Genomic DNA, 230686 nt, shown 5'->3' with positions numbered 1-230686 from the left:
CCGGCCTTGATTTCAATGGAGCAATATTTACAAACCTGACACGCGACCACCTGGATTATCACAAAACTGTCGAAGCATATCTCAAAGCTAAAAAGCTCTTCTTCGATGAATTACCAGATAAAGCATTCGCCCTTACCAACCTCGACGATAAATCGGGAATGGTCATGCTACAAAATACCAAGGCCTCAAAACATACTTATTCACTGCGTACACCGGCCGACTTTAAAGGTTATATCGTTGAAAGCCGCATAGATGGAACTACATTACAAATAAACGGAAAAGAGGTTGAAGTAAGGTTTGTCGGAAAATTCAACGCATATAATCTGCTTTCGGTTTACGGAGCTGCTTGTTTGTTGGGCCGCAACCCGGAGGAGGTTCTCATTAAAATGAGTCTGCTTATGCCTGTCACAGGACGTTTCCAAACTCTTCATTCTCCCGACGGATATACAGTCGTCATTGATTATGCTCATACCCCTGATGCTCTGAATAATGTATTAGGTTCGATACGGGAAGTTCTCAGGAACAGAGGAGAAATCATAACAGTGGTGGGGGCCGGAGGAAACCGGGATAAAGGAAAACGTCCGCTCATGACACGTGAGGCTGTAAACGCAAGCGACAGAGTCATTCTTACATCAGACAACCCCCGCTTCGAAGAACCGGAAGATATACTGAAAGATATGCTTACAGGACTTGAGACACCGGAAGAACGGCGCAAAACCGTCTCCATCGCCGACAGAAGGGAAGCTATCCGTCTTGCTACTCAATTTGCAAAGCCGGGAGATGTGATACTCATCGCCGGAAAAGGTCATGAAAATTACCAGGAAATAAAAGGTGTGAAACATCACTTCGATGACAAAGAAGAAGTCGAAAAACTATTTGAAGAAACCAAAAGATAATAATATTACAATACGCAAAGGAAATGCTTTACTATTTATTTCAATATCTGGAAACTCTCCATATACCCGGTTCCAGGCTGTTTGACTACATCTCATTCCGGTCCGGCATCGCTCTCATTCTCTCCTTATTTATTGCAACCATCATAGGACGGCGCATCATAGATAAGTTACAACTCCTTCAGATAGGAGAAATCGTTCGGGATCTGGGCCTTGAAGGTCAGATGAGCAAAAAAGGTACTCCTACGATGGGAGGCATCATTATTATCATAGCCATTTTAATTCCCTGCCTGTTGGTAGGAAAGTTAAGCAACATTTACATGATTCTCATGTTGGTTACAACCGTATGGCTGGGAAGTCTGGGATTTCTCGATGATTATATAAAGGTTTTCAAAAAAGACAAAGAAGGACTTCACGGCCGTTTCAAAATCATTGGACAAATAGGATTGGGGCTCATCGTAGGCCTCACCCTTTATCTGAGTCCCGATGTAGTAATACGCGAAAATGTACAGGTAAAAGGGGTAAACAACGAAGAAGTAATAAAGTATACGCCTGAAAATATCAAATCCACACAAACAACCATACCGTTTTTCAAAAATAATAATTTCGATTATGCCGATCTTGCAGGGTTTATGGGAAAGCATGCACAAGCCGCAGGTTGGGTAATTTTCGTATTAATGACTATATTCGTGGTTACCGCCGTATCGAACGGCGCCAATCTTACGGACGGTCTTGACGGACTGGCGACCGGAAGTTCTGCCATCATAGGGTTGACTCTGGGAATACTGGCATATCTTTCGGGGCACATCGCTTACGCTTCCTACCTGAATATAATGTATATCCCGGGAAGTGAAGAACTGGTGGTATTCATCAGCGCTTTCATTGGAGCAACCATAGGTTTCTTATGGTATAATGCGTATCCGGCCCAGGTATTTATGGGAGATACCGGAAGTCTTACTTTAGGAGGAATTATCGCTGTTTTTGCCATAATTATTCACAAAGAGCTTCTTATACCTATTTTATGCGCTATTTTCCTGGTGGAAAACCTATCGGTAGTATTGCAAGTCGCCTATTTTAAAATAACTAAGAAAAAATACGGTGCTGGAAAACGAATATTTAAAATGACACCGTTGCACCACCATTTCCAGAAATCCGGAAACTCAGGAATAGATGCATTGATACAACGTCCTTTCAATGCCGTACCTGAATCCAAGATCGTGGTACGTTTTTGGATCGTGGGAATCATGTTGGCTGTCATCACTATTGTTACACTTAAAATGCGGTAACCAAAGGAGGAATAATCATGGAAAGTAAAAGAATCGTAATTTTAGGAGCAGGCGAAAGCGGTGCCGGAGCTGCCGTCCTGGCAAAAGTGAAAGGATTTGATGTTTTTGTATCAGATATGTCCCGGATACAAGACACTTATAAAAAATTGCTCGAACAGCATGATATCACTTGGGAAGAAGGACAGCATACCGAATCTCTTATCCTAAATGCAGATGAAGTAATTAAAAGTCCGGGCATTCCCGATACAGCTCCTGTAATCGTCAAAATAAAAGAGAAAAACATACCTGTAATTTCTGAAATTGAATTTGCAGGCCGCTATACTCATGCGCGAATGATCTGCATCACCGGCAGCAATGGAAAGACCACGACCACCCTGCTCACTTATCATATACTCAAAAAGGCAGGGCTCAAGGTAGGATTGGCCGGAAATGTAGGAAAAAGCTTAGCACTTCAGGTAGCTACGGAAAACTTCGATTACTACGTTATCGAATTAAGCAGCTTCCAACTGGACAATATGTATGATTTCAAAGCTAATATTGCGGTATTACTGAATATCACCCCCGACCACCTGGATCGTTACGGTTACAATATGGAAAATTATGTCAATGCAAAATTCCGTATCACACAAAACCAGACCGAAGAAGACGCATTTATTTACTGGAATGACGATCCTGTCATAAAAGAAAAATTACAAAATCTACAATTAAAGGTCCAAAAATATCCTTTTGCCGAAACTCACAAACAAGATGTGAAGGCATACAAAAAAGATCACGAAATACATATAGAGACTTTGGGAGACGAAATGATCATTAACGAAGAAAAATTATCTCTTCACGGACGCCACAATTTATATAATTCTATGGCAGCCAGTCTCTCTGCCCGTCTGCTAGACATAAAAAAAGATGAAATAAGAGAAGCGTTGAGCGATTTCGAAGCAGTAGAACACCGGCTTGAAAAAGTAGCAAAAGTACGGGGTGTACAATATATCAACGACTCAAAAGCAACTAATGTAAATTCATGCTGGTACGCTTTGGAAAGTATGACTACTCCCGTCGTACTAATATTAGGAGGAAAAGATAAAGGAAATGATTATACCGAAATCGAAAAGTTAGTAAAAGAAAAAGTTACGGCTCTGATCTGTTTGGGAGCGGATAACTCGAAACTTCATGAATTTTTCGACGGAAAAGTACCTTACATCGCCGATGCAGGTTCCATGAAAGAGGCTGTAATCAAAGCAAGTGCGGCGGCACAACCCGGAGATACGGTGTTACTATCTCCATGCTGTGCCAGTTTCGATCTGTTCAAAAGTTACGAAGACCGCGGTATACAATTCAAAGACTGTGTAAGAAATTTATAATCACATTGCATAAATACGTTTTATAATGACCGATACCGAAAATAACATATCCGGAGAAGAAAAAAAACTTCCCGATGAAAAAGCTCCTCAGAAATCACAACTACAGGGAGACCGCTACATCTGGGGAATCTTTATCACATTATGTCTTATCTCTGTGGTTGAAGTTTTCAGTGCTTGCAGCCAGGAGATCAGGAACGGAGCCAGCGTATTCAGTCCCATATTCAAGCATGTTATATTACTTATAGGGGGAGGAATGCTGGTCTACGGCATTCAGCATATTCCTTACAAATGGTTCAGAACTCTACCTATATTGGTCGTACCATTATCCATAGGTCTGGTCTTTTACACTATATTCTTCGGAGATTATATCAACGGTGCACGCCGAAGCTTCACCTTATTAGGTATATCGGTGCAACCGGCCGAGCTGGCAAAACTGGCAGTCGTGCTTTCAATGGCATACATACTGGCAAGAAACCAGATAACCAATGGCGTAAGAAATAAAGCGATTATCTGGTGCCTGATTCTTGTCGCAATATTTTCCGCACTATTGATAACACAAGGTCTTACCAACACATTATTACTGGTCTCGATAAGTGGTAGTATGATGCTGATAGGTGGTGTGGAATTCCGCAAGATTGGACTTATTTTATGCGTTCTCATTACCGCAGGAGCAGTAGGATTCGCCGCCATGTCGGGTAAATCCGAAAAGATAGAGAAAGCTCAGACAGAGCTGGCCACAAAACATGTAGAACGAAGCGGGACATGGAAAAAACGTTTGGAATATTTTTTCGTAGGCGACAGTATTCCCGAATATTCAAAACCTACGACCTCTTACAACCGCCAGCAGCATCATGCGGCAATGGCTCTAGCCAATGGTGGTGCTATAGGGGTATTTCCGGGAAACAGCCGGGAAAACTCTCGTTTACCATTGGCTTATTCCGATTTTATCTATGCTATTATTATTGAAGATACCGGATTTATAGGCGGTCTGGTAGTCATGTTTCTATACATTTCATTGCTTATCCGCGCCGGACTTATCGCCCGCAAATGTACCAAAGCTTACCCGGCTCTACTCATTATGGGCATAGCTTTAATGATCGCATTTCAGGCATTATTCCACATGGCTATCGTAGTAGGAGTTTTTCCCGTATCAGGCCAACCGCTGCCTCTTATCAGCAAAGGAGGATCTTCGATGATAATAGCCTGTATAGGTTTCGGTATGATGCTCAGTGTAAGTCGTACGGCAATTCATGAAGACGATAGCGGAAATATTACAGAAAATAAAAATCAGGAAAATATCCCTGAAGACATCAAGGCTATTAATCCAACGAATATTTGAATATGACAAATAATAACAACCACATAAAAGTTTTGATTAGCGGAGGCGGGACAGGAGGACATATTTTCCCGGCCATAGCAATAGCTAACGCAGTCCGTACAAAACATCCGGAAGCCGAAATCCTTTTTATAGGAGCAGAAAACAGGATGGAGATGGAGAAAGTTCCGGCTGCAGGATATGAAATCATAGGACTTCCTGTGTATGGCTTTAACCGGAAAAATCTGCTGAAGAATGCAAAAGTGATATATAAACTTTTGGAAAGTATCCGCAAAGCACGCATTGCCATAAAAACTTTTAAACCCGACATAGCTGTAGGCGTAGGCGGATATGCAAGCGGACCAACACTATGGGTAGCATCCCGTATGGGTATCCCGACCCTCATACAAGAACAGAATTCCTACGCCGGTGTCACTAATAAATTATTATCTTCCAAAGCTTCCGCCATTTGCGTAGCATACGAAAATATGGAACGTTTTTTCCCGAAAAACAAAATAAAACTTACGGGAAATCCTATTCGTCAGGATTTATTAAACAGCTCTTGTACGCGGGAAGAAGCCGCGATGTTTTTCGGTCTCGACCCGGCTAAAAAGACGATATTGATTATCGGAGGTAGTCTGGGAGCACGCACTATAAACCAAAGCGTGACAGCGCATCTGGGGAAACTGGCAAAAAGCGATGTCCAATTAATATGGCAAACCGGCAAAAATTACGATGACAAAGCAAAAGATGCTCTCAGCAAAATAAAAGCAGAAAATATAAAACAAATGCCATTCATCTCCAGGATGGATATGGCATACAAAATGGCCGACTTGGTTATTTCCCGGGCAGGTGCCAGCTCCATATCGGAATTATGCCTGTTAGGTAAACCGTGCATTCTGGTACCCTCTCCTAATGTAGCGGAAGACCATCAGACAAAAAATGCCCAGGCACTTTCTTCGCGGGGTGCCGCGATCCTTATCAAGGATAACGAAGCTGTGGAGAAATTAATACCCAAGGCCCTATCCACTATCGGGAATACGACTTTATGCGATAAAATGAATAGCGAAATACTGGCACTAGGACAACACGACTCAGCGTCACGTATTGCCGAGATGATTATAGAGTTGATAGAGAAAAACAGAAAATAAATGGAAAATTATAAATCGATATATTTCGTAGGAGCCGGCGGTATTGGCATGAGTGCTCTGGAACGTTATTGTCTTGCAAAGGGCATGAAGGTAGCCGGATATGATAAAACACCTTCACACCTGACCGACCAGCTACAAAGTGAAGGCATTGAACTCTTTTTCGATGAAGATGAAGATTCTATTCCTTCTTACTGTAAAAATCCGGAAAATACATTAGTAATATACACTCCAGCCATACCGGAAAATCACAAAGGACTGGAATATTTCCGTAACAACGGATTTAAGGTAATAAAGAGATCAGAACTATTAGGACTTATCACAAGTTCAAGTAAAGGTCTATGTTTCGCCGGTACACACGGTAAAACGACGACATCCAGCATGGCTGCCCATATTTTTCATCAGTCCGCAATAGGATGCAACGCTTTTCTGGGTGGGATTTTAAAAAATTATGACAGTAATCTGATTCTTTCGGAGACTAGTCCTTTCTCTATTATTGAAGCCGACGAATATGATCGTTCGTTCCATCGTCTGCATCCATATATGGCAGTAATTACAGCAACTGATCCGGACCATTTTGACATATATGGCAATGAAGAGGCATACCTGGAAAGCTTTTCTCATTTTACCTCTCTCATCCAGCCCGGAGGATGTTTGATCATGAAAAAGGGCATCAAAGCCATTCCCCGCGTTCAGGAGGGAGTTAAAATCTATCAGTATTCGGCAAACAAAGGAGGTGACTTCCACGCCGAACATATCAGGATAGGTAACGGACAGATCATATTCGATTTTATAGCACCCGGAGACTCTATACCGGATATCGAACTGGGAGTTCCGGTAGAGATAAACATAGAGAATGCTGTCGCATCAATAGCGATCGCATGGCTCAACGGTATTCCGGCACAGGATATTCGTAAAGCTATGGCTTCATTCAAAGGAGCCAAACGGAGATTTGACTTTTGGGTAAAAGAAAAAAATATAGTGATGATCGACGATTATGCACATCATCCCGATGAAATAAGAGCCAGCATCACATCTGTAAAGGCACTCTATCCGGAAAAACGTATCAGTGTTATATTTCAGCCGCATCTTTACAGCCGCACCCGGGATTTTGCGCCACAATTCGCCGAAGCATTATCACACGCCGATGAATTGATATTACTCGAAATCTATCCGGCAAGAGAGATCCCCATACCCGGGATATCGTCACAAATAATATTTAATAAAGTAACATGCAGAAAGAAAGAACTTTGTACTAAAAAAATGTTGCTTGAAACAATAAAAGACCGTAACTTTGAGGTTTTAATTACTTTGGGGGCAGGAGATATTGACCGAATGCTCCCCCAAATTCGTGATATATTATTGAATAAATGAAAACTGTTCTAAAACTCATATCATTAGTTCTGTTGATTGCATATCTTTTCGCCGCTTTTGCCTATTGTTCTACGCTGGCAAGAGAAAAGAAATGTAACAAGATAGAGATAGCTGTTTTAGATAGTACCCGTTTACATTATATCAGTGATAAAGATATTCTCAAACTCATCGAAAAATCAAATTTGTCCCCCGCCGGAAAATTATTGACAGACGTAAATACGGAACGGATTGAAGAAATACTGAAAAAGAATGATATTTTAAGTAATGTTCAATGTTATAAAAAAGTAAACGGGAACATACGGATAGATGTAAGTCAGCGTATTCCCGTATTAAGGGCGATTACCCCCGACAGCACCTATTATCTGGACAAACAGGGGAAGCGCATTACAAGTAATTTTATGACATTATCCTATGTTCCGGTAGCAACCGGAGAATTTAATCAGGAATTTGCTGTGAACAAATTGCTCCCTCTTGCGCTTTATTTACAGAATGATAAATTCTGGAATTCTCAGATAGAACAAATCTACGTGAACCAGAGCGGAGAGATAGAACTTATCCCGCGAATCGGAGACCAACTGATCATACTGGGAGATACAGAAAATTTAGAAACAAAACTGAGTAATCTCATGTGCCTTTACAAACAAGCCTTTTCCCGTATCGGCTGGAACACATACGATACAATATCGGTCCAATTCGATAATCAGATCGTATGTACGCGCAGAGATAAAAAGCCGAATAATATCATACCGAAAGAATAACGTCCAAATACTATCGTAATCATATGGAAGTAGAAAAATATATCGTGGCACTGGAATTGGGCAGTTCTAAAATTACGGGACTGGCCGGTTATAAAAATGAAGAAGGACAACTCATAGTCTCGGCCATTGAAAAAGAAGACATCGCCGAATACATCAAAAGAGGATGTATAGTGAATGTCCGGGAAACTGCCGGAAGGGTAAAAAAAATTATTACCAAACTGGAAAACCGGATCGCCCCTCATAAGATCACTAAATTATATGTAGGAATTTCGGGACAGTCCCTCCACAGCATAGATACAACTATTCCGCTTCAATTACCGGAAGATACACAAATTACAGATAGTATTATAGAACGTATCATTGCCGAAAGTAAAAGAATTCCCGTAGCTAATACCGAAATTATCAGCGTATTGCCGACCGAATATATTATAGATAATCGTCCTGAAAAAAATCCGGTAGGAGTATTCGGTTCGAATATAGAAGCCAATCTTAAACTGATTGTCGCCAAACCGTCATTGAAAAAAAATATAGATACACGTCTTGTCGAAGAGATAAAGCTCCCAGTTGCAGGCTTCATTCTGACTCCCATCGTTTCGGCCTCTCAAGTACTTACCGATGAAGAAAAAAAATTAGGATGTATCTTAGTCGATTTTGGAGCGGAAACCACAACTGTATCTATCTACAAAAACGATTATTTACGCTATCTGGTCACTATACCATTAGGGAGCAGGAACATCACACGGGATATCGCCAGTCTCAATGTAACAGAATCGGACGCCGAACGTATCAAAATATTATTGGGTGATGCGATGGGTTCACGTGTAGACAAAGATATGAAATTCAATATCGAAGGCATAGACTCCACACAAGTTAACCTGAATACATGCTCCCGGGTTATTGAAGCGCGCATCGAAGAAATAGTGGAGAATGTCCTGGCACAGATACGTTATGCAAAATTTGACAATAAACAATTGTCAGCGGGTATCATTATTATCGGCGGAGGCTCCAAACTTAAGAACATACAAGAACTCCTGGCCGAAAAAAGCGGCATGAAAGTAAGAAAAGGCACTCTGAGAAAAGATATTATCATAGACAGCAAAGAAAGAAATACCGGAATAGAATTTATAGAAGGAATCTCTATTCTGGCTGCCGGAAATAATATTTGTACAGTTCTCCCGAAACAGGATAAAGTGGAAGAAGAGGAAGAGTTTTACGTTCCTTCCAAAAAAGAAGACAAGAAAAAATTAAAGAAAATAAAAGAAGAAAGTCACAAGAACAGAAACCCGTTCGGCGGAATTGTAGAGACACTCAAAAATGTGTCTAAAAAATTGCTGGATGAAAGTGACGAACAAATCAAATAATAAACATAAAACGATATACGGCTATGGACGAGAACGAAATGATGGACTTCGGGTTCAAATCTGCCTCACCTTCCATTATTAAGGTGATAGGTGTGGGTGGTGGTGGCGGTAATGCCGTGAACCACATGTACAAACAAGGTATCAACGATGTTACCTTCGTATTGTGCAATACCGATAATCAGGCACTGACTAAGTCTCCTATCCCACGGAAAGTACAGCTGGGAAAATCCATCACCCAGGGGTTGGGTGCCGGCAATAAACCAGAAATAGCCCGTGCAGCCGCAGAAGAAAGTGAAGAAGAAATCTCAAAACTATTCAACGACGGCACCAAAATGGTATTCATCACAGCAGGTATGGGTGGCGGAACCGGCACAGGAGCAGCACCAGTAGTGGCACGCATTGCAAAGGGGCTGGGCGTACTTACAGTAGGAATAGTTACAATCCCATTCCTTTTCGAAGGAGAACCTAAAATAAGGAAAGCATTAGCAGGGGTTGAAGAAATGCGGCAATATGTAGATGCTCTCCTCGTCATCAACAATGAAAGGTTAAGCGAAATATACCCCGACTTAAATTTCATGAATGCTTTTGCCAAAGCAGATGACACACTTACGACTGCCGCCAGGAGCATTGCGGAAATCATTACGACCAACAGCCACGTAAATCTCGACTTCGCCGATGTTAACACGACACTGAGAGACGGTGGTGTAGCCATTATCAGTACTGGTTTCGGTTCAGGTGAAAAACGTCTGACCAAAGCTATTGAGGACGCCCTCCATTCTCCTTTGCTCAATAACAAAGATGTATTCGGAGCAAAGCGTGTACTCATTAACCTATATTTCTCTGAAGAGGAACAGGCACAAATGAAAATGGAGGAAACACATGAATTAAAAACATTCATGCTTAAATTTGAAAAGAATGTAGATGTTATATGGGGAGCCGGTTACGACAATTCACTTGGGAACGATATCAAGATCACAATCCTCGCAACCGGTTTTGACGTAACACTTCCGGAAAATAATATTCCTGCTATAAACAAAGACGGTAAAAAACCGGAACCGAGAAAAACTACCGATCCTTTGGCAGACCAGTATGGAGAAGACGCACTACGAGAGAACGAACGCATCAAAGCACGTATGCAATATGTCATACTGGATCCGTCCCAAATGGATGACGAAGAATTACTGGAAAAAATAGACAATAGCCCGGCTTATAACAGGGATTCTCAATTCAAAGCGCAGATGCAAAATAAAAATACGGCACCTGAGGCGGAAGAAAAAGAGAAGGATAATGATAAAGAAAAAGAAGGTAATAACCATACAGGAAAAATATTCTTTAATAACTAAAAAACGCTAAACTTTATATACAATGAATTTATTTGACCGGGTCAGCAGTGACATCAAAAATGCCATGCTGGCAAAAGACAAAGTGAGACTGGAAGCCCTTAGAGGAATAAAAAAAGAATTCTTGGAAGCTAAGACCGCCAAAGGTTCCGACGGAGAACTCAGTGACGACACCGCTCTTAAAATTCTGGCAAAAATGGTGAAACAACGCAAAGAAAGCGCCCAGATATATACCGAACAAAACCGCCCGGACCTGGCAGAACCAGAACTTGCAGAAGCAAAAGTAATAGAAGAATATCTTCCGAAGCAAATGACTGAAACAGAACTGGAAGCAGAACTCAAAGTAATAATAGCCGAAGTCGGTGCCACATCGGCTAAAGAAATGGGGAAAGTAATGGGTATAGCATCCAAAAAACTTGCCGGACGTGCAGATGGTAAAGCAATCTCTGCAAAAGTTAAAGAATTATTGGCATAAATCACCTCCCACTTATTATTTTATAGATAAATATTATGCTTACATTAAATGTAATAAAAGAAAATCCCGGAGAAGTAATTCGCCGACTGGCTATTAAACATTTCGACGGAGAGGCTCTTATTAATAAAGTCATAGAACTGGATAAACAAAGGCGTGCCGCACAGGCAGAGCTGGATGGAAAACTCGCAGAACTGAAAACTTTGGCGACACAAACCGGACAATTGATGAAAGCCGGAAAAAAGGAAGAAGCCGACGTAATAAAAAATAAAACAGCCGAAATCAAAGAATCCAACAAAATTCTGGAAGAAACTATGAAATCGGCAGAGAATGAGATAACAAATATTCTATTGGGCATACCTAATCTTCCCTGCTCCATGGTTCCTGAAGGACGTACAGCAGAAGATAACTTAATAGAAAAAGAAGGAGGTAAAATTCCCGAATTGCCCGAAGACGCCCTCCCCCACTGGGAACTGGCAAAGAAATACGATTTAATAGATTTCGAATTAGGCGTAAAGATCACCGGAGCCGGATTCCCCGTATATAAAGGAAAGGGAGCCCGTCTACAACGCGCACTCATTTCTTTCTTTCTGGATAACGCCCGAGAAGCCGGTTACCTCGAAATACAGCCGCCTTATGTAGTAAATGCCGCATCAGGATATGGTACCGGACAATTACCCGATAAAGAAGGGCAAATGTACCACTGCAATGAGGACGATCTTTATCTTATCCCCACTGCCGAAGTACCGGTAACGAATTTGTACCGGGATGTAATTTTCAATGAAAACGATTTGCCGGTAAAAAATACGGCATATTCAGCTTGTTTCCGCCGGGAAGCCGGATCATACGGAAAGGACGTACGGGGACTCAACCGCCTCCACCAATTCGATAAAGTGGAAATAGTACGTATCGAACGTCCTGAGAACTCTTATAACGCATTAAAAGAGATGATCGATTATGTACAAACTCTGGTCGAAAAACTGGAACTGCCCTGGCATATACTTCGTCTATGCGGAGGAGACATGAGTTTTACATCTGCTATTACATTCGACTTCGAAGTCTATTCTGCTGCGCAAAAACGCTGGCTCGAAGTCAGTTCTGTTTCCAACTTCGAAAGCTATCAGGCCAATCGCCTGAAATGCCGTTATAAAGGAAGTGACAAAAAGACACAGCTCTGCCATACTCTCAACGGCAGTGCCCTGGCATTGCCTCGTATCGTAGCAGCGTTACTGGAAAACAACCAGACCCCAGAAGGGATACGTATCCCTAAAGCACTGGTCCCATATACAGGTTTCGATATCATAAACTGATACAGAAAAAACATAAATATAAAAAACGTGGGAGAAATATCTCTCACGTTTTTTATATATGAAAACACATTACACATACTTAAACCGTTTTGCCCCATTTGTAAAAAGCACGAAACGAGAATAGAATCTTTACCGTTTATAAAACTTTTAGCTAAATTTGGCGTTGATAAATACAAGAAAGCAGTATGGAAAATATCACGGTTTTTTGCGCATCCTCCGATGACATCGACAATATATATTATAAAGAAGCATCCATCATAGGACAATGGATAGGAAACAAATATAAACGTCTTATCTATGGCGGAGCTACCGGAGGACTGATGGAAGCCATTGCACAGTCAGCAAAAAACAATAATGCCGGGATAACCGGCGTTATCACAAAGCGTATCATTGAGATGGGACGCCTCAGCTCATTACCCGACACCCTTATCACTACCGACACCATGGGTGAACGAAAACAAAAACTAACGGAACTGGGTGATATATTCGTTATTCTGCCCGGAGGTATAGGTACGATAGACGAACTATTCGATGTACTTACGACCCGTATGCTGGGGTATCATGACAAACCTATTCTGTTCTGTAATACAGGAGGATTTTACAACCCTTTGCTCCGGCAACTGGAACAATTTTATAAGACAGGATTTGCAAAAGAAACATGCTTTACTTTCTACGAAGTTGCCGGAAATGCAGAAGAATGCTGCCGGATACTCGAAACCTATTGTTAAACATATAAATATCATTATGAAAAAAAGTAATGTATATACATTTACCGGTGACAAAGGTACCACATCGCTGGTAGGAGGGAAAAGGGTTCCCAAAACAGATGTTCGCTTAGAAGCCTATGGCACGGTCGACGAACTGAATACGCAAATAGGCTTCCTGCTCAGTTTGCCAGATATTGACAACATGAACAGAAAACTTCTACATTTCGCCCAAAACAAACTTTTCGTTATAGGTTCATACTTGGCAACAGACATTTCCTTTACGGAATTAAGGGAAGCCAGCAAAATGAAAGATGAAGATATAAAACGTATAGAACAACGCATTGATGAGATGGACGAAGTTTTACCTCCCCTAAATGCGTTTATTCTGCCCGGAGGAACCCCCGCCGCCTCTGCCGCACACATATGCCGTACTGTATGCCGACGGGCCGAACGGCGTATTTGCGACGTAGCTGCAACTCACAAAGTAGATGAAAATATTCTACGTTTCGTAAACCGTCTTTCGGACTATTTCTTTGTTCTCGCCCGTTTTAACAATATAGAAAATAAACAAGACGAATTTTTTTGGAATAAAAGTTGTTAATGAGAAGAAAATAACTACTTTTGCGACAATTTACAAAAGGATCAATTTTTAAATTTTAATAATATGTACTGGACGTTAGAATTAGCATCAAAGCTGGAAGATGCACCATGGCCCGCTACGAAAGAGGAACTTATTGACTATGCCATGCGTTCGGGCGCGCCACTTGAAGTAATCGAGAATCTCCAGGAGATGGAGGATGAAGGAGAGACTTACGAATGTATAGAAGACATCTGGCCCGATTACCCCAGCAAAGAGGATTTCTTTTTCAATGAGGAAGAGTATTGATGGTCTTTTAGTAGGTTAAATAATTAAATATCAGCGCGATGAACAATGAATATTTGTTTGTCGCGCTGGTATTTTATGGTATTGGATAGTGTGGTTTGTTTGTCTAAATTGCGATTTTTCTTCTCAAAATCGGAGTTTGTTTGCCTAAAATTCCATATCTTTGTTTCTCCTCAGGAATATTGGTAAAAGGAGGAAAAAAGTATGGGAAGACCGAAAAGAATATATCCGTTAGGCAAATATCGCCTTCGTGCTCCAAAGGATGCCGAAAAAGACAAGACTTATCCTGTCGAGTTGGAATATACTTGGAACAGGCAGATAATCCGTAAGACAACGAATGTCTTTGTCAAGGTTGCGGACTGGAACCAGAACGGCAATCAGGGACGTGGCGAGATTCGTGTAAGTCACGGCAATGAGGCCAAACGGCTGAATCAGCTTCTGCTGGCTCGTGTTGAACGGATCGATAGTCTGCTTGCGGAGTACAACGAAAAGCATCCAAATCAAATAACGGTAGATGTCATTTCCGGCTTTCTTGCAGACAAGCCTCTTGCCCGACGCGACCAGGGAAAAGATTTCGTGGAGTTCACATTGGAACGCCTCGCTTCTGATTATTCGAGAAACAGAATCGGAAGAAGTCGGTATGAGAACGGAAAGAGTTGCATGAATATATTCCAGACCTTTTTGAGAGCGACCAAACAAGGGACTTACCGTCCGGATTCTATTTTTGTCGGTGATATGACTCCTGAGCTTTTGGACAGTTATATAGAATGGCGCAGGGAAATCAAGCAGAACAGCGATGCAACCATCAATCATTCTTTGACACCTATCCTGAAAGCCTGTGCGTATGCCTGTGAAATGAACATCATGGAGCCGGCTATAAATGCGAGGATTCAAGATATGCGTATAGTTACCAAAGTTTCTTTGTCGGAGGAGGAAAACGAATTTGACGGAAAAAGTTTGACTAAAGAACAGATGCTGGCCTTGCTGGAGTATTACAGGACTTGTATGGCCCCTCGAAGGAAAGAGTTTTTAGAAATGTTTTTCTTCGCATTTCACGCTTGCGGACTCCGTGTGGTGGATGTGATGACTTTGCAGTGGAAACACATTGACTTTGCAAGAAACGAGCTACGAAAGGTTATGATCAAGACAAACAAACGCCATGTGATACCACTTACTGAACCTGCCCTGCACATCTTGCAGCAATGGCAGGAAAAACGTGAAGGGTGTAAATATGTATTCAATCTTGTGAAGGAATCTCTGGATTTGGATGATGCGGAGGCACTTTATAAGGCCCGCAACAATGCGACCAAATGTATCAACCAATCACTGGCTGTCGTTGGTGAACAAATCGGCTTGCCTTTCAGCCTTTCGATGCATGTGGCCCGACATTCGTTTGCCGTCTTTGCTTTGAACAAAGGCTTGTCGATGTCTGTAGTCAGCCGATTGCTCGGTCATGGCAGTACGGATGTAACGGAGAAAGTCTATGCCCGTTTCTTGCCGGAAACCTTGTCTGCTGAAGTAGCCCGGCTGAAAGAAGAGTTCACTCCGCTTGAAATAATCTGATTTTCAGAATTTATAATAATGAATAATTAGTTTTTTGTACAATTAGAAATACTTATGCTACAAATAATATTCTTGGTTATAGGTCTTTGTATTATCGTTCTTGCTTTGTCCTTTGCTTTCAAAAGATATGCAAGGCTGATTCTTTGGTCAAGTGCTATTACCCTATTTGCTGGTACGTTGTTGCTTGTCGGAATCGGTGTGATAAATCCGATTGATGGAGACAATACCGGTTCTGCAACGTTTTGGGGTACTATCATAACATTGATTTCAGGCGCAGCTCTCGCCTTTTGCGCTGAAATGATGAAAGAGGGAAATAAGGGAAAGATAAATAAAAATGGTAACATTGTAACTCCAGTTTCGGAGGAACAGACAGCAGATATTGACGCTTCTGTTGTTTTGTCGGGGACATTGAATACGGAACTCGCAAAGAAAGTTTTCGGCAAAGCCATTGAAGCCGGTTATATGGAAGAACACGGTTCCCATTATAAATGGAAAGAATCAAAAGTGCTTTTAGCATATATGTGTGGTCGGATTTATTGTGGAGACTATCCGGAGCGTCTTAAAATGGAAACTAAGACCTATTGGAAATTCGGAATGGAGCTTTTCCCTGATGCCGAATTATGTACTCTTTTTGATACTTCAGACATAGGGCAGTCCCGTCAAAACAGAAAAGACCTGACTGTGCCGAAAAATTTTCAGAAAATCGACATTTTTTTTGAGTAGCCAAACGGCTGCTCTTTTTATTTATAATCAGATGGTTAAGCGCGTATCCTAATATTAGTCTAACATTAGGAATAACCTGTTATATAATCTATGCTAACTTCTTAGGTTCTAAGGACTCTCTACCTTCGCCACTGTCGTGAGACGATGTGCACAGTCGTGTCATGGCAAGATAACCCGGCTTAAAGTCCGAGTGTGCATAAGGATTGGAAAGCCATAATATGATTTACTATGGCAAAGAAATTACAGGTAGAGACTATATGTGAAAGAGAATTGTTAGAAAAGATTCTCCGCATAGTAGAACGACAAGAAAAACTGCCATCTGCAAATAAGGTGGCGGCGAATTGTCTGTATGACAACAAATCCTTGATGGCAAAATTGGGTATCAAGGAGAAATATCTGAAGAAATTACGGGACAACGGCTACCTCGGCTATTCCCGTGAAGGTGATAAGTATTGGTATACTCAGGAGGATGTGGACCGCTTTCTAAGGCGTTTCCATTATGAAGCCTTTGCAGTCGGGGATGTTTTACCGGAACAGGGAGGAGACTATCATGTATGATAATCTGCATCTGACAAATATGCTCCGTTCTGAGGTTGAGCATATTCCAGAAACGGGACTTCCGTTGGATGTTTTCCCCGACAAAATACAGGAGATTATCTTGAATCTTGCCAGATACGAAAATTTTAATGTAGAATATACAGCTTCTATTATCCTTTCTGCTGTTGCTACTGCAATAGGTAACTCTTGCCATATCCGTATAAAGGGCGAGTGGAAAACTTGCCCTTCCCTTTATATGATGTTGGTCGGTCGTCCTGGGCTTGGGAAGACTCCTCCTCTCGGTTTTATATATAAGCCGATTAATGAGTATGATGACCGGTTGCATGAGAAATATAACGAGGAATGTGATGAATATGAAAGAGCCATGTCCGTAGGCAAGCACGGAAATGAAGTGGAAGGGCAGTTGCTCAAGAAACCGAATTTTGTAACTACTGTCATTTATGATTCTACTCCTGAGGCGATGATGAATATTCATCAGTATAATCAACGTGGGATAACATTGGTTGTCGATGAAATTTTGGCTTTGTTCAATTCGGTTAAAAGGTACAATAGCAAGAACAACCTCATTGAAGATTTGCTGACAGCTTATAGCGGACAGCCGTTAAAGGTTATCCGCAAGTCCGAATCACGTCCTATTCTAATCAAGAATCCATGTATAAATGTCATAGGTTCGGTACAGACAAATATGCTGCAGGAAGTCTTCCGTACAGAATTTCTTGCCAATGGATTGCTTGACCGCTTTCTGTTTGTCTATCCCAAAAACAGAAAAATATCCGGATGGAGACGGGAAGAAAGAAATACAGTCCGTCCTGATATTATGAATCAATGGAGAACAATAATCAACAGAGTCTTCAGTATCCCTTGTATTCTTGATGAGAAAGGCATGACGGTAAATCCCCGTATTCTAACAATGTCCGATGATGCGGAGGAATGCTTTTACGAATGGTATAATGGAATTATCGATGCTGTAAATGCTATTGAGGATGATGCTGATGTGGAAAGCCGTAAAATGAAACTCAACGGGCATGTCGCACGCCTTGCACTATTGTTCCAGATAATGAAATGGGCAACTGATGATGACGATATGCAGTATATCGAACAGGATTCTGTAAGGTCGGCAATCCGTATGATTGATTATTACGAAGAAACATACAGGAGGATTCAGGAAGCCATTGTCATAAACAGTATAGGTGAAACGAAGGAATCTTGGCTTTCCCTGTTGGGAGAGACATTTACTTCTGGGGATGCTGTTGTTGCAGGTAGAAAAGTTGATATGTCCAGACGTACTGTTTATTATGCGCTTGACCAGCTGTGCCGGCTTCAACATCCCCTTATAGCCAAACTCCAGCATGGAGTCTATCGTAAACTTGTAGCAGAAAACACTGATGCACCTTGCACTTTTGCACTTTCCTTTGGTAAGGATGCCATGCTATCCTCTCGAAGTGCAAAAGTGCAAAGTGCAACGACAGAAAACTCCGGGAATCATGAGTGAATACAGATTTCATTTACAGAAATACAGATTCGGAAGCAAGATTACTTGTCCGAGTTGTGGTAAAAGCCGATGTTTTGTCAGGTATATTGATGAACAAGGTAGTATTACCTTTCCTGGTAATGTTGGGAAGTGTGACCATGAGAACAGTTGCGGGTATCACTATACACCTAAAGAATACTTCAAGGATAATCCTAATATATTGAGAATGACTGAGAGTATAGGCAAATCATTCCAGTCCATCATTTATAAGCCGGTAGACAAGAATCCAGTTTCATATGTCCCTTCTTCCTATGTCGAAAGGAGTCAATCGCATTATTCGATTAACCCTTTGTTCCAATATTTCTGCCGAGTGTTTGGCGAAGATGAGACAAGCAGGCTGTTTGGAATGTATCGCATAGGAACATCTGCAAAATGGGGAGGCTCTGCAGTTTTCTGGCAGATGGATATAAATGGACTGGTAAGAACCGGTAAGGTGATGTGTTATAATGCAGAAACAGGGCATCGGGTTAAGGAGCCTCAGGCATTTGTCGGATGGGCTCATTCTGAGTTGAAATTGCAGGATTTCCATTTGAAGCAATGCCTGTTTGGAGAACATCTTTTGAAGAACTCTACTTCTCCGGTAATGCTGGTCGAAAGTGAAAAGACTGCTGTTGTCATGAGTCATTTTATATCCGATTATATATGGCTGGCGACTGGTGGCAAGAACGGTTGTTTCAACAGCGATGCGATGCAGATTCTTAAAGACAGGGAAGTAACACTCATCCCTGATTTAGGAGCAACTGAACAATGGAAAGAAAAGTCTGCTTTGTTGTCGGGAATTTGCAAAAAGGTCATTGTCTCCAATGTATTGGAATGTACATCTGATGAAGAACAACGCAGCCAAGGATTGGACATTGCGGACTTCTTTCTCTTTTCACCATCCAAGCGGCAGATACTCCAGCAAATGATTCAGCGCAATCCTATCCTACAAACCCTGATTGATGAACTCGGCCTGGAACTTATTGAATAACGGAGGAACTTGTTCCGGGAATTTATAGAAAGTCCATAACACAATAAGGACTTTTTGCCTGGCAGCAATAAAGTCCGGTCATTGCTCGGTTGAGTGAACTGGCATAGGAGCAAGCTCCAATAATAAAAATATATATTGAGAGGACATTATGAATACAGACATAAAACAGGCCATGCATGTCGAGGCTGTAAAGTCATTCGGCACGACAGAGGCCAACGAAAACGAACGGCGTTGGAACGAGGAGAAGATTGACAGGAAGAATCAGGATCCAACCAACCACTACGACAAGACCAGAATGAAACTGAATTTCGAGATTGGCCCTGACGGGAAAATCCATCCGTTGGGCTATCAGGAGAAGCCGCTCGAAGTCCGTTTGCAGGAACGGTTGTCCGCTTTGGATTGGAAGCCATTCAAACCGGACAGCAAGATCCAGCCGAATTGTTGCGCTAAATTTGTTTTCGGCGGCAACCATGACAGGACACTTGAGATGGCATTCGGAGACCAGACCGCCAACATGGAGAAAGACGCAGACAACAGTCATCTATATAGGTGCAAGGAAATTGAACATTGGGCGAAGGACATCTATGACTGGTGCGCCAACAGATACGGACAGGAAAACATTGTCGGGTTTCAGGTACATCTTGACGAGAGCAGCCCGCATATCCATGCCCTGATTGTTCCGGTCGGCATCCGTCCCAAAAGCGGACGCGAGTGTGTGATGTGGTCGGCAAAGTTTGGGAAAGACCGGTTTGAATATGGTCGTATATTGAAAGAGATGCACACTTCCCTGTATGAAGATGTCGGTAGTAAATATGGTCTTGAACGTGGGGACAGTATTGATGGGCGTAATGTGCAACATTTGCATAAGCGCGATTATATCCGCAAACTGACCAAAGAGGCAAAACAGGCTGAAAAGGCTGTCAAGGGACTCCAAACCATGATACGGAAACTGGAATCGCAGATATTCAAGTATCAATCTCAACTGGAAGAAATTGACAAGTCTTTGGCTTCCGGCAAAATGGCTCTTAGGGAATATGAATCCTGGAAGGCCGAGATACAGAAGCAGATTTCTGAATATCAGTCCAAACTTGAAGACAAGGCTGGCAAACTTCATGTAAAGGAGCAGGAATTGGATAGGCTGACCAGAGATGCGACAAATATCCGTTCAGTTATCCAGCCGTTCCGCAATCACAAGGTCGATTTCACACCACCGCAAATTACAGAGAAAGTGCCTTTGTTCGGTACTGACAAGTGGGTGGAGCGTCAGAACCAGCATATTGCAAAACGATTCACCGAGATTGTCCGCAAAATAGAATCCCTATACAGAAATGATGCGGCACGGCAAGTCGAAGCATCCCAGCGCAATGTGCTGGCGGATTATGGCGAGTTTTATCAACTGAAAAGAGAGAACCAATCTCTTTCCGACATCAATCAAGAATTGGAATCCGAACTGAATACGTTGCTCGAACAGTTGGCTGTACCATCGGTTCGCAACCTGATTTTTGCCGTTGCCGATGCACTTATCGGAGGGCAACCAGTACCAATTTCCTCCGGTGGGGGTGGCTCTACTTCCGATTTGCCTTGGGATGGCCGAAGTCCTGATGAGGAGGAAGAAGCCTATCGACGCAGATGTTTACTTCATGCTTTACGGGTGGTAAAAACGGTAAGAAATAGATATATGAGGAGATAGTTATACTTCATTTTGGTGTGATGTAGGTACAAAAATCGAAGGATAAAAGATTATTCTTAGATGCTAAAATGAGCTTTACAACAAACATCGACTGAAAATAATGCGCTATTTTTGCAAAAATAAAAAGCTAAGAATATGGAAAAACTTGATGTATTCGATTGCTCGAATGTGCTTATAGCGAGTTATTTTACTGACGACCGGGGATGTGCCCATGAAAATCGGGAACATACGCTTATTTATCTGTGTTCCGGAGAATTGGAAATCGAGGAACGTGGAAAGAAAACGGTTTTGCATCCGGGGGATTGCGCTTTCATGCGACGTGACAACAGGATGTGGTTACAGAAACACGTAAAGGATGGGGAACCCTATCGCTCTATCACGTTGAAATTTTCAAGGGCTTTTCTTCGGGAGTTTTACCAGACTCTCAACCGCCAAGACATTCCTGCTGATTCAAAGCGTGAAAAGGTAAGTCTGCGTGTGTTGCCGAACAATCGACTGGATATCTGCTCTCTGTTCGAGTCGGTCGTTCCTTATTTCGATGCCGGGGAGAAGCCTTCGGAAGATATTCTGAAATTGAAGATGATCGAAGGTGTCTATGTCCTGCTCAACACGGACAGGAACCTTTACGCTTCGCTGTTCGATTTCGTCGAACCTTGGAAAATAGACATTCTTGATTACCTGAACGAGAACTACATGTGCGACCTGTCGATGGAAGAAATCGCAAGCTACACAGGGCGCAGTCTGGCCACGTTCAAACGTGATTTCGCCAAAGTGAGCGACCTGACACCCCAGAAATGGATCATCAAACGGCGCCTCGAAGCAGCTCATGACTTAATCAAGTCGGGGAAAAAGAAAGTTACGGAAGCCTGCTTCGACGTAGGTTTCAAGAATCTGTCGCATTTCTCCAAAATATACAAGGAGGCATACGGGGCAGCTCCATCTTGGTGAAATGAACCTCCTGACAAATAAATTTGAGCCTTGCAGCAAAATCGTTGCAAGGCTCGTTTCGTATTTTTGCATTCGGGAATCGAATGCCGATCTCCATAAAAAGTAGAATTAAAATCAAACGGTATGAAAACAAAAGTAACTTCATTGGTTTTATTATTAACTTTAATATTTCCAATCATGGCAAGATCACAAGTAAAAATCAAGCAAACAGCCGGACGTGACGCGCTCGGCGAATTCGCCCCCGAGTTCGCGCACCTCAATGACGACATCCTTTTCGGGGAGGTGTGGAGTCGCAATGACCTCCTTTCGCTCCGCGACCGCTCCATCGTAACGGTGGTCGCCCTCATGTCGCAGGGACTGACCGATTCTTCGTTCAAGTATCACCTCGAATCGGCAAAGAAAAACGGAGTAACCAAAACCGAAATGGCCGAAATCCTTACCCACGCCGCTTTCTATGCAGGCTGGCCCAAGGCATGGGCAGCTTTTCGTATGGCAAAAGAGGTTTGGACTGAAAATGCCGATAGTACCAGAGTCGGTTCGCTCGAAGGATATGCACAAACCATCATTTTTCCGGTTGGCAAGCCGAATGATGCCTATGCCAAGTATTTCATAGGGCAAAGCTATGTTGCGCCCGTAGTGACGGCTGGCGTGCCTGTCGTAAATGTCACTTTTGAGCCGGGTTGCCGCAACAACTGGCATGTACACCACGCCACGAAAGGCGGCGGGCAGACGCTCGTATGCGTGGGAGGTCGCGGTTATTATCAGGAATGGGGAAAAGAAGCGGTCGAATTGCGACCTGGCGATGCCATCCACATTCCGGCCGGCGTGAAACACTGGCACGGAGCTGCACCTGACAGTTGGTTTTCCCACCTTGCCATAGAGGTTCCCGGCGAGAATAGCAACAACGAATGGCTTGAGCCTGTAAGTGATAAAGAATATTCAAAATTAAAATAAGATGAAACATATAATATTGATAATTATGAGCCTTATCGGTTTCAGCGGCGCGGCAAATGCGCAGCAACAAGTCACGGACACCAATGTGTCATCGGACAAGAAAATTCTTGTCGCCTATTTCTCCTGTACCGGAACAACTGAAAAAGTAGCGGATGCCATTGCCAAAGCAACCGGCGGTAAACTTTACCGGATAACTCCCGCTAAAGCCTACACATCGGCCGACCTCGATTGGAACAACAAGAAAAGCCGAAGCTCGGTTGAAATGACGACCGAAAACTCACGCCCGGAATTGGGCGGAGAATCTGTTGCACCGAAAGATTACGACGTGATATTCGTGGGGTATCCTATCTGGTGGGACTTATGTCCGCGTCCGGTCAATACGTTCCTTGAAAAATACGACTTCTCCGGTAAAACCGTCATTCCGTTCGCCACTTCCGGCGGAAGTTCGATAACGGGCAGTGTAAAACAACTCAAGAAACTCTACCCGAAAATCGTGTGGAAAGAGGGTCGGCTGCTTAACGGAGGTGTAAAGCAAGCCGGAGAATGGGCGAAACAGGCAAGCAAGTAGGTTTATGGAAGAATTGAGAATCGACTGCCGGAATCAAACAGCAGAGGAGCTGGCAAAAGTAAAGGAGTTGCGGCAAAATATCTTCCGGTTGAACCATACGATGCCGGATACCGAAGAGTACGATGAACTGCTGCATAAAGTGTTCTCGAATCTCGGCGAGGGATGTCGCATCGAAACTCCGTTTTCGGGTGTCCGGACTGCCAACGTGAAATTCGGGAGCAATGTAATCATTATGCCCGGTTGTCTGATGATGTCGGCAGGAGGAATTACTATCGACGATGACGTCCAGATAGCCGCAAATGTTCAACTTATCTCCAATAACCACGATTTGGAAAATAGGTCGGTAATTACCTGCAAGCCTGTACATATCTGCCGGCGGGCGTGGATCGGAGCCGGCGCGACCATTCTTCCGGGTGTTACCGTCGGTGAGAATGCGGTGGTCGGAGCCGGCAGTGTCGTTACGCGCGATGTAGAGCCTGACACTATTGTTGCCGGAAATCCCGCCAGAGTGATCAGACATATAAAGACACCCGGCATGTAATTTTAACGAAGTGAACTTCCCAACAAAGTATTTTGAGCCTCGCAGCAAAGACGCTGCGGGGCTCTCTTTTTAACTTTGCCACAGTATTGAAACTACTAAATTGAAGAATATGAGAATTAAGAATGAAATTGTCATAGGAATGCTTGCCCTGCTTTGTATGCTGCAAGTAAACACTGCGATGGGAGCATCACCAAAAGAAAAAAGGATGAAAAGCAGATTGCTCGAACTGGTCAAAGCCCAGCGGCAACCGTTGGCTGACAACGCAACGGCTATCTGGGGACTTGCCGAACTGGGATTTCTGGAACATAAGAGTGCGACTATCCTGCAAAAGCGTTTGAGCGACGCCGGATTTACCGTGCAGACGGGTGTCGCCGGGATGCCGACTGCCTTTGTTGCGAGTTACCGGAACGGTGAAGGGCCTGTCATCGGCCTGCTTGCCGAATATGATGCATTAGGAGGTCTGTCGCAGGATTCCACCTGCATACGTCATTTCCGAGCGGATAACACCAACGGGCACGGCTGTGGGCATAACTTGATAGGTTCGGGAGCCGTGGCCGCGGCAGTCGCTCTCCGGCAATGGATGGAGGAAAACGGTGTTCACGGGGAAATCCGTTTGTATGGTTGTCCCGCTGAAGAAGGCGGTTTCGGGAAAGTTTATATGGTACGCGATGGGCTGTTTAATGGCGTGGACGCCGTAATGCACTGGCATCCGACTGACTACAACGGTTATTATTCCTCGCCCCACATGGCAAGTGTCAGCACCAAATTCCGTTTCCGGGGCGTATCGGCCCATGCCGCAGCCGCTCCCGACCGCGGACGGTCGGCATTGGACGGGGCGATGGTAATGGCTACAGCCGTGGAATATCTGCGCGAGCATGTTCCCGACAAGACACGCATACATTATATAATCAGTAACGGTGGACGGGCTTCCAACGTGGTTCCTGATTTCGCGGAGATCGACCTGACCGTGCGTCATGCCAATCCGCAAGTGGCACGTGAGGTATGGAGGCGAATTGTGGAAATATCACGTGGTGCGGCTACCGCCACGGAAACCACCGCCGAATATGAACTTACGTCGGGCTGCTATCCGTTGCTTGTCAACCACACGTTGATAGACGTGGCGGCAACGAATTTCAACTCGCTATCCTTACCTCTTTGGAACAAGAGCCAAATGGAATTTGCCGAAGGGATTGCCTCGACATTAGAACATCCGGGGCCACTCGATCCCACCATTGTTTTTCCACCCTATCCGGCAAAGGAGGTGAACGCTTCGACCGACGTGGGTGACATCAGTTGGGTAGTACCGACGGTAGGCGTATTCACGATGGGTTGGATTCCGGGAACGGCAGCACATTCATGGCAAGCGGTAGCGGCCAGCGGTTCTTCTTTAGGTGTGCAGAGCGCACTGGTCGCTTCGGAAATCATAGCGACTACCGTATGCGACCTCTTCCTGAATCCTGAACTCATTGCTGCTGCCAAACAAGAAATGCAACAAGACAGAGGTACAGATTTCAAGTACGAGCCTCTGTTGGGTGATCGGAAACCGGCACTGGATTATCAACAGAAGAATTATTCATCTCAAAAATAAATAATATGGAAACAAAAACAATGAATGGAAAAGTAGCAATGGTAACTGGTGCGGCAGCCGGAATCGGTCTTGCTTGTGCAGAAGGATTCGCAAAAGCCGGTGCAACGGTTATTCTGGTAGATATCAACGAACCGAAAGAGCAGGCCGAAAAATTAAACTCGGAAGGTTATAAGGCTGTTTCGTATCGTTGCGACGTATCGGACACGCAAGCCGTAAAGACGATGATAGACTGGATCGTTATGACCTATGGCCGACTCGATGCGGCACACAACAACGCGGGCATCCAAACCCCGCAACGTCCGATGGCGGAGATTACCGACGAGGAGTTCGACCGCACGGTGGCTGTCGATCTGAAAGGCGTATGGAACTGCATGCGCTACGAGATTCTCCAGATGTTGAAACAGGGCGGTGGAGCGATTGTCAATACCTCGTCGCAGGGTGGTGTGACGGGATTTCCCGGACAGGCAGCCTATATCGCCTGCAAACATGCCGTAATCGGTCTGACACGTACCGCGGCTATCGATTATGCCGCAAAGGGCATCCGCATTAACGCCATCTGTCCGGGCGTCATCAGAACGCCGATGGCAGAGGAACTGATGCGGCGCAATCCGGATTTGGAGAAAGAGTTGGTACGTGATATTCCTGCCGGGCGTCTTGGTAACCCCGAAGAGATAGCAAATGCCGTCCTGTGGCTCTGCTCCGAGCAGGCAAGTTTCGTGGATGGCCATGCCCTTTTGGTGGACGGTGCCTTTTCTATTCACTAATCACAAAAACGTAAAACCATGAAAGAAGATAATAAAATGAACATCAGCCGCCGTGGATTTCTTAAAACGGCGGCACTGGCGGGAGCAGCATTGGCTATGCCTGCCGGACTCGACAAGGTTTTTGCTGCCGAGCCGAAACAACCGGAAACATCACGAAACAATGATACAGGCGTCGCCCGTATTAAAGGACATCGCGTATTGGGAACGGGGAAGGCGGCCTTCGAGGTGTCTGCTCTCGGTTTCGGCGTGATGGGTATGACCTATAACCGCAGCCAGCATCCGGACAAGAAGCAATGTATCCGGCTGTTGCACGAGGCGGTAGATCGAGGCGTGACGCTCTTCGACACGGCAATCATCTACGGCCCGCTGACTAATGAAAATTTGGCCGGTGAAGCGTTGTCCGAGTTCAAGGGCCGGATCAGCGTAACGACTAAATTCGGGCATGAAGTCATCGACGGTAAGGGAACGGGACGTCAGGACAGCCAACCGGCAACCATTCGCCGTTATTGCGAGGAATCGCTCCGACGCCTGCGGCTCGAATCCTTGCCGATGTTTTACCAGCATCGTGCCGATCCGAACACTCCGGCAGAAGAGGTGGCAGCGACCATTGCCGACCTGATGAAAGAGGGCAAAGTACAGCATTGGGGGATGTGCGAGGTGAGTGCCGAAACCATCCGTAAGGCACACGCTATCTGCCCGCTGACTGCTATCCAAAGCGAACACCATCTTATGCACCGGCTTGTGGAGGAAAACGGTGTACTCGATGCCTGCCGGGAACTGGGTATCGGTTTCGTTCCGTACAGCCCGATTAACCGTGGATTTCTGGGCGGCTGCATCAACGAATACACGGTCTTCGACCCGAACAATGACAATCGTCAAACTCTTCCGCGCTTCCAGCCGGAAGCGATGCGGGCCAACACGCGCATCGTGAACGCGCTGCAAGCCTTCGGCCGTACACGGGGCATGACCTCGGCTCAGGTAGCCCTCGGCTGGCTGTTGCAGAAAGCACCGTGGATCGTGCCGATTCCCGGAACGACGAAACTGGCGCATTTAGAAGAGAATCTGCGCACACTTGAATTTTCCCTCTCCCCTGAAGAATGGAGAGAACTGGAAGATACGGTTGCTGCCATTCCGGTTGTGGGAGATCGTTACAACGCCGAACAGCAAAAACAGGTAGGACGCTAAAATCGGTAAAAATGGTAGCTCAATCCGTAATCCATCTAATGACGGGCCGGATAAACGGAGCTACCTTTGTTCCGGATTATTATAAAATTATAAAGATATGAAACCTTATATTATCAGTCATATGATGACATCCGTCGATGGCCGCATTGACTGCCCGATGGTCGGAAAACTGAGTACGGATGAATACTATATCGCATTAGAGAAACTCGGTTCTTGCTCGAAACTTTCCGGGCGGGTGACTACCGCTTTGGAATGTACGGCTGTCAAAGAGGAATCTTCCCGAATGGAGGGAACCCCGATAGGCAGGACTTCCATTTATGTCGCCAGAAAATCGGACGAATACACCATTGTAGTAGATACACATGGGAAACTGCGCTGGCAGGCGGATGAAGCAGACGGGCATCCGTTGCTCTGCATCGTCAGCGAGGAAGTACCCGAAGCGTATCTGGAAACACTCCGGCAGCAAGGCATTTCTTGGATTGCGGCCGGGAAAGGACGAATCGACTTGCCCAAAGCTATGGAAGCCCTGTCCGAGCATTTCGGGGTTAAACGCCTTGCAATAGTCGGGGGCGGGCATATCTGCGGCGGATTTTTAGAGGCCGGACTGATTGATGAAGTCAGTATCATGGTAGCCCCCGGCATTGACGGACGCAAGGGGCAGATTGCCGTTTTCGATGGTATAGCCGACACGGGATGCAACCCGTTCCACCTGAAACTGGAAAGCGTGGAGCAGTGGCCGACGGATATAGTCTGGCTGCGCTACAAGATGAAATAATATAAATCCGAGAAGATTATGAAGATACAAGCATTTGCTATCATGACGTTGCTGGCTTTTACGAGTTGCAGTGTCGGTAATAACAAGGAAAAGGAGATAAAATCAACAGATATGGATACATTGAATTTGACACAGGAATGGGACAAGACATTTCCGCAGAGTGAGAAAGTGGAACACACGAAAATTATCTTCCACAATCGCTATGGCATCACGCTTGCCGCAGACTTGTATAAGCCGAAAAATGCGCAAGGAACTTTGCCCGGTATCGCCGTGAGCGGTCCTTATGGAGCGGTCAAGGAGCAGGTGTCGGGACGTTACGCCCAGACGCTTGCCGAGCGGGGATTCCTGACCATCGCTTTCGATCCCTCGTTTTATGGAGAGAGCGGGGGTACGCCCCGCTATCTGACCTCGCCGGAAATCAGCACGGAGGATTTCAGCGCGGCAGTCGATTACCTGACCACCCGCAAGGATGTCGATTCGGAGCGTATCGGTATTCTCGGCATCTGCGGCTGGGGCGGGTTCGCCCTTAATGCAGCGGCCAACGACCCACGTATCAAGGCAACCGTTACCTCTACCATGTACGATATGAGCCGTGTGAATGCCAACGGTTATTTCGATGCCATGTCGGCAGACGACCGCTACAAGTTACGCGAGCAGCTCAATGCCCAACGTACCGAAGATTATCGAGATGACAGCTATGCACGTGATGGCGGTGTACTCGATCCCGTAACGGACGATACTCCGCAATTCGTCAAGGAGTACCACGACTATTACAAAACGGAGCGAGGCTACCACCGTCGTTCCCCGAACTCCAATGAGGGAATTACGAAGACCAGCGTGTTATCATTCATCAATATGCCTCTACTTACCTATATCGGCGAGATCCGTAGTGCCGTGCTGATGATACACGGCGCCGAAGCTCACTCTCGCTATTTCAGCGAGGATGCCTATAAGCGGCTGACGGGCGATAACAAGGAACTGCTGATTATTCCGGGAGCTAACCATGTCGATTTGTACGACAACCTTGATGTGATTCCTTTCGATAAAATAGATACGTTCTTCAAAAAAGTCCTGAAAGAAAAATAAGAACCGGACTCCAGAACAAAGCAAATTGAGCCTCGCAGCAAATAGGTTGCGGGGCTTTGCTTTTACCTTTGTGTCAGTTGAATAACTAAATAGGAACTGATATGGAAAAGAAGATTTTATTGCTTTTAGCATGGCTTATGTTAGCCGTAACAGGCTGTTCAGCCAATGATCCCCAAACGGATTCACCGGACACTCTTCCGGTCGAAAAACCGGAAGAACCCACGGAGCCTTCGGGAAACAGAAAAATTCTGATTGTCTATTTTTCCCACACGGGCAACACACGGACGATTGCCGGTTATATTCATGATACGGTAAAGAGCGACCTTGTGGAGATCGAAACCGTAGATACTTACACCGATGACTATGACACTTTGCTGGCACAGATCAGGGAAGAAGTAGCGACCGAATATTGTCCGCCTCTCACAACCCGGATAGAGGACATCGATTTATACGATGTCATATTCATAGGTTATCCGATTTGGGTGGAAACGGCGGCCCCTCCTATCCGTTCTTTCCTGACAACACACGACCTTGCCGGAAAAACCGTTGTGCCATTCTGCACCAGTGGAACCAGTTCTGCCGAGGCGAGCTATCGGCTCATTCGTTCCCTTTGCCCGCAATCTACCGTTTTGGAGGGCATACAGATTCGCAGAGGAACATACGACACCGCATACGACCGTGTTATCGCATGGTTACAAAAAATCGGTATTGTCGAACTGAATCAAGAAGAAAACGATGAAAGATAAACAAGGTCTGTCACGCCGGGATTTTATTCGTAATTCCATGATTGCAGGAGGAGCCATGCTCCTTTCCGGCATGTTACCGTCGAAAGCCGGGATACCGACGTTTACTGATAGTGAAGATTTTAATTTTTCGGGAACAGATGAATTGCTGCGCGGTGTCAGCGATATTCATCTGCACGCTGCCCCGGACTCCAAAGCCCGCTTGGGAAATGAACTGGAATTTGCCCGTGCCGCTCATGATGCCGGATATAAATCCATGTTGTTCAAATCTAATGATTTCAGTAGTCATGACAGGGCATATTTAATTCGTCAGGTATTGCCGGATTTCGAGGTGTTCGGAAGCCTTTGCATGAATCGGGTACATGGAGAAAAAGTGAACACGTTCGCTGCGGAAAAGGCTGTGAATACAACAGGCAACCTTTGCCGTTGCATCTGGATGCCTACACAGGATGCTGTTTACCAGAATATCCGGTATCATGGGAAAAAAGAGGGTATTCCCGTGTTGGATGACAATGGGCATGTCCTGCCGGAAGTCGTGCGGGTAATGGAAATATGTGCTGAAGCAAACATCATTTTCGCTACCGGGCACTCTTCCTCCGAAGAAAGTATCACGCTGGCCCGTAAAGCCCGTGAAGTCGGTGTAAAGAAATTCGTTGTAACTCATGCCAATTCCGGCATCTGGAAAATGACCTACGACCAAATAAAACGATGTATTGATTCCGGGGCATGGATTGAGTACAGTTATATAACCAACTTATGGGGCCCGGGTACGGGATTACCAGACTTTGAACGGATGAGCGACAAGGAGTTTGCGGGGTTCGTCCGTATAGCCCCGGAACACAGCATCATAACGACAGACCTCGGGCAAGTGGGAATGCCCCATCCAGTTGAAGGTATGCGTCGCTGTATCCGGGCGTTGCTCGAAAACGGGTTGTCGCAGCAACAAGTCAATTACATGGTACGCGACAATCCGGCGACACTTGTCGGATTGTCGGCAATATAATAAAGAACATGAACGAAGAACAGGATATTTATTCTTTTTGGTCAATTCATGCGGCTTCCCATGCCTACCACCTTTTTCCCCGATACACGCTGGTTTATTTGTATAGCGGGCAGTTGCATTTGCGGAACCAGTGCGGTGAAGCATTGAGTATCGTCCGGGGAGATTGTGCCTTTATCGGAAGGGACAGTTACTCGCATCTTTATGCAGAACCGGAGGTGGATGCCCCATGTAGGATGTTGTACTTTTCGTTTCCAAGACATTTCCTTTGCGAGTTTTACCAAACACTGGACAGCTCGTTTCGGAAACATACAATGGAAGCTCTTCCGGCTCTGCATCTCTTGTCGGCGTGTCCCGGGATAGAGAGTTTCTTCCAGTCATTAGTCCCTTACCTTCACCGGAAGCAACTTTTGCCGGAAGCACTATTGCAGTTAAAAACGATAGAAGTTGCTTATACCTTAATAAATATGGACAAACGATACGCGGCCAATTTGTTCGACTTTGCTGGAAAGTGCGGAATGGACGTGTTCGACCTGTTGAAGCCACGGGTAGAAAGAGACATCGTCTGGAAAGAATTTCCATTTGAGCCTGATAACAAACTTAATTGAGCTGGGCAACAAAGGTTATCTTCTCCGGCTTCCATACTTTTGTATTGTAGAAAAATTAAAAACATAATGAATATGAACGTAAAAGGATTATTGACAATGATAGTTATGCTGCTATTCAGCCTTGTTTCTTGCAGCAGTGAAGAATCGGCAACGGTAGGATCGGGAGATACGATTTCAGAAGATGCCGGAAAAATTCTCATTGTCTATTTCTCATGGGGTGGAAATACCCGAATGGTTGCCAACCACATACACGATCTTGTCGGTTGCGATATAGTGGAAGTGGAGACAGTTATTCCTTATCCCGATTCTTACGAGGAGGTAATACAAATTGCCCCCGGAGAGTTGGAGAGCGATTATCGCCCGGAATTGAAAACAAAGGTGGAGAACATGGACGAGTACGACACGCTGATTGTCGGAACCCCCATCTGGGGCGGGCATCTTACCCCGGCCATGAAGAGCTTTCTGGCAGGTTACGATCTGTCGGGAAAGTACATAGCACCCTTCTGTACGCATGGTGGCAGTGGCACGGCTCAAAGCGTGTCCGATATCCGTTCGGTATGCCCCAACTCGACATTACTCGGCAGTTTGGCCGTGTATGGAAACCGGGCTGAAAACTCTCGGGAAGACGTTGAAAAATGGCTCAAACAAATAGGTATTATCGAATAATAACAAATAATTTAATTTCTAACAACGAGAAGCATTATGAAAAAGTTTCTGTATCTACTATTTGCCGCTTTTGTAGCGGTGGGATTGAGCGCCTGCTCTCCCGATGACAACGGACCTGATGGCCCGGAAACCGAAATCCCGGATACGCCGGAAAATCCGGATGATGGCAATGAACCGGAAAATCCGGACAACCCCGACAATCCCAACCCCGACCCTACGGGCAAGACGCTGATTGTGTATTACAGTTTCACGAATAATGTACATACTATCGTGACCGATTTGCAAACACAAATAGAGGCGGATGCGGTAAGAATAGAACCTGCTGAAGAAGGGCTCGACTATGCCGCAAACAATTACGCTATCGGCAGCGCGCTGATTCAGGCTATCCGGAACAATCCGAATGATGAGAGTTCTTATCCGGCTATCAAATCCGTAGATGTGAATATGGCTGATTATGACAGAATTATCATAGGAGCACCGTTATGGTGGAGCAATATGGCAGCCCCACTGCAAACATACCTGTTCCAACACGGCAGTGAAATGAAAGGGAAAAGCATTGGCCTGATAGTATCGAGCGCAAGCAGTGGAATCAGTGGGGTTGAGTCGGATGCCAAACGACTTATCCCGGAAGGAAATTTCCTTACTCCGAGCCTGTGGATACGTTCATCCCAAACATCCGGATGCCACTCGATGATTGCAGACTGGTTGAATGAAATCAATTAAACGAAAAGAAAGATGAAACGATTATTCATATGTTTATTGCTGCTTGTTCCGGTAATGACTTTTGCCGGATGCAGCGAAGGGAATGATGAGCCACAGGCTGAAACTCCGGATACTCCTGACAATCCGGGGGACAATGAAGACAACGATGACGGCTCGGGAACGGTTAAACCCGGGAATGGAAAAATTCTGATTGCTTGGTTCAGCCGTTGGGGGAACACGAATTATGCCTCTGACGTGGATGCCTCGACCGGAGCAAGCATTATCATCGATAAAGGAACCCGCCGGGGTACAACCGAGGTGGTGGCCCGATATATCCAAACGGCTGTCGGTGGAGATTTGCATCTGATAGAAACGACCGCCCCGTATCCGACGGAGTTCGATGATGTCCGTGATCAGAATCACGCGGAGCAGGCGGCAGGAACACTTCCGTCACTTAAAAACAGCATTGAAAACATGGATCAATACGATGTGGTTTTCATCGGTTATCCCGTGTGGGCAACCGATGTTCCGCAGGCGGTACTTTCATTCCTTTCGGCCTATGATTTTTCGGGCAAGACCGTCGTGCCATTCTGTACCCATGACGGATATGGAGCCGGCAGCAGCTATCGTTCCGTGCAGACTTCCGCATCCGGTGCGAATGTCCCTGACGGAATCGCAATCGAGGCTACGGATGTACCTTCCGCAGAATCGCGGGTGCAGAGCTGGCTCGAACGAATCGGTATCGGGCGTGAAGAACCGCAAGGCAAGTCGATTCGTATTACTGCCGGCGGACATACTTTTACCGGAGAATGGCTTGACACACCGCTGGCGAATGAAATCAGGGGTATGTTTCCGCTGACTGCAACTTTAGGACGTTACGGCGGCCGCGAATATTACGGTTCCATGCCACAACGCCCCACCCATACCGAAGAAGGACAGCTCCGGTTCGAGAACGGCGACATCACCTATTGTCCTTCCAATAACACGATAGCCATCTTTTACGCGAAAGCTGATGACCCAAATATGGGACAACTTACCATGCGCATTATCCTGATAGGAAAAGTAACCTCTGATTTGGGGATTTTTGATGAGATGGACAGCCGTTTGGAGTTTACGTTCGATAATGTACAATAACCAAAATTAAAATCAATAATGATGACACCCTTGTTTATCGGCGGTATCGGCATGCAGGAAGTGCTGCTGATCGCACTCGTGGTATTGCTGTTTTTCGGCGGCAAAAAGATTCCCGAACTGATGAAAGGCATTGGCAAAGGAGTACGTTCATTCAAGGAAGGGATGAACGAGATGAAGCAGGAGATAGAAACGGAACCTGAAAAAAAGAAATAACCGATGATGGCGACGGAGAACAGACAATCCTTTTGGGACCATCTCGACGTGTTGCGGGCAGCGATTGTAAAGATTGCCCTCGTAACCGTCGGGTTCGGCATGGTGGCGTTCTTTTTCAAGGAACAACTCTTTTCGGTCGTACTCGCCCCCAAGAGCGACGGCTTCATTACCTACCGCCTTTTCAACCGGATCGCGGCATGGAGCGGAGGCTTGTCCGAATCTTTCTCCGTCCGGCTCATCAACACGGGACTGGCACAGCAGTTCATTATTCACATGAAGACTGCACTATGTGCCGGAGTGTTGTGCGCTTCGCCGTATATCCTTTACCAGTTGTTCCGATTCGTATCGCCTGCACTTTATGAAAACGAACGGCGGTATGTCACGCGGGTGGTCGGGGGCGGCTACGTGATGTTCGGTTTGGGGGTATTGATCAGCTACTTTCTGATCTTTCCGCTGACATTCCGCTTTTTGGGAACATATCAGGTCAGTGGTGAGGTGGATAATCTCATTACCCTCGATTCGTATATATCAACGCTGGTGATGATGTGCCTTGCGATGGGGCTCGTTTTTGAAATCCCCATGCTTTCGTGGCTCTTTGCCAAGTTGGGATTCCTTTCGGACGGTTTCATGCGTCGTTACCGGAAACATGCGGTTGTGATAATTCTTGTCGTGGCGGCAATCATTACCCCGACTTCGGATGTCTTCACGTTGTCGCTCGTAGCCCTGCCGATGTGGATACTTTACGAGGTGAGTATTCTAATCGTAAATAAAGCAGCGAAAAATAGTGAGCCTTAATGAAGATTACCAATAGAAACAATGCTCTGCAGTGATTTCTTAAATAGCTTTAGTAAAGCCCTTTGTAATTAAAATATAAATCCATAAAAATAAATTTATAATGAAAAGATTGAATAATGGCTCTCTCTCTTTTTGGAGAAAGCCTACACTTGCATCATTTTGCTACGGAACAGGATGTAGTAGAAGAATTTTTTATCTTACTCTCTGAAGCGAGAGAACTTTATCTTCAAGATGTCATAGTAGATGGCAAGCGGTATGATCGCTACGTGGATGACTTCATAAACAGACACCGGTACATTGATTGCAATCATGCAGTCTGCCGGAACTGCCATGAAATGAACATTCATATCGTCAAGGGGCTGCTAACCGGCTATGCCCACCTTATCAAACCTCTTTTTACCGCAGAATCATTCTCTTTCGAGGAGTGCATGGAGCTGAAACGGATGTACGACACGTCCGAATCGCCATCTAAAACCGTCGAGCATCGTGCTGATGAGCCGATAAGCAATCCTCCTCTTTCTTTTGGCTGCAACTTCACCCGTGAACAGATGGCTGGTATTGTATCTTGTGCCAATACTTACCATCTGTTTAATATTCCAGTGTGCGTCGAAGATATGGAAGCCCTGTTTGCCTGCAAGGAGGGCTTCTGCCTCCGTGTGAACACAGTCCGGTATGTGGCAATTTTGTTTGATGCGCTCCTCGAAAACACATTTATTCAATCTCATTGGCAATCCGTCTTGAACCGTGGCCGGTTCTTGCGATCCAAGGACGATACAAGGTTCGTTTCCGCCTCAAGCCTCTCGTCTGCCTTGTCCGCTGCAAGAAACAATATGACATCGGTAGCCTATGGTATCCGGAAAGCTATCGGACGATTGAAAGAATGACGCTAAGAATTAAAGCTAAATATTTCATTGTCATATTCAATTTTCAGATTTATAAGCCGTAGAGGAAAAGTTGCCGGAAATAATTTTTAGTCATTTATAGATATATGCAAAAAGATATCATGATACATAGCACTTTTGAAAAGGTGAATATTGATGAAAAATTCGCTTTTCTGAAAGTGTTTTGCTATATTTGCACTCAAAACCTATAAAATTGATTTCATTATGGATTATGCGGATATTCAGCCTTTATTAAATGCCTATCATCGAAAACTCGCTACGACCGATTTGCGTTTCAAACGATATTTGTATGACCGGATTAACTGGGATGTTCGACTGGTGGGAATAAAAGGAGCGCGTGGTGTCGGTAAGACCACCATGCTAATGCAACATATCAAGGAAACATTTGACAACATAGACGATGTATTATATGTTTCGCTTGACAATTTGTGGTTTGAGAATCATAGATTGGAGGAGTTAGTTGAATTCCTCTATACGCATGGTGTGATGCATATTTATTTCGATGAAGTACACAAGTATAAGAATTGGACGGCATTGCTCAAATACTTCTATGACAGTTATCCTGACTTGAATATTGTCTATACCGGATCTGCTATGCTTGCTATCGAAAATTCGGTGGCGGATTTGTCCCGCAGACAATCGCTTTACACTCTTACTGGGTTATCGTTCCGAGAATATCTCGAATATGAGGGCATTGCAACGATTCCATCCATCGAATTGGAAAAATTGCTTGTAAACCATACAAAATATGCGCTGGATGTTACTTCTGAAATAAAAGTGCTGAAACATTTTGACCGATATCTTCAGATAGGATATTATCCCTACTATAAAGAGGCAGGGGAGGATTACTTGATGCGAGTTGGAGAGGTTGCACGACTTGTTATCGATAGCGATATTCCTGCCGTTGAAGATATTACTTACACGACCGCACAGAAAATCAAGAAACTCTTGATGGTTATTGCCGAGAATGTTCCCTTAGAACCGAACATCAATAAACTCTCGTCACAATTGGAGTCAACGCGTGACCAGACACTTAAAATGTTGTATCTGTTAGATCGCGCTGGGTTGCTGTGGTTACTTACTAATAAAATCAAAGACTACAAGCACTTGACCGGACCGAAAAAGATATATCTTAATAATGCCAATCTGATGTACGCCCTTTCTGGCAAAGTCTCGGAAGGGACGATGCGTGAAACATTTTTTGCTAATCAGGTTGGAGCAATTACGACTCTGACAATGCCCAAGCAGGGCGATTTTATGGCCGATGGCAAGTATTTGTTTGAGGTTGGTGGAAGTCGCAAAACATTCGATCAGATTGCAAATCTTCCGAATAGTTATCTTGCTATTGATGATATTGAAACTGGCAACGGTAATAGAATTCCGCTTTGGATGTTTGGGTGTTTGTATTAAACTTATATCTGTTTTAACTACGTTTTTATTATGTGCAATATAAACACACATACACCATTGGAAATCTTAAATAAATTGGCTATGATATTCGAAACTTCAAGGGAGGAAAGAAATCTATCTAAACTCAAAGAAGGTTTGGACTTGTCAACGAAAGTTGATATTAGCCAATTTAATAAAAGTGAAAAATGTAGATTTCATTATTTCGTTGCGAATGGATGGAGTTATGTGTTGTCATTAAAATATGATTCACCAGAGAATGCCGAACTATCTTCTACGGAATACGAAAAAGAGATTTATCATTTGAGAGTTGCATTGCATTTTATAGACGACGTGAAGGCAATGGATGCTTGCCAAGTATTGACCAACCTTGGATGTGCTTTTAGCCATATTGGGAGATACGCAGAAGCTCAATACTACTTTAATTGGGCTTTAAACATTAATTCTGATTTCGGCATGGCATTAGGGAATAAAGGATACGGTTTATATCGTTATGCAAGGGAATTGTTCGACGGAACCCATCAATTCATCTTTTTACAATACGCTCGTAAATATCTATTGGAGGCGTCTGAAAAGAAAGATGTGTATCCCGAAGTTGGTTATGGATTTCACGAATTAGCCAATCATATAGCAAGTAGCTACCCATCTGAATTATTGGACGATTATAAAGTGTATCCTGATATTTTAGCAGATTGTACTGAGGAAGACAAAGATTATCGTCTTTGGTGCATTGACAATGTTTTGTTCTTGAATCCGCTAAATGATGTTATTCGACAAAATATAGTTGCCCGTGATATTTTACACACGCCAGCAATGACACTTAAAAGAGAAGATAAGCCGATATATCAATCTATATTCAATCAGATTAAGCAGGAGTTTGTTACAGCAAGGTTCTTTTTTTATGATGGAGCCTATAATGACAGAAAGCATTTCTCAGATCGAGAAGTTACGCTTTACAGCGTTTTTGACATGCCGTTATATTCAATAAATATCGAGAAAGTAAAAATAGCATTTCGTTTATGTTATTCCATCTTTGACAAAATCGCATATCTACTCAATATTTATTTGAAATTAGGTATTGATAAGAATAAGGTCTCTTTTCGAAACATCTGGCACAAAAGCGGTAATGTTAAGAATCCGATAAGGACAGAAATTTTCAACAAGCATAATTTAGCTTTGCGTGGGCTTTTTTGGCTAAGCAAGGATTTGGATGAAAAAAGCGGTTCGCCAATTGAGCCGGAAGCAAAAGAGATTGCTACTATCCGAAATTACATCGAGCATAAATCTTTCAAAGTTGTAGAAGTTAAAAATATGTGTTGGGACGAAGCTCCCGAAACTTATGAAATCGAACAAGATGCTTTCTACGATAAAACATTGCGGTTATTAAGACTAACACGTTCTGCTCTACTATATTTATCATCAGCTATTTATGAAGAGGAAAGTTATAAAACCCCTTTGGAAGGAGGAATAAGAACAATAGAAATGGAATTATTGCAAAATTCATAGTATTTGTTTGTCCAGAAATCATTATCTTTGCCCTCAGATAGCGTGGTTTGTTTGGCTAAATGTTATTGTATTAATGATAACTGATTGATAAACAAATATTGAACAACTCTTCAATGAAGAGGAATACTAATCGTATTTTTACATGGATTGAAATACGACAGTTACAAACTACATAGAGCAGCCTCAGGGTTGCTTTTTTTATCATATCTCTGTAAAAGAGCACTCCCGGTAACAAAAGATTATTACCGGGAGTCAATATAAATAAATTATCAACCTAAAAACCAAATAAAAGGTTTTAATCTGTTTTATTCATATTTCCCAATATTTCTAACGTTTTCCAGCACTGGAATAATCCTCTGGGCACATGGAAACATCCTTTCCATTTTCCTCCTTTCAAAGGGAGCAGTACTTCTCCTTGCCGGTTCAGATATCCATACCATTCAGGATATTCAGGATCCTTAAAATGGTTCCAAACATAATCATGTATTTTTTCAAACCAGTCCAGACATCTTTTATCCCGGGTAAACCGATAACCTTTCAATAACGAAATAAGAGATTCAATATGAACCCACCACAGCTTTTGGTCCCATTCCAGTTGTTGTACCGGATGTCCCAACCGGTCCATAAAATAAAAAATACCTCCATGTCTTTTATCCCAACCATAATCAAGCATGGTGAGCGTTATATTTTTTGCTTTCTCAATAAGTTCCGGACGTTGCAAACGATTTCCCAGATCCATAATAAACCACATAGCTTCGATAGAATGCCCGGGATTTACTACCCGTCCCTCAAAAGAATCGGAAAGCAGCCCGTCTGCGGTTACATTTTCCAGAATAATGCCTCCTAATTCGGGTCTGTAAAACACATCCATGACCTCATGTATGCAATTATCCATCGTCTGCTGTAAATATTTTTCATCCAGAAGGTGTTCTATTTCCAGAGCAAGATTACATAGAATCATAGGTAAAGCGAAATTCTTTAATTCACGTGTACCCGGATGCAATTTATTCCACTTCCCCTTTGGGTTATCAACTTTAGACAAAATGATATCAAATGTTCTCCGGGCTATTGAAGCATATTCCTCATTACCAGTGGCCAGGCTCAATTGTCCGAAAGCCATCGTTGCAAAAGTATAAGAAAATATATTATATGGCTCAACCAAAGGATTTCCTTCTCTGTCAAGCGAAAAATACCAATTATAATTACCATCATGTCCCCATTTCTTCAAAAATTCGCCACCCTGAACGGCACAATCAAGCCATTCTTTCCTTGCTTCTACTTTATTACAGAGCATAGCAAACATCCACACTTCCCGGGCCTGAAGCCATATAAATTTATCGGTATCATATACCTCTCCCCTTCTGTCAAGACAAGAAAAATATCCCCCGAACTCAGGGTCCTGCGAATGTTGCAGCCAGAAAGGAAGAACATTCTCCAGTAGTTCCTGCTTATATTGTTCCGCCAACTTATTAAAATCCATAGTTATTCATATTTAGAAACTTAAATCAACATTATTTCTTCCAGTAATTTTCTATTTCTTCCAATGACTTTCCGGTCGTTTCAGGCACATATTTCCAAACAATCAGGATATACGGCACACACATCAGGGCGAACAAGAAAAATGTTCCGGCCGGGGTAAGATGCTGTAACATCCACGGGGTAAGCTGCCCGATCAAATACGTACCTATCCACAAAGCAAAACCTGCAATAGACATGGCGACTCCCCTGACTTTCATAGGATACATCTCGGAAAGTAACACCCATACCACAGCACAAATAGAAACAGCACAACAAAAAATATACAACAGAAAAAAGATTAACAGCAGCAAAGCGGGAATACCGAGCATATTACCGTATATAAAATATAGCCCTATCAACAATAATGATACGATCATACCGGAAACACCGTAATATACCAGCTTTTTACGCCCTATCCTGTCGATAATCACCAAAGCAAGTACTGTCGTAAGCATATTGACCAGTCCCACCAATACCTGATAAAACAAAGAATCGCCTCCCGAAAGACCCGTACTTTCAAAAATTGAAGGTCCGTAATACAATACGGCATTAACCCCCATGAACTGACCGAGAATTGCAATACAAACCCCTATAGCGACAGCTTTAAATATTCCCGGCTTAAATAACAATGAGTACTCCGATTTCGTTTCACCGGATATTACGGAATTTGTTTCTTTCAATTGTTTATCAACATCCTGCGACGATTTATATATTTTCTCCAATATATTACCGGCACGCTTTTCATTTCCTTTCAACAAAAGCCAGCGAGGACTTTCCGGAATAAAGAATATAATAACAAAAAATAATAGAGCCGGTAATGTTTCCATCCCGAGCATACCACGCCACACTTCGGTAATAAAAATATTATCCACCCATCCGATACCCGACATAATACCGTTTTTTGAAAATTCGAGCAGGTAATAATTGACAAGATACGCGCCTAAAAATCCAACAGTAATCGCCAGTTGATAAAGAGAAACCAGTCTGCCACGGTATTGAGCCACGGAAATTTCCGAAATATATAATGGTGAAATAATCGAAACGATACCAATACCCACCCCTCCAATGATCCGGTAAATGACCAGCTGATTAAAATCTGCACTGACAGCACAGCCTATACTCGATACAGAAAATAATATAGCTGAAAATATCATCGTTCGCTTACGACCGATATTATCACTTAGAACTCCGGAAAAAAGAACCCCGATGATAGAACCGATCAAGGCACATCCTACATACCATCCGCTCTGTAAAGCATCGAGTTCGAACAGGCTGCTCACCTGAGCGATCGTACCGGAAATAACAGCTGTATCATAACCAAACAGAAAACCACCCAAAGCTGCTACCACAGACAGAAAGATGAGGTAACCCAAATTTACAGAAGATTTCATATCGTGCCTTTATTTAATATTAAAATATTCCCTGTATCGGTCATATAGATGACCCGCCTGTAAATATGCCGATTGGGGACTCATGAAATGTGAAAACTCAAAGGTAATGGCTTTATCATATCCGGCGCGTTTCGCAGCTTCAAGTTTCATACGGAGTTTATCGAATTTTATAGGTAAAAAACGAATAGGCATATCCCGGTCAAAAGATTCAGCGTTCGTCCAGCACTGCATACCGTATTTATCTGCCAGTTTTTTATTCACAGTAAAGAAAGCGTCCAACTCGTCATAATCGATATGACCGTCCTGGAATGCACAAGCGTCCACGACATCATGTATCCCGTCGAATATTTCATTCCACTCTTTTTCATGCTGCTGAACCGAAACCGCATCAGCTTTCGTCAGTTTTCCGGTTCCCATAATAGCTTTTTTACCGTCTATCCAGGGAGATATAAAAGTAGGAAGCCCGTCCGATATGTCTTTACATTGTTTTCCCATAGCACGAAAAGCCTGTATAGCCCCTTTTGTCTGACGGCTTATCTCCCCGCTGATATACCAGCCTCCGAAACTTTTATATTTATCACCATATTTTTTCCATACTTCATCGATCACATACTTATTATCTTCTATTTCCCACGAAAGATCGCCGGTATCCCAATATTTTCCGGAATCGTACAAACCGAAATAAAATTTCATTCCATATTTTTCCGCCAGACGAAGATACATATCCACCAAATCAACAGACGGCATATAACACCCTTTTTTTAAAAGATATTCCGACGGATAAGTAATAAATTTACGATAACCCGAACGAATAAGTATGACGGTATCTATACCTATACGTTTCATATTCCGGAAATCCATATCCCATTCTTTTTCTCCCCAGTTCTGATGCGGTATGTCGTGAGAAATTTCATCCAGAAAAGTCCCGGTAATTTTCAGGCCGTTATTTTTAGGTACAATCAGCCTGCTTTCCCCTGAACCGGAAATATCAGCTCCCGGCAAAGTTTGAACCGGCCTGTTCCCGGCATTTAACAACGATGGAGCCATTAATGCGGATACTCCTGCCAATGCAGCTTTCTTAAAAAAATCTCTTCTATTATCAGCTTTCATATTCCTGTATTTTATGATATATAGACATAGGTTCCTCTATTTTCACACAAAGAATTCATCCCGTTTTTTATCCTTACATCGCCGAATTATTTTCTATTTTACAAATTCAATATAATTGCCAACAAATAGAATAATTCTTATTATTAAACCGTACAAATATACATATTTTTATTAATAAAGCATCATATAACAAAATATTTTATTATACAACCTTGAAAAGACAAGACAAAAATAAATATCCATATTAATCCGTTTACCTTTTACAATAACGGTACAAGATAAGACCTTCCCGAAATTCGATTCTTATAATTATTTATTATATTTGCGATGTTTATTAAAACTTCAATCCACATGACCCAGCAATTGTTAAAAGAAATAGAAAGAGGATCTAAAAATTCCCTGATCAAGAAAAGAATTATCCAACATTATATTCATAACGGTAATTCTACAATTACAGATATTGCAAAAGAACTGGACTTAAGCGTACCTACGATTACCAAATTTATCGGTGAGATGTACGAAGACGGCTACATTAATGATTACGGCAAACTGGAAACTGTAGGGGGACGTTATCCTAATCTTTACGGGTTGAATCCGGAATCCGGATATTTTATCGGAGTAGAAATAAAAAGAAATACCATCAATATCGGTATTATAAATTTTAAAGGGGATGTAATGGAATTGAACATGGATATACCATACGCGTCGGAAAATTCTATAACTGGGTTAAACAATTTATGCCAACTTATTCTTGGTTTCATTAACAAACTTAAAATAAACAAAGAAAATATTCTCGACATTCATATAAACATATCAGGTAGGGTAAATCCCGACTCGGGTTACAGTTTCAGTCTATTCAATTTCGAAGAGAGACCTCTGACAGAAATTCTCGCGGAAAAGCTGGGATATAAGGTAACTATAGACAATGATACCCGCAGTATGACTTACGGAGAATATATGAAAGGTTGTGTGAAAGGAGAAAAGGATATTATTTTCGTAAACATCAGCTGGGGATTGGGAATCGGAATCATCATTGACGGGAAAATATATAAAGGGAAGTCCGGTTTTTCGGGGGAATTCGGCCATATAAGCACATTTGACAATGAAATAATCTGTCACTGCGGGAAAAAAGGATGTCTGGAAACAGAGGTTTCCGGTTCCGCATTACACCGGATATTAACCAAACGTATTGAAAACGGCGAAAATTCTATCCTTTCCAAGCGGATAAAGTCAAAAGAGCCTGTTTCGCTTGAAGACCTGGTAGACGCTGTAAACAAAGAAGATGTTCTATGTATCGAAATAGTAGAAGAAATAGGACAAAAACTGGGAAAACAGATCGCCGGGCTTATCAACTTATTCAATCCAGAGTTAGTCATTATAGGAGGAATTCTCTCTCTTACAGAAGATTACATCACACAACCCATTAAAACTGCCATACGTAAATATTCACTTAATCTGGTAAATAAAGATTCAGTCGTTACGACTTCAAAACTAAAGGACCGGGCTGGAATCATAGGAGCCTGTATGATGGCACGGAGCAAAATATTTGACAATTAATTTCTTCATATTTAGCTTATACATAATCACCGACAAGAGAATGAAATAATTCTTTAGTCCGTGATTTCAATATTAGATATTCCTACTTATATAGTTCTATTCCCCGCCTGGATATTGTCCAACTTCCATTCTGGAAGCGTACATTATATGTATCATCATCTTCGACATTCCATGCAAATCCTCCGTTCGGTAAAGACCGCCTGTCCAGTATCTCGGGTTTATCCTTATCTGAAAAGAAGAGTTCCGCTCTTAAAGAATCAGGAGCCAGCACAATATATGCAGAAGACTTACCATCAATCGATTTTAGATTGATTCCTTTTTCAAAAAGACGGATACAATCCTGACAAACTTCGGACCATATATAACCTGCAGAAGATAAGCAACCGTGCTCATCTCTTTCTCCTCCTATCAAAACAGATTTGTCCTGTTGCTCCTGTACCTTGAAATTTTGTTTGCAGCTTATGAAAAACAAAGCAGAACAAACCAACAAAAAGTAATAACTTATCTTCATCATCCTATAAATAATTAAAATATTATCTGCGGTTTTCTGTTATGACCTGTATACTTTTTACGTCAAGCCTGGCTTCAAGCCACTCCGTAAAACGCTTATATTGTTCCGAAGACAACGGATGCGCATATTTTACTACAGCTACCATCGTAGTATCCAACCTGATAGAATCTACCCGGCTAAAAACAGCCTTAGAAATAGCGATATCGTTCACCATAGGAAACAGCACTCTTATTTCCGGAGCGATTTTTGCAGCAATAGAATCGAATTGTTTATAATTAGCAATAATATTCCGAAGTGAATCAACCTTAGAATCCAGCTGAGCAATCTTTATTTGACTATCCTGATATATATCCTTGAACATCATACTATTTAAAGTAGAAATATCTATATCATTCTGTCCATATCCCTGTTTGACTTCCAGAACTGTCCCTTGTAAACCGTATTTTTTCAATAATGTCTCAGCCACCAGCAGAGAATCTTTAGGAACCTCTTTTCCGATCATAGACACCCGGATAACTCTCTTTCCATCTACCATAGATACACTTTTATCAATAATTTGCGTATTCGGATAATTCAGCTCTTTAGCAATAAAAGTATTAGCTGCCGTTTCAAAGAAATTTTGCCGAATCATATTATAAGTAAGATATATACTCGGAGCCATCGTTACAACGATAATAACATATACGATCTGTTTTACACGTTTCTTCCGGTTCTCGTCGAGGAACTCCTTAGGAGCAAATTTCATGATCTTGGTTCCCAATGTAGTTGCAAAGGCAATAAAGACAGAGTTTATAAAAAACAGATAAAGAGCTCCAAAAAAATAATACAAGTTACCGATCGCCAACCCGAATCCGGCGGTACATAACGGAGGCATAAGAGCCGTAGCAATAGCCACTCCCGGAATAACTGTTCCATTCCTCAACTTGGTCGATGCCGCTACAATTCCTGCCATACCACCGAAAAAGGCAATAAGCACATCATAAATGGTTGGCGATGTACGGGCCAATAGCTCCGAACGGGCATCGTTCAAAGGAGAAATAAGAAAATATATAGTGGATGTGAGCACACTGAAAAGAGTCGCGACAGCCAGATTTCGAAACGACCGTTTTATTAAATCAAAGTCATAAATACCTACTCCCAAACCGATCCCCATGATAGGCCCCATAAGAGGAGAAATAAGCATGGCGCCGATGATTACCGCCGCCGAGTTGGTATTCAGCCCCAAAGAAGCGATAAACACCGCAAAAATAAGGATCAGAATATTGGCTCCTTTAAATTCAATACCGTCACGTATAGTCTGTACGGTGGTTTGGGGATCTTCCCTGTCTTGTGTAGTATCCAGATAGTGTGTCAAGAAACGATTGATCTGATTCCGGGCGTTCTGAAAAATCATAGTATAAAAATTATAGTTTTTATATATAACAAAAAATCGAAAGAAAAGTGTTATTTAAGAAAATTTTTAATTACAGGTATCTCCCGCAAAGGCATATCCTTTCGAATAATATAAACGATAAATACGGCCAGTAATATAGTCCGGAACAATATACGCAAAACTATATTATCTATAGGAATCAACATTCCGGCAGCGTACAGCACGAGCGCTAATAACGTATACACAAAAGCCGAACGTAAATCATACCGTATCGGATATATCCGCTGTCCTATAAAATAAGAAGCTACCATCATACACAAATAACACACAAATGCAGCCCATGCACAAGCCATATAACCGAACCTGGGTACAAAAGCAATATTCATCACAGCCGTAATAACAAAACCGAAAAGGGAGAACCAGGCCCCCCACTGAGTCCGGTCAGTAAGCTTATACCATAACGACAAATTAAAAAATATACCGAAAAACAGATCCGCTAACATGACAATGGGGACCACAGCCAAACCCACATAATAAGCCGGAGGCATAAAATATTTCACTATATCGAGATAGAACATTACTCCCAGAAATATAAGTAAACCGAATATAATAAAATACTTCATCGCATCGGAATAAGCCTGCTTATTCCCTTCTCCTTTTTCCCGGTTCTTAGAAAAAATAAACGGTTCATACGCAAACCGGAAAGCCTGGGTAAACATAACCATCACGATAGCAATTTTATAAACAGCTCCATATATGCCTAATTCCGACATGGCATCAGGACGGCCTGAAGCAAGTACCGGATAAAACATTTTATCAAAGGTCTGATTCATAATACCAGCTATCCCCAATATCAGTAAAGGGAACGAATAACGCAGCATCCTTTTTAACACTCGTGCGTCGAAACGATAATGTATCCCGAATATTTCAGGAACAAGCACCAGCAATATAGCACCGGAACTTATTACATTCGAGACCAATATGTAACCTACCAGAAAATCGGGATTAAAAAACCACGAAATCCATTCGGGATGTATCTTGTAAAGCCAGGGACATAATAAAATAAAAAATAGATTAAAAACAATATTGAGGAATATGGACAACAATTTTATCGCAGCAAAACGTACCGGCCGTTTCTGATACCGGAGATACGCAAAAGGCAAAGCCGAAAACGCATCCATTGCAATGATCAAAGCCATCATCCAGACATAATCTGTATGCTCCGGATATCCGAGAATACCCGCCAACGGCGCACGGAAAACCCATACAGCAACAAAAAACAAAGTCGACGAAGTTGCCAACGATATAAGACCCGTAGTATATACTTTCAAAGGATCTTTTTCTTCCCGGTCATTGGCAAAACGGAAAAAGCCCGTTTCCATTCCATACGTTAGTAGGATCAGCAGCAATGCCATATAGGCATATAAATTTGTTACAATCCCGTATTCAGCCGTCGTTTTAAGTACGTTAATGTACAAAAAAACAAAACACCAGTTCAGGAACCGCCCTAAAATACTACTTAATCCATAAATGGCCGTATCTTTGGCCAGGCTTTTCATTCCGGACATATTCTCTATAATTTTTCCAACCTTTTAAAACAGCAATTCCTGCTCGGCTGCACGTGAACGGTTCAGGTGCTGATACGCCAAATCCGTCACTTCCCGTCCCCGGGGTGTTCTCTTTATAAACCCTTCTTTTATAAGATAAGGCTCATATACCTCTTCCAGTGTACCCGGGTCTTCGCCTAAAGCGGTCGCAATGGTAGTAAGCCCCACAGGACCTCCTTTAAATTTATCTATAATAGTAGTAAGTATCTTATTATCTATTTCATCCAGACCGTACTGGTCTATATTGAGAGCTTCCAGAGAATAACGGGCAATTTCAAGGTCTATCCGTCCGTTTCCCTTAACCTGTGCAAAGTCTCTTACTCTTCTCAATAAAGCATTACTGATACGGGGAGTGCCCCGGCTCCGCAGTGCGATCTCAGCCGAAGCATCCCGCGTACACGGTACGCGCAGAATATGAGCCGAACGTTCTATAATATGCGTAAGCACTTCCTGATCATAGTATTCGAGATGGCAATTGATCCCGAAACGTGCCCTTAACGGAGAAGTCAGCAGCCCGCTGCGTGTAGTAGCCCCCACCAATGTGAACGGATTTAATTCTATTTGTATAGAACGCGCACTCGGCCCTTTATCTATCATTATATCTATACGGTAATCTTCCATCGCCGAGTATAGGTATTCTTCTACCACTGGACTCAAACGATGTATCTCATCGATAAACAACACATCATTAGGTTCAAGCGAAGTCAGCAATCCTGCCAAATCCCCGGGTTTGTCAAGTACCGGTCCGGAAGTAACCTTAAAACCTACACCTAATTCATTGGCTACAATATTGGATAATGTGGTTTTCCCCAAACCAGGAGGGCCATGAAGCAAAATATGGTCCAGTGCCTCTTTTCTCATACGGGCAGCCATGACAAAAACCTTGAGATTAGCTATGATCTTATCCTGTCCGCTGAAATCATCGAAGGATAATGGCCGTAACGCTTTCTCAAACTCTTTCTCACTATCTGATATGCGCTGATTACGTATGTCGAAATTATCTTCCATCGATCGTGATTTGTATTTGAAACAACAAACTTAGGAAAATATTTTGGTAAAACAGGAACAGGACTCTTATAAACTTCTAAACCGCTTCTTGGCCTGATTCTTTTTTTCAAGTTTATACCAGAATTCCTTATGTTCCCGCAATGCAGCCTCTACCGAAGCATCCTCATCCCATTTTCTCAAACGGGCATATTCCCTTACAATATATTCCACAACCACAGGTGAAGGTGAAATGCGGTTAAAATTCATAAGACATTGCTGCGCATTCAATGTTCCGAAACGCATCCGGTTAAGATCTACCAAAGAAAAAGAAACATTATTGCCTTTTTCTTCAAAAAGAATATTCCCGGGAGAAAAATCGAGATGCAATATACCCTGTTCATGAAGACGAGCAGTAAATGCAGCAAAAGCTTTCAGTATATTTTCCCGGCCCTGAAAATCATCGCCGGTAAACTCTCTCATCAAACGAGGATAAGAAACATATTCCGATATAAAATAACTACGATGGAACAAACCTCCGGAACTTATTTCTATATAAGCTATCGGTGTAGGAGTATCCACCCCTTTCTTTAATAAGAAACCGGCATATTTGTAAGCCCTTTCAGCCTTACTGGGACGAAAAAAGGTATATGCTATTCTATTTATCAACAAAGGTACTTTATAACCTTTTACGGTAAATGTGACACCGTTTACTGTAAATTTCCTGATCTCATTCCGGGCTTTGAATATAACCTCCCCTTCATTGTCAAAATGATCCGGCAATTTCTCCACAAAAGAACGCAAATTTTCAAATTCGGGATTCAGAATAAGTTTCATGAAAAAAGCATTTTGAATTATCGCACAAAAATATTCTTTTTAATTGCTATTCTTGCGTAGCACTATTTCTTTTTTTATTTATTAAGAGTTCTATCTTATTTATAATCTCATCAGGTAAAATACTCTCCATACAGGCATAATCTTTTCTCCAGCAAGGTTTATTACCGAAAACAGAACAAGGTCTGCAGGATAAATCCGTCTGTATGCAATTATTCAGAGACTGGTTCCAACCATAAAAGCCACAACATACATGAGTAGCTCCCCATACCGAAATTACTGGTGTCGCAACCAACGAAGCCAAATGCATATTGGCAGAATCCATCGAAATCATCACATCCAAAAGACTGATTAATGTAAGTTCGAGTTCAAATCCATAACGTTTTCCGGCCAATGAAATAATACCGGGATATTTTCTCCCCCATTGGTCAAGAATATCCTGTTCTTCCTTTCCTCCGCCAAAAAGGAATACTTTATATCCTTCTTTACCAGCAAAATGTGCAACAACTTTTTCCATTTTGTCTATCGGATATATTTTTCCTTTATGCTTTGCAAACGGAGCGACTCCCATCCATATCTCACCTTCATTTTTAGGCGGAGTTATATTATATAACAAAGCCGCATCTCCGGTTCCCCCGGAAAATAAAGAGTGGAATGTATAAGAAAACTCCATGCCTAATTTTCTGAATACATCGGAATATCGGTCAAAAGAGGATTCAGATTGAAATAAAGCAGGTTTACGACGGGAAGTCAATTTCTTTTTTTCAGCCCTTCCTTTATTTATTCGTGCCACAGGCACACCGGACATTTTAAAAAACAGATCCAGAACCTTTGTCCGCAGCACATCATGTAAGTCGGCCACGGCATCCACAGAAAGCCTCCGCAAGTCTTTATACAAGGTATACAAGCCACGCAATCCGGCATGACGTCCTTTCACCTCAGCGGCAAAAAGCTGTAAATTGGCCGGGCGTTCTATAAAAAGACGTGTCAAAGCAGGCCGGGTAAGCAATATAAATGTCGTGGCCGGATATTGTCTGCACAACGAATATACGACCGGTATTGTCATTGCAACATCACCCAATGCCGACAACCGGATAATCAGAACTTTATTAAATGGCATATTCCTGGCTTATAAATCAAAGCATCTTAAAAGTAACTTATTTATTTACGGGCATATAACACCGGATTCAAGGACGGATCATTATACATCTTCATTTGCTTGTATACTTTCATATATTTACGTCCGGCTTCGATATCGGCCAATAATTGAGAAATAGCCATGGAAAGATCTAACCTCTGTTCGAGCAGAATACGCAGTTTTTCCTTACATGCGATAATATGTTCGGGAGAAGCATCTGTTCGTTCCGCTTCTTGTTGCATATGATATATTTTCAATGCAAGGATAGAAAGACGGTCAAGTGCCCAGGCCGGACTTTCAGTATTAATCGTAGCATCCTCCGCAGGTTTAACGTCATGATATTTTTCCCAGAAATAACTATCGATCAGTTCAACCAGGTCGGTTCTTTCCTGATTCGATTTATCTATTCTGCGTTTTAGCTTCAATGCTTCTACCGGATCTATTTCCGGATGACGGATAATATCTTCCAAATGCCATTGCACCGCATCGATCCAGTTTTTAAGAAAAAGATAATATTCAATCGTCTTTTCTTCATAAGGATTGGCAAGAGCAGCATCTACATTATCGGTTTGATGATATAATTGAGTAGCATTCCAGAAAATCCGGTTACACTTTTCACTAAAATCCATTTGCTATCTATTTTTGTTTCTACAAACATAATAATAGTTTTATAAATACCCAATCTTTGTTACAAAAATTATATAGAAGCTCGCCCCTTACATAAAATAAAGTACATTTGCCTTTACAAAATGATAGAACCTGAAGGTCATGAAACGATTAAAGATTATAGCCGACAGCAAAATACCATATCTCAAAGGTATTTTAGAACCTTACGCACGCATATCATATTATCCGCCACAGGAAATAACCGCCGATAAAGTACATGACGCCGATATTCTTATTATCCGCACCCGTACCCGTTGCGACAAACAATTACTCGGGAACAGTCGTTGCCGATTCATAGGAACGGCAACTATCGGATATGACCACATAGATACCGGCTATTGCCAAGAACATGGCATTACATGGCAAAATGCACCGGGATGCAATGCTTCTTCGGTAGGACAATATATATTATCTTCTTTATTGCTTCTATCCCGGCATACAGGCCGCTCCTTACAAGATATGACTATAGGAATAGTAGGAGTGGGACACGTAGGAAGTATTGTCGCCAAATATTGTCGCATAATGGGCATGAAAGTTTTATTGAACGATCCTCCCCGTGCCCGCAAAGAAGGAGAAAAAGCATTTGTTCCCCTTTTCGAAATAGCGAAGGAATGCGACATTATTACCTTTCATACCCCCCTTATATTATCAGGAACAGATAAGACCTGGCACCTGGCAGATGAAAAATTTTTAGCTTCTCTGGCCAAGCGTCCTGTTATCATCAACAGTTCGCGAGGAGAAGTAACAGACAACCACGCTTTGTTACACGCTCTCGATACAAGGCTGATATCTGAAGTCATACTTGATTGCTGGGAACATGAACCCGATATAAACCTCGAATTGCTGGCAAAAGCATTTATAGCAACCCCGCATATCGCAGGATATTCCGCCGACGGTAAATCCACTGCAACACGCATGATAGTACAGGCAATAGATGAAAAAACAGGAATTTCTATCGACACTTCAGCTATAAAACCACCCTCACCAGTATATCCGGACCTATCTTTATCAGGGACTCAAGCATTGGCGGATGCGGTTATATATACCTACAATCCGAATACAGAAAGCCAAAAGCTCAAAGATCACCCTGAATTATTCGAAGATTTTCGTAATAATTATCCGCTCAGAAGAGAGTTCAACGCATATAATATAGTACATGCACCCGATCATATAAAAGAAAAATTACTTGCATTAGGATTTTCCCTCCCGATAAAAGATTGAAAATAAAGCGAAACCAAAAAAAACATGTCTCATCCAACATGGTTATAAAACATAAGAGACACCCCTGGTTACATAAAAAAATGTAAAAAAAAGGACAAATCAAGTCTAAAAATTGCACACAACACAATATTATGTGCAATTTTTGTCATTTTATAGGAGAAATATTTTTTTTGTTTGGAGAAAAATGTATTTCTTTGCACTGCAAAAAATAAGAACGTAAATTTATTTATTAATTAAAATTTGAAAATCATGTCTGAAATTGCATCAAGAGTAAAAGCAATCATTGTTGATAAATTGGGAGTTGAAGAGTCAGAAGTAAAACCTGAAGCAAGCTTCACCAACGATTTGGGAGCAGACTCTTTGGACACAGTTGAATTAATCATGGAATTCGAAAAAGAATTTGGTATTACTATTCCCGATGATCAAGCAGAAAAAATCGGTACAGTAGGAGATGCCATCGCTTACATCGAAGCTAACGCGAAGTAATTGTATTTTTTATTCTTATGGAATTAAAAAGAGTTGTAGTAACAGGTCTGGGAGCAATCACCCCGCTAGGCAATAATGTAGCTTCCACATGGGAAGCCATGCTGAACGGAGTCAGTGGTGCCGGACCTATTACTCATTTTGATGCGTCACTGTTCAAAACACAGTTTGCCTGTGAAGTAAAGAACTTTGACCCCAATGCTTATTTCGATCGGAAAGAGGCGCGTAAATTCGACCTCTATTCGCAATATGCTGTTGTAGCAGCCAAAGAAGGAATTGAAAATTCAGGTCTGGATTTGGAAAAAGTGAATAAAGATCGCGTAGGCGTAATATTCGCAGCAGGTATCGGAGGTATTCATACTTTTGAACTGGAAGCGGGAGCATATGCAAAAAATCCCGAACTCGGTCCTAAGTACAATCCATTCTTCATACCCAAAATGATCGCGGATATAGCAGCCGGACACATCTCTATGATGTACGGTTTTATGGGGCCGAACTTTGCTACTGTATCGGCATGCGCATCTTCAACCAATGCTATTATCGATGCCTTTAACTATATACGTTTAGGAAAAGCAGATGTAATCGTAACCGGCGGAGCCGAAGCTGCTATATTTCCGGCAGGCGTAGGCGGATTCAACTCTATGCACGCCCTTTCAACCCGCAATGATTCACCGGAAACGGCATCCCGCCCATTCAGTGCATCCCGCGACGGTTTCGTTATGGGCGAAGGCAGTGCCTGTCTTATACTTGAAGACTTGGATCATGCATTGGCTCGTGGCGCTAAAATTTATGCAGAAGTAGTTGGCGGAGGTCTTTCGGCCGATGCTTACCATCTTACGGCATCACATCCCGAAGGATTAGGCGCGAAGCTAGTTATGAAAAATGCTCTCGAAGATGCCGAAATGGCTCCCGAAGAGATAGACTACATCAATGTACACGGGACTTCAACCCCGGTAGGAGATGTTTCGGAAGTTAAAGCGATCAAAGATGTATTTGGAGATCACGCTTACAAATTAAACATCAGCTCTACCAAATCTATGACCGGCCACTTACTGGGTGCAACCGGAGCATTAGAAGCTTTAGCCTGCGTATTGAGCGTTAAAGAGGATGTTGTTCCTCCGACAATCAATCACGAAGACGATGACAAAGATCCTGAAATCGATTACAAGCTTAATTTTACGTTTAATAAACCTCAAAAACGCGTGGTAAATGCAGCTCTTTCCAATACTTTCGGGTTCGGAGGGCATAATGCATGTATCATAGTGAAGAAATTTGTGAAATAACAACGTGCTTAAAACGATTTATAACCGTATAAGGCTCTTTATGCTCAGGCGAAAAGAGCCTTATACTCTTTTTTACAACATATTGGGATTCTATCCTAAAAACATACAGCTTTACGAACAGGCTTGTCTGCATCGTTCATCCTCCATACGCACAGAGAAAGGAAGATGGATTAATAACGAACGCCTTGAATTTTTAGGAGATGCTATCCTGGACGCTATTGTCGCCGACGTTGTATTCAAAACATTCGATTCGAAAAAAGAAGGCTTTCTCACCAACACGCGCTCCAAAATCGTACAACGCGAAACGCTTAATAAACTAGCCGTACAAATAGGTTTGGACAAATTAATCATTTCGTCAATGAAAACCAATTCCCACAATAATTATATGTACGGAAACGCTTTCGAAGCTTTTATCGGTGCAATATATCTGGACCAGGGATATAACGTATGTAAAAAATTTGTAGAAGAAAGAGTTATAGCTCCGTATATCAATCTATCTAAAGTAGCAAAAAAAGAATTTAATTTTAAATCACGGCTGATCGAGTGGTGCCAGAAACAAAAAATAAGTATCGAATTTTCTTTGGTAGAATCTTTCGTAGACCATGACAATAATCCTGTCTTTCAGTCACAAGCCCAATTAGGAGGATTGTCAGGGGGCATAGGAATCGGCTATTCAAAAAAAGAATCGCAACAAAATGCGGCACGAATGGCTCTCAAAAAATTACATAACGATAAGACCTATTATGATGCGGTCATAGCAACCCGCACCGTAATAAAAAACGAGGCTGGGGAAAACGACAATACTCCTATCGACGAGTTACCCAATGATGCTACTTTGCACGAAGAAGAAAACACGCCGGCTTTGCCGAACTGAATAAGGAATAATTTCTCTTTTCGGGGAAAAGGTACAATCGACAACTCTTTCATAACTACGAACTTCTTTTCTACTTTAATACCAATCTCCAATCTATTATTTAACCAAAAGCAAAATTTATTTGTTATCAATTGTATTGCACAAAGAATTGTGTATTTTTGTCAATAAATGACACTATAAGCAAATGAATAAAACAAATATTCTCAGATATCTTTATGCCGACAGATTAAAAAAAATAGATCTTTATTCCCGCAACGGAGAAGAGATACAGCGACAGCAGCTTTCTTACCTCCTTGCCAAGGCAAAGAGGACAGAGATAGGTCGCCAATATGAATTCAACTCGATAAAAAATTATTCCGCTTTTACTTCCCGCATTCCTGTCATAGATTATGAAGGTTTAAAACCTTATGTAAAACGTATGCATCAGGGAGAACAGAACCTTATCTGGCCCGGAAGAATTAAATGGTACGCAAAATCTTCAGGCACGACAAACGATAAAAGCAAATTCATCCCTGTTAGTAAAGAAGCCTTAAAAGAGTGTCATTACAGAGGTGGACAAGACTGCGTAGCTATATATCTGCGCAACAATCCCGACAGTCGTTTTTTATCCGGGAAAGGCCTGATTCTGGGAGGCAGCCACAAAGTAAGTTCAATATCCCGATATGCAGACTGCGGAGATCTGTCCGCCGTTCTTATCCAGAATATCAATCCTTTGATTAATTTCATACGTACGCCTAGTAAAAAAATAGCTTTAATGTCGGAATGGGAAAGCAAACTGGAATCCATCGCAAATGCGACTATTCATGCACACGTCACAAACCTGTCGGGGGTTCCCTCCTGGTTCCTTGTTCTCATTAAATTAATATTGCAGAAAACTGGAAAACAATATCTGTCCGAAGTATGGCCCGACCTCGAAGTATTCTTTCATGGAGGTATCAGTTTCGACCCGTACCGGGAACAATATAAAGAACTCATCCCAACGGAAAAAATGCACTACGTGGAAACTTATAATGCTTCAGAGGGCTTCTTCGCCGTACAGAACGATTTTACCGATCCGGCAATGTTGCTAATGATAGACTTGGGTATATTTTACGAATTTATTCCGCTGGAAGATATAAACAAGCCATCTCCCCGCATCTATCCTCTTTGGGAAACAGAACCCGACCGGCACTATGCACTGGTAATTACGACAAACAGCGGACTCTGGAGATATAACACAGGCGATACGGTAAAAGTCACATCCATAAATCCTTTAAAAATAATCATTGCAGGACGTACCAAATTCTTTATCAATGCATTCGGAGAAGAACTAATGGTAGATAATGCAGAAAAAGGAATTGCACGTGCAAGTGCAGAAACAGGAGCAACTGTCATAAATTATACGGCTGCACCCATATACATGTCAGGAAAAACCAAAGGACGGCACCAGTGGCTTATAGAATTTGAGAAAATGCCTAAATCACTAGACTCATTTGCAGAATCACTGGATCGAAACCTGCAGATGCTTAATTCCGACTATGAAGCCAAACGATACAAAGATATCGCATTAGGCCGGCTTGAAGTGATTCCCGCCCGGAAAGACATATTTAATGAATGGCTGCGGGAACGTGGAAAACTGGGAGGACAACATAAAATACCCCGGCTTAATAACAACCGGAATTTCATTGAAGAGATGTTATCGCTCAATCAAAACAAAATTTAAACACATATATAATAAGATATATCTTTACAAACACACACCATATTATATAGCATATTTATCTCTGCTCCAGAGTACTGTAGCAGAGATTATTTTAAAGCTTAAAAACAATACTATTTTATTTCCTATTAAAAACAGAAATTTTATCAATATAAAAAAATCGAACCATAATTTTACTTTTTGACATATTCCAGGTCCGAGATAATCGGACTATGGTCCGATAATTCCGATCGAACCGCTTGGCTCTTTATCAGACTCCATCCTTTTTCAGGACGGGCGAATATGTAATCGATCTTTATTTTAGGTTCCCGGGCAGGAAATGTCAAAGACGAATCAGTAGCATCGAACCAGTTAGAAGACATGATCCCCTTTATGGTTTCAGAATCCGGTTTTGCATTGAAATCCCCTCCTATAATAACAGGACAAGAAAATTTTTTAAAATAATCTGTTATATATTCTGCCTGCAACCGGCGTGTCTTTTCATCTTTCACATCCAGATGTGTGGCTGCAAAAATAATCGTGTCAGCCTCGCCTATTTCAAACAGAGCTTCAAGAAGAACACGAGGTTCGGTGCCCTGAGGATTCGGTAAATTTAATTTATTGACATGGATATAAGGATATCTGGAGAGTATCGCTATGCCATAATAGCCTTTGTTGAAATTAATTGTCTTTCCATAAAGACCGAACATATTGCTTTTTCCTGCCAGTTCCGAAATAATATTCCTCCCATTCTGATGCGGAGCAAGGCTTCTGTCAGTATTTACATCCACCTCTTCCAAAGCAACAAAATCAGGCTTAAAAGATTTGATATGTTCGGCAAGCCGATCAACTGTCGCAAGTTCTCCGAATCTTATGTTATATGTCATTACCCTGAGTCTCAGTGTATCTTGCGCATTCATAATACTCCACTCAAATAACATTATAACTACAAAAAATAAAATTTTTGATTTTCGCATAATATAGTTTATTTTCATATACAAATTTATTATTATTATTCGTTTTAACAGACCAATATTATAAATTATTTTTAATAACATCGCATATAATAATAAAATAATTTCATTATTAAAGCAATTAATTAAAATATTTATTATATTTGCATTGTGCTACCTTTCCTATTTAAATACTAATGAATAAACAAATCAATATAGAATCCTTTATCTCGGGCAATATAGATACATTTGAGTCTCTGTACAATAGCTATGTAGGAAAAATCTTCAACTATATAAATTCTTTCATCTGTAACCCCGATATCGCGAAAGATATTACACAAAACACATTTCTTCAATTATGGAATTCACGGAATAACCTGAATACAGATGGAAATATAGAAGGTTATATATATTCTATCTCCCGAAATTTACTATTCCAGGAAATACGTCGGCTGAATATCATGAAGAATTACGCCGCTTATATACAAGAGGAGACAAAAAAAGAGGAATATCCACAAATTGAGGAAACTCTTTCCCGGGATATGATCGAACAACAAATTCTTTCTTTACTGGTAGAATTACCTGAAGCCCGCCGTAAAATTTTTCTGATGAGATGGAGCCATGGCCTGTCAAATAAAGAAATTGCACAAAAACTATCCATTTCAGAAAAAACAGTTTCAACTCAAATACATCGCACGGTGAGCTTTTTGAAATCCAAAATAGGATCCATATTTATAACTATCATACTACTCTCTTCAACAATTTTCTAAAATATTTCTTTTTGTTGTAATCCTTTTATAGGTATTATGAATATATATAATATATAATAAATCACAGGGAATGGATAGGAAACGTATAAAATATCTGATTACAAATCTGTTTACAGGTTCTTCTTCTATGTCAGAACGTGCCGAAATGGCAAAATGGATTAACTCCGAAGAGGCCGAACAGACAAGCAAAGAAGTATGGGAAAGCGTTTCCAACGACATCGATAATACGATCAAAAAAAACATTTGGAATAATATACAATCCCATTTAAAATCCGAACCTAACGATATATCAATCCCCCAATGCATCCATAAACACAAGAGCCATTACATATTAAAAATTGCAGCTTTCATAGCTGTTATTTTATGCTCAACTTTTATTTCTCTCATATTATTATACAATAATCATTTCATTGGTAATAAAGAAAGTGCAAAAAATAATATCTACAGTTTTGAAGTAGCATCAGGACAAAAAGGGCACATACGTCTGGCAGATGGCACAGTAGTATATCTCAACTCGGCATCTAAAATATCATTTACAGGCGATTATAATTTAGAAAAGCGAACCATTGACTTAGATGGAGAAGCATATTTCGAAGTTGCTAAAAATCCTGATAAAAAATTTATTGTTTCATGCAACGGGATAGAAGTAGAAGCATTAGGAACCGAATTCAATGTAAAAGCTTACTCTACCGATAGTATCATCACTACGACCCTGGCCAAAGGTAAGGTTAAAGTATACAGTGAAAAACAAAGTATAACACTCTATCCTAAAGATGTAGCCACCTATAATCTGAAACGTCAAACTATCAAATCATCTACTGTCGATGATATTTCTGTCGCAGACTATTGGAGATCGGGGCAGCTTATTTTCGATGCAGAACCTCTTTCTTCTATCGCACAAACCATGGAAAGAATGTATAACGTAAAGATCAATATTAAAGACGAAAGACTGAAAAACATGAAATTTACCGGGACTATTCAAAATAATTCGTTGAATAACGTCATGCACATCATAAGCCTGAGTTATCCTCTTATGTATACGATAACCGACTCCATAATAATCATTTCAACTCAAAATAAAGAGCTAAAAAATTATAACTCAAAAAAACAATCAGCCAATATTTAAGCCAGAAATTAAGCCTATGAAAAATTTTAATTCAAAGGCACTCAAGCTATTGAGCCTTTTAGTATTATTATTTATTGCTTATCCAGCAAATGCTCAGTATTCGGTCAATATTACGGATAAGACAATTGCACAAGCAATCAAAATTATTGAAGGAAGCACCGATTATAAGTTCTTTTATGCAGAGAATTTACCTGACCTGACTAAAAGAGTCAGCTTCAAAACAGTAAATAAACCTATTGAAGCTGCTCTTGAGAATTTATTCAGAGGGACCCGCATCTCATATAAAATTAGCGGGCAGAAACAGATTGTACTTTCTCAAAAGGGTGCTCAAGCATCTGTAAACACTCCCGCTTTAACTCCATCTGCCGGGACCTATACCGTCAAAGGAACCGTCAAGGGAAATGATGGAGAACCGCTGATCGGAGCCACCGTCATGTCCGATAATAACAACACCGGAACTTCTACCGACATAAACGGCAACTACGAATTGCAATTAACAAAACCCACGACACTAACTTATGCTTATATAGGCTATGCACCCGTGAAAGTCAAAGTGAATAAATCAGAAACAAAAGATGTTACTTTACTGGGATCCGACATTCAGTTAGACGATGTCGTAGTCGTAGGATATGGTACACAGAAGAAAATAAATCTTACTGGATCAGTACAGAGTGTCAATAGTGATGAAATTCTCAGACGCAGCGTTTCTACCGGTTCCGCCGCACTGCAAGGATTAGTTCCGGGACTTACAGCCGTTCAATCTTCCGGGCAACCGGGGGCGGACAACGCTTCTCTCAAGATCCGGGGGTTAGGTTCTCTTAATTCATCGACGGCTCCATTAATATTAATCGATGGGATAGAAGGAGATATGAACCGTATCGACCTGAATTCGGTAGAATCCATTACCGTATTAAAAGATGCATCCTCGGCCTCGATATACGGTTCCAGAGCCTCGAACGGAGTAATATTGGTGACAACCAAACGAGGGGCTGAAGGGAAAGTAAAAATAACATTCAACGGCTACGCCGGATTTAATGAACCCACGACTCTGCCTACCCCAACTACAGCAATAGAATATATGCAAGCCGTAGATGTGGCACGCAGTAACGCACATCAGGACCCATTATATACCAATACTATTGAAATATACAAAAACGGCGGAGTAGATAATATCAACTTCTACGACACGGACTGGAGAAAAGAAGTTATCAAAGAAAGTGCGGCCATTCAAAACTATTCACTTAGTCTTAGCGGAGGAAATGACGTAGTAAAACTTTTCGCTTCAGCCGGATATTTCGCTCAGGACGGACTAATCGATAATAATAAATTTACACGTACTTCTCTTCGTGTAAACACCGATACGAAAGTTAACAAATGGTTAAAAGTTGGAGTAGATGTAGGAATACGCCAATCTACGGCAAAAGCCCCCGTAATGGAAACAGCGGCCAATATTATAGGAAAAGCGCTGACGATGACTCCTATCATGTCGGGTATCAATGCCGACGGCACGTGGGGTAACGGTATCAACGGTACAAATCCCATCGCCATGGTGCGATGCGGATGCACAAGTAACAGTACCGCTCCTGAATACACCGCCCGAACGACAGTATCCATCGATCCTTTCAAAGGGTTCAATATCTTCGGAGCATACACATGGAAACGCGCAGACGGTGAAACCAACGCTTTTGTAACCCCCTACAAAGTATTTGAAAACGGAGTATCAAAAGGAGCATTTCCGACTACAGGCTCATCGAAATCGGAGCAGAGAACAAAAAGCGTTACCAAACAATATAATCTGCAAGGTACTTATGAGAAAGATTTTCATAAAAACAACATAAAAATATTACTCGGATTCCAAAGTGAAGAATTGAATTACAACTATTTAATCGCCGGACGTAAAAATTATTATTACGACGGATATGAAGAATTGGTAAATGGCGATATCAAAACCATGACAAATTCCAGTTCGAAATATGCATGGGCCATGCTATCCTATTTTTTCAGAGTAAATTATGCGTTCGATAACAGATATTTATTGGAAGTCAACGGACGTTATGACGGAACCTCCAGATTCAAAAAAGGACATCGCTGGGGCTTTTTCCCTTCGGTATCTGCAGGATGGAGAATATCCGAAGAAAGTTTCTTTGAATCGGCAAAAGAAGTTGTAGATAATCTGAAACTCAGGGTATCCTACGGAGAATTAGGTAACCAGGCCATTAGCGGTTATTATCCATATGCCTCATCCATAGGAAGTGCCGCAGATTACGGATATTGGTTTGACAAACAATTATCGTCCGGTGTTGCACAAATACAATTAGCGAATGCGGACATCACATGGGAAAAATCAAAACAATTTAATGCGGCTATCGATGCAGGATTATTAAATAGCCGCCTGAATGTGACTTTCGATTATTACATCCGGAATATTACCAATATGTTGCAGCAATTCCCCGTCCCTCTATTCGTGGGAATGACTTCACCCTGGACAAATGCAGGCTCCATGAGAAACAACGGATGGGAGCTTTCCATATCATGGAATGACCGTATAGGTAAATTCAATTATTATGTAAAAGGAAATCTCTCCGATGTAAAGAATAAAGTAATCGACTTATACGGAAAAGAATATGTAGGAACTACAACCATAACTAAAGAAGGCGAACAGTATAACTCCTGGTACGGATTTATTGCCGATGGTTATTTCCAGGACAGAGACGAAATAAACAGCTCTCCGGTATATGGCGGAAACCCAAAAAATGTAGAACCCGGCTATATCAAATATAAGGATATTAGCGGAGAAGACGGTAAACCGGACGGAAAAATTGATGATTACGACAAGACCATATTAGGTAACCCCACTCCGCGATATGAATTCGGACTGACATTAGGAGGAGACTGGAAAGGTCTGGACTTTTCACTATTCTTTCAGGGTGTGGGTAAAAAGGATGTATATTATTCCGGAGCAGGAGCCCGGGCTTTATCCGGTAATTATACGATATATAAATACCAGTTGGATTACTGGACAGAAGATAACCGTAATGCCAAATTCCCGTTATTGCTCGAAGACCCCAGCGGAACAAATCCAAACAATATGATATCCAGTTTCTGGGTGAAAAGCGGAGCATACTGCCGTTTAAAAAACATAGTGATAGGATATACCCTTCCCTCTAAATGGGTACAAAAAGCAACCTTGTCCAAAGTGAGAATTTATGCCAGTGCACAAAATCTGTTCACAATAAAAAATAACTTCTATGAAGGATTCGATCCTGAAAACAGCATCGGGTCGGGAGTAAGCTGCTATCCATTGAATAAAACCTTTTTGTTCGGACTTAATGTAGAATTTTAATAATTAGAAAAAAGATGAAAAAGACAATATTATATAGTTTGATAACTATCTTTTTTATAGCCATGGGATTTTCTTCATGTTCCGATTTTCTCGATCAAACCAACCCGGCCTACGATGCCGAAGGTTTCTATTCGACAGAAGCAGGATTAAAGGAAGGAGTAACAGGTATTTACCCTCTTTTGTATTTCGATATGAACTGGCTGGTACCGGCTTGTATCGTTCTTGACCATTATACGGCATACGGGCTCGAACAGGACGAAAACAAATCCATCGGAGCAGGAGGAACATTGAATCCGGACAATGGTAAAATCCAAACATTCTGGAGCGGTGAATATAAAATAATAGCCCGGGCTAATTCGGTAATAAACGGTGCAAAAGATGCCATTGCAATGATGAGCGATACAGCTAAACAGTTTTATGCAGAAGCCCGTGTACTAAGAGCTTACGCCTATTATAATCTCGTATCGGCGTTCGGCGACGTACCATTCTTTACCGCCCCAGTAACGCCGGAGCAATATACCGCCGGACGTACCCCCAAAGGAGATATAATAGATTTCCTTATCGAAGATCTCAACGAAGCAGCCGATCATCTTCCCTGGACCGGAGGGGAACGAGGCCGGGTAGACAAATCCGTTGCATACGGCTTGATCGCCCGTATAGGTCTGTTCGGTGGTAGTTTCAATATATCCAATAAAGGAGCAAGCTATTTCAGAGAAGCTGCTTCCGCTGCCAGCAAAGTTATGGGAAAACGACACCTGGCAAAAAATTTCTCCGACTTATTCAATCTTTCCGGTCAAGCTAAAAGTGATGTAAGGGATGAATTATTATGGGAACTTATGTATTCTACTAACGGTACAAAAAAATTACATACGGTAGGTTACGGGCATTCGTCCCGGAACTATGGATCATCGGTACGTTTCCCCAGCTCATTGATCGTAGATACTTACGAATGTATCGACGGAAAACGCATAGATGAATCTCCGCTTTACGATCCGAAACATCCGACCCGGAACAGAGACCCACGTTTCAATGCCACTTTGGCCGGACACGGCGATACAGTGAATTATACCAATACCGACGGCCAAAATCCCTTAAAACTTATTCTTAATATATACGATGACAAAACCCAGTTCTATCCTCGCAAAGGCAAATGGTACAATGCCGCAAACGTAGACGTTGTCACAACCAGTCCCTCTCTCGTAAATAATGGGGTAGGATATTTATGGCGTAAATATGCCGACGAAAATACCGAGCAGCTCATGAGTTCTTCCAGTAATTTGGCACTCATGCGTTATGCCGAAATACTTCTGACTTATGCAGAGGCAAAGATAGAACTTAACGAATTAAACGACTCCGTATACTCGGCGATTAATGAAGTCCGTAAACGTGTCGGAATGCCCCTCGTTCCGGATGCTATAAAGGGAGATCAAAACAAATTACGCCAATTGGTACGGCGTGAACGCAAAGTCGAGTTTGTTCTTGAAGGATTATTGTTCGTAGATGTTCGCCGCTGGGGTATTGGAGACATGCTTAACGAACACCCGACTTACGGTCAGCCTAAACCGGAAATCAGATATGAAGGATTGGAGGCGACCGACATTCCTTATTTCAAAACCGATGATCGGCACGACTTAAATGATATTCCTTCCTATGAAGGTTACAAAGATAAACTCAGGGTAAGGGACAGGAACAGGTATTGGGAACCCAAATTTACCTGGTGGCCTATTCCGCGTCTCGAAACGAACCGTGACCCGAATTTAACTAATCCCGACTATTAATTTGATATTATATGATATTCATAAATTTCCACATGATAATGAAACGAGTCTACATATTCATTCTTGTCTTTCTCATGAACATTGCTGCAGTATGGGGTCAGGCCAACGGCACACAGATTGCCGAAACAGACTCGACCCTAATTATGCAGAACAGTAAAGTGAGAATAGAATTTCCCAAGGGTAAAATTTTTGATATTTCTAAATTTTCCCTCAATGGGAAAGAATTAATATTAAACAAGGGAAATAATACTATTCCCTGGACTCTTACATATAAAGGTCCCCAGGGAGAAAATCCCGTACTTTTTCCATCTCACGGAGAATATACCGGATGGTCAAAGGAAAAGAAAGACGGTCACATGGCAATCTCTTTCCACTGGAATATGAGACTTACCTATGACGACTTAGTACCTGTAATAATGATCATTTCCATACCTGACGATTCGGATCTTGTCCATTGGGATATTCAAGCAGGAACTCCCGAAGGTTGGTTAGTAAGCAACACTCAATTCCCCCGGGTAACCGTCGGCCGGCCCGAGAAGGCCAAATTAATAACTTCAGCGGGCTGGGGTGCAGAATATGACCTGAAAAATCCTCAGGTATATACATCGAGTTATCCTTCGGTAACAGGTTCTATGCAATTATTGCTGCTCCATAATTCCGACGGATCGTTATATTATGCAACACAGGATAGAAATGCCTGCGGTAAAGACCTAAGAGCGTCCGTAAGCGATAATAACGTTACTCTTCTCACCGATGTAGTTGCTTCGGAAGGATGGTCGAATCATCAAAGCAAGACCTTTTCCCTTCCGTGGTCAACCGTTATCGGGTATTCAAATCTCGGATGGCAGGACGCTGCAACAAAATGGTATCGTCCGTTTACGTTCACTACCGAATGGGGGAACAAACCTTTAGCTTCGCGCAATATACCACAGTGGCTATTGGATACAGATACCTGGATACGGGCTAAAGGAGTAAGCGATACAGTAAGAAACGCTGTAAAAAAAGCCATAGACCTCTACGGAAAAAACACATTTGTCCATTGGTATTTCTGGCATCATTATCCCTATGATACTCACTACCCCGACTACTTTCCCGCAAAAGCAGGTTTTGCAGATATGATAGCCGAAGTACAAAGAAGAGGATGCCATACGGTTCCTTATATTAACGGAAGATTATGGGATCCGGCAAGTGACAGCTATTCGACCCTGAACGGAATATCGGCTTCTTGCAGGAAACCGGACGGAATGCTCTATACCGAAATATATCCGACATCAAAAGTATTGAATACCGTAACTTGTCCGGCATCCGAACTGTGGCAGGGAATAATAACCGACCTCGTCATAAAAATCCAGAAAGAATTAAAAACCAACGGTGTCTATATCGACCAGATCGCTGCCGCCGCCCCTCAACCATGCTGGGCGACTAATCACGGACATGCCCGGGGCGGAGGCGATTACTGGCATAAATCATACCGCCACTTAATGGATTCACTCCGTAACCATCATTTAGAACCGGGAAATATACTTATCAGCGAAGAAAATGCCGAATGTTATATTGACATGTTTGACTTGTTACTTACAGTCAACTCTCCGCACGACGGATGCAGAATAGTACCTTTATTTCCTATAGTATATTCCGACAGACTTATAACAGCGGCCTATACTTACTCTCCTACCGACAGAGTAAATCGCGGGGATTTTCTTTACCAGACTATGCAATGCTTCTTATACGGTTCTCAATTAGGATGGGTCGATCCTACCCTGCTAATGAAAGACGAAGCCAAAAGAGAAGCTGATTTCTTAAAAGAACTCTCCAATCTACGTAAAAAGCAACATGACGTTTTCGTCGGAGGAAGATACATAAAAGAAATCATACCGGGAGGAGATAATCCTATGGTAAACGTTCCCGGATTCGGGAAAATGAACGTTGTAGCGGGGTCCGAATGGATTACCGCAAACGGAAAGAGAGTCCAATATTATGTCAATATGGATAATACCGACCATGAAATAGTATTGCCCGACAGCAACAAAATCACGGTAAAAGCTTTGCAAGGGATCAGAATTAATTTATAAAATCATGAAAAGCAAATATTCTTTGACATTACTTACAGTAAGCTGCATCATATTCAGTTCTTTTGCTACCACAACTTGGAAGCTCCAAAATGTAGAATACAGCGTAGATACCCTGTCACATGTGCTTATTGGTCCCGGAACTACACAGACAAGCCTGTCGCTCAACGGCCCTGTAAAATTACGCGTATTCTATACGACCACGGACCTGACCGATCCTAACGTAAATATAAAAGTAATCATGGCAAAGGACAACCTGACAAGCAATGTAACAGTACCGAATATGCCGGCTTCGCAAAATGATACGGAGAACATTTATTTCGCCGGCGTGAATGCCGATTTCATCGGAGGTATGGGACCGGTGGGAACAACATGCGTAAACGGAGAATTTTATAAGAGCTATAAAGGGACCGGATGGTATGCCATAGGTATTGACAAAGATAAACATCTATATTCCGGAGCCCCTTATACGACCTTTAAATTAGTATCTCCAAATGCGGGACAAGCTTCCATCAAAGCCATCAATGCCGTACGCAGCGATAATGAATTAATATTATATACCTCACGCAAAGGAAGCACCACCGGAACGAAAGGAACCGGAGTAGAAGTCGGCGCTGTTCCTGTAGACGGCGCCCTGAAATCGGACGGAACCACCAAAATGCGCGTAACAGTTGCTCCGGTGAAGAATAACGGAAATATGTCTATTCCGGAAAATGGATTTGTCTTATCAGGGACCGGATTTACCGCCGATATCATAGCAAAAATGAAAGCCGGAGAAGAATTCGAAGTCACTCCAACCATATATTTCGATAACGTAATAAAGACGGATATTACAGAAATGTGCGGAGGATGTCCTATGTTATTACAAAACGGTAAAATACTGGAAACACAAGGTTTACTGGATCATCTGCCCAACCGGGAGCCGCGTACGGCTGTAGGTTATAATTCGGACGGCACTCAAATAATTTTACTCGTTGTAGACGGCCGGCAACCGGGAGTATCGGTAGGTGTACCTTCGAAAGACCTGGCTGCGATCATGCATAACCTGGGATGTGTAGAGGCTTTAAATTTCGATGGAGGAGGTTCTTCCACTTTATATGTAAAAGAACTGGGTGTACGGAATATCCCCAGCGAGGGAAATCTGAGAGCCGTAAAGAACGGTCTTTTTATTACGTCTCCGGCCACCCAAGATAAAACAATAGCAAAAATCCGTTTTGCCGATTATATGAAAGTAGTTAATTACAACGATACTTATTCGCCTGTTATATACGGTTACAATGCACAAGGGCTTTTAATCGATACAAACGTAGAAGACATTATCCTTTCGTGTAGTTCGGAATTGGGAACAATCCAAGAAAACGGTACTACCGTATTGTGCAACGGAACAGGAACCCACATGCTAACTGCGTCATTAGGCGCATTGACAACAACAATTCCTGTAACTGTAAAGCATGGATCTGACGCTGTTGAACCGGTTCCGGATAATGACGTGAATCTATATCCTAATCCTGTAAAGAGTGGAGAACAAGCATATTTGTCTCTCAACTGCAACGCCGAAATCCATATCTACAATGCAAACGGACAATTGATAAACAATATAAAAAATGAAAATCAAGAAACCTTGCTCGCACTACCGACACAATCTTTAACTCCGGGTTTTTACACGGTATCGGTAACAAATAAAACGGCAAGAAAAATAATAAAACTAATAATAAAATGATTCAGGGTTTAATAATTGAATCGGAACGATTCATAATGTTTAATTTAAATTTTAATGTAATGAAAAAGCAATTACTCACTGCAGCGTTAATGCTAACCGGTATTTTCGCTTTGACTCCGTCCGCAAATGCAAAGTCGGTAATGGACTCAAATCTTACTATGGAATGGATGAACACTGACGTGGCTCCCTTGGAACTGGAAGCACGACAAGGTTTTGGTATGGGTGATAAATTCTTCCTTCAGAACAAACAAACAGGAAAAATCGAAGTTTGGGACAAAACAGGAAAAATAGACGAATTAGCGTCTGGTAAAGGGACAAACCTCACCTTCGATGATGCAGGCAACATCATTGTACGTGTCGGAGATTTTAATACCGATTATGTCAATACGAGAAACGAGATAAGAATTATCTCTGCTGACCGTTCAGTTGTAAAAGATATTCCGTTAAGCGGTATACCGAAAGGACGCCTGGATTTTTGGGGACATGTCAGGGGAAATGTACTTGACGAAACAGAAGGCGGTATATTATATATGGGTGTTGCCTGGCAACCTTTTATCTATGAAATTCCTATTATAAACGGAGAGCAAGATGTAGCCAATACTTACAACTATTCATACTTCAGCCCGTTCAAAGTTAATGGACAATTTGCTTCTACTTCAATCATATCGAGCTGGAAAGACGTAGAAGATCTGGCTATATTAAGCCCGTTATATACAGCAACCAATTGCAATTCCATTCAGAGATTGTCGCTAGATGAAGATGAGAACTGGGTACACGATTCATATTTCATAACTCCACGCCACAGCGGATGCGCCGGATTCTACATTTTCAAAATGGGAGAACAAAAATATATTGTATATCCCTCAGGAGCAAACAATGCTGACGGATTTACCATATCTAAATTAGCCACTAAAGAAACCTCCGAAAATGAAGACAGTGACGAATCGGTAAGAGTCGCTACAAAATATTCCGAACAAAAAGACGACGGCAATCCTATGTATATAAACAATGCTTACTTTGGAAATCATTTGACAGCAGAAGTGATTAGCTCCACCCAAGCCTATATTTATCAGTATTATCCCAAAGGATACTTGGCAAAATATTTATTGACTGTAAAAGGTACCGATGGAGTTGATAATCTTGCTGCGGACAATAAGGCGGTTGTTATGGGCGGCAAAGGAGAAATAATTATCGAAGGCGAAGCATCCTCGATCGAGATATATACAACAGGTGGTGTTCTTGTCAGCCGCAACAACGATAATGTCAAATGTGTTCCCGGAATATATATTGTTAAAACCGATGGTAATGTAACCAAAGTAATCGTTAAATAAAAACGATATTCGGTTCAAATATTTTTCGATAAAATATCGATAATTTCATAGAACAAATAAAAAAGAAGAGGTTGCCGAATTTTCTTCTCTGCAACCTCTTTTCCTTGATCTCATTACTCATTACAAGACAGTTTATCCATTATGAAAAAGGCCATAATCCCGATATTATACACCTTCCTCTTTTCTGTTGGCAATATCTTTGCCGATAATAACTTGCAACTTGATAATAAAAATATAAACGACATTATAAGCCGTCTCACCTTAGAGCAAAAAGCCCGGCTATTAGTAGGATCGCAAGGTTGTGATACCGGTATAAGCCATATAGTCCCGGGAGCTGCAGGATATACCTATTCCATCGATTCCCTCGGGATTTTTTCTATCAATTTGGCGGATGGCCCGGTTGGAGTAAGAATTACTCCCGAATCATCCAATAAACAATATACCACGTATTGCACTTGTTTCCCCTCTACCACGGCATTAGCTGCCACTTGGAATAAGGACATTGCATTTCTGGAAGGAAGTGCCATAGGCGATGAAGCCAACGCTTATGGTGTCGATATCATACTTACTCCTGGTATCAATATCATGCGTAATCCGCTCTGTGGCCGTAATTTTGAATATTTCTCCGAAGATCCTTACCTCTCGGGTATTATGGGATCGGCCATGATCAAAGGCATCCAGGAAAAAGGAATAGGAACCAGCCTGAAACATTTTGTAGCGAACAACCAACAAACCGGAAAACTTTATAATGATGCGCGCATCTCCCAGCGTGCATTACGGGAAATCTATCTCAAAGGATTTGAAATATGCATTAAAAACTCCGATCCATGGACCGTTATGGGTTCTTATAACAAAATTGGAGGCAAATATACTCAAGCGAATCCTGAACTGCTCAAAACTATACTTCGTGATGAATGGGGATATAAAGGACTGGTAATGACCGACTGGTACAAAAAACGGAATACAGCCGATCAGCTGAACGGAGGAACAGACCTTATGATGCCGGGGGAACAATCCCAGATAGACGAAATTATCAAAGGCGTTAAAGATGGACGCATCAGTCAAGCGATTTTAGATAATAGTGTGAAAAACTTATTGGAACTTATTCTCAAATCCGTTTCCTATAACGGCTGGAAATATAATCAGGCTCCCGATCTCCAAAAAAATGCGGAACTGGCCCGTCATATAGCTGCCGAAGGAATGGTATTATTAAAAAACGACAGTTCTTTCCTGCCTGTATCTCAAAACACCAAGATAGCACTATTCGGTGCTACAGCCTACAAGTCCATCGCCGGAGGAACGGGATCATCAAATGTAAATAAAGCGCATATAATAGACATATCGACCGGACTCGAGAATGCGGGTTATCAACTCAACGGCAGATTAAAAAGACTTTATACGAAATATGTAGAATTCCAGAACGATTTTCTGGACAAACACCCTGAATGTACGGACTGGGAAAAACTTTCATATAACGGGACTGTCATTCCTGAAATGAATCTGTCAAAAGCAGAAAGCATAATTGAGCAGGAGGCCAGAAATTCCGATATTGCCCTGATAGTCATCGGAAGGGGCTCAGGTGAAGAATCGGACAGACGGCTTGAAGGAGATTTCTATCTTGCTTCAGCAGAAAAATTCATGATTGAACAAGTAATAGACCGTTTCCATTCCCTCGGAAAGAAAGTTGCCGTAGTAATGAATGTCTGCGGGGTAATGGAAATGAACTCCTGGAAAGATAAACCGGATGCCATTTTACTGGCATGGTTCCCGGGACAGGAATGCGGGAACGCTATAGCCGATGCAATCAGTGGAAAAGTCAATCCCTCCGGGAAACTTCCTATGACTTTCCCTGTAGATTACTCTGATATTCCTTCATCCAGAAACTTCCCCATAGTAGGACAAACCAAAAGTGGAAAAGATTTCGACTATACAAATTATGAAGAGGACATCTGGATAGGTTACCGGTATTTCAATACAGCAAACGTAGATATCGCATATCCTTTCGGCTACGGATTGTCTTATACTCAATTTTCTTTCAGCCAGCCAAAAATCGAAAGAAAGAATGACAAATGGGTCGCAACCATAAAAATAACCAACTCCGGCAACACATCGGGAAAAGAGGTAGTACAATTATATATTTCCGCACCTGCATCCCCGGTCACAAAACCCAGTGCGGAACTAAAAGCCTTTGGAAAAACAAGAGAGTTGAAACCAGGAGAAAGTCAAATAATAGAACTCCAATTTACAGATTACGACTTAGCTTCATTCGACGAGAATAACTCGGCATGGTATACATCAAAAGGGAAATATATGCTCTTTTTCGGATCATCAAGCCGGGATTTCAAAGCAACTATCCCTCTCAGTATCAAAAAAGACAAATGCTGGAAAGTAAACGATGTACTAAAACCGGTGGAAAAAGTAAATATTATGACACTTTCGACAAAATAATAGTTTCATGAAACGCATCGAGATCATATTAATAATATTATTATCTGTTTTCAACGCTTCAGGAAATAAATTGCACATACCTGAAACACCCGGAAGCGATTCGCTAAAATACGTCGAAGCATCACAATTCCGTATTATCGGAAAAATATATAATGATTCCGCACCTGAATTTTCCCGTATTCCCGATTTTCTAAAATCATCTACCAGAAAAGCTGTATGGAATCTGGGACAAAATTCAGCCGGCATTGCCGTGCGTTTTCGTTCCAACTCTTCCATTATTTCGGTAAAATGGGAAAACAAATTTAATAATCACATGAATCACATGGCTCCTGTCGGAGTCAGAGGACTCGACCTTTATTGTTATACGGATGGTAAATGGAAATTTGTAAACAGTGCACAGCCCTCCGATAATAAAATAAACACATGGAAAATAATAAACGGCATGAATCCTGTCGACCGGGAATATATGCTTTATCTTCCGCTATACGATGGCGTTGCGTCGTTGCAAATCGGGATCGATCCCCTATCTTATATAGAGCAACCGGAGCTTCCGTCACCTGCCGGTAAAAAACCTGTCGTATTTTATGGAAGCAGCATCATGCAGGGCGCATGTGCATCGCGTCCCGGAATGGCTGCTACAAATATCATCGGAAGGGTTTTGGAGATAGAAACTATTAACCTGGGATTCAGTGGAAACGCTTTCATAGATTATGAAGTCGCAAAAATGATGGCGGAGGTGGATGCTTCTGCCTACATACTGGATTATGTTCCTAACGCTTCTCCCGAACAAATTGTGGAAAAGACTGAAAAATTCGTACAAATATTAAGAACCGCACATCCTGATGTCCCTTTAATATTTGTCGAGGATCCTATTTTTACTCATTCTGTTTTCGACAATAAAATAGCACGGGAGATACAGGAAAAAAATGATGCTATAAACAAGATATTTTCTTTGTTAAAGAAAAAAGGACTTAAAAATATTTACTTAGTAAAGGGAACATCTTTAACACCTGAAGACGAAGAGTTCACCGTAGATGGGATTCATTTCACGGATTGCGGATTTAAACAATATGTGAAAGTCATGTTACCTCTGTTGAAAACAATAATTAATCAATAAGAATAATGCGCATTATAAGAATTAAAAAAATATATATATCGTTCATTGCCATAATTGGTATCTGTTTTGTTCGTCCCGTTGCTGCTACTGCCGCTTATCCGACAGATGTCGTATCTGACATGGCCCTCATTTATCAGGGGGGAACCCATCGTCCGGAGTGGACGGAAGACGACCTGCGTCCCTATGTGACACACACTTTCGCAGACGGACGTACCGACTGGTTTTTCGATTCTTTTCTTTTTTTCGAATTTACCGACAACTGGCAAATAGCATTCGGATACAAATACGGTACTCGAAACGCCAGGAAAAGCGATTGGGAATGGTTACTCAACAGGATATTTGAAAAAGAGAAATCTCTCGATGCATTAAATTCGTGTATTGAACATTATAAAACAATCATCGGAGAACCGTCATTCAAACATAAAATCGTGCTTGGGGTAGTCTCCCCTATTACCGACCAAACCGATTGGGGCAGTCTTGACGGAGAGACATTAAATTTCACATCCAGAAATGATCAGATAAAAGCGGCAAAATGGTATATAGACCAACTCGTGAAACGGTTTTCCGAAGGTGCATACAACAATCTTGAACTAGTAGGCTTCTACTGGCTGGAGGAGAGTACTGCCAAGTGTGGAGATCTGCCTAAATATATAAGTGAATATATTCATCAACTAGGTAAACGATTCTATTGGATTCCATACTGGAACGCCCCAGGATTGTATGAATGGAAAGAATTGGGATTCGATATTGCTTTTTTACAACCCAACCACTTTTTTAATACGTCCGTAATTGACGCCCGTTTACGTGACGCATGCAACCTCGCAAAACAATTCGATATGGGATTGGAAATGGAGTTCGATGCCAACGTATTATATGAAAAAGAAGATTCGTATTATACCAGACTGGAGACTTATATCGACGCATTCGATAAATACGGCGTATTCGAACAATCGGCCATAGCCTATTATTCCGGTACAAAAGCAATACTCGACATGTATAATTCAGAATATATCGAGAACACTCTTATTCTCGATAAGATAGCGAATCATATACTGGAAAGACGGAAACGGCACACAGACAATGAAACAATCAATACAACAAACAATATCACCGTAATCGGCGGGTTCGGAGAGTTATACGTATCAGGAGCCGTCAAATCTATAAAAGTTTTTACTTTGAACGGGATCGCAGTCAGTGAGAATACCAGAAGAGTAAAATGTTCTCCGGGGATCTATATGGTCGTCGCAGATGGAAAAGCCCAAAAAGTAATTGTACGATAGTAATGATCTCTATACCTGAATAAAATAACGTTTAAAATAAAAACACCTAATATGAAAAAGATAGTAATGCTTATTATAGGGGGGTTGGCTGTTTTAGCACCCCTCCACAAAACAGAGGCCCGGAACTATGAAGAAAATAAATATAAAACCAACCAGATCAGGGATCTTGCCCTGATATATCAGGGAGGTACACAAAGAATCGACTGGACCCCCGATCAATTCATTCCCTACGTAACTCATCAATTTGCAGACGGAACCAAGGACTGGTTGTTCGACGGCTTTCTGTTTCTTGAATTTGCCGATGGAAAAGGCTATAATTATGCTTATGGATATGCCAGTAAACAAGCCCGCAAAACCGAATGGGAATGGCTTATCGAAAGAGTGTTTGAAAAAGGGAAAGCCTTGGACGCACTGGATCAATGTATAGAAAATGAAAAGAAGAATATCGGTAAACCGAATTTTAAACATAAAATAGTTTTAGGACTTGCTATTCCTCTACCTAAACAAAAAGACTGGGGAGCCATAGACGGAGATTCGCTCGATTTCAATCTTCAGGCAGATCAAATAAAAGCAGCAAAATGGTATATAGACCAATTAATGTACCGTTTCAAAAAGGCTGAATTCAAGAATCTGGAACTTACCGGTTTTTACTGGGTAGATGAGGATATTGCAACCTGCAAGGACCTTTCTAAATACGTAAGTCAATACATTCATTCTCAAAAAAAAGAACTCGTCTGGATACCGTATTGGAAAGCCAAGGGATATGAACAATGGAAAGAATTAGGCTTCGACATTGCATATCAGCAACCCAACCATTTCTTCACAAAGACTATTCCCGATTCACGCCTGGACGAGGCTTGCGAACTCGCCCGGAAAAACGGAATGGCGATGGAATTCGAATGTGACAGCCACGCGCTCTATGATTCGGAAGATTCTTCTTATGACCGGATGCTGGCTTATATAAAGGCATTCGAAAGGCATGAAGTATTCCAGACTTCGGCTATTGCTTACTATACCGGAAGTAAAGGATTTATAGACATGTACAAATCGACCTCGCCGGAAGATAAGAAAATAATGGACCGCCTGGCACGTCATATAATTTCCCGTAGGAACATCAAAACGTTGACAAAATAAATGAACCGGATTATATATATGCTGTTTATATTTCTTCCCCTGCTGGCCTATTCTCAGGAAAACTCAAGTACAGTAAGGAAGATTGGAGAAAATATACATATATCTTCCAGAATAGACGAGCATCATGAAATCAACTACTGGTTCAAAAAATGTATGGCTAACGATCTGTTTACGTTCTACCGTGTTTCTATTCTTTCCGATTCGGTAAATATTATCATTGCCAATGAGGCTCACTACAGCGACAATATCGGCCCTTTTTACATTAAGGACGGAGGATGGTGCGGAGGCAACCATCTGTTTACGGATGAACAGACAAAAACAGCAGAAACTTTTTCGGTAAAACTATATGCCGATGACCACCGTATCACTTCCGACACTATGCTGGTAGCACAAAAAATTGAATTTGAAGTAAAAAATCATATTTTTAATCCTGTAAGCGCAAAGACACAAAAAGGAATAGTATCATTTACCGATACATTATGTATTGAAAATGTAATTTACACGATAATCGGCAACAGCATACAGGTAGACTTGTCACACGATTATATCAACAAAATGCCGGTCAAAATATTAAAATATTACGGGATGCAATCTATGTTCAATGACGAAAGGTATCTTCTTACTCCTTCCGGCAAATACCCACACTGGACAGAGATAAATAATGTAGACAGATTTAAAAAGAAAGATTTTCCGCGATTCAACAGGTATATTGAAAAAAGCGACTCGTGTTTTCAGGCCTCTTTTCTTCTTAACCGGGGCCTGGGAGCGCATAACGAACTTTCGGGAGATGACATCATTTTCATAGGCAACTCATGGACAAAATGCTATCATAAGCTTATAGGTAATACATACCGGTTTATGGGGAATCACGATTCATGGAGCGGCGTTTATACCTGGTTCACAAAAGCCCGGCTCGATACCAGGCACGCATTTGCTTATGACGGATTTATCGATGGTAAAAAGGTTATTTTTTTCAGTAATAATGCAAACGGTAATTTCAGTATTTCTATCCCTGAAAATTCCAAAAATAAAAAAATGAATATTATCGAAAATACTTCGGGGACAAAATTCAGAATAATGAACGACTCTATTTATTTCCATTGTCGTTTTCCGGGAAGTACGATTATTACATTTGACAAATAACTCAAAACATTAAATAAACACATGAAAAGAGAATTATTATTCATTTTTTTGACAGGATATCTTATGACAGGCATTGCAGAAGCTAAGGTAAAAGTGGTCGCACACCGGGGATACTGGAATGTCGAAGGTTCGGCTCAAAACTCCATCAAGTCTCTGGAAATGGCAGATTCGATTAAATGTGATGCCACTGAATTTGATGTATGGCTGACAGCCGATAAAAAATTGGTGGTAAACCACGATGACAAAATAAACGGCTATCTTATAGAAACCTGCTCATCCGACACCATACTTCATCAAAAGCTAAAAAACGGAGAGTTCTTACCTTCATTAGCTCAATATCTCGATGCGGCAAAACACCTTACCATAGATTTGGTTCTGGAAATAAAACCTCATAGAAACAGAGAACACGAGAAAGAAGCGGTAAAAATGATACTCGATATGGTAAAGGAAAAAGATCTGGAAAAAAGAATATCTTATATTACATTTTCCAGAAATGCTTTTGACGAACTGGTAAAACAAACCAAATGCCCTATTCTCTATTTAAATGGTGTTTCTCCCGAAGTACTAAAAAGCATCGGAGGTACGGGAGCCGACTACCATATCAATGTATTCAAGAAAAACCCCGGCTGGATCCGGCAATTACATGATCTGGGTCTCAAAGTCAATATTTGGACCGTAAACGATCCCGAAGAAATTCAGTGGTGCATTGATAATGGAGCCGATTATATTACTACGAACGATCCTGAACTCGTACAAAAAATGATTCGACAAAAATTCTAAAGATTGAATTGTAGAAACAAGATTTTATTCAGAATTATATTTAGGTAAAATCGAATTTCATAGTACCTTTGTAATCGTAAACCTGGCTGGAGTTATATAAAACATTGGCAAACCGTTATATACCTGTGTTATATCAAATCAGATATAGCTCCTGCATTTTTGTCATTCATTATCAGGAATCATAATAACACTAAAAAACATTATGAGAAAATTATTCCGGGCGATCTTATTACTTTTTGTAATATTTGCGATTTCTCCTACATCGGAAGCCGCATCGCCAAAATACATTTTTTATTTTATCGGCGACGGAATGGGATTCGGCCACGTACAAACAACCGAATATTTTTGCCGTTTCGGGCAAAACGCCGAAACTCCCGATTCACTCATCTTCCTTACATTCCCCGTATCCTCCTCTTTACAGACTTACTCTGCAAATAATCTCATGACTTGTTCCTCCGCAGCCGGAACCGCCCTGGCTTGCGGAACAAAAACAAATAACACATTTCTGGGAGTCGGCCCTGAAGGGGAACACTTGACATCCATCGCGGAACAACTCAGAGACAAAGGCATGAAAATAGGGATAATTACAACGGTTGCCCCCGATGATGCCACCCCCGGAGCTTTCTATGCGCACCAGCCCAGCCGGAAATTATTCTACCAGATAGGAAAAGATGCGGCCGAAAGTAATTTTGATTTCATCGGAGGGGCGGGGCTCAGAGAACCGAATAATAAAAATAACCCGTCGGATATAAATCTTTTCACTTACTTCGCGGACAAAGGCTATACCCTCTGCCGGGGGATAGATGGCTATGAACAATCCGGTAAAAATGCGGATAAAATATTACTGCTTCAGGCAGACAGTTCCAAAACTTCTTCATTGGGTTATACCATGGATCAGGAAGAAAACAGTCTCACTCTCCCTTTCATGACAAAAGCCGCCATCGGGCATTTAAGCAAGAACGCCAAAAAAGGTTTCTTCCTGATGGCAGAAGGGGGACTTATCGACCATGCCGCACACATAAATGATGCAGGATGTATGGTACAGGAAATCTTGTCCTTCAATGAAAGCCTGAAAGCCGCTTACGAATTTTACAAAAAACATCCGAAAGAGACATTAATCATCGTTACTGCCGATCATGAAACAGGAGGTTTGGCTCTGGGAACTGTAGACGGGAACAATATGCAACATCTGGACTATATCAACTACCAGAAAATATCCAAAGATAAACTGGCAAAAATCATAAAAAACATATTGAAAGAAAACAAAAAAAATTCTTGGAACGAAATGAAAGAATTCTTGAAAAAGAACTTCGGATTATGGGATAAAATACCCGTGAATACAGGGGAAGAAGGAGATCTTATGAAATATTTCCAGGTTACGTTCCTTTCAAAAACAGGAATAGAGACCCAAACTCTTTATGCTCATACCGACCAGTTTACAGAAGCAGTTTTCAAACTCATTAATAAAAAAGCCGGTATAGGATGGACTACCTTTTCACATACGGGAAATCCTGTTCCTTTTTATGCAATAGGCGTGGGAGCCGAAAATTTCAGTAAACCGATGAATAACAAAGATATTCCGGCTATACTTAGAAAATTATCGGGAATAAAATAGATTTAAATAATCAACTATTTTAAACAGCGGGAACGAATCATCTGTCACAAATTCGACTCCCGCTTTTCTATATTTTCCAAAATAATGAGACTTCAGGAACCTGATTATTCCTGTATATAGCCGCGTCGCCATATATGTACGCATACACGTTTTACAGCCAGAGACATACCTGTTTCACAATAAAATAGTATATTTGCATCTTGATTTACAAGATTAACAATAAACGATAATATATTGATGGAAAAGAATTTCAAACGAACTCTGGTAACTACTGCGCTTCCTTATGCTAATGGCCCCGTACACATAGGGCATCTGGCAGGAGTATATGTACCTGCCGATATCTATACCCGTTACCTCCGTCTAAAAGGCGAAGACGTGGTCATGATAGGCGGATCGGACGAACACGGCGTACCCATTACTTTAAAAGCGAAAGCAGAAGGTATCACGCCCCAGGATGTTGTAGACCGCTACCACAATATTATCAAGAAGTCATTCGAAGATTTCGGTATTTCTTTCGATATATACTCCCGGACTTCTTCTGAGATACACAGTAAAACGGCATCGGACTTCTTCCGTAAACTATATGATAAAGGCGAATTCATCGAAAAAACCACTCTACAATATTATGACGAAGAAGCAAAACAATTCCTGGCAGACCGCTATATTACAGGAACTTGTCCCCATTGTAAGAACGAAAGAGCTTACGGAGACCAATGTGAAGCTTGCGGAACCTCCCTTAATGCGACGGATCTTATTAACCCTAAATCTGCAATAAGCGGTAGTGAACCTGTACTGAAAGAAACCAGGCACTGGTATCTTCCTCTTGACAAATGGGAACCTTTTTTGCGCCAGTGGATACTGGAAGAACATAAAGAGTGGAGACCTAATGTTTACGGACAATGTAAATCCTGGCTGGATATGGGACTTCAGCCCCGTGCGGTAAGCCGAGATCTAGACTGGGGTGTGCCGGTTCCGGTAGAAGGAGCAGAAGGGAAAGTCCTGTATGTATGGTTCGATGCACCTATCGGATACATTTCCAATACAAAAGAACTATTACCAGATACATGGGAACTTTATTGGAAAGATAAAGATACCAAATTAGTCCATTTCATCGGAAAAGATAATATCGTATTCCATTGCATCGTATTCCCCGCCATGCTTAAAGCAGAAGGCAGTTACATTCTTCCCGAGAATGTTCCTTCCAATGAATTTCTGAATCTGGAAGGGGACAAAATTTCCACTTCGAGAAACTGGGCGGTATGGTTGCATGAGTATTTAGCCGACTTCCCCGGAAAACAAGATGTTTTGCGTTATGTACTGACAGCTAACGCTCCTGAAACAAAAGATAACGATTTTACCTGGAAAGATTTTCAGGCGCGCAATAATAATGAATTGGTCGCCATACTCGGTAATTTCATCAACCGCGCATTAGTGCTTACACACAAATATTTTGAAGGAAAAGTACCTGCTTGCCGAGAATTGACTGAATATGACGAAGAAACGCTGAAAGAATTTACCGGAGTAAAAGCCGAAATGGAAAATTATCTGGAGCATTACCGTTTCCGCGACGCTTTGAAAGAGGCTATGAACCTGGCCCGCATCGGTAATAAATACCTGGCCGATACAGAACCGTGGAAATTGGCAAAAACCGACATGGCAAGAGTAGGCACAATTTTAAACTTATCGCTGCAGATATCGGCCAACCTCGCCATTGCTTTCGAGCCGTTCCTTCCCTTCTCTGCTGCTAAACTGCGCTCTTTACTGGGAATGAACCACTGTAACTGGAATATTTTGGGAAGCACCGACATACTGCCCGTCGGCCTGCAATTAAAAGAACCGGAACTCCTGTTCGAAAAAATAGAGGACAGTGCTGTCGAAGCGCAGATACAGAAATTACAGGAAACAAAAAAAGCCAACGAAATAAAAAATCACCAGACAACTCCCGTAAAAGAGAACGTCGAATTTGACGATTTTTTAAAACTGGATATCCGGGTAGGAAAAGTTCTGGAATGCCAAAAAGTACCTAAAGCCGACAAATTACTCCAGTTCAAGATTGACGACGGTCTTGGCGGACGCACTATAGTATCGGGTATAGCAAAACATTATACGCCGGAAGAACTGATTGGCAAAGAAGTATGTTTTGTAGCGAACCTGGCGCCCCGGAAACTTAAAGGTATAGAATCTCAAGGTATGATATTATCGGCAGAAGATGCTGGCGGGAAACTAATTGTCATACAACCTGCTGCAGATGTGACTCCCGGTTCGGAAGTAAAATAGTCATACCTCCATTATAATATCCCTTTCGTATAAAATACGAAAGGGATATTCAAAATAAAACAGTCTTCCAATATTCTTATCGGTTTACTTTTATATGAACGATAATGACGATAATTTAAAAGGGAAAACACAGAAAGCGCTGGCATGGAGCTTCGCCGATAAATTCGGGCAACAATTGCTCTATTTTATTTCGGGAGTTATCCTTGCCCGGATTCTGAATGCGGAAGATTACGGAAAGACCGGCGTATTAGCCATATTCATCGCACTGGCAGGAATCCTTATCGACAGCGGTTTTGCATCTGCACTGATCCGCAAGAAAAATGCGACACAGGCCGATTACAGCACTATTTTTTATTTCAACTTGGGATTCAGTCTGGTTCTATATGCCATTCTGTTTTTTTCGGCACCTTATATTGCCATTTTTTTCGGGCTACCCGACCTTACACTGATATGCCGCATTTTTTTTCTCACATTGCTTTTCAACGCTACGGCTCTTATACAACAGACTTTGCTTTTCAAAAATATTTGTTTCACACAATGCGCCAAGGTCAATATATTTTCTCTTGCTATATCTTCGGTCATTGCAATCATTTTAGCCTACTCGGGTCTCGGTGTTTGGGCTTTGGTTGCTCAAACAGTGGGTCTCGCTTTTTTCAGGGCTCTTTTCTTTTGGTCTTATGGCAGCTGGAGACCTACTTATGAGTTCCGCACGGCTTCCATAAAAGAATTTTTCGGTTATAGTTCGAATCTTATCGCAACGGGCATATTGAACAATGTATTTAATTACATCTATCCTATTATCATTGGAAAATTTTATGGAATATCCAATGCCGGATATTATACGCAAGCCAATAAATATCAGGATATAGCTTCTTCTTTCATAGGAAACGTTTTTCGCAGCGTCGGATTTCCTGTATTATCTTCGATACAGGAAGACAAAGTCCGTCTCAAACGAGTATTTCGCAAATACATACGAGCTATGGCTTTTTTCATTTTTCCCGTCATGTCGCTCATGATCGTAGTATCTCATCCTTTAATTCTTATCCTGTTAAAAGAGCAATGGCTGCCTTCGGTTCCCTACTTCCGCATCCTCTGTATATCGGGAGCTTTTGCACCATTCATTATTTTGTTTTACGACTTGTTCAACAGCATTGGCCGTCCGGGACTGAATCTGCATATGGAAATATGGAAGAAGGCTTTTTTATTAGCCGGAATTGTCTTACTCTATTCTTACGGGATTATTTCCCTTATTTGGTTATGGGTATGCTATACCCTGCTTTCTCTGACTGCAACTGTCATCCTCGGTCATATTTATACCGGATATCATTTTAAAGAATTTTTGAAAGATGTTTCTCCTTATCTGGTTCTGGCATTATTTTGTACAGTTATATGCGCATTCTTATATTCTTTACTCCCTACGGAAGTACTTCGGTTATTGGTGGTTCCTCCCATATATATCATTATTTATCTGGGAATTTCTAAAATACTGAGAATGGAAATGATCAATGAGTTCTTACAAATGATAAAAAAGGAGAAAACTAATTTACCTAAAAACAATGAGCCTCTGGATTGATATATGAAAAAAGTATTGGTTATCATCGTATCTTATAATTTCGAACATTGGATAGAACGTTGCCTGGGAAGTTTGAGGAAATCGTCTTATCATGTGTCGGTCATGGTTATAGATAACTGTTCCAAAGACCGTACTACCGAAATCATAGAACAACACTATCCTGAGGTACGGCTCATAAAGAATAAACAAAACTTAGGTTTCGGGCAGGCTAATAACATCGGGATAAACATATCCCTACAGGAAGACTATGACGCTGTATTTTTGCTCAACCAAGACGCATGGATCGATAAAGAGACTATCGGAACATTATTAAAAACCCATCAAAAAAATCCGGACTACGGCATTTTATCTCCAGTGCATCTCAATGGAAAAGGAGACAAACCCGATCATGGATTTAGCACTTATACGGGTATAAAAGAATTATACCAATTATCCGGGAGAAACGAACCTGTAGAATCCGGTTACATCAACGCTGCATTTTGGCTGATCCCGGCAAAAGTTTTACGGGAGATCGGAGGTTTTTCTCCCCTATTCTATCATTACGGAGAAGATACCGATTACATAAACCGAATAAAATATCATGGTTATAAAATCGGTTATGTACCCTCTGTTTTCGGTTATCACGACCGGGAATTCAGAACGGCGGACCATAACACGTTTTTGCGATCCGAAAAAGTCTTTTTACTATCCGAATACGCCAATATAAATTATTCGTTCCCGCAAGCTTTCGGTTACGGGGTTCTGGCCGCAATAAAAAAAGCTGGAAAAGCTTTAGCACATAAAAAAATAAAAGATTCTGTCGTATTCATGCAAATTACATCGGATATACTGTTACGTACACCGGAAGTCGTCAGAACCAGAAAAATCAATAAAAAGAAATCATGAAGGTCTTATACACATTCGGCGGCATTTCACATTATCTGGACGCATTACTTAACAAACAGCAGGAAAAGGGAGCCGGAATAGTAACCGTTATTCCCGAGAAAGGAAATGCAACAATAGGTAAGGGAGTTCATATGGTAGAAGGCGGGCGTTACAAACGCGTATATGCAGCGGAAAAAAACATGTTTTATGGAAAGTGCGCATTCCCTGCTTTACCGCAAATCGTATCGGATGAAAAGCCGGATATCGTTGTCATGGGTTGGCCTTATTTCCTTCAATTTTTTTTCCAGCCAAAATTAAGAAAAGCGATTAAAAAATCGGGGGCTAAACTGGTAATCCGGGAAATTCCGTTCCAAACTCCTCCTTACGGAAGGATACGGCCTTACTTCGAGGAACATGCGATGTATGACGAAAATATGAATTTGCTGAGCAAAGGAGCAGGATTCTATATACGGCAATATATAACGATGCATATCCGCCGGTATTGTTATGCACGGGCGGCGGGAACATTGAACTATTCGTCCGTTGCCTATGACATATTACCTTCTTACGGCGTAAAAAAAGAGAATATTCACGTCACCTATAATGCTACCGACACGGAAGCTTTACTTAAAGAAAGAGATCATGTACGATCCGGTAAACCTTTATTGCCTGTATGCAACAAACGTATATTGCATATAGGACGATTGGTGAAGTGGAAGCGGGTTGACCTGTTAATAGATGCTTTTAAAAAGATCGTACCGGAATTTCCCGATGCCGAATTAGTCATCGTAGGAGACGGCCCTGAACTGGACAACCTGAAACGTCAGGCGGAAGAAAGTGGTTTCGGGGAACAGATACGTTTTACAGGAAGTATTTATAAACCTCAGGAACTGGGAGCTTATATGAACGAATCTACTTTATATGTATTGGCCGGAATGGGTGGTCTGTCCATTAACGATGCCATGACATACGGTATGCCGGTGATATGTTCTGTATGCGACAGTACAGAAAAAGATCTGGTCACGGATGGCCGGAACGGTTTCTTTTTCAAAGAAGGAGACGCTGATAGTCTGGCTGAAAAGATCAAAACGATTTTTGCCTCACCGGAATTGCGCGCGGATATGCAAAAAGAATCGGAACGCATTATACGGGAAAAAATAAATCTGGAAAGCGTCTCCGACCGTTTTCTGGAAGCATTTACCACTATTTTAAAGCAGCAATAATCCTTTCACAGGCATGCCCGTCACCATAAGGATTATGTGTCTCGGACATTCTTTTATATAACTCAGGATCATCAAGCAGTTCTTTCACGCTTTTCACAATGGTTATACTATCCGTACCTACCAGTTTCACCGTACCGGCTTCGACCGCCTCGGGACGTTCGGTCGTGTTACGCATAACGAGGACTGGTTTACCCAAAGATGGGGCTTCTTCCTGTACCCCGCCGCTATCCGTCAACAAAAGAAGACTATTCTGCATAGCATAAATAAACGGTAAATAATCAAGAGGAGAAATAAGATAAACATTATCTAACCCGGAAAGAAGCTCATAAACAGGTTTCTGAACATTCGGATTAAGATGTACCGGATATACAATGTCCATTTCCGGATATTCTGCAGCAATTTCCCGGATGGCCTGACAAATATGCAGGAATCCTTCTCCGAAATTCTCCCTGCGATGTCCTGTAACCAGAATATATTTTCTCTCTCCGACAGTATAACCTTTGCGGCATACCTCTTCGTGTAAGCTTTCCTTTATCCCCGGTTTTCCCGAAATAATACTGACAGCCATAAGCAATGCATCGATAACAGTATTCCCGGTAACGAATATTTTGTCAGCATCGATATTCTCATGCAATAAATTGTCTTTCGATTTTTGAGTCGGAGCAAAATAATAAGTACATACACGGTCCGTTACCTGCCGGTTCATCTCTTCGGGCCACGGCGAGTATAAATCGAATGTCCGCAAACCCGCTTCCACATGTCCTACGCTTATCTGCTGATAAAAAGCTGCCAAAGACGCCGCCATAGATGTTGTAGTATCTCCATGTACCAAAACCACATCAGGACAAAAGTCCTTCAGAACCTGACGTAAACCCAGCAAAACTTTAGAAGTGATGTCATATAAATCCTGATTGGGAGCCATAATATCCAAATCATAATCAGGTACAATTTCAAACATCTCCAGAACCTGGTCCAACATTTGCCGGTGCTGTGCAGTTACACACACCTTCGTCTCAAAAAAGTCTGTCTCACGCTGTAGAAGCTTCACCAACGGAGCCATCTTTATCGCCTCAGGCCGTGTACCGAAAACCAATAATATTTTTTTCATAGATTATCCAGATTTCATTTTCTTACTCCACAAAAATCCAGTTCCAGTTTATTCTCTTCTCTTGGTAACTCGACAAAAGGGGTATGACGCACTAGCCACACTACTATATCGGCTTTACGGTATGCCTCCCGATAATCGGTCAGATTGAAACTGGCATGTGCACGGATATTGGGTTCCACAACCAGAACATCTGCCCTGGACTCGGAAATAATACGTGATGCTATATATTTAGCAGGAGATTCACGAAGATCGTCAATATTAGGCTTAAAAGCCAGTCCCATACAGGCGACTACAGGTTCTCTTTCATTTTCTTCCACGAATTTACGGCATGCATCCATAACCTTATTCGCACACCAGTCCGCCTTATAATCATTGGTTTCACGGGCACGTTTTATCAACTGTGCCTGTTCGGGATAATCCGAAACGATAAACCAGGGATCTACAGCGATACAATGCCCTCCTACACCGCAACCGGGTTGTAGTATATTTACCCTCGGATGTTTATTGGCCAGGTCTATAAGTTCCCACACATTAACTCCTGCCTTGTCGCATATCATGGAAAGTTCGTTTGCAAAAGCGATCTGGGAATCCCGAGACGAATTTTCCGTCAATTTACACATCTCTGCCGTTCTGGCATTCGTACGATGTAACTTACCTTTTACGAATACCGAATAAAATTCTATGGCTTTATCGGTAGAAGCTTTATCTATACCTCCGATAACCCGATCGTTATGAACAAGTTCATAAAGGGTATTTCCCGGCAAAACTCGCTCCGGACAATAAGCTATAAATATTTTTCCTTTTAGCTCAGGACGTTCTTTATAAATAATACCGGCCATTTTTTCGGTCGTAAAAACCGGTGATGTCGATTCTATCACGAATAAATCTCCGTCTTTAAGATACGGGATAACCGAACGCGTCGCAGATTCCACATAAGTGATATCCGCCCGGTGATTTTGTTTGAACGGGGTAGGAACAACAATAAAAAAAGCGTCTGCCGGTTCGGGCTTACATACCGCGCGTAAATTACCCGTACGAACGACCTCTTTCACTATTTCATCCAAATCGGGTTCCACGATATGTATTTTTCCCTGATTTATCGTTTCCACAACGGCAGGATTCACATCGACACCTACTACCTGATAGCCATGCCGGGCCGCTACCGCCGCAGTAGGTAAGCCGATATATCCTAAACCTAAGAATACGACCTTTTTCATGTGCATATTTATTTTAATATATAGCTTGACAAAAATACAAATAATCCCCGACAATAGAAGTATTCTCGCCGAAAACAGCTATTTTTACAAAAACATTCCTATGAACAAAAGCAATTAGTATTCCTGGTTTGTCATGAAAGTTACATTTGTTAATACATCCGATTGCAAGGGAGGAGCGGCCATCGCTTGTAAAAGGCTGATGAACGCGCTGAACAAAAACAACATAGATGTAAATATGGTGGTAGCTTCAGCTTGCGGACAATCACCTCATATCATCGATTGCAATGCTGGAAAATTTAAAAAGATTCTGTATCGTTGGAAATTTTTATGGGAAAGGCTCGTCATATTTTTCAATAACAGTTTTTCCCGCAAAAGACTATTCGATGTATCTACGGCGGAGACAGGAACAAATATTTCTACGATAAAAGAAATACAGGAAGCCGACATTATACATCTGCACTGGATAAATCAGGGAATGCTTTCTCTTCATGATATAAAAAAGATACTGAACTGCGGTAAACCTATCGTATGGACCATGCACGACATGTGGCCTATTACCGGTATTTGTCATTACGCTTGGGACTGCTCCCATTATGAGACCGGATGCGGTTCTTGCCCGCAACTATCCTCCTACAACAAAAAGGACTTATCGTACCGGACCGGAGTGAAAAAAGAATCACTTTTCCGGAATATCCATTTTGTTGCTGTCAGTTCCTGGCTGAAAAATTGCGCAGACAAAAGCTATATAGGACGTAACAATACATGCACGGTCATTCCCAATGTAATAGATACGGGGATTTTCTTTCCCCGGGATAAGGAAGCTTCAAGAAATAAATTTGCTTTCCTTCCCACAGACCGTATTCTGGTTTTCGGTGCGGCAAAACTGAATAGTCCCATCAAAGGATTCGACTTGTTAAAAAAAGCCCTGGAAAAGCCGGAAATACAGCATACATTCGGCAAAAATATCTTGCTTGTCCTTTTCGGAGATATAAAAAACGACCCGGATTTTCTGAAAAACGTTCCCTGCCGATATATGCATTTGGGAATCATAAACGATACCGAGACCCTTGCAGAACTTTATACAGCAGCAGACATGACAGTATCGGCCGCCCATTATGAAACTTTCGGACAAACTCTGATCGAATCGATGGCATGCGGGACTCCTGTAGTTTCATTCAACAGTGGCGGGCAACAGGATATAATTCTTCACAAAAAGACAGGATATCTGGCTGCTTATCCTTCCACCGAAGACTTGTCTCAAGGTATTTTTTGGGTATTAAAAAACACACCTAATAATGAAATGGAACAATCCTGTATTGAAAGAGTAAACACTCTGTATTCGTCTTCAGCGGTAGCATCCCGCTACATTCAATTCTACAAACAGATTCTTTCCCGATAACAAATATGGCAATGCACCCTTTATTTTCTATCATTACAATCACATTCAATGCCGGTCTCACATTAAGACCGACACTGGAAAGTGTATCCAAACAGACTTTTAATGATTTTGAATATATTATTGTCGATGGAGCATCGACCGATAATACACTGAATATCGTATCGGATTACAGGCACATCATAACCCATACGATAAGCGAAAAAGATAAAGGATTATACGATGCCATGAACAAAGGATTAAGAAACGCTTCGGGTGAATATCTGATATTCCTGAATGCAGGAGATTCCTTTTACAATGAAGACACGTTGAAAATCATTGCCGAATATATAAATATAAGTAACAATCCGGATATTCTATACGGAGAAACGGCGTTAGTAAATTCAAAACGGAACTTTATAAGTATGAGACGGCTAAAAGCACCTGAAAAGCTATCCTGGAAAAGCTTTCGCAAAGGCATGCTGGTATGTCACCAAGCCTTCATAGCCCGGCGGACAATTGCACCGGAATATGACCTGACATACCGTTTTTCGTCAGACTTCGACTGGTGTATTCGATGCATGAGGCAAGCAAAAATCATAACAAATACACATACGATTCTTATTAATTATTTAAATGAAGGTGTGACAACCAAAAACAGAAAACTATCGTTAAAAGAACGTTACCGCATCATGGTCAAATACTACGGGAGTATCCCGGTTGTATTATGGCATTTATGGTTTGCCGCAAGATTCTTCACAGCCCGTCTGACAGGAAAAGAATAATGCCGTTATTTTTTACGGACAGACCCGAATAGGGGTTGAGAATTCGGATTGTTATTCATTATATCGGTCCATGCTTGCACCCGGGAGTCTGTCGCTTTCCCATCAATAGCTTCGTCAAAAGCCAAGCCTACATATTCGTTTCCTTCCGCTACGATAGGCGCACCCGCCTTATAATCTTCAACGGGCATCGCTCCGATAAAATGGGCTCCCGAATTTTTCAAGAAATCATGAAAACGTCCAGTAAGTGAACAAAACATCTCCATTCCGGCTTTACGGGCACAATGTCCAAACAAACCAACGGTTTTATCTTTCAGATCTACCCCAGACAATAATTTAATAGCTTCTTCCGTATTGCCATTAGCAGACAAGCCCAGCAAAATCGTATCATAATCTTTTATTTTTACCGGAGTGAGAGACGAAATCGGACGAACGCTTTCTTTCCCTACCTGCAATTGTGATGCTACCATTTTGGCTAATTCTTCGGTAATTCCATCATAAATTATAACTATCTTTTTCATACTTTCTTTTTTATAACATAAATCCATATTACCAAATAACAATCCTTTGAGTACAATTGTTTCATATTCAAAAAAAGTATTATATTTGCCCGTAATTATATACACATATGGATAACTGTAATGAGAGTAATATCCCCAATATCATACAAAAAACATTCTTTGAACGCAATTTAGCAATTTTCAATAGTTTTCCTAAAAACTTACAGGTTGCCTACCAACCCCTTCAGACTACCCATGCCTGTATTTTTCTATGTTTGGACGGTGAAGTTGAAATAAGTCTCAACTTGAAACACTACACTATAAAAAAGAATAATCTGTTATTCCTTTTTCCCGGAGTTATCTGGAAATACCACAAAAAGAGTCCCGATCTTTCATTTATAATTCTTATTGCAAAAACGGAATTTCTCCAGCAGTTACAAGTTAATTTACAAAAGGCTTTATCTATGTCGGTTTACATCATTCAATATCCTATTACCCAACTCACTCCGACTGAAACAGAGGGTCTGGTAGATAGTATCTCTTTCCTGAAAAGAAAAACCGAAACCGAAACAGTAAATACAGATGTCATCAAATTCACGTTCCAAGCTATTTCTGCAGAGATTGATATGATCTTTAAACAAAGATATAAGGTACGGCCTATAAAAATATCCCGAAAAGAAGAAATAATGAAAAACTTTATGCAACTGTTGTTAAAGCACTATAAACAACACCGGGACGTACAGTTTTACGCCAACGAGCTTTGCATCACTCCCAAGCATTTATCCCTCGTTATAAAGCAAACGACAAAGAAAGGAGCGAACGAGATTATAAACGAATATGTTACATTACAGGCAAAATCTATGATAAAATCAAGTACTCTGACGATACAACAAATATCCAATGAACTGAACTTCGCCAATCAATCATTTTTCGGAAAATTTTTCAAAAGACAAACAGGCATGTCACCTAAACAATACCGGCAGTTATAAAATAAAAACAGGAAAATATTTAAAAATATTTTCCTGTTTTTATTATTGCATTATTAATTACTTTTTCTTGGAAGAGGCTCTCTTTTTCGATTTATCCGAAGAAAATTTTTCATGATTATAACTTCTTTTCTTTGAATGTCCATACGACTCTCTGGATTCCGGACTCGGCTTTCGTCTACGACCACCTTCGCTTTTTTTCTCTCCGGCTATTTCCACATTTATACGACGACCGAAGAAGTCGCAATTCTTGAGTCCGCTTATCACCCGGTGGGCTGACTTTTCATCCACATCGAAGAACGAGAAAGAAGGCATCAGATCTATACGGCCTATATCTACCCGGCCCCGTACATTATTATTAACCAACTCGATAAGATTATTGGGAAAAAATCCGTCCGTTTTTCCTACATTAATGAACAAACGGGCGAAACCAGGTTCAGCAGCCCGAGTCCTGTCACGGCCCGAATCTCTCTTTCCCCCTTCTCTGTCATCTCGTCCTCTTTTGCCATCTTTACGGCCACGTTCGTCCGGCACATCCAACTCGTTCGAATCTTTATAATAATCCAACAAACGGTTAAACTCAAGAGAGACGATTCGTTTAATAATATCTTGTTCACTCAGCCACTCCAGCTTACGAAAAATAGAAGGCAAATAAGATGCTATCTCTTCTTCGTTTACCTTCACTTTCTCAATACGATCGACCAAATTGAAAAGTTGTTTCTCACATATTTCAGTTCCGGTAGGAACATGCCCTTTTTCAAATTGTTTACCGATTTTGCGCTCTATTTCACGTAGACGGCCTTTTTCCTTAACATGAACGATAGCTATAGATATACCCGATTTACCGGCCCGGCCCGTACGACCGCTACGATGAGTATAAGTTTCTATATCGTCGGGCAAGCCATAATTAATTACGTGAGTAAGATCGTTCACATCCAGCCCCCGGGCTGCTACATCGGTTGCCACAAGTAACTGAATATTACGTACACGAAATTTTTGCATTACCGCATCGCGCTGCTGCTGGGAAAGTTCTCCATGTAAAGAATCGGCATTATATCCGTCCTGAATCAACTGATCCGCTATTTCCTGTGTTTCTCTACGCGTACGGCAAAATATAATACCGTATATATTGGGGTAAAAATCGGCAATACGTTTCAATGCTAAATATTTATCTTTGGCGTGAACCAGATAATATACATGCTTTACATTTGCAGCTCCCTCATTACGGCTACCGATAACCACCTCTTGCGGGTTATGCATATAGTTCCGGGCAATCTTAGCAATCTCAGCAGGCATCGTTGCAGAAAACAATAATGTTTTTCGGTTCTCCGGAACCTTCGATAATATCGCATTAATACTATCCAGAAAACCCATATTAAGCATTTCGTCCGCTTCATCCATAATCACGGTCGAAACATTATCGAGATATACCGTTTTCCGTTCGATCAGGTCTAACAAACGTCCGGGAGTGGCAACAACTATATGTACTCCTTTCCGTAACATTCGTATCTGGCTGTCTATACTGGAACCGCCATATACAGGAAGTACCCGTAGGCCATCAATATATTTGGAATAATCGGCCAGATCGCTGGCGATCTGTAAACATAATTCACGCGTAGGAGAAAGAATAAGAGCCTGAGGCTGATTATTTTTTATGTCTATTCGCTGTATTACCGGCAAACCAAATGCTGCCGTCTTCCCTGTTCCTGTCTGTGCCAAAGCTACCAAATCGGTATCTTCATATAACAAATGCGGGATTACCTGCTCCTGCACGGGCATAGGTTGTTCATATCCCATTTCGGTGATTGCCTTGAGTATTGAATCACCAATTCCTAATTCTTCAAATGTTTTCATCTAATATTTATTGTTATTTTACGCTTTAGGGTTATAAAGAGGAACCTTTTTCGTCCTTACGGAAAGCTAAGGGCAGGAAGAATAAAAAACATCTATATGAACCTAAAGTCTTTACAATCGGCAAAGTTACGTATAATAATTGGTATTATATACAACACACAATGCATATTTGTAAATAACAACAACAATAGAAGAAAACAAGTTTCCGGTTACTTCAATAAAATCTGTTTCAAATGTTTACGTTTCTCCGTAGTAAGTCCTAATTCTTTTTCCAGATAATTAGAGATACTACCGTACTCTTTTTCGAGCCGGCTATAAACAAATGTAAGATACATAGGATCGGCCGTGAGTATTTTTGTCAACGCTTCCTGACTTTTTGTATTACATTCTTTTATATCGATAGAACGAACGGTCTGCTTATCAAAATAAGAATTCGTCAAAACATAATCGCTCACGATATCATCTTTTTGTACACCCAATGCCGCTAACAGCAACGCAACCGCAAAACCGGTATAATCTTTACCATAGCTACAGCTAAGTATGACCGGATAATTATCTTCCACCAGCAATTGGTTAAACATCGACTTGAAAGCATTTTTGCCACAGGCCGAAAGAGCGACATTGAGATCCTGCATAAAAACTGTCGCATCGCCTTTCAATATTTCATTATTCATGATACGGGTACGTAAAGCTTCCCGGTAATGAAGGCTTCCCGGAAGATTAATGACATTTTCAAGGTTCAATTTACCGGAAGGCTTCTGAACATCCTCACTATCCCTAAAATCAATCAACGTACGTATTCCCATTAATTTAAGACGTTCTACACTCATTTCGTCCAGAGAATCCAGATTCCCGGAGCGGTAAATCATACCCCACCGTATATGCTTATTATCTTTACCTTTATAGCCTCCTATATCCCGGAAGTTCTGCACATATTTCAACCGTTCGGCCCTCGGCCCTGTAACAACATCAAATTTATTATCGAACCTTAACAGAAAATAATAACGGTGTAAATCTCCATTATCAGGAATACGCACCTGATTATCGTTAATATTGCAGATGCAAGCAGGTGCCGATTTCGTATCAAAAAAATCAGGATTAATCGAACGATATATTTTTACGTCACCGTCAAGCCGGGGATATAAATCCCATTTAAGAATATAATTATAATTATCGTCTATTTCACATGCGACATCTATTTCGGGCCGGGAAGTAGAACAGGCAGTCAGCAGCACCAGTAAGAATATTTGAAGATATTTTATCATAAGCCATTAAAGATGAATTTCTTATAAAGCAAATATAAATAAAAAACCGCCATGTATATGACGGTTTTGGTTTATTTAATATATTATAGTTTTGGTTTATGATATTACAACTTATGTCCGGATGCGAAATCTTTCGATATATAATTATCATAACTTTCACATACCGAAGAAGAAAAGTCTATTCCGTATTGTATGATTCCGGCCCATTCTTCTCTGGTAAGGGAATACAATGTTTCATGAGTAACACCGTATTTTAGCAATCCGAAAAGAATACCGGCATTAAAACTGTCCCCGGCTCCTATAGTACTCACAGGCTCCAAATGTTTCACATCAAAATGAGATACTCCCGAAGGAGAGAAAAGCTCTACGCCATTTCCTCCGCGAGTATAAATAAAATTAGGACAATAGAATTTAACATGGTTCGCATATACCCGTCCGGGATCTGTCACCTTAAAAAGGTTTCTGAAATCTTCAGCCGAACCTTTTACGATATCAGCATATTCGAAATTTTCCAGCACATACGGCATAAGTTTCATCGCTTCGTGAGCATGAGCGGAACGAAAATTTGGATCATAATAAATAATAGCTTTTCTTTCCCGGGCATATTCGACTAGTTCTGTTATTCTTTTTCGTAATTGCGGATTTACAGAAAAATAAGACCCGAATATCAAAATATCATCTTCATTGATGCGCGGCCACACGACATTGAGCCTATCTTGGGGGTACTTAACATAAAAAGAATAATGAGCATCATTATCCTTATCCAGAAATGCCAGAGATATAGGCGTCTGTCCGTTACTAAAAATATCTATATTTTCAGTAGAAACAGAATTATCACGCATAAAACAAAGGATAGATTCGCCGACACGATCGTTACCTAATTCGCTGATAAACGACGTATCGATCTGCAGACGGCCCAATGAAACCATAGTATTGAAGGTGGATCCCCCCGGCACCGACCTGAAAGGCTTGCTATCCTTAAATATTATATCCAGAATCGTCTCTCCTATTCCTATTACTTTACGCATACCGGTATTTATTTTTCATCATTACTCTGCTTTCTAGACAGTTGCCCCAGATAGCCACCATGATGCCGCAGGGCATATTGTTTATTATCAAATCCTGTTGCCAGCATTGTATTAACCACCAATAAATCACCGATAACAGTCATTAAAGTTGTAGAGGTAGTAGGCGTAAGTCCCAAAGGACATACCTCTTCAGGTGCACCGGTAAACAGGCACACATCAGCCTTATAAGCCAGTTCGCTTTGAGCATTTCCGGTAATCACGATAAATTTAAGTTCGGGATATAAATTCGACGCAAGACTTAACAACTCAATAATCTCACGAGTCTTGCCTGAATTAGAAATAACCAGCATCAAATCGTTTTCCTGCAATATTCCCAAGTCACCATGCTGAGCTTCACTGGGATGAAGAAATACCGAGGGAATGCCTGTAGAACAGAATGTCGTGGCAATATTCATCGCTATTTGCCCGGCTTTCCCCATTCCACTGGTAACCAATTTTCCTTTTTTTATATGAATCTGCTCTACGATAAGCGAAATCGCTTTTTCAAACTCATCCGTCACCGGTATATTTAATATCGCCTGGGACTCTCTTTGTAAAATCGATTGTATATTCTCTTTTATACTATTCATTACAGTATGTGATTAGGATGATTATGAACGCAAATTTAGCTATTCTTTATAAATTTAGTCGACACATTTTTTTCTTTTTCGAAAAAACAGGTTATTAAGCCTTTCGCATCAAATCCCGTCCTTCAAATTCAGAAACAGATTTTTTCCACTCTTCCGAAATTTCCGCTGCCGTTCCTCTGGCAATGTCAAATCCTACCATTACGGTACGACATATGCTTTTAACCTCACCGGTTTGAGTGTTCACTATTTGCTGTAACATTCTCAGGCTTTTGTTTCCGATTTCCTCTACTGTCGTACGCACGGCGACCGGCTCACGGGAAAAAATAGGAGACAGAAAATCAGCATTTACATTCGCAACAACAACATCCGCCTTTCTCCAGTCGATATGTTCCCGCCGCACCGCCTCGAAATACCGGGCTTTTCCCAGATCGTAAAAAGTAAAATACACCGAATTATTTACGTGCCCCAATAAGTCTATATCATTAAACCGTAACTGAAGAGGTACCTCATGTTTAAAAATTAAATCTGTCATTTTTCTATTATCTGAATATTATATTTTTTACTATTTCACGTCCTATAAAACCGTTTAAACGCCTTATAATGGAAGTCCGGTTCACGAAAAGCTCGTTGCGCAGGACCGCCGAAGATAATTGAATATACAAGACACCCGCCTTCATGCGCACCGAAGTCGTATATTGTGCAACCGACTCTCCCATAATGGAATTCCACGCCTGAACAACTTTCGTCTCGTCCAAACGAATATCCAGATTTTGCTCTTTCAAAATCTGACTGATAATTTCTCCTATAGGCTGCGCATCCTTCCTTTGCATATATTAATACTAAATCCTGGTAAATTTTCCTTTGTCCACAGAATATATATGATAATCATTACCTGTTTTACGCACGATTTCATCCAGATATTCCCGGTTCGTATCCGTTATAAATATCTGGCCGAAACTATCTCCGGAAACAAGCTCTACGATACGGGCTACTCTTTCGGCATCCAGCTTATCAAAAAGGTCATCCAGTAAAAGAACAGGCGTGGTACTACCATGCAGTTTAAGAAATTCAAACTGAGCCAGTTTAAGAGCGACCAGGAAAGTCTTACATTGTCCTTGTGAACCGATTCTTTTCATAGGATATTCGCCCAGACTCATTTCAAGATCATCCTTATGAACTCCACGGGTCGTATAACCCAGAATCAGATCTCTCCCTCTCACTTCCTCCAACTGAGGAATAAGAGAACCTTTGGCTAAATGAGAATCATATTCCAGACGAACCTGTTCATTCCCCCCTGAAATAAGATCATAAAACCGCTGGAAAACAGGAATAAATTCTTTCAGGAAAGAATCCCGGCTTTCATATATGAAACGTGCATTCTCGGCCATTTGTTCTTCCCAGATTTCATACAATACAGCATCCCGTACTTCCTGTTTTAATAAAGAATTCCGCTGAGAAAGCGCATTATTGTAACGAATTAATTTATCCAGATAAGTCTTGTCGAACTGAGATATTACCAGGTCAATAAATTTACGCCTCTCCTCACTGCCATCCCGGATCAGTTCAGAATCGGACGGCGCCACCATCACCAGGGGCATAAACCCTATATGATCCGATAACCGCTCATATTCTTTTTTATTACGTTTGAACCGTTTCTTTTGTCCGCGTTTGATACCGCAATATATTTCTTCCGGAGTACCTCCCCTGTCGTAAAAACCCTGTAATATAAAAAAATCCTGACCATGCCGGATATTTTGGGAATCAACAATATGGGTATAACTTTTGCAGAAAGATAAATAATAGACGGCATCCAACAAGTTACTTTTCCCCATACCGTTATTTCCCAGAAAAAAATTCATTTTAGAAGAAAATTCCAGGTCGGCTTGTTCAATATTTTTAAAATTAAGTATCGAAAGTCGGGATAAAATCATCGGGCTTTATATTTATCTACAAACGTACAAAATAATTCATAAATCTCAAGAAGCATTTTTAAAATTCACAACCTTGTTCTCTCGCACAATATCCTGTTAACAGGCAATAAGAGAGGATATAATTAAAAAAAAAGTCCGGAAATTTTATTTATATGTAGAAATAAATTACTTTTGTCATTCGATTAAATACGGGTATACCCCATTTATGTGAGTTTAAGCTAAGAAAGATAATAAAAATACTAAGAAATATGGCAAAAAAACAAACCGACGAACTAGACAAAGTGAATGAAGCTCTGTCAAACTCTGAACAATTCATCCAAAAGTATCAAAATCCTATTTTAGTGGTCGTATTGGCCATTGTATTAGTAGTATCAGGTTATCTGGCTATACGTCATTTTTACATTATACCGCGTGAAGATAAAGCACAGGCAGCTATGTATCAGGCCATTCTTGCTTTTGAAAAAGATTCTTTCAACCTTGCTATCAAAGGGAATGAAAATTTTTCCGGTTTGGAATTTATTGCCGATGAATATAGTTCGACCAAAGCCGGTAATCTGGCAAATGCATATCTCGGGCTCAGCTACTGCGCCCTAAAAGATTATTCTAAAGCAAAAGACTATTTATCAAAATACAGCGGAAACGAAACCATCGTAGCTCCGGCAGTAAAAGCGGCAATCGGAGATTGTCTGGTAAACATGGGTAAATTCGATGAAAGCGTAAGTTATTTTGAGAATGCCGCAAAAGAGTCCAACGACGATGTATTCAGCCCGATTTATCTGCAAAAAGCCGGTACGGTATATGAAAAATTGGGGCAATACCAAAAAGCAGCCGATGTCTATCAGTCTATCAAAGACAAACATCCGGCTTCTTCAGCTGCTCAAGGAATAGAGCGTTATATCGAAAGAGCAAAAAGTAAAATAAAATAAATATTTTTATCTATAGAACAGCCGCTTCCTATACACAGAGAGGCGGCTTTTTTTAACCTCCGTTCATAAAACCGTATCATAAAAATATAAATAATGGCAACAGCTTATCAAAACCTGTCATCCTACGATGCATCTAAAGTTCCTGACGCAACAAACATGCGTGTAGCAATCGTCGTAGCAGAATGGAATGAAAGTATTACAGAAAAACTCCTTGAAGGAGCTTGTAATACTCTGGAAAAGCATGGAGTTAAATCCGAAGATATTTATGTATCCCACGTACCGGGTACTTTCGAATTAACCTTCGGAGCACAGCAAATGGCCGAACATTACCAACCGGATGCTGTTATTGCCATAGGTTGTGTAGTACGGGGAGACACCCCTCATTTCGACTATATTTGCGAAGGGGTAACCGTAGGACTTACTAAACTGAACACCCTGTATAGTATTCCTTTCATATTCGGAGTCTTAACCACCAACGATATGCAACAGGCACTGAACAGGGCTGGAGGAAAATTAGGTAATAAAGGCGATGAAGCTGCTATTACGGCAATAAAAATGCACAATTTTATTTGCAAGTTAAAATAATTTTCCTACCTTTGCTCCGCATTTAACAAAAGGGCGAATACCAGAGTGGCCAAATGGGGCAGACTGTAAATCTGCTGACGTACGTCTTCGGTGGTTCGAATCCATCTTCGCCCACAAAAAAATGCGGAAGTAGCTCAGTTGATAGAGCATCAGCCTTCCAAGCTGAGGGTCGCGAGTTTGAGCCTCGTCTTCCGCTCTAATGTAAAAAGCGATTATGTGTTTTCACATAATCGCTTTTTATTTACATATATATCGGTCAGCAATATGATACATTCATTATCCTATCGACCCGAAACTATTAGCGACTATCCGTAAACACTTTTACTTTATACCTGGACTATACTCACCAACTGGACAAGACGTATTCCCGGTATACGTTCGTCACTGTACCTTAGCGACGACGGAGTATTAGGAAGTGTACTTTTGCAGTCCGGTTAATAACAATGGAGCGGTTTCAAATCGCGTGCGGCCTTTTTACAGGGATTCTCCTGCTTGATCTGCTACCCGCTATTCCGGTTTTTGCTGGTAGGTATCGGTGTTTCATCGGTCGTTCCTATGTGTTACGACAGGTGAATCGAAGACCATGCTTCCCGGTATAACATTAGCCATCTTCTCCACCATCGGATTTCTGGGATTTTTAACGGATCCACCCGTTATCGGATATCGGATATGTAGCACAAGCACACGATTTGAAATGGTCAATAGGCTTTACAGGTACTACAGGAATCTTCACCGGACTGATTGCAATCCGGCTCAATCGGTTACAATAATATTTTTATCACATTAAATCAATTCTGTTATTTCTATCTTTCGATTTTTTGAGAAACTTAAATTTCTAAAAAAGGCCGGAAAACATCTTACTCCTCCTTGTTTTCCGGCCTTTACTAATAAAAATTCAAAGATTTATTTTACATAAGCATGATGGTATCCTTGCTGCTTCTTCCAGGCTCCACGGGTAAAATCCGGAAATGCAACAGGAGCACTGTTATTTTTAACCGACATCTCTGTCAGTTCTCCGAGACAAGACCACTCCACTCCGTCATAAACGTTTATATCCAACGGCAAACCGTTTCTCAAACAATATATAAGACGATAATCCATTATAAAATCCATTCCGCCGTGACCGCCTACCTTCTTAGCCATTTCTCCTACTTCCCGGGTAATAGGGTGCTCATAATTTTTCATCATTTCATCAAATTGTTTTTCGGGCAGAAAACCATGAGCACTCAGGTTTTCGAAATTAACGGATAATTCATCGCTCGGATCCAACGCAATACCCGGACGGGGATATTTCTCTATATATCCTTTCGTGCCGCTTAAAGCATGTTTCCGGTTGTACGGGCGCGGGCTCGTCACATCATGCTGTATCATAATGCTTTTCCCCTTGGCCGTACGAATAACGGAAGTATTCATATCTCCCATTTTATATTCGCGCTTGGCCTCTTCAGAATCTTTTCCGAACTTCTTTTCCGCATAAGCGGTCATGCCAAACTGGTCGCTGGACAACGAAACCAAATATTCCATTCGGTCTCCTCGTCCCAAATTCAAGGCCTGAGCAACCGGCCCAAGTCCGTGGGTGGCGTACGGATTACCGGTATGATGTGTATTATATTCCAAACGCCACCAGTTATTATATCCTCCCCTAGCAGGATCTTCAAAATTCAGCTGACGCAGGTCATGAATATAAGCTCCTTCAGCATGTACTATTTCACCCAATATTCCTTTCTGAGCCATATTCAGCGTAGCCATCTCGAAAAAATCATAACAACAATTTTCCAACATCATACAGTGTAAACGGGTCTTTTCCGCCATATCCACTAACTTCCAGCAGTCTTCTACAGTTAAGGCTATCGGCACTTCACAAGCAACATGTTTTCCATGTTCCATTGCATACAGGGACATAGGCACATGTGTATCCCAATCGGTACTGATATATACGAGATCTATATCATCTCTCTCACACAATTTCTTCCAGGCATCGGCACTGCCGGAATAATCCGCCGCTTCGGGCAAACCTGCTTTTCTAAGAACTTTCTGGCAATCTTCCACTCTTTCGGGATGGATATCACACAATGCCACAATCTTAACACCCTCCAGATGAGTAAAACGTTTTACAGCCCCCGGCCCTCTCATTCCCAAGCCTATAAATCCCACCCGAACGGTATCTATAGGGGCAACCGCAAGATTTACCACATCGGTCACACCCGCCGGCCGATCGGGAACCGGAAACTCAATAGGTTTAATCACATCGCTTTGAATCTGTTTTGCTTCTTTACAAGAAAAACAAAGCGCACTAAAAAGAATAGCAAAAGAAAGGATAGTGTGTTTCATTTTTAATAACTTTTATTTGATTTGTGATGAATTCGAACAAATATACAATAAAAAGATTAATAAAAGAAAGAAATAGAAAATATTTAAACGTAAAAAAATCATAATTCATATTCTCATAAACTCCGGATCGCTTTTTACTATGAGAAACTATATTAACCACCAAACAGCCCATAACAGAGGAACGAACGTACGCCCGTTTTTTTCATATTTACATCAAATCACAACCTACTCTATTCATCCTTAAAGCTACGATATGCCATATTTCTTACTCTCGCGTCCATTACTATTACTATAATCCCGGGAAGCGATACATATCGAAAGTACAAAGATGTAAATCCATTTACAGGCGCCAGCACCCGCTCCAATGCCGGGGATGGTTATCATGAACCGGTAAAAACATCCCGCAGAGTCACGCTCTCTTACGAAATACCATTATAGACATAAAAAAGGCGATACGGAACACCATATCGCCTTTACACATTTATATAAAAATCATATCAAAGTTTTTTCAATCCTTTTGTCCCGGATTTATCTACAGCCATAATACTCACGGCATATCCTCCTCCGGGGGCCGATCTTTGAGTCAATTTTGACTTATGGTTTACTATATACTTTTTTATTTCATATGCTTGGGGGTTGGTTTTATAATGCGCATCTTTAGCATCACTATAAACAGTCGCTACATAAGTCTTATCCGGATCCAGGAAATCAAAAGATATTCTGGAAGTATATCCTTTCTCTCCGCTCACATTACCGACGAACCAATTATCAGTACCTTTTGCCTTCCGTGCCACCGTAATATATTCTCCCGGTTCCGCTTCCAGATACTTACTATCATCCCAATCTACTGCAACATCTTTAATGAACTGAAAAGCATCTGCGAATTTATTATAAGTTTCAGGAAAATCGGCAGCCATTTGAAGCGGGCTATACATTGTTACATACAAAGCGAGCTGGTTTGCCAGTGTACTGTTCACATGTGACGTATTGGTGGGTTCATACACGCTCAGGTCCATTTGGAAGATGCCGGGCGTATAGTCCATAGGACCGCCGATAAGACGTGTAAACGGCAAAACGGTCACATGATTAGGTTTACTTCCCCCAAAAGATTGATATTCGGTTCCTCTGGCCGATTCGTTCCCTATCAGGTTGGGATAAGTCCTTGACAAACCCGTAGGACGTACAGCCTCATGTGCATTTACCATAATCTTATAATCGGCGGCTTTTTTTACCGCATAAAGATAATGATCGACCATCCATTGACCGTAATGATGCTCTCCCCGGGGAATTATATCGCCTACATAGCCGCTCTTTACCGAATTATAGCCGTTATCTACCATAAACTGATACGCTTTATCCATATGGCGCTCGTAATTACGTACCGATCCGGAAGTCTCGTGATGCATAATCATCCGTACCCCTTTACTTTTCGCATAGTCACGCACTTCCGCAACATCGAAATCGGGATAAGGAGTTACGAAATCGAATACATAATCTTTCGACTTACCGAACCAATCTTCCCAGCCTACATTCCATCCTTCGACCAGAACCGCATCAAAACCATTCTTTGCTGCAAAATCTATATATTCTTTCACATGTTCTGTCGTAGCCCCATGCTTCCCGTTAGGTTTAACTTTTGTATAATCGGTTATTCCCAATTGCACGCTCGGCAGGTCATCGGTATAAGCCCATGATTTTTTATTTATAATCATCTCCCACCATACTCCTATATATTTTATGGGCTTTATCCAGGAAGTATCTTCCAGCTTACAAGGCTCGTTCAGGTTAAGTGTCAGATGAGAGGCCAATATTTTACGGGCATCGTCACTTACGATAACCGTCCGCCAGGGTGTATTGGCAGGAGCCTGCATATACCCTTTATCTCCCTTGGCATCGGGCGTAAGATGCGATTCGAATATCATATTCTCATCGTCCAGATCCAGATGCATACACGAATAATCGACCAAGGCAGCTTCATGCAGGTTGATATACAATCCGTCATCGGTTTTCATCATTAAAGCCGTTTGTACGCCTGTTGGCGAAAACGGAGTTTGTGAACTGTTAGGTGTAATTGCCTCCGGCATCAGCTTTCTGATCTCGGAAAGGCGGGAAGTGGTATAATCATATTCCTGCGTATCATAATCCCCTGGGATCCAGTAAGCCGTATGATCTCCGGCCATTGCAAATTGTGTTTTTTCTTCCTGGATAACAAAATAAATAAGATTCTTTTGTTGTGGAAACTCATACCGGAAACCAAGACCGTCATCATACAGGCGAAAACGTATGTTCATTTGACGACCGGTATTTTGCTGATTTAATTTTACCAGTAATTCATTATAATGATTACGAATATCTTTCACTTCGCCCCATACCGGTTTCCAAGTTTCATCAAAAGTCGATGCTATAGTTCCGGTAACCTCAAAACCATCATAGAGAGATGAACGAATATCGTCTTTTGGGGGCAGTAACACCGGATCCTGGTTAAACTCCGCCAGAGCTTTATCATCCGATTTAAGTTCCAGTCCCATTTTGCTGGTCTTAATTACATCTTTCCCCTTATAAGTTAATTGATAAGCAGGCACGCCCCCCTTTTTCAATGAAAATTTCATCACCAAATTTCCGTCAGGCGACTTCAACTCTTGCGATACAGCCCATTGAATTACGAGACACATGCCGATAAGCATAATACATTTTTTCATCATATAATCCGTATATTTTATTTCAAAATTGGCTGCAAGATAGTTATTTAACAATTCACTTCCATGCGAATTATTTTTATATATCTTATATTCCGATTTTTTCTCAAATAAATCTAAATGACTCGTAACAAGCTAATAATGTGAAAATAAACGATTCGTATATGAAGAAACCGAATCATTAATATTCCTCTGGCCCGATAACAGTACAGTTTAATTCCGGTCTTTAAATTAATAAGCGATCTACATAAAGCAAACCACACATCTATCTTAATTAAAAATACGAAAAGTAACTTTATATCCGCTTTTATTTAACAAATTGTTTTTTTTAGGCACAAAAACATAATATTGTTTTATATTTAAACAATAATAGTTTATATTTGTCAGCATAAACTTCTAAATAAAAACTTATGAAAAATTTTACTTTATTATTTCTTTGTGTAGGATTATGTGTAAATTCTTTTGCGGTTAAACATACATCCTTCGGTTCAAAAATTTCAAAAAATAAATTTGCCGAAGAAATATTCTATAAACCGGGAGAAAAGAGCACAACCGTAAAAGTTCTCCGAAAACCGGGAAAGGATATGAATCTGATGCTACCGGGCACGATAGAGATATATTTTTCTATCGACGGCGAATCATGGGATCTGGAATCAACTTCCGCATGCACTTATAATTCGGACGGAAAAATACTTACCGAGACCATTACCTATTCAGATGGTTCCGTCTCCAAATATACCTATACTTACGATAAAAACGGAATGAAAACCTCTTATCTGGAACAAGCCATGGAGTCGGAAGAGTCGGGCAATTTAGAAAACATCCAAAGAAAATTCTGGGAATATGATCCTGTAGTAACAGATTTTGTTACCAAACAGGAATATCAATCCTGGAATGCAAACACAAATGCATGGGAACAGGCTTACCTGCATACAAAAGTAATTGAACGAAATAAACAAGGAGATGTAGAATCGGTCGAGACCCGTTTATATTTTGCCAATACCGATCAATATGATGTTATGGAACAGTATGAGATGTTATTTAACGATCGTAATCTCGTATCTACTATCATTAAAAAAACACTCACCGAGATAGCACCTCAGGAATATGGACTGGAAGAAGCTTACAGATTTACGAATCTCGAATGGGCACAATGCGGACAGGTATTATCCACAGAAAATCTGTCTTACGGCACGAATCTCGCTAAATCTTATGACATTATACAAAATGGAGAAAAAGTAGCAACGAACCGTACGACCTACTCACCTGCAGGAGAACTATTTTCCAGTGAATCCGTACTCACCTATATAGACAACGCCACAGAAACATTTACCCATAAGCTACTGGATAATAACGGAAGTTATGAACAGAAATTCCTCATGCAGTTTGAAGACGAGATTATGGGCGAAAAATACATCGAAAAATACGACGAATATAAAACATTGACCGAGGGTTCCTATTATGTGACAGAAGACGGGGAATTATGGGATATGGGAGAATCTAACAAATACATTCCTGCTTACGACGGTAATAAAATGACCGAAATGATTTTCCAAATGTACAATTATGATTCGGGAGAATACGAAAGCGTACAAAAAGACGTTTATAGTAATCATATACCGGCAGCTGTTAATCATGTCAGCGCATCCAAGAACATGTTTTTCGATCCGGCCAATAATACGATCGTAATATCGGAAAACGACGTTTGTTCATATTCAGTATATGCTATTAACGGAACTTTAGTAAAATCCGGTCAGGCAAAGGGTAAAATAGATATGTCTTCATTAGCCAAAGGCGCATATATCATTCGGATACAAACCGGACAAAGTAATATGGTGCTCAAATTCATAAAATAATCATTCAAAAAATGCAGGATAAAATATCCTGCATTTTTTATTCTTCATGCATGAACGGCAACAAATGAAGGCCACGACTCTTCTACCACTCAGAATACGTTTAAAAAGTATAACCAAAAGAAGTCAGGATACGTACAGCTTTATGATTCCCTTTTACAGGTACAGAAACAACCGGCTTTACATATAGGTGAGGAACTTTAAACAATAAACCGGCCCTTACGCGGTCTTCTGTTTGCCTGTACTCAGGTATGTTGGTATATTCTGCAACTACCGATATAGCTTTATAAACATTCCCTATAAGTCCCAGACTATAGCACGTATTATATTTTAAACCCGAATCATAATGGGGATTAAATACTCCTGTAACGGCAATTTTTTTCCAAGGTTCATAACCCACAGACAAAGATGCTCCCGCATTATAAAAAGAGCGGTTGTAGGTAACACCGAAATAAGGATCTAAACTCACATTAAAATTTTTAATTTGTCTGCCGTAGCCTACGGTTGCACGGATATATTGAAATCCCATTTTTTCGATAAAAACACTATGCTCTATTTTTGCCTTCCACTCGTTATCGAGAGTGTAAGAGAAAAAGACGAACTGATTTTCACGTAATCCCAAAGAAAATTCGTGTTTTTGAGCCTGTAATTGAACAGTGCAAGACGTAATTATAAGGCTGAAAATAATTATTTTTATTCTTTTCATTTGATATATTTTTTTACTTCACCGGCCAGTATCTGGTATCCGTGATCATTTAAATGTAATCCGTCATAAGAAAGGTCTTGATTAAGAGTTCCTCCTTTAACAAATAAATTATAAACATCGATATAGGTCATTCCATTTTGGTCTGCTTTATTTGCTAAACGAGCATTCACATGTTTTATCTTATCATTGATACCGGGCAAATCTCCCTTAAATCCCCTGGGCAGAAGAGATATCAAATAAACATGATCTGCAGGTACCGACATTAGGGTTTCCATGTACTTATCAATATATTCTTCACAATGGTTTTCATCCACATAGCCCAGATCATTAGTTCCTATCAAAATAACAACATCGGCACCCCGGCCATTTATATTTTCATGACGCAAATCATCTATCCCGCTGCCGGAGACACCATAATTAAGCACCTGCCTTCCCGGAAAATAATAAGTGACATCCCAACGGGCTATTAAGGAATCTCCTGCAAATATTATTTTTTTATCAGGTTCCTTTTCGCACGAAAGAAGCAACAAAAGAGAAAAGACGAACAATAACGGTTTCATTTTTTAATATATGGTTTTAATTCCTCAATAAACATAGAAGTCATTATCCTGGCGCCGTTCACATTCAGATGTTCATTATCGTGAAACAACTCCGGATGAGTTATGAACGGCTCACTCTGGTTATTATCAATGAGTGGAATATCATACTCTTTACATAATTTTTTCATACAAATAAACTCCTCCGAATTATTATTTGTTTTCATATATACGGGAGGAATAGCTACGATCAGCCCGATTCCGGCGTCCTTACACAATTCAGCAATATTCCGGAAATATTCGATTTTACTTTTTGAAACAGGTTTTATCTCTCCGGTCTCTGGAATGAATTTAGGATAAAAAGCAGGAACTTCTTTCCCCACAAACCCTTTATGTCCCAGTTCGTCGAAAGATTTTACATAATAAAGCATGATACGCCACCAGATTGTATTATACCTATATAAATTGGATTGCAGCAAATATTTCTCCCTTTTATTTTGAGATTCCAGAGCTTCATCAATTGATTTATAACCTCGGCGATAATAAGGATTTAACAGATTGATTCGCCCCATATCACTCTCCACTAACTCAAAATGACGTAATGCAAGAATAATATAACGTGGCGTATGATGATGTAAAATAGCTTCTGCCATGCAATAAAAGAATGGTATCTGCTGGGCATTACAACCTCCGTTAAAACAAGTAAGGCCAAGGCTGTCTTCAATCATTTGAGGAATATAACTATTAATCCCGACAGAAGAACCGAGAATAATAATATCTTCATTCGCTTTTTTCATCAGATATTCTATTTTCAGATAATCTCCGGGATACTCATGCTTTTTCGTATATAAATTTGAAAGATACCCAAGAAATAAATCTGCCGCAATAACCAATATAATAACCGATAAAACGACTCCAATAAATTTATATTTTTTCATATTTGTGATTTTTAAAATTGAAAATAAATAAATTGGCCGCCTGTATATACAGCTGTAAGCAAAATAAAACTAACCATCGCTGCCATTGAGACAGTACTTATTACGACATTCTCATTATGCATAAAATTTATTTTCAGATTCATTTCATCTTTAAGTTCTTTCATCATTAAAATTCCGATACATAATAACCCAAGAAGTTGATTCGGCAATCCGTCCCCGTTATATAAAGCGCCTGGTTCGGTAAATATCTTCTTTATTATAGCGAATGCAGAGGTTATATCATTAGCCCGAAAGAATATCCAGGCAAACATAACCAGACAAAAAGTTACGATTACATTCACAATTGTATGAATAACAGAAGGAGCCTTTACTTTGGGAAGATATTTATTTTTTAAGATACCTACGATTAGATAAATTCCATGCAAACTTCCCCAAGCAATAAAGGTCCAGTTGGCACCATGCCACAATCCGCTGACAAAGAAAGTTACAAACAGGTTCTTTAGGTGCTTAGTCGTTTTGCATCTGTTTCCTCCCAAAGGAATATATACATAATCCATAAACCAAGTGGACAAAGAAATATGCCACTTTCTCCAGAATTGTTTAATATTTATTGCAAAATATGGGCGGTTAAAGTTCTGCATCAGTTCAAAATTCATGCACTTAGCAGCTCCAATAGCAATCAGCGAATACCCTCCAAAGTCACAAAATATCTGGAATGTAAAGAAAAAAGTGGCTAATAACAAACTTGTTCCGTTATGTTGGTGATAGTTATTATAAACAGCGTCGACATAAGGAGACAATCTCTCTGCTATGCATAATTTCATAAAATAGCCCCAGATCATTAGCTTTAATCCTTCCAGAGCTTTTTCCTGATTAAATATATGTTTGCTATGAAACTGTGGCAACAGATTTTTTGCACGTTCGATAGGGCCGGCGACGAGCTGAGGAAAAAATGAAACAAATAAAGCATAAGTGAAAAAATTCTTTTCCGGCAAGATCGTTTTTCTATATACGTCAATAGTATATCCGATAGCCTGAAAAGTATAAAACGATATGCCTACAGGCAATAATATATTCATTTGAGGTATTTCCAACCTTATGCCCAGCATTTCAAAGCATGCATTTACCGACGATGTAAAAAAGTTTGCATACTTAAATAAAAACAATATGGATAAATTACTAATTAAACAGAATAACAAAATTGATTTCTTATATTCTTTCTTATCTGTTTTATCAATACCCAGGCTACATAACCATGTAATAATTGTAGAACAAAATATGAGTAAACCATAGATAGGTTTCCAGTTCAGATAAAAATAATAACTTGCTATAAGAAGAAAAGGATTACGTATTTTATTAGGTAATATCCAATAGGTTATGCAAACTATTGGAAAGAATAATAAAAAATCTAATGAATTAAAAAGCATTGTGATTATTTTTTATTGTAATATACTCACTACACAAATGTAACGTTATTTCCATTATATTATTATAAGATTATAAAATTCTGAATAAAAAATCAGAGATAAAGAAATACGATACACAAATATTTGATATAGATTTTAAATCAAAACAGGCAAAAAATAATTGTAAGCCTTTTCGTTCGGCCAAAGGTCTCTAAAAAATAGTAGTATTCTTGACTTCCGCTTTTTCCCGCCGGCCACACTCTTGTTCATTTCTTTACATGACTTCGGCTTCTTCTTCCATAATTATTAAAGCAGCAAGAATGAATGATACCGAATGAATTTAATGAAAATCAAACAGGAACATTGGAATAATCCGTAAAAACAGATATAAAGAAAATGAAATAAGTACTTTCCTTCTCACCTTTTTGGGGCAAAACTTTTTCACTCTCTCATACCTACGTTAGCCGGATTGCCGGAACTCAGACAGCTGATACTTAAAAACATTCCGATTAGCCGTATTGTATAAATCTGTTGAAAAGAAAACGGAAGTTACACCGCCTGCACAAACTTCCGGCCCTATCGAAATTCGAGATCTGCGACAAATTAAACGCCTCATAATTGGGACTGAACTCAACCGATAACGAAGTTTGCTTTCCGAAACCTTTATGTATAAAGAAGCTGGTAATATTAACTTCGGCTTACCGTGAGCTAATGTTCCGTGAACATATATTCTATGAAAACACAGTCGGCATAAAACATTACGGCAATAATTTACACATTGTATAAGGACCGACCACGTGTTTTATTTCGTCCAAGACCAGCCGTTATGAATACTAAAAATGCCCTCCTTTACGAAGAACCATCGTTACCGGCCGCCTGGTGGCGGAAGCTGGGCTAATGATTCGTCTCGTAATACCGGAAACTATCTGGCCCACGCTAATTATTAAAGAATAAACGCGTGAAAAGGGAATAAGGAAGGAAAAAATCACGTGTCTTTACTGGTATATAACATAATACCCGGAACGATCTATGAAAAAGTCCTTATCTAAATTACCCGACTATGCTAAAGCCGACCTGAAACAAATCGTAACGCTAATACGGGAATTCGTACCGCGTTGCAAAATGATGATCATCCTGTACGGAACTCTGTAAAAGGAATATTTATGGATCTGACGAACGGAACAAGTTCAGCATCCCGACATCCTTTATGAACGATTACGACATACTGGTAGTAACAATTAAAACGGACGTAAACGAAATAGGACATTTGCTCGACGTGTTAGACGACCAGTATTACAAACGTCACGGCAATCAGGTTCCCATACAATTTATCAACGAAGATATAGAAAAACTTAACTCTGATTTGCCGGAAGGACGGTCTTTCTATACCGACATCAAGAACGAGCGAATTATGTTATACGACAGTGGAAATTATTAACTCGAACAGGCATAGAAGTATTATGACAACATATTTAAATACGCTGGTGATTTTTTTTACCTGGTGCAAAATATTATTATGAATTAGGTAAATATAAAATGACATCTTTTCATCTACATCAAACTTGTGAAAATATATTTTATACTTTACGCCTGCTCGATACTTTAAACAATATAACCTGCCTAAACTATTAAGTGCTACTAATAAACATTCACCGGAACTAAAGAAGATATTCCCCTTGAAACACGTCGAAGAAAAACAGCTTTTCGAATTGCTACGCCTCGCCTATGTCGAAGCCCGGTAACCCGAAATTCGTGGTAACGAAGAAAGATATAGACACCCTATTGCCCAAAAAAGAACGCCTCCGGGAAATCACCGGACAAACCTGTAAAGCATAGATAAAATCGTATCTGGTAATAAAAAAATAGTTATAATACGAACTTATGCTCATAAAAAGGATAATAAAAGATTTTTTGAGAAAAACCTCTCTTGTTTCTCATTCATATATAACATAATCAAAAGATACGGATTGCTTCCTGTTTTCAAACAGTAATAAAAGAAAAAAGGCTTACAATGAATTGTAAGCCTTTCATTTTCAATGTGGTCCCACTTGGGCTTGAACCAAGGACCCCCTGATTATGAGTCAGATGCTCTAACCAACTGAGCTATAGGACCGTTTCAGAGTAACTCCGAAATCGTTTGCAAAAGTATATTTTTTTTTCAAACCACACAAATAAATCCGGCAAAATTTATTATCCATTACACCGATTTTAATAGTCTGTATATATAAAAAGGGATTTTCAAAAGAATAAGTCCATGAATACCGGAGAGTTTCATTACTTTTGTAGCCGAAATTAAACGATAAAATAAAATGGCTATTATTGACGGAGTAAAAAATCTGCTGTTCGACTTAGGCGGTGTATTAATGGATATCAAACGGGAAAACTGCGTGGCCGCATTTGAAGCCATAGGAGTTAAAACTGCAAACCAGATGTTGGGAGAATATTCACAAAAAGGTATATTCCTGCAATTAGAAGAAGGCAGCCTATCAGCATCCGAATTTCGTGACGCCGTTCGTCTCGAAGCGGGTTTACCACTGACTGACGGGCAAATAGACGATGCCTTGAACAAATTCCTGATAAGTATTCCCGAATATAAACTGGACATGTTGCTGAAGCTAAAGAAACGTTACCATATCGTTATGCTGAGCAATACCAACCCGATTATGTTTCACTCCAAAATAGATGAGTGTTTCCGTATACAGGGTCTTACCGTAGACGATTATTTCGATGAAAAATATCTTTCTTATAAAATGAAATGCATTAAACCCAATTCCGAAATTTTTGAGAAACTAATCGCACAATCGGGAATGAAGCCAGAAGAAACTCTTTTCTTCGATGATTCACAGAAAAATCTGGAAGCAGCGGCTAAATTCGGATTCAGAACATATCTGGTTCCTCCTTTCACCGATTTTTCTTCTGTATTTGAATTATAATCCGATTCATGAAGATCATTGATTCCATACAAAAAATTTCAGAGTCCTCTTCTGTTGCAGCCATTGGATTCTTTGACGGGGTACATCAGGGACACCGGGCATTAATCAATAGCGTCAGACAAGAAGCGGAAAGAGCTGGTAATACTTCGGCAATAGTAACATTCCGCACTCATCCAAGACAAGTATTAGACTCAGACTGCCGCTTTTCTTTATTAACTACGACCGATGAAAAACTGGAGTTATTGGAAAAAACCGGAATAGATTATGCCATAGTGCTAGACTTCACTCCTGAAATGTCATTGCTCTCGGCCCGGGAGTTTCTGCAACTCCTGAAAGAAAACTACAACATACAAGCATTATTCATAGGTTACGACCACCGTTTCGGTCATAACCGAAAAGAAGGTTTCGAGGATTATACAGCATATGGCAAAGAATTAGGAGTGCAAATATTTAAAGCCGAAGCATTTTCAATGGACAAAACAAATATAAGTTCATCGATCATCCGGCAACTCCTGGAAACCGGCAACATCAAGCAAGCCAACCGTTTCCTCTCATACCGCTATGCAATAACAGGTAATGTTATAGACGGTTTTAAACTGGGGAGAAAATTAGGATTCCCCACAGCCAATATTTCTTTATTAAATACCGAAAAACTTATTCCGGCACATGGAGTATATGCTGTAGAGACAGTCCTTCCCAATGGAGAAGTACGCGACGGCATGCTGAATATCGGTAACCGTCCTACCCTCGAAAGACAAGGAGATTACAGCATAGAATGCCATATTTTCGATTTCACGGGTGATTTGTACGGGAAAGACTTAACCGTCTGTTTCGTATCTTATCTGCGCCCTGAAAGAAAAATGAACAGCCTGGAAGAACTAAAGGCACAGCTTAAAGAAGACAAACAAAACGCAATACTGGCATTATCGCAAAAATCAATTTCATAAAAGATAAAGCGTTATGGTTTCCCATAACGCTTACAAAACTTTTTTAGTTATCTCCCGAAACGAGACGCAATAGAATTGGCAATATCCGACATCTCCTGGGAAGACAATGATAATTTTTCTTTAAAGAAATTCATATCCGACTCTTTATTGATAGGGACTAAATGGATATGTACATGAGGAACTTCCAACCCCATTACAGCCACTCCCACCCGTCTGCACGGTACAGCTTTTTCCAAAGCCCGGGCAACTTTGCGGGCAAAAAGAGTCAGTCCCGCAAGTACATCTTCTTCCAGATCAAATATATAATCTTCTTCATGTTTAGGAACTACGAGAGTATGACCTTTCGCAACCGGACTAATATCCAGAAAGGCAAAATAACGTTCATCCTCGGCTACTTTATAGCACGGAATTTCTCCGGCAATAATACGACTGAAAATAGAAGGCATAATTTTTATTATTAAAGTATTATACGTTAAGACAAATGTATAAAATCACCGGTAAAAAACATACAGAATGCTTCATTTTTTATATCGTTCCCAGGCTGAAAAAAATTGACACCCCGTAATAAAAAGGATTATCCCCCTCTGATAAAACGTATAAGGTTACAGATATTAAAACATAGTATTTCAAATAGATAATAATATATATTACTAAACAAAAGCGTACCTGTTACAATAGTTTTCGTAATTTCGCACTTCATTAATATGATCGGCATGAAAACTCATGATATCTGTTGTATAGGACATATCACTCTCGATAAAATCGTTACACCTAAAAATACGGTGCACATGCCGGGAGGAACGGCCTTTTATTTCTCCCAAGCTGTTAAACGTTTTCAGGATATCGACTATGCACTGGTGACATCCGTAGGAAAAAACGAAATGAACGTAGTAGAAGAAATGCACTCCGAATGTATGAATATCACGATTCTTCCGAGCAAATACTCGGTATGTTTTGAAAATATATATGGAGAGAACCAAGATAACCGAACCCAAAAGGTATTAGCGAAAGCCGATCCTTTCACCCCTGATAAATTACAATCCATTCATGCTCGTATTTATCATTTGGGGACATTACTTGCAGACGACTTTTCCCTGGACGTTATCAAATATTTATCCCGGAAAGGTTTAATATCTGTAGATTCTCAGGGATATCTCAGGGAAGTAAAAGATACCCATGTATATCCGGTCGACTGGAAAGATAAAAGAGAGGCTCTAAAATACATTCACTTTCTGAAAGTCAATGAACATGAGATGGAAATTCTCACCGGATATCAGGATATCGCCAAGGCTGCTATACGACTGGCAGAATGGGGAGTAAAAGAAGTTATTATAACTCTGGGCAGCATGGGATCGGTCATTTACGACAACCAGGGGTTCCATACGATTCCTGCTTATAGACCTAATAATATAGAAGATGCCACGGGATGCGGAGATACTTATATCACAGGTTATCTATACAGACGGGCAAAGAATACCGGAGCGGATGAAGCCGGCCGTTTCGCCGCCGCTATGGCTACTTTAAAAATTGAACATTCCGGTCCCTTTAACGGGACAAAAGAAGATATCTATCATTGCATGAAAACAAGAGCACAAAAATATCCTGTTCTATAAATACTATTCTCAACAACCAAGGGGGCGGTATACAAGCGAGTTAATATAGCCGGCGGTACAAGGCACAATTAGCTATATTATCTTACCGGCAACGGTTTTCTGAACAGTAAAGCTATAATACAAAAATACTCCCCCCGGCTTTAAAACTATAGGAAGCGGGGGGAGTAATGTAATTTGAAGCAAAATTGCCGTGCATCCTAGCGAGGATGCACGGCAATTTTACTTATATGGATATATCAACAACTTCGAACGTCATAATACCGGAGGGAACCTGTATCTCGACTACGTCGCCGACCTTCTTTCCCATAAGGCCTTTTGCAATAGGCGTACTGGCAGCGATCTTCCCCTCTTTCAGGTTGGCTTCGGACTCTGAAACGATAGTATATTGCATTACAGCATTATTTCTCGTATTCTTAATTTTTACTTTATTCAGTATTTGTATCGTATGAGTATTCAATTTACTCTCGTCTATAAAACGTGCATTTGCGATCAAGTCTTTCAGTTGTGATATTTTCATTTCCAACATACCTTGTGCCTCTTTAGCTGCATCGTATTCGGCATTTTCCGAAAGATCTCCTTTGTCCCTGGCCTCTGCGATAGCTCTTGAAATTTCGGGACGCTTTACATTTTCCATGAAAGCGATTTCATCCAGAATTTTTTTGTAACCGTCTTCGGTCATGTAACTAATTGCCATAATAATAATCTCCTATAGTTTTATGAATATTGTTTCTTTTTTATAAAACAAAAAAGAATCCCCGCCGAAAAGCCGGGACTCCTTTTTTGTGTTTTCAATACTGCAAAGATAATATCTTTTTTTAATCTTCCAAACAAAAATGGCAGAATTATCTCCTTAACATAATAAAAATCTTATTGTTAACCATTATACTACAAGTACTTCTCCAGCAAGGATTCCAATTCCCGGGGAGATGAAAGCCGTTTTACAAGCTCACCGTCACGATCCAGTAGATAAGAAGTAGGCAATTCTTTTACATTGTAAGTATTAGCTATGGAAGAGTATACACTGGCAGGGTCCCAGACACATATCCAAGGTAAATTATCGGCCGAAACTTTCCAGAAATTCTCTTCTGCGTCCAATGAAATCTGATAGATCTCGAATCCCCGGGAAGCATATTTACGATATAGTTCTGCCAGCCTGATGTTATAGGCCGGAGAATATTCTGTTTTATAAGCTGTAAAGTCAAGCAATACAACCTTTCCCTTACCGGCTATCGAAGATAACCTTCGTTCATGACCATATATATCATTCAGGGCAATATCTATAAAAGAAGCTGTCTCCACTTCCCGTATATTATCATTAACGTTTTGTCGGCTCTCTTTATTTTTCTTTATCGCCTGCAAACCGCTTATAGTAATATCATGTAACTGGCGCGTACGGGGAGCATCCGGATAAAAGCTATCGAAAGCTGTCGCTACGGCTGCGATTATCCGGCAGTCCGACGGGTCATATACATCAAAAACGACTTCATTATTTATCCTTTGGAAAATAATATAATAAGCGGCCGCGGCACGGGGATTCTCCAGAACAATATCAATCATCCGTTTTTTATAGGCATCAATATCAGCAAGTGCCAGGGCCCTCAAGGAATCTACATTTGCCTTATCCGATTTCATGGCTTCGGTAACTTCATTTATACGAGTCCGTAATTTCACGCTTTCCTGCGAAACGATGCGCATCTTCTCGCATTCGTCCGACCCCGTTACCTCATAATTAAAACCGAAATCTGGTAAACTGGTCTTTATGTTTATATTCTCCGTCGAATCTACCGCCAGGTGTATATAAGCATTATCCAGACGCAAGCGATAAAATTCGGGATACTGCGGTCTTTTTCCTTTAAAAGAAAAATTACCATCGGACTTTAAGATGACGGAATCGAGTATCGCCGGTTTTTCTGCCGCCAGATTCTCCAAATAAAGGACTTTTCCTTTTGCACCGGAAACAGTACCTCCTACGGTAAATGTATTGTGATTATTGCATGATATACAAGCCAGCACGAGACTTGCACAAAATATCCATTTTTTCATATTTTCTTGTTTTTCTTATTTCCGGTAAACAGAAACAAATTCTATACAAAGATATATTATTTCATTAGTTATGCGAATGTTTTTCTTAATTTCTCACATACAAGAACGAGGTCCTGCCGATAATCGGCAGGACCTCGTTCTTGTATAATATATCATTTATCTGCGTCGTCTTACCGAACGGGCCGGTGCTGAAGAAGACTCACGGGATTTAGATTGCTTTACTTTCGTAGAAGCGGATTTTTCACTCTGCTTTGCTCTGGTAGAACGAGTGGAACGTACATTCGAACTTTTTTTCTTTTCTTTATCACCTGCCGTAGCAAGCTGGGTAGAGTCCCTTCCGGCTGCTTCCTCTTTAGCTTTTGCAAGTTCTTCGGGAGTAGGTACCCACAGGCGCTTATCAAAATTACTGAGCTGAACTTCTATACTGTCCTGGGCTTTTTTCATAGCCTCTGCTTCGGGATACATTTGCATCAGAGACATGTTACGCAGATTCTGGGTCTTATATATATCCCCGTCAAACATCCGGAGCTGAAAATAATCATCGTAATTATATTGCTGAATATTATTCTCATTACTGGTAATAACATACTGCTGAGCCATATACGGACGCAAATCTTTATACTTTATCCAGAACATAGGATATTTCACCGCATTTTCTCCGAAATCTCCCGTCCGGTGAAGAACCGGGCAGATAGCCTCTATCTCGGAATAGAACGAAGATGTACGCCGATTGAATATCCACTTTTCCCGTATATAATAAGAAAGCACTTCGTTACAGGGAACATCACTCTCTTCTATAGTGAAGCGTGGATTCTTTTCGGTACTTCCTTTTTTCTCGGCATACAAGATATGGAAACGGTCGAACATGTCTTTAACTTTTATCTTATACTGATCGGTAAAAACTTCGCGACCGTCAAGATATTCATAAGCCGTAATCTGATTGTCCGATAGCAACCTCATAATGATACGAAACAGATTTTCTTGTCCTTCCGCCGGTTCCTCAGGGTAATATAAAGGCATATTCTTCTCGTTCGTCAAGTCAAGAGAACGATATATAATACGCAGCCATGGAGCATCCACAGATCCTTCCCCTTGCTCGTAAAGCGACTTAGCTCGTATGGACAGTGCCTGATCTTTTGCCACTTCCTTATCATTTTTCTTCTTTACCACCTGAGCCTGTAGGGCAGACAACGGCAAACAAAGCAAAAAAGTTGCCGCCAAAAGTCCTTTAAGTGTTTTCATATGCTCTGATATATTATTCATTTCTTTATCTGTTATTAATTTACCTTCACTTCTATAGCAGGAAGGTCGTTACGCTCTATACCATCTGGTCCGACGGCACGTACGCTCGTAATGAAAAAACGTTTTCCCCGTGACAACCTCCGGAACGCATCTTTCTGGCGTTGGGAAAAATTAGCTCCATCCGATACCTCGGGCAACGCATTACCCATCGAATCGAAAAAGACTGTTTCAAAACTCAGGACACGGAAATTTACATTTAATAAATCATCATCGATAGCCGCCTGAATACCCGGGGCGGACAATAACAGCGTCTTGGCAAACGGTCTTCCCCCTTTATATCGTTGTTCATAGCCCTTTGCATCTTTGTAAACAATGAACGGTGTAGGATCAGGTAATTTACGCACACGGAAATGAGTATTGGCTACTACCTGGGAACGTCCGTCCATATTCGCTGTAACTGTAATTACAGCTTCTTCTCCTACTTTATTGGGCTTGGCTATCCAGCCATTACCGTTGCGTACCAAAGAGCCGTTGCTCATGGAAGCCTGTATCGCCTGATTGGGTATTCCGGGAACCGAGATGCTGATGGGATTATCTATACCGGAGTACAGAACGTTCATCATGGTAGCCGAAACCGTAGCAGAAGGTTCCACAACCGTATAAGACGATTCGAAATCATGTCTCGTTATAGAGCCGTCCCCACGGGGAACTTCGAGATATCCTTTAAAATCGAAAACACCGGTACGTCCGCACACAACTTCATAAAGTCCGTTTTTATCAGCCGGAAGCTGAGTCCCATTGATATAAATATTGGGACGCTGCGTCGTATCTATCGCAGCCAGAACTATATTAGCCGTATATTTACCTCCTTGTATGACATTCTTAGAGTTCGGAATAACGAAAGCATTCAATTTATTCACACGCACATCACCGATATCCACATTATTCAGTAATGTATGCAAAGCCTCGCCTTCGGCATACCGCACATCATTCTGGATTTTGGATAACAATGTTATGGCTGCAACTACAGGCATATTTTCAAACATGGATTCTTCCCAGTTTTTCCCGGAATTTTTTCCTGCCGGTTTTGTAGAAAGATAATTCTCAATAGCTTGTTTTTTAACAGGATCGGTCATTATCCCCGAAACCAGCTCTCTATAACCGTCCAGCGAATGACGCAATTTCACTCCCTGTTTCTTGCTTGGCGACAACATAATGAAAGAAGATGCCTCGAGATCGTCCTGGCGTTGTATATTCTTTATATCTCCGTTCTTGCCATCAGCTTCTTTTACAATATCCCATTTCAGGCGTTCCACTAAATTATACAAGGAATCGGTCCGACTTTTCAATTCCAACGCCTTATTATACCATATACCTCCTTTTTCTGGATTTTTCTCGTTAAAATCGGCCAATTTCTGATATAGCGATGCATTTTGCTGAGTTACATTACTAGCAGAGCGCTGCAAACCGTCCTCCACCTGTCTGAACCCGTTGAGCACGTCGGACGACACATTGAGCGCCAACATAGCCGTGAGGACGATATACATAAGGTTTATCATCTTCTGACGGGGTGAAAGTCTTATATTATTTGCTGCCATACTTTATTATTCTTCCTTGGTAGATTCTTTTTCGGTTGCCGGCGCCGAAACCGGTTCGGCCGGCATCATAGGACGATACATATTGACCGTCATAGCAGTAATCATCTTCTCATATACCGAATTCAGCTGTTTCATATATTGAGTCATCTTTTCGGTCTCTTCACAATATCTCGAACTATCGGCCGTAGAATCTTCATACATACGGCTTATTTTCTTCAATCCGGCATTAATTCGGTCAATATTATCCAACTGGGAACTAATGCTCTTGAGTTGTATCTCATAAATCGTATTTAAGCCGCCAATATTTCGGTTGAGATCTTCCATCTGGGACACATATCCTTTCGAACTATCGGAAATACCTTCCGAATTATCGGTAATACTTTTGTAAGAATCCAACAATACGTTCGAAACCTGGGTAAGAGATTCCGTAGCTGTTTTGAATTTTTCCATCTGTTCGGCGATACCGGACAATTGTGAAAGATACTCCTGCGTTGCATTAGTAAGCTCGGCCATCCGGGAAAGCTGATCGGCGGCCGCCGACATTTTCTGAATACTGTCCGTAAGACTCTGCGTATCGTTTTCACTCAGATTCAATCCGTCGGGAATACCTACAGCTTTACGTGCTGCTTCGGGAGATACCGCCGGAGCCGAAATTCCATTTCCTCCGCCATTAATGACGACCGAACCGTTTCCCCCTGAAAAAGAGGGTCTTTCGTCCGGGTCTTTAGACTTCAACACCGGGAATACTTCCTCCCAGTGATATTCGTTCGCCGGCTTATCGAAAGCGGTAAGTACGAACATAAGAACTTCTGTACCCATACCTAAACAAAGCAGTTCGCTACCGCCCGGAAGGTGAAGGATTTTGAAAAGGGCACCTAAAATAACGATAGCGGCACCGATACTATATGCAAAGTTGAAAAATCTTTGTCCTTTTTCGCTGGAAAGAAATTTTTCCACACGATTTTTATATTTCCTGTATTTTCCCATTTTCAGGTTATATTTATTCTTTCTGCATTATTTTTTACCTCTGGCGAAACCAATCTGCGTACGTACGCAACGGAAGCCTATATATGAACGCTGCTCATTCTGATATTCCCACATACGTATATCGGAACGAATAAAATTGGAAACATCTTTCCAGGAACCGCCTCTTACGATCTTCCGTTTCATAAGATACGGGTCTTCCTTCGCTGCGTTATATGTATATTCGGGATTCATATCACTGGTTACCCGTGTATTAGCTTCGGTATATGCGGTCGAAGTCCACTCCGACACGTTACCTGCCATATCATATAAACCGAATTCATTGGGAGAATATGAGCCTACTCTCGACGTAATCAGGTTACCGTCTTTCACATAGTCCCCTTTATCGGGTTTAAAGTTAGCATAAAAACAACCCTTCTCGGCCATAGGCTGATCTCCGCTCCAAGGAAACTGATTTTCGTTCTTCCCTGCCCGTGCGGCATATTCCCACTCTGCTTCCGTAGGCAAACGATAGGGTTCTACATATACGCCTTTTGCCAAAGCCGAACGCAAATAATCGGTACGCCAGGCACAAAAAGCATTGGCTTGTTCCCAGGAAATACCCACAACCGGATATTCATTATAACCGGGATGAGAGAAATAGAGCCGTACATAGGGTTCATTGTATGCATTGTCAAAATCGTTAATCCAAACAGTCGTATCAGGATAGATATTCACAATATATGTATTCAGGAAATCATACTCGCTTTGCAATGCCCTGCTTACCGTTTCACGTACGATACGCCCGTCTTCATCAATAAAAGCGGTATCTTTCGATATCATAACCAAAGCATCGTAATCCGGTTCTATATCGGTATTAAGTTCACGTCTGGTCACATCCAGACGATTCTTTCTTTTAGATGCCTCCACCTGGTTGAAAACCTCATATCTATAATTCATTTGAGTAGCGTCCAACTGTTTCTGGCCGGTTATAGGGTTAATGCGGTAAACACTCTCTATAGCCCGGGCCTCATCTTCGGTAGGATTACGCCAAGGTATAGCCTTACTCCAGTTTAAATGAGGTTTAATAGGATTTCCATCTTTATCCTCTTCGATCTTATATACTTCATTTCCTCCGTAAGCCGGATCGGCAAGACGTTCACGAATAATGGAATCCCGGACCCAAAATACGAACTGTTTATATTTCGAATTGGTAATTTCCGTTTCGTCCATCCAAAAAGCATCCACGGAAATGCCCCGGGGATCTTGCGACTGTCCCCAAAGACTATCCTTTTTGGCCGGTCCCATTTCGAATGAGCCTCTTTTTACAAGAACCATACCATACGGCGTAGGTTCGCCCCATGCAGAGCCGCCCACCCCTGTAACCTCTCCGCCATTACGGGCTGAAGGAGCACATGCCACAAACATGAATGCAAGGACTAAATACAAAAATATTTTTTTCATAAGCTATAGTATGCGAATACTTTTATGTTTGTTTTTATTTTTATCCGAAAAATCCAACTTCAGGCTATATCCTAAAAAAACCTCATGGCTACCGCTACTTGCTTTTACAATAGCCGAAACAGGATAATCATAAGCATAACCTGCAATAAAATTCCTATATTCCGCACCAATCATGATTACCATCGCATCTTTCCACCGGTACGAAAGACCTCCCCAAAACAATTTGTTATACTTAAGGCGGGCGGTTATTTCCACCTGGGTAATATTCAAATTGGTCTTTACCAAAACAGAGGGCTGCAACTCATATAACGGGTTTTTAAATGGAATATTGCCCCCTCCGAGAAAATAATAAGAACGTCCTATATAAGTTTCATATTTCTCTTCGAATGTTACCGTAGGCTCGTTCAGATGATTGGCCGACAAACCGGCATAAAAATATTTATGATTGTAAAAAACCCCGAATCCCATATCGAACACCATCTTTTGCATTTCGGTCGTAGGGATGGCATCATCATTGGAATTATGATAATCATCGGAAGGAATGGAAACTTTCGTACCATCAAACTTCTGATCAAACATACCTAACTGAATTCCCAGACTCAGAGTTCCAGTCCACAATTTCAGTTTATAAGCATATTGGGCCCCGATAACCATATTTGAAAAAAGACCTTCCGTCTCTTTCGAGAAAATAAGCCCTACACCATGATTCTGGTTTAAAAAACGCAAGGGCATATCGGCACATACCATAAACGTCTTCGGAGCATCGGGCATACCTATCCATTGCTGCCGTGTCGTCGCCAATAAATTCAACTTATCGGTACGGCCTGCACTAGCAGCATTGTAGAATGTCGGGAGAGCCCAATACTGGCTATATTGCGCATCTACCTGAGCTACGGCACGTACCGTGACAAGCAAAAAAATCCCTGTAAGTATTATTTTGGCTTTACGCATATAAACTTTCTAATCGGTTCCTAAGGCATTCAAACAAAGTGCCGTTGTTTTATAATAACTCAAAACAAGCGTGTAAATTGTCTTTCCTTCTTAAAAAACGGCTAAAATTACAAAAGATATAGAACCAGCCCAAAAGTTTTGACCGGTAATTTAATATCTCTGAATATTAGCATACGAATTTCGATAGATGACAAGACTAATAATATTTTTTCCTCATATACTAAATATATTTACCTACAATTTTCGTATGTTTGCACATCTATAATAATAATACCGATCATGACAACAGAACTATTCTCTACGTTGCCTTATCAGGTAGCGGATATCCATTTAGCAGATTTCGGCCGCAAAGAGCTCGACCTGGCTGAAAAGGAAATGCCCGGATTGATGGCTTTACGTGAAAAATACGGCAAAGAACAACCTTTGAAAGGTGCACGCATTATGGGCTCCCTCCATATGACCATTCAAACAGCCGTTCTTATCGAAACCCTGGTAGCTTTAGGCGCCGAAGTACGATGGGCGAGTTGTAATATTTACTCCACACAAGACCATGCAGCAGCAGCGATAGCAGCCGCCGGAGTGCCCGTTTTCGCTTGGAAAGGCGAGACCCTCTCCGATTACTGGTGGTGTACATTACAGGCTCTTCGTTTCGAAGGAGGCAAAGGTCCTAATGTGATAGTAGACGACGGAGGAGATGCTACGCTTATGATACATTTGGGATACGATGCCGAACAAAACGCATCGGTGCTGGAAACACCCTCCGGAACGGAAGATGAAACCGAACTAAAAAATATTCTGAAAGAAGTTTTGAAAAAGGATAATTCCCTTTGGTCGCGCATGATTCCCGGGATCAAAGGCGTATCGGAAGAAACGACGACCGGAGTACATCGTCTTTATCAGATGATGGAAGAAGGAAAATTACTATTTCCTGCATTCAACGTAAATGACTCGGTAACCAAGTCTAAATTTGATAATCTTTACGGTTGTCGTGAATCACTCGCAGATGGTATAAAACGTGCCACGGATGTCATGATCGCCGGAAAAGTAGCCGTAGTATGCGGCTACGGAGACGTAGGAAAAGGATGTGCTCATTCCCTTCGTTCGTACGGAGCTCGCGTATTAGTGACAGAAATCGACCCTATTTGCGCTTTACAAGCGGCGATGGAAGGTTTTGAAGTAACGACCGTCGAAGACGCACTCAGCGAAGGAGATATTTATGTAACTTGTACAGGGAATTGTGATATCATTCGGATAGAACACCTGGAAAAAATGAAAAGCGGAGCTATCGTATGTAACATAGGCCACTTCGACAATGAGATACAGGTAGAAAAGATGAAACAATATCCGGGTATTCGTCACCGCAATATAAAACCACAGGTAGATGAATATTTCTTCCCACAGGGCCATAATATTCTGTTACTGGCCGACGGACGTTTGGTAAACTTAGGTTGTGCGACCGGGCATCCGTCTTTTGTCATGAGTAACTCTTTTACCAATCAGACACTGGCACAAATAGAACTCTTCACAAACAATTACGAAGTAGGAGTTTATCGACTGCCCAAAAAACTGGATGAAGAAGTCGCCCGTTTACATCTGGGAAAAATAGGTGTGAAACTCACAAAATTAAGCGACAAACAGGCTGCTTATATCGGAGTAGAAAAAGAAGGTCCGTACAAACCGGAACATTACCGTTATTAATTCGTTTTAACATCATAAAGGATACGGGAAAAATACCCGTATCTCTTTTTGTAAATACAAAAGCCATGAGGAAGTTTGATTTCAAAAAGGCATTGCCTTACATTGCATCCATTCTCTTTTTTGCCGTCCTTTCATATGTTTATTTTCTTCCTGACATTATGGAAGGAAAAGTATTGTTCCAGCATGATACCCAACAGGGTATCGCCGTAGGGCAGGAAGGCAGGGTTTTCGAACAGGAAACAGGAGAAACAACGTGGTGGACCAATTCTCTGTTTTCAGGGATGCCCAGTTTTCAGATATCTCCCCGCTATAGCAATAATGATGTAATAAACGTCATAGGGCAAGCTTATCATTTATGGCTTCCTTCCCCAGTTTCTTTGTTATTCATAATGATGACGGGGTTCTTCATTCTTCTGTTGGCTTTGAAAGTCCGGTGGCCTCTCGCAGTATTAGGTGCTATTGCATACACTTTTTCTTCCTACTTCTTTATACTTATCGAAGCCGGTCACCTATGGAAATTCATCACGCTGGCCTACATTCCCCCGACGATAGCCGGCATAATTCTGGCTTATAGAGGAAAATATCTGCAAGGTTGTGCTCTGACAGCTTTATTCGCGACTTTGCAAATAACATCCAACCACATGCAGATGACCTATTACTTTCTATTTGTGATCCTGGCTATCGTTATTACTTTTTTTATTGACAGTTACCGAAAGAAACAACTCGGGAATTTCTTAAAAGCAACCGGAGTATTGGTCATAGCAGGTATAATAGCTATCGCAGCCAATCTTCCCAGCTTATACAATACGTACCAGTACAGCAAAGAGACCATGAGGGGCGGTCATTCGGAACTCACATCACCTGACAACAACAACCAAACCGTATCGAACGGTGGCTTGGAAAAAGAATATATTACTCAATGGAGCTATGGAATCGGAGAAACATGGTCATTACTTATACCCAATGTCAAGGGTGGAGCTTCCGGTGCTTTAGCGCAGAACAAAACGGCCCGTAAAGCCGCCTCTCCTCAAATGCAACCCATATTGAACCAAGTAAATAGTTACTGGGGAAACCAACCTTTCACATCGGGTCCTGTATATGTCGGTGCATTCATAATGATGCTGTTCGTACTAGGATGCTTTATTGTAAAATCATCTTTTAAATGGGCTCTACTGGCTGCAACCATATTGTCCGTCCTACTTTCATGGGGACATAATTTCATGTTGCTTTCCGACCTGTTTATCGATTACGTACCTATGTATAATAAATTCAGGGCAGTTTCAAGCATACTGGTAATAGCAGAATTCTGTATTCCGGTATTGGCAATATTAACTTTGAAAGAAATTATTGAGAATCCAGGTATTCTTAAAGCACAACGTAAAGCGTTTTACATGAGTCTGGGTATTACCGGAGGGGCCTGCTTGCTATTCGCTCTTTTTCCGTCTTTATTTTTTTCGTTTCTGAGCAACGGAGAATCACAAATGATAAGCCAGACACCTGAATACCGGGATATTTTCGCCCAGGTGGAAACTATACGGGAAGCTGTATTCAGAGCCGATGCATGGCGCAGCTTACTCGTCATTGCGTTAGGTACGCTGGGATTATGGCTATACTCGGCAAAAAAAATAAAAACGACCGCTTTCATAATATTAACCGGCCTTATTATTCTCGGAGATATGTATATGGTGAACAAACGTTATCTGAACAGCGAGGATTTTGTTTCCAAAACAAAATTATCCAATCCGTTTCCCATGTCTCCTGCCGATCAAATGATTCTTCAAGATAAAGATCCGAATTACCGCGTGTTAAATTTATCGACTAATACTTTTAACGATGCGGCCACATCTTATTACCATAAATCAGTGGGCGGCTACCATGCGGCTAAACTACGCCGGTATCAGGACCTGATAGACCGGCAATTGTCAAAACAAAACATGGCTGTAATCAACATGTTGAATACCCGATATGTCATTGTACCTACCGAAGACCGTAAATCGGTTACCGCCATGCTCAACCCGGATGCTCTGGGGAATGCCTGGCTTGTTTCGGATATAAAATGGGTAGATAGTCCCGATGCTGAAATGAACGCTCTGGATAATTTCAATCCACGCATTACAGCCGTTATCGACAAACGGTTCAAAGAACTCGTTAAAACACCTCTCGCTATACCAGCGGCAGGAGACACCATTTATGAAACATCTTACAAACCGAACGCACTCCGCTATAAGGTAAAAACATCTCAGGACGCTTTTGCGGTGTTCTCAGAAATATACTTCCCTTGGGGATGGAATGCCACCATTGACGGGAAAGAGGTGAAAGAAGCCCGGGTTAACTATGTACTGAGAGGCCTTTCCATACCAGCCGGAGAACATGAGATTGTATTTAGGTTTGACCCGAAATCCCTACACATCACCACAAATATCGCGTATGCAGCCCTCGTGTTGCTCCTTATTTTAGGAATAGCCGCTGTATTATGGCCATTAAAACAAAATAAAAAAAGTTCCACAGATAATTAAAACGAAGCACGGTTCAAAATGGCAAAACGCATTTTTAAACCATGTATAAAAGGTATAAGAAAGATACGCCATAGCAAAGGTTATGGCGTACACTCTCCTTTTGCCTTTAATTTAATTACTAAGGTCATCGAAGAGGACTTCATGTACTATGCTTATGGGGACATAGAACAAATCAGAAGGAATTTTCTGCGGGGGAATCTCAGCCGCAAAGACCTCAATCTGCGAAAAAATATATCTTTTCGTAAAGCATCTCTACTTTTCAGATTGGTAAATTACTTCAAGCCATCTTCTATTCTAGAAATAGGAACGGCGTGGGGCATATCTACCTTATATCTGAAAAAAGCCCATACGATTTCAGATCTGACTGTAATAGAACCAGATCATTATATAGCAAAAACAGCTCTTGATATAATCAAGAAAAGCGGTGAAAAAATTTTCCTTCAGGAAGGAGATCCATGGATGGAAAAACTATCTTCTCAAATGAAAAAAAATCCTGATTTTATAGTACTCCACCAGTTTAAATCGGGCATATATCCTTTATTACTGGAATTATTTGTTCAAAATATTCAGGAAAACTCGGTATTAGTTATAGAAGGTATCTATTCGAATAAAAAAATCAAAAGTTTCTGGGAGGCTCTCAAAACTACAGACAAAGTAAGAGTTACCATGGACTTATATGATTACGGAATTATTTTCTGTAATGTCAAGCTAAACAAACAGGATTACGTAGTAGCCTTTTAAATGTCATTCTTCATATCTCAAATGTAAAATAGGAAAAGGTTTTCCCTCTCCGTCGACACTATCCCGGGAAATGACTGTAAAACCCATTTTTTCATAAAACCCGCAAGCCTGTAGATTCTGCTCATTTACATCTACCTCCATTATATTCTTTTCCAATAATGCATACCGTACCATCTTCTTCCCCAGCCCTTTTCCCCTGCTTTCAGGAAGAACAAACAACATCTCTATCTTATTATCCGACAAGCCCATAAAAGCCTGTACTTGTCCGCTGTATTGAATCGCATATAATCTGACCTGCGAAAAATATTCCGGTATCCGAAGTTTATAGTATGCAATATCGGCCTCACTCAAAAAATCGTGTGTCGCACGTACCGATCTCTCCCAAACATAAAGTATTTCATCGTATGTTTCCTCTCCTATCTGCTCAATACCATGCTTATCCATTGTCATATCTTTTAAAAAGTAAAAACCGCCGGAAGTAATTTGTTAAATTATTTCCGGCGATAAATCGAAGTATTATTTTACAATTACTTTCACCGTTTTATCTGCAACCTGCACGATATAGGCTCCCGCACTTAAAGGAATCTTATTATAATCTTTTCCTTCCCTATTATATATAACGATACCGCCGAGATCAGTCACACGAACATTCAATCCTTCGGCTCCGTGTACGATAATGTTATTATCTATACTATACACTTTAACATCCGAAATTTCATTCCATCCAGTCCCGGAAGATACGAAAACCGTTACCGTATTAGAAAGATTTGATTCTCCCGCGTTATACATTGCTGATATTGCATAGACATTATCCTCCCCTTTTTTAGGATCAGTATCTATATAACCGGGCGTCGGGACAGTTGCAATCTTCCCTCCATTTCGGTAAACATTATAATTTACTAAGAAAAGATCTTCAGGCAATACAGGTTCCGGGACAAAATTGACATTATCAATACCCAGCAAGAAACCGTCTTTTGTCGTACAACGTATCGCAAAATAAGAAGCATCGGCAGGTAATTGATACTCATATTCAGTCCATTTTTCATAAGAAACACTGTCAACCTGTCCAAGCCGATGCGTGAAACATTCTGTCGTATTTCCTGTCGTCGAATAATAAACCTCAAACGATTCATTTCCATATAAAGGCGAGTAACGTAATGCTTCAAAAGTAACCGTCTGAGCTACTTGTGCTAACCTGGGGGAGATCAGCCAGTCATCATTATGCCCCTCTTTAGTTGTCGTAGAATTTGCCGACCAGCAAACAGCAAGTTTCGTACCATGTTTTTTATCCATACGGAAGTTTTTATCAACTCCGAGCCCCTGGAAATATGAAGCGGCAACATCCATTATCATAAAGGCCTGGGGTTGTCCGGCATTTGGCCAGTAATTTTGCACCTCTCCGAATACGAATGTTTCACCGCCATCAGCATCAAATACAGTCCAGTCTCCGAATCCGTTAATCGTAAACGGGTCATATTTCTCAAACTCTTCAGTAACTTCTTCATTTTGAGGAATATTCATATCAGGTGCATTCCAAGTAAGCTCCACTCCCTGTCCGGTATTCCCACCTGTAAGGCCTGAAACCACAGGATATTCAGAGCCTCTTATTTGCGTCGATACCGGTCCGGTAACATTATCCGAAAGATCCTCGTCGGTTACAGATTCAATTTTTCCGGTAAAAGTCAAAAGCGAGCCGCGTTGATGTACCGACGGGGTAAAATGTAATTTTATATCCGCTGAAGTCTGGGCCGCCAATGATTCCACCGATTCCGAAACAACAATGTTATCATCACCATCTACAAGATTAACGATAAAATCATTAACAGTAGTAATGCCTTCATTAAAGACCGACACTGTATAAACACTTTCTTCATTGATTTTGCCAAAAGGAGGTCCATCCATGGAGACAGCTTTCAAATTACTCTCGGAAAAACTACGCAGCTCGACATTATCAACATAAGCGAACATATAATCTTTGAGACATTCTCCCATGAACGCAACCCGTATATTACCCGATTTACAGGAAGACAAATCTATATTTACCAAAGTCCATTCCAAAGCTTGCTCTACCGTAGAAACATCTTGCCATTCACCATAATTCTCTGAAATTTGAACCGTTATTTTCGCTCCGCCTCCGGGAATAAGCACCCAGGCGACCAAACGAGGTTTGGCAATATGAGACACATCTATTTTCGGACTGTAAATACGGGCTACGGCTCCTACGGCATAACCACCAAAATCGGCACTTCCGCCATCTTCTTCTTTCGATTGATCCGGTCGTATTGTCCACCCTGAATCATATTTTCCGCCCGACAAAATTTCAACAGTCCACGGACCTTTGGTAACTTTAGCATCAACAAACTTTTCTACATAAGGTGCTTCGTAAGCCGGTCCTACCAACATATTATTCGAAGCCGTTCCAGTCTCAGACTTCCCGATACTATTCTTCGCATAAACCGTATATGATGCAAGTACCTGAGGCAACTCTTTGTTCAGTCCGGTTAAAGCACATGTATTTCCGGATACATTTGCATCTACAAGTTTATTATCCTCATCATATACTTCATAAGTTACAGCCGAAACATCTACATACCCGTTATGGATACCGACATCAGCGACCTTATCCCATGATAGGGAACCATTACCATTGCCTAAATCTGCAAATACGACATTTACAGGTGCAAGCGGAATATCTATACCGATATACGCCGATGACTCCGCACTATCGCCGCTGCCGAAAGAATTAACGGCAACTACCAAATAACTGTTGGTACCCGTTACGGGTGATTTATCAGTCCATTCGATAGTCTTTCCTTTTTCAGCAGATTCGATGGTCTCTACTAATTTTCCGTTGCGCGATATTTCTATAGAAGAAAGCGAGGTAAGCGGAGAACCTACAGAATTTAAAGACGGCGTAACGAACGAAATAGTTGCCGACAATACCCCTTGTGCAGCCGGTTCTACTTTAAGCTCGGTTACTGCTCCCGGCACATTAGGCGATACTACCTCTACTTTCAAATTATCCAAGTTGAGATTTCCCATATTGGCATTACTTACCGCATGAAAGCCTATATAATATATTCCGTCTGCTTCAGGTATTACAGTTACAGTTTCCGTAAGAGGTTCCCGGCTCGTATTGGTATATTCTTTCTCCTCCATCAAACAACTCGTCATTCCGTCGGCCGTAGCAGTTTTACCCATCTTCACCTCGAGCTTTTCGGGAGAACGAGCGTTCAGGGCATATACATCATAAGAAATGACATATTTATTTCCTGCAACCAATCGTAAAGGGGGAGTAATCAGCCAATCGTCGGCAACATTTTTGCTGTTATAGCGGTAAGAAACTTTACCACTCGAATATGCCCAGGTTGATTTATCTCCGTTCACATCTATTATCGTATAAAGATCTAAAGAAGTCTTATCCGTAAAATCCTGCGAATAAGGAGGATCGAGAGCCTCTCCTATTTTTATGGAATTGGAGTTAGCCGATGCACCTTCGATAGTGTCATTAAATGCAGTAACGTTATAATAATAAACAGCCAACTCATCGCTATCGAACATTTCTGAATAAGTAGCTGCTTTTAGCTTCTCTTTAACCACTACATTTCCGGGCATTCTTGTCACTTTATAAGTAAGATCCTCAACATTCATATACCCTCCATTTTCCGTTCCGGCGGGAGCTTCCCAAGATACCGTATTTATACTGTTCTCCCGGGTAAGGGTAATATTTTGAGGAGCTAACGGTTTGTCTTTACCTATATAAATTTCGGTTGTTTCGGTAGGACTGTCTCCGGCATTATTGGACAAAACTACACTAATATTATAACTACCACCTGCAGACACACTAAACCCGGCAGTAACTTTTTCACCCGGAGAAGAAGTTCCGCTCGCCGCCTCTGCTCCATTTGCCTTAACAGTATATTTTACCTCACCGGTAAGCACTTGTCCCGCATATGTATAATCAGGAACATCAAAAACAACTTTTCCGTCAAGGGCTCCATCCGGAAAATCAACAGTAAGATTAAGAGCCCCTGAAGGCGCGTCATCATTAGCTTCCGGAGCGGGAATATATGCACCAACGACTTGTTCTCCGTAAGGGAGCTTACCAATCTTGACTGCTTCTCCTGTAGAAAGATTTACTGTATATAAATTAGCCGATTCGTCTTCTTCATTGGCAAACCAATAAAATGTATCGTCTTTAGGATTTATCACCGCCGATTGAAAAAACTTAGGATCCACTCCTGTATCACCTACCTTCGTTAATATACCCGTAGTCTTATCAATTTTATACAGGATACCACCATTATTGGTTTGAGACGCTGTATTGGATGAAATTCCATATAGCGTACCATCTTTCGTACATCCCATTACCTGCATCGGACGTTCCATAGCGGCAATTTTTTGCTTCGTCATTCCGTCCAGATCCCAAGTAGAAAGAATATAACTGAGCGAACCTCCTGCAGCATCATACTCATAACCGCTACAATATATAATTCCGGTCACAGGGTCCTGCGCGCAACTCAATGCAGCATTGGCATACACTGCGGCAGCATCATATCCAGCACTTTTATCCACGAGCTTTTCCCACGTAACCGCATCGTATGTAGTATAATAGCCACTTGCATAACCACTCCCGATTGTATAATCGAAAGTATAATATTTTCCACCGAATAATATAGCACCTCCATTAGCGCTTAACCAGGGAATAAGCTTCACGGCTTCTCTTGTCACCGGATTGCGGGGTTTAAAAGAATAAATACCAAAGGTATTTCCATCTTTGTTAACGTCATAAACAACCGCGCCGTTGATTTTCAAATTAATATTGCTCAAATCGGTTTTTTGCCCGCTCCCGGCAGCAAAAAGCAATAAAGGGAGAAAAAGGGCTGCACTTAAAATAATTCGTTTCAGACTCATAAGAAGAAATTTAGTTACAGGATTAGTGTACAGGATCAATAAAGCCCTGGCAGGATTAAATTCTCAGAAATTGTATTAAAAGATTGTGTGTCTTTCTTTTCTAGCACATAAATGAAAGCAATATTATCAATATCGGATTTCCATATTTCCAACTTATTCGTACGCAATATTCGTTAAAATTCTGAACATAAACAAGAAATTTACAATAAATCTAATAAAAAATATGATACAACCCATTTTATTGAAAAATTGTCATATTTCCCAATTACAAAACAAGTACTTACTGCAAAAACTAAATATATGTAAGATTAATTTCCTGAAGAAGATGTACTTAGATATTTGACAGGATACCATGCCGCCAAAAAACCGAGTAAAGAAACCACAGCTGCAATAATTAGAGTATCGGCCCACTCCAGTCTCACCGGATAAGCATCAACAACAAAAACGCCGGTCGTCTGTCCCAGACGTAACCATCCGTATGCCTGTTGTAACAAGCACAGCACCACCCCCAGCACGATACCTGTTCCAGCCCCTAATATCGAAATCAGCCATCCTTCCGTCAGAAATATGCGGGAAATTAATTTTTTATCAGCACCCAGGTTACGTAAAGTACGTATATCGGCCTCCTTATCTATAATAAGCATTGACAAAGAACCAATAACATTAAACGTGGCGACCATAAGAATAAATACCATGATAAGGAAAGTAATCCACTTTTCTATCTGCATAAAACGAAAAGCCGTCTCTTGTTGCATCATCCTGTCTTTAACCAGATATCCGGCTCCTAAAACTTCCTGCATACGGGCAATAAGTTTTTTTTCATCCACATCCGGCTTCAGTTTTATTTCAATAGCCGTAGCTTGTGTAGAATAATTGAATATCTCCCGCGCCAGACGCAATGGTACCAGCACCAGCTGATTATCATACTCAGGTTCATTAACAGCAAATACGGAACTGACAAAAACCCGGGCCTGATTAAACGAAGAGGACGGATTTGCCATATTTACACGGGAATCTCTCTTAGGTACATATATTTCCAGAGGTTGTGAATATTGAGCTCCAGCTTCAATCTGCATAGCTACACCAGCTCCCATCACAGCATAATCTGTTATAGTATCATGCAAAATAAACTCACCGTTAAGAAGCAGTTCGCCAATATTTGTCAGTTTATCATAATTCTCAGGCACTCCTTTCAAAAGGACCGGAGTTTGCTTCCCTCTGTAAACAGCAAGCGCATTATCTTCCACAACGGGAGAGAATTCCTCAACTTCAGGCCACGATGCAATCATACCGAATTCCTCCGCATCGGTATCTAATGTTTTTCCCCGCAGGGGTTCTATCTTTATCTGAGGATCAATTGCCGAATACAAATTACCGATAACCTCCTGAAAGCCATTATACACAGATAAGGTACATACCAATGCCATTGTAATAACAGCCACACCGCAAACCGACACCATCGAAATCATATTGATAGCGCTGTGCGACTTTTTCGAGAAAAGATAGCGAAAAGCTATTTTTAAAGAGAGATTCCCCATCTCATCTTATTTCTTAAGAAGAGTATCTATATTTTCGATATAATCTAAAGAATCATCCAGAAAGAACATGAGTTCGGGCGTTTTACGCAATTGGAAACGCACCTTCTGAGAAAGTTCATAACGTATGGTTTTAGCACTGGCCCGTATCGACTCCAGTATTTCTTCGGATTTTTCCGAAGGGAATATGCTCAAATACACTTTTGCCACGCTCAGATCCGGACTTACACGCACTACACTTACCGAAATAAGCGTACCATGTGTTTTACGGGTTTCATTAAGAAAAATATCGCTCAGGTCTTTCTGCAATAACCTGCTTATCTTACTTTGTCTAGTAGTTTCCATATTCTATTTTTTAGCATTTGCGTGCATATCAGATACCAAATTACACCATTTACAGGAGAAATACAAACTTATAACGGTTTTTTATATATAACGGTCAATCCGTCTCTTAAGGGAATAATCACTTTTTCGACCCGGGTATCATCGGCTATTTCATCATTAAATCTTTCTATACCCACAGTTTGAGCATCTCTACTTAAAGGATCGGTCACAACCTTTCCATCCCATAATGTATTATCGGCCAATATGAATCCGCCCGGGCGTACTTTATCGAATACCAGTTCATAGTAGCGCATATAATCCCTCTTGTTGGCATCGATAAAAACCATATCATAAATATCTTCCAATGACGGTATTATTTCACAAGCATCTCCTATAATAAATCTGATACGGTCTTTCCAGGGTGAACGTTCTATAAACGAACGGGTAAATTCTTCTATTTCATCATCCACATCAATCGTATGTAGTTCGGCATCTTCGGGCATACCTTCCGCCAGACATAAAGCTGAATATCCCGTAAATGTTCCCAGTTCGAGAATCCGGTGAGGCCGTATCATCCGGCAAAACATTTTGAGTATACGTCCTTGCAGATGTCCCGATATCATACGGGGCCGTAAATGGTAAAGATGAGTTTCTCTGTTAAGTGCAGACAGCAACTCGCTCTCATCGTCAATATGTCGGAGTATATACTCCTCTAAATCATCAGTCATTCACCATATCCTCCATATTCGGCAGAACATATTCGTCAAAAGCATCCAGAACATCTCCAACCCGGTTTATTTCCAAGAATGTAGTTCCTTTACCCTCTCCGAAACCACCGCCTAAATAAGCTATCAGATCTTCACGAGTAAGCAACTGTTTATTTATTAAAAGATTTAATCCGTTAAACAGATACTGTCTGGTCGAAGCGGTCTCCTGCTGATACATAGGGAACACACCGTACGATAGCGCCAGAGTCCGAATAGTGCGTTCGCGATAGCAAATCGCCAGTACCGGATATTTTCCTCTGTAAGCTGCGACATAACGGGCCGTACGTCCTGTATAACTATCCGTAAGAATAGCTTTAGTTCCTAATTTATTAGAAGATTTTACCGCCTGTTTTGCCAGAAATGAAGTAACATCTATATCATCTCCCGTAGTAATCACCCGAATACTGTTATCGGATAATTTACTACTTTCCGCCTCCTCCGCTATTTTAGCCATCGTAGCGACAGCTTCCGCCGGATATTTTCCATAAGCAGTCTCTCCACTTAACATCAAGGCATCGGTATGATGATATATGGCATTAGCAATATCAGTAACCTCAGCCCGGGTAGGACGAGGATTTTTAATCATGGAATGGAGCATTTGCGTAGCCACAATAACCGGTTTTTTTGCCAATATACATTTCTTGATAAGCATACACTGGATTCCAGGGATCTTTTCCTGAGGAATTTCTATTCCTAAATCTCCCCGGGCAATCATAACTCCATAAGCAACCTCAAGTATTTCATCGATATTATCGACACCCTCCTGGTTTTCAATTTTTGCTATAATTTTAATCGGGCTGTTATATTCGTCGAGAATATGCTGTATATCCAATACATCTTTTTTATTGCGAACAAAAGAATGAGCAATAAAATCAATATCATTTTCAATAGCAATGCGTATATTGTGTTTGTCCTTTTCGGTAAGAGAAGGAAGATTAATGCGTATTCCCGGAACATTTACACTTTTTCGAGAACCCATTTCTCCTCCGTTACGGGCTTCGCAAATAAGAGAATTATCCTTCTTTTCCAATACTCGGAATTCCATCTCCCCGTCATCGATCAACACACTGCTACCGACCGGTACATCTTCGATAAAAGCGGGATATGAAACACAAATACAATCGTGTGTCGTCAACCTGTCGGGCTCTCCCTTTATTTCAACTATATCTCCTGTCGTATAAATAAGCGTATCGGTTCCGTCAATGGTCGTAGTTCTCACCTCGGGGCCTTTGGTATCCATAAGAATTCCGATTTGGGGGGAAACTTCACGTACATTGGTTATAATACGTAAAAAACCTTCTTCCTGCATATGGGCGGAATTCATCCGTACGACATTCATACCGTTTTCAAATAACTGACGTACAAAATCAACATCACAACATTTATCCGATATGGTTGCTACAATTTTTGTAAACTTCGACATATTATATTTCTTTTTATACTCTATAACAAAAAAGAAAAAGCGTTTGTTATGCTCTTCATATTATTTATTGGTAAAAGCTTCTATCGCCAAGCGATACGAGTCAAGACCGAAACCAATAATGGAACCTTTACAGGCCGCTGCAATCATAGAAGTATGACGATATTCTTCTCTGGCATGAATATTTGATATATGTACCTCTATAACAGGGGTTGTCACACTTCGTATTGCGTCGGATATAGCTATTGATGTATGCGTATACGCTCCGGCATTAAGTATAATACCAGTTTCTTCAAAACCTGCTTTATGGATACGGTCGATTAATTCTCCTTCATGATTACTCTGAAAATAATCAATATGATGCTGAGGATATAATTTACTTAAACGAGCCAGATACTCTTCAAAAGAACAATCTCCGTAAATACTCTTTTCCCGTTTTCCCAAAAGATTCAGATTGGGACCGTTAATGATAAGTATATTCATAATAATATAATTTATATTGCAATTGTACAGGGAAATAGCTATAAAAACAGGATTATCCGCTCTTCTCGATTCATTTTGTTTTTATATCTTTGTCTTGCGTAAAATGTACCGGAATAAAAATTACCGGAACATCCGTACCGATAAAAAACTACTTTCCAATTTTGCTACAAAATTAGGTAAAAAAAATGAGTTTCATATGACAAAACAGGTGAGAGTTAAAGAAACAGATATCATAAAAAAATTCACGGCTTACCTCAAGTTGGAAAAAGGACTAGAAGATAATACTGTCTCGGCATATCTTAACGATGTAAGGAAATTGTCGGACTTTCTTTCTGTAGAAAAAATATCTTTGCGTAATGTCAGCGACAACTCTTTACACCAGTTCATCTGTACTTTGCAAGACATAGGAATACAAGTGCGTTCACAGGCCCGCATCATATCCGGAGTTAAATCATTCTTTCATTATCTTGAGCTGGAAGGATATATAGATAAAGATCCTTCTTTTTTACTGGAAACGCCTCAACTGGGACGAAAACTTCCCGAAATATTGAGTACCGAAGAAATAGATACTATAGAAAACAGTTTTGATCTGACGAAACCCGAAGAGCGCAGAAACAAAGCTATCATAGAAGTAATGTATAGTTGCGGACTACGGGTTTCGGAACTGGTATCTTTAAAAATATCACAAATATATTTTCAGGAAGCATATATCCTGGTAGAAGGAAAAGGAGAGAAGCAACGCCTGGTTCCCTTGTCACAATCGGCTATAAAGGAAATAAAGTCATATCTTACAGACAGAGATTCGGTACCTGTAAAACGAGGACACGAAGATTTTCTTTTTCTCAACCGACGCGGGACCAAATTATCGCGCGTCATGATATTTTACATCATCCGGCAACAATGCGAACTTTGCGGCATAAACAAGAAAGTAAGCCCCCATACTTTACGACATTCTTTCGCCACTCACCTGTTGGAAGGAGGAGCGAACCTAAGGGCTATACAACAAATGCTGGGACACGAGAGTATCACTACGACCGAAATATATATTCATCTTGACAAAAGTTTTATCCGCCAGGAGATTCTCAACCACCATCCGCGCAATAAACAACTTTTAAAACAATAAATCAAATAATGGAATTAAATTACACTATTTTAAGCATTTCATGCTGAAATAATCTCGTGTGAACATTTTTATTCTCCCTCTTTTCACTATTTTTGTAACGTAAAATGTTTTTATCATAATATGTGAGTAATGTTTGCATAATTTTTTTAGTAAAATAAACACACATAAAATATAATAGTTATTTTTGCATAAAATAATAATTTAGTATAACCAATTTAATTTCTTAGTTATGAATAAAAAATTATGTTTGCCCTTATTGCTCCTTTTCGTACTAGCATTTGTGGGCTGTAAAGAAATGGGGCCGATGTCGGCTGATTACTTTACTGTAACGCCGTCTCCTCTTGAAGTTGTAGGAGGTCAGGTTCCGGCTACCATCACCGGTAAATTCCCTGAAAAATATTTTGATAAAAAAGCAACTGTAACCGTAACACCTTATCTGGTATATGCTGCCGGTGAAACTGCCGGAACTCCATTTGTTTATCAGGGAGAAAAAGTACAAGGCAACAATCAGACCATCTCTTACAAAATGGGTGGTGTAATTTCTATGCCTGTTTCATTTACTTATATTCCTGAAATGAGAAAATCCGATCTTTATTTAGGATTTACTGTAAAGAAAGGTAAAAAAACAATTGAATTACCTCGTGTAAAAGTAGCAGAAGGTGTTATCTCTACTTCTGAAATAGCTGATGCTCAGGAATTAACCCCGGCTATTACTCCGGATAAATTCCAACGTATTATCAAAGAAACATTTAAAACAGACATCTTGTTCCTTATACAACAAGCCAACTTGCGTGCTTCTGAATTGAATTCATCAAAAGTTAAAGATTTCCACAAAGATTTGATTGCTGCGAATGAAGCACCGAACAAAGAAATTACTAATGTAAACATTTCTTCTTACGCTTCTCCTGACGGTGGTGTAGAATTAAATACTAAACTGGCTGAAAAACGTGAAACAAATACGACCGCTTATCTTGAAAAACAAATGAAAAAAGATAAAGTAGTCGCTAACACTACTGCTGAATTTACTGCTCAAGACTGGGAAGGTTTCCAGGAATTGGTTTCTAAATCAAACATTCAGGATAAAGATTTGATTCTCCGTGTTCTTTCTATGTATCCCGACCCGGAACAAAGAGAAAGAGAAATCAAGAATATGTCTTCTACATTCAAAGTATTGGCAGAAGAAATTCTTCCTCAACTACGCTACTCAAGATTAACTGCTTCTATCGACGTTATAGGTAAATCAGACGAAGAAATCGCCAAGCTGGCAAAAGAAGATGCAAAATCCTTAACTGTTGACGAATTGCTCTACGCTGCGACTTTAACTAAAAATAATAACGAAAAAGCTGCAATCTATACTAAAGTTACCGAAATTTATCCTAACGATTATCGCGGATATAACAATTTAGGTATGATACAATACGAAAACGGTGATCTGAATGCAGCAGCAGCTAATTTCGCAAAAGCAGCAAAAATAGCTCCTAACGCTCCTGAAATAGCTCTGAACCAAGGCCTTATCAGCCTCAATAACAAAGATTATGCTAAAGCAGAACGTGCATTCGGTAGTGCAGCCGGTGTAAACGAAGTAAACGATGCTTTGGGTGTTTATTATCTGAAAAAAGGAGATTATAATGCTGCAGTTAAAGCATTTGGCAGTTCAAAAACCAATAATGCTGCTCTGGCACAAATCTTGACAAAAGATTACAGCGCTGCTAAAAACACATTAGCCGGAATTTCTACTCCTAATGCAACAACCTACTATTTATTAGCTGTTCTGGGCGCACGCACCAACAACGAACAAATGGTAACTTCTAATTTGAAACAATCTATCAAACTCGATCCTTCCAAGGCTGCTCAAGCTGCTTCGGATCTCGAATTTGCAAAATATTCTATCGATTCTATCGTAAAATAATTGGTTGATAATTCTCATAAAAAATCCTTGCCTGAAGATTAGGCAAGGATTTTTTTATCAACAAAATCAACCTTTTACCTGCAAACAAATAACCAGAACTTTCACGGATATAAATTGCTTCATTTCTTTTCTTAAAAAAGTCCGGATAAGGCTATTTTTTTGCATTTTTCTTTCATTTTCATGGTGTTGCGCATAATCTTTATTATCTTTGCACGAATTTGGAAAGAAAGAAAAAAAATTTATGATTAATCCTATTGTTAAGACAATCGATTTAGGTGATGGAAGGACCATTACAATCGAAACAGGAAAGCTTGCAAAGCAAGCTGACGGGGCCGTAGAAGTCCGTATGGGAAATACCATGCTTCTCGCTACCGTATGCTCGGCTCAGGAGGCCGGCGAAGGGGTAGACTTCATGCCCTTACAAGTTGAGTATAAAGAAAGATTTTCAGCATTCGGACGTTTCCCCGGTGGCTTCACCAAAAGAGAAGGCCGTGCTTCTGATTACGAAATCCTGACTTCACGGCTGGTCGATCGCGTTCTGCGTCCCCTCTTCCCTGAAAACTATCATGCTGATACGTTCGTAAACATCATGTTATTTTCTTCCGACGGAGTTGATATTCCTGATGCATTAGCAGGTTTGGCAGCATCGGCAGCAATAGCAGTCTCAGATATACCCTTCAACGGGCCTATTTCCGAAGTACGTGTTGCACGTATTGATGGCAAATTCAAAATCAATCCTACATACAGCGAACTGGAAAAAGCAGATATGGATCTGATGGTAGGAGCTACCTATGATAACATCATGATGGTAGAAGGAGAAATGGATGAAGTTTCCGAAGCAGACCTGTTAGAAGCTCTTAAAGCAGCGCACGACGCAATTAAAGTACATTGTCTGGTACAAAAAGAATTAGCCGAAGCCGTAGGAATTGCAAAACGTACCTACTGTCACGAAACCAATGATGAGGAACTTCGCAAAGACGTTTGGGAAAAATGTTACGATAAAGCATACGCCATAGCACGTGCCGGAAATGCGGATAAACACGCACGCCAGGCTGCCTTTGATGCAATAGTCGAGGAATATCTGGCCAATATGGGAGAAGAAGAAGCTGCAGAAAAAGGAGCTCTTGTAAAACGCTACTACCACGATGTAGAAAAAGAAGCTGTACGTCGCTGCATTCTAGACGAAGGCATTCGTCTGGACGGTCGTACCACGACACAAATCCGTCCTATCTGGTGCGAAATCGATTATGTTCCGGGACCTCACGGATCAGCAGTTTTTACTCGTGGTGAAACACAGGCCCTGGCAACTGTTACTTTAGGAACAAAACTTGATGAAAAGATTCTTGATGATGTATTAAACCAAGGTCGTGAACGTTTTCTGCTTCACTATAATTTCCCCCCGTTCTCAACAGGGGAAGCCAAAGCACAACGCGGTGTGGGACGTCGTGAAATAGGACACGGAAATCTCGCCAATCGTGCTTTAAAAAAGATGATTCCCGAAGATTATCCTTATGTAATACGTGTCGTATCGGATATTCTCGAATCAAACGGTTCTTCTTCAATGGCTACAGTTTGTTCCGGTACACTGGCTTTGTTAGACGCCGGTGTAAAAATGAAAAAACCCGTATCAGGTATTGCCATGGGACTTATCACGGATAAAGATAATGTAAAATACGCGGTACTTTCTGATATTTTGGGAGATGAAGATCATTTGGGAGACATGGACTTCAAAGTAACAGGTACACGGGACGGTATAACGGCTACCCAAATGGATATCAAATGTGACGGTCTATCTTATGAGGTACTTGAGAAAGCATTGAATCAGGCACGCGAAGGACGTATGCATATTCTTGATATTATTACTAATACAATAGCAGAACCTCGTACAGACTTGAAGCCTCATGCTCCCCGTATCGAAACATTGACTATTCCGAAAGATCTTATAGGTGCTGTAATAGGCCCGGGCGGAAAAATCATCCAGGGTATACAGGAAGCCAGTGGTGCCATTGTTACTATTGAAGAAATAGACAATATAGGACGTATTGAAATATCGGCACCGGATCGTTCTTCTATCGATGCTGCACTTTCCCGTATTCGTGCTATCACCGTACAACCCGAAGAAGGAGAAACTTATACAGGAAAAGTAAAATCTATTCTCGCTTTCGGTGCATTTGTAGAATTCCTTCCAGGTAAAGACGGTTTATTACACATCTCCGAAATCAGTTGGGACAGAATCGACAACATGGAAAATTCAGGTATTAAGGAAGGTGACGAAGTAACAGTAAAACTAATCGAGATAGACAAGAAAACAGGAAAATATCGTTTATCTATGAAGGCTCTTACTCCTCGTCCTCCGAGAACCGAACGTCCACGTAAAGAGAACAATGAATAAAACGGAAAATAAAAAATAAACTCCAATCTGTATAAAAAAGAGGATGGCCGGTGACGGACTATCCTCTTTTTCGTTATCCGGAAACACCCATACTACATAAATGAAAATAGGTCAATAAGTAATTTTAAGGTTCATTAATCTCTGTCTTTCACCAAAAAAGTCTATCTTCGTTTTATAAAAATCGTCTTATGCTAAAACAACAACTACAACAAAAGTTACAACAAAAGCTTTCGCCGCAACAAATACAAATCATTCGGTTGCTGGAGCTTACAGAACTGGAGCTGGAGGAACGTGTTAAGCAGGAATTGGTAGAAAATCCGGCATTGGAAGAAGGAGGAGAATCCTTATATCCGGAAAACGAATCACAAGACGACGGGCCTCAGGAGAGTGCAGAAGAATTATCTCTTGCCGATTACCGCAGTGAAGACGACATACCCGATTACCGGCTGGAAGCCGACAATTTTTCCCGAAAAGAACGTCGTGAAGAAATTCCTTTCTCTGGAAATTCCTCATTCCACGATTTTCTAGAGCGCCAATTAGGAGAACGCAGCCTCACCGACCAGGAAACGAAAATTGCCGAATATATTATAGGAAACATTGATGATAACGGATATCTGCAACGTCCTATCGCGGCTATTTCAGATGACCTTATATTCCAGATAGGCATAGATGTATCGGTGGAAAAACTGGATGAACTTTTACAACTTATTCAAGATTTCGAACCGGCTGGCGTAGGCGCGTCCAACCTAAGAGAATGCCTCATGCTGCAACTAGAGCGAAAAGAAGGGAATCCGGCTACATTACTTGCCTATAATATTCTCGAAAACTCATTTGAAGAATTTACTAAAAAACATTATGACAAAATAATCCGGCAATATGAAATAACAGAAACCGAATTAAAAAATGCGATACAGGAAATCACACAACTCAATCCCAAACCGGGAAGTGCCTGGAATAATTCATTTTCCGATGAAATGAGCCATATCATACCCGATTTCATCGTAGAATCGCAAGATGGAGAGCTCACCGTAAATATGAGTAACAGCAACATGCCCGAGCTCAGGATCAGTAAGGATTATCAGGAAATGTTCGACGACTATAACGGCAATAAAGCGAACCAGACCAAAGAGAAAAAAGATGCGTTGCTTTTTGTAAAACAGAAACTGGATGCGGCACAATGGTTTGTAAACGCCATAAAACAGAGGAACCATACTCTCATGTCCACGATGCAAGCCATTGTGGAAATTCAACGGGACTTTTTCCTCACCGGAGATGAAAGTACCTTAAAACCAATGATACTTAGGGATGTTGCCGAACGTTCAGGATTCGATATATCCACTATATCTCGTGCAAGTAACAGTAAGTATGTACAGACTAATTTCGGTGTATTTCCGCTAAAATATTTCTTTTCGGAATCATTACAAAATGATTCAGGCGAAGAAATTTCGTCAAGGGAGATAAAACGTATTCTTCAAGATTTTGTTAATAATGAAGATAAACGGAAACCGTTGTCGGATGAAAAGCTCTGCGACATGCTACAAGACAAAGGCTATGTAATAGCCCGCAGAACTGTCGCTAAATACAGGGAGCAACTTTCCATTCCGGTAGCCAGGCTCCGAAAAGAAATATAAGCAATTAAAACATAACGGTATGAATATTATTTCACGAATCCTTTCCACCCTATTGCATCCTTTACTGATGCCGGTCTACGGGATTTTCATTATTTTCTTTCATACATATCTTCTGGTCCTTAATTTACCGTTCAAATTATTCATATTGGCCGGTGTATTTCTCTTTACCTGTATCATACCAGCTCTATGTATTTACATACTTTATAAAATAAAAGCCATAAGCAGTGTTACTTTGAACGACCGTAAAGACAGGCTTTATCCTTACATTATATGCCAGTTATCCTATATAAGCTGCGCCCTGTTCCTCATCAGCCACGCAATGCCATTATGGGTAACCGGATTATTTTTAGGCGCGGCCATATCCGTCATAATTTCCATTATAATTAACCGGTGGTGGAAGATAAGCGCTCATCTGGCAGGTATCGGAGGGGTCGTAGCATTAATATATTTTCTCACCGGGTCACAACTGATGCTCCCGTCCTTTCCTCTTTTCCTTATCGTACTATGGACATTATTAGCCGGAGCTTTGGGAAGTGCAAGAATTTATATGGGAAGACATACTTTAGGTCAAGTGCTGGCAGGATTTGCAAACGGTTTTTTTTGGGTGTATATTTGTACTGCATTTTTACTGAAATATCAACTTTAACATATATCAGAAACAAAAATGAAACCAATCGTCAGTATCATCATGGGCAGTACCTCGGACTTGCCTATCATGGAAAAAGCAGCCAAGCTACTTGATGACCTCGAAATACCGTTCGAGATGAATGCCCTTTCCGCGCACCGTACTCCGGTAGAGGTAGAGGAATTCTCCAAGAATGCAGGCAAGCGGGGAATCAAAGTCATCATTGCAGCAGCCGGTATGGCAGCACATTTACCCGGTGTTATCGCTTCCATGACAACATTGCCGGTCATAGGAGTGCCTATTAAATCATCATTAGACGGCATAGACGCACTCTACGCAATCGTTCAAATGCCTCCGGGAATCCCTGTGGCAACCGTAGGAATAAACGCTGCTCTCAACGCCGCGATTCTTGCAACTCAGATGCTGGCTTTATCTGATGAAAAAATCGCCCAAAAAGTACAAGAATATAAAATAGGTCTGGCACAAAAAATTGTAGAGGCTAATAAGGCATTGGCGCAAATAGAATACAAATTCAAGACGAATTAATCGGCAACCTTTTGAAAAAATAAAATCCGGGGTGTGCAATGATTATATATCTCGGATTTTTTTAATATTTATCCGTTTATACGTAAAAACTTACCTGTTATGAACTATTTCAATTTCAAACGCCGGCATTCCAGTATCGTCCATATAGGAAATACTCCGTTAGGAGGAGAATACCCCATACGGATACAGTCCATGACCAACACTTCTACGATGGATACAGAAGGTAGCGTTGAGCAATGCATCTCGATTATTGAAGCAGGAGCCGATTATGTAAGACTTACGGCGCAAGGAGTAAGAGAAGCCGAAAATCTGGAAAATATTAAAAAAGGACTTCTCTCTAAAGGGTATCAAACTCCCTTAATCGCCGATATACATTTCAATCCGAAAGCAGCAGATGCCGCTGCCGCCATAGTCGACAAGGTTCGCATCAATCCGGGTAATTTCGTAGACAGCGCCCGTACCTTTAAAAAACTAACATATACAGATGAAGAATATGCTCATGAGATCCAACGCATACGGGACAGACTGGTACCGTTTCTCAATATATGCAAAAAACATGGAACAGCGATACGCTTAGGGGTGAATCACGGTTCTTTGAGTGACCGGATCATGAGCCGATATGGTGATACTCCCGAAGGCATGGTAGAATCTTGCCTGGAGTTTCTGAGAATATGCCGGGAAGAATCATTCAGTGATATTGTTATTTCGATCAAAGCCTCCAATACAGTCATTATGGTAAAAACCGTACGATTGTTGATCGAAGCTATGAGAAAAGAGAATATGTGTTATCCTCTGCATCTGGGAGTGACCGAAGCAGGAGACGGAGAGGATGGACGTATCAAATCGGCCGTTGGAATAGGTACGCTTCTGGCTGATGGAATAGGAGACACGATACGTGTATCATTAAGCGAAGACCCTGAAAAAGAAATACCGGTAGCGAAAAAACTAGTGGATTATATAGAAAAAAGAGCCGGACATCCCCACATCGAAGGAGAAACAGCCGCAGGTTTTGATTATTGCCATGTCAACAAAAGAGAAACACAAAGCATAGGAAATATCGGAGGAAACAATCCTCCGGTAGTAATAGCTTCGTGTATTCCAGTAAAAAATGAAAGCAATGTAAAAGCCGATTATTATTATACTCACAAAAACTGTCCATCGTCTGTTCGTAGCGAAGAAAAAATAATAGTAGATGCAGATGTTTACAGACCACAAGAAAATGTATATCCGTTATTCAAATACGATGAAATATCTCTTTTAAAAGCGGTTCCGGCTCCTCTACGTTTTTTAGAGATCTCTTATAACGATGCCACGCCGCAACTATTGAAATTATTAAAAGAGGAAAAGAATATAGTCCTCATCCTTTCTTCTGCACATCAGAATATCGTAGGAGAACAACGGGCATTCTTCCACTGGCTCATAAACAATCAATGTAGTGTACCCGTCATTCTCAAAAACAGATACAATGAAAATAACGCAGAAGAACTGCAAATAAAAACAGGAGCCGATTTCGGCCCGTTACTGATGGATTACTTTGGAGACGGAATACTTATCCAGAACGACGGAGATATATCCCCTGAAAGCCTTATAAGTTATTCCTTCGGTATTTTGCAAGCTACCCGGCAACGTATTACAAAAACTGAATATATCTCTTGTCCGAGTTGCGGGCGTACAATGTTCGACCTGCAACAAACCATTGCACGGGTGAAAGCTGCAACTTCACATCTTACAGGGCTTAAAATAGGCATCATGGGGTGCATTGTAAATGGTCTGGGTGAAATGGCCGATGCCGATTACGGTTATGTCGGAGCCGGACGCCATAAAGTAAGTTTGTATAAAGGAAAAGAATGCATCGAAAAAAATATACCGGAAGAAGAGGCTATAGAAAAGCTCACAGAGCTCATCCGGAAAAATAATGACTGGAAAGAAAAAGAATAACACGCTATATGCAAAAAACCGAGAACGAAAGATACGAAGAACTTGAATCCCGTCCGATACCTTCGCTTTTATGGGAATACTCGCTACCTGCCATAGTGGGTATTATGGTTATGTCTCTGTATAATGTAGTAGACCGCATATTCATTGGACAAAGCGTAGGGCCCAATGCAATATCAGGTCTCGCCCTTACTTTCCCCATCATGTCCATTACTGCCGCAACCGGTATGTTAATAGGAGCCGGAGGAGCATCCAGAATATCTATTGTTTTGGGACAAAAAGACAGGGTAAATGCTGAAAAAATATTAGGAAACAGTTTTATTCTCACTCTTATATTTGCGGTTTTATACATCATTTTTTTCATATTCTGGCTGGAAGACATTCTTCAGAGTTTCGGAGGAAGCGAAAAAACCATTCCCTACGCACTGGAATTTTTATATTACATCATGCCGGGGATGGTGCTTACTAATTTATGTTACAGTTTCAATAATATGATGCGGGCATCGGGATTCCCCAAAAGAGCTATGTATACGATGATGATAGGTGCAATAGCCAATGTTATACTGGCACCTATTTTCCTGTTTGTTCTCAAAATGGGGATCAAAGGTGCAGCCATCGCTACCGACATTGCCATGGCTATATCTACAGCATTCGTAATGTATCACTTCATGAGAAAGGGAGAACATATACGTTTTCGAAAATACTGTTTCAGGCTTGACAAGCGCATTATATTCAATATCATATACATAGGAATGGCGCCATTTCTCATCAATGTAACGGCCAGCGCTGTAAACGCCATCATAAATACGTCTCTTCACAAATACGGAGGGGATACTGCCGTAGGAGCATTCGGCATATTCAATACTTATGCTACATTAATCGTCATGCTTATCATAGGATTATGCCAGGGCATGCAGCCTGTAGTAGGATATAATTACGGTTCGGGGCATTACGAACGCATGAAAAAAGCCTTTAAGATAACTTGCTTTTCCGCTACCATTTGTACCACTATCGGCTTTTTGAGCTCCACTTTCCTGCCCGATTATATCGTCAGGGCATTTACTACCGATCCGGAACTCATCGCCGTATCGGCTAACGGTTTACGCATATCCCTGGCAGCCTTTCCTATCGTTGGTCTCCAAATAGTTTCCACAAACTTTTTCCAGTCATTGGGAATGGCTCCCAAAGCTATCTTTCTAAGTTTGTCCCGGCAGGTATTATTCCTGATCCCGTTATTATTCATTTTTCCTCACTGGTGGGGACTGGAAGGTATTTGGTATGCTATGCCGGCCGCAGACATTATTGCAACGCTGATTACACTTGCTCTTATCTATTGGCAAATGCGCCGATTCGATAAAAAAGTCCCGGAACAAATATAAAAACAGAGGGTATATAAACTTATACACCCTCTGCCATAATACTCTCTTATATTTTATTACTCTTTATAGCGGATAGGTATTTCACGATTCATACTTTGCTCCAAAGAAATGAGAGTCTCGGTAGCTGTTACGCCGTGAATATTCTGTATCTTGTCATTGAGCAGCTCCATAAGATGCTCATTATCCCGCGCATACAATTTGCATAACATAGTATAAGGCCCTGTCGTAAAATGGCATTCAACCACCTCAGGAATCTTTTCCAGTTCAGGTACAACATCACGATACATCGATCCTTTTTCCAATTTCACTCCTATATAAGTACAGGTACGATATCCCAATATTTTAGGATTAACCCGGTATCCTGAACCTATTATTACATTCATATCTATCATGCGCTGAATACGCTGGTGAATAGCGGCACGTGAAACACCACATTCAGCAGCCACATCTTTAGATGCGATTCGCGCATTTTTCATAATTATTTCAAGAATCTGCCGATCAAGGTTATCTATTTTTTCCATAAAACGTTATTATTGATTGCAAACAAATATATATTTTTTTTCTGACAACAACATTAATTCAGAGCATTATTTTAGCAAAAAGTTTTGTTTTAACATTATTTTCGGCATTAATGATAATCAAAGTTTATTTTAAACTATCCAACACTTACTATTTGCATAAATAACCTTTCTACAAAAATAATGGAGCTGCCTGTTTGGGCAGCTCCATCTCTCATTAAATATTCTATTATTTTACCAGTTCCAGTATTTCAACTTCAAATACCAAAGTTGAATTAGCAGGAATCTTATCACCTGCTCCACGTATGCCATAGGCTAGATCGGCAGGTATATAAAGTTCATATTTTGCACCCGGAGACATTAATAAAAGGCCTTCGTTCCAACCTTTAATACCTTGGTTCAAACCAAATGTAACATCCTTGTTGCTATCAAATTCCGTTCCATCAATCAATGAACCTTTATAGTTCAATTTTACATGGTCGGTGGGTTCAAGTTTCGTTCCATTACCCGGTTTAATAACTTTGTAAAGCAAACCGGATTCGGTTTTCATTACAGCAGGGTCCTTAGCTTTCTCTGCGAGAAAAGCTTGTCCTTTAGCCAGATTTTCTTTTGCTGCAGGAGCTTCGGCCAATTTAGCTTCTTCTTCTTTAACTTTCTTTTCCTGTGCAGCTTCCATATAAGCAGAGAATATAGCCTGAGCGTCTGCAGATTTTATCACAAAAGCAGTATCGCCCAAAACGGCTTTTTTATAGGCTTCCAGAAACAATGCTTTATCCAGTTCAGCCCCATATTGCTTGGACATGCTTTCGAAATATTGTCTGGCCTGCGAACCTTGTGAAAAACCGATTTCAAAAGAGAATTTTGAAGAATCGTTATTCAAGGCCTGAGCAAAACCCTTCATAAATTCTTCAGAATTAATGCCGGAAGGATCTGCTTTGATAGCCTGGGCAATGCGTTCGCCATTCAGCAAACCAAAAGCATAACTAGCGCTATCTGCATCGGTAGTCAAAGCACCGGCCGATTTGTTTTGGCAGGAAACCAATGAAAGCACACCGGCTGCCATTACTGTTACTAAAACTGATTTTTTCATATTCATTAGTTAAATAATTTGATTATAATACTTTTATTAATTCTACTTCGAATATCAACGCAGTATTCGGACCGATATTCTGTCCCGCTCCTTGTTCTCCATAAGCCAGGTCGGAAGGGATATAAAGTTTCCAACGGGAACCCTCAGGCATCAGTTGCAATGCTTCCACCCACCCCGGAATAACCTGGTTAACACCAAATACGGCAGGCTCACCCCGCTGAATAGAACTGTCAAATACCTGTCCGTTTATCAATGTACCATGGTAATGACATTGTACACGGTCGGTAGCTTTCGGTTTGCGGCCTTTCCCTTCTGTAAGTATCTCATATTGTAACCCGCTAGGCAAAGTCACCACATTCGGACGTTTGGCGTTTTCGGCCAAAAATTCCTGTCCTTCTTTTAAATTTGCTTCCTCTACCTCTTTCTGAAGCCCTGTAAAAAATTCATTTATAATAGTTTTCGCTTCGTCATAGGTCATTTCGGTCTTTCCACCGTCATAAACAGCCTTTATTCCTTTCGCAAAATCTTCTACATTTAGTGATTTGATACCTGAGCCTAAGAAGTTATTTCCCATACTCAAGCCAAGTGCATAGCTTAATTTGTCCATATTTTCCATTTATTTATTAGGGAGTTAATACACACTCCGTCTTTTGCTATATTTCAGCAAAAATTTGTGACGAAGATAGGGTTTTTATCGTTTAATCCTTTATTTTTCATTTAAAAAAAATATAATTTTACAGGGCTGTTAACATATAACCGGCAACTTTTCATTTTTTACCCGATTATGTTCCTTAGCTCATATTAAAAACAGAACCGAAACAAAAGTGTTTAATCGTAAAACATATAAACTAAGAAGATGAAGATGAAAAAATTAGTTATTCTTACCGGAGCCGGAATGAGTGCCGAAAGCGGATTTTCTACTTTCAGGGATAGCGGAGGTTTATGGGAAAAATATAATGTTGAAGATGTCGCTTCTCCCGACGGCTGGGAAAGAAATCCGGAAATGGTATTGGATTTTTATAACGGATTACGAAAACAGCTTATGCAGGCAAAGCCAAATGCAGGGCACCAGGGACTATATGAACTTGAGCAAGATTACGATGTAAAAATCATTACCCAGAATGTAGATGATCTGCACGAAAGGGCAGGTAATCACAATGTCCTCCACCTGCATGGAGAACTCATGAAAGTAAGACCGGTTAATCGTGAAAACGAAATTTATACACTTACTCCTGAGAACTGTGAAATACATCTGGGTGATAAAGATAAAAACGGAATTCAATTACGTCCTCACATTGTTTGGTTCGGAGAACCCGTACCTATGATAGAGAAGGCTATAGAATGGACTGAAGAAGCCGATATTTTCGTAATAATAGGAACATCTCTTAATGTTTACCCCGCTGCCGGCCTCATACATTATGTGAGAAAAGGAATACCCATATATCTTATCGACCCGCAAGAAGTGCATATTCCCTCCGGACTTCCGGTACACATCATACACAAAGGAGCCGGAGAAGGTGTAAAAGAACTGGTACAAATTTTAAAATCTCATCTATAAAAATGAAAAAGCACGGACTCATTGTTCGTGCTTTTTTGATACCGTTTAAAACTATTATTTATTTCGATTTACGGTGATATTCTTTTACCGCATCTATCACATTTATCACATAATCTCCCAGTTTCTCAGCTTCGGCAATCATATCCATATAATATATACCAGCCTGATATTCATACTTTTTCAAATTAATATTTTCCACATTGGCAGCACGTAACTGATTCCGGTAATTATTAATCTCCCTTTCTTTATTATAGGACTTTATCATTTCGGCTTCAGGCACATGTTCGGGATGATTCAGTATTACCAGCATACCTTCCAATGCCTCATCTACCAGATGAAACATATTATCGATATTAGTAGTAATCTCTTCACTGAACTGTACCCCGGCATCTTGTTTCCTTACCAACGTTCTGGCCTGGTTATAACAACTATCTCCAATACTCTCGATCTCCGTTACCATAATAAGCATGGAAGATACCCGAAGCTTTCCTTCATAACTAAGGCGGCCATCCACTACGCGGTTAAGATAAGTCGCTATCTCTATCTCCATCCGGTCACTTATCTGCTCATACTTCTCAATACGACTGTACAAGCGGGAATACGCTTCGCTATTTTCTTTCTCATATAATAAAGCACGTACCATACCGAACATTCTCAAAGTACGTTCCGCATATACTGCAATTTCTTTCTGAGCCTGTGTCAGGTTAAGTTCCGAAGCGGCCAGCATGCCGCCTGCAATAAATTTGAGCTGGAATTCTTCGTCCTCTTTTGACTTTACACGAATTAAACGGGTTACAATTTTTACATACAGATTGGTAAACCAAATCATGATAGACAGATTGATTATATTAAATACAGTATGGAAAAGAGACAAACCGAAAGAAACCGAAAATTGCATCGAAGCGAATTGTTTGCTGATAGCCTCCATCGAAGGATCGGAGGTATTGAGAGTTCCGTTATTCAGTTGGTTTACCAGGGTAGGATTCACAGCATCGGTTTTAACAACAAAATTCATTAAAGCATTCGGGTCACCTACCATTCGGGTACACATCCATACTATAAGACTGACAAATGGAAAATAAAAAACAAGAGTCCAGACCGTACCGAAAAAATTAAAGAGAAAGTGTCCCATTGCTGCACGTTTAGCGGCAACATTCCCGCCGAACGCAGCTAAAATAGGGGTAATCGTTGTTCCTATATTACTTCCCAAGACCAGAGCAGCAGCTATATCGAAAGATATCCATCCCTTGCTACACATAATCAGCGATATTGCGAACGTAGCACTGGATGCCTGCACTACCATTGTTAAAACTGCTCCTATCAAAACAAAAATAAGAATGGAAAGGAATCCCATCTGGGTATATGATGTCAGGAAAGAAAATATCTCAGGATTACTCTTCAGGTCAGGAACCGAATGATTCAAAAAATCCAGACCCATAAAAAGAAAGGAAAATCCTATCAGAAACTCTCCCCAAGACTTTCTCTTGCTTCTTTTCGAAAAAAGCAAAGGAGTGGCAAACCCGATCAACGGTAATGCAAAAAGAGAAATATTTACTTTAAAACCAAAAAGTGCAATAACCCAGGCGGTAAGAGTAGTTCCCACATTCGCTCCCATGATAACAGCCATCGATTGCGCCAAAGTCATTAAACCGGCATTCACAAAACTGACAACCATGACCGTAGACGCGGACGAGCTCTGAATCAAAGCCGTGATAAGTACACCTGTAAGCATTCCGGAGAATCGATTTTTTGTCATTACAGCGAGAATGTTCCTCAATCTGTCACCCGCTACTTTTTGTAACCCTTCGCTCATAACCTTCATTCCATATAAGAATAATCCGACCGAACCGATAAGGGTCAAAAAATCCAAAAAAGTATACTCCATGATTTTTCAGTTTGTTTTGTAATGAAAATTTCATACATTTATCACATGCATGAAATATAATGAATTCTAATTTGCAAATTTATACAAATATGAAGGAAATAGAAGGTTCAGAATGCAATTTTCACGTTTATTTCAAATTTTAACATTCCCGTTTCCCTAAACCCCAAAAAGTATGGAAAAAAAATTCCCTGTTTTTTGTAAAAACAACAACACCTCATATTCTATATGCGGCGGAGAATCCCTGCATGAAATATCAAGATTTTTAACCTTTAATCCGGGCTTACCCGCACTTTGTGCTAAAGTTAATAATAAGACCGAAGAGCTTGATTACCGTGTGTTCAGTCCCAAAGATATCGAATTCATAGATATAACCCATCCTTCGGGCATGCGGACTTATGTACGCTCCCTTTGTTTTATTCTCGCTAAGGCTATCCGGGATTTATATCCAGGTATGAGGTTGCGTATAGAACATTCGGTATCCCGAGGATATTATTGTCTTTTAAATGACGGGGAACCTCAAACAGATGAAACAGTGTATGCCATAAAACGACGTATGCTTGAAATTATCGCGGAAGACATCCCTTTTGAACCTTTCAAGCGCCATACCCAGGAAGTGATAGACATATTTATGGAACAAAAAATGAACGATAAAATTACTCTTCTGGAAACCTCCCGTTCATTATACACTGTTTATCACAAATTAGGTGACATGGCAGATTTCTATTACGGAGCACTCGCCCCCTCGACCGGTTATATACAAGTATTCGACCTCCTACGGTACAATGGTGGAATCCTGCTGGTTCCTCCCACTTCCCATGAACCGGAAAAACCTGCCGAAGTCATTCCACAGGAAAAAATGTTAGGGGCATTCAAAGAATATCTCAATTTCAACCGTATTATTGGTCTTAGTAATGTAGGAGATATGAACATTGCCGTACAACGGGGAGCTGCAACCGATCTTATAAAAGTAGCCGAAGCTTTACATGAAAAGAAAATATCACAGATCGCCGATGACATAAGTCAACGGTTCGTAGAAGGAGGAGCAAAAATCATACTTATTTCAGGTCCTTCTTCATCCGGAAAAACCACTTTTTCCAAACGTCTTTCCATCCAATTGATGACAAATTTGTTAAAACCGGTCACCATTTCACTGGATAATTATTTTGTAGACCGCAAACAAACGCCAATAGATGAAAACGGCGAATACGATTATGAATCTCTTTATGCCTTGGATCTGGAAAAATTCAACAGTGATCTGAACCTCCTTTTACAGGGAGAAGAAATAGAACTTCCCACATTCGACTTCGAAAAAGGATGCCGGGTATATAAGGGAAAACGAATGAAACTCGAAAAATCAAATATTCTTATATTGGAGGGAATACACGGATTAAACCCCGCCCTCACTCCTCAAATAGAAGATTATATGAAATACCGGGTTTACGTATCGGCTTTGACCACGATCTCCATTGACGATCATAACTGGATACCTACTACGGACAATCGGTTATTAAGACGCATCATCCGGGATAGTAAATACAGGGGAACATCCGCCCAAAGCACAATCGCAAGATGGAATAGCGTAAGAAGAGGGGAAGAAAAATGGATTTTTCCGTACCAGGAGAATGCAGATGCCATGTTTAACTCATCGCTTCTTTTCGAACTGGCGGTTATGAAACGATATGCAGAACCCATATTAAGTGCAGTACCGCACGATTGCCCAGAATACGGAGAAGCACACCGGCTGCTTAAATTCCTAAATTATTTCCTACCTATAAACGAGAGAGAAATACCTCCTACATCCTTATTAAGAGAATTTTTAGGCGGAAGCAGTTTCAAATATTAAACCATCAACCATATAAAATTAAAACGTATGTCTCATATCAAAAAATATGAGACATACGTTTATAAAAAGGCAATAAACGTTTTACACGTTAAATCTGAAATGCATGATGTCTCCATCCTGCACAACATACTCTTTACCTTCTATATTCATTTTTCCGGCCTCTTTGCAAGCCGATTCCGACCCTAAAGCAATATAATCCTCATATTTAATAACTTCGGCCCGTATAAATCCTTTCTCAAAATCGGTATGAATAACTCCGGCGCACTGAGGAGCTTTACTTCCTTTTAAATAAGTCCAGGCACGAACTTCCTGTTCTCCCGCTGTAAAATAAGTCTCCAGATTCAATAGTTTATAAGCCGAGCGAATAAGTCTGGATACGCCCGATTCTTCAAGGCCTATTTCATTCAGAAACATCTGGCGTTCTTCATAAGTCTCAAATTCCGCAATCTCAGATTCCGTCTTAGCGGCCAGAATAAGAATTTCGGCATTTTCATTTTTAACTGCTTCCCGTACCATATCGACATATTCGTTTCCTTCTACCGCACTATTGTCATCCACGTTACATATATACATCACCGGTTTATTCGTCAGTAAAAAGAGGTCATGGGCTATTTTGATCTCATCTTTTGTTTCAAAAGTTACGGTACGGGCAGCTTTTCCCTGCTCTAAAGCTTCCTTATAACGGCTAAGTACTTCAAAAACCTGCTTAGCAGTCTTATCTCCTCCTGTTTGAGCCTGCTTCTGAACTTTGGCAATGCGTGAATCTATGGTTTCAAGATCCTTCAATTGCAGTTCATAATCGATAATTTCCTTATCTCTTACCGGATCTACTCGTCCATCTACATGGGTTATATTTTCATCATCAAAACAACGCAGGACATGTAGAATAGCATCTGTTTCCCTAATATTGGCAAGAAATTTATTCCCCAATCCTTCCCCCTTACTGGCTCCTTTAACAAGGCCTGCAATATCCACGATTTCTACTGTAGTAGGAACTATGCGCTGAGGATGCACCAGCTCGGCCAGTTTATTGAGACGGTCGTCAGGAACCGTTATAACACCGACATTGGGCTCTATTGTACAAAAAGGGAAATTAGCCGACTGGGCTTTTGCATTGGACAAACAATTAAAAAGGGTGGATTTTCCCACATTGGGCAACCCTACAATGCCGCATTGTAATGCCATAATGAATTAAGTATATTATTATATCTGTTAATTATAAATTTGATAAACAAACGAAGTAATATAATGCAACTGTATAAAATTATTAAAGATTTTATCCTGCTTGCTTCGTTTTAGCGTGCAAAGATAGTAATTTTTACAGTAATGTTTCTACTCTTCTTATACATTCTCCTTCTTTTTACATTCTTTTCGAAAGCAATAATAATTTACAGACTCAATGAAACAGAGCTTCTTATGAAAAAAATCCACGTTTTGTCCACCCCAATAGTAATAAATAAAACAGGCTGAACCAAATGAACGCATAAAAGGTTGTATGAATAAAAATGAACGATGAAAATAACATACGAACAGCTTGCCGATAAAATATTCGACTGGATAACCTCACTATTATCAGATATAGGACTATCTCATACCCACGTAGAAAAATACGGCCGTCTTATTTACGTCGCTATCATCATCTTGTCTGCCGTATTGATAGCAGTCATTCTACGTATCGTTCTCATTTACATCATACATAAATGGATCAAGTTCAGAGGAGGCCCCATACTTAAAGGGCTGGTACGGGAACAAATATTCACCCGCATGACCCATATGATCCCGCCTTTGGTCATTATTACACTACTCCCGTTCGCCTTTAACGGTACTCCAGACTTGTTGTCCATCATTGAAAAATTTTGTTGGATATATTTCATAGGAGCATTTATATTTTCCCTGAACTCATTTATTACTGTCCTATGGCATATCATCTCTAATAATCAATCTATGAGAAACCGTCCTATGAAAGGACTGGTACAAATTATCAAAGGGTTTATCATAGGATTAGGTGTTATCGTTTCCGTTTCCATCCTACTGAACAGTACGCCCATGCACTTACTCACAGGTCTGGGAGCCTTCGCTGCAGTACTTATGCTGGTATTCAAAGACAGTATTCTCGGATTCGTTGCCGGCGTACAGTTATCTCAGAACGATATGGTACGGAACGGAGACTGGATCGTTGTACCCAATACTCCTGTAAATGGTGTAATAATAGACGTTTCCTTGAATACAGTAAAAGTACAGAATTTCGATAATACTATAGTAACCGTACCCCCTTATTCTCTTATTTCGGGTTCTTTTCAAAACTGGCGCGGGATGAGCGAATCGGGAGGACGTCGAATTATGCGTTCTTATACTGTCGATGTAGATACCATACGTTTCTGTACTCCCGAAATGCTGGAAGATTTAAAATCTATTCCGTACCTAAAAGAATATATTGATAAAAAAGAGGCACAACAAGCCAATAACGAAGTGCAAAATACCGACAATAAAGATGGTCTTGTAAACGGAACCATAGAAACAAATCTGGGACTCTTCAGGGCTTACATGACACTATATTTACAACACCATCCGTTTATCAATCAAGAGCTTACCCTTATGGTACGCACGTTAGACCCTACCGACAACGGACTTCCGGTCCAGGTCTATTGCTTTTCAGCCAACAAAGTGTGGGAAGATTACGAGTCGATCCAGGCAGAAATCATGGAACATTTTGCCGCAATTATGCCCCGTTTCAATTTATTCCCATTCCAAAATGCATCAGGGCGCGATTATATCAACACTGCATTGATAACAGCCGGCAATAAACCGGAAGATATTGTAGGGCTTCCTTGGGGAAGTATCAGGAAACAAACTGCCATATCTGCCAAACAAACCGTTACAACAAATGCAGAAGTTAAATCGCCTCACGATCCAGTATCTCCTGCAACAACGCAACCGCCGTCTCAACCTGAATGACATTGGATATGGACATGGAACGTTTGCCTTTCATTTCCCTCAACTGGCACCGCCGGGGATTATGCTGCATATAACTCAATAATTTACCAAAAGCAGCCGATTGATAATATGCAATGTGTTCATCCGAGACGAAATAAAGGAACATTTTACCTTGCTTCAAAACCACTTTTTCAATTCCTAACTGGCGTGCCAACCGTTTTAAACGTACAACTCGTATCAATTCACGGGCTTCGGCAGGAATACGGCCGAAACGATCTTCCAATTTAGAGACAAAATGTAAAATGTCCGTCTCACGCTCCATATTATCCAGCTCTTGATATAAAGATATACGTTCCGATTCCTGAGGTATATAATCGGCCGGCAATAACAATTCAAGGTCACTTTCTATTACACAATCCGATACATAATTTTCTTTCCCGTCGTCTTGTTTTCGGGCTTCCGAAAAATACAATTCACTGAATTCATCAATTTTAAGCTCATCAACAGCTTCTTTCAATATTTTCTGGTAGGTTTCATATCCCAAGTCTGCAATGAAGCCACTTTGTTCAGCCCCCAACAGATTACCGGCCCCTCTTATATCCAAATCCTGCATTGCTATATGAATACCGCTTCCCAACTCGGCAAAGCTTTCTATCGCCTGCAAACGACGGCGTGAATCGACCGAAAGCGTATGTAAAGGAGGGGAGAGCAAATAGCAGAAAGCTTTTTTATTACTTCGTCCCACCCGACCTCTTAATTGATGTAATTCACTCAAACCGAAATTCTGCGCATTATTGATAATGATCGTATTCGTATTAGGCATATCTACTCCCGATTCTATAATAGTAGTAGCTAAAAGTACATCATAATCATAATTGACAAAATCTATAATAGCTTCTTCCAATTTTTCAGGAGGCATTTGTCCATGAGCCACTACGACGCGCGCATCAGGAACCAAACGGTGAATCATATTTTCCAACTCATATAACTGCTGAATACGGTTATTAACGAAAAATACCTGTCCGTTCCGGCTCATTTCAAAATTTATAGCTTCTTTGATTATATCCTCATTAAAGCCGTGTAATTCTGTAAGTATAGGATAACGATTAGGCGGAGGAGTAGCTATCACCGACAAATCCCGGGCACCTATCAAAGAAAACTGCAAAGTACGGGGAATAGGGGTTGCAGACATGGTTAACGTATCGACATTTACTTTTAATTGTTTCAGCTTTTCTTTGACGGACACTCCGAACTTTTGCTCTTCATCGACGATTAACAAACCTAAATCTTTGAATTTAACATCTTTCCCGATAAGGCGGTGCGTCCCTATAAGTATATTTATATCTCCCGACGTCAGATCTTTAAGAATAGTTTTGATATCGGCTGCCTTTCGGGCACGGCTTAGATATTCTATTCGTACGGGAAAATCTTTTAAGCGATCTTTAAATGTCTGGTAATGCTGGAAAGCAAGTACCGTCGTGGGAACCAGAACAGCTACTTGTTTATTATCGCAGGCCGCTTTGAATGCCGCCCTTATCGCGATTTCGGTTTTACCGAACCCCACATCACCGCATATCAGCCGGTCCATGGGCCTTTCGCTTTCCATATCAGTTTTAACTTCGAAAGTTGATTTCAACTGATCGGGAGTATCTTCATAAATAAAAGAGGCTTCCAGCTCTTGTTGAAGAAAAGAGTCCGGGGAAAAAGCAAAACCTTTTTCTTCTCTTCTCGAAGCATATAATTTAATCAGGTCACGGGCGATATCTTTCATCTTGGTCTTAGTCCGTTCCTTCATCCTTTCCCACGCCCCGCTTCCCAACTTGTTAATGCGGGGAGCTTCCCCTTCTTTAGCCCTGTATTTTGCCAGTTTATGCAGTGCATGTATACTGACAAAAATAATATCGTCATTCTGGTAAGTCAGCTTTATAACCTCCTGCATTTTACCATTGATTTCGGTACGGATAAGCCCCCCGAAACGACCGATACCGTGATCCACATGTACAATATAATCACCGACCTCTATCTGATTCAGTTCTTTAAGTGATAATGCAAGCTTCCCTGAACGGGCACGATCACTTTTAAGATTATATTTATGAAAGCGGTCGAATATCTGATGATCGGTAAAAAAACAAACTTTTAAATCCTTATCTACAAATCCTTCATGTAAGGTCTTCAATACAGGAATGAAAGTTATATGATCTTCCCTCTCTTCAAAAATCGCCTTCAGTCGCTCAGTTTGCTTCTCACTATCACTAAGGATGTATATGGTATAACCTTGCTGGAGGAAATCGGTAAAGGATTCGCTCACCAGTTGGAAATTCTTATGATATATTCCCTGTGGAGCACACTCGAAGCGGATAATTGAGGGAGCTTTTGCCAAACAGCGTTTACCGTAATCGATCCGCTTGAACTTCAAGATTTTATTTTTAAAAGAATCAGGGTCCACAATCTTTTTCAGAGCATCCTTATCTCCTTCTTCGGCAATGATAACTTGCTCCGAAATAGATTCTCCCGCTATGCCTGAAACGCGTTCAGTAATCCAGGCAATATCTTTTGTGGCTATAACTGTATTTTTGTCGATGAAATCAAGTAGTGAAATACCGTTCTCCTCATCTTTACTCACGTTGGAAATAATATAGACTTCTTCCAGCTGCTCTTTAGATAATTGGGTTTCCACATCAAAAGTACGTATGCTTTCCACATCGTCTCCAAAAAAATCAATACGATAAGGCCATTCGTTCGAATAAGAAAAGACATCCAGAATACTCCCTCTCACCGAGAACTGACCGGGTTCATAAACATAATCCACTTCCTGGAAACCATATTCACGCAATTTATCTGTCACAACAGTGTTTTCGATTTTTCGAGATCTACCGATATGTAATGTTTTATGAGCGAGCATCTTTTCATCCACTACCTTTTCGGCCAAAGCCTCGGGACAAGTGACTATAAGCAATGGGCTCTCCTGCCTGCTTAACCGGTTTAAAACCTCAGTACGCATAATTTCGCATGGCGGATCTATTTGTCCGTACTTTATATCCCGTTTATATCCGGACGGAAACATCAGGATATTTTCATCTCCATTAATTTGTATCAGATCATGATACAAATAACCGGCCTCATCCGAATCATTAGCGATAATTAAACTAGTACGGGTTTGTAATAGATTTGATAAAAAAAGAGCGACTGAAGAGCCTTGTAATCCCTCCAGAAAAATATTTTTTACGTCCTTGTCATTCAACAACCCGGAAAAAGCCTCCCGGCGAACCGGAGTATTGAATAGCGGAACCAACTGATTGATATCCATTATAAATAATAATTCGAAAAACCTTGTAAAGTTACTCTTTTTGAAAAAAACATATATAGGTTTTTATTTATTTAATGAAACCCGGAAATAAAAACTCCCCGGTGGAACCCGGGGAGTACGATTTTAATGCGCTTCCAACCAGTTATTTCCGACTCCGGAATCGGCAATAAGCGGAACTTTGAGGGTCCATGCATTTTCCATCTCTTCTCTGACAATGTTTCGGACCCGTTCCAATTCATTCTCCGGAACATTGAAATTCAATTCATCATGTACCTGCAATATCATCTTTGTTTTAAGATTTTCCTTTTCGAACCGGTTAAAAATACGAATCATAGCAATCTTAATAATATCGGCGGCACTTCCCTGTATAGGAGCATTAATGGCATTCCGTTCGGCATATCCCCTTACCACGCTATTATGGGAGTTTATATCGGGCAACATCCTTTTCCGGCCGCATATTGTCTCTACATATCCGTTTTTACGGGCTATCTCGATACTCTTTTCCATATATTCTTTCACATGAGGATAGCTCTCAAAATAACCTTCTATCAACTGTTTGGATTCCGAGCGGGGAATATTGAGCCTTTCCGCCAGTCCGAATACCGAAATACCATAAATTATGCCGAAATTAGCTGTCTTTGCCTTGCGTCTCATATCTTTACTAACTTCATCTATCGGCAATTTATATATCTTGGCAGCTGTAGCCGCATGAATATCAGCACCGGACGTAAAAGCCTCTATCATATGTTCATCTCCGCTTAAATCGGCCATGATACGCAATTCTATCTGTGAATAATCCGCTGAAAAGAAAAGAGAACCTTCGTCCGGGACGAAAGCGCGCCTGATCTCTTTTCCGACCTCGTCCCGTATAGGAATATTCTGTAAATTCGGATTACTGGAACTTAATCTCCCTGTAGCTGTAATGGTCTGATTAAAAGACGTATGTATCTTTCCGGTCCTTGGATTTATCAATTCTGGCAACGCATTAATATAAGTACTTAAGAGTTTACGAATACTTCTTAACTCCAATATTTTCCCTACAATAGGATGTTTAGAGCGTAACTTTTCCAGGATATCTTCAGTCGTAGAATACTGTCCGGTCTTTGTCTTCTTGGCTTTTTCATCTATTTTAAGACGTTCGAACAAAACCTCACCTACCTGACGAGCCGAACTTACGTTAAATTCCATCCCGGCCAATTCGTAAATTTCCTTTTCCAGTTTTTCTATTTGACCTGAAAGCACGACAGAAGAGCTTTGTAAAGCAACCTTATCCACATTTACTCCTGTAATTTCCATTTCAGCCAGTACACGTACCAATGGCATTTCTATTTCATAGAAAAGCTTATCAAGCCCTTCTTTTTTGAGCATAGGTTCCAGAACGTTCTTCAACTTCAAAGTTACATCAGCGTCTTCAGCTGCATATTCGCATATCTGCGTAATCGGTACATTCCTCATACATTGCTGTTTCTTCCCTTTCGGGCCTATAAGCGATTCTATGTCAACAGTTTTATAATGCAATAATACATCGGCAAGATAATCCATATTATGACGTTGTTCCGGTTGCAGCAAGTAATGGGCTACCATCGTATCAAAAAAATTTCCTTTTACGGTTATACCGTAATTTCTCAAAACAATATAATCATATTTGATATTTTGTCCTATTTTTAAGGAAGACGAGTTCTCTAAGGCCGAACGAAATATCGAAACGACACGCTCCGCTTCACTACGGCTCTCGGGAACAGGAACATAATAAGCTTCTCCTTCTTTTAGAGCAAACGAGATTCCGACCAAATCAACATTCATCGGGTCCACCCCGGTAGTCTCCGTGTCAAAAGCAAAAGCAGGTGAACATCCCAGTAAAGCGGCCAGATCCCACATGGCTTCTTCGCTATCCACCAAATGATATGCATGAGGAGTTGTATGTATATCCGCTATCATATCTGATATTGAACCGGTTTCCGGTACGGGTACACTTGAAACAGAAGGCGACATATCAAATAAAGATCCTTGCTGAGCTACAGTAGTCAATTTCTTTTCCGGTACATTTCCTCCTAATATGCGATCGGATAAAGCCCGGAATTCCAGCTCTTCGAATATTTTACGTAATTGTTCTTTATCCACGGGATCCCGCTGGAGACTTTTTTCATCGAAAATGACGGGAACATCGGTTTTGATAGTAGCCAGAAATTTTGAAAACCGAATCTGCTCTGCGTTATTTTCTATCTTTTCTTTTAATGCTCCTTTTAATTTGTCTGTATTGGCCAGTAAATTCTCTATATTACCGAATTCGGATATCAACTTCGCCGCTGTCTTTTCTCCTACCCCAGGACAACCGGGAATATTATCGGAAGAATCCCCCATTAAACCGAGCAAATCTATTACTTGTTCAGGTTCCTGAATAGCATATCTGGCTTTTACCTCCGGAACTCCCAATATATCAAAATCGCCCCCTCCGAAACGTGGCTTATACATAAAAATATGTTCCGACACTAATTGTCCGTAATCTTTATCAGGGGTCATCATATAGGTATCATACCCTTCTTTTTCCGCTAACTTTGCCAAAGTACCTATTACATCATCTGCCTCAAAACCAGACACTTCAAGAATAGGTATGCGATAAGCTTTAATTATATCTTTTATAATAGGTACCGAATACCGGATAACCTCGGGAGTTTCTTCTCTCTGTGCTTTATATTGCACATAAGCTTCATGTCGAAAAGTCGGGCCCTGAGGGTCAAAACCTACCGCAATATGCGAAGGATTTTCTTTTTTCAGGACATCTTCAAGCGTATTGATAAATCCGAAGATTGCTGATGTATTTATACCTTTTGAATTTATACGCGGATTTTTTATAAAAGCGTAATAAGAACGGTAAATAAGAGCGTACGCATCGAGCAAAAATAATTTTTTTTCTTGCATCTGTCTATTTTTCTAACTTTATACAATCGTTTTCTGTTAAAATAGGGTTATTTATCTGGGATAAGCCCGTAAATTTACGCTAAATATACGCATTCTTTTGTTTTATTACTATTTTTGCAGCTACAATAAAAAGATATGGATAAACTTTCTATAATACGGCAGCCTATAGCAACGGAACTGGATATTTTGAATCAAGTACTTTCCGAGTCTCTTAACACCACCAGTCCGTTAATGAACCAGGTAACCGGTAATTATCTGAAAACTAAAGGCAAACAAATTCGTCCTATTCTGGTTTTACTATGTGCTAAACTATTCGGGGACGTAAAGCGCATTTCCATTGACGCGGCTGCGGCAATAGAACTATTGCACAATGCGAGCCTCATCCATGACGACGTAGTGGACGAATCTCAAAAACGGCGGGGAACACCGACTGTAAACAGTATTTGGGACAATAGAATTGCCGTACTGGTAGGAGATTACTTTGTTTCCTGTGCCCTAAAATGCTCTATCAATACCCACAATATTAAAATCATCGATGCATTGGGTACATTAGGGCAGGAATTATCACGGGGAGAAATAGACCAGATATCCAATGCCCGGGAACATACACTGGACGAGAATGCTTACTTCGACGTTATCCGAAGAAAAACAGCTTCTCTATTTTTTTCTTGCATGAGAATCGGCGCTATATCGGCCGACGCTCCCGAAGATAAGGTTCGCAGTCTGGAACTTTTCGGTGAAAAGTTAGGTATTTGTTTTCAAATTAAAGATGATATTTTCGATTATTTCGAAGATAAGACAATAGGAAAGCCCACAGGAAACGATCTGCGAGAGGGCAAAATGTCCCTTCCGCTCATTTATGCGATTACTCACGGAGAAGGAGAAGAAAACCAGCGAATGCGTTCCCTTTTGTCTCAAAAATCATTAAGCACTCCCGATATAGAGCTGCTCATAAATTATGCTAAAAATAACGGAGGAATTGAATATGCTTATGAAACGATGCAGCGCATACGACAGGAAGCGATAGATATAATTCAACACTTTCCGCCTTCATCAACCTTAGATGCACTTATCTCAATACTCGATTATACGATAGAACGGGATAAATAAATCGGGATTGAAAAACAAAAAGGTCCGGCATATATAATACCGGGCCTTTAATATCTATAAAACTTATAACTGACTATTTTTGTTTCTTTCCTGCCATTTTATCCTCAATTTTCAAAATCTCATTATACCTGGAAAGATCATTAAGCAACTTCTCTGCTTCCGCCAGATCTTTATCCCGCTTAAGAGATTCTATGATTTCTCCCTTCTGGAAATAATATCTCTTTACTATTTCTATAGAAAGCAATTCTTCTATTTCGTCACGGAAAGTATTCAGATCTTTATCCAGATTATGTTTCAACCTTTTTTCCAGTTCACTGAACTGAACTTTAGTGGAATCGTCCAGATAACCTTCAAATTCTGCCAACTCCTTTAAATCGGATAAAACACGTTCACTTTGAATATCATATTTAAAATTCTTCGATTTTACATATTCTTTAAAAGCATCGTAATCTTCGTTCGTCAATTTAAAGTCTTTTACAGGTGTTATAGAATCATGTTTCTGCGCATATTGGGTGGCATAATCGAAGAACATAAAATCTCTTAACAAATAATAGCTGATATTATTTTTACGCTGATTATCAATTTCTACATCAGGCTTTATTCCTCCTCCATCTCGCACGATACGCCCTTTTTCTGTCTTAAATTCTTGTGTTAAGCTATCGGGTATGCGTCCGACGCTCCCGTCCGGGTTTCTATGCGAATAATCAATTGCCTGGATAAGTCTACCGCTAGGAATATAATATTTGGCAATAGTAAGCTTGAGCATACCGTTATACGGCATATTACGTGAAGATTGTACCAACCCTTTACCGTAGGAACGTTCACCCAGTATAACAGCTCTATCCAAGTCCTGTAAAGCTCCGGCAACGATTTCGGAAGAAGAAGCTGTTCCACCGTCTATCATAACTACTAAAGGAATTTCAGTATCAATAGGCTCCTGCGTCGTTTTATAAACTTTATCCCACTGTTTTATTTTTCCACGGGTGGAAAGTATTTCTTTTCCTTTCGGAACAAAATAATTAACTATTTGTACCGCATTTTCCAATATACCGCCGCCATTTCCTCTCAAATCGAGAATAAGGGACTTAATATGATGATTCTTTTTCAAGTCTGTTAGAGCCTCTTTTACTTCAGCAGCCGATTTTTCAGAAAAACTATTCAAATAAATATAACCGATACTATCTCCTATTACATCGTAATAAGTAACTGCATTTACCTGAATTTTTTTTCTTACCAGGTCAAACGTAATGGGATTTTTAACACCCGGGCGCTCTACTACTACTTTCAATTTAGTATTAGCCGGTCCTTTCAGCTTTTCGCTTACTTTATCACTGGTCCAGCCAGTCAAAGAATCCTTATCTATCATGATCAGTTTATCTCCGGCTTTTAAACCTGCGAGATGTGCCGGCATTCCTTCATAAGGCTCAGAAATATAAACCGCACCATTACGCTCTACAATAAAAGAACCTATCCCTCCATATTCTCCAGAAGTAGCTGCTATAAAATTATTTTTCTGCGATTCAGGATAATATTCGGTATACGGATCCAATTTGGATAACATCGCATTTATAGCATTCGTTACGGCTTTTTCTGTATTTAAAGTATCGACATAGTACATATCCAACTCTTTAAATAATGTACTAAACAAACTGAGACTTTTCGTTGCATCAAAATTCCGCTTATCACTGTTTGAGCCCAAGCAGACAGTTATACCCAGAACCAGTACGAGACAAGCTATTATTCCATAGCGGAACAAACTTTTACATACATTCTTCATCTAATTCATTTTTTATAATTGATGTTTTAGCTAAAGTAACTAAAGAGTTTCGTTATTCTCAACAATCCTTTTAACTTTTAACTTTATTTGATTCCAACGATTATCATCCATTTTCGTGCCTATCACTTCAATCACGTTACCTGACAACACCGCCCCAATAGAACCCGATACTTTTAAAGAATAATTCTTGGACAGCCCGTATAAAAATCCGGCGGCATACAGATCTCCGGCACCGGTAGAGTCAATACATTTAGTAGGAGTAGAACCTATACGGGCGATTTCATCGCGCTTTTGTACAATAGAACCCAATTTGCCACACTTAACAACAGCTATATCACATTCCGAAGCAATCTCTTTTACAGCCTCCTCAGGTTCTTTCCCTGTATAAGCAAATGCTTCTTCTTCATTAGCAAAAGCAATATCTACATAATCCCGTACTAATTCATGAAAAAATTCCAGATTCTCATTGACTATATTATAGCTGGCCATATCCAAAGATATTTTTAAACCGGCATTCTTTGCCAGTTCTACGGCACGACGAATCAATTCAGGATCTTGTACCAGATACCCTTCAATATGTAATAAATCATATCCGGCAAACATCCCAGGATGTAATTCTCCCGGTATAAGAGCCGAAGCCGCACCCAGATATGTACCGAATGTACGTTCCCCATCCGGCGTTATCATGGTCATAGCACAGCCCGAAGCTGTATTTCCTTCGAGTAAATGGAGCTCGACACCGTTTTTCTCCATGTCGTCATGATAAAACTTACCATAGCTATCAGGACCTGTCTTTCCTATAAATCCTCCCGGCAATCCCATTCGGGTAAGTCCTGAAATTGCGTTCGCAGCAGACCCCCCGGTAGCCAATACCGTATCGAAATCTTCAAATACAGACATTATTTTTAATAACTTATCTTCATCGATAAGTTGCATACCACCTTTCAGAAGTCCAATTTCAGCAATACATTCCTCCGACGGCAACATAGCTAACACATCGGTAAGTGCATTGCCTAATCCTAATACTTTCATGAAAAACAAATTTTTTTTGCAAATATATTGCATATTTGGGAAAATCCCATTACCTTTGCCTCGCATTTTTAAAGGAATGACATCTTCTTCAGTAGCTCAGTCGGTTAGAGCATCTGACTGTTAATCAGAGGGTCGTTGGTTCAAGTCCAACCTGAAGAGCTCTTTTTCTTTAAAGCATTTAGATTTATTCTTCAGTAGCTCAGTCGGTTAGAGCATCTGACTGTTAATCAGAGGGTCGTTGGTTCAAGTCCAACCTGAAGAGCCAAAAGAGTTCGCAGGGATGCGGACTCTTTTTGTTTTTTATCCGAAAAATCAATATTAATATGGAGAAAACATTGTATATTACCGATCTGGACGGAACTTTACTCAACCCTGAATCTAAAGTTTCGGATTATTCCGTCTCTATCATTAACGAGCTGATAGACAAAGGAGCATTATTTTCTGTTGCGACAGCTCGTACTCCGGCTACAGTCGTTCCTCTTTTAAAGAATATACACATTAATATTCCGGTAGTTCTTATGACCGGAGCAGTAACTTACGATATTGCCAAACAAGAATATATAGACGTAAGAACATTCTCCCATGAATCTGTGAAAAATCTCATAGATATACTGGACAAACATAATCAAACAGCCTTTATATACTGCATACGCAACAACCATTTGTACGTGTATTATCGTGAACTGAAATGTCGTATAGAAAAAGAATTCATTCGGGAAAGAGAAAACACTCCGTTTAAAACATTTATCCAGATCCATAATTTCAGAGATATTCTTTCTGGAGAAGAAAATATTATATTATTCCTGGTTCTTGGAAAATATAAATCCTTGGAAACCATCAATAATGAAATCAAAAACGATAGCCGTTACAATAGTTTCTGCTATCACGATATATTTGATTATAGCGACGGCACATTGGAAATATATTCTCCGGGTACATCGAAAGCCGAAGCAATACAAAGGTTATCTCAAAGATTGAATATCAACAAACTCGTATCTTTCGGAGACAATCTCAACGACCTTCCTATGTTTGCTATTTCAGATGAATGTTATGCTACCGGGAACGCCATGGAAGAAGTAAAAACGGCATCTACTGCAATTATTGAAGATAATGCACACGATGGGGTAGCTCGTTTCCTTTCGAAAAATATAGAATAATATGTGTATAGCTGGTTTTATAAAAAATATCAACCCATACCGGTATTAGTCTTCTCGGCATCCAACCGGGACTTACTTTGCGTAACTATATATACGCCACTGAATACCAAAATTATCGCTGCCGCTTTAATCCAATTAAATTTATCCATCACCCAGTATATTGCCAGCAAAGCAGCAATAACCGGTTGTACATAGTTATGCATACTTACTACCGTAGGCTTTAACCAGTGTTGTCCTACAGGAACTAACAAATAAGATAAAAACGTAGCTCCTAAAACGATAAATAATATATCGGACCATATATTCCAAGACATGAATTCATAAGGAACGGTCAAAAGCTCTTTTCCTATGAACGGAAAGCAACATATCGTTGAATACAGGAACATCCATTTCATTAATGTAACGGGAGAATAACAGTCTATAAGCCCCTTGAAATGAACAAAATATATAGCGAAACTCGTTTCGGCACATAAATACAGAACATTTCCCCAAAAAGAATTCACGCCTCCCCGAACAATATCACTCTGATGTCCTCCTAAAATGAGTATTAATGCATCTCTAAGCCCCATACAAGTACCTATAGCTTTTTTAAAAGTTATAGGTTCTTTAAAGTAGCATCATTATAATAGGAGTTGTCGTAGCAACGACCGTGGCGTCTATAGGAGTAGTATAAGACAAACCTATAATGAATCCCTGATTAAATGTTATGCCGAAAACAGAAGCGAAAAACAGCCATAAATGCTCCCCATGGCCGACATGCTCCTTTTTTATAAATAACGATGACAGCCAGAAGACCAGTGAAGCGCCTAAAAGCGCATAGATGTAAGTGAAAATGCAGATATAAAACCAACTGCTAATACCGTTTTACTTATAGGGAACATGATTCCCCAATAAAATTAGCAGTAAACATGGCCAGGTGTCTTTGATACTTTTTCGTTTCCATAATATATTTTCCAGTGGAAAAGTAGGTACTTTCCGGCGTCATTATTCGCCCATAAGTTTTTTTTCCCTTTCAATGTATATTCAATCTTATAAATACTTTACTACCGTAAAATTCTTTTCGAACCAAAAACCATCATCACAAGACACGATATATCATTTACATCTGCATTCCCCATTTGGGCAATTCATAAAAACTTATGAATAAAGCACCTTTTTTATGCATAAATATTATTTTTGTACTATTTCTTTGATATTATTATCATTAAAATAAAAACCTTAATGTAAGCAGCTCTATTTAAATATCTTATTCTATGAAAACAGCCATACATTTCTTCCTATTAATATTCATCATTCTTTACTCTTGTCAAAGACAACCAAATAAAGAGCTTCAAAACCGGACATACCATAAATTAGAAAAAATTATCCGGGTAAAAGGAAGACAGGGAATAGCCGCCGATGAAAATTATTATTACAATACAGGCAGTACTGCTTTATATAAATATGATAAAACAGGGAAATTAATCGCCGAGAATACCGATCCATTCAAAGATTTGAAGTTAGAAGCCAATCACTTCGGAGATATAGACGTATGGAAAGGTGAAATTTATTGTGGAATTGAATTTTTTAAAGACGGTATAGGAAAAAATATCCAGATTGCCGTCTATGACACCGAAACTCTTAATTTTAAATATTCAATTCCTTTTGATCCGGCATCCGGACAAAACGAAGTTTGTGGTTTAACTATCGACAAAACAAATGGTAAAATATGGATGGCTGACTGGGTAAACGGCAAATATTTATACCGATATGATCTGAAAAGACACAAATACGAAGGAAAAGTCCGATTACTCCCCGCACCCGGATTACAACAAGGAATATTCTATAAAGACGGAAAAATTTTTATATCGGCCGACGACGGAGACGCCGATATTTTGGAAAACGATAACATATATGTGACAAATATTGAAAGACAATCGAATAACATTGCGGCTGTATCATTATTTAAAACATGCGATGACTTCAGACGTACCGGAGAAATTGAAGGACTATGTATCGACCCCGTTACAAAAGAAATGCTCATTCTGAATAATAGGGGATCGCACATCGTCCTGGGAATGGTAAAAGGACTATATGAAGGGTATAGCGAAGAAATACATGAAGTATATATATACAAATAGCTAAATAGCCTTTTCATCGAAAAAATGAGGATTCAGATATAGTAATAAAATCATAACAAGACATCATAATCCTATTTTCAGAAACAACATATCATCGGCAAAAATATATTTACCGAATAAATACTAAAAAAAACCGGTCAATTCGTCATTTTATTTCTTCGCAAAATCTTATGCATGGCTGCTATCTATCCATGTAAGACGCCTCTACAGACCTTCAAAGGAGCCGGATCGCGTTTATGTTTTTTCAGCCACCACACGCAAAATACAAACTGGCAAAAGAAAAGGACTATACCCCAAAAAGAACTTCTACAATAGCATAATGTATATAAAATTCAGAGGTTAAAGAAAAGAAATAAGATATCAATTATTTTTATTCTTCGTAAAATCATCTACTTTTGTTCATTGCTAATTATAATTTCGGGGAGGTTCACATGGAAGATACAAACTACAACAATAAAGAATTCAAAGATATCATATATACAGGTGAACATATCTTCGAAAAAGAATTCAGAAAATGCACTTTTTACCATTGTAATTTCTCAGAAAGTACCTTTGAAAATTGCACTTTCGACACGTGTTATTTCAACAATTGTAATTTATCACTGACGAAATTCAACCACTCTCTTTTAAACAAGGTACGGTTCTCTCACTCTAAAATTATCGGAGTAATATGGATGGAAGCCGGAAAACTAAAAGATCTCACATTTGAACATTCTATCCTGAATTTTTCTAGTTTCTGGGGTATGAAAATAAAAGATCTTCATATAAATAATTGTACGGCACATGATGTAGATTTCTGCGAAGCCGATATTAAAAAAGCGGAATTTATACGTACCGACCTTCATAAGAGCCTTTTCAGAAATACCATACTTGTCAATGCCAATTTCACGGAAGCAAAAAATTACAGCAGTATTGACATTTCCAGCAAAAATACAACAGGAGCCAAATTCTGTCTTCCCGAAGCAATCAACCTTCTTTATCAATACAATATCGAAATTTCGGAATTATAATTCAATACATTATGGAAATAAAAATATGCCAAAGCTGCGGCATGCCCCTAAACCAATCGACATTCGGAACAAATAAAGATAGTAGTAAAAATAAAGATTATTGCTGCTACTGCTATAAAAACGGAGAATTCACACAGAATTTCACCATGGAACAGATGATAGAACATTGCATACAGTTCCTTGAAGAATTTAATAAAGATTCCGGAAAAAAATTTACACGGAAAGAAGCCATACTGCAAATGAAAGAATATTTCCCCTTATTAAAGCGTTGGAAAAAATAATATTTACAATATATTCATGAGTTCTGTAACGGAATTTATGCTTCTATACCGTGAATTCTCCCCGGATATACTCATTCTTTCATGCTCCCAAGTGGAGTGAAAGGGTACATGTATAGCCTGAGCCTTTAAATTAAGAACAGGAAGAATATCTGATTTCACCGAATTTCCGACCATTAAAAATTGTTCGGGCTTTACATTCAAACGGGAAAAAAGTCTGGCATATCCGTCTTCATTTTTTTCCCCCATAATTTCAATATGATGAAAATAACATACTAAACCAGAACGTTCAAGTTTGTTTTGCTGATCGGTAATATCTCCTTTCGTAGCTACAACAAGAAAATATTTCTGTTTCAGATAAGACAAGGTATCCTCAATCCCGTCGATCAACTCGATAGGCATGTTTAATAACGATTTGCCCAATTCCAGTATCCGTGCGATAACCACCTGAGCCAATCTATTTCCACTTACTTCCAATGCTGTTTCTATCATAGAAAGCGTAAAACCCTTAGCCCCGTATCCGTATATATTCAGATTTTTCATTTCCGTGGCAAACAGAGCTTGGGAAATATCATCTGCTGAACCATAATCCTCAAGTAAAGAAACATACTCTTTTTCAACCTCCTGAAAAAAAGGCTCGTTCACCCAAAGAGTATCATCAGCATCAAAAGCAACAACTTTTAAAGCCATATCAACACATTTATTTTAAATTGCCCTTATATCTTTCGGCCTTGCCATTTTCCTTTCTTTAAATAAATATATGACAATACCATAATGCACCCCCCATACACATGTTCGGTCGTCCAGCACCAGGCAACGTCTATTCTGAGATAAAAAATCATATAAACCACATAAATGACATAAATCGTCAAAGTAGCCAATTCGAGCAACAAAGCCGTACGGGTATTTCCTGTACCCGAAACAGCTTGGAAAAGCACACCACCGGGAACCATAAAAATATACGAAGAACAAAGTACCCACAAAGCCGGAACCGAAGCATTTATTAATTCCGGAGAATCGGTATATATCCTCAATATTACAGACGGAAAACAGACAAATATAACAATAAACGGCAACGTAAAAAAATAGGCCATACGTATCGTCTGTTTGATCGTACCCCACACATAACGGGAATCACCGCCACCGATAAGATTACTGACTAATGTACTACAAGTCGAAGCAAATGTCAGTACAATCATAAAAGGGATAGCCGAGACATTCCGGATAATATTAGTAATAGCCAGCGGACGCTCACCCAAATGTTCCACCGCCAGAAAAAACAAAAACCAGGTAGACATTGAAACAAAATTTTGTATCATGGTCCAGAGAGATACATTCAGGATTCTTTTCAACAACCTCGAACTAAACGCTCCTATCCTATTCAATCCGTATTTCCTGATATCTATCCGACAATGCATATATACGATAAAAAATATTACCGAAACTAACTCGGATAAAGAAGAACCTATTGCAGCACCGGCAATTCCCAAAGCAGGAAAACCCAATTTACCGAATATCAGTATATAGTTAAAAACCACATTCGACAATACCATAACAATAGAATTCATCGTCAATGTCTTCGTTTGTGTCGTCCCTACGAAAAAAGCCCGGAACATTACCGCAATAAAAGAAAAAAAGAATCCGAAAACACGCCAGTTTATATAACTCAACGTAGCTTCATATACATAACGAGAATCTATAATATTTCCCAATATCCACGGAGAAAAATACCGGGATAATAAAAACATAACAACCGCCAACAACAATAAGAAATATGTTCCCTGATAAAAAACCGGGCCTATCTTATCATACTGCCGTTCTCCGTTTCGGCGTCCTATAATAATCTGGGCTCCCAGACTAAAACCGAAAGCAATCATATAAATCGCCATATAATATACGCCGGCCAAAGCGGAAGCACCTAATTCCACTTCACCCACCCGGCCCAGAAACGCGGTGTCTGTCATTCCTATCAGCTGTTCCATTATCAGACTAAGCAGAATAGGATAAGAAATAATCCAGATTTCTTTATAGCTAAACTTACAGGGAGATTTCATATGCCGCAAAGATACTCAAGTTACGACGTATGAAAAAATAGAACTATTCTTTTTTCAAGAACAAACAATAATTATATCATATTTAAGAAAGAAAGTTCTAAATACCCAAAATGATTAATTATGAAATTATTTGATATTTATAATTAAGACTTTCGCGCATCTGCTTAACTTTTAATTACTATCTTATTGTTATATATAATTATTTTATACCTTTGAAACTATCCAATATTTATCCACAAATAACGGCTCAATATTAAAAAAACAGTACTATATGCTATTCATATAAGCATTTCATTAAACTACTATACATCATTTATAAAAACATTTTTTGATTTCGAAAATTATCCAATTTATACTTGAAAACGATGAAAAGGTTTATTATACTTTTTGTTATTACAATTTCTTTAGTTTCACATTCTTCTGCACAAGGAAATACAAAAAAAAGCATTGAATGTTCGGTAGAAATTATGCCCAATTATATGTGGCATTTATTTGCTTTATCCGACTTATGGAATAACGGAAATTCTCAGTACTATAAAATGTTTGGATCTACAGTCTATCAAGCAGACATTAATTACCTACATAATAACAGATCGTTAATAGCATGGGGGAACGGATCGACAGCAGCATTGACCGAAATACTTTTTTTCAGACCATTCAAAAATAAAATATCGTCATCTGAATATTTCGATTATTTAGATTGTTTCTCTAAAGCATTAAAAAATTCCCAGTGGAAAGACTTTTTTACACGATATTGTCCTGAATGCAATCAGCAAATGACCGTACCGAAAAAAAGTGATGAAGAAATAAAATTATTTGATAATATAGTTGATATTATTAAACAAAATTACTCTCAGTACAAAAAAGAAGTCTGGCCAGAAGTAAGTCAAAAATTAAATCAATACGGGGAAAAAATAGATTCTTATTTTAAAAACAAAGACATTATAAACCTGTGGGAAAAAGAATTAAAAATACCCTATAGTAGAGAAGGATTTTATCCGGTACTTACTCTGGCAAATGCCATTGATCATTTGCCTTCAGCAAACAATCTTTCAGTATCGAGGAATAATTTTGGAGTTGACATAGAAAACATAGATTGGACAATTGATCTAATAGTTCACGAAATAGGAGTCTTTATTTTATTCCCTATACTGGATAACATACAACATGATACAGAACTAAAAACCCTATTCAATAATGAAAACAATGTAATATATCAAGCTTTCGAGAGTTATATTGAAAAAAAGAAAGAAGATATTACCGGGAAAAAAGTCGTTTGGAAAGGAAAAATGCATAATGGTGCAACTTTCAATTTTCCATTTTTCTTTGAATATTATAAGAAAAATGATAAATTATTCGATCCGGAGCAACTTATACGAAATGCTATCAAAGCTTATAATGAAGAATATAATAACGCAACAAAATAAAGATTCATATAAAAAAGCCAGATGGTTTCGTTGAAATTTAATATAATTCTACCGGGAAAAAGAATTTTGCTTTATCTTTTTTTATTCCCCCAAAAAATAAAAAGCTGAAAATATTTTATTTTCAGCTTTTCCTTGTACCCAGAGCCGGGATCGAACCGGCATGGAAGTGAATCCACTGGTGTTTGAGACCAGCGCGTCTACCAATTCCGCCATCTGGGCTTTTAAGACGGGGCAAAGGTAAACAAATATCTGTATATACACAAAACTAAATCTATTTTTTTTCAAAAAAACTTGTTCACTTAAGATTAATCCAAAATATTAACTACATTAGCAAAAGTTTTAACTCAAAATGGATATCACCTATGGAAAATAGATATTGCGTGATTATGGGTGGAGGAATTGGCAGCCGTTTCTGGCCGTTCAGCCGGGCAACCCGTCCGAAACAATTTCTCGATTTTTTCGGTACGGGGCGTTCTCTTTTACAAATGAGCTATGACCGCTTTGTAAAAGTAATCCCGAAAGACCATATCTTTATAGTTACCAATGAATCATATGCCGATTTGGTAAAAGAACAGTTACCAGAACTATCGGACAAGCAGATATTACTGGAACCGCAAAGACGTAACACGGCACCTTGTGTGGCATGGGCGGCTTATCACATACAAGCATTAAACCCGAAAGCCAATATCGTAGTGGCTCCATCGGATCATGTGATACTGAAAGAAGAAGAATTCGGCAGATGTCTGTTAAAAGGCCTTCAATTCGTTGAAAAATATCCGGCTCTTCTTACTTTAGGCATTAAACCTAACCGCCCTGAAACGGGATATGGCTACATTCAGGTGGGAGAAGATGCCGAAGAAGAGATAAAGACAGTAAAAACGTTCACGGAAAAACCTTCTTTAGAGTTTGCCAAAGTATTTGTAGAAAGCGGCGAATTTTTCTGGAACTCCGGGATATTCATTTGGAACGTACAAAGCATCATAAAAGCATTCCAACGCCATTTACCGGACATTTCAAATCGCTTTGAAGCCGGTATCGATAAGTTCGGCACAGAAGAAGAAATGTCTTTTATCAATGAAAATTTTGCCGCTTGTCCTAATATTTCTATCGATTTCGGTATAATGGAAAAAGCATCAAACGTATTCGTATTGTGTTCCGATTTCGGATGGTCCGATCTGGGCACATGGAGCGCATTATACGACCATTCCCCAAAGAACAGTGACGGAAATGTTACTCAAAACAGCAAAGCTCTTACTTACGAATGCAAAAACAACGTAGTTGCAGTACAGGGAGATAAGCTAGTGGTGATGGAAGGGCTCAATGATTATATCGTAGCAGAAGCAGATAACGTACTATTGATATGTCCTAAAAGCGACGAACAGCGTATAAAACAGTTTGTCACCGATACTAAAATGAAATACGGAGATGAATTTATATAATTCATAAAAGCCAAAAAGAAAGAGCGATTAATTATAACCGCTCTTTTTTATAGATATCAATAAATAATTTATCTGGTCTTTCAAATTTCCCAGCAATATCAAAAATATTTAGTAGATGTTCCCCAAATATCCGATAATAAATTATTAGCCAGACGACTGGCTCCTATCCGGAAAAGTTCGTTTGTCAGCCATTCTTCTCCCAGAATTTCTTTCACAATGCAATAGTATTTAACAGCATCGGCCGTCGTAGAAATTCCGCCGGCAGGTTTAAAGCCTATTTTACGGCCTGTTTTTTCGTAATATGCTTTTATGGCAGAACACATCACATATGCAGCTTCAAGCGATGCAGCGGGCTCCATTTTTCCCGTAGAAGTCTTTATAAAGTCTGCACCCGAATACATAGACAAAACAGAAGCTTTCATTATGTTAGAAGCTGTTTTCAAAGCTCCTGTTTCAAGAATAACTTTTAAATGAGCCTGATGGCAGGAATGTTTAATTTCTTCGATTTCATCACACATATCCTCATAAAATCCACCAAGAAAATCTCCGATATTGATTACGATATCTATCTCATCCGCACCATCCGCCACAGCTAAAGCAGTTTCAGCGACCTTCACTTCGGTAAAAGTCTGGGACGTTGGAAATCCACCTGATACAGCAGCAATATTCACATGGGAAACTTCCAAATTCATACGTACAGTGCCAGCAAAATTAGGATAAACACAAATTGCGGCCACATTTGGCAATTCAGGATGTTCATTCTCAAAATCATTTACCCGCTTGGTAAAACGAGTTACCGTATCTACATTATCGGTTACATTTAACGTCGTCAGATCAATACAATGAAATAAAAACTTGTAAACCTCGACATTACTATTTTTCTCCAGATTTTCGCGCAATATCTTTTCTACAGCTTCCTGCACTTGAGCGTCATCCAGATCGGTGTTATAAAGCTTCAATGCTTCTTCGTACTTATCCATAATTATTTCAGTTTAGGATTATTAATATGTCTGTTTTTATCTCGCTTTGTCTTTTTATCAATATTACGCTGAAATGCTTCGGTCAAATTAACTCCGGTTTGATTTGCCAGACAAAGTAATACCCATAAGACATCGGCCATTTCATCGCTTAAATCAATATCTTCTTCATTTTTTTTAAAAGACTGATCTCCGTACTTTCTGGATATAATGCGAGCTACTTCCCCTACTTCTTCCGTTAAAATGGCCATATTGGTCAACTCACTAAAATAGCGGACACCAATCGTATTCACCCATTCATCAACCAAATTCTGAGCTTCTTTTATTGTCATATTATTCTTTATTTTTCGTATCAATACAAATCGTAACAGGACCGTCATTTATTAATTTTATTTGCATATCGGCACCAAACTCTCCCGTTTTCACTTCTTTTCCCAGTTTCAATTCCAATTGCCTGCAAAATTCTTCATACATGGGAATAGCATGTTCATGACCCGCTGACCGCATATAAGAAGGGCGATTTCCTTTTTTGGTAGAAGCAAATAAAGTAAATTGACTGATTACCAATATGCCTCCATCAACATCTGTTACAGATAAATTCATTATACCTTGTTCGTCATCGAATATACGCAAATTAATTATTTTACGTACCAGCCAGTCGACATCTTCAATCGTATCTGCATTTTCAACCCCCACTAAAACCAACAATCCTTTACCAATAAAGGATTTTACAAAACCACTTATAGCGACCGAAGCCTCATCCACACGTTGTACGACTACTCTCATATATATATCATTAAACAATTTGCAAGATAATCATTTTATCTGTATCTGCCAAAAAGCTTTTTTCACTGAATTGTTTTAGTAAAAAACACACATAAACATCTAATATACAGTACATTAAATGAATTAATCGGAAATATTTTTATTCAATGCCTCAAAAACAATATTAGCTTTGTTCTTCCCTATCAATAATTCCAGATCAGTAATTGGGACTTCTTTTATTCGTTTTACGCTTTTATAATGAGTTAAAAGCAACTCCTTTGTTTTGGGTCCTATTCCAATTATATTATCTAAAATCGATACAGTTTGGGACTTACTTCGTCTATTTCTGTGATGTGTTATACCGAAGCGATGGGCTTCATCTCTCATCTGCTGAATTAATTTCAAAGATTCAGAATTTTTATCCAGGTATAACGGGACCGTATCTCCCGGAAAATAAATTTCTTCCAGCCGCTTAGCGATCCCTACTATAGCTATTTTACCTCTCAACCCTAATTCATCCAAAGAAGAAACCGCAGCACTTAACTGCCCTTTTCCTCCATCAACAACAATCAGTTGAGGCAAATCCTGTTCTTCGTCCAACAACCTTTTATATCTCCTGTATATAATTTCTTTCATAGATGCAAAATCATCTGGTCCCTCCACTGTTTTTATATTAAAATGGCGATAATCTTTCTTAGAAGCTTTCGCCTTCTTAAAAACAACACAAGACGCGACCGGATTAGTCCCTTGTATATTGGAATTATCAAAACATTCAATATGCATTGGTAATGCCGGTAAATGAAAGTCTTTTTGCAGCCTTGAAAGAATACGCGTAACACGCTGCTCCGGATTTAGTTTTTCCGACTGTTTCAGTCTGTCCGCTTTATATTGTTTAGCATTTTGTTGTGATATCTCCAATAATTTTTTCTTATCACCTCTTTGCGGCACTACTATCTCTACTCCCTCAAATTCTGATTCGGGTAAAAATGGCACAATAATTTCTTTGGAAGTGCTCTTAAATCGGGTACGCAATTCCGCAATACCTAATGCCAAGATTTCAGAAGCCGATTCATCGAGTTTTTTCTTATATTCTATAGTTACACTCTGAACCACAGAACCACCCCGGATATGCATATAATTGACAAAAGCAGCATTTTCGTCTTCTTCGTACGAAAATACATCTGTATTATGGATAGATGTACTCACGATTACAGACTTAGAACGATATTTTTCAATTAGAAGATATTTTTCTTTTATCTGTTGAGCTTCTTCAAATTTCAGTTCCGCCGATAACCGGTTCATTTCATCTTGCAGCATATGGCTTATTTGCTGCGTATTCCCATTTAATATCTGTTTAACCTCGGAAATATATCCCAAATAAGTATTTTCATCAATAAAACCTTCACAGCAGCCTTTACAATTCTTAATATGATATTGCAAACATAACCTAAACTTTTTATGCTTTATATTTTCCGGAGTCAATGCATAATTACAGGTACGTATAGGATATAATTCACGTATTTTAGCTAAGACAGTCTTAGCTAAATGAACATTGGCATAAGGACCGTAATACCTTGAACCATCTTTTATCACCCTCCTCGTAAGCATTACCCGAGGAAAATGTTCATTTTTTACACAAATCCAGGGATAAGTTTTATCATCTTTCAATAAGACATTATAACGGGGTTTATATTCTTTGATAAGACTATTTTCCAAATGTAGCGCATCTTCCTCTGTCTTAACAACAATATATTTTAAATCATAAATATTCCGGACCAGAATATTTGTTTTCGGAGATTCATGCACCTTGTTAAAATAAGAAGAGACCCTCCTTCTCAGATTCTTAGCTTTACCTACATAAATGATTTTGCCCTCTTTATCGAAATACTGATATACACCAGGAGTTTCAGGTAAGAGAGCAAGAATAGTTTTAATATGTTCACTCGTTCCTGCCAAGTTTTTTAGTATTTAATGAGGGCCTCAACCTCTACTTCTTCGGGGAACAAATTTCTTCCTTTCAGAAATTCCAGCTCTACAACAAAATTTACATATACTTTCTTAGGATTGAATCTCTTTACTAACTTATATGCAGCCAACATCGTACCTCCGGTCGCCAGTAAATCATCGTGAAGAAGGACTACATCATTCTCATCCAACGCATCTTTATGTATCTCTATCGTATCTACACCATATTCTTTCTCATAACTTTCGACCCAGGTTTCAGCCGGGAGTTTTCCTGGTTTACGCATAGGAACAAAACCTGCACCTATATTGTTTGCGATAATAGGTCCCATAATAAATCCGCGGGATTCAATGCCTACGACTTTTGTAATTCCCTTATCTACATACATTGCCGATAAATCTTGGCTTAATTCATGTAAACACTCTTTGTCTTTAAAAACCGTAGTCAAATCCTTAAACACGATTCCCTTCTGCGGAAAATCATATACATCACGAACTTTACTTTTAATATTTTCTAAACTCATATTATTTCATTTTTATTATTTAAATCAGTTTTAAACCCTTTTATAACAGGGATTGACAAATTTTGTTTCACGTGAAACATTAACGTCCCAACAACAGCAAAAGTATATTAATATCGCTTGGCGAAATACCCGGAATACGGGAAGCCTGGGCAATCGTCTCCGGTTCTATTTTAGAAAGCTTTTGCCTGGCCTCTGTAGATAATGCCTGTATTTCATGATAGTTAAATCTTCCCTTAATTTTCATGTGTTCCAAACGGGAAATTTTATCTGCAATCATTTTTTCTCGTTCTATATAACCCTGGTATTTTATCATTATTTCAGCCGCCTCAACAATCTCTTCTTTTCTGTTAGGAATAGTTTCTATCTCTCTTTTTAGAGCAGGAATTAGTTCCGCCAGAATAATCATATTTAACTGAGGGCGTAATATCAAGTCAATAAGTTTCACTCCTTGTTTCAAAGGCGTTGTTCCTAAGGCCTCCAACTTTCCGTTAATATAACTAGGTTTTATAGAGTATTCTTTTGCGAAGTTAATGAGCTTGTCTCTTTGCTCCCGTTTTTCTTTCAGCAAATCGTATCTATCTCTCTTTGCCAGCCCCAATTCATATGACTTTTCAGTCAATCTCATATCAGCATCGTCTTGCCGGAGTAAAATACGATATTCGGCACGGGAAGTAAACATACGATAAGGCTCATCTACTCCTTTCGTAACAAGATCATCTATAAGAACTCCGATATAAGCTTCATCACGGCCTAAAACAAAAGATTCTCCACCATGACAATTTATATGCGCATTTATACCGGCAATTGCACCTTGTCCCCCAGCCTCTTCATAACCTGTAGTTCCATTTACCTGACCTGCAAAAAAAAGGTTACGTATTTGTTTCGTTTCAAGATTATGCATTAATTGTGTGGGTTCGAAATAATCGTATTCAATCGCATATCCAGGGCGGTAAATGCGCACATCCCGCAAAGCCGGTATCTGTTGAAGTGCTTGTACCTGTATATCTAACGGCAACGAAGATGAAAACCCGTTCAGATAATACTCCTGCGTAGTTTCTCCTTCAGGCTCAAGAAATAATTGATGTTCTGTTTTATCCGGAAACGTAACGATTTTCGTTTCGATACTAGGACAATATCGGGGACCTATACTCTGTATCTGTCCGTTATATAAAGGAGAATCAGGCAAACCCTTTTTCAATATAGCATGTACGGCATCATTTGTATAAACAGTCCAGCAACTTCTTTGTTTTAGAGGCCTCGGAACATAATCCATATAAGAGAACTTATGAAAATCATTCTCTCCGGTCTGCTCTGTAGTTTCATCAAAATGAATGCTTCTTCCGTCAATCCGCACAGGTGTTCCGGTTTTCATACGCCCGGAAATAATGCCCAACCCGGATAGCTGCTCAGTTATTCCGTAAGACGCCAGCTCGGAGATACGCCCTCCGGGTAGTTTTGTACGACCGATATGCATAAGTCCGTTCATAAAAGTTCCGGACGTAAGTACTACCGATTTAGCCGAAAACTCTACTCCCAAGCCGGTAATAACTCCCAAAACCCTATTATTTTTTATAATCAATTGTTTTACAGAGTCTTGCCACATATATAGATTAGGCATGTTTTCAACAATACCTCTCCATTCCTGTATAAATTTAGCTCTATCGCTTTGTGACCGGGGACTCCACATAGCTGGTCCCTTCGAACGGTTCAACATACGAAATTGTATAGCCGTACGATCGGTAACTATCCCCATATATCCGCCCAAAGCATCTATTTCACGCACGATCTGCCCTTTCGCTATACCACCAACAGCAGGATTACAGCTCATTTGTGCTATCTTATTCATATCCATAGTGACAAGCAAAGTCTTAGATCCCAGTCCGGCAGAAGCGCACGCAGCTTCGCATCCGGCATGTCCGGCTCCTATCACTATTACATCATAATTGAAATCCATTAGCTTTATTTCTAAATACAGAACAACGTTAATATAATAAATTATATATCAATACATTAAGATTTATTTATCAACATATCCAGTGCCTCATTTTCACAAGCGGTCATATGCTCTCGCTCTCCTTCAGCTTTATCGTTAATACCACAGAGATGTAGTATCCCATGGATAATAATCCGTAGAAGTTCCTGTTTATACGAAACATCATATTGAGTAGCATTCGAACGTACCGTATCTACACTGATAAAAATATCTCCGTTTATCACATCATTCTCCGAATAATCAAAAGTAATGATATCCGTATAATAATCATGATGTAGGTATTCATTATTCACCGATAATATCTTCTCATCGGAACAAAACAGATAAGCGATTTCACCGCACTTTTTACCATACGACGCTGCAACCCGCTTTATCCAATCGTTCGTTACACGTTTCTTTATATCAGGAAACTTCACGCCTTCGGCATAATAAGTTATTGCCATATTTATCCTAATTTATAATCTTTTACAAAGATAAGGCATTTATCGGGAATAATATACTGTGTTATTTAAAGAATATATAAGATACCAGAATAGCAGCAACAGCTCCTACGAAATCGGCCAGTAAAGCATAGCTAACGGCATAACGGGTCTTTCGTACACCTACACTTCCGAAATACACTGCAAGAATATAGAAGGTAGTATCGGTACTTCCCTGCACCGTAGCGGCAACTTTCGCCACAAAGGAATCAACCCCGTAGGTAGACATGGCATCCACCATCATCCCACGCGAGCCGCTGCCACTCAAAGGTTTCATGATAGCCGTAGGCAACGCCCCTACAAAATCGGTATCTAATCCGCACCAAGCAACCGCAGCAGATATACCGTCAACCAGAAAATCCATAGCTCCGGACGCCCTGAAGATCCCGATAGAAACAAGAATAGCAACCAAATACGGAATGATAGTCACGGCTGTTTTAAATCCGTCTTTAGCTCCTTCTATAAAAGTCTCATACATATTGATATGCCTGCGGAAACCGGCTATTAAAAAACCCGTTATAATAGAGAATAAAGCCGAATTTGCGACAAAACTCGAATATAACTGCATTTTATCTTGAGACAGAGAAGAAAAATACCATACCATACACCCTACAGCTAATGTAAGACCTCCCAGCCACCCGAGAATAACTTTATCCAATAAATTGATGCCTTGCTTCAGACATATAGCAATAAGCCCGACCAGTGTCGCTATAAATGTCGCTATAAGTATCGGCAGAAAAACATCCGAAGGATTAGCCGCACCCATTTGGGATCGGTAGACCATTACCCCTAAAGGAATAAGGCACAGCCCCGACGAATTTAGAATAAGGAACATCAACATAGCGTTAGTTGCCGTATCTTTCTTAGGATTCAGCTCTTGTAATTCCTGCATGGCTTTCAGCCCCAGAGGGGTGGCCGCATTATCGAGCCCCAGCATATTAGCTGACACATTCATAAAAATAGAGCCCATGGCGGGATGCCCTTTCGGAACACCAGGAAAAAGGCGTGTAAAAAGAGGACTGATAAGACGCGAAAAAAAAGCGATGACTCCTCCCCTTTCCCCGATCTTCATTAATCCCATCCATAAAGACAAAACACCGGTAAGTCCTAAAGATATTTCGAATGCCGTACGTGCAGAAGCAAAAGACGAATTCATAATGTCGGTCCAGATCGTAAGATTACCATAAAATAGAGTTTGAATCACAGCAACAACAAATGCGATCAGGAAGAAAGCTATCCAAATATAATTAAGAACCATAAGCCGTGTTTTTGAATCAGACGTAAAATTAAGAATTTTCTAACGTACCTCATTCTTTTACAACGGTAAAATTAATAATCTTACCCGATGCGAACCATCAAAGAAAAGTCTATACTTATAAATTCTATTTCACCGAAATCACAAGACACTATTTTTCAACCATTAATCACTAATAATCAATATATTATAAAAAATTTATCTTCACGAGAGTTTCATATTTTTATTTTTACGGGAAATTACCCGTAAATATTCAACAGAATCCAGCCTAAAAAATAAATTTTCCCCACTTAATATTATTTTCTTCAGACTTATTCATTCTTTCGTGAAAAATTCATACAATGAAAAAATTCTCATCACGTACCATATGTAACAGGATAATTATAAAAATATTAAAAAAATATAATATCACTTTAACCCCTATAAAGACCGAATCATTCACTTATGAAAAAGTTACGAAAATGATAAAAAATATGGCGCATTATTATCTACGTTGAAATTCCTGTCGCTAAAAATCGACGAACACAGAAAAAATAGGAATCATAGGTATAGGAAGAATAGTCCCGTACCCAGTCCCGCTGTCCAATCATCTCCGGAATAAAACACCATACACAGTTTTCCTCCTGCCATGACCATAACATATATATTATAACCTATGCAATACCACAGGTTTTATTGCTAAACATATAGAATAAAATTCTAACATATTAAAAATAAACAGTTCCGTTACCCATAATTATGATTATACGACTTTCCTTTTAGCGATATAAAAACTTTTCTTACCTTTGTATTATATTGGAAATAAAATAAATGGAGAAAATAACGGCCATCAAACAAGACCTGCGGTCTTCCGCAAATCCCGATAAAATAAAAATACTTTCAGGTTTCTTTAAAACCGGAAAAGGACAATACGGCGAAGGAGATATTTTTATTGGTGTAACCGTACCTGAAATACGAAAGATAGCAAAAAAGCATTCTGACACTCCTGTCAATGAGCTTGAAGCACTATTGAAAGAGCCTGTACACGAACATCGTATGTTCGCTCTACTGTGTATGATAGAACAATTCAAAAAAGCTTCGGAAGATAAAAAACAGCAGCTCTTCCAAAGCTATCTCAAGCACACAAAATATATAAATAACTGGGATCTGGTAGATCTATCGGCGGCACAGATCGTAGGAGAATGGATAGAAAATAAAGAACACGGCATACTTCACCAGTTAGCCGGAAGCAATATACTTTGGGAACAACGAATATCCATAGTTGCTACATGGAAGTGGATACGAAACGGGAAATTTGACGATACGATAGCTATAGCAGAAAAATTGTTATACCACGAACACGACCTCATCCGGAAAGCAGTAGGATGGATGCTTCGCGAAGTAGGAAAAAAAGACAAAAGAACACTAACAAAATTTCTGGATAAGTACCATACAACCATGCCGCGAACGACACTTCGTTACGCCATAGAGAAATTTTCTCCCGAGGAAAAGCTACTTTATATGAAGAAATAAATAAAAAACACCGACAAATGAAACCGATATCCATCTTTTTAGCTATAAATAATAAATATTCTCAACATTGTTGTGTCGCTATTACATCTATACTGGAAAACAATCTTGACGCGTGTTTTAATTTTCATATTCTTACCGATTATATTTCCCCTAAAAATTTAAAACGGATTCAAAGCTCGATAGAACATTATAAAAATGCAACAGTCGAATTTAAAATAATAGATGACAGTATATTCAGTTCTATAAAAAGAAATATAGATTATATATCTTCGCAAACCTATTATAGGTATATAATTGCAGAGTTATACCCTCAACTGGATAAAGGAATATATCTGGATTGCGATTTAGTCGTAAACGGATCATTGCAGCCTCTATGGGACACGAATATAGATGATTTTTATTGTGCCGGAGCGGAAGATATGTGGATAAAGAACAGCTATTATAAATCGGAAATCGGCATGGACAATAAAGATTTGTATGTCAATGCCGGAGTATTATTACTTAATCTCAAAAAAATGAGAGATAATAATATTTTCGAATTACTTATGCAAAAAAACAAGGAACTTGAAGATAAAATCAAATATCAGGATCAGGATATTATCAACATCGTTTTTAAAAATCATATAAAACAAGTTCCTTCCATATACAATTTCACTACCGACAATATGAAATACGACGTTGAAAACATGAATAACGCCGTCATTATTCACTATATAGGAAATGTAAAACCATGGACAACACACCTCCGTTGCCGTATACCTCTCAAACACTTATACTTTGAGAACCTTAAAAAAACACCTTACAAAAACTTCATATGGACATATCGCTGGGGAAGGTTTTCTACAAATATCAGCCGAAAAATAAAAAAATGGGCAGGTTATAAAAAACCAAGCGACCAAATAAGAGTAGCCCTCCTCATCGATGAATTTTTCGGAGGCTTCAATACGGCTTACGGAGGCTATGGATTCTTAGCCAGACATTATATTGCCAAGTACATCCCATGTAGTGATATCAAAATTGATGTATTGTTGGAAATGAGTGAAAACAAAAAAGAAAAAAAAGCTTTAAGAGAACAAGTAGACGATGTAGATGTATACATACTACCGGGAAGAAAACACATTTCAAAATGGCTTCAAAAACAGAACTACGATTTATATCTTTCCATAGAAATGACCAGGGATATATTAAATTATGAAAAAGACAAATCCAAACGCCTTATTTTATGGATACAAGATCCTCGTCCCTGGAGAGACTGGCTCGAAATAGAAACCGTAAAATTATTTCCTGAAAGCCATTACTGGAACTCGGCCATATACGATATGGTGAACAAGCTATACAAAGAAGATCGGGTAAAATTCATTACTCAAGGAAACTTTCTCATAGACAAAGCCCGTGATCTCTATCGGCTTCCGGTAGAAGCACCTATCAAATATTTTCCAAACCCCGTAGATATAGACCCTGAATTTGATGTTGAAACATATCCTAAAAAAGACAGTATAATATTCATAGGAAGAATAGAATCGGTAAAACGTGGATGGTTATTCTGTGAAATAGCGAAGCGTATGCCTGAATATCAATTTTACATGCTGGGGCAAACATTCCGGGAAAAATCACGTAATGAAAGCATTATGAATAAATATCATACAGGGATACCCAATCTCCATTTTACCGGGCATGTCGAAGGAAAAGAAAAATTTAACTATATTCGCGACGCAAAGATTATGGTTAACACATCCATACATGAAGCCCTCCCGATAACATTCCTCGAAGCCCTTGCATACGGTACACTATTGGTAAGTTGCCAAAATCCGGAGAATTTAACTGAGAAATTCGGGATATATACCGGAACCGTTTTAGGAGACGGATTTGATTCCATAGATTTATTCGTAAATGCTATACGCACGCTGATGACCGATGAAGATAAAAGAAAAAAGTTATCGGTTGAAGGCCATTCCTATGTAAAAAATATACATTCGACAGAACTGTTCATAAAAAATATGAGACAACTCATCCGGGAAGAATCTAAAAAATAATGGCTATCAAAATATCTGTAATCATACCGGTCTATAATATCGAGCGTTATATCGGGCGATGCTTGCAATCGGTCATTTCCCAAACTTTGAGCGATACCGAGATTATCGTTATAAACGATGGCAGCACGGATAACTCCCTCTCTATTATCGAAAAATACGCATTAAAAGATAAGCGCATAAAAATAGTCACTAAAAAAAACGAAGGTCTTGCTTTCGCAAGAAAAACAGGCATTGAAAACGCAGAAGGCGACTATATTTTACATCTTGACGGTGACGATTACCTGGAAAATAATGCCCTGGAATTACTATGGGACGAAGCGGTAAAAACACAAGCCGATATGATAGTTATGCCTTTTCTCTGGGAATATGAAAAAGAAGGGTATTCCAAACCATCCATACTTTCTCCTGAAACCCGTTACAATAATATAGATTTTTTTCGTTCCATCGCTTTCGGAGATAACCACTGGTCGGTATGGAGCTATTTGCACAAACGTTCTTTATATAGCCATCCGATAAGTTTCTGTAAAGAATTAAGTTACGGAGAGGATACCTATCTCACTACGCAATTAGTCTATTACGCACAAAATATAACCATTTTAAGAAGTCTCCCCCTACTACATTACTGCATACAGGACCGATCCATTTCAAATGGAAAAATCTCCAGCAAAAAAGTCGATAACATATTATTATATCCTAAATTAATAGATAACTTTCTGATTTACAAGAAAGAATACGAAGCATTAAAACCAGCCATAGCATGCATATATATCTGTGCCTATAATTTATTACTCAAGAAATGCTGGTTCAAAGGAGCCCATGAAAGAAGCAAAGAAACTTTACGTTTACTACAAAAATATCCGCAGCTTATCCGTAACAAGCAAATAAGACCTTATCGGAAATTGTTCAGATTATATGCATACGCTCCTGCATTAGGACGTATATTCGCCCAATATTATATTTTAAAAAAGAAAATCGGATAATTTATGAATCGTAATATAGCTTTTATTCACGAAGATTTCCCCATGGGCGGAGCAGAGACCATCACTGCCGAAATAGGGCGCTATATGGCCCTTCAAAACGACCAGATATGGGTATTTACACGGTTGTTGCACAACGAACAATTGACTGAAGAACTAAAACATTATCTTCATTTTATCGTACTTCCCGACAAGCGTTCCATACAATCGGAAAAAAATGCGCAATTTATTGCACAAGAAATACAAAAAAGAAAAATCGGTTTTTTCATTCTACCCAGCCTGTATTTAAAACGTCTTCATTACATAAAAGAACATACTTCCTGCAAAATAATATTCGCTCTGCATGTCACACCGTTTTGGGAAATAGAGAACAGGCTCATAGTTGCCAGAGAGCGCAAAAAACGCTCATTGGGATTATGGCTCGAATGGATATTTCTGCGGTATCCCAAAATAGTATGGGGACACTCTATTGAAAAAGACGTAATCAGGAAATATAAAGAAACTCTGTCGATATGCGACGCTTATGTAGTACTATGTCAGGAATATGGTGAAAGCATCCGTAAAAAGTTGTCCTTAACCGAATCTTCTCCCCAAATTACCGTTATCCCCAATCCCGTACAAGCACCGGATAAGGTCATAACAAAAAAGAAAAAACAAATCCTTTATGTAGGCCGTCTCAGCTATGCCGACAAACGCGTAGACCGCCTTATAGATATATGGGGTAAAATATCCTCCGAATATCCCGACTGGGAAGCCATTATAGTGGGAGACGGACCAGAAATGGAAAAGCTCCGGGAACAATCATCCTCCTACCCTAACGCCCGGATAACCTTCAAAGGATATCAATCGGACGTAACCCCCTATTATAAAGATGCTGCTATATTATGCCTGACATCGACCTCCGAAGCATGGGGACTTACGCTTACTCAAGCTCAAGCCAACGGAGTAGCCCCTATAGCTTTCGGATGTTCTGCCGGCGTCAGATCCGTACTGTCACCTTCTGGAAAATACGGTATAGTTGTAGAACCATACAATATGAAAGAATTTTCTTCACAGCTCAGAAAACTTATCGAAAACGATCTTCAGAGAGAAGAAATACAACAAGCCGTCATCGAAAAAAGCAGAAATTATATGCTTGAAACGATTGGAAAGAAATGGGAAGAATTATTCGATTCAATAGCGGGAAATCCAACAAAATCAGAATAAACTTTCATAAATATCCCAGTATGCTTTAGCTGCATTTTCCCAGGAAAAGCTTAATGCATGCTGTTTCAAAGCCGATGGATCTCCAGAACTGGAAAAATGTTCCATACCCTCCTGAAATTCTTTACGCATCAGCTCAGGATCAAATTCATAATTAAAATAATAAGCCTTATCTTGCCCTATCTCCGGAAGACAAGTATGCCGGGACAAAAAAACCGGTTTCCCGTAATACATAGCCTCAATAACCGGCAAACCGAAACCTTCTGCTATAGAAGGAAAAACAAATGCCTCGCAATGTTTAAGATACCAATGTTTCTCCTCTTCTTTCACGGGTCCTAGTATATGCACACGATCTGCTACGCACATCTCCACTGCCACAGCCATAATTTCATTTTCATAAGGGGAACGGTTACCGGCTATATATAGCTCATAGTCATTACCGGCCAGTAAGTAAGGCAATACATGCATATTTTTTTTAGGTAATACCGTACCCAGATTAAAAAGGAACGGCCGGACAGGTTTCTTTGCAGGCGTCCGTATTTCACCGGTATAAACCGAACAACCGTTATAAATAACATCTAAAGGTTTCCCCTGTATATCCAGATATTTCAATATATCCTTTTTTGTAAATTCCGAAATAGCGACAAGATAATCCGAACGATTAATATTCTTTTGAAGCTTTCTCAGGCCAGACTCTCTTCTTTTTCCATCCTTTTCATATAAAAAATTCAGATCATGTATAGTAAGCACAGTCTTTTTATCTTTAGGAAAATATTTTCCCAACTGGAAAGGAGCATGCCATATATTGATTTTTGAAGGACAATGAAACTTTATTTTATCTGTCAAACGATAAGAGTGCTCCGGAATTTTATCTTCAAATATACCCGATATACGAGAAGGAAGGCCCACCATAAAAGCCGCTCCGCGATTCAATGCCTCCTGGTTCAGAGCCAAAGCCAATTGATGACAAAATGAGTATAATCCGGTATTAGGATGCTTCATTTTATCACAATCAAAAGCAACAAATATATCTTTTCTTTTTTCCATATAAACAAGACAATCTTTACGGATAAAGATAAAGATTTTTTATTACAGGAAAGGTATATATTGGGTAAGTTTCGTAAATACGTTGGAAGAAGTTTGTACCACAGGAGCTTTTTCAACTTTTTTGTCGAAACATTTCAGATACACCCGGTTCAAATGTTCGGCGAGTATATCCTTCTGAAAACGTTCTATATATGAACACCCCTCTTCTATCATTTTTCTTCTCAAAGATTCATCATCCAGAACCTTGTTCATTGCATCGGACATGCCTTGTACATCATCCGGGTCGACATAAAGAGAATGAGGACCTCCCGCTTCTTCCAGACAAGAACCCGTTGCAGCTATTACAGGAATACGCGAACTCATCGCTTCAATAACAGGTATTCCGAAACCTTCGAAACGTGACGGATAAACAAAAAGAGAGGCTAACTGATATATAGCAGGCAAGTCTTCAAAAACGACACCGTAAAGCAAATGAACGCGATTTTCAAGTCCATTCTGCCGTACATAATCTTCAATCTGTGAAGCATATTCGGTATATTTGCCCACTGCGACCAAATGCACGTCTTCAGATACATTCCGAAGTGCTTTAACTGCAAGCAATAGATTTTTACGGGATTCAATACTACCTACATTCAAAATATATTTTTCCGGTAAATTATAACGGATCCGAATTTCTTCTTTCTCCTCCATGTTTACCTGAACAGAAAATCTTTCGTCACATCCCTGATATACCACATCGATCTTTTCTGCCGGAATATGATAGTATTTCATTATATCACGTTTCGTACATTCACTTACAGCAATTACACGATCGGCCACTTTACAGGCATAGCGAAATTTAAAATTATAGATTTTACGGTCAATAGGTGCATAAAATTCCGGATAACGCAAAAATATCAGGTCATGTATGGTAACAACACTACGAATACCTGTTTTATGTATCCCTATAGGTAATTCGTTACTTAAACCGTGATACAACTGCACACCATCAGCTATCAGCCCCCGTTTTATATAAAACGAGCGCCATAGAGCACTACAACGTTTCATAAACGAAGACGAAGGAAGTATGGAACTTACATTATTATGTACTAATAACTTATCATAAGAAGCATTTGTCTTCTTCTTAGGAATATACATACGATAACGATGCTCACCTTGATAGGTAGCCAATGTATCTACAATATAGCGGCTATAATTACCTAAACCGGTAAAATTTGCATTTGCTCTTTTTGCGTCAAGTCCTATAATCATCCTTCTCGAGTTTGCCCTTTTTGTTCCCAATCTCTTTTTACTCATATCCGGGAAAAAATGGTTCTATGATTAAAGATGCATATTTCATGCATAATGCTGCATAACCTTACTCAAAAAACTAAAAAAAATTCTTTTAACATATCACTCCTATTTTATCCGTTTTTTATAGCAAGAAATAAAACCGCCTACATCTTCAGGAGAAACAAAATACCGCTTTCCCGAAATCAAAGATATCCACACTCCATTCACGCTTACGGCATATTTCATATTCAAGGAACGTCCTATCTCGATCATTGATACATCTTGTAATGCGATATATACCGGAGGGAAAAGTCCACTCTGTATATTCAAGCCAATATCATCGGAAAAAACATAGTTCGTCCGCAACATTTTCTGTGTAATCATTACACTTGCGATTAAAAATATCGTTGCAAGAACAATATAATGAAACCAGAAAAAAAACATCATCACGAGAAGTAATATTATCGTCAGCGTAATATAAAAACCGTCTGCCGTTGCCTTAAAGGTTCTCTGCATAAAATCTATTTTATTGCAAAGGTACACATTGCTGTATTTATTTTTAACTTTGCCAGAAAAAAAGCGATATAACTTTGTTATATTTGCTTGCCAATAGATAAAAACAAACGGTAATGGTATATAAATTTGATTTTCTGGTTATCGGTTCCGGTATCGCCGGTATGAGTTTTGCTTTGAAAGTCGCCCATAAAGGAAAAGTCGCTCTTATTTGCAAAACCGAACTGGAAGAAACCAATACATTCTTTGCTCAAGGAGGTGTGGCATCGGTTACCAATACTCTGGTAGACAACTTCGAGAAACATATCGAAGACACAATGATTGCAGGCGACTGGATAAGCGACAGGGCCGCTGTAGAAAAAGTAGTCAGAGAAGCTCCGGGACAAATCAGAGAACTTATAAACTGGGGTGTCGATTTCGATAAAAATGAAAAAGGTGATTTCGATCTCCACCGTGAAGGCGGACATTCAGAGTTCCGAATTCTTCATCATAAAGACAATACGGGAGCAGAAATACAAGACAGCCTGATACAAGCCGTAAAACAACATCCTAATATCACAATTTTCGAAAACCACTTTGCCATCGAGATCCTTACCCAGCACCATTTAGGAGTAACTGTAACAAGACAAACGCCCGACATCGAATGTTTCGGAGCGTATGTGCTGGATCTTAAAACTGGCAAGGTAGATACGTTCCTTTCAAAAATAACCTTGATGGCAACCGGGGGTGTCGGGGCTGTATATCAAACAACTACAAATCCGCTGGTCGCTACCGGAGACGGTATCGCAATGGTTTACAGAGCCAAAGGAACTGTAAAAGATATGGAATTCATACAATTTCATCCCACCGCATTGTATCACCCGGGAGACCGGCCCTCTTTCCTTATCACCGAAGCTATGCGAGGATACGGAGCTGTACTCCGTACGATAGATGGAAAAGAATTCATGCAAAAATATGATGAACGTCTTTCTTTAGCTCCACGTGATATTGTAGCCAGAGCTATCGACAACGAAATGAAAAACCGAGGGGACGACCATGTCTATCTGGATGTTACGCATAAAAATGCCGAAGAAACAAAGAAACACTTTCCGAATATCTACGAAAAATGTATGAGCCTGGGAATCGACATTACCAAAGATTATATCCCTGTAGCACCTGCTGCCCACTATTTATGTGGTGGAATAAAAGTAGACCTTAATGCACGTTCCTCCATCGAACGACTGTATGCGGTAGGAGAATGCTCCTGTACAGGACTTCACGGCGGAAATCGCCTTGCATCCAATTCTCTCATTGAAGCTGTAGTCTATGCCGATGCAGCAGCCAGCCATTCCCTTGAAACGATAGAACAATATCATTTCCGGGAAGACATTCCTGAATGGAATGATGAAGGAACACAATCTCCGGAAGAAATGGTACTTATTACTCAAAGTATAAAAGAAGTAGGACAAATCATGAGTACCTATGTAGGTATAGTTCGTTCCGACTTAAGATTAAAACGGGCATGGGACCGGCTGGATATCTTATACGAAGAAACCGAAAGTTTATTCAAGCGTAGTAAAGCATCCAAAGAAATATGTGAATTAAGAAATATGATCAATACCGGTTATCTCATTATGAGACAAGCCATGGAAAGAAAAGAAAGCCGTGGATTACATTATACTATCGATTATCCTCATAAAAAAAATTAACCCGGTTATCACCATTTTTTCAAACGGGCGGCAAAAAAATGTCGCCCGTTTTTATACCCTTAATTTTTCTCGGAACCGAACCTTTAATGATATTTAATTGTTTAAGAATTGTTTAAAAACATATTTACATGAAAAATATTAAAGGAAGTCAAACCGAGCAGAATCTGCTGAAAGCTTTTGCCGGAGAATCACAGGCACGTAACCGTTACAGTCTCTTTGCCGATGTTGCCAAAAAAGAAGGTTATGAACAAATCGGAGGTATATTTCTGGAAACTGCCGAACAGGAATTGGCTCATGCCACCCGTTTTTTTAATATCCTCGAAGGAGGATTGGTCACCATCACAGCCGAATATCCGGCAGGACGAGTAGGTTCCACATCCGAAAACTTACTGGAAGCTGCCGAAGGTGAAAAAATGGAATGGTCTGCTCTTTACAACAACTTTGAAAGTGTTGCCGAAGAAGAAGGTTTCAAAGATGCCGCACGCGCATTTAAAAGAATAGCAGAAGTAGAAGCCTTTCATGAATGGAGGTACAGAAAGCTTCTGGAACGTCTGGAAGACGGTACTACTTTTTCGCGTGAACAACCTATACGCTGGCAATGCCGCAACTGCGGATATATTTATGAAGGCAAGGAAGCTCCGGCTAAGTGTCCTGCCTGTTTACATCCCAGAGCATATTTCGAACCCAAACGAGACAATTATTAAGAATGAAAGGCGTCCATTTTGGATGCCTTTCATTTTACTCTTCTTCATTTCTAACCGCTACCTTTGCCAGTAATTTATGACCAATCCGGCAATAGAGACATTTTTTTTGCAAACAATATACATTGTTCAATTGAATAACAGCCTGGCTATCCAATGCCGTACATAATGAAATTCCTGCTCCGGCAAATTTCCGGACAATATTATTCTGTTCACTCTTTATCGATTCCAGAATAGACATACTTCGTTCCAGATATTCATCATTTCCCGTTTTTATCCCATAAGCGTATAATAACGGAGCAACCGTATTGATGAGAACAATATCGATAGCCGAACTTCCTAATGCCATACTTCCTTCGGGAGAAGATTTTCCAAAAGTATAATGGTCACACCAATACCCGGTAAGCCGAACCGAAAACAAAGAACGTAACTCTTCCTCGCTTTTTGCTTCACACAATTTCGCAAACAAAGAAAATCCGTCATATATCATTTGTGCCAGCATGGCTATCCTCCGATGCGGAAAATTTGCAGGTCTTAAACGAAAAAATTTCCAGCTATCGGCATTGATGGAAATCAACCCGAATTTATTTTTCAAAAAAACATATTCATTCAAAAGAACATTATAATAAGTATCATCGGGATATTGGCCTGGAACAAGTAATCCAGCCTGTCCGAACAAAAATGCCTCTATCTGTAAAAGAGAATCGGCGTGCTTCAACAAAAAAATAAGAGGCAGACTTCTGCTTAACCGTTCAAACGTATCGCTATTGATGCCAAAACCCATATTACGCGATAATGTAACATAGCAAACTTCTTCCCAATTTCCTTTATATTGATCCAGCCAAGTAAAGATTCTCTCTGCTTTATCCTGTAACCGCTCCATGGCCAAAGCATTCATCCAGTCCGTAATAAACAGCTTGTCAAGCGTATAAAGACGTTCCCCGCATGGAAGAGCTCCGGCATGATTCACCAAATATTCATAATCTTTCCTGAAATCGGGGGAACAACGCAATATCAATTGTGGAATGACCTCTCCGTCACTACGGACAATCTGCATATCGTCAAATTCAACAACATGTAAAATGACCGAATCATAACTTTTGTCCAGATGGTGATTATGTCTTTTCCAATCGGAAGCACGACGGTGAATTTCCACATTTCCGGCCCAAATACAACCATCCACCCGTATTTTTGCATTGAAAAAATCAGGACCGGAATCACAATTCCAACGCCCGGTATCAATGATTTGTATCCGTCTCCCATCCGTGGTCTTGAGTCCAGACATATCAAAAAGCCGGTGATTCCAGATGTATTGCATCAGTTTTTCCATAAAAAAAGATTCGATTAAGTAGATTCATTGGTTTTTCGTTATATTTGCAAATTAAAGCAAGATACACGGATTTTCCGCATGATTCAAAATGTTTTTAAACAGATTCATATGAAGATAGCACTTATCGGTTATGGTAAAATGGGACACGCGATAGAGGAAATAGCCCTTAGCCGCGGACACCATATCGTATGCAAAATAGACAAGGATAATCAAAAAGATTTTGAATCGGAAGCGTTCCGTAATGCCGATGTGGCTATTGAATTTACCACTCCGACAGTAGCTATTCAAAATTATCGCCGTTCATTTGCCGCAGACGTACCCGTAGTATCAGGTACAACGGGATGGCTAAAACACTTACCGGAAATCAAAGACGCTTGTAAAAACGGCCATACATTTTTCTATGCTTCGAACTTTAGTCTGGGGGTAAATATATTTTTCGCTTTAAACCGTTACCTAGCCAAAATAATGGATCAGTTTCCCGCTTATGATATCCACATGGAAGAAGTCCATCATATTCATAAACTGGACCACCCCAGCGGGACAGCTCTCACTCTGGTCAACGACATCCTTAAAGAAATAAACCGGAAAGATTCATGGATTGAAGGTAAAAGAGATTCGGATAAACAAATAGAAATAAATGCTATACGGAAGGATGAAGTCCCTGGCATACACTCTGTTTCTTACGAATCGGAAGTAGACAGCATTACCATTACCCACGATGCAAAAAACCGCAAGGGATTTGCACTGGGAGCTGTTATCGCCGCAGAATTCACTTATGGTAAAAAAGGATTTCTTACCATGCAGGATATGCTCCCGTTCTTAAAATAAAAAAGAGATAACATGGAAAAAAACATGCAAACGGAGAACCGTTACAATCTATCGTACAGACTTAAGCAGGTAAAAAAATCCCGTTGGATACGTTTTACTATTGTTGCTATATTGTATATTGGATGGACCATCTGGTTAAATAATTATTGGGTATTATTCGGACTACTCCTGTTAATAGATTTATATCTTACACAATATATACCCTGGGGTTGGTGGAAAAAATCCAAGAATAAAGCTCTACGAAAAGTTATGGAATGGGTAGACGCCATAGTATATGCCCTGGTTCTAGTATATTTTATATTTACCTTTTTGTTCCAGAATTTCCAGATTCCTTCATCTTCACTGGAGAAAACCTTATTAGTAGGTGATTATCTGTTCGTAAGCAAATTGAGTTATGGTCCCCGTGTACCCAACACTCCGTTTTTCTTCCCTTTGGCACAGCATACAATGCCCGTTATCGGGACTAAATCGTATATCGACTGGCCTCAATGGGATTATCATCGTTTGAAAGGATTAGGCAATGTGAAAAGAAACGACATTGTGGTCTTTAATTTTCCGGCAGGAGACACGGTCGCTCTCAAAATGCAAAACCCCGATTATTACACATTGGTACATTACTATGGTCGTGATGCCATACATCGTAACAAAGATCTTTACGGAGATATTATCTACCGGCCGGTAGACCGCCGTGAAAATTATGTAAAACGTTGTGTAGGCCTTCCCGGCGATACTTTCCATATTATAAATAACGACATATACATCGATGGGATAAAACAACAAAGACCCAAGAATATGCAGTTAAATTATTATGTAGCCACCAATGGCGTTCGCATAAATGAACAACAATTCAGGGATATGGACATTAGCGTAGCCGACCGTACGTTATTGAATAACGAAAATGGTTATTCTCAAATCATGGCATTACTCGGCATAGAGCCTGAAACAAACGGTGAATTCAACCCTGTATATCGTTTACCATTAACCGAGAAAGCACTGAAAAAAATCAAAAATTACAGCTTTGTCACAAAAGTAATCCCTGAGCCCGGATATTTCGGAGGAGACACTTATCCGCTCGTAAGCAGCAACAACTGGACTCGTTCCGATTACGGTCCCGTATGGATTCCCCGCAAGGGAGAAACCATTCAACTGACTTTAGAAAATCTACCTGTATACGAGCGTATTATCCGTAATTACGAAAAAAACATACTGGAAGTAAAAGACAGTAAAATTTTTATCAACGGAAAAGAAAGTCCCAGCTATACCTTTAAAATGGATTATTATATGATGCTGGGAGATAACCGCGATAACTCGGCAGACTCCCGTTACTGGGGATTTGTTCCGGAAGACCATATCGTAGGAAAACCACTTTTCGTTTGGATGTCACTGGACAATGATCGAGGACTTTTCGACGGTCGTTTCCGAACCAGCCGTTTTTTAAAAAATGTATCTGAAGAATAAATAATTCTTTATGAAAACCGGAATTCGTAAAGCTGGCATAGTAGGCCTGGCTGTTATAGCCATTATACTATTCGTGTGCCTCTTTAAGAATTTCGGTTTCGATTTATATCAAATCGCACCCGGACAAATGGAAAAAACACTCCTGCCGGGCGACAGACTACTGGTAAATAAATGGAGCTACGGATTAAGACTTCCGCAAACACCCGTATCTATCCCTTTTTGCCATGATACCATACCTGGCACACATATTCCATCCTGGATATCCTGGATAAAATTACCTTATGCTCGTTTAAATTTATCATACCCCGAAAGAAATGATATCTTAGTATTTAACTATCCTTCATCCGGTAACGACCTCATTCCGATAGAGCGGAAAAAAATAGCGGTAGCCAGGTGCATCGGTTTACCAGGAGATACGATAACCAGTATAGAAAAAACTCTCTATATAAACGGAAAAATCCTTACACCTCCCCCTTTATCACTCATTCCCATTCTGTCATCAGACAGTAATGAAACAACACTATTGCCGGCATTAAAAGCAAACGCTATTTCGGAAAAATACGAAAAAATAAAAACAGACTATTTACGTTTACTAACCCGCTACGAACTCAACAAACTAACAGAATATCTGCATACCGATACCTTAGTAAAACCGGTAACCCTGAAAAAAGACAATTATTCCGTTATACTTCCTGTGCCCGGAGAAGAAACATTTATAACTCAAGAAAACATACATTTTTTAGGTGAAATATTAAACCGGTATGAAAATATACAGGTTACCGTCCGAAATAACCGGCTTTATCGCGGAAACAAGGAATTACAATCTTATATTTTCACCCAACCTTATTACTGGGTCTTATCGGACAACAGAACAAGTCAGGCCGATTCACGAACATTCGGAGTGCTCCCCCATTCTCATCTCATTGGTAAAGGCATCGCTATCGGATATTCTCTGGATGATGAAAAAACATTCTGGAAATCATGGCGAAACGAACGCTTTTTTCAAAAAAACGGATTATGAAAACAGTTCTACTTTCAACAGCATATTTTGCACCGGTATCCTATTATGTACAATTATGCAAATTCGACCACATAAAAATCGAAACTTGCTGCAACTATATCAAACAGACTTACAGAAACCGGTGTAATATAGCCGGGGCAAACGGTGTACTTCCTCTATCCGTTCCTATCGTAAAACCGGAAAGCCTCAAATGTCATACAAAAGACATCCGTATATCGGACCACGGAAACTGGAGGCATCTGCACTGGAATGCCATCGTATCGGCTTATGGATCTACTCCGTTTTTCGAATATTACCGGGACGAACTGCAACCGTTTTTTGAAAAAAAATACGAATTTCTTTTCGACTTTAATGAAATAATCAGAGAAACTATATGCAGCTTACTGGATATAAATCCTAACATAGAATATACGTCCCATTATATTGATAAAACCGAAAAGGAAACAGATATGAGAGATACTATCCATCCAAAAAAAATGTTTCCTTTTTGCGATTACATATTCGAACCCAAACCATATTATCAGGTATTCGAAAGCCGTTACGGCTTCATTCCCGACCTGAGTATCCTGGATCTTTTATTTAATATGGGACCCGAATCCGTACTCATTTTACACGATTGACTTAAACTATTCTAAACTTTACGTCGGTACGAATCCGGATATTTTCTTGTTTTTATAATAAATAATCCTCAATATCAGGTAATATTCCTATCTTTGCAGTTGTGGAATAAACTGCGATGACCGAAACTTTACGAGTATGAGTAGTTACAAATATGCCGATATAATACAAACATCGGTTACAAAACTGTCCGAACCCATCTCTCTCACCAGCATGTGCCATCAACGGTATAGCGGAGAACCGTTACCTTCGGAAGAAATGCTGCATGAAATCATACGGCTTTACAGGTCTATTATTTTTCCCGGATTTTTTGGATATTCCAATATTAATCAAGGAAATATAAAATATTACATCGGAGTAAATACCGAACGGCTTTTCGAACTACTTTCCCTGCAAGTTATGGCCGGCCTGTGTTACGGCTGCTGTAAACCGGGTAAAGATTTTTCCTTAAATAAAAAGAAAGAAAAGGCCGAAGAAATAACTGCTGAATTTGTAGCCTCTTTGCCCGAACTTCGCAGAATACTTTCAACTGATGTAAAAGCAGCCTACAACGGAGATCCGGCTGCAGAAAGTTATGAAGAAGTGATTCTTTGTTATCCGGCTATACGTGCCATCAGCAATTACCGTATAGCTCATAAACTATTGGAATTGGGAGTCCCCCTTATCCCCCGGATTATAGGAGAAATGGCTCATTCCGAAACAGGCATAGACATACATCCGGGAGCTACCATAGGTGAATATTTTACTATAGACCACGGTACCGGAGTCGTAATAGGGGCCACAGCCATTATAGGAAACCATGTAAAAATATACCAAGGGGTAACATTAGGAGCCAAAAGTTTCCCTCTGGACGAAAAAAACAACCCAATAAAAGGTATACCCCGTCATCCGATCATAGAAGACAACGTCATCATCTATTCCAATGCTACAATCTTAGGAAGGATTACCATAGGGGAAGGAGCTACCATAGGAGGAAATATCTGGATTACGGACAATGTGGAAAAAGGGGCAAAAATAGTTCAATTCAAAGCGCAATAACGAAATAAACAGACAAGTGAGAACAGAAAAATTTGAAATAATCGCTAAAACGTTCCAGGGATTGGAAGACGTTCTGGCAGAAGAAATTATCAAATTAGGAGGTGAAAACGTAGAGCAAGGACGACGTATGGTTTCCTTTACAGGAGACATGGAGTTACTTTATAAAGCAAATCTATGCTGTCACACGGCACTACGCATACTAAAGCCTATATATAAGTTTACCGCCTCCAATACTGATGAAGTATACGAAAAAATTAAATCTATCAACTGGGATGAATATATAACTCCGGAGGAAACCTTTTCGATCGATTCGATCGTATTTTCTGATGAATTCCGTCATTCTAAATTCGTTACATACCGTGTAAAAGATGCCATCGCCGATTATTTTACAGACAAGGGCCGCAAACGCCCTTCGGTACGCGTGAACAATGCTGATATTGTATTAAATTTACATATCTCTCATCTGAGCTGTACACTTTCATTGGACAGTTCGGGAGAATCTCTCCATAAACGCGGATACCGCGTAGAACAGACAGAAGCCCCCATCAACGAAGTGCTGGCAGCCGGTATGATATTAAAGACAGGCTGGCATGGAGAAAAAAATTTTATAGATCCCATGTGTGGCTCCGGCACCATATTGATAGAAGCTGCATTGATCGCCACGAATACGAATCCGGGAATATTCCGTAAAAACTTCGCTTTTGAAAAATGGAAAGATTACGACGAAGAACTATTTGACAGGCTGTATAACGACGATAGTAATGAGAAAGAATTCCACTACAAAATTTACGGATCCGATATATCTCCCAGAGCTATAGATATAGCGCAAAAGAACATTAAAAGTTCAGGAATGGGACGTTATATCGATTTAAAAGTAAAACCTTTTCAGCAATACGAAGATATTCCGGAAAACGGCATCATGGTAACGAATCCCCCTTATGGAGAGAGAATATCCACATCCGACTTAATGGGCCTGTACACTTCTATAGGAGAACGCCTTAAACATGTCTTTAAAGGATATGATGCCTGGATAATCAGTTACCATGACGAATGTTTTGATAAAATAGGACTTAAACCGGCAGCAAAGATCGCTTTGATGAACGGTGCGTTAGATTGCGAATTCCGTAAATATGAAATATTTGACGGCAAATACAAAGAATTCAAACGTGAAACCGGGGGATTTAAAGAGAAAAAAGAAAAATATTCAAAATTATCCGGTTCTTTCAAACCAAATGCTTCCGGCAAAGAAAAGAAAGCAAAAGAGAATATACAATTCTCAAAACGGAGGGAATACACATTCAAAAATAATAACTTCCGGCAAAAAGATGACAGAAAACCTGAAGTACGTAAAAGAACCGAAGAGAAATCCAAACCTGAAATATTGCACGGTGATGAAGCTATTAAAAAATTTGTCCGTTTCAAACAACCTTCTATAGGGGTGGATACTACAAACGGCAAACGTCCCGGATGGAAAAAATTACATGATAAGACATTGACCGATAAAAAAGAAATTAAAAGGAAAAAGGAAAACGAAGATTGACTATCCTCATAAAATTTATAGTTATGAATATCTTATTGTTAGGTTCAGGAGGACGTGAAAGCGCCATCGCCTGGAAAATAAAACAAAGTTCTAAAGTTGATAAATTATACATCGCTCCAGGAAATGCCGGTACTGCCTCTTACGGAGAGAATATAAATATAGAAGTATCCGATTTTCCTGCTTTGCGAGAATTCATACTCAATCAAGGTGTGGATATGGTCATCGTAGGACCGGAAGATCCTTTGGTGAAAGGTATATACAATTACTTCGAACAAGATATGTCATTGCGGAATGTACCTGTTATCGGGCCTTCTAAAGAAGGCGCAAGACTCGAAGGAAGCAAGAAATTTGCTAAAGCCTTCATGAAACGCCATAATATTCCTACCGCCCGTTATAACAGCTTTACCAAAGAAACGATAAAAGACGCTTTTAGTTTTTTAGAAAGCCTGGAAGCTCCTTATGTTCTCAAAGCGGACGGACTGGCTGCCGGCAAAGGCGTTTTAATTCTGGACAATCTGGAAGAGGCTAAAAAAGAATTGGAGCAAATGTTCGAGGGAATGTTCGGACAAGCCAGCAATACGGTAGTCATAGAGGAATTTCTTTCGGGTATAGAATGTTCCGTATTTGTTCTTACTGACGGAATTTCCTACAAAATATTACCGGTGGCAAAAGATTACAAACGAATAGGATCAGGAGACACCGGTCCCAATACCGGGGGTATGGGAGCCGTATCGCCTGTTTCTTTTGCCGACGCTTCTTTTATGGAAAAAGTGGAAGAACGTATTGTAAAACCTACGATAGAAGGTTTAAAAGAGGAAGATATAGATTATAAAGGATTTATATTTCTCGGACTCATAAACGTCGATGGAGAACCTATGGTGATAGAATATAATGTGCGTATGGGCGATCCGGAAACCGAGGTTGTCATGTTACGTATTAAGTCCGATCTGGTAGATTTACTCGACGGTGTCGCCAAACGGGAATTACATAAAAAAGAACTGGAAACAGACGACCGTTTTGCCGTAACGGTAATGTTAGTTTCGGGAGGTTATCCGGGAAATTATAAAAAGGGTAAAGTCATAACGGGTCTGGAAGATATAGAAAACAGTATCGTTTTTCATGCCGGGACGACTACCAACAGTGAAAATAAGGTTGTAACATCCGGTGGCCGTGTATTGGCTGTAAGTTCATACGGATGTACTAAACAGGAAGCTTTGGAAAATTCATACGATACTGCCGAGCAAATAGATTTTGAAGGTAAATATTATCGTTCGGATATTGGCGCTGATTTATAAAAAGATTGAACAGCAGGAGCTTAAATATTATAATAAACGGAAAATATGCCATACCGGCATATATTTCCGTTTCATTGATACTTTCTTTCCTTTCTTATAAATTAAGTTTTTCACCAGAGACAGGAGAAAGGAGCGGGATTCTTTTTTCTTCTTTTGGAGTTTTTTTGGAGAAAAACATTCCCTTATCTTTTATAATCAATGTACTTTGCACAATCGGATGCGGATTATTATTACTCTATCTTGATAAAACTTTCTCATTAATCAGGCAGCATACTTCTTTACCTCTATTTTTCTTTTTACTTTTTTCTGTTTCTAACGTACCTCAGAATCTACATTTTGGAAATGGTATCGTCCTAGCCCTGCTTTTTATCGCTTGTCTGTTTTTATTATATGTATCGTATCAGACTTCCGATGCCCCTAAAGCCGCATTCTCTATCTTATTCCTATTAACTTCATGCTCATTGTTTTGCAGCAGTATATCACTTTATATTCCTTTGTTTTTATTAGGGTTTTACCAGATGAGAGCTCTTTCCTTACGAACGGTCATCGCTTTTATTTTAGGCATATTCACTCCTTTCTGGATAATACTGGGCAGCGGAATAGCAGTTTATTCCGAAATGCATCTGATGAAAGCATTCTCTTTTTCTTTCAGTTTGCCGGACATACATCACAATATACTTGAAAGTTCAATTATAATATTAACTGTCCTCTTAGGGCTTTTCTCCGGAATATCCAATCTATATCATATATACAACGATAAAATACAGACCCGTGCTTACAACGGTTTTATCAATATCATCTCTGTATTCACTTCATTATTTCTCTTGATAGATTATCAACATTATGGTGACTACTGGCCTATATTAGCCGCCTGCGTATCTCTGCAGGCCTCCCACGCTTTCACCAATATACGAAACAAACAAGCCTCCATAATTTTCTATATTATTCTGACATGTTACTTATTACCTTATCTATGGAATTTATTTCGCAACTAAGCGAATGGGGATATATAGGACTTTTTATCGCTTCATTCCTGGCCGGGAGCATATTGCCGTTTAGTTCCGAAATTGTTCTGGGCGTATTATTGTTAGCCAAATATGACCCGTGGGGATGCGTATGGGCTGCATCATTGGGGAACTGGCTGGGAGGAGCCAGTTGCTATTATATAGGGCGGCTGGGAAAAACAGAATGGATTAATAAATATTTACGCATCAAAGAAGATAAAATAATAAAAACACAACATTTTCTGGAAGGCAAAGGAGCCTTATTGGGTTTTTTCTCATTTGTTCCCGGTATAGGAGATGTGTTTGTCGTTGCATTAGGGCTCATGAGAGCGAATCAATGGGGTGTTCTGGTGTCTATGTTCATCGGGAAATTTTTGCGCTATTATATGGTCGTTATAGGCATAAAATACTTAACTCAATGGTTCCCGTCCCTTTCTTTGTAATCCGTCAGATACTTAATTCCACTACGAATAGATTCAAATGCAAAATCATTAAGATCAAGTTCATTCATATTCGCCCAGTAACAAGCCGAAACATCATCCTGCGGAATAACCACAGAATCATTTTCTACCTCACATAGAAAAAAAAGATCCATGGTATGTATTGCCAAACCTGAATAAGGATAAATATTAGGCCGAGAAAAAAGATATTTCAATTTTGATATAACAAGACCTGTCTCTTCGAGAACTTCTCTTTTGATCGCCTCTTCTGCTGTTTCACCGCATTCGGTAAACCCTCCCGGCAAATCCAGCATACCGGAACAAGGATTATGAGATCTTTTACACACCAATAACTCCCCCCGACTGTTAAATATCAATCCTACCGTAGCCGTTTTCGGATTGGAATAATAAATAAAACCACATGTTTCGCAACGTTTGGAAGAAGCGTTATTCTCTACAAAATGTGATGAACCGCACCGGGGACAATATGTAAAAAGATGCAGGGGATGGGACATGATAAAATATTAATTAACTACCATTATTTTTGTAACTACTCCCGATTTTCCATCCGAAGAGGAAACAAAAACTAAATAAACTCCTGTTTTAACACGTTTTCCGTCCCGTCCTCGTCCATCCCAGGAAATTTGTCCTCCTGTAGATTTTTTTTCAAAGAAAAGATTTCCGGATGCATCTGTAATTTTCACAAGCGAATTTTCCATTAATCCGGTAACTGTAATCCATCCTTCATAACCGGGCCTTACCGGATTGGGAAAGGCATATATATCACTGTAATCTTCTGTTCCTTCCGTAGCATCGGAACGAAAAAATGCAAGACCTCCGGAAGTTGCTATATAAATCTCTCCCGTTTTATCATTTATTTTTACTTCATTAATTTTGTTAGAGGGTAAAAAACTATTCTCGGTAGTAAAATGATATATGGTTTCCTGTCCGTCTTCGCTCACTAAAAACAAACCATTATTCTCAGTACCCAACCATTTACGATTAGCACCGTCTACGGCTATAGTTACTACGTTATCCTCAGCCATTAGATAATCAGCAAAGTCTGTTCCGTCATTACGGGCAATTTTAATACGGGTACATTTAAAACTATCCTGAAATGCATTATTAGGATTAGTAAGAATCATAGGTCCCGAAGACGTCCCTAACCATAATTGCCCCTTTTTATCTTCTACAATACAATTAAATAACTTTGGCTTAAATATTTTATTATCCTGATCGGTAAAAGAAAGGAACATATGTGTTTCATCATCGGCAGTATTATTCCATATTATATTTCCGTCTGAATCCAATCTATCGTTTAAAGTCCCCTTATCATCAAAAACAAAAACAAAACCATGATCTATTTTACGATATACCATCCACTTATATTTTGATTGTTTTGGTATAAGAAAGCTAGAAAGAGAATTTCTATTTTTTAATTCCTCATAATTTAATTTTGACCAATTCTCCGTTTCTTTTCCTCCGACTACTTTTGGATTCCTTTGAAGTACATATAATCCCACTGAAGTAGGCGTTACATCCGAATAATGAGTCATCCATAAATTTCTGTTATCATCAAATATAAAATTACTTACTTTACAACAATAATTCTCTAATTTATCGAACAAAAAATATTTTGAACCCGGATATAACGAAGTCAAATTATTATAAGCCTTATCGAATTTATTATCCTTAAAACGCAATAAACCTTCAAAAAAAGAACCTAAATACATAACGGAAGGATCATCCGGATCAATAATCATATCGTATGTCAATAGCATTCCTTTATCTTTTTCACTTTCATAAGACGCAATATTAACCAATGGTACCTGATCCAAATCCAGATGGGACCAGGTATCACTATCCAATTGATAAATATCTATATAAGCTTTTCTGTCTGCATACCTGACTACATCGTTTGGCCCAGGCGTACCTACATATAATTTATTTGAATTCAGACATAAAGGATAAGGTTCCGGAACTTTTGCACAATTCAACTCAAAAGGTTGATTATTATAAACAATTTCATCATTTTTATATGAAAAACCAGTGATGCCGTTTTCATAAACAGTCCAGAATTCTTTACTTGGATTATATGACGAAAGATTGGTATAATCTATTAAATCGTCAGTAGCATTATAAGAAAATTTTTCGGTCAATTCATTCTTAGAATTATAAACTCCTACAAATTCCTGATTTATAACTAAAAGACCGTCTTTAGTGCGTACAATTCTTTTTATAGGCTTATTTCCAGGAATAACCAAATGATCTCCTTTTTTATCTTTATCAATAGTTAAAACAGCTCCATCGTTTTTTACCATATAAATATAGTCTACTAATGAAACCATATAGGAAATATTTCCCTCTCCGTAATACTGCCAGTTATTCATATTATAATTATCATCCTCCACTTTCGTTTCGAATATAGAATAACTATCATCTATAAAAATATAATTACCTACAACACCTATATTAAAAATCTTTTTACCCAAATTATACGTATCGAAAACTTCTTTTCGTTCATCATTTAAAATAAGTACTCCAAAATCGGTAGCCAAATATATTTTATTTCCATTAAAAGTAGACCCATTAATATATTTCGTACCGTTTAATATCTTATTTTTTAAATCTGCTATGTTAAATACCGTACCATTATCATATAATAAATCTATATTGGAATTTTCATAAACTATTAATAAATAAGATTTATCGTAATTATACCAAACATTTCTTATTTCAGTATCGGACAAACAATTTTGTTTGCTGTATTCTTCTATTTCCTGCGTATCCTTATCATAAGAAAAAAGACTTTTTCCTGAAAAAATATAAACTTTATGCGATGTATCGACAAGTTTATATGAGTTACTTATATAAGGGAAAATTTTCCATCCTCCCACCGGAATCTGCGCAGCAGCTAACAACGACACACTTAAAATAAGAAACAAAATTATTCTCCTGAGCATAATAATAAATTTAAATATTCATAAGATGAATAGCAAGTTTTTGAACCGCTATAGCTCTATGACTTATCTTATTCTTCTCTTCCTCACCCATCTCTGCGAAAGATAAATCACTGCCAACAGGTTTAAAAATAGAATCATAACCAAAGCCTGAAAAACCTTTTCTCTCCTCCATAATTTCTCCTTCTATTTTTCCCTCGAAAAGATGGACTTCTTTGCCGGTAATCAATGCAATACAAGTTCTGAAATGGGCTTTTCGGTTCTTAATTCCTTTCAATTTAGATAAGACCTTTTCTATATTCTTAGAAGCGTTTCCATTTTCTCCGGCATAGCGAGCGGAATAAACCCCCGGCTCATTATTCAATGCTTTTATCTCAAGTCCCGTATCATCGGAAAAACAATCGTATCCATATTTATTTTTTATGTAACGGGCTTTTATCAAGGCATTCCCTTCAATAGTATCAGCTGTCTCCGGAATATCATCTGTGCAACCGATATCCGACAAACTCAAAATTTGCATTCTCTCTCCTACTATATTCCTTACCTCTTCCAATTTATGCAGATTATTGGTTGCAAAAACAATTTTTTCCATTCTCAGATTTACTTTTCTATTATAGAAACGACGATTATACAGTTATTATTGTGATTTTAAATATAATAAAATCAACCTTTTATTTTATCAAAACCCTGTCCGTAAACACCTACTACATTACTTTGCGATATAAATGCATTAGAATCGATAGATTTTACCAGTCTCATTATACTTATTGACTCATTTTTCTTGGCAAGGACGACCAGCACTTTCTTAGGTTGTTTGGAATACCATCCCATCCCGTCCAAAACCGTTACTCCCCGATGAATATCGGTATTGATATGAGAAGCTATTTCATCGTACTTTTCAGAAAAAATCAATAACTGTACCGATTGTCTTATACCATTAATAACAATATCGCATACATATGTCATCACAAACATGACTACCAATCCATATACCACAGTTCTTAATGTGGCATCCGGTACCACACAGTAAGAAGAAGAAATAATAAGCACATCGCAATAAAGCATCATGCGGCCTATGGATATATCCTTGTATTTATTTATGATAGCAGCTATTATATCTGTTCCTCCTGTACTACCATTAGATATAAAAGCCAGCCCTATACCTGTACCACATAACATACCTCCAATAAGACAGGATAATAAAAGTTCATTTTCCAGTATGGCGTCTTTTATGAAATACTGAAATAAAGAAAGTAATACCGCCGTAGTTATAACCGCAAAAACACTTCTTATACAATACTGCCAACCCAAAACTTTAATGGCTATTATCAATAAAATAACGTTTATAATCACATAAGGAATACTTATAGGAATACCCGTACTATAAAATATAATAGCCGAAATACCGGTGACCCCTCCTGTAGTTACATGATAAGGCAACAAGAAACCTGTCCAACCGATACTATATAAAATAAGTCCGAAAGTAATTACACTGTAATCTTTGAGCTGATGAAAAACTCCGTCAAATTTGTTTATCATATAAACTGCATTCCTATTATAAATAATTATAATACGATATTTACTATTTTATTAGGAACAACTATGATCTTTTTTGGTGTTTTACCTTCCAACCAACGGGCTGAAGAGGAATGTTCCAGCGCAATTTTTTCTATTTCTTCCCGGGATGTTCCCGCTCCTATCTCAATAGTAAAACGAGCTTTCCCGTTAAACGATATAGCATAATTTACTACATCTTCTTTTAGATAATCTTCATTAAATTCAGGCCATCGGGCATCACATACGGTATCTTTATGTCCTAATACATGCCATAATTCTTCACTTATATGCGGAGCAAAAGGTGCAAGTAAAATAACTATATTTTCCAGTATATTCTTATTTCTCGACTTTATAGCAGCCAACTCGTTTATACATATCATAAAAGCACTTATAGAAGTATTAAACGAGAAATTATCTATATCCCAACTTACTTTCTTTATAAGTTTATGTAAAGATTTTAATTCTTTCTTTGTAGGCTCCTCATCTTTCACCGATAATTCGTCATCTTCGTAAAAAAGATTCCATAATTTTTTAAGAAAACGATGTACGCCGTCTATACCGTTGGTATCCCAGGGTTTACTCTGTTCGAGAGGCCCCAGAAACATTTCATATAACCGTAACGTATCTGCACCGTAACGTTCCACAATATCATCCGGATTCACTACATTGAACATAGATTTAGACATCTTTTCCACCGCCCATCCACAAACATATTTGCCATCTTCCAAAATAAATTCGGCAGTAGTAAATTCGGGACGCCATTTTTTAAATGCTTCTATATCCAGAATATCATTGCTTACTATGTTTACATCCACATGTATAGAGGTTGTATCGTATCCGTTTTTAAGATTATATGAAACAAATGTATTGGTATCCTTTATTCTGTATACAAAATTAGATCTGCCTTGTATCATTCCCTGATTGACTAATTTCTTAAAAGGTTCTTCTTCACACACAACCCCCAGATCATATAAAAATTTATTCCAGAAACGACTGTAAATAAGATGTCCTGTAGCATGTTCCGTACCACCTACATACAAATCTACATTACGCCAGTATTCATCAGCTTCTTTTGAAACCAAAGCCTCATTATTATGAGGATCCATATAACGAATATAGTATGCCGAAGATCCCGCAAAACCGGGCATCGTACATAACTCAAACGGAAAATGATCTTCTGTTTTCCAATCTTTAGCACGACCTAACGGAGGTTCTCCGCTTTCGGTAGGAAGGAACTTATCCACATCCGGCAAAAGTAAAGGTAACTTAGTTTCATCCAGTACATAAGGCATATCATCTTTATAATAAACGGGAAAAGGTTCTCCCCAATACCTCTGCCGACTGAATATAGCATCTCTTAAACGATAATTTACTTTTACACGACCAATTTTATTCTCTTCTATAAAAGACTTTGTTTTAGCTATAGCCTCTTTTACTTCAAGACCATTCAAATCCAATCCGTTTCCACAAGAATTAATCATTCTGCCTTCCTTAGCATCGAAACTTTCTTCAGAAACATCACATCCCTCTATCAACGGAACAATAGGCAAATCAAAATGTCTGGCAAAAGCATAATCCCGACTGTCATGTGCAGGCACAGCCATAATAGCACCTGTTCCGTAACCGGCCAGTACATAATCGCTTATCCAGATAGGAATTTGTTTATTATTCAAAGGATTTACAGCATACGAACCTGTAAATACACCACTTACTCCCCTATCCGCAATTCTTTCACGTTCTGTCCGGTGTTTAATACTTTCCAGATAATCATCAACAGCTCCTTTTTGTTCCGAGGTAACAACTTGTTTTACATATTCACTCTCCGGAGCCAATACCATAAACGTAACACCGAAAATAGTATCGGCACGCGTTGTAAAAATAGTAAATTCCACATCCGAATCTACTACTTTAAACTGCATTTCCGCACCCTCACTGCGACCTATCCAGTTTTTCTGGGTTTCCTTTAAAGAATCTGTCCAGTCCAATGTATCCAGTCCGTCTAATAACCGCTGAGCATAAGCAGACACACGCAAGCACCATTGACGCATTACCTTTTGTTCTACAGGATATCCGCCACGTACCGATACTCCTTCACTCACTTCATCATTAGCCAGTACCGTACCTAACTGTGCACACCAGTTAACCATGGTATCCCCTAAATAAGCTATCCGGTAATTCAGCAAAATCTTCTGCTGTTCTTTTATACTCATTTCTTTCCAGTCCTGAGCGGTAAACGACATATCTTCTCCGCAAGCAGCATGTAAACCAGCAGTACCCGAAACTTCAAATCTGTTAATAAGTTCTTTTATAGGTAAAGCTTTTTGTTCATCATAATCATAAAAACTATTGAACATCTGAATAAATGCCCATTGAGTCCATTTATAATATTCAGGATCACATGTACGTATTTCCCGGCTCCAGTCATAACTAAAACCTATTTTATCCAATTGTTCCCTGTATCTGCTTATATTTTTTTCGGTGGTTATAGCAGGGTGCTGACCTGTTTGTATTGCATATTGTTCGGCTGGTAAGCCATACGCATCATATCCCATGGGATGAAGAACATTAAATCCTTTCAACCTTTTAAAACGCGAATATATATCCGATGCTATATAACCCAGAGGATGTCCCACATGAAGACCGGCACCCGAAGGATAAGGAAACATATCCAATACATAGTATTTAGGCTTATCTTTATTTTCCTTTACTTTATAAATATCATTATCTTTCCAGTACTGCTGCCAGCGTTTTTCAATTTCTTTGAAATTATATTCCATGAGTGTATGTTTTTATCATTATCTATTTCAATACTTTATACGAACTGTATTATTACAACTTGCAAAGATAATCTATTTAAACTTATTTATTTCCTTACCTGATCAAAAATACAATATAAAAACCGGATAAAATATTGAAAATTATCCGGTTGAACATATATATAAATATTAAATCAAAATCCTAATTTCTCGGAAATATCAAGCATTCTCCGAATGGGTATAATTGCCTTCCGGGATATATCTTCGTCCACGGATATCTCGGGCATCTCATATTTCAAAGCCTTATATAATTTTTCAAGTGTATTCAAACGCATAAAACTACACTCATTGCAAGCACAGGTACTATCATTAGGAGGCGCAGGTATAAATAATTTATCAGGACTGCTCTTTTGCATCTCATGTAATATTCCCGATTCTGTAGCTACTATAAATTCTTTACTGTCACTTTGCATTGAAAATTTAAGTAAAGCAGCAGTAGATCCCACCTTATCAGCCAACATAAGAAGAGGTTTCTTACACTCAGGATGTGCTAAAACAAGAGCTTTGGGATATTTCTTTTTCAACTGGACTATCTTATCAAGAGAAAATTGCTCGTGCACGTGACAGGCACCATCCCATAACAACATATTCCTGCCGGTTATACTATTTATGTAGTTTCCTAAATTTCTATCCGGCCCGAAAATAATCTTCTCGTCCGCAGGAAAACTATCTACTATTTGTTTAGCATTCGTAGAAGTAACAACAACATCCGTAACAGCTTTTACCGCAGCAGAAGTATTTACATAAGAAATAACCGTATAACCAGGATGATCCTGTACGAATTTTTTAAAGTCATTCGCATTACAACTGTCAGCTAATGAACATCCGGCATTTACATCAGGAATAATAACTTTTTTTTGCGGACAGATAATTTTTGCAGTCTCACCCATAAAATGAACACCGCATAATACGATTATATCCGCATTGGTTTTGGATGCCCATTGAGCCAAAGCTAAACTGTCCCCTACGTAATCGGCTATATCCTGAATTTCCGGAGACTGATAATAATGAGCAAGAATTAAAGCATTTTTTTCCCGTTTCAGTTTCTCTATTTCCTCTACTAAATCTATATCTTTATCTACAGGAAAATCTTCATATTCCTGTTTCAATTTTTTTATTTCTTCCGTTATATCTGTCACTTCTCCGGCGGGGTAAGCTTCATATCCTTTGGAGATATTAACTTTATACATATATATAATTCTTTTTATTTTTAAATTTAAAATTCTTATTTATGATAATAATAGCCTGTTGATAGTACTTATAACTTTACGGTCTTATTATTGTATTATTAGTTATCAATATTCTGTGTGAATATATAAATATATTATCAACATATTTACAAGCTAATACAGAGTATATTAAATATCTTATTAACGTATAGTTTATAACATACAAAGTTAATATTTTTTCCATACAACAGTTATTTATAACTCTTTAATTTGAGGTTTATATAAGTACTAATAACTTTTTATTTTGTAATTTGTATTTTTCATACAGATATGTCTTTATATATTTTAGAATGATAGGCAAGAAAAACGTATTTTATTTTCAAACTTATTTTTCAACGCTTATCTACAGGTTATCAAATGCTTTTCAAGGTTAATGAATGAGAGTTGTAAATTATATTTATCTTTGTATTACATTTAAATATAAATCTTTTATGAAGAAGAAAAACGTATTTGATTTAAATAGAATTTCACAAGAAGAATATAAACAAGAAGAAAAAATCCCTTTAATCGTTATATTAGATAATTTACGAAGTCTCAATAATATAGGTTCTGTTTTCCGTACAGGAGATGCATTTAAGATAGAGTCCTTATATTTATGTGGTATTACAGCAGTTCCCCCTCATGTAGAAATACATAAAACAGCATTAGGCGCTGAAAATAGTGTGAACTGGATATATTTTTCAGATACTTCCGAAGCTGTTGATAAACTCCATCAGGAAGGATATATAGTTTATGCAGTAGAGCAGGTAATAGACAGTATAGATATGCGCAACATATTGTTAGATAAGAATAAAAAGTATGCTGTTATATTAGGAAATGAAGTAAAAGGAGTACAACAGAAAGTTGTTGATAAGTGCGATGGTTGTATAGAAATACCCCAGTTTGGTACGAAACATTCACTAAACGTTTCTGTTACGGCAGGATTAGTTATATGGGATTGTTTTAAACAATTATGTTGAAAGGTTTATAGTACTCCTTCTTCTACCAATACACATATTCTTTCTATCATAGCATCTTTGCCTTCAGGATCCCAATCCGTTTTTAACGTGACTCCGAACAAACGTCCGAAAGTTTGCCAGAAACCCGCTCTGAAACTTCCCAGAAATGCTTTTATAAGACCATAAGAAGATTGATTACATTCTCTGTTTATTAGTTTTATAAGCATTTTTCCCTGAGAAAGAGTAAATTTTTTAAGTACAGGCATATATTGTTTATATATTTCTTTTTCCATCAGCTTTAAATGTGCCTGTTTTTCTTTTTCCGTAGGTAAAGTCTCTATATATTCATAAGTTTCAATCAGGGTTTTGTAAACTATTTTGGCGTAGGGTAAAGTTTTTTTTACATCCCTTACGGTCTTCCAGTAAAACTTTTCTTCTTTTTTACTCTTGAATTTAAGAGGAGGATATATGTGTAAAGTACGTATATCTATTACCCATACGGTATCTCCCGTTTCAATAACAGCCTTATACATACGTTCGTAAGCCGGATGTTCATAAAGTTGTCCGTATGCCCGGTACGCACTCGATAAAATCAGTAATATGATTGAAAATATGAAGATTATCCTTTTCATTCTGTCACAAAAATAATTGATAAAGAGTTTCTATTTTTGTTTTTTGCATTATTTATTATAATATGGTTTCGGTTAAATATTTTCCATCTGTTGATAAAGTGTGTATATCTTGTTATCTATCTTGTTTATTAAATATATAAATCATTGATTTATATTGTATTATATAATTATTCACAAGTCATATCACCATATATTTACAATATGTTTATAAACAGTTGAAATATTATTTATAACATAGTTAGTATTTTATATATATACTTCAAATATAGATAATTAATAAGTTTATATATGTTTGTTTATAAATATAAGCTATAGGTTATTTTTTAATAGATGGAATAATATAATGCTGTACTGTTGTTTATATTGTTCATATATTTGTCGAAAATAATATTTAATACTTTAGAATATAGTAGATTATAGTGTTAATTAACAAGATAGAATAATTGTTGATAATGAAAATTTTAAACAATTATCAATATATATCTATTATTATAGTCAGGTAAAATGTATTTTTGTACATAAACATATAATATCATGTCTACTATTTTATTTAATGAGATTGTTTTCGGCCCTGTTCATAGCCGTAGATTAGGAGTTTCATTAGGAATTAATCTGTTGCCCAGAAATGGTAAATTATGCTCTTTCGATTGTTTATATTGCGAATGCGGATATAATTCACAAGGAAAAGGAACTACCGGTCTGCCGGAACGTAAAGAGGTGTATGAAGCTTTAGAAGATCGTTTGAAGAAAATGAAAGAAAAAAATGAAATACCCGATGTTATCACATTTGCCGGAAACGGAGAACCCACATTACATCCTCAGTTCGGAGAAATCATCGATGATACCATAAAACTTAGAAATATTTATTTTCCTCAAGCAAAAGTAAGCGTATTATCTAATGCTACATATATTAATTCACCGGCTGTAGTAGAAGCGTTGAATAAAGTAGATAATAATATACTTAAACTAGATTCGGCTTTCGATGATACGGTACGTATATTGAATGTTCCTAACAATCCTGATTTTTCTGTTGAAAAACTTATAGGGCAACTCAATTTATTTCAGGGAAATCTGGTTATTCAAACTATGTTTCTTCGGGGAGAACACAAAGGACAAATCATAGATAATACCACAGAAAAAGAAATTAGAGCCTGGTTGGAAGCTTTAAAACGTATTAAACCGCGTCAGGTAATGATTTATACGATTGACAGGGAAACACCCGAAAAGGAACTCCGGAAAGTTACTAAAGAAGAATTGAATTCTATTGCCGAAAAGGTTAAAAAGATAGGTTTTGATGTAAGTGTTTCCGCTTAAAAAAGGCGCTATAAAATATTTTGTGTAAATGGAAAATACGGGATTCAGATAGAGTTCCGTATTTTTTATTTTATAGATTTGCAAAATGAAGAAGATTATGAAAGAAAATAATCACGTAGTGTCCGATGAGGAATTAAACAAAGAGTTTCTGAGCCAGTTCAAGACAGAAGCTGATGTGAGCAAGTTTCTGAAAATTTACAAGTGGTTACATGTCCCCGATAACTGGAATTTTTGTTTTCTCCTCCTCCGGGAATAACTCTGAGTTCTCCGTTTGTCACCTCGCTTTTATATTAGAAACCTGTAATAACTCTTTTTTTTAAATAAAGAATGACATTGCTTGTCTCAAATCAGTCACATAATACCTATTTCTACGACAAAAATCATTAATACTTAATTAATATTCTCCGCCGTAACGGGATTTTACTTTTTTTCTGACAAAGGTCGTATCATTTAATTCATCAAAATGTTTTAGGTTGATAGGCCAAAGCCATCTATAGAATCCACAATTTTCACGAAGCAAATAGAATAATTTATTTGTCAGTTCTACCGGTTGCCCATTATAATTTCCATAAGACGATATATTACTTACATACGTAGGAGCTATTATTAATTTATTACCTATGCATAATGAATCCGTTTGGCCGTCACTATATGATATATAACATTTCATCCGGGCATCCATATAATCTCTTTTGGTAGCTTTTCGTTTTTGCAATTCGAAGAATATTTCCTTTAAAACTTTTTTATCTGTTATTAAAGATTCTAAGATAACGGGTTCTTTGGGTAAATACCTTCCATTTTCCAATATCACATCTAAAGTATCTACTTTTTCAGGTAAATAGACAATCTCATTGCAACCGATCATATCTGTTTCTTCAAATATAATATTATAATACCATACTTTTATAGAATCGATCGTTCTCCCGGCCTCCTTGCTATTATGGCAGGAAATAAAGAATAGGGTAAGCATTAAAATAACGTACTTTTTCATCGACTTTTTATTTCATATTCATGATATTATTCCCATAAATACGTTTCTACCTGTTACCGGACTATCGTAAAATCCTTTATAATTTCCCGGCCTTTGGTTACATATATATCTACCCTCTTATTTTCAGGAGTCAGGTAAAAGATTTCGTCGTCCGTACAAAAATAAGTACGGTCTCCATAGATTCTATAGGATTTTATTCCCGTATTCAGTTGCAAAGGTTTATAACGGCGGAATATTTTTAGCTTATTTTCGGATACATCATACATCCAGATGGTGACATTCGTACGGTAATCGCTTTTATGATCATACCATATGGTCATGAATGTCAATCTCTCCGGACCTATCCATTGCGTATTCCGGGCAGAAACCAGTTCCTTGCCTTCCCAGTAAGTACTGGTCTGTTCACGGTACGTCTTAATGGTACGTCTTTTACCTGTTTTTCGGTCTTGTATGTGGAGACGGATTACCCAATCTTCCGATTCTGTTTTACTGATATCCTCTATTGTCGGATAATAGATATAGCGGGGAAGGATTTCGACATTGCCTTCTAAACTAAATTTATTATTTTTATAAGTAATTATGACCGAATCCGCTCGATCTTTTTCTTTGAATGAGCATACCATCACTACATTATTTGTATCTTTTTCCATTTCCATAACATATACATCATTATCAACTTTAGTACAAACAGATAAATTGTTTCCATATAGCGAAAGGCCAACTGCACTTCTTGTCACTATATTTACATTAAACTGTCTACCATTATTTTCACCAATAGACGCATATGCGTTTTCATTATTAAAAAAAGTATGTATAAGTTCGCGTCCACCATTGTAAAGAAACTCATCGGATTTGGAATAAAACGGCATATTTCGAGTCTCATATATACTCCCCGAATCAGCAGAGATTCGATGCAAAGTATATAAACTATCATTTTTGTCTAAGTTTATCTGTACGAATTCTACATATGGAATAAATCCGCCCTTTATTTCTCCGAATAAGGTAAATGCTATTAATAAAGCCAATAATACAAATGCATGGTTCTTTTTCATTTCTTTAAATCTAAATAAAAATTATTAATTTCTGAATTCCATTTAAGTTTTCCTACCCAATCATTAATAAACTTTTCTTTAATAATTCCAGATTCAAGTATTTCATATGAAATGTCTTGTACGGTAGCATCATAAACTGTATTTATATCTATCAACGATGTTGATCTAATATTCATCATAGCTTGTTGGACATAAATACTTTCTTTTTCTTTCACAAAAATATTGGAAAACCAAACCTCATTATTTTTAGATATAATTTTACGATCTATATACTTACCAAATTTATTATATACCACTAAAATCAAATCTAATCTGTCAAAATTGAAGGCGTCATCTCCCTTATCTCTTTGCATTCTGAGTATTACAATGTAGAAATTATCTGTTTCCCATCGTATTCCATAACCGTATCCATAATCAGACATAACAAATTTATATGCATTAATAGAATCATCACAACATATAAAATCTTTTATATATTTTTTATCAATATTATATGGTTTATTCCAAACACTCCCCGGAAATAGTTCCAGAAAATTATCAGAATTTATTTTCAAAGGGATTGACACCCTTTGAAAATTTGATATATAATCATTAAAGTCCTTATTTTGTCCACAACATGTTGCCGCAACAAAAAATAATATCCATATTAATTTTCTCATTCTTTATTTTATTATCGATTTGGCTTTACTGTTACTACTGTGTAGGGTTGAACAGGCTTATTTCATATTTGCCAGTCATTTGATTATTAATAATTGACAATGTATTATTTACCGAAGTTCCCCAATCTCTATTTTGTGTCCCCGGATCATAAAAATTATATACTGTACTCATTACTTTTCCATTATTTATATTTTGTGTTACTGATGAAATAACAACAAAATGATCCGTCATACCATCTGCATTAGGAGAATTATTTTTATAATCAACTTCAACAATTATTGGTTTCCCCGCTTCTAAAGTATTATTTATAACAGAGACACCAACATTTAAATTATTATTCCCACTTCCAGCTCTACCATTTTCACCTTGATTCACAATAATAATTTCAGATTCTCTACCTGCTGTAGATGTGCCTTCTTTATTAAGCATTTGACTAGAAGCCTGATAGCAATTAATTTTATTAGCTATCTGGCGATATCCAACTATCACTTGTTATTCTGGTATAAGTGATTGAAGTCAAATTATTTTGTGTGTAACTATATGTAACATTATTAGTTATATAATTATAATTTTCTCCAATATTATTATATGTTTGATTATTTACAAATATAGTATTATTGTTTCATACTTGCCAAATAACCGCACCAGATTCATGTTGATACCAATCCATTCCGTTATAATCCGCATACTTCAACGGATTATTGGCACACACGGCATAGGGAGAAATCCAGGGATATTTCTCACAAAGGGGGTCAATGGAAGTAAACAGGTTCAGCAAAGGATCTCGCTGGCGGGTGTTATTGTCATAGAGATGGAGCCCATGCATGCTCTCGAACTCCATGCCCAGGTGCAGCCGGTTATTGAGCCCCAGACCATCGTATTCGGTGGTAGTCCGCCTTTTCTGGTTAATAAAAGTCATAACTTTTTATATCTTTCTGTTTTTGAATATTATGTATGTTAATCGATATATTCTATAAAATTTGTATTGATCATTATTTCATTTTCTAAAGCTCTTTAGAGAAAGACATACAAATCGGTATCAATGCTTAATAATAATGATTATTTCATTTTATCTTTTATTAGGAGAGCATCATCTATTCCAATAAAGTCAAATTAAAATAAAATTCTAATTAATAAAACAAATATTATTTGTATTTTTTTAAGTTATTACTATTGTTTTTGTATATAAACTTATAACTAGGAGGATTATACATTAATGGTGGTGGAATAATGTGTTTTTCAAAAGCTTTTTTACATTTAAACGTAAATATCTTTTTGTCATTTAAAAATTCTGTATCACTAAATAAATATTCACCGACAACTAGAACTATTTGGCCATTAATCTCAAAATAACCTATAATAGGATAATCGTTCTTAGGGCATATTATTTCAAATTTCTTTTTTTCGTAAATAACAATATTTATATAATAAGTATCGTTTTCTCTTATTATACCAACTAATAAAAAACATTTTTTTTTCAAATAATCTTTATTATCTTTAATAATAATGTTAATTAGTGAATCAGTACTCATATCATTTATTACAATTTTGGGTAAGTAAATTGATATGTTATGATCATTTTCATCAGCTAATATGTTATTTTTTCCAATACAGAAGAAAAATAATCCTATTAATATAATTTTCAATTTCATGTGTTTTGGTTTAAAAATATGTTTTATTATTATATCGAATATAATTTTTTTGAATTGGATTATAAACTCTCAATTTAACTAATGGTGCGATTTTAGGATAATAATTATAAAACCATTCTGCAAAAGCTTTATCCCCTTGTCCTTTTGGTAAAAAACCTTTTTCGTTTGAAAACCCAGAAGGAAAACTACCATCTGGATGACTATGATCTATAAATCTCAATAAATTACACTTATTTTCTTTTAATAAGCGTTCGTAGGTAATTGTTTCTATTCCATTATTATATGGATTGTTGTTTGTGGATATGTAATTAGATACTTTTCCGAACGATACTTTTCCCCATTCAATAGATGTATTTTCAGATAAAAATTCAAATAATCCTTTGGCTTGTTCATCATTTTTTACAGACATATAAGTTGTTTCGCCTGATACTTTTTGATTATTTAATATACCTTTATCCAGAATAAAAAAAGAATTAGTAATACTTCCTTCATCATTATATTCAATTATATTATTATTCCCTATTGCAATCAATTTATCTGTTTCTTCTGTGGTTTTTTGGACAAAAACAATGTTCCCTTTATCGTTTACCGTATAATCATCGAGTCCTTCTATTAATAAAATTGTTAGAACACACGGCATAGGGAGAGATCCAGGTATACTTCTCACAGAAGGGATCGATTGTGGTGAACAGGTTAAGCAGGGAGGTTGCCCGAACTTGTTTCATAATGGCCATAAAAGGTATGTTATTTTCTGCTCTTAGCTGATTTCATGGTTACAATTCATGCATTTTTTATACGTGTTTGATTTCACCGCTTGAATCAATATAAAATAATAATATATGCTCTCTCCAAATGATTGAATATTGAAATTTCCGATTTTAACTTCTGCAAAAAGATTATTATCTACTATGCTTGAAAAATATAAACCTTAGTTTAACATATAAAATTATATTCCTATATATTTTTCTTCAATTAAATACCATTCTTGCTTTTCATTTGAATATTCATATGTATAAACACCTCCATCACTTATAGATATATTTAATCCTCCTTTCTTTAATATTACATATCTACTTGAAAATGAAAGTATTATTCTATTAGATTTTAAATCTATTCCATCAAAAAAAATAACGTAAGTTCCTTTTTTTAATATATTTTTTAAATAAACATCGTCAAATAATCTTATCTGTTTCAATTCTTTTTTCAAATTATTATCAAGAATAAAATTTAATGGATAACCATCCATATTTACATATTTTTCCTGAAAAAACTTTTTCACAATCGTTCTTTTTTCTACCAATGTATCAACTTTATTCACATAGAGATTTAAGCTATGATTTATGATATCATTTAAGCTGTTTCTTTCTTGTCCATATATTATAAAATTGATCAATAAAATACATATTAATAAAATAAACTTTTTCATTTTTTATTATTTTGAGGTGTTACAAAATATTTCATAGACATAACACTTTGAATTCCACTTGAATTGTAAATATACACATTATTATCTCCTCGTCCAAAAACGTAATGTATATTAGAACCAGCATTTAAAATATCCACCGAAGATGGGAATTGGATAAAAGAATACGTCATAATAATGCCTCCAAAAGATGAAATAGAAGATGCACTTGAGTTGTAATCTGGAGTAACTCTTATATTCCCACTAGGATGACTATGAAAAGTTGAAGTTTCCGATGGTAATTCAATGCTTGTATTTGCAGATTGAGGATTAGAAATAGCTCCTGGATTTTCTTCAATAATTACACCATTTTTTATTAAACCTCCATATTCTCTGTTATTTGCAGCTACAGTCCCTCCTTTTCCATTATCTTGACAAACCACATCTATCATCTTTGTCTATTTTCTGCAGGTCCTTCTATTTCTATTGCATTATTATAAGCTATAGAATTTTCTTTAAATGCATTTGAATTTCCAGAATTCCTAAAACTTTCCCATTATGCCAAAAGTCTGCTTTTCCGTCCATATCCACCCCATTAATAAAATTATTAGAACACACGGCATAACCAGTCACGCTATATGTCCTCTAAGCACATAAGCCCGATGCCAGTTCTTTTTCAGGCGTTATTGTTATACCTCTGTATAAACCGCCTGCGTTTTTTATTTCTCTTTCAGTGCTATAAAGTTATAAGATTTATTCATAGGCAGGCACATAAAAAAAGATTTTTTTATTCTCTTTCCTTTCTTCTTAAAAACCGACTGCAAAAACAATCAGATTAAATACGTGTAAATTTAGGTGGTGTCGAGCGAATAATGCCCTAAAAACAGGATGATATTTTCGATACCCGTTCTGTTCTGCAAGAGGTGGGTCGCTATCGAGTGGCGCGCCACAACCGTAAAACAAGGCAGAAACTGCTCTTAATTAGGCTTGCTTTTCCTGTCGTTCAGCAAAGGGAAGGTTCGGGTAGGCGTTCGGTAGGCAGTCGCAAAGCGTTTTTATTTCTTGTTGTGTAAGCGTTTCTATTTTGAGTATCCGCTCTTTTCGTTCATTTCCATTCGGCGGTGGATCAGTATCGGTGTATTCGTCATACCGTACGGGGGTAAAAATTCCAATAGCTTATCAACGGCAATAAAGCTCTTGTTCTGGTGTGAGTCACTCAATAAATGCTCTTTAAACAATTTATTGAGGCATGTTTCCAAATAGTTTTGATAATTGGTTATATGCCTGTTGGTTAATTGGTCTATGCTTCGTATTTGTTTATTGTCAAGCCACTGCAAAAATTCATGTATGTGCGCAAGCATTGACTACGTCTTCGGAGTAACCCAACGTGTCGAGCTATCCAATATATTCGTTGGCTATTGCCTTGTAAGCTACGTTCATAAAAACGGGTGGAGTTTCTTTATATCTTCTATAAAGTTTTCCAAGTCATTGCCCACATATTTTTCGGTGGTGCATATATAACGGTGTCCGGCAAGGTGTTGGACCTTGCGCGGGCCTTGTGTTTCTATCCAAAAGGTAATGACCGAAGTGCGTACCTGCTGGAAGTTGAAGAATTGTTTGTCAACGGTTCTTAGATGCGCCGTTAGCGGTATAAAAATACCTCATACCATATTGCTATCCATTTTCTTGTAGCTGACCGAGGGAAACGATAAAAATTGCCTGTCGCTTTCCTCTGTTTGGTATTTAAGCAGTTTGGGGCGTATGTTTTGCAGGTAGTGCATAAACAAACCTCTCTCCGGGGCTTTGATTAAATCAAGGTAGCCGAGTTCTATTTTTTCGATTTCTTTCGTGCTTGTTCTTTGATTGAACAGGATATTTACTATCAGTGCGTTCCGTTCCCTGTAAGGGGTGGAGTATTTCCTTTGTGCCCCGTGTTGGTATCGGCTGTCATCGTAACCTCGTACAAAAAGTTGGTAATAATCATCAAAAAACATATTTATCAAAGTAGAAACAAAAAAAGAACAGCCTGAAACCAACCACAAAAAGCCCTTCCCGCCCTGCTCAAACTCCTTTCTGAAAAGGGTGAAAAAAGAACGGAAAAGAGAATTAAAACGGCAAAATATCAGCAATTTATAAATAAAACGATAGCTGTTGATAACTTTTTGGGAAAAGGTAATATTTAATAAATACAGGTGGAATTTAGAGAAAAAACAGAGAGCAACCCAACAACACCTAAAAGAATAAAAAGCAAAATATTTGCCTTTTATTCTTTTAGGTAGCAAAGCCACCCGCCCCGAAAAAAGAAAACCCCGCTTTTTGTGGGGTTTAACTTTATTCTAGTATCAAGTTATCAGGAACTTTGTACTTTTTTTTAAGTTGCAGAAAACTGTCATAATCCAAAGCACCAAATACTTTTTGTTCTTGCTTAATAATCAGCCAATAGTATATTGTATCACGCCCTAATGGGTAACTAATTTCTTTTTCATAAGCACAATCAAATTCGTTTGGCTTCTGTTTCGCAACAATAAAATTCTTATCGTAAGCAAACGAAATTACGTCAGGTGGAATTTCACCTCCGCTTGTAGGGTATTCGTGAAAAATACAATTAGTACCTGTACCTTCGTGTGCGTAAGTATAACCTTCACCCAAGTTTTTAGAATAATCACTACACGCATTGCATATTAAGCAAAATAAGCACAAAAAGAAAACTGAATAATATATTATTTTATCCACGGCCATAATAGTTTTAAAGTTTTACTCCTATTAAAACAAAGAATGAGTCATCAAATCAGTCACATAATACCTATTTCTACGACAAAAATCATTAATACTTAATTAATATTCTCCGCCGTAACGGGATTTCACTTTTTTTCTGACAAAGGTCGTATCATTTAATTCATCAAAATATTTTAAATAGTCCGCTCCTATCCATCTGTAAAATCCGCAATTTTCACGGATAAGATATATAAGTTTATTAGTTAACTTTACAGGTTGACCGTTATAATTTCCATATATGGATATATCATTAATACACAAAGAATCTATTTGGCCGTCACTATATGATATATAACATTTCATCCGGGCATCCATATAATCTCTTTTGGTAGCTTTTCGTTTTTGCAATTCGAAGAATATTTCCTTTAAAACTTCTTTATCTGTTACTATGGATTCTAAAATAACAGCTTCTTTAGGTAAATATCCTCCATCTTCCAATATCACATCTAAAGTATCTACTTTTTCAGGTAAATAGATAATATCATTGCAATCAATCAAAATAATACTCTCAAATATACCATTATAATATAACACTCTCATAGAATCGATCGTTCTTCCGGCCTCCTTGTTACTATGACAGGAAATAAAGAATAGGGTAAGCATTAAAATAACGTACTTTTTCATCGCCTTTTTTTATTTGAAATGGGTGAAATAACAATAACAGGAACATTTTTACAAGCGGCTACATGCCCCCGATAACTGGAATTTTTGTTTTCTCCTCCTCCGGGAATAACTCTGAGTTCTCCGTTTGCCACCCCGCTTTTATATTCGGAGCCTGTGATAACTCTTTTTTCTTCTTTATTTTTAAAATAAGAATCATTAGTATTCTGTCCTCTTCTATGTTCTTCAGTAGCTGTTTGCCAATGGACTCCATGATCCATTTCATGTTCCAATATTGTGGCGGGGGACAATGTTCCTTTAGATGTTTGGAGACCCTTTTCCGGATTCCAAAATACTGTTCCCTCTGTTCTCGGCCCATTAAATGTAATACCAAAATTACTATTTTTATCTGTTTGCTCAAGATTAATAATATAATCTTTAGCCGTTGCGGCTGCTTTCAGGTTATCTCCTCCCCCATTCATTATATTATAACTATAGGCAATCAGAAAATCAGTTACAAACTGATTTTTCGGAGCCAAGGAGTGGTTATGTCCATTAAATACCCATGTTCTGCTTTTTCCTTTTTCGTCCTCATAATGAATCACAATGTCTTCCCCATCTCTATCCGCATACTTCAACGGATTATTGGCACACACGGCATAGGGAGAGATCCAGGGATATTTCTCACAAAGGGGGTCAATGGAAGTAAACAGGTTCAGCAAAGGGTCTCGCTGGCG

The 230686-nt window shown here is 39.5% G+C and carries 201 protein-coding genes and 6 tRNA genes (1 of these 207 cut by a window edge); 118 read left to right on the top strand and 89 right to left on the bottom strand.

Annotated elements, in window-relative coordinates:
- The 40 genes from OCV73_RS08915 to OCV73_RS08720 form a co-directional block, all read left to right on the top strand.
- Positions 1 to 896, top strand: partial view of a UDP-N-acetylmuramoyl-L-alanyl-D-glutamate--2,6-diaminopimelate ligase gene (locus OCV73_RS08915; protein ID WP_147551426.1) — the 3' portion only. The gene continues 568 nt to the left of window position 1, outside the view; 896 of the gene's 1464 nt are visible here — the last part of the coding sequence; its start codon lies beyond the left edge, outside the window; its stop codon occupies positions 894 to 896.
- A 23-nt stretch (positions 897 to 919) separates the two neighbouring features.
- Entirely contained in the window at positions 920 to 2179 is a 1260-nt protein-coding gene (mraY, locus tag OCV73_RS08910) for a phospho-N-acetylmuramoyl-pentapeptide-transferase (RefSeq protein ID WP_147551424.1), read from the top strand.
- A 17-nt stretch (positions 2180 to 2196) separates the two neighbouring features.
- Positions 2197 to 3537, top strand: coding sequence for a UDP-N-acetylmuramoyl-L-alanine--D-glutamate ligase (murD, locus tag OCV73_RS08905; protein WP_147551422.1), 1341 nt, complete (start codon positions 2197 to 2199; stop codon positions 3535 to 3537).
- A 25-nt stretch (positions 3538 to 3562) separates the two neighbouring features.
- The gene (locus OCV73_RS08900; RefSeq protein WP_147551420.1) at positions 3563 to 4876 is read left to right on the top strand and encodes an FtsW/RodA/SpoVE family cell cycle protein; all 1314 of its coding nucleotides are present in this window, start codon (positions 3563 to 3565) and stop codon (positions 4874 to 4876) included.
- Between the two features lie 2 nt (positions 4877 to 4878).
- Positions 4879 to 6003 (top strand): undecaprenyldiphospho-muramoylpentapeptide beta-N-acetylglucosaminyltransferase, encoded by a 1125-nt coding sequence (murG, locus tag OCV73_RS08895; protein ID WP_147551418.1) that lies wholly within the window; start codon positions 4879 to 4881, stop codon positions 6001 to 6003.
- Positions 6004 to 7374 (top strand): UDP-N-acetylmuramate--L-alanine ligase, encoded by a 1371-nt coding sequence (gene murC / locus OCV73_RS08890; protein WP_147551416.1) that lies wholly within the window; start codon positions 6004 to 6006, stop codon positions 7372 to 7374.
- The gene (locus OCV73_RS08885) at positions 7371 to 8132 is read left to right on the top strand and encodes a cell division protein FtsQ/DivIB (protein ID WP_147551414.1); all 762 of its coding nucleotides are present in this window, start codon (positions 7371 to 7373) and stop codon (positions 8130 to 8132) included. The genes murC and OCV73_RS08885 overlap by 4 nt, the downstream gene beginning before the upstream one ends.
- 23 nt (positions 8133 to 8155) lie before the next feature.
- Entirely contained in the window at positions 8156 to 9493 is a 1338-nt protein-coding gene (gene ftsA / locus OCV73_RS08880) for a cell division protein FtsA (RefSeq protein WP_147551412.1), read from the top strand.
- A 23-nt stretch (positions 9494 to 9516) separates the two neighbouring features.
- Positions 9517 to 10836, top strand: coding sequence for a cell division protein FtsZ (gene ftsZ, locus OCV73_RS08875; RefSeq protein ID WP_147551410.1), 1320 nt, complete (start codon positions 9517 to 9519; stop codon positions 10834 to 10836).
- Positions 10837 to 10858: 22 nt separating this feature from the next.
- Positions 10859 to 11308 carry a GatB/YqeY domain-containing protein gene (locus tag OCV73_RS08870; protein ID WP_147551408.1) on the top strand — a complete coding sequence of 150 codons (450 nt, stop codon included), beginning with the start codon at positions 10859 to 10861 and terminating at the stop codon, positions 11306 to 11308.
- A gap of 35 nt (positions 11309 to 11343) precedes the next feature.
- Positions 11344 to 12615 carry a serine--tRNA ligase gene (gene serS, locus OCV73_RS08865; RefSeq protein ID WP_147551406.1) on the top strand — a complete coding sequence of 424 codons (1272 nt, stop codon included), beginning with the start codon at positions 11344 to 11346 and terminating at the stop codon, positions 12613 to 12615.
- Between the two features lie 185 nt (positions 12616 to 12800).
- The gene (locus OCV73_RS08860; RefSeq protein ID WP_147551404.1) at positions 12801 to 13343 is read left to right on the top strand and encodes an LOG family protein; all 543 of its coding nucleotides are present in this window, start codon (positions 12801 to 12803) and stop codon (positions 13341 to 13343) included.
- A 16-nt stretch (positions 13344 to 13359) separates the two neighbouring features.
- Complete coding sequence (locus OCV73_RS08855) at positions 13360 to 13923, top strand: cob(I)yrinic acid a,c-diamide adenosyltransferase (protein WP_147551401.1); 564 nt, start codon at positions 13360 to 13362, stop codon at positions 13921 to 13923.
- Between the two features lie 63 nt (positions 13924 to 13986).
- Positions 13987 to 14208 (top strand): DUF2795 domain-containing protein, encoded by a 222-nt coding sequence (locus tag OCV73_RS08850; RefSeq protein WP_008863178.1) that lies wholly within the window; start codon positions 13987 to 13989, stop codon positions 14206 to 14208.
- A gap of 201 nt (positions 14209 to 14409) precedes the next feature.
- Entirely contained in the window at positions 14410 to 15768 is a 1359-nt protein-coding gene (locus OCV73_RS08845) for a site-specific integrase (RefSeq protein ID WP_147551399.1), read from the top strand.
- 54 nt (positions 15769 to 15822) lie between these two features.
- Positions 15823 to 16491 (top strand): hypothetical protein, encoded by a 669-nt coding sequence (locus OCV73_RS08840; RefSeq protein WP_118318180.1) that lies wholly within the window; start codon positions 15823 to 15825, stop codon positions 16489 to 16491.
- A gap of 228 nt (positions 16492 to 16719) precedes the next feature.
- Positions 16720 to 17049, top strand: coding sequence for a MerR family transcriptional regulator (locus OCV73_RS08835; RefSeq protein ID WP_118318178.1), 330 nt, complete (start codon positions 16720 to 16722; stop codon positions 17047 to 17049).
- Complete coding sequence (locus OCV73_RS08830) at positions 17042 to 18541, top strand: DUF3987 domain-containing protein (RefSeq protein WP_122126847.1); 1500 nt, start codon at positions 17042 to 17044, stop codon at positions 18539 to 18541. Before OCV73_RS08835 ends, OCV73_RS08830 begins: the two co-directional genes overlap by 8 nt.
- Positions 18534 to 19550, top strand: a complete 1017-nt coding sequence (locus OCV73_RS08825; protein WP_147551397.1) for a DUF6371 domain-containing protein — start codon at positions 18534 to 18536, stop codon at positions 19548 to 19550. Before OCV73_RS08830 ends, OCV73_RS08825 begins: the two co-directional genes overlap by 8 nt.
- Positions 19551 to 19698: 148 nt before the next feature.
- Entirely contained in the window at positions 19699 to 21240 is a 1542-nt protein-coding gene (mobV, locus tag OCV73_RS08820; protein WP_147551395.1) for a MobV family relaxase, read from the top strand.
- Between the two features lie 135 nt (positions 21241 to 21375).
- A complete protein-coding gene (locus tag OCV73_RS08815) occupies positions 21376 to 22188 on the top strand; it encodes an AraC family transcriptional regulator (RefSeq protein WP_147551393.1) in 813 nt (270 codons plus the stop codon).
- Between the two features lie 123 nt (positions 22189 to 22311).
- Positions 22312 to 23142, top strand: coding sequence for a carboxymuconolactone decarboxylase family protein (locus tag OCV73_RS08810; protein WP_147551391.1), 831 nt, complete (start codon positions 22312 to 22314; stop codon positions 23140 to 23142).
- Between the two features lies 1 nt (position 23143).
- Positions 23144 to 23710, top strand: coding sequence for a flavodoxin (locus tag OCV73_RS08805; protein WP_147551390.1), 567 nt, complete (start codon positions 23144 to 23146; stop codon positions 23708 to 23710).
- A gap of 4 nt (positions 23711 to 23714) precedes the next feature.
- Positions 23715 to 24251, top strand: a complete 537-nt coding sequence (locus OCV73_RS08800; protein WP_147551388.1) for an acyltransferase — start codon at positions 23715 to 23717, stop codon at positions 24249 to 24251.
- A 109-nt stretch (positions 24252 to 24360) separates the two neighbouring features.
- The gene (locus OCV73_RS08795; RefSeq protein ID WP_147551386.1) at positions 24361 to 25839 is read left to right on the top strand and encodes an amidohydrolase; all 1479 of its coding nucleotides are present in this window, start codon (positions 24361 to 24363) and stop codon (positions 25837 to 25839) included.
- Positions 25840 to 25844: 5 nt separating this feature from the next.
- Positions 25845 to 26603 (top strand): SDR family NAD(P)-dependent oxidoreductase, encoded by a 759-nt coding sequence (locus OCV73_RS08790; RefSeq protein ID WP_147551384.1) that lies wholly within the window; start codon positions 25845 to 25847, stop codon positions 26601 to 26603.
- Positions 26604 to 26621: 18 nt separating this feature from the next.
- Entirely contained in the window at positions 26622 to 27788 is a 1167-nt protein-coding gene (locus OCV73_RS08785) for an aldo/keto reductase (protein WP_147551382.1), read from the top strand.
- A gap of 97 nt (positions 27789 to 27885) precedes the next feature.
- Positions 27886 to 28563 carry a dihydrofolate reductase family protein gene (locus tag OCV73_RS08780; protein WP_147551380.1) on the top strand — a complete coding sequence of 226 codons (678 nt, stop codon included), beginning with the start codon at positions 27886 to 27888 and terminating at the stop codon, positions 28561 to 28563.
- An 18-nt stretch (positions 28564 to 28581) separates the two neighbouring features.
- The gene (locus tag OCV73_RS08775; protein ID WP_147551378.1) at positions 28582 to 29649 is read left to right on the top strand and encodes an alpha/beta hydrolase; all 1068 of its coding nucleotides are present in this window, start codon (positions 28582 to 28584) and stop codon (positions 29647 to 29649) included.
- A gap of 101 nt (positions 29650 to 29750) precedes the next feature.
- Positions 29751 to 30395, top strand: coding sequence for a flavodoxin (locus OCV73_RS08770; RefSeq protein ID WP_262512934.1), 645 nt, complete (start codon positions 29751 to 29753; stop codon positions 30393 to 30395).
- Positions 30385 to 31395: a DUF6282 family protein gene (locus OCV73_RS08765; RefSeq protein WP_147551377.1), complete on the top strand. Its 1011-nt coding sequence runs from the start codon at positions 30385 to 30387 to the stop codon at positions 31393 to 31395. Before OCV73_RS08770 ends, OCV73_RS08765 begins: the two co-directional genes overlap by 11 nt.
- An 8-nt stretch (positions 31396 to 31403) precedes the next feature.
- Complete coding sequence (locus OCV73_RS08760) at positions 31404 to 32000, top strand: AraC family transcriptional regulator (protein WP_147551375.1); 597 nt, start codon at positions 31404 to 31406, stop codon at positions 31998 to 32000.
- Positions 32001 to 32072: 72 nt separating this feature from the next.
- Positions 32073 to 32666 (top strand): flavodoxin family protein, encoded by a 594-nt coding sequence (locus tag OCV73_RS08755; protein ID WP_147551373.1) that lies wholly within the window; start codon positions 32073 to 32075, stop codon positions 32664 to 32666.
- A 36-nt stretch (positions 32667 to 32702) separates the two neighbouring features.
- A complete protein-coding gene (locus OCV73_RS08750) occupies positions 32703 to 33389 on the top strand; it encodes a flavodoxin (RefSeq protein WP_147551372.1) in 687 nt (228 codons plus the stop codon).
- A gap of 12 nt (positions 33390 to 33401) precedes the next feature.
- Entirely contained in the window at positions 33402 to 34502 is a 1101-nt protein-coding gene (locus OCV73_RS08745; RefSeq protein ID WP_147551370.1) for a flavodoxin, read from the top strand.
- Positions 34503 to 34520: 18 nt separating this feature from the next.
- Positions 34521 to 34715, top strand: coding sequence for a Sec-independent protein translocase subunit TatA/TatB (locus tag OCV73_RS08740; RefSeq protein ID WP_262512933.1), 195 nt, complete (start codon positions 34521 to 34523; stop codon positions 34713 to 34715).
- Between the two features lie 6 nt (positions 34716 to 34721).
- Complete coding sequence (tatC, locus tag OCV73_RS08735) at positions 34722 to 35510, top strand: twin-arginine translocase subunit TatC (protein WP_147551505.1); 789 nt, start codon at positions 34722 to 34724, stop codon at positions 35508 to 35510.
- Positions 35511 to 35626: 116 nt separating this feature from the next.
- A complete protein-coding gene (locus OCV73_RS08730) occupies positions 35627 to 36394 on the top strand; it encodes a hypothetical protein (RefSeq protein WP_167551234.1) in 768 nt (255 codons plus the stop codon).
- A gap of 222 nt (positions 36395 to 36616) precedes the next feature.
- Complete coding sequence (locus OCV73_RS08725; RefSeq protein WP_118318142.1) at positions 36617 to 37822, top strand: ATP-binding protein; 1206 nt, start codon at positions 36617 to 36619, stop codon at positions 37820 to 37822.
- Between the two features lie 81 nt (positions 37823 to 37903).
- Positions 37904 to 39325: an LA2681 family HEPN domain-containing protein gene (locus OCV73_RS08720; protein ID WP_262512931.1), complete on the top strand. Its 1422-nt coding sequence runs from the start codon at positions 37904 to 37906 to the stop codon at positions 39323 to 39325.
- A gap of 295 nt (positions 39326 to 39620) precedes the next feature.
- Here OCV73_RS08720 and OCV73_RS08715 read toward each other — a convergent pair whose 3' ends face one another.
- Genes OCV73_RS08715 through OCV73_RS08705 form a run of 3 tightly spaced genes read right to left on the bottom strand, consistent with a single transcriptional unit; the run spans position 39621 to position 43344 of the window.
- Entirely contained in the window at positions 39621 to 40805 is a 1185-nt protein-coding gene (locus tag OCV73_RS08715) for an AGE family epimerase/isomerase (protein WP_147551366.1), read from the bottom strand.
- Between the two features lie 31 nt (positions 40806 to 40836).
- Entirely contained in the window at positions 40837 to 42234 is a 1398-nt protein-coding gene (locus OCV73_RS08710; RefSeq protein ID WP_147551364.1) for a sugar porter family MFS transporter, read from the bottom strand.
- A gap of 9 nt (positions 42235 to 42243) precedes the next feature.
- Positions 42244 to 43344: a DUF4434 domain-containing protein gene (locus OCV73_RS08705; RefSeq protein WP_147551362.1), complete on the bottom strand. Its 1101-nt coding sequence runs from the start codon at positions 43342 to 43344 to the stop codon at positions 42244 to 42246.
- Between the two features lie 351 nt (positions 43345 to 43695).
- Here OCV73_RS08705 and OCV73_RS08700 point away from each other — a divergent pair, with 351 nt between their 5' ends.
- Complete coding sequence (locus OCV73_RS08700) at positions 43696 to 44901, top strand: ROK family transcriptional regulator (protein ID WP_147551360.1); 1206 nt, start codon at positions 43696 to 43698, stop codon at positions 44899 to 44901.
- Positions 44902 to 44983: 82 nt separating this feature from the next.
- Here the strand turns inward: OCV73_RS08700 and OCV73_RS08695 are convergent, their stop codons facing one another.
- The 7 genes from OCV73_RS08695 to OCV73_RS08665 form a co-directional block, all read right to left on the bottom strand.
- Positions 44984 to 45415: a hypothetical protein gene (locus OCV73_RS08695; RefSeq protein WP_262512930.1), complete on the bottom strand. Its 432-nt coding sequence runs from the start codon at positions 45413 to 45415 to the stop codon at positions 44984 to 44986.
- A gap of 19 nt (positions 45416 to 45434) precedes the next feature.
- On the bottom strand, positions 45435 to 46805 hold the full coding sequence (locus OCV73_RS08690) for a TIGR00341 family protein (RefSeq protein ID WP_147551358.1): 1371 nt from the start codon (positions 46803 to 46805) through the stop codon (positions 45435 to 45437).
- 50 nt (positions 46806 to 46855) lie between these two features.
- Positions 46856 to 48352, bottom strand: a complete 1497-nt coding sequence (locus OCV73_RS08685; RefSeq protein WP_147551357.1) for a lipopolysaccharide biosynthesis protein — start codon at positions 48350 to 48352, stop codon at positions 46856 to 46858.
- A gap of 24 nt (positions 48353 to 48376) precedes the next feature.
- Positions 48377 to 49399 carry a Holliday junction branch migration DNA helicase RuvB gene (gene ruvB, locus OCV73_RS08680; protein WP_147551355.1) on the bottom strand — a complete coding sequence of 341 codons (1023 nt, stop codon included), beginning with the start codon at positions 49397 to 49399 and terminating at the stop codon, positions 48377 to 48379.
- A gap of 66 nt (positions 49400 to 49465) precedes the next feature.
- Positions 49466 to 50212, bottom strand: coding sequence for a lipopolysaccharide kinase InaA family protein (locus OCV73_RS08675; RefSeq protein WP_147551353.1), 747 nt, complete (start codon positions 50210 to 50212; stop codon positions 49466 to 49468).
- A gap of 46 nt (positions 50213 to 50258) precedes the next feature.
- The gene (locus OCV73_RS08670) at positions 50259 to 51329 is read right to left on the bottom strand and encodes a glycosyltransferase family 9 protein (protein ID WP_147551351.1); all 1071 of its coding nucleotides are present in this window, start codon (positions 51327 to 51329) and stop codon (positions 50259 to 50261) included.
- Between the two features lie 41 nt (positions 51330 to 51370).
- Positions 51371 to 51976 carry a DUF4254 domain-containing protein gene (locus OCV73_RS08665; protein WP_147551350.1) on the bottom strand — a complete coding sequence of 202 codons (606 nt, stop codon included), beginning with the start codon at positions 51974 to 51976 and terminating at the stop codon, positions 51371 to 51373.
- 139 nt (positions 51977 to 52115) lie between these two features.
- Between OCV73_RS08665 and pdxB the strand changes: the two genes are divergently transcribed.
- From pdxB to OCV73_RS08640, 5 genes are all read left to right on the top strand, one after another.
- On the top strand, positions 52116 to 53234 hold the full coding sequence (gene pdxB / locus OCV73_RS08660; RefSeq protein WP_147551348.1) for a 4-phosphoerythronate dehydrogenase PdxB: 1119 nt from the start codon (positions 52116 to 52118) through the stop codon (positions 53232 to 53234).
- 249 nt (positions 53235 to 53483) lie between these two features.
- A complete protein-coding gene (locus tag OCV73_RS08655; protein WP_147551346.1) occupies positions 53484 to 53720 on the top strand; it encodes an acyl carrier protein in 237 nt (78 codons plus the stop codon).
- Positions 53721 to 53737: 17 nt separating this feature from the next.
- The gene (gene fabF, locus OCV73_RS08650; protein WP_147551344.1) at positions 53738 to 55000 is read left to right on the top strand and encodes a beta-ketoacyl-ACP synthase II; all 1263 of its coding nucleotides are present in this window, start codon (positions 53738 to 53740) and stop codon (positions 54998 to 55000) included.
- 4 nt (positions 55001 to 55004) lie between these two features.
- A complete protein-coding gene (gene rnc, locus OCV73_RS08645) occupies positions 55005 to 55874 on the top strand; it encodes a ribonuclease III (protein WP_147551342.1) in 870 nt (289 codons plus the stop codon).
- Between the two features lie 184 nt (positions 55875 to 56058).
- Positions 56059 to 57576 carry a GH3 auxin-responsive promoter family protein gene (locus OCV73_RS08640; RefSeq protein ID WP_147551340.1) on the top strand — a complete coding sequence of 506 codons (1518 nt, stop codon included), beginning with the start codon at positions 56059 to 56061 and terminating at the stop codon, positions 57574 to 57576.
- A 170-nt stretch (positions 57577 to 57746) separates the two neighbouring features.
- Here the strand turns inward: OCV73_RS08640 and OCV73_RS08635 are convergent, their stop codons facing one another.
- Complete coding sequence (locus OCV73_RS08635; protein WP_147551339.1) at positions 57747 to 58529, bottom strand: endonuclease/exonuclease/phosphatase family protein; 783 nt, start codon at positions 58527 to 58529, stop codon at positions 57747 to 57749.
- A gap of 173 nt (positions 58530 to 58702) precedes the next feature.
- Between OCV73_RS08635 and OCV73_RS08630 the strand changes: the two genes are divergently transcribed.
- From OCV73_RS08630 to OCV73_RS08545, 18 genes are all read left to right on the top strand, one after another.
- Positions 58703 to 59275 (top strand): RNA polymerase sigma factor, encoded by a 573-nt coding sequence (locus OCV73_RS08630; protein ID WP_147551337.1) that lies wholly within the window; start codon positions 58703 to 58705, stop codon positions 59273 to 59275.
- Between the two features lie 70 nt (positions 59276 to 59345).
- The gene (locus OCV73_RS08625) at positions 59346 to 60401 is read left to right on the top strand and encodes a FecR family protein (protein WP_147551335.1); all 1056 of its coding nucleotides are present in this window, start codon (positions 59346 to 59348) and stop codon (positions 60399 to 60401) included.
- Between the two features lie 16 nt (positions 60402 to 60417).
- Entirely contained in the window at positions 60418 to 63744 is a 3327-nt protein-coding gene (locus OCV73_RS08620; protein WP_147551333.1) for a TonB-dependent receptor, read from the top strand.
- 14 nt (positions 63745 to 63758) lie between these two features.
- Positions 63759 to 65522 (top strand): RagB/SusD family nutrient uptake outer membrane protein, encoded by a 1764-nt coding sequence (locus OCV73_RS08615; protein ID WP_147551331.1) that lies wholly within the window; start codon positions 63759 to 63761, stop codon positions 65520 to 65522.
- Between the two features lie 32 nt (positions 65523 to 65554).
- Positions 65555 to 67594, top strand: coding sequence for a DUF6259 domain-containing protein (locus tag OCV73_RS08610; RefSeq protein WP_449500942.1), 2040 nt, complete (start codon positions 65555 to 65557; stop codon positions 67592 to 67594).
- A 4-nt stretch (positions 67595 to 67598) separates the two neighbouring features.
- A complete protein-coding gene (locus OCV73_RS08605; protein WP_147551329.1) occupies positions 67599 to 69311 on the top strand; it encodes a phosphodiester glycosidase family protein in 1713 nt (570 codons plus the stop codon).
- A 59-nt stretch (positions 69312 to 69370) separates the two neighbouring features.
- Entirely contained in the window at positions 69371 to 70642 is a 1272-nt protein-coding gene (locus OCV73_RS08600; RefSeq protein WP_147551327.1) for a hypothetical protein, read from the top strand.
- A 141-nt stretch (positions 70643 to 70783) separates the two neighbouring features.
- Positions 70784 to 73090, top strand: a complete 2307-nt coding sequence (locus OCV73_RS08595) for a beta-glucosidase (RefSeq protein WP_147551325.1) — start codon at positions 70784 to 70786, stop codon at positions 73088 to 73090.
- Between the two features lie 7 nt (positions 73091 to 73097).
- Positions 73098 to 74207 (top strand): SGNH/GDSL hydrolase family protein, encoded by a 1110-nt coding sequence (locus OCV73_RS08590; RefSeq protein WP_147551323.1) that lies wholly within the window; start codon positions 73098 to 73100, stop codon positions 74205 to 74207.
- Between the two features lie 5 nt (positions 74208 to 74212).
- Positions 74213 to 75487, top strand: coding sequence for a DUF4855 domain-containing protein (locus OCV73_RS08585; RefSeq protein WP_147551321.1), 1275 nt, complete (start codon positions 74213 to 74215; stop codon positions 75485 to 75487).
- A gap of 51 nt (positions 75488 to 75538) precedes the next feature.
- Positions 75539 to 76621 (top strand): DUF4855 domain-containing protein, encoded by a 1083-nt coding sequence (locus tag OCV73_RS08580; RefSeq protein ID WP_147551320.1) that lies wholly within the window; start codon positions 75539 to 75541, stop codon positions 76619 to 76621.
- Positions 76622 to 77764 carry a hypothetical protein gene (locus OCV73_RS08575; protein WP_147551318.1) on the top strand — a complete coding sequence of 381 codons (1143 nt, stop codon included), beginning with the start codon at positions 76622 to 76624 and terminating at the stop codon, positions 77762 to 77764.
- A gap of 21 nt (positions 77765 to 77785) precedes the next feature.
- Positions 77786 to 78544 (top strand): glycerophosphodiester phosphodiesterase family protein, encoded by a 759-nt coding sequence (locus OCV73_RS08570; RefSeq protein ID WP_147551316.1) that lies wholly within the window; start codon positions 77786 to 77788, stop codon positions 78542 to 78544.
- Positions 78545 to 78746: 202 nt separating this feature from the next.
- The gene (locus OCV73_RS08565; protein WP_147551314.1) at positions 78747 to 80159 is read left to right on the top strand and encodes an alkaline phosphatase; all 1413 of its coding nucleotides are present in this window, start codon (positions 78747 to 78749) and stop codon (positions 80157 to 80159) included.
- Positions 80160 to 80396: 237 nt separating this feature from the next.
- Entirely contained in the window at positions 80397 to 82436 is a 2040-nt protein-coding gene (gene metG, locus OCV73_RS08560) for a methionine--tRNA ligase (protein ID WP_147551312.1), read from the top strand.
- Between the two features lie 94 nt (positions 82437 to 82530).
- The gene (locus OCV73_RS08555; RefSeq protein WP_147551311.1) at positions 82531 to 84009 is read left to right on the top strand and encodes a lipopolysaccharide biosynthesis protein; all 1479 of its coding nucleotides are present in this window, start codon (positions 82531 to 82533) and stop codon (positions 84007 to 84009) included.
- Positions 84010 to 84012: 3 nt separating this feature from the next.
- Positions 84013 to 84894, top strand: coding sequence for a glycosyltransferase family 2 protein (locus OCV73_RS08550; protein WP_147551309.1), 882 nt, complete (start codon positions 84013 to 84015; stop codon positions 84892 to 84894).
- On the top strand, positions 84891 to 86096 hold the full coding sequence (locus OCV73_RS08545; protein ID WP_147551307.1) for a glycosyltransferase: 1206 nt from the start codon (positions 84891 to 84893) through the stop codon (positions 86094 to 86096). Before OCV73_RS08550 ends, OCV73_RS08545 begins: the two co-directional genes overlap by 4 nt.
- Here the strand turns inward: OCV73_RS08545 and wecB are convergent.
- Both wecB and wecC read right to left on the bottom strand, forming a co-directional pair.
- On the bottom strand, positions 86077 to 87204 hold the full coding sequence (wecB, locus tag OCV73_RS08540) for a non-hydrolyzing UDP-N-acetylglucosamine 2-epimerase (RefSeq protein ID WP_147551305.1): 1128 nt from the start codon (positions 87202 to 87204) through the stop codon (positions 86077 to 86079). The two genes, OCV73_RS08545 and wecB, sit on opposite strands and share 20 nt — an antisense overlap.
- Positions 87205 to 87218: 14 nt before the next feature.
- On the bottom strand, positions 87219 to 88421 hold the full coding sequence (gene wecC, locus OCV73_RS08535) for a UDP-N-acetyl-D-mannosamine dehydrogenase (RefSeq protein WP_147551303.1): 1203 nt from the start codon (positions 88419 to 88421) through the stop codon (positions 87219 to 87221).
- A 133-nt stretch (positions 88422 to 88554) separates the two neighbouring features.
- Between wecC and OCV73_RS08530 the strand changes: the two genes are divergently transcribed.
- Complete coding sequence (locus OCV73_RS08530; protein WP_147551301.1) at positions 88555 to 89820, top strand: glycosyltransferase; 1266 nt, start codon at positions 88555 to 88557, stop codon at positions 89818 to 89820.
- 5 nt (positions 89821 to 89825) lie between these two features.
- Positions 89826 to 90581, top strand: a complete 756-nt coding sequence (locus OCV73_RS08525) for a glycosyltransferase family 2 protein (protein WP_394802954.1) — start codon at positions 89826 to 89828, stop codon at positions 90579 to 90581.
- A 5-nt stretch (positions 90582 to 90586) separates the two neighbouring features.
- Here the strand turns inward: OCV73_RS08525 and OCV73_RS08520 are convergent, their stop codons facing one another.
- Entirely contained in the window at positions 90587 to 91099 is a 513-nt protein-coding gene (locus OCV73_RS08520) for an NADPH-dependent FMN reductase family protein (RefSeq protein ID WP_147551299.1), read from the bottom strand.
- 107 nt (positions 91100 to 91206) lie between these two features.
- Between OCV73_RS08520 and OCV73_RS08515 the strand changes: the two genes are divergently transcribed.
- Complete coding sequence (locus OCV73_RS08515; RefSeq protein ID WP_147551297.1) at positions 91207 to 92067, top strand: helix-turn-helix domain-containing protein; 861 nt, start codon at positions 91207 to 91209, stop codon at positions 92065 to 92067.
- A gap of 57 nt (positions 92068 to 92124) precedes the next feature.
- On the opposite strand, the gene OCV73_RS08510 is transcribed toward OCV73_RS08515, so the two are convergent.
- From OCV73_RS08510 to recF, 7 genes are all read right to left on the bottom strand, one after another.
- Positions 92125 to 93918 (bottom strand): DEAD/DEAH box helicase, encoded by a 1794-nt coding sequence (locus tag OCV73_RS08510; RefSeq protein ID WP_147551295.1) that lies wholly within the window; start codon positions 93916 to 93918, stop codon positions 92125 to 92127.
- A 209-nt stretch (positions 93919 to 94127) separates the two neighbouring features.
- Positions 94128 to 95183 (bottom strand): tyrosine-protein phosphatase, encoded by a 1056-nt coding sequence (locus OCV73_RS08505; RefSeq protein WP_147551293.1) that lies wholly within the window; start codon positions 95181 to 95183, stop codon positions 94128 to 94130.
- Positions 95184 to 95287: 104 nt separating this feature from the next.
- Positions 95288 to 96211, bottom strand: coding sequence for a carbohydrate kinase family protein (locus OCV73_RS08500; RefSeq protein WP_147551291.1), 924 nt, complete (start codon positions 96209 to 96211; stop codon positions 95288 to 95290).
- Positions 96212 to 96219: 8 nt separating this feature from the next.
- Entirely contained in the window at positions 96220 to 96840 is a 621-nt protein-coding gene (locus OCV73_RS08495; protein ID WP_243764670.1) for an SIS domain-containing protein, read from the bottom strand.
- Positions 96841 to 96934: 94 nt separating this feature from the next.
- Positions 96935 to 97372, bottom strand: coding sequence for an acyl-CoA thioesterase (locus OCV73_RS08490; RefSeq protein ID WP_147551289.1), 438 nt, complete (start codon positions 97370 to 97372; stop codon positions 96935 to 96937).
- 7 nt (positions 97373 to 97379) lie between these two features.
- Entirely contained in the window at positions 97380 to 97670 is a 291-nt protein-coding gene (locus tag OCV73_RS08485) for a DUF721 domain-containing protein (protein WP_147551287.1), read from the bottom strand.
- A gap of 9 nt (positions 97671 to 97679) precedes the next feature.
- Entirely contained in the window at positions 97680 to 98771 is a 1092-nt protein-coding gene (recF, locus tag OCV73_RS08480; RefSeq protein ID WP_147551285.1) for a DNA replication/repair protein RecF, read from the bottom strand.
- A gap of 248 nt (positions 98772 to 99019) precedes the next feature.
- On the opposite strand from recF, the gene OCV73_RS08475 reads away from it, so the two are divergent.
- From OCV73_RS08475 to OCV73_RS08460, 4 genes are all read left to right on the top strand, one after another.
- Positions 99020 to 99697 carry a tetratricopeptide repeat protein gene (locus OCV73_RS08475; RefSeq protein WP_147551283.1) on the top strand — a complete coding sequence of 226 codons (678 nt, stop codon included), beginning with the start codon at positions 99020 to 99022 and terminating at the stop codon, positions 99695 to 99697.
- Between the two features lie 93 nt (positions 99698 to 99790).
- Positions 99791 to 100282 (top strand): 6,7-dimethyl-8-ribityllumazine synthase, encoded by a 492-nt coding sequence (ribH, locus tag OCV73_RS08470; RefSeq protein ID WP_147551281.1) that lies wholly within the window; start codon positions 99791 to 99793, stop codon positions 100280 to 100282.
- 31 nt (positions 100283 to 100313) lie between these two features.
- Positions 100314 to 100396, top strand: a tRNA-Tyr gene (locus tag OCV73_RS08465).
- A 9-nt stretch (positions 100397 to 100405) separates the two neighbouring features.
- Positions 100406 to 100478, top strand: a tRNA-Gly gene (locus tag OCV73_RS08460).
- Between the two features lie 707 nt (positions 100479 to 101185).
- Here the strand turns inward: OCV73_RS08460 and OCV73_RS08455 are convergent.
- Together OCV73_RS08455 and OCV73_RS08450 are read right to left on the bottom strand one after the other, a co-directional pair.
- Positions 101186 to 102613 (bottom strand): Gfo/Idh/MocA family protein, encoded by a 1428-nt coding sequence (locus OCV73_RS08455; protein ID WP_147551279.1) that lies wholly within the window; start codon positions 102611 to 102613, stop codon positions 101186 to 101188.
- Positions 102614 to 103110: 497 nt separating this feature from the next.
- Positions 103111 to 105312, bottom strand: a complete 2202-nt coding sequence (locus tag OCV73_RS08450) for a glycoside hydrolase family 97 protein (RefSeq protein ID WP_147551494.1) — start codon at positions 105310 to 105312, stop codon at positions 103111 to 103113.
- Positions 105313 to 105719: 407 nt separating this feature from the next.
- Here OCV73_RS08450 and OCV73_RS08445 point away from each other — a divergent pair, with 407 nt between their 5' ends.
- Entirely contained in the window at positions 105720 to 107165 is a 1446-nt protein-coding gene (locus tag OCV73_RS08445) for a T9SS type A sorting domain-containing protein (RefSeq protein ID WP_147551277.1), read from the top strand.
- 100 nt (positions 107166 to 107265) lie between these two features.
- Here OCV73_RS08445 and OCV73_RS08440 read toward each other — a convergent pair whose 3' ends face one another.
- The 4 genes from OCV73_RS08440 to OCV73_RS08425 are packed head-to-tail and all read right to left on the bottom strand — an operon-like array spanning position 107266 to position 110451.
- Positions 107266 to 107868 (bottom strand): hypothetical protein, encoded by a 603-nt coding sequence (locus tag OCV73_RS08440; protein WP_147551275.1) that lies wholly within the window; start codon positions 107866 to 107868, stop codon positions 107266 to 107268.
- Positions 107865 to 108428 carry a GDSL-type esterase/lipase family protein gene (locus OCV73_RS08435; protein WP_147551273.1) on the bottom strand — a complete coding sequence of 188 codons (564 nt, stop codon included), beginning with the start codon at positions 108426 to 108428 and terminating at the stop codon, positions 107865 to 107867. The genes OCV73_RS08440 and OCV73_RS08435 overlap by 4 nt, the downstream gene beginning before the upstream one ends.
- A complete protein-coding gene (locus tag OCV73_RS08430) occupies positions 108425 to 109342 on the bottom strand; it encodes an SGNH/GDSL hydrolase family protein (protein WP_147551271.1) in 918 nt (305 codons plus the stop codon). Before OCV73_RS08430 ends, OCV73_RS08435 begins: the two co-directional genes overlap by 4 nt.
- Before the next feature lie 11 nt (positions 109343 to 109353).
- Complete coding sequence (locus OCV73_RS08425; protein WP_262512927.1) at positions 109354 to 110451, bottom strand: MBOAT family O-acyltransferase; 1098 nt, start codon at positions 110449 to 110451, stop codon at positions 109354 to 109356.
- A 1326-nt stretch (positions 110452 to 111777) separates the two neighbouring features.
- Between OCV73_RS08425 and OCV73_RS08420 the strand changes: the two genes are divergently transcribed.
- Together OCV73_RS08420 and OCV73_RS08415 are read left to right on the top strand one after the other, a co-directional pair.
- Complete coding sequence (locus tag OCV73_RS08420) at positions 111778 to 111900, top strand: hypothetical protein (protein ID WP_256435663.1); 123 nt, start codon at positions 111778 to 111780, stop codon at positions 111898 to 111900.
- Positions 111901 to 111955: 55 nt separating this feature from the next.
- On the top strand, positions 111956 to 112186 hold the full coding sequence (locus tag OCV73_RS08415; RefSeq protein ID WP_262512926.1) for a hypothetical protein: 231 nt from the start codon (positions 111956 to 111958) through the stop codon (positions 112184 to 112186).
- A gap of 274 nt (positions 112187 to 112460) precedes the next feature.
- Here the strand turns inward: OCV73_RS08415 and OCV73_RS08410 are convergent, their stop codons facing one another.
- Positions 112461 to 112637: a hypothetical protein gene (locus OCV73_RS08410; protein WP_262512925.1), complete on the bottom strand. Its 177-nt coding sequence runs from the start codon at positions 112635 to 112637 to the stop codon at positions 112461 to 112463.
- A 150-nt stretch (positions 112638 to 112787) separates the two neighbouring features.
- Positions 112788 to 112861, bottom strand: a tRNA-Ile gene (locus OCV73_RS08405).
- Positions 112862 to 113057: 196 nt separating this feature from the next.
- Between OCV73_RS08405 and OCV73_RS08400 the strand changes: the two genes are divergently transcribed.
- Together OCV73_RS08400 and OCV73_RS08395 are read left to right on the top strand one after the other, a co-directional pair.
- Complete coding sequence (locus OCV73_RS08400; protein WP_147551267.1) at positions 113058 to 113681, top strand: HAD family hydrolase; 624 nt, start codon at positions 113058 to 113060, stop codon at positions 113679 to 113681.
- 8 nt (positions 113682 to 113689) lie between these two features.
- Entirely contained in the window at positions 113690 to 114628 is a 939-nt protein-coding gene (locus OCV73_RS08395; protein WP_147551265.1) for a bifunctional riboflavin kinase/FAD synthetase, read from the top strand.
- A 47-nt stretch (positions 114629 to 114675) separates the two neighbouring features.
- On the opposite strand, the gene OCV73_RS08390 is transcribed toward OCV73_RS08395, so the two are convergent.
- Positions 114676 to 115074, bottom strand: a complete 399-nt coding sequence (locus OCV73_RS08390) for an HIT family protein (RefSeq protein WP_147551263.1) — start codon at positions 115072 to 115074, stop codon at positions 114676 to 114678.
- Positions 115075 to 115341: 267 nt separating this feature from the next.
- Between OCV73_RS08390 and OCV73_RS08385 the strand changes: the two genes are divergently transcribed.
- Positions 115342 to 116241 carry a PfkB family carbohydrate kinase gene (locus OCV73_RS08385; protein ID WP_147551261.1) on the top strand — a complete coding sequence of 300 codons (900 nt, stop codon included), beginning with the start codon at positions 115342 to 115344 and terminating at the stop codon, positions 116239 to 116241.
- 223 nt (positions 116242 to 116464) lie between these two features.
- Here the strand turns inward: OCV73_RS08385 and greA are convergent, their stop codons facing one another.
- The 7 genes from greA to OCV73_RS08350 all read right to left on the bottom strand — a co-directional run bounded on the left by greA (position 116465) and on the right by OCV73_RS08350 (position 124502).
- On the bottom strand, positions 116465 to 116935 hold the full coding sequence (greA, locus tag OCV73_RS08380) for a transcription elongation factor GreA (RefSeq protein WP_147551259.1): 471 nt from the start codon (positions 116933 to 116935) through the stop codon (positions 116465 to 116467).
- Between the two features lie 191 nt (positions 116936 to 117126).
- Positions 117127 to 118284 (bottom strand): TlpA disulfide reductase family protein, encoded by a 1158-nt coding sequence (locus OCV73_RS08375; RefSeq protein WP_147551257.1) that lies wholly within the window; start codon positions 118282 to 118284, stop codon positions 117127 to 117129.
- Between the two features lie 156 nt (positions 118285 to 118440).
- A complete protein-coding gene (gene porN / locus OCV73_RS08370) occupies positions 118441 to 119526 on the bottom strand; it encodes a type IX secretion system ring subunit PorN/GldN (protein ID WP_147551255.1) in 1086 nt (361 codons plus the stop codon).
- A gap of 35 nt (positions 119527 to 119561) precedes the next feature.
- Complete coding sequence (gene porM, locus OCV73_RS08365) at positions 119562 to 121124, bottom strand: type IX secretion system motor protein PorM/GldM (RefSeq protein WP_147551253.1); 1563 nt, start codon at positions 121122 to 121124, stop codon at positions 119562 to 119564.
- 6 nt (positions 121125 to 121130) lie between these two features.
- Positions 121131 to 122111, bottom strand: a complete 981-nt coding sequence (gene porL, locus OCV73_RS08360; RefSeq protein ID WP_147551251.1) for a type IX secretion system motor protein PorL/GldL — start codon at positions 122109 to 122111, stop codon at positions 121131 to 121133.
- 27 nt (positions 122112 to 122138) lie between these two features.
- A complete protein-coding gene (gene porK / locus OCV73_RS08355) occupies positions 122139 to 123551 on the bottom strand; it encodes a T9SS ring complex lipoprotein PorK/GldK (protein WP_147551249.1) in 1413 nt (470 codons plus the stop codon).
- A 3-nt stretch (positions 123552 to 123554) separates the two neighbouring features.
- The gene (locus tag OCV73_RS08350; RefSeq protein WP_147551247.1) at positions 123555 to 124502 is read right to left on the bottom strand and encodes a PorP/SprF family type IX secretion system membrane protein; all 948 of its coding nucleotides are present in this window, start codon (positions 124500 to 124502) and stop codon (positions 123555 to 123557) included.
- A 279-nt stretch (positions 124503 to 124781) separates the two neighbouring features.
- Here OCV73_RS08350 and ahcY point away from each other — a divergent pair, with 279 nt between their 5' ends.
- The 3 genes from ahcY (at position 124782) to OCV73_RS08335 (ending at position 129457) form a co-directional block, all read left to right on the top strand.
- A complete protein-coding gene (gene ahcY / locus OCV73_RS08345; protein ID WP_147551245.1) occupies positions 124782 to 126200 on the top strand; it encodes an adenosylhomocysteinase in 1419 nt (472 codons plus the stop codon).
- A 65-nt stretch (positions 126201 to 126265) separates the two neighbouring features.
- Entirely contained in the window at positions 126266 to 128716 is a 2451-nt protein-coding gene (locus OCV73_RS08340; RefSeq protein WP_147551243.1) for a YfhO family protein, read from the top strand.
- An 18-nt stretch (positions 128717 to 128734) separates the two neighbouring features.
- Complete coding sequence (locus OCV73_RS08335) at positions 128735 to 129457, top strand: O-methyltransferase (protein ID WP_147551240.1); 723 nt, start codon at positions 128735 to 128737, stop codon at positions 129455 to 129457.
- A gap of 3 nt (positions 129458 to 129460) precedes the next feature.
- Here OCV73_RS08335 and OCV73_RS08330 read toward each other — a convergent pair whose 3' ends face one another.
- From OCV73_RS08330 to aroQ, 7 genes are all read right to left on the bottom strand, one after another.
- Positions 129461 to 129901, bottom strand: coding sequence for a GNAT family N-acetyltransferase (locus OCV73_RS08330; protein WP_147551238.1), 441 nt, complete (start codon positions 129899 to 129901; stop codon positions 129461 to 129463).
- 72 nt (positions 129902 to 129973) lie between these two features.
- Positions 129974 to 134371, bottom strand: coding sequence for a choice-of-anchor J domain-containing protein (locus OCV73_RS08325; protein WP_147551236.1), 4398 nt, complete (start codon positions 134369 to 134371; stop codon positions 129974 to 129976).
- 308 nt (positions 134372 to 134679) lie between these two features.
- On the bottom strand, positions 134680 to 135909 hold the full coding sequence (locus OCV73_RS08320; RefSeq protein ID WP_147551234.1) for an FtsX-like permease family protein: 1230 nt from the start codon (positions 135907 to 135909) through the stop codon (positions 134680 to 134682).
- 6 nt (positions 135910 to 135915) lie between these two features.
- The gene (gene rbfA, locus OCV73_RS08315) at positions 135916 to 136251 is read right to left on the bottom strand and encodes a 30S ribosome-binding factor RbfA (RefSeq protein WP_147551232.1); all 336 of its coding nucleotides are present in this window, start codon (positions 136249 to 136251) and stop codon (positions 135916 to 135918) included.
- Positions 136252 to 136319: 68 nt separating this feature from the next.
- Positions 136320 to 136958 carry an O-methyltransferase gene (locus OCV73_RS08310; RefSeq protein ID WP_147551230.1) on the bottom strand — a complete coding sequence of 213 codons (639 nt, stop codon included), beginning with the start codon at positions 136956 to 136958 and terminating at the stop codon, positions 136320 to 136322.
- The gene (gene pyk, locus OCV73_RS08305) at positions 136951 to 138420 is read right to left on the bottom strand and encodes a pyruvate kinase (protein ID WP_147551228.1); all 1470 of its coding nucleotides are present in this window, start codon (positions 138418 to 138420) and stop codon (positions 136951 to 136953) included. Before pyk ends, OCV73_RS08310 begins: the two co-directional genes overlap by 8 nt.
- A gap of 60 nt (positions 138421 to 138480) precedes the next feature.
- Positions 138481 to 138900 carry a type II 3-dehydroquinate dehydratase gene (gene aroQ, locus OCV73_RS08300; RefSeq protein ID WP_147551226.1) on the bottom strand — a complete coding sequence of 140 codons (420 nt, stop codon included), beginning with the start codon at positions 138898 to 138900 and terminating at the stop codon, positions 138481 to 138483.
- Between the two features lie 196 nt (positions 138901 to 139096).
- Here aroQ and xerD point away from each other — a divergent pair, with 196 nt between their 5' ends.
- The 8 genes from xerD (at position 139097) to OCV73_RS08260 (ending at position 150440) form a co-directional block, all read left to right on the top strand.
- The gene (gene xerD / locus OCV73_RS08295; protein WP_147551224.1) at positions 139097 to 140023 is read left to right on the top strand and encodes a site-specific tyrosine recombinase XerD; all 927 of its coding nucleotides are present in this window, start codon (positions 139097 to 139099) and stop codon (positions 140021 to 140023) included.
- A gap of 229 nt (positions 140024 to 140252) precedes the next feature.
- Positions 140253 to 141932 carry a tetratricopeptide repeat protein gene (locus OCV73_RS08290; RefSeq protein ID WP_147551222.1) on the top strand — a complete coding sequence of 560 codons (1680 nt, stop codon included), beginning with the start codon at positions 140253 to 140255 and terminating at the stop codon, positions 141930 to 141932.
- A gap of 241 nt (positions 141933 to 142173) precedes the next feature.
- Positions 142174 to 144324: a polyribonucleotide nucleotidyltransferase gene (pnp, locus tag OCV73_RS08285; RefSeq protein ID WP_147551220.1), complete on the top strand. Its 2151-nt coding sequence runs from the start codon at positions 142174 to 142176 to the stop codon at positions 144322 to 144324.
- Between the two features lie 137 nt (positions 144325 to 144461).
- Positions 144462 to 145955 (top strand): RNA polymerase factor sigma-54, encoded by a 1494-nt coding sequence (gene rpoN / locus OCV73_RS08280; RefSeq protein WP_147551218.1) that lies wholly within the window; start codon positions 144462 to 144464, stop codon positions 145953 to 145955.
- Between the two features lie 19 nt (positions 145956 to 145974).
- Positions 145975 to 146601, top strand: a complete 627-nt coding sequence (locus tag OCV73_RS08275; protein WP_147551216.1) for a hypothetical protein — start codon at positions 145975 to 145977, stop codon at positions 146599 to 146601.
- A gap of 18 nt (positions 146602 to 146619) precedes the next feature.
- Entirely contained in the window at positions 146620 to 147126 is a 507-nt protein-coding gene (gene purE / locus OCV73_RS08270; RefSeq protein ID WP_147551214.1) for a 5-(carboxyamino)imidazole ribonucleotide mutase, read from the top strand.
- 99 nt (positions 147127 to 147225) lie between these two features.
- Complete coding sequence (locus tag OCV73_RS08265) at positions 147226 to 149064, top strand: 4-hydroxy-3-methylbut-2-en-1-yl diphosphate synthase (RefSeq protein ID WP_147551212.1); 1839 nt, start codon at positions 147226 to 147228, stop codon at positions 149062 to 149064.
- A gap of 8 nt (positions 149065 to 149072) precedes the next feature.
- Positions 149073 to 150440, top strand: coding sequence for an MATE family efflux transporter (locus OCV73_RS08260; protein ID WP_147551210.1), 1368 nt, complete (start codon positions 149073 to 149075; stop codon positions 150438 to 150440).
- A 56-nt stretch (positions 150441 to 150496) separates the two neighbouring features.
- Here OCV73_RS08260 and OCV73_RS08255 read toward each other — a convergent pair whose 3' ends face one another.
- The 3 genes from OCV73_RS08255 to OCV73_RS08245 all read right to left on the bottom strand — a co-directional run bounded on the left by OCV73_RS08255 (position 150497) and on the right by OCV73_RS08245 (position 152655).
- A complete protein-coding gene (locus OCV73_RS08255; RefSeq protein WP_147551208.1) occupies positions 150497 to 150961 on the bottom strand; it encodes an Lrp/AsnC family transcriptional regulator in 465 nt (154 codons plus the stop codon).
- A 226-nt stretch (positions 150962 to 151187) separates the two neighbouring features.
- On the bottom strand, positions 151188 to 152048 hold the full coding sequence (locus tag OCV73_RS08250; RefSeq protein ID WP_167551233.1) for an FKBP-type peptidyl-prolyl cis-trans isomerase: 861 nt from the start codon (positions 152046 to 152048) through the stop codon (positions 151188 to 151190).
- A gap of 22 nt (positions 152049 to 152070) precedes the next feature.
- A complete protein-coding gene (locus OCV73_RS08245) occupies positions 152071 to 152655 on the bottom strand; it encodes an FKBP-type peptidyl-prolyl cis-trans isomerase (RefSeq protein ID WP_147551204.1) in 585 nt (194 codons plus the stop codon).
- Positions 152656 to 152910: 255 nt separating this feature from the next.
- Between OCV73_RS08245 and OCV73_RS08240 the strand changes: the two genes are divergently transcribed.
- Positions 152911 to 153606 carry an SIR2 family NAD-dependent protein deacylase gene (locus OCV73_RS08240; RefSeq protein ID WP_147551202.1) on the top strand — a complete coding sequence of 232 codons (696 nt, stop codon included), beginning with the start codon at positions 152911 to 152913 and terminating at the stop codon, positions 153604 to 153606.
- Between the two features lie 58 nt (positions 153607 to 153664).
- On the opposite strand, the gene OCV73_RS08235 is transcribed toward OCV73_RS08240, so the two are convergent.
- Positions 153665 to 155491 (bottom strand): Na/Pi cotransporter family protein, encoded by a 1827-nt coding sequence (locus OCV73_RS08235; RefSeq protein WP_147551200.1) that lies wholly within the window; start codon positions 155489 to 155491, stop codon positions 153665 to 153667.
- Positions 155492 to 155663: 172 nt separating this feature from the next.
- Here OCV73_RS08235 and OCV73_RS08230 point away from each other — a divergent pair, with 172 nt between their 5' ends.
- Complete coding sequence (locus tag OCV73_RS08230) at positions 155664 to 157334, top strand: nucleoside kinase (RefSeq protein WP_147551198.1); 1671 nt, start codon at positions 155664 to 155666, stop codon at positions 157332 to 157334.
- A gap of 81 nt (positions 157335 to 157415) precedes the next feature.
- Here OCV73_RS08230 and ychF read toward each other — a convergent pair whose 3' ends face one another.
- Positions 157416 to 158519: a redox-regulated ATPase YchF gene (gene ychF, locus OCV73_RS08225; RefSeq protein WP_147551196.1), complete on the bottom strand. Its 1104-nt coding sequence runs from the start codon at positions 158517 to 158519 to the stop codon at positions 157416 to 157418.
- A 327-nt stretch (positions 158520 to 158846) separates the two neighbouring features.
- Between ychF and OCV73_RS08220 the strand changes: the two genes are divergently transcribed.
- Positions 158847 to 160289 carry a mechanosensitive ion channel family protein gene (locus tag OCV73_RS08220; RefSeq protein WP_147551194.1) on the top strand — a complete coding sequence of 481 codons (1443 nt, stop codon included), beginning with the start codon at positions 158847 to 158849 and terminating at the stop codon, positions 160287 to 160289.
- On the opposite strand, the gene mfd is transcribed toward OCV73_RS08220, so the two are convergent.
- Together mfd and polA are read right to left on the bottom strand one after the other, a co-directional pair.
- Positions 160228 to 163575: a transcription-repair coupling factor gene (gene mfd, locus OCV73_RS08215; protein ID WP_147551192.1), complete on the bottom strand. Its 3348-nt coding sequence runs from the start codon at positions 163573 to 163575 to the stop codon at positions 160228 to 160230. The two genes, OCV73_RS08220 and mfd, sit on opposite strands and share 62 nt — an antisense overlap.
- A 123-nt stretch (positions 163576 to 163698) precedes the next feature.
- Positions 163699 to 166494: a DNA polymerase I gene (gene polA, locus OCV73_RS08210; RefSeq protein ID WP_147551190.1), complete on the bottom strand. Its 2796-nt coding sequence runs from the start codon at positions 166492 to 166494 to the stop codon at positions 163699 to 163701.
- 135 nt (positions 166495 to 166629) lie between these two features.
- Here polA and OCV73_RS08205 point away from each other — a divergent pair, with 135 nt between their 5' ends.
- Complete coding sequence (locus OCV73_RS08205; protein ID WP_147551188.1) at positions 166630 to 167604, top strand: polyprenyl synthetase family protein; 975 nt, start codon at positions 166630 to 166632, stop codon at positions 167602 to 167604.
- A gap of 73 nt (positions 167605 to 167677) precedes the next feature.
- Here the strand turns inward: OCV73_RS08205 and OCV73_RS08200 are convergent, their stop codons facing one another.
- Both OCV73_RS08200 and OCV73_RS08195 read right to left on the bottom strand, forming a co-directional pair.
- Positions 167678 to 169381, bottom strand: a complete 1704-nt coding sequence (locus OCV73_RS08200; RefSeq protein ID WP_147551186.1) for a S41 family peptidase — start codon at positions 169379 to 169381, stop codon at positions 167678 to 167680.
- 39 nt (positions 169382 to 169420) lie between these two features.
- The gene (locus OCV73_RS08195) at positions 169421 to 170413 is read right to left on the bottom strand and encodes an adenosine kinase (protein ID WP_243764674.1); all 993 of its coding nucleotides are present in this window, start codon (positions 170411 to 170413) and stop codon (positions 169421 to 169423) included.
- An 85-nt stretch (positions 170414 to 170498) separates the two neighbouring features.
- Between OCV73_RS08195 and OCV73_RS08190 the strand changes: the two genes are divergently transcribed.
- From OCV73_RS08190 to OCV73_RS08180, 3 genes are all read left to right on the top strand, one after another.
- Positions 170499 to 170572, top strand: a tRNA-Asn gene (locus OCV73_RS08190).
- 29 nt (positions 170573 to 170601) lie between these two features.
- Positions 170602 to 170678 (top strand) — tRNA-Asn (locus OCV73_RS08185).
- A gap of 58 nt (positions 170679 to 170736) precedes the next feature.
- Positions 170737 to 171570, top strand: a complete 834-nt coding sequence (locus OCV73_RS08180) for an HAD family hydrolase (RefSeq protein WP_147551183.1) — start codon at positions 170737 to 170739, stop codon at positions 171568 to 171570.
- 29 nt (positions 171571 to 171599) lie between these two features.
- Here the strand turns inward: OCV73_RS08180 and OCV73_RS08175 are convergent, their stop codons facing one another.
- Positions 171600 to 172139, bottom strand: coding sequence for a DMT family transporter (locus OCV73_RS08175; protein WP_262512924.1), 540 nt, complete (start codon positions 172137 to 172139; stop codon positions 171600 to 171602).
- 684 nt (positions 172140 to 172823) lie between these two features.
- On the opposite strand from OCV73_RS08175, the gene OCV73_RS08170 reads away from it, so the two are divergent.
- The 3 genes from OCV73_RS08170 (at position 172824) to OCV73_RS08160 (ending at position 174981) form a co-directional block, all read left to right on the top strand.
- Entirely contained in the window at positions 172824 to 173690 is an 867-nt protein-coding gene (locus OCV73_RS08170) for a YncE family protein (protein WP_262512923.1), read from the top strand.
- A gap of 431 nt (positions 173691 to 174121) precedes the next feature.
- Complete coding sequence (locus OCV73_RS08165) at positions 174122 to 174700, top strand: pentapeptide repeat-containing protein (protein WP_262512922.1); 579 nt, start codon at positions 174122 to 174124, stop codon at positions 174698 to 174700.
- Between the two features lie 11 nt (positions 174701 to 174711).
- On the top strand, positions 174712 to 174981 hold the full coding sequence (locus OCV73_RS08160; RefSeq protein ID WP_147551179.1) for a zinc ribbon domain-containing protein: 270 nt from the start codon (positions 174712 to 174714) through the stop codon (positions 174979 to 174981).
- Between the two features lie 3 nt (positions 174982 to 174984).
- On the opposite strand, the gene OCV73_RS08155 is transcribed toward OCV73_RS08160, so the two are convergent.
- Both OCV73_RS08155 and OCV73_RS08150 read right to left on the bottom strand, forming a co-directional pair.
- Positions 174985 to 175668, bottom strand: coding sequence for an HAD family hydrolase (locus tag OCV73_RS08155; RefSeq protein ID WP_147551177.1), 684 nt, complete (start codon positions 175666 to 175668; stop codon positions 174985 to 174987).
- Positions 175669 to 175694: 26 nt separating this feature from the next.
- Positions 175695 to 177032 carry an MATE family efflux transporter gene (locus tag OCV73_RS08150; RefSeq protein WP_147551175.1) on the bottom strand — a complete coding sequence of 446 codons (1338 nt, stop codon included), beginning with the start codon at positions 177030 to 177032 and terminating at the stop codon, positions 175695 to 175697.
- 365 nt (positions 177033 to 177397) lie between these two features.
- Here OCV73_RS08150 and OCV73_RS08145 point away from each other — a divergent pair, with 365 nt between their 5' ends.
- On the top strand, positions 177398 to 178459 hold the full coding sequence (locus OCV73_RS08145) for a hypothetical protein (RefSeq protein ID WP_147551173.1): 1062 nt from the start codon (positions 177398 to 177400) through the stop codon (positions 178457 to 178459).
- Between the two features lie 135 nt (positions 178460 to 178594).
- On the opposite strand, the gene OCV73_RS08140 is transcribed toward OCV73_RS08145, so the two are convergent.
- A tRNA-Leu gene (locus tag OCV73_RS08140) sits at positions 178595 to 178678 on the bottom strand.
- Between the two features lie 143 nt (positions 178679 to 178821).
- On the opposite strand from OCV73_RS08140, the gene OCV73_RS08135 reads away from it, so the two are divergent.
- Positions 178822 to 179898 (top strand): mannose-1-phosphate guanylyltransferase, encoded by a 1077-nt coding sequence (locus tag OCV73_RS08135; RefSeq protein ID WP_147551171.1) that lies wholly within the window; start codon positions 178822 to 178824, stop codon positions 179896 to 179898.
- A gap of 98 nt (positions 179899 to 179996) precedes the next feature.
- Here the strand turns inward: OCV73_RS08135 and deoC are convergent, their stop codons facing one another.
- From deoC to OCV73_RS08095, 8 genes are all read right to left on the bottom strand, one after another.
- Entirely contained in the window at positions 179997 to 180878 is an 882-nt protein-coding gene (gene deoC, locus OCV73_RS08130; RefSeq protein WP_147551169.1) for a deoxyribose-phosphate aldolase, read from the bottom strand.
- A 2-nt stretch (positions 180879 to 180880) separates the two neighbouring features.
- Positions 180881 to 181207 (bottom strand): nucleotide pyrophosphohydrolase, encoded by a 327-nt coding sequence (locus tag OCV73_RS08125; RefSeq protein WP_147551167.1) that lies wholly within the window; start codon positions 181205 to 181207, stop codon positions 180881 to 180883.
- Between the two features lies 1 nt (position 181208).
- Positions 181209 to 181661 carry a D-aminoacyl-tRNA deacylase gene (gene dtd, locus OCV73_RS08120; RefSeq protein ID WP_147551166.1) on the bottom strand — a complete coding sequence of 151 codons (453 nt, stop codon included), beginning with the start codon at positions 181659 to 181661 and terminating at the stop codon, positions 181209 to 181211.
- A gap of 123 nt (positions 181662 to 181784) precedes the next feature.
- Positions 181785 to 183596, bottom strand: a complete 1812-nt coding sequence (gene uvrC / locus OCV73_RS08115; protein ID WP_147551164.1) for an excinuclease ABC subunit UvrC — start codon at positions 183594 to 183596, stop codon at positions 181785 to 181787.
- Between the two features lie 5 nt (positions 183597 to 183601).
- Entirely contained in the window at positions 183602 to 184126 is a 525-nt protein-coding gene (locus tag OCV73_RS08110; RefSeq protein WP_147551162.1) for an adenine phosphoribosyltransferase, read from the bottom strand.
- Between the two features lie 79 nt (positions 184127 to 184205).
- Positions 184206 to 186080, bottom strand: coding sequence for a tRNA uridine-5-carboxymethylaminomethyl(34) synthesis enzyme MnmG (gene mnmG, locus OCV73_RS08105; RefSeq protein ID WP_147551160.1), 1875 nt, complete (start codon positions 186078 to 186080; stop codon positions 184206 to 184208).
- 56 nt (positions 186081 to 186136) lie between these two features.
- Positions 186137 to 186562, bottom strand: coding sequence for an rRNA maturation RNase YbeY (gene ybeY / locus OCV73_RS08100; RefSeq protein WP_147551158.1), 426 nt, complete (start codon positions 186560 to 186562; stop codon positions 186137 to 186139).
- Positions 186563 to 186623: 61 nt separating this feature from the next.
- Complete coding sequence (locus OCV73_RS08095) at positions 186624 to 187856, bottom strand: nucleoside recognition domain-containing protein (protein WP_147551156.1); 1233 nt, start codon at positions 187854 to 187856, stop codon at positions 186624 to 186626.
- An 807-nt stretch (positions 187857 to 188663) separates the two neighbouring features.
- Between OCV73_RS08095 and OCV73_RS08090 the strand changes: the two genes are divergently transcribed.
- From OCV73_RS08090 to OCV73_RS08075, 4 genes are read left to right on the top strand one after another with little or no spacing between them, the layout of a single operon-like run.
- Complete coding sequence (locus OCV73_RS08090) at positions 188664 to 189365, top strand: DNA alkylation repair protein (protein ID WP_147551154.1); 702 nt, start codon at positions 188664 to 188666, stop codon at positions 189363 to 189365.
- Between the two features lie 17 nt (positions 189366 to 189382).
- Complete coding sequence (locus OCV73_RS08085) at positions 189383 to 191398, top strand: glycosyltransferase (RefSeq protein WP_262512921.1); 2016 nt, start codon at positions 189383 to 189385, stop codon at positions 191396 to 191398.
- Positions 191398 to 192378 (top strand): glycosyltransferase family 2 protein, encoded by a 981-nt coding sequence (locus tag OCV73_RS08080; RefSeq protein ID WP_147551152.1) that lies wholly within the window; start codon positions 191398 to 191400, stop codon positions 192376 to 192378. The genes OCV73_RS08085 and OCV73_RS08080 overlap by 1 nt, the downstream gene beginning before the upstream one ends.
- Before the next feature lie 3 nt (positions 192379 to 192381).
- Positions 192382 to 193581: a glycosyltransferase gene (locus tag OCV73_RS08075; RefSeq protein ID WP_147551150.1), complete on the top strand. Its 1200-nt coding sequence runs from the start codon at positions 192382 to 192384 to the stop codon at positions 193579 to 193581.
- Here the strand turns inward: OCV73_RS08075 and OCV73_RS08070 are convergent.
- From OCV73_RS08070 to OCV73_RS08060, 3 genes are all read right to left on the bottom strand, one after another.
- Positions 193573 to 194625 (bottom strand): glycosyltransferase family 4 protein, encoded by a 1053-nt coding sequence (locus tag OCV73_RS08070; RefSeq protein ID WP_147551148.1) that lies wholly within the window; start codon positions 194623 to 194625, stop codon positions 193573 to 193575. The two genes, OCV73_RS08075 and OCV73_RS08070, sit on opposite strands and share 9 nt — an antisense overlap.
- 42 nt (positions 194626 to 194667) lie before the next feature.
- Positions 194668 to 195876, bottom strand: a complete 1209-nt coding sequence (locus OCV73_RS08065) for a glycosyltransferase family 4 protein (RefSeq protein ID WP_147551488.1) — start codon at positions 195874 to 195876, stop codon at positions 194668 to 194670.
- A 147-nt stretch (positions 195877 to 196023) separates the two neighbouring features.
- The gene (locus tag OCV73_RS08060; RefSeq protein WP_147551146.1) at positions 196024 to 196413 is read right to left on the bottom strand and encodes a PH domain-containing protein; all 390 of its coding nucleotides are present in this window, start codon (positions 196411 to 196413) and stop codon (positions 196024 to 196026) included.
- Between the two features lie 113 nt (positions 196414 to 196526).
- Between OCV73_RS08060 and nadB the strand changes: the two genes are divergently transcribed.
- The gene (gene nadB / locus OCV73_RS08055; RefSeq protein WP_147551144.1) at positions 196527 to 198098 is read left to right on the top strand and encodes an L-aspartate oxidase; all 1572 of its coding nucleotides are present in this window, start codon (positions 196527 to 196529) and stop codon (positions 198096 to 198098) included.
- A gap of 128 nt (positions 198099 to 198226) precedes the next feature.
- Positions 198227 to 198802 (top strand): rubrerythrin, encoded by a 576-nt coding sequence (gene rbr / locus OCV73_RS08050; RefSeq protein ID WP_147551142.1) that lies wholly within the window; start codon positions 198227 to 198229, stop codon positions 198800 to 198802.
- A 34-nt stretch (positions 198803 to 198836) separates the two neighbouring features.
- On the opposite strand, the gene OCV73_RS08045 is transcribed toward rbr, so the two are convergent.
- On the bottom strand, positions 198837 to 200129 hold the full coding sequence (locus OCV73_RS08045) for a DUF2851 family protein (RefSeq protein ID WP_147551140.1): 1293 nt from the start codon (positions 200127 to 200129) through the stop codon (positions 198837 to 198839).
- A gap of 108 nt (positions 200130 to 200237) precedes the next feature.
- On the opposite strand from OCV73_RS08045, the gene dapB reads away from it, so the two are divergent.
- The 9 genes from dapB to OCV73_RS08000 all read left to right on the top strand — a co-directional run bounded on the left by dapB (position 200238) and on the right by OCV73_RS08000 (position 209374).
- Positions 200238 to 200957, top strand: coding sequence for a 4-hydroxy-tetrahydrodipicolinate reductase (dapB, locus tag OCV73_RS08040; RefSeq protein ID WP_147551138.1), 720 nt, complete (start codon positions 200238 to 200240; stop codon positions 200955 to 200957).
- Between the two features lie 12 nt (positions 200958 to 200969).
- The gene (gene lepB, locus OCV73_RS08035; protein ID WP_243764657.1) at positions 200970 to 202415 is read left to right on the top strand and encodes a signal peptidase I; all 1446 of its coding nucleotides are present in this window, start codon (positions 200970 to 200972) and stop codon (positions 202413 to 202415) included.
- A 10-nt stretch (positions 202416 to 202425) separates the two neighbouring features.
- Positions 202426 to 203436, top strand: a complete 1011-nt coding sequence (gene lepB / locus OCV73_RS08030; RefSeq protein ID WP_147551135.1) for a signal peptidase I — start codon at positions 202426 to 202428, stop codon at positions 203434 to 203436.
- Complete coding sequence (locus OCV73_RS08025) at positions 203433 to 204056, top strand: WbqC family protein (protein ID WP_147551133.1); 624 nt, start codon at positions 203433 to 203435, stop codon at positions 204054 to 204056. The genes lepB (OCV73_RS08030) and OCV73_RS08025 overlap by 4 nt, the downstream gene beginning before the upstream one ends.
- A 136-nt stretch (positions 204057 to 204192) precedes the next feature.
- Entirely contained in the window at positions 204193 to 205092 is a 900-nt protein-coding gene (locus tag OCV73_RS08020; RefSeq protein WP_147551132.1) for a serine O-acetyltransferase, read from the top strand.
- 16 nt (positions 205093 to 205108) lie between these two features.
- The gene (locus OCV73_RS08015) at positions 205109 to 206632 is read left to right on the top strand and encodes a THUMP domain-containing class I SAM-dependent RNA methyltransferase (RefSeq protein WP_147551130.1); all 1524 of its coding nucleotides are present in this window, start codon (positions 205109 to 205111) and stop codon (positions 206630 to 206632) included.
- A gap of 23 nt (positions 206633 to 206655) precedes the next feature.
- Positions 206656 to 207927, top strand: coding sequence for a phosphoribosylamine--glycine ligase (gene purD / locus OCV73_RS08010; protein WP_147551128.1), 1272 nt, complete (start codon positions 206656 to 206658; stop codon positions 207925 to 207927).
- Positions 207928 to 207932: 5 nt separating this feature from the next.
- Positions 207933 to 208922 (top strand): DUF6427 family protein, encoded by a 990-nt coding sequence (locus OCV73_RS08005; protein WP_147551126.1) that lies wholly within the window; start codon positions 207933 to 207935, stop codon positions 208920 to 208922.
- A complete protein-coding gene (locus tag OCV73_RS08000; protein WP_147551123.1) occupies positions 208901 to 209374 on the top strand; it encodes a YqaA family protein in 474 nt (157 codons plus the stop codon). The genes OCV73_RS08005 and OCV73_RS08000 overlap by 22 nt, the downstream gene beginning before the upstream one ends.
- Here OCV73_RS08000 and OCV73_RS07995 read toward each other — a convergent pair.
- The 6 genes from OCV73_RS07995 to nadA form a co-directional block, all read right to left on the bottom strand.
- Entirely contained in the window at positions 209347 to 209886 is a 540-nt protein-coding gene (locus tag OCV73_RS07995) for an NUDIX hydrolase (RefSeq protein ID WP_147551121.1), read from the bottom strand. The two genes, OCV73_RS08000 and OCV73_RS07995, sit on opposite strands and share 28 nt — an antisense overlap.
- 9 nt (positions 209887 to 209895) lie before the next feature.
- Complete coding sequence (gene porZ, locus OCV73_RS07990; RefSeq protein WP_147551119.1) at positions 209896 to 212334, bottom strand: type IX secretion system anionic LPS delivery protein PorZ; 2439 nt, start codon at positions 212332 to 212334, stop codon at positions 209896 to 209898.
- Positions 212335 to 212344: 10 nt separating this feature from the next.
- A complete protein-coding gene (locus OCV73_RS07985; protein WP_147551117.1) occupies positions 212345 to 212923 on the bottom strand; it encodes a non-canonical purine NTP diphosphatase in 579 nt (192 codons plus the stop codon).
- A gap of 71 nt (positions 212924 to 212994) precedes the next feature.
- The gene (locus OCV73_RS07980; RefSeq protein WP_147551115.1) at positions 212995 to 213870 is read right to left on the bottom strand and encodes a YitT family protein; all 876 of its coding nucleotides are present in this window, start codon (positions 213868 to 213870) and stop codon (positions 212995 to 212997) included.
- Between the two features lie 26 nt (positions 213871 to 213896).
- Positions 213897 to 216665: a leucine--tRNA ligase gene (gene leuS, locus OCV73_RS07975; RefSeq protein ID WP_147551113.1), complete on the bottom strand. Its 2769-nt coding sequence runs from the start codon at positions 216663 to 216665 to the stop codon at positions 213897 to 213899.
- Between the two features lie 173 nt (positions 216666 to 216838).
- Entirely contained in the window at positions 216839 to 217894 is a 1056-nt protein-coding gene (gene nadA / locus OCV73_RS07970) for a quinolinate synthase NadA (protein WP_147551111.1), read from the bottom strand.
- A 470-nt stretch (positions 217895 to 218364) separates the two neighbouring features.
- Between nadA and OCV73_RS07965 the strand changes: the two genes are divergently transcribed.
- Entirely contained in the window at positions 218365 to 218892 is a 528-nt protein-coding gene (locus OCV73_RS07965) for an RNA methyltransferase (protein WP_147551109.1), read from the top strand.
- Between the two features lie 5 nt (positions 218893 to 218897).
- On the opposite strand, the gene OCV73_RS07960 is transcribed toward OCV73_RS07965, so the two are convergent.
- Positions 218898 to 219503, bottom strand: coding sequence for a DUF4294 domain-containing protein (locus OCV73_RS07960; protein WP_147551107.1), 606 nt, complete (start codon positions 219501 to 219503; stop codon positions 218898 to 218900).
- Positions 219504 to 220037: 534 nt separating this feature from the next.
- On the opposite strand from OCV73_RS07960, the gene OCV73_RS07955 reads away from it, so the two are divergent.
- The gene (locus tag OCV73_RS07955; RefSeq protein ID WP_147551105.1) at positions 220038 to 220817 is read left to right on the top strand and encodes a radical SAM protein; all 780 of its coding nucleotides are present in this window, start codon (positions 220038 to 220040) and stop codon (positions 220815 to 220817) included.
- 97 nt (positions 220818 to 220914) lie between these two features.
- Positions 220915 to 221073, top strand: coding sequence for a hypothetical protein (locus tag OCV73_RS07950; RefSeq protein WP_167551232.1), 159 nt, complete (start codon positions 220915 to 220917; stop codon positions 221071 to 221073).
- A gap of 138 nt (positions 221074 to 221211) precedes the next feature.
- Here OCV73_RS07950 and OCV73_RS07945 read toward each other — a convergent pair whose 3' ends face one another.
- The 13 genes from OCV73_RS07945 to OCV73_RS07885 all read right to left on the bottom strand — a co-directional run.
- Positions 221212 to 221808 carry a hypothetical protein gene (locus OCV73_RS07945; RefSeq protein WP_147551103.1) on the bottom strand — a complete coding sequence of 199 codons (597 nt, stop codon included), beginning with the start codon at positions 221806 to 221808 and terminating at the stop codon, positions 221212 to 221214.
- A 53-nt stretch (positions 221809 to 221861) separates the two neighbouring features.
- Positions 221862 to 222860, bottom strand: coding sequence for a hypothetical protein (locus OCV73_RS07940; RefSeq protein WP_147551101.1), 999 nt, complete (start codon positions 222858 to 222860; stop codon positions 221862 to 221864).
- Entirely contained in the window at positions 222857 to 223519 is a 663-nt protein-coding gene (locus tag OCV73_RS07935; RefSeq protein WP_147551099.1) for a hypothetical protein, read from the bottom strand. Before OCV73_RS07935 ends, OCV73_RS07940 begins: the two co-directional genes overlap by 4 nt.
- 34 nt (positions 223520 to 223553) lie before the next feature.
- Complete coding sequence (locus OCV73_RS07930) at positions 223554 to 224009, bottom strand: hypothetical protein (protein ID WP_147551098.1); 456 nt, start codon at positions 224007 to 224009, stop codon at positions 223554 to 223556.
- Between the two features lie 133 nt (positions 224010 to 224142).
- Positions 224143 to 224439 carry an RHS repeat-associated core domain-containing protein gene (locus OCV73_RS07925; protein ID WP_147551097.1) on the bottom strand — a complete coding sequence of 99 codons (297 nt, stop codon included), beginning with the start codon at positions 224437 to 224439 and terminating at the stop codon, positions 224143 to 224145.
- A 226-nt stretch (positions 224440 to 224665) separates the two neighbouring features.
- Positions 224666 to 225172, bottom strand: coding sequence for a hypothetical protein (locus OCV73_RS07920; RefSeq protein ID WP_147551095.1), 507 nt, complete (start codon positions 225170 to 225172; stop codon positions 224666 to 224668).
- 10 nt (positions 225173 to 225182) lie between these two features.
- Entirely contained in the window at positions 225183 to 225839 is a 657-nt protein-coding gene (locus tag OCV73_RS07915) for a JAB-like toxin 1 domain-containing protein (RefSeq protein ID WP_147551093.1), read from the bottom strand.
- Positions 225840 to 226118: 279 nt separating this feature from the next.
- Positions 226119 to 226598, bottom strand: coding sequence for a hypothetical protein (locus OCV73_RS07910; protein ID WP_147551091.1), 480 nt, complete (start codon positions 226596 to 226598; stop codon positions 226119 to 226121).
- On the bottom strand, positions 226595 to 227026 hold the full coding sequence (locus OCV73_RS07905) for a hypothetical protein (RefSeq protein WP_147551089.1): 432 nt from the start codon (positions 227024 to 227026) through the stop codon (positions 226595 to 226597). Before OCV73_RS07905 ends, OCV73_RS07910 begins: the two co-directional genes overlap by 4 nt.
- A 1209-nt stretch (positions 227027 to 228235) precedes the next feature.
- Positions 228236 to 228568: a hypothetical protein gene (locus OCV73_RS07900; protein WP_147551087.1), complete on the bottom strand. Its 333-nt coding sequence runs from the start codon at positions 228566 to 228568 to the stop codon at positions 228236 to 228238.
- Positions 228569 to 228905: 337 nt separating this feature from the next.
- The gene (locus OCV73_RS07895; RefSeq protein WP_147551085.1) at positions 228906 to 229313 is read right to left on the bottom strand and encodes a DUF3997 domain-containing protein; all 408 of its coding nucleotides are present in this window, start codon (positions 229311 to 229313) and stop codon (positions 228906 to 228908) included.
- A 96-nt stretch (positions 229314 to 229409) separates the two neighbouring features.
- The gene (locus OCV73_RS07890) at positions 229410 to 229973 is read right to left on the bottom strand and encodes a hypothetical protein (protein WP_147551083.1); all 564 of its coding nucleotides are present in this window, start codon (positions 229971 to 229973) and stop codon (positions 229410 to 229412) included.
- Positions 229970 to 230686, bottom strand: a 717-nt coding sequence (locus OCV73_RS07885) for a M91 family zinc metallopeptidase (protein WP_147551081.1), incomplete at its 5' end; no start/stop codon positions are given. The genes OCV73_RS07885 and OCV73_RS07890, both read right to left, overlap by 4 nt.

It is taken from the genome of Barnesiella propionica (genome assembly GCF_025567045.1).
Taxonomy (GTDB): Bacteria; Bacteroidota; Bacteroidia; order Bacteroidales; family Barnesiellaceae; genus Barnesiella_B; species Barnesiella_B propionica.
This window is presented reverse-complemented; position numbering and strand designations above follow the sequence as displayed.

Excerpts from the sequence above, each read along its gene's own strand:
- mraY (WP_147551424.1), top strand. The coding sequence starts at position 920 with ATGCTTTACTATTTATTTCAATATCTGGAAACTCTCCATATACCCGGT.
- murD (WP_147551422.1), top strand. The coding sequence starts at position 2,197 with ATGGAAAGTAAAAGAATCGTAATTTTAGGAGCAGGCGAAAGCGGTGCC.
- OCV73_RS08900 (WP_147551420.1), top strand. The coding sequence starts at position 3,563 with ATGACCGATACCGAAAATAACATATCCGGAGAAGAAAAAAAACTTCCC.
- murG (WP_147551418.1), top strand. The coding sequence starts at position 4,879 with ATGACAAATAATAACAACCACATAAAAGTTTTGATTAGCGGAGGCGGG.
- murC (WP_147551416.1), top strand. The coding sequence starts at position 6,004 with ATGGAAAATTATAAATCGATATATTTCGTAGGAGCCGGCGGTATTGGC.
- OCV73_RS08885 (WP_147551414.1), top strand. The coding sequence starts at position 7,371 with ATGAAAACTGTTCTAAAACTCATATCATTAGTTCTGTTGATTGCATAT.
- ftsA (WP_147551412.1), top strand. The coding sequence starts at position 8,156 with ATGGAAGTAGAAAAATATATCGTGGCACTGGAATTGGGCAGTTCTAAA.
- ftsZ (WP_147551410.1), top strand. The coding sequence starts at position 9,517 with ATGGACGAGAACGAAATGATGGACTTCGGGTTCAAATCTGCCTCACCT.
- OCV73_RS08870 (WP_147551408.1), top strand. The coding sequence starts at position 10,859 with ATGAATTTATTTGACCGGGTCAGCAGTGACATCAAAAATGCCATGCTG.
- serS (WP_147551406.1), top strand. The coding sequence starts at position 11,344 with ATGCTTACATTAAATGTAATAAAAGAAAATCCCGGAGAAGTAATTCGC.
- OCV73_RS08860 (WP_147551404.1), top strand. The coding sequence starts at position 12,801 with ATGGAAAATATCACGGTTTTTTGCGCATCCTCCGATGACATCGACAAT.
- OCV73_RS08855 (WP_147551401.1), top strand. The coding sequence starts at position 13,360 with ATGAAAAAAAGTAATGTATATACATTTACCGGTGACAAAGGTACCACA.
- OCV73_RS08850 (WP_008863178.1), top strand. The coding sequence starts at position 13,987 with ATGTACTGGACGTTAGAATTAGCATCAAAGCTGGAAGATGCACCATGG.
- OCV73_RS08845 (WP_147551399.1), top strand. The coding sequence starts at position 14,410 with ATGGGAAGACCGAAAAGAATATATCCGTTAGGCAAATATCGCCTTCGT.
- OCV73_RS08840 (WP_118318180.1), top strand. The coding sequence starts at position 15,823 with ATGCTACAAATAATATTCTTGGTTATAGGTCTTTGTATTATCGTTCTT.
- OCV73_RS08835 (WP_118318178.1), top strand. The coding sequence starts at position 16,720 with ATGGCAAAGAAATTACAGGTAGAGACTATATGTGAAAGAGAATTGTTA.
- OCV73_RS08830 (WP_122126847.1), top strand. The coding sequence starts at position 17,042 with ATGTATGATAATCTGCATCTGACAAATATGCTCCGTTCTGAGGTTGAG.
- OCV73_RS08825 (WP_147551397.1), top strand. The coding sequence starts at position 18,534 with ATGAGTGAATACAGATTTCATTTACAGAAATACAGATTCGGAAGCAAG.
- mobV (WP_147551395.1), top strand. The coding sequence starts at position 19,699 with ATGAATACAGACATAAAACAGGCCATGCATGTCGAGGCTGTAAAGTCA.
- OCV73_RS08815 (WP_147551393.1), top strand. The coding sequence starts at position 21,376 with ATGGAAAAACTTGATGTATTCGATTGCTCGAATGTGCTTATAGCGAGT.
- OCV73_RS08810 (WP_147551391.1), top strand. The coding sequence starts at position 22,312 with ATGAAAACAAAAGTAACTTCATTGGTTTTATTATTAACTTTAATATTT.
- OCV73_RS08805 (WP_147551390.1), top strand. The coding sequence starts at position 23,144 with ATGAAACATATAATATTGATAATTATGAGCCTTATCGGTTTCAGCGGC.
- OCV73_RS08800 (WP_147551388.1), top strand. The coding sequence starts at position 23,715 with ATGGAAGAATTGAGAATCGACTGCCGGAATCAAACAGCAGAGGAGCTG.
- OCV73_RS08795 (WP_147551386.1), top strand. The coding sequence starts at position 24,361 with ATGAGAATTAAGAATGAAATTGTCATAGGAATGCTTGCCCTGCTTTGT.
- OCV73_RS08790 (WP_147551384.1), top strand. The coding sequence starts at position 25,845 with ATGGAAACAAAAACAATGAATGGAAAAGTAGCAATGGTAACTGGTGCG.
- OCV73_RS08785 (WP_147551382.1), top strand. The coding sequence starts at position 26,622 with ATGAAAGAAGATAATAAAATGAACATCAGCCGCCGTGGATTTCTTAAA.
- OCV73_RS08780 (WP_147551380.1), top strand. The coding sequence starts at position 27,886 with ATGAAACCTTATATTATCAGTCATATGATGACATCCGTCGATGGCCGC.
- OCV73_RS08775 (WP_147551378.1), top strand. The coding sequence starts at position 28,582 with ATGAAGATACAAGCATTTGCTATCATGACGTTGCTGGCTTTTACGAGT.
- OCV73_RS08770 (WP_262512934.1), top strand. The coding sequence starts at position 29,751 with ATGGAAAAGAAGATTTTATTGCTTTTAGCATGGCTTATGTTAGCCGTA.
- OCV73_RS08765 (WP_147551377.1), top strand. The coding sequence starts at position 30,385 with ATGAAAGATAAACAAGGTCTGTCACGCCGGGATTTTATTCGTAATTCC.
- OCV73_RS08760 (WP_147551375.1), top strand. The coding sequence starts at position 31,404 with ATGAACGAAGAACAGGATATTTATTCTTTTTGGTCAATTCATGCGGCT.
- OCV73_RS08755 (WP_147551373.1), top strand. The coding sequence starts at position 32,073 with ATGAACGTAAAAGGATTATTGACAATGATAGTTATGCTGCTATTCAGC.
- OCV73_RS08750 (WP_147551372.1), top strand. The coding sequence starts at position 32,703 with ATGAAAAAGTTTCTGTATCTACTATTTGCCGCTTTTGTAGCGGTGGGA.
- OCV73_RS08745 (WP_147551370.1), top strand. The coding sequence starts at position 33,402 with ATGAAACGATTATTCATATGTTTATTGCTGCTTGTTCCGGTAATGACT.
- OCV73_RS08740 (WP_262512933.1), top strand. The coding sequence starts at position 34,521 with ATGATGACACCCTTGTTTATCGGCGGTATCGGCATGCAGGAAGTGCTG.
- tatC (WP_147551505.1), top strand. The coding sequence starts at position 34,722 with ATGGCGACGGAGAACAGACAATCCTTTTGGGACCATCTCGACGTGTTG.
- OCV73_RS08730 (WP_167551234.1), top strand. The coding sequence starts at position 35,627 with ATGGCTCTCTCTCTTTTTGGAGAAAGCCTACACTTGCATCATTTTGCT.
- OCV73_RS08725 (WP_118318142.1), top strand. The coding sequence starts at position 36,617 with ATGGATTATGCGGATATTCAGCCTTTATTAAATGCCTATCATCGAAAA.
- OCV73_RS08720 (WP_262512931.1), top strand. The coding sequence starts at position 37,904 with ATGATATTCGAAACTTCAAGGGAGGAAAGAAATCTATCTAAACTCAAA.
- OCV73_RS08715 (WP_147551366.1), bottom strand. The coding sequence starts at position 40,805 with ATGGATTTTAATAAGTTGGCGGAACAATATAAGCAGGAACTACTGGAG.
- OCV73_RS08710 (WP_147551364.1), bottom strand. The coding sequence starts at position 42,234 with ATGAAATCTTCTGTAAATTTGGGTTACCTCATCTTTCTGTCTGTGGTA.
- OCV73_RS08705 (WP_147551362.1), bottom strand. The coding sequence starts at position 43,344 with ATGAAAGCTGATAATAGAAGAGATTTTTTTAAGAAAGCTGCATTGGCA.
- OCV73_RS08700 (WP_147551360.1), top strand. The coding sequence starts at position 43,696 with ATGACCCAGCAATTGTTAAAAGAAATAGAAAGAGGATCTAAAAATTCC.
- OCV73_RS08695 (WP_262512930.1), bottom strand. The coding sequence starts at position 45,415 with ATGATGAAGATAAGTTATTACTTTTTGTTGGTTTGTTCTGCTTTGTTT.
- OCV73_RS08690 (WP_147551358.1), bottom strand. The coding sequence starts at position 46,805 with ATGATTTTTCAGAACGCCCGGAATCAGATCAATCGTTTCTTGACACAC.
- OCV73_RS08685 (WP_147551357.1), bottom strand. The coding sequence starts at position 48,352 with ATGTCCGGAATGAAAAGCCTGGCCAAAGATACGGCCATTTATGGATTA.
- ruvB (WP_147551355.1), bottom strand. The coding sequence starts at position 49,399 with ATGGAAGATAATTTCGACATACGTAATCAGCGCATATCAGATAGTGAG.
- OCV73_RS08675 (WP_147551353.1), bottom strand. The coding sequence starts at position 50,212 with ATGAAACTTATTCTGAATCCCGAATTTGAAAATTTGCGTTCTTTTGTG.
- OCV73_RS08670 (WP_147551351.1), bottom strand. The coding sequence starts at position 51,329 with ATGCCATTTAATAAAGTTCTGATTATCCGGTTGTCGGCATTGGGTGAT.
- OCV73_RS08665 (WP_147551350.1), bottom strand. The coding sequence starts at position 51,976 with ATGGATTTTAGTGAAAAGTGTAACCGGATTTTCTGGAATGCTACTCAA.
- pdxB (WP_147551348.1), top strand. The coding sequence starts at position 52,116 with ATGAAACGATTAAAGATTATAGCCGACAGCAAAATACCATATCTCAAA.
- OCV73_RS08655 (WP_147551346.1), top strand. The coding sequence starts at position 53,484 with ATGTCTGAAATTGCATCAAGAGTAAAAGCAATCATTGTTGATAAATTG.
- fabF (WP_147551344.1), top strand. The coding sequence starts at position 53,738 with ATGGAATTAAAAAGAGTTGTAGTAACAGGTCTGGGAGCAATCACCCCG.
- OCV73_RS08640 (WP_147551340.1), top strand. The coding sequence starts at position 56,059 with ATGAATAAAACAAATATTCTCAGATATCTTTATGCCGACAGATTAAAA.
- OCV73_RS08635 (WP_147551339.1), bottom strand. The coding sequence starts at position 58,529 with ATGCGAAAATCAAAAATTTTATTTTTTGTAGTTATAATGTTATTTGAG.
- OCV73_RS08630 (WP_147551337.1), top strand. The coding sequence starts at position 58,703 with ATGAATAAACAAATCAATATAGAATCCTTTATCTCGGGCAATATAGAT.
- OCV73_RS08625 (WP_147551335.1), top strand. The coding sequence starts at position 59,346 with ATGGATAGGAAACGTATAAAATATCTGATTACAAATCTGTTTACAGGT.
- OCV73_RS08620 (WP_147551333.1), top strand. The coding sequence starts at position 60,418 with ATGAAAAATTTTAATTCAAAGGCACTCAAGCTATTGAGCCTTTTAGTA.
- OCV73_RS08615 (WP_147551331.1), top strand. The coding sequence starts at position 63,759 with ATGAAAAAGACAATATTATATAGTTTGATAACTATCTTTTTTATAGCC.
- OCV73_RS08610 (WP_449500942.1), top strand. The coding sequence starts at position 65,555 with ATGATAATGAAACGAGTCTACATATTCATTCTTGTCTTTCTCATGAAC.
- OCV73_RS08605 (WP_147551329.1), top strand. The coding sequence starts at position 67,599 with ATGAAAAGCAAATATTCTTTGACATTACTTACAGTAAGCTGCATCATA.
- OCV73_RS08600 (WP_147551327.1), top strand. The coding sequence starts at position 69,371 with ATGAAAAAGCAATTACTCACTGCAGCGTTAATGCTAACCGGTATTTTC.
- OCV73_RS08595 (WP_147551325.1), top strand. The coding sequence starts at position 70,784 with ATGAAAAAGGCCATAATCCCGATATTATACACCTTCCTCTTTTCTGTT.
- OCV73_RS08590 (WP_147551323.1), top strand. The coding sequence starts at position 73,098 with ATGAAACGCATCGAGATCATATTAATAATATTATTATCTGTTTTCAAC.
- OCV73_RS08585 (WP_147551321.1), top strand. The coding sequence starts at position 74,213 with ATGCGCATTATAAGAATTAAAAAAATATATATATCGTTCATTGCCATA.
- OCV73_RS08580 (WP_147551320.1), top strand. The coding sequence starts at position 75,539 with ATGAAAAAGATAGTAATGCTTATTATAGGGGGGTTGGCTGTTTTAGCA.
- OCV73_RS08575 (WP_147551318.1), top strand. The coding sequence starts at position 76,622 with ATGAACCGGATTATATATATGCTGTTTATATTTCTTCCCCTGCTGGCC.
- OCV73_RS08570 (WP_147551316.1), top strand. The coding sequence starts at position 77,786 with ATGAAAAGAGAATTATTATTCATTTTTTTGACAGGATATCTTATGACA.
- OCV73_RS08565 (WP_147551314.1), top strand. The coding sequence starts at position 78,747 with ATGAGAAAATTATTCCGGGCGATCTTATTACTTTTTGTAATATTTGCG.
- metG (WP_147551312.1), top strand. The coding sequence starts at position 80,397 with ATGGAAAAGAATTTCAAACGAACTCTGGTAACTACTGCGCTTCCTTAT.
- OCV73_RS08555 (WP_147551311.1), top strand. The coding sequence starts at position 82,531 with ATGAACGATAATGACGATAATTTAAAAGGGAAAACACAGAAAGCGCTG.
- OCV73_RS08550 (WP_147551309.1), top strand. The coding sequence starts at position 84,013 with ATGAAAAAAGTATTGGTTATCATCGTATCTTATAATTTCGAACATTGG.
- OCV73_RS08545 (WP_147551307.1), top strand. The coding sequence starts at position 84,891 with ATGAAGGTCTTATACACATTCGGCGGCATTTCACATTATCTGGACGCA.
- wecB (WP_147551305.1), bottom strand. The coding sequence starts at position 87,204 with ATGAAAAAAATATTATTGGTTTTCGGTACACGGCCTGAGGCGATAAAG.
- wecC (WP_147551303.1), bottom strand. The coding sequence starts at position 88,421 with ATGAAAAAGGTCGTATTCTTAGGTTTAGGATATATCGGCTTACCTACT.
- OCV73_RS08530 (WP_147551301.1), top strand. The coding sequence starts at position 88,555 with ATGAAAGTTACATTTGTTAATACATCCGATTGCAAGGGAGGAGCGGCC.
- OCV73_RS08525 (WP_394802954.1), top strand. The coding sequence starts at position 89,826 with ATGGCAATGCACCCTTTATTTTCTATCATTACAATCACATTCAATGCC.
- OCV73_RS08520 (WP_147551299.1), bottom strand. The coding sequence starts at position 91,099 with ATGAAAAAGATAGTTATAATTTATGATGGAATTACCGAAGAATTAGCC.
- OCV73_RS08515 (WP_147551297.1), top strand. The coding sequence starts at position 91,207 with ATGGATAACTGTAATGAGAGTAATATCCCCAATATCATACAAAAAACA.
- OCV73_RS08510 (WP_147551295.1), bottom strand. The coding sequence starts at position 93,918 with ATGAAAACATTTGAAGAATTAGGAATTGGTGATTCAATACTCAAGGCA.
- OCV73_RS08505 (WP_147551293.1), bottom strand. The coding sequence starts at position 95,183 with ATGATAAAATATCTTCAAATATTCTTACTGGTGCTGCTGACTGCCTGT.
- OCV73_RS08500 (WP_147551291.1), bottom strand. The coding sequence starts at position 96,211 with ATGCGTAAAGTAATAGGAATAGGAGAGACGATTCTGGATATAATATTT.
- OCV73_RS08495 (WP_243764670.1), bottom strand. The coding sequence starts at position 96,840 with ATGAATAGTATAAAAGAGAATATACAATCGATTTTACAAAGAGAGTCC.
- OCV73_RS08490 (WP_147551289.1), bottom strand. The coding sequence starts at position 97,372 with ATGACAGATTTAATTTTTAAACATGAGGTACCTCTTCAGTTACGGTTT.
- OCV73_RS08485 (WP_147551287.1), bottom strand. The coding sequence starts at position 97,670 with ATGCAAAGGAAGGATGCGCAGCCTATAGGAGAAATTATCAGTCAGATT.
- recF (WP_147551285.1), bottom strand. The coding sequence starts at position 98,771 with ATGATTTTATCCCGACTTTCGATACTTAATTTTAAAAATATTGAACAA.
- OCV73_RS08475 (WP_147551283.1), top strand. The coding sequence starts at position 99,020 with ATGGCAAAAAAACAAACCGACGAACTAGACAAAGTGAATGAAGCTCTG.
- ribH (WP_147551281.1), top strand. The coding sequence starts at position 99,791 with ATGGCAACAGCTTATCAAAACCTGTCATCCTACGATGCATCTAAAGTT.
- OCV73_RS08455 (WP_147551279.1), bottom strand. The coding sequence starts at position 102,613 with ATGAAACACACTATCCTTTCTTTTGCTATTCTTTTTAGTGCGCTTTGT.
- OCV73_RS08450 (WP_147551494.1), bottom strand. The coding sequence starts at position 105,312 with ATGAAAAAATGTATTATGCTTATCGGCATGTGTCTCGTAATTCAATGG.
- OCV73_RS08445 (WP_147551277.1), top strand. The coding sequence starts at position 105,720 with ATGAAAAATTTTACTTTATTATTTCTTTGTGTAGGATTATGTGTAAAT.
- OCV73_RS08440 (WP_147551275.1), bottom strand. The coding sequence starts at position 107,868 with ATGAAAAGAATAAAAATAATTATTTTCAGCCTTATAATTACGTCTTGC.
- OCV73_RS08435 (WP_147551273.1), bottom strand. The coding sequence starts at position 108,428 with ATGAAACCGTTATTGTTCGTCTTTTCTCTTTTGTTGCTTCTTTCGTGC.
- OCV73_RS08430 (WP_147551271.1), bottom strand. The coding sequence starts at position 109,342 with ATGAAAAAATATAAATTTATTGGAGTCGTTTTATCGGTTATTATATTG.
- OCV73_RS08425 (WP_262512927.1), bottom strand. The coding sequence starts at position 110,451 with ATGCTGGGCATAAGGTTGGAAATACCTCAAATGAATATATTATTGCCT.
- OCV73_RS08420 (WP_256435663.1), top strand. The coding sequence starts at position 111,778 with ATGAAAAAGTCCTTATCTAAATTACCCGACTATGCTAAAGCCGACCTG.
- OCV73_RS08415 (WP_262512926.1), top strand. The coding sequence starts at position 111,956 with ATGAACGATTACGACATACTGGTAGTAACAATTAAAACGGACGTAAAC.
- OCV73_RS08410 (WP_262512925.1), bottom strand. The coding sequence starts at position 112,637 with ATGAGCATAAGTTCGTATTATAACTATTTTTTTATTACCAGATACGAT.
- OCV73_RS08400 (WP_147551267.1), top strand. The coding sequence starts at position 113,058 with ATGGCTATTATTGACGGAGTAAAAAATCTGCTGTTCGACTTAGGCGGT.
- OCV73_RS08395 (WP_147551265.1), top strand. The coding sequence starts at position 113,690 with ATGAAGATCATTGATTCCATACAAAAAATTTCAGAGTCCTCTTCTGTT.
- OCV73_RS08390 (WP_147551263.1), bottom strand. The coding sequence starts at position 115,074 with ATGCCTTCTATTTTCAGTCGTATTATTGCCGGAGAAATTCCGTGCTAT.
- OCV73_RS08385 (WP_147551261.1), top strand. The coding sequence starts at position 115,342 with ATGAAAACTCATGATATCTGTTGTATAGGACATATCACTCTCGATAAA.
- greA (WP_147551259.1), bottom strand. The coding sequence starts at position 116,935 with ATGGCAATTAGTTACATGACCGAAGACGGTTACAAAAAAATTCTGGAT.
- OCV73_RS08375 (WP_147551257.1), bottom strand. The coding sequence starts at position 118,284 with ATGAAAAAATGGATATTTTGTGCAAGTCTCGTGCTGGCTTGTATATCA.
- porN (WP_147551255.1), bottom strand. The coding sequence starts at position 119,526 with ATGAAAACACTTAAAGGACTTTTGGCGGCAACTTTTTTGCTTTGTTTG.
- porM (WP_147551253.1), bottom strand. The coding sequence starts at position 121,124 with ATGGCAGCAAATAATATAAGACTTTCACCCCGTCAGAAGATGATAAAC.
- porL (WP_147551251.1), bottom strand. The coding sequence starts at position 122,111 with ATGGGAAAATACAGGAAATATAAAAATCGTGTGGAAAAATTTCTTTCC.
- porK (WP_147551249.1), bottom strand. The coding sequence starts at position 123,551 with ATGAAAAAAATATTTTTGTATTTAGTCCTTGCATTCATGTTTGTGGCA.
- OCV73_RS08350 (WP_147551247.1), bottom strand. The coding sequence starts at position 124,502 with ATGCGTAAAGCCAAAATAATACTTACAGGGATTTTTTTGCTTGTCACG.
- ahcY (WP_147551245.1), top strand. The coding sequence starts at position 124,782 with ATGACAACAGAACTATTCTCTACGTTGCCTTATCAGGTAGCGGATATC.
- OCV73_RS08340 (WP_147551243.1), top strand. The coding sequence starts at position 126,266 with ATGAGGAAGTTTGATTTCAAAAAGGCATTGCCTTACATTGCATCCATT.
- OCV73_RS08335 (WP_147551240.1), top strand. The coding sequence starts at position 128,735 with ATGGCAAAACGCATTTTTAAACCATGTATAAAAGGTATAAGAAAGATA.
- OCV73_RS08330 (WP_147551238.1), bottom strand. The coding sequence starts at position 129,901 with ATGGATAAGCATGGTATTGAGCAGATAGGAGAGGAAACATACGATGAA.
- OCV73_RS08325 (WP_147551236.1), bottom strand. The coding sequence starts at position 134,371 with ATGAGTCTGAAACGAATTATTTTAAGTGCAGCCCTTTTTCTCCCTTTA.
- OCV73_RS08320 (WP_147551234.1), bottom strand. The coding sequence starts at position 135,909 with ATGGGGAATCTCTCTTTAAAAATAGCTTTTCGCTATCTTTTCTCGAAA.
- rbfA (WP_147551232.1), bottom strand. The coding sequence starts at position 136,251 with ATGGAAACTACTAGACAAAGTAAGATAAGCAGGTTATTGCAGAAAGAC.
- OCV73_RS08310 (WP_147551230.1), bottom strand. The coding sequence starts at position 136,958 with ATGACTGATGATTTAGAGGAGTATATACTCCGACATATTGACGATGAG.
- pyk (WP_147551228.1), bottom strand. The coding sequence starts at position 138,420 with ATGTCGAAGTTTACAAAAATTGTAGCAACCATATCGGATAAATGTTGT.
- aroQ (WP_147551226.1), bottom strand. The coding sequence starts at position 138,900 with ATGAATATACTTATCATTAACGGTCCCAATCTGAATCTTTTGGGAAAA.
- xerD (WP_147551224.1), top strand. The coding sequence starts at position 139,097 with ATGACAAAACAGGTGAGAGTTAAAGAAACAGATATCATAAAAAAATTC.
- OCV73_RS08290 (WP_147551222.1), top strand. The coding sequence starts at position 140,253 with ATGAATAAAAAATTATGTTTGCCCTTATTGCTCCTTTTCGTACTAGCA.
- pnp (WP_147551220.1), top strand. The coding sequence starts at position 142,174 with ATGATTAATCCTATTGTTAAGACAATCGATTTAGGTGATGGAAGGACC.
- OCV73_RS08275 (WP_147551216.1), top strand. The coding sequence starts at position 145,975 with ATGAATATTATTTCACGAATCCTTTCCACCCTATTGCATCCTTTACTG.
- purE (WP_147551214.1), top strand. The coding sequence starts at position 146,620 with ATGAAACCAATCGTCAGTATCATCATGGGCAGTACCTCGGACTTGCCT.
- OCV73_RS08265 (WP_147551212.1), top strand. The coding sequence starts at position 147,226 with ATGAACTATTTCAATTTCAAACGCCGGCATTCCAGTATCGTCCATATA.
- OCV73_RS08260 (WP_147551210.1), top strand. The coding sequence starts at position 149,073 with ATGCAAAAAACCGAGAACGAAAGATACGAAGAACTTGAATCCCGTCCG.
- OCV73_RS08255 (WP_147551208.1), bottom strand. The coding sequence starts at position 150,961 with ATGGAAAAAATAGATAACCTTGATCGGCAGATTCTTGAAATAATTATG.
- OCV73_RS08250 (WP_167551233.1), bottom strand. The coding sequence starts at position 152,048 with ATGAAAAAATCAGTTTTAGTAACAGTAATGGCAGCCGGTGTGCTTTCA.
- OCV73_RS08245 (WP_147551204.1), bottom strand. The coding sequence starts at position 152,655 with ATGGACAAATTAAGCTATGCACTTGGCTTGAGTATGGGAAATAACTTC.
- OCV73_RS08240 (WP_147551202.1), top strand. The coding sequence starts at position 152,911 with ATGAAAAAATTAGTTATTCTTACCGGAGCCGGAATGAGTGCCGAAAGC.
- OCV73_RS08235 (WP_147551200.1), bottom strand. The coding sequence starts at position 155,491 with ATGGAGTATACTTTTTTGGATTTTTTGACCCTTATCGGTTCGGTCGGA.
- OCV73_RS08230 (WP_147551198.1), top strand. The coding sequence starts at position 155,664 with ATGGAAAAAAAATTCCCTGTTTTTTGTAAAAACAACAACACCTCATAT.
- ychF (WP_147551196.1), bottom strand. The coding sequence starts at position 158,519 with ATGGCATTACAATGCGGCATTGTAGGGTTGCCCAATGTGGGAAAATCC.
- OCV73_RS08220 (WP_147551194.1), top strand. The coding sequence starts at position 158,847 with ATGAAAATAACATACGAACAGCTTGCCGATAAAATATTCGACTGGATA.
- mfd (WP_147551192.1), bottom strand. The coding sequence starts at position 163,575 with ATGGATATCAATCAGTTGGTTCCGCTATTCAATACTCCGGTTCGCCGG.
- polA (WP_147551190.1), bottom strand. The coding sequence starts at position 166,494 with ATGCAAGAAAAAAAATTATTTTTGCTCGATGCGTACGCTCTTATTTAC.
- OCV73_RS08205 (WP_147551188.1), top strand. The coding sequence starts at position 166,630 with ATGGATAAACTTTCTATAATACGGCAGCCTATAGCAACGGAACTGGAT.
- OCV73_RS08200 (WP_147551186.1), bottom strand. The coding sequence starts at position 169,381 with ATGAAGAATGTATGTAAAAGTTTGTTCCGCTATGGAATAATAGCTTGT.
- OCV73_RS08195 (WP_243764674.1), bottom strand. The coding sequence starts at position 170,413 with ATGAAAGTATTAGGATTAGGCAATGCACTTACCGATGTGTTAGCTATG.
- OCV73_RS08180 (WP_147551183.1), top strand. The coding sequence starts at position 170,737 with ATGGAGAAAACATTGTATATTACCGATCTGGACGGAACTTTACTCAAC.
- OCV73_RS08175 (WP_262512924.1), bottom strand. The coding sequence starts at position 172,139 with ATGGGGCTTAGAGATGCATTAATACTCATTTTAGGAGGACATCAGAGT.
- OCV73_RS08170 (WP_262512923.1), top strand. The coding sequence starts at position 172,824 with ATGAAAACAGCCATACATTTCTTCCTATTAATATTCATCATTCTTTAC.
- OCV73_RS08165 (WP_262512922.1), top strand. The coding sequence starts at position 174,122 with ATGGAAGATACAAACTACAACAATAAAGAATTCAAAGATATCATATAT.
- OCV73_RS08160 (WP_147551179.1), top strand. The coding sequence starts at position 174,712 with ATGGAAATAAAAATATGCCAAAGCTGCGGCATGCCCCTAAACCAATCG.
- OCV73_RS08155 (WP_147551177.1), bottom strand. The coding sequence starts at position 175,668 with ATGGCTTTAAAAGTTGTTGCTTTTGATGCTGATGATACTCTTTGGGTG.
- OCV73_RS08150 (WP_147551175.1), bottom strand. The coding sequence starts at position 177,032 with ATGAAATCTCCCTGTAAGTTTAGCTATAAAGAAATCTGGATTATTTCT.
- OCV73_RS08145 (WP_147551173.1), top strand. The coding sequence starts at position 177,398 with ATGAAAAGGTTTATTATACTTTTTGTTATTACAATTTCTTTAGTTTCA.
- OCV73_RS08135 (WP_147551171.1), top strand. The coding sequence starts at position 178,822 with ATGGAAAATAGATATTGCGTGATTATGGGTGGAGGAATTGGCAGCCGT.
- deoC (WP_147551169.1), bottom strand. The coding sequence starts at position 180,878 with ATGGATAAGTACGAAGAAGCATTGAAGCTTTATAACACCGATCTGGAT.
- OCV73_RS08125 (WP_147551167.1), bottom strand. The coding sequence starts at position 181,207 with ATGACAATAAAAGAAGCTCAGAATTTGGTTGATGAATGGGTGAATACG.
- dtd (WP_147551166.1), bottom strand. The coding sequence starts at position 181,661 with ATGAGAGTAGTCGTACAACGTGTGGATGAGGCTTCGGTCGCTATAAGT.
- OCV73_RS08110 (WP_147551162.1), bottom strand. The coding sequence starts at position 184,126 with ATGAGTTTAGAAAATATTAAAAGTAAAGTTCGTGATGTATATGATTTT.
- mnmG (WP_147551160.1), bottom strand. The coding sequence starts at position 186,080 with ATGGATTTCAATTATGATGTAATAGTGATAGGAGCCGGACATGCCGGA.
- ybeY (WP_147551158.1), bottom strand. The coding sequence starts at position 186,562 with ATGGCAATAACTTATTATGCCGAAGGCGTGAAGTTTCCTGATATAAAG.
- OCV73_RS08095 (WP_147551156.1), bottom strand. The coding sequence starts at position 187,856 with ATGGTTCTTAATTATATTTGGATAGCTTTCTTCCTGATCGCATTTGTT.
- OCV73_RS08090 (WP_147551154.1), top strand. The coding sequence starts at position 188,664 with ATGGAGAAAATAACGGCCATCAAACAAGACCTGCGGTCTTCCGCAAAT.
- OCV73_RS08085 (WP_262512921.1), top strand. The coding sequence starts at position 189,383 with ATGAAACCGATATCCATCTTTTTAGCTATAAATAATAAATATTCTCAA.
- OCV73_RS08080 (WP_147551152.1), top strand. The coding sequence starts at position 191,398 with ATGGCTATCAAAATATCTGTAATCATACCGGTCTATAATATCGAGCGT.
- OCV73_RS08075 (WP_147551150.1), top strand. The coding sequence starts at position 192,382 with ATGAATCGTAATATAGCTTTTATTCACGAAGATTTCCCCATGGGCGGA.
- OCV73_RS08070 (WP_147551148.1), bottom strand. The coding sequence starts at position 194,625 with ATGGAAAAAAGAAAAGATATATTTGTTGCTTTTGATTGTGATAAAATG.
- OCV73_RS08065 (WP_147551488.1), bottom strand. The coding sequence starts at position 195,876 with ATGATTATAGGACTTGACGCAAAAAGAGCAAATGCAAATTTTACCGGT.
- OCV73_RS08060 (WP_147551146.1), bottom strand. The coding sequence starts at position 196,413 with ATGCAGAGAACCTTTAAGGCAACGGCAGACGGTTTTTATATTACGCTG.
- nadB (WP_147551144.1), top strand. The coding sequence starts at position 196,527 with ATGGTATATAAATTTGATTTTCTGGTTATCGGTTCCGGTATCGCCGGT.
- rbr (WP_147551142.1), top strand. The coding sequence starts at position 198,227 with ATGAAAAATATTAAAGGAAGTCAAACCGAGCAGAATCTGCTGAAAGCT.
- OCV73_RS08045 (WP_147551140.1), bottom strand. The coding sequence starts at position 200,129 with ATGGAAAAACTGATGCAATACATCTGGAATCACCGGCTTTTTGATATG.
- dapB (WP_147551138.1), top strand. The coding sequence starts at position 200,238 with ATGAAGATAGCACTTATCGGTTATGGTAAAATGGGACACGCGATAGAG.
- lepB (WP_243764657.1), top strand. The coding sequence starts at position 200,970 with ATGGAAAAAAACATGCAAACGGAGAACCGTTACAATCTATCGTACAGA.
- lepB (WP_147551135.1), top strand. The coding sequence starts at position 202,426 with ATGAAAACCGGAATTCGTAAAGCTGGCATAGTAGGCCTGGCTGTTATA.
- OCV73_RS08025 (WP_147551133.1), top strand. The coding sequence starts at position 203,433 with ATGAAAACAGTTCTACTTTCAACAGCATATTTTGCACCGGTATCCTAT.
- OCV73_RS08020 (WP_147551132.1), top strand. The coding sequence starts at position 204,193 with ATGAGTAGTTACAAATATGCCGATATAATACAAACATCGGTTACAAAA.
- purD (WP_147551128.1), top strand. The coding sequence starts at position 206,656 with ATGAATATCTTATTGTTAGGTTCAGGAGGACGTGAAAGCGCCATCGCC.
- OCV73_RS08000 (WP_147551123.1), top strand. The coding sequence starts at position 208,901 with ATGGAATTTATTTCGCAACTAAGCGAATGGGGATATATAGGACTTTTT.
- OCV73_RS07995 (WP_147551121.1), bottom strand. The coding sequence starts at position 209,886 with ATGTCCCATCCCCTGCATCTTTTTACATATTGTCCCCGGTGCGGTTCA.
- porZ (WP_147551119.1), bottom strand. The coding sequence starts at position 212,334 with ATGCTCAGGAGAATAATTTTGTTTCTTATTTTAAGTGTGTCGTTGTTA.
- OCV73_RS07985 (WP_147551117.1), bottom strand. The coding sequence starts at position 212,923 with ATGGAAAAAATTGTTTTTGCAACCAATAATCTGCATAAATTGGAAGAG.
- OCV73_RS07980 (WP_147551115.1), bottom strand. The coding sequence starts at position 213,870 with ATGATAAACAAATTTGACGGAGTTTTTCATCAGCTCAAAGATTACAGT.
- leuS (WP_147551113.1), bottom strand. The coding sequence starts at position 216,665 with ATGGAATATAATTTCAAAGAAATTGAAAAACGCTGGCAGCAGTACTGG.
- nadA (WP_147551111.1), bottom strand. The coding sequence starts at position 217,894 with ATGTATAAAGTTAATATCTCCAAAGGATATGAAGCTTACCCCGCCGGA.
- OCV73_RS07965 (WP_147551109.1), top strand. The coding sequence starts at position 218,365 with ATGAAGAAGAAAAACGTATTTGATTTAAATAGAATTTCACAAGAAGAA.
- OCV73_RS07960 (WP_147551107.1), bottom strand. The coding sequence starts at position 219,503 with ATGAAAAGGATAATCTTCATATTTTCAATCATATTACTGATTTTATCG.
- OCV73_RS07955 (WP_147551105.1), top strand. The coding sequence starts at position 220,038 with ATGTCTACTATTTTATTTAATGAGATTGTTTTCGGCCCTGTTCATAGC.
- OCV73_RS07950 (WP_167551232.1), top strand. The coding sequence starts at position 220,915 with ATGAAAGAAAATAATCACGTAGTGTCCGATGAGGAATTAAACAAAGAG.
- OCV73_RS07945 (WP_147551103.1), bottom strand. The coding sequence starts at position 221,808 with ATGAAAAAGTACGTTATTTTAATGCTTACCCTATTCTTTATTTCCTGC.
- OCV73_RS07940 (WP_147551101.1), bottom strand. The coding sequence starts at position 222,860 with ATGAAAAAGAACCATGCATTTGTATTATTGGCTTTATTAATAGCATTT.
- OCV73_RS07935 (WP_147551099.1), bottom strand. The coding sequence starts at position 223,519 with ATGAGAAAATTAATATGGATATTATTTTTTGTTGCGGCAACATGTTGT.
- OCV73_RS07925 (WP_147551097.1), bottom strand. The coding sequence starts at position 224,439 with ATGACTTTTATTAACCAGAAAAGGCGGACTACCACCGAATACGATGGT.
- OCV73_RS07920 (WP_147551095.1), bottom strand. The coding sequence starts at position 225,172 with ATGAAATTGAAAATTATATTAATAGGATTATTTTTCTTCTGTATTGGA.
- OCV73_RS07910 (WP_147551091.1), bottom strand. The coding sequence starts at position 226,598 with ATGAAAAAGTTTATTTTATTAATATGTATTTTATTGATCAATTTTATA.
- OCV73_RS07905 (WP_147551089.1), bottom strand. The coding sequence starts at position 227,026 with ATGATAGATGTGGTTTGTCAAGATAATGGAAAAGGAGGGACTGTAGCT.
- OCV73_RS07900 (WP_147551087.1), bottom strand. The coding sequence starts at position 228,568 with ATGTTTTTTGATGATTATTACCAACTTTTTGTACGAGGTTACGATGAC.
- OCV73_RS07895 (WP_147551085.1), bottom strand. The coding sequence starts at position 229,313 with ATGGCCGTGGATAAAATAATATATTATTCAGTTTTCTTTTTGTGCTTA.
- OCV73_RS07890 (WP_147551083.1), bottom strand. The coding sequence starts at position 229,973 with ATGAAAAAGTACGTTATTTTAATGCTTACCCTATTCTTTATTTCCTGT.